General features: G+C 57.9%; 208 protein-coding genes, 4 tRNA genes and 2 pseudogenes (2 of these 214 cut by a window edge). 102 read left to right on the forward strand and 112 right to left on the reverse strand.

The window, feature by feature from the left end; genetic code table 11:
- Nucleotides 1-48, reverse strand: the 5' portion of a protein-coding gene (locus HDF14_RS02620) for a GatB/YqeY domain-containing protein (protein ID WP_183973235.1). 432 nt of this gene lie to the left of the window's left edge; 48 of the gene's 480 nt are visible here — the first part of the coding sequence; it begins with the start codon at nt 46-48; its stop codon lies beyond the left edge, outside the window.
- A gap of 149 nt (nt 49-197) precedes the next feature.
- Between HDF14_RS02620 and HDF14_RS02625 the strand changes: the two genes are divergently transcribed.
- From HDF14_RS02625 to HDF14_RS02635, 3 genes are all read left to right on the forward strand, one after another.
- Nucleotides 198-1,397, forward strand: coding sequence for a pyridoxal-phosphate-dependent aminotransferase family protein (locus tag HDF14_RS02625; RefSeq protein WP_183973237.1), 1,200 nt, complete (start codon nt 198-200; stop codon nt 1,395-1,397).
- A 100-nt stretch (nt 1,398-1,497) separates the two neighbouring features.
- Complete coding sequence (locus HDF14_RS02630) at nt 1,498-2,865, forward strand: DUF3863 domain-containing protein (protein ID WP_183973239.1); 1,368 nt, start codon at nt 1,498-1,500, stop codon at nt 2,863-2,865.
- Between the two features lie 203 nt (nt 2,866-3,068).
- Nucleotides 3,069-3,833 carry a glutaminyl-peptide cyclotransferase gene (locus HDF14_RS02635; RefSeq protein ID WP_183973241.1) on the forward strand — a complete coding sequence of 255 codons (765 nt, stop codon included), beginning with the start codon at nt 3,069-3,071 and terminating at the stop codon, nt 3,831-3,833.
- A 69-nt stretch (nt 3,834-3,902) separates the two neighbouring features.
- Here the strand turns inward: HDF14_RS02635 and HDF14_RS02640 are convergent, their stop codons facing one another.
- Entirely contained in the window at nt 3,903-4,409 is a 507-nt protein-coding gene (locus tag HDF14_RS02640; protein ID WP_183973243.1) for a hypothetical protein, read from the reverse strand.
- Nucleotides 4,410-4,877: 468 nt separating this feature from the next.
- On the opposite strand from HDF14_RS02640, the gene serA reads away from it, so the two are divergent.
- Nucleotides 4,878-6,500: a phosphoglycerate dehydrogenase gene (serA, locus tag HDF14_RS02645; RefSeq protein ID WP_183973245.1), complete on the forward strand. Its 1,623-nt coding sequence runs from the start codon at nt 4,878-4,880 to the stop codon at nt 6,498-6,500.
- Between the two features lie 84 nt (nt 6,501-6,584).
- Nucleotides 6,585-6,965, forward strand: coding sequence for an FmdB family zinc ribbon protein (locus tag HDF14_RS02650; protein ID WP_183973247.1), 381 nt, complete (start codon nt 6,585-6,587; stop codon nt 6,963-6,965).
- A gap of 25 nt (nt 6,966-6,990) precedes the next feature.
- Here HDF14_RS02650 and HDF14_RS02655 read toward each other — a convergent pair whose 3' ends face one another.
- The gene (locus tag HDF14_RS02655; RefSeq protein ID WP_183973249.1) at nt 6,991-7,332 is read right to left on the reverse strand and encodes a hypothetical protein; all 342 of its coding nucleotides are present in this window, start codon (nt 7,330-7,332) and stop codon (nt 6,991-6,993) included.
- A 424-nt stretch (nt 7,333-7,756) separates the two neighbouring features.
- Here HDF14_RS02655 and HDF14_RS02660 point away from each other — a divergent pair, with 424 nt between their 5' ends.
- Nucleotides 7,757-9,148 carry an APC family permease gene (locus HDF14_RS02660; RefSeq protein ID WP_183973251.1) on the forward strand — a complete coding sequence of 464 codons (1,392 nt, stop codon included), beginning with the start codon at nt 7,757-7,759 and terminating at the stop codon, nt 9,146-9,148.
- Nucleotides 9,149-9,158: 10 nt separating this feature from the next.
- Here HDF14_RS02660 and HDF14_RS02665 read toward each other — a convergent pair whose 3' ends face one another.
- The 4 genes from HDF14_RS02665 to gatB form a co-directional block, all read right to left on the reverse strand.
- Nucleotides 9,159-9,614: a nucleoside deaminase gene (locus HDF14_RS02665; protein WP_183973253.1), complete on the reverse strand. Its 456-nt coding sequence runs from the start codon at nt 9,612-9,614 to the stop codon at nt 9,159-9,161.
- 2 nt (nt 9,615-9,616) lie between these two features.
- Nucleotides 9,617-9,916 carry a DUF6496 domain-containing protein gene (locus HDF14_RS02670; RefSeq protein WP_183973255.1) on the reverse strand — a complete coding sequence of 100 codons (300 nt, stop codon included), beginning with the start codon at nt 9,914-9,916 and terminating at the stop codon, nt 9,617-9,619.
- 76 nt (nt 9,917-9,992) lie between these two features.
- Complete coding sequence (locus HDF14_RS02675) at nt 9,993-11,474, reverse strand: hypothetical protein (protein WP_313899464.1); 1,482 nt, start codon at nt 11,472-11,474, stop codon at nt 9,993-9,995.
- Between the two features lie 179 nt (nt 11,475-11,653).
- Entirely contained in the window at nt 11,654-13,150 is a 1,497-nt protein-coding gene (gene gatB, locus HDF14_RS02680; protein ID WP_183973257.1) for an Asp-tRNA(Asn)/Glu-tRNA(Gln) amidotransferase subunit GatB, read from the reverse strand.
- Nucleotides 13,151-13,234: 84 nt separating this feature from the next.
- On the opposite strand from gatB, the gene HDF14_RS02685 reads away from it, so the two are divergent.
- Entirely contained in the window at nt 13,235-14,308 is a 1,074-nt protein-coding gene (locus tag HDF14_RS02685; RefSeq protein WP_183973259.1) for a metal-dependent hydrolase, read from the forward strand.
- A gap of 15 nt (nt 14,309-14,323) precedes the next feature.
- Here HDF14_RS02685 and HDF14_RS02690 read toward each other — a convergent pair whose 3' ends face one another.
- Complete coding sequence (locus HDF14_RS02690) at nt 14,324-14,971, reverse strand: YqaA family protein (protein WP_183973261.1); 648 nt, start codon at nt 14,969-14,971, stop codon at nt 14,324-14,326.
- Between the two features lie 15 nt (nt 14,972-14,986).
- A complete protein-coding gene (locus HDF14_RS02695; protein WP_183973263.1) occupies nt 14,987-15,526 on the reverse strand; it encodes a MogA/MoaB family molybdenum cofactor biosynthesis protein in 540 nt (179 codons plus the stop codon).
- A 181-nt stretch (nt 15,527-15,707) separates the two neighbouring features.
- Here HDF14_RS02695 and HDF14_RS02700 point away from each other — a divergent pair, with 181 nt between their 5' ends.
- Nucleotides 15,708-16,739 carry a TonB C-terminal domain-containing protein gene (locus HDF14_RS02700; protein ID WP_183973265.1) on the forward strand — a complete coding sequence of 344 codons (1,032 nt, stop codon included), beginning with the start codon at nt 15,708-15,710 and terminating at the stop codon, nt 16,737-16,739.
- 25 nt (nt 16,740-16,764) lie between these two features.
- Here HDF14_RS02700 and HDF14_RS02705 read toward each other — a convergent pair whose 3' ends face one another.
- Nucleotides 16,765-17,226 carry a MarR family winged helix-turn-helix transcriptional regulator gene (locus HDF14_RS02705; protein WP_183973267.1) on the reverse strand — a complete coding sequence of 154 codons (462 nt, stop codon included), beginning with the start codon at nt 17,224-17,226 and terminating at the stop codon, nt 16,765-16,767.
- Nucleotides 17,227-17,300: 74 nt separating this feature from the next.
- On the opposite strand from HDF14_RS02705, the gene HDF14_RS02710 reads away from it, so the two are divergent.
- Nucleotides 17,301-18,467 (forward strand): FAD-dependent monooxygenase, encoded by a 1,167-nt coding sequence (locus HDF14_RS02710; RefSeq protein WP_183973268.1) that lies wholly within the window; start codon nt 17,301-17,303, stop codon nt 18,465-18,467.
- A gap of 8 nt (nt 18,468-18,475) precedes the next feature.
- Here the strand turns inward: HDF14_RS02710 and HDF14_RS02715 are convergent, their stop codons facing one another.
- Nucleotides 18,476-18,931: a hypothetical protein gene (locus tag HDF14_RS02715; protein WP_183973269.1), complete on the reverse strand. Its 456-nt coding sequence runs from the start codon at nt 18,929-18,931 to the stop codon at nt 18,476-18,478.
- 334 nt (nt 18,932-19,265) lie between these two features.
- Here HDF14_RS02715 and miaA point away from each other — a divergent pair, with 334 nt between their 5' ends.
- Nucleotides 19,266-20,255 (forward strand): tRNA (adenosine(37)-N6)-dimethylallyltransferase MiaA, encoded by a 990-nt coding sequence (gene miaA / locus HDF14_RS02720; RefSeq protein WP_183973270.1) that lies wholly within the window; start codon nt 19,266-19,268, stop codon nt 20,253-20,255.
- 25 nt (nt 20,256-20,280) lie between these two features.
- On the opposite strand, the gene HDF14_RS02725 is transcribed toward miaA, so the two are convergent.
- Nucleotides 20,281-21,210: a hypothetical protein gene (locus tag HDF14_RS02725; RefSeq protein ID WP_183973271.1), complete on the reverse strand. Its 930-nt coding sequence runs from the start codon at nt 21,208-21,210 to the stop codon at nt 20,281-20,283.
- A gap of 127 nt (nt 21,211-21,337) precedes the next feature.
- Here HDF14_RS02725 and HDF14_RS02730 point away from each other — a divergent pair, with 127 nt between their 5' ends.
- Entirely contained in the window at nt 21,338-22,552 is a 1,215-nt protein-coding gene (locus HDF14_RS02730) for a glycine C-acetyltransferase (protein ID WP_183973272.1), read from the forward strand.
- Between the two features lie 195 nt (nt 22,553-22,747).
- Here HDF14_RS02730 and HDF14_RS02735 read toward each other — a convergent pair whose 3' ends face one another.
- Nucleotides 22,748-23,857, reverse strand: a complete 1,110-nt coding sequence (locus HDF14_RS02735) for an alpha/beta hydrolase family protein (RefSeq protein WP_183973273.1) — start codon at nt 23,855-23,857, stop codon at nt 22,748-22,750.
- Nucleotides 23,858-23,903: 46 nt separating this feature from the next.
- The gene (locus HDF14_RS02740) at nt 23,904-24,056 is read right to left on the reverse strand and encodes a hypothetical protein (RefSeq protein WP_183973275.1); all 153 of its coding nucleotides are present in this window, start codon (nt 24,054-24,056) and stop codon (nt 23,904-23,906) included.
- Between HDF14_RS02740 and HDF14_RS02745 the strand changes: the two genes are divergently transcribed.
- On the forward strand, nt 24,055-24,396 hold the full coding sequence (locus tag HDF14_RS02745) for a VOC family protein (protein ID WP_183973277.1): 342 nt from the start codon (nt 24,055-24,057) through the stop codon (nt 24,394-24,396). The genes HDF14_RS02740 and HDF14_RS02745 overlap by 2 nt on opposite strands.
- Nucleotides 24,397-24,465: 69 nt before the next feature.
- On the opposite strand, the gene HDF14_RS02750 is transcribed toward HDF14_RS02745, so the two are convergent.
- From HDF14_RS02750 to HDF14_RS02785, 8 genes are all read right to left on the reverse strand, one after another.
- Nucleotides 24,466-24,960, reverse strand: a complete 495-nt coding sequence (locus HDF14_RS02750; protein ID WP_183973279.1) for a hypothetical protein — start codon at nt 24,958-24,960, stop codon at nt 24,466-24,468.
- Nucleotides 24,961-25,161: 201 nt separating this feature from the next.
- Complete coding sequence (locus HDF14_RS02755; RefSeq protein ID WP_183973281.1) at nt 25,162-26,466, reverse strand: dihydroorotase; 1,305 nt, start codon at nt 26,464-26,466, stop codon at nt 25,162-25,164.
- A complete protein-coding gene (locus HDF14_RS02760) occupies nt 26,463-27,455 on the reverse strand; it encodes an aspartate carbamoyltransferase catalytic subunit (protein ID WP_260697965.1) in 993 nt (330 codons plus the stop codon). The genes HDF14_RS02755 and HDF14_RS02760 overlap by 4 nt, the downstream gene beginning before the upstream one ends.
- A gap of 33 nt (nt 27,456-27,488) precedes the next feature.
- Nucleotides 27,489-28,064, reverse strand: a complete 576-nt coding sequence (pyrR, locus tag HDF14_RS02765) for a bifunctional pyr operon transcriptional regulator/uracil phosphoribosyltransferase PyrR (protein WP_260697966.1) — start codon at nt 28,062-28,064, stop codon at nt 27,489-27,491.
- A 19-nt stretch (nt 28,065-28,083) separates the two neighbouring features.
- Nucleotides 28,084-28,257: a hypothetical protein gene (locus HDF14_RS02770; protein ID WP_183973285.1), complete on the reverse strand. Its 174-nt coding sequence runs from the start codon at nt 28,255-28,257 to the stop codon at nt 28,084-28,086.
- Between the two features lie 8 nt (nt 28,258-28,265).
- Nucleotides 28,266-29,861: an AsmA-like C-terminal region-containing protein gene (locus HDF14_RS27120; protein WP_183973287.1), complete on the reverse strand. Its 1,596-nt coding sequence runs from the start codon at nt 29,859-29,861 to the stop codon at nt 28,266-28,268.
- A 258-nt stretch (nt 29,862-30,119) separates the two neighbouring features.
- Nucleotides 30,120-30,806 carry a zinc ribbon domain-containing protein gene (locus HDF14_RS02780; protein ID WP_183973289.1) on the reverse strand — a complete coding sequence of 229 codons (687 nt, stop codon included), beginning with the start codon at nt 30,804-30,806 and terminating at the stop codon, nt 30,120-30,122.
- A gap of 205 nt (nt 30,807-31,011) precedes the next feature.
- Nucleotides 31,012-31,638 (reverse strand): hypothetical protein, encoded by a 627-nt coding sequence (locus HDF14_RS02785; protein WP_183973291.1) that lies wholly within the window; start codon nt 31,636-31,638, stop codon nt 31,012-31,014.
- Between the two features lie 300 nt (nt 31,639-31,938).
- Between HDF14_RS02785 and HDF14_RS02790 the strand changes: the two genes are divergently transcribed.
- From HDF14_RS02790 to HDF14_RS02800, 3 genes are all read left to right on the forward strand, one after another.
- On the forward strand, nt 31,939-33,069 hold the full coding sequence (locus tag HDF14_RS02790; protein WP_183973293.1) for an NADH:flavin oxidoreductase/NADH oxidase: 1,131 nt from the start codon (nt 31,939-31,941) through the stop codon (nt 33,067-33,069).
- Between the two features lie 119 nt (nt 33,070-33,188).
- A complete protein-coding gene (locus HDF14_RS02795; RefSeq protein WP_183973295.1) occupies nt 33,189-33,707 on the forward strand; it encodes a MerR family transcriptional regulator in 519 nt (172 codons plus the stop codon).
- Nucleotides 33,708-33,709: 2 nt separating this feature from the next.
- Nucleotides 33,710-34,087 carry a hypothetical protein gene (locus HDF14_RS02800; protein ID WP_183973297.1) on the forward strand — a complete coding sequence of 126 codons (378 nt, stop codon included), beginning with the start codon at nt 33,710-33,712 and terminating at the stop codon, nt 34,085-34,087.
- Nucleotides 34,088-34,211: 124 nt separating this feature from the next.
- On the opposite strand, the gene HDF14_RS02805 is transcribed toward HDF14_RS02800, so the two are convergent.
- Together HDF14_RS02805 and HDF14_RS02810 are read right to left on the reverse strand one after the other, a co-directional pair.
- Nucleotides 34,212-35,147, reverse strand: a complete 936-nt coding sequence (locus tag HDF14_RS02805; RefSeq protein WP_183973299.1) for a YeiH family protein — start codon at nt 35,145-35,147, stop codon at nt 34,212-34,214.
- Nucleotides 35,148-35,225: 78 nt separating this feature from the next.
- Nucleotides 35,226-36,149: a LysR substrate-binding domain-containing protein gene (locus tag HDF14_RS02810; protein ID WP_183973301.1), complete on the reverse strand. Its 924-nt coding sequence runs from the start codon at nt 36,147-36,149 to the stop codon at nt 35,226-35,228.
- 72 nt (nt 36,150-36,221) lie between these two features.
- Between HDF14_RS02810 and murJ the strand changes: the two genes are divergently transcribed.
- Complete coding sequence (gene murJ, locus HDF14_RS02815; RefSeq protein WP_313899465.1) at nt 36,222-37,868, forward strand: murein biosynthesis integral membrane protein MurJ; 1,647 nt, start codon at nt 36,222-36,224, stop codon at nt 37,866-37,868.
- Nucleotides 37,869-37,873: 5 nt separating this feature from the next.
- Here murJ and iscX read toward each other — a convergent pair whose 3' ends face one another.
- Nucleotides 37,874-38,089 carry a Fe-S cluster assembly protein IscX gene (gene iscX, locus HDF14_RS02820; protein WP_183973303.1) on the reverse strand — a complete coding sequence of 72 codons (216 nt, stop codon included), beginning with the start codon at nt 38,087-38,089 and terminating at the stop codon, nt 37,874-37,876.
- 76 nt (nt 38,090-38,165) lie between these two features.
- On the opposite strand from iscX, the gene HDF14_RS02825 reads away from it, so the two are divergent.
- The gene (locus HDF14_RS02825; protein WP_183973305.1) at nt 38,166-39,233 is read left to right on the forward strand and encodes a PGN_0703 family putative restriction endonuclease; all 1,068 of its coding nucleotides are present in this window, start codon (nt 38,166-38,168) and stop codon (nt 39,231-39,233) included.
- A gap of 24 nt (nt 39,234-39,257) precedes the next feature.
- On the opposite strand, the gene HDF14_RS02830 is transcribed toward HDF14_RS02825, so the two are convergent.
- On the reverse strand, nt 39,258-39,692 hold the full coding sequence (locus HDF14_RS02830) for a 2Fe-2S iron-sulfur cluster-binding protein (RefSeq protein WP_183973699.1): 435 nt from the start codon (nt 39,690-39,692) through the stop codon (nt 39,258-39,260).
- Nucleotides 39,693-39,695: 3 nt separating this feature from the next.
- Nucleotides 39,696-41,702, reverse strand: a complete 2,007-nt coding sequence (gene hscA, locus HDF14_RS02835; RefSeq protein WP_260697967.1) for a Fe-S protein assembly chaperone HscA — start codon at nt 41,700-41,702, stop codon at nt 39,696-39,698.
- 107 nt (nt 41,703-41,809) lie between these two features.
- On the opposite strand from hscA, the gene HDF14_RS02840 reads away from it, so the two are divergent.
- The 4 genes from HDF14_RS02840 to HDF14_RS02855 all read left to right on the forward strand — a co-directional run bounded on the left by HDF14_RS02840 (nt 41,810) and on the right by HDF14_RS02855 (nt 44,274).
- On the forward strand, nt 41,810-42,631 hold the full coding sequence (locus HDF14_RS02840) for a helix-turn-helix domain-containing protein (protein WP_183973307.1): 822 nt from the start codon (nt 41,810-41,812) through the stop codon (nt 42,629-42,631).
- A gap of 154 nt (nt 42,632-42,785) precedes the next feature.
- Complete coding sequence (locus HDF14_RS02845) at nt 42,786-43,268, forward strand: VOC family protein (RefSeq protein WP_260697968.1); 483 nt, start codon at nt 42,786-42,788, stop codon at nt 43,266-43,268.
- Between the two features lie 10 nt (nt 43,269-43,278).
- Nucleotides 43,279-43,695: a GNAT family N-acetyltransferase gene (locus HDF14_RS02850; RefSeq protein WP_183973311.1), complete on the forward strand. Its 417-nt coding sequence runs from the start codon at nt 43,279-43,281 to the stop codon at nt 43,693-43,695.
- A gap of 81 nt (nt 43,696-43,776) precedes the next feature.
- Entirely contained in the window at nt 43,777-44,274 is a 498-nt protein-coding gene (locus HDF14_RS02855) for a DinB family protein (RefSeq protein WP_183973313.1), read from the forward strand.
- On the opposite strand, the gene HDF14_RS26280 is transcribed toward HDF14_RS02855, so the two are convergent.
- The 4 genes from HDF14_RS26280 to HDF14_RS02865 form a co-directional block, all read right to left on the reverse strand.
- On the reverse strand, nt 44,271-44,537 hold the full coding sequence (locus HDF14_RS26280) for a type IV pilus twitching motility protein PilT (RefSeq protein ID WP_260697969.1): 267 nt from the start codon (nt 44,535-44,537) through the stop codon (nt 44,271-44,273). The genes HDF14_RS02855 and HDF14_RS26280 overlap by 4 nt on opposite strands.
- Nucleotides 44,534-44,884 (reverse strand): ATPase, T2SS/T4P/T4SS family, encoded by a 351-nt coding sequence (locus HDF14_RS26285; protein ID WP_313899466.1) that lies wholly within the window; start codon nt 44,882-44,884, stop codon nt 44,534-44,536. The genes HDF14_RS26280 and HDF14_RS26285 overlap by 4 nt, the downstream gene beginning before the upstream one ends.
- Before the next feature lie 5 nt (nt 44,885-44,889).
- Complete coding sequence (locus HDF14_RS26290) at nt 44,890-45,402, reverse strand: hypothetical protein (protein WP_260697970.1); 513 nt, start codon at nt 45,400-45,402, stop codon at nt 44,890-44,892.
- 162 nt (nt 45,403-45,564) lie between these two features.
- Complete coding sequence (locus HDF14_RS02865) at nt 45,565-46,875, reverse strand: FAD-dependent monooxygenase (protein ID WP_221304519.1); 1,311 nt, start codon at nt 46,873-46,875, stop codon at nt 45,565-45,567.
- A gap of 44 nt (nt 46,876-46,919) precedes the next feature.
- On the opposite strand from HDF14_RS02865, the gene HDF14_RS02870 reads away from it, so the two are divergent.
- From HDF14_RS02870 to HDF14_RS02885, 4 genes are all read left to right on the forward strand, one after another.
- Nucleotides 46,920-47,585 (forward strand): TetR/AcrR family transcriptional regulator, encoded by a 666-nt coding sequence (locus HDF14_RS02870; protein WP_183973317.1) that lies wholly within the window; start codon nt 46,920-46,922, stop codon nt 47,583-47,585.
- 191 nt (nt 47,586-47,776) lie between these two features.
- Nucleotides 47,777-48,712, forward strand: coding sequence for an MBL fold metallo-hydrolase (locus tag HDF14_RS02875; protein ID WP_183973319.1), 936 nt, complete (start codon nt 47,777-47,779; stop codon nt 48,710-48,712).
- 137 nt (nt 48,713-48,849) lie between these two features.
- Nucleotides 48,850-49,233: a copper resistance CopC family protein gene (locus HDF14_RS02880; RefSeq protein WP_183973321.1), complete on the forward strand. Its 384-nt coding sequence runs from the start codon at nt 48,850-48,852 to the stop codon at nt 49,231-49,233.
- A gap of 12 nt (nt 49,234-49,245) precedes the next feature.
- Nucleotides 49,246-50,850: a copper resistance D family protein gene (locus tag HDF14_RS02885; RefSeq protein ID WP_183973323.1), complete on the forward strand. Its 1,605-nt coding sequence runs from the start codon at nt 49,246-49,248 to the stop codon at nt 50,848-50,850.
- Between the two features lie 103 nt (nt 50,851-50,953).
- Here the strand turns inward: HDF14_RS02885 and HDF14_RS02890 are convergent, their stop codons facing one another.
- Nucleotides 50,954-51,355, reverse strand: coding sequence for a VOC family protein (locus HDF14_RS02890; RefSeq protein WP_183973325.1), 402 nt, complete (start codon nt 51,353-51,355; stop codon nt 50,954-50,956).
- 64 nt (nt 51,356-51,419) lie between these two features.
- Between HDF14_RS02890 and HDF14_RS27350 the strand changes: the two genes are divergently transcribed.
- Entirely contained in the window at nt 51,420-51,830 is a 411-nt protein-coding gene (locus HDF14_RS27350) for an AraC family ligand binding domain-containing protein (RefSeq protein WP_183973327.1), read from the forward strand.
- A gap of 86 nt (nt 51,831-51,916) precedes the next feature.
- On the forward strand, nt 51,917-52,195 hold the full coding sequence (locus HDF14_RS27355) for a helix-turn-helix transcriptional regulator (protein WP_406707181.1): 279 nt from the start codon (nt 51,917-51,919) through the stop codon (nt 52,193-52,195).
- A 424-nt stretch (nt 52,196-52,619) separates the two neighbouring features.
- On the opposite strand, the gene hscB is transcribed toward HDF14_RS27355, so the two are convergent.
- The 5 genes from hscB to HDF14_RS02925 all read right to left on the reverse strand — a co-directional run bounded on the left by hscB (nt 52,620) and on the right by HDF14_RS02925 (nt 56,125).
- Entirely contained in the window at nt 52,620-53,231 is a 612-nt protein-coding gene (gene hscB, locus HDF14_RS02905; RefSeq protein ID WP_183973330.1) for a Fe-S protein assembly co-chaperone HscB, read from the reverse strand.
- Nucleotides 53,232-53,732 (reverse strand): HesB/IscA family protein, encoded by a 501-nt coding sequence (locus tag HDF14_RS02910; RefSeq protein WP_183973332.1) that lies wholly within the window; start codon nt 53,730-53,732, stop codon nt 53,232-53,234. It lies immediately after the preceding gene.
- A gap of 106 nt (nt 53,733-53,838) precedes the next feature.
- Entirely contained in the window at nt 53,839-54,255 is a 417-nt protein-coding gene (gene iscU / locus HDF14_RS02915) for a Fe-S cluster assembly scaffold IscU (protein WP_183973334.1), read from the reverse strand.
- 49 nt (nt 54,256-54,304) lie between these two features.
- The gene (locus HDF14_RS02920; protein WP_183973700.1) at nt 54,305-55,573 is read right to left on the reverse strand and encodes an IscS subfamily cysteine desulfurase; all 1,269 of its coding nucleotides are present in this window, start codon (nt 55,571-55,573) and stop codon (nt 54,305-54,307) included.
- Nucleotides 55,574-55,657: 84 nt separating this feature from the next.
- Nucleotides 55,658-56,125, reverse strand: a complete 468-nt coding sequence (locus tag HDF14_RS02925) for an RrF2 family transcriptional regulator (protein WP_183973336.1) — start codon at nt 56,123-56,125, stop codon at nt 55,658-55,660.
- 212 nt (nt 56,126-56,337) lie between these two features.
- Between HDF14_RS02925 and HDF14_RS02930 the strand changes: the two genes are divergently transcribed.
- Nucleotides 56,338-56,502 (forward strand): hypothetical protein, encoded by a 165-nt coding sequence (locus tag HDF14_RS02930; protein ID WP_183973338.1) that lies wholly within the window; start codon nt 56,338-56,340, stop codon nt 56,500-56,502.
- Here the strand turns inward: HDF14_RS02930 and HDF14_RS02935 are convergent.
- Nucleotides 56,499-57,074, reverse strand: a complete 576-nt coding sequence (locus HDF14_RS02935) for a CDP-alcohol phosphatidyltransferase family protein (protein WP_183973340.1) — start codon at nt 57,072-57,074, stop codon at nt 56,499-56,501. The genes HDF14_RS02930 and HDF14_RS02935 overlap by 4 nt on opposite strands.
- Nucleotides 57,075-57,154: 80 nt before the next feature.
- On the opposite strand from HDF14_RS02935, the gene HDF14_RS02940 reads away from it, so the two are divergent.
- The 4 genes from HDF14_RS02940 to HDF14_RS02955 all read left to right on the forward strand — a co-directional run bounded on the left by HDF14_RS02940 (nt 57,155) and on the right by HDF14_RS02955 (nt 62,165).
- Nucleotides 57,155-57,231: transfer RNA gene (locus tag HDF14_RS02940), tRNA-Val, on the forward strand.
- A 571-nt stretch (nt 57,232-57,802) separates the two neighbouring features.
- Nucleotides 57,803-59,164, forward strand: coding sequence for a TolC family protein (locus HDF14_RS02945; protein ID WP_183973341.1), 1,362 nt, complete (start codon nt 57,803-57,805; stop codon nt 59,162-59,164).
- Between the two features lie 27 nt (nt 59,165-59,191).
- Nucleotides 59,192-60,493 (forward strand): HlyD family secretion protein, encoded by a 1,302-nt coding sequence (locus HDF14_RS02950; protein WP_183973343.1) that lies wholly within the window; start codon nt 59,192-59,194, stop codon nt 60,491-60,493.
- A gap of 13 nt (nt 60,494-60,506) precedes the next feature.
- Nucleotides 60,507-62,165: an MFS transporter gene (locus HDF14_RS02955; RefSeq protein ID WP_183973345.1), complete on the forward strand. Its 1,659-nt coding sequence runs from the start codon at nt 60,507-60,509 to the stop codon at nt 62,163-62,165.
- Between the two features lie 17 nt (nt 62,166-62,182).
- On the opposite strand, the gene HDF14_RS02960 is transcribed toward HDF14_RS02955, so the two are convergent.
- The 5 genes from HDF14_RS02960 to HDF14_RS02980 all read right to left on the reverse strand — a co-directional run bounded on the left by HDF14_RS02960 (nt 62,183) and on the right by HDF14_RS02980 (nt 74,218).
- Nucleotides 62,183-64,864 (reverse strand): glycoside hydrolase family 2 protein, encoded by a 2,682-nt coding sequence (locus HDF14_RS02960; RefSeq protein WP_260697971.1) that lies wholly within the window; start codon nt 64,862-64,864, stop codon nt 62,183-62,185.
- Nucleotides 64,865-64,984: 120 nt separating this feature from the next.
- Nucleotides 64,985-66,499: an efflux transporter outer membrane subunit gene (locus tag HDF14_RS02965; RefSeq protein ID WP_183973347.1), complete on the reverse strand. Its 1,515-nt coding sequence runs from the start codon at nt 66,497-66,499 to the stop codon at nt 64,985-64,987.
- A 17-nt stretch (nt 66,500-66,516) separates the two neighbouring features.
- A complete protein-coding gene (locus HDF14_RS02970; RefSeq protein WP_183973349.1) occupies nt 66,517-69,648 on the reverse strand; it encodes an efflux RND transporter permease subunit in 3,132 nt (1,043 codons plus the stop codon).
- Nucleotides 69,645-72,971 carry an efflux RND transporter permease subunit gene (locus HDF14_RS02975; protein WP_183973351.1) on the reverse strand — a complete coding sequence of 1,109 codons (3,327 nt, stop codon included), beginning with the start codon at nt 72,969-72,971 and terminating at the stop codon, nt 69,645-69,647. The genes HDF14_RS02970 and HDF14_RS02975 overlap by 4 nt, the downstream gene beginning before the upstream one ends.
- Entirely contained in the window at nt 72,968-74,218 is a 1,251-nt protein-coding gene (locus HDF14_RS02980) for an efflux RND transporter periplasmic adaptor subunit (RefSeq protein WP_183973353.1), read from the reverse strand. Before HDF14_RS02980 ends, HDF14_RS02975 begins: the two co-directional genes overlap by 4 nt.
- A gap of 392 nt (nt 74,219-74,610) precedes the next feature.
- On the opposite strand from HDF14_RS02980, the gene rpmB reads away from it, so the two are divergent.
- The gene (gene rpmB / locus HDF14_RS02985) at nt 74,611-74,799 is read left to right on the forward strand and encodes a 50S ribosomal protein L28 (protein ID WP_179640086.1); all 189 of its coding nucleotides are present in this window, start codon (nt 74,611-74,613) and stop codon (nt 74,797-74,799) included.
- Nucleotides 74,800-74,876: 77 nt separating this feature from the next.
- Here rpmB and msrB read toward each other — a convergent pair whose 3' ends face one another.
- On the reverse strand, nt 74,877-75,287 hold the full coding sequence (gene msrB / locus HDF14_RS02990; RefSeq protein WP_183973355.1) for a peptide-methionine (R)-S-oxide reductase MsrB: 411 nt from the start codon (nt 75,285-75,287) through the stop codon (nt 74,877-74,879).
- Between the two features lie 52 nt (nt 75,288-75,339).
- Nucleotides 75,340-75,744 (reverse strand): RidA family protein, encoded by a 405-nt coding sequence (locus tag HDF14_RS02995; RefSeq protein ID WP_183973357.1) that lies wholly within the window; start codon nt 75,742-75,744, stop codon nt 75,340-75,342.
- A 68-nt stretch (nt 75,745-75,812) separates the two neighbouring features.
- Here HDF14_RS02995 and HDF14_RS03000 point away from each other — a divergent pair, with 68 nt between their 5' ends.
- The 4 genes from HDF14_RS03000 to HDF14_RS03015 all read left to right on the forward strand — a co-directional run bounded on the left by HDF14_RS03000 (nt 75,813) and on the right by HDF14_RS03015 (nt 78,455).
- Nucleotides 75,813-76,295 (forward strand): hypothetical protein, encoded by a 483-nt coding sequence (locus HDF14_RS03000; protein WP_183973359.1) that lies wholly within the window; start codon nt 75,813-75,815, stop codon nt 76,293-76,295.
- Nucleotides 76,296-76,359: 64 nt separating this feature from the next.
- Entirely contained in the window at nt 76,360-77,427 is a 1,068-nt protein-coding gene (locus HDF14_RS03005; RefSeq protein ID WP_183973361.1) for a cobalamin-independent methionine synthase II family protein, read from the forward strand.
- A gap of 119 nt (nt 77,428-77,546) precedes the next feature.
- Nucleotides 77,547-77,954 (forward strand): YidB family protein, encoded by a 408-nt coding sequence (locus HDF14_RS03010; protein WP_183973363.1) that lies wholly within the window; start codon nt 77,547-77,549, stop codon nt 77,952-77,954.
- A 108-nt stretch (nt 77,955-78,062) separates the two neighbouring features.
- Nucleotides 78,063-78,455 (forward strand): LysM peptidoglycan-binding domain-containing protein, encoded by a 393-nt coding sequence (locus tag HDF14_RS03015; protein ID WP_183973365.1) that lies wholly within the window; start codon nt 78,063-78,065, stop codon nt 78,453-78,455.
- Between the two features lie 600 nt (nt 78,456-79,055).
- On the opposite strand, the gene HDF14_RS03020 is transcribed toward HDF14_RS03015, so the two are convergent.
- Nucleotides 79,056-80,873 carry a bifunctional diguanylate cyclase/phosphodiesterase gene (locus HDF14_RS03020; RefSeq protein WP_183973367.1) on the reverse strand — a complete coding sequence of 606 codons (1,818 nt, stop codon included), beginning with the start codon at nt 80,871-80,873 and terminating at the stop codon, nt 79,056-79,058.
- Nucleotides 80,874-81,040: 167 nt separating this feature from the next.
- Nucleotides 81,041-82,051 (reverse strand): VWA domain-containing protein, encoded by a 1,011-nt coding sequence (locus HDF14_RS03025; protein ID WP_183973369.1) that lies wholly within the window; start codon nt 82,049-82,051, stop codon nt 81,041-81,043.
- 361 nt (nt 82,052-82,412) lie between these two features.
- On the opposite strand from HDF14_RS03025, the gene HDF14_RS03030 reads away from it, so the two are divergent.
- Entirely contained in the window at nt 82,413-84,521 is a 2,109-nt protein-coding gene (locus tag HDF14_RS03030) for a prolyl oligopeptidase family serine peptidase (RefSeq protein WP_183973371.1), read from the forward strand.
- Between the two features lie 380 nt (nt 84,522-84,901).
- Here the strand turns inward: HDF14_RS03030 and HDF14_RS03035 are convergent, their stop codons facing one another.
- The 3 genes from HDF14_RS03035 to HDF14_RS03045 form a co-directional block, all read right to left on the reverse strand.
- Complete coding sequence (locus HDF14_RS03035; protein WP_183973373.1) at nt 84,902-85,585, reverse strand: phosphoribosylanthranilate isomerase; 684 nt, start codon at nt 85,583-85,585, stop codon at nt 84,902-84,904.
- 31 nt (nt 85,586-85,616) lie between these two features.
- Complete coding sequence (trpC, locus tag HDF14_RS03040) at nt 85,617-86,420, reverse strand: indole-3-glycerol phosphate synthase TrpC (protein WP_183973375.1); 804 nt, start codon at nt 86,418-86,420, stop codon at nt 85,617-85,619.
- An 88-nt stretch (nt 86,421-86,508) separates the two neighbouring features.
- Nucleotides 86,509-86,595, reverse strand: a tRNA-Leu gene (locus HDF14_RS03045).
- A 226-nt stretch (nt 86,596-86,821) separates the two neighbouring features.
- On the opposite strand from HDF14_RS03045, the gene HDF14_RS03050 reads away from it, so the two are divergent.
- A complete protein-coding gene (locus HDF14_RS03050) occupies nt 86,822-87,079 on the forward strand; it encodes a hypothetical protein (protein WP_183973377.1) in 258 nt (85 codons plus the stop codon).
- 31 nt (nt 87,080-87,110) lie between these two features.
- Here the strand turns inward: HDF14_RS03050 and HDF14_RS03055 are convergent, their stop codons facing one another.
- Nucleotides 87,111-87,728 carry a response regulator gene (locus tag HDF14_RS03055; RefSeq protein WP_183973379.1) on the reverse strand — a complete coding sequence of 206 codons (618 nt, stop codon included), beginning with the start codon at nt 87,726-87,728 and terminating at the stop codon, nt 87,111-87,113.
- A gap of 246 nt (nt 87,729-87,974) precedes the next feature.
- Between HDF14_RS03055 and infC the strand changes: the two are divergent.
- From infC to HDF14_RS03085, 6 genes and pseudogenes are all read left to right on the forward strand, one after another.
- Nucleotides 87,975-88,499: pseudogene (infC, locus tag HDF14_RS03060) on the forward strand (translation initiation factor IF-3); the annotation flags it as partial.
- A gap of 575 nt (nt 88,500-89,074) precedes the next feature.
- Nucleotides 89,075-89,254 carry a hypothetical protein gene (locus HDF14_RS03065; protein WP_183973381.1) on the forward strand — a complete coding sequence of 60 codons (180 nt, stop codon included), beginning with the start codon at nt 89,075-89,077 and terminating at the stop codon, nt 89,252-89,254.
- 61 nt (nt 89,255-89,315) lie between these two features.
- Complete coding sequence (locus HDF14_RS03070) at nt 89,316-89,495, forward strand: hypothetical protein (RefSeq protein WP_183973383.1); 180 nt, start codon at nt 89,316-89,318, stop codon at nt 89,493-89,495.
- A 62-nt stretch (nt 89,496-89,557) separates the two neighbouring features.
- The gene (locus tag HDF14_RS03075) at nt 89,558-89,737 is read left to right on the forward strand and encodes a hypothetical protein (RefSeq protein ID WP_183973385.1); all 180 of its coding nucleotides are present in this window, start codon (nt 89,558-89,560) and stop codon (nt 89,735-89,737) included.
- 58 nt (nt 89,738-89,795) lie between these two features.
- On the forward strand, nt 89,796-89,969 hold the full coding sequence (locus HDF14_RS03080) for a hypothetical protein (protein WP_183973387.1): 174 nt from the start codon (nt 89,796-89,798) through the stop codon (nt 89,967-89,969).
- Between the two features lie 372 nt (nt 89,970-90,341).
- Complete coding sequence (locus HDF14_RS03085; protein ID WP_260697973.1) at nt 90,342-91,091, forward strand: hypothetical protein; 750 nt, start codon at nt 90,342-90,344, stop codon at nt 91,089-91,091.
- A gap of 97 nt (nt 91,092-91,188) precedes the next feature.
- On the opposite strand, the gene HDF14_RS03090 is transcribed toward HDF14_RS03085, so the two are convergent.
- A complete protein-coding gene (locus tag HDF14_RS03090) occupies nt 91,189-93,198 on the reverse strand; it encodes a 30S ribosomal protein S1 (protein WP_183973391.1) in 2,010 nt (669 codons plus the stop codon).
- 363 nt (nt 93,199-93,561) lie between these two features.
- Here HDF14_RS03090 and HDF14_RS03095 point away from each other — a divergent pair, with 363 nt between their 5' ends.
- Nucleotides 93,562-94,203 carry an HIT family protein gene (locus tag HDF14_RS03095; RefSeq protein WP_313899468.1) on the forward strand — a complete coding sequence of 214 codons (642 nt, stop codon included), beginning with the start codon at nt 93,562-93,564 and terminating at the stop codon, nt 94,201-94,203.
- 502 nt (nt 94,204-94,705) lie between these two features.
- On the opposite strand, the gene HDF14_RS03100 is transcribed toward HDF14_RS03095, so the two are convergent.
- The 4 genes from HDF14_RS03100 to HDF14_RS03115 form a co-directional block, all read right to left on the reverse strand.
- Nucleotides 94,706-95,248 carry a nuclear transport factor 2 family protein gene (locus HDF14_RS03100; RefSeq protein ID WP_183973393.1) on the reverse strand — a complete coding sequence of 181 codons (543 nt, stop codon included), beginning with the start codon at nt 95,246-95,248 and terminating at the stop codon, nt 94,706-94,708.
- Between the two features lie 148 nt (nt 95,249-95,396).
- Entirely contained in the window at nt 95,397-95,684 is a 288-nt protein-coding gene (locus HDF14_RS03105) for a putative quinol monooxygenase (protein WP_183973395.1), read from the reverse strand.
- A 17-nt stretch (nt 95,685-95,701) separates the two neighbouring features.
- Nucleotides 95,702-97,012: an adenylosuccinate synthase gene (locus tag HDF14_RS03110; RefSeq protein WP_183973397.1), complete on the reverse strand. Its 1,311-nt coding sequence runs from the start codon at nt 97,010-97,012 to the stop codon at nt 95,702-95,704.
- Between the two features lie 158 nt (nt 97,013-97,170).
- Nucleotides 97,171-98,262 (reverse strand): VWA domain-containing protein, encoded by a 1,092-nt coding sequence (locus tag HDF14_RS03115; RefSeq protein ID WP_183973399.1) that lies wholly within the window; start codon nt 98,260-98,262, stop codon nt 97,171-97,173.
- A gap of 306 nt (nt 98,263-98,568) precedes the next feature.
- Here HDF14_RS03115 and HDF14_RS03120 point away from each other — a divergent pair, with 306 nt between their 5' ends.
- Both HDF14_RS03120 and mutM read left to right on the forward strand, forming a co-directional pair.
- A complete protein-coding gene (locus HDF14_RS03120; RefSeq protein WP_183973401.1) occupies nt 98,569-100,599 on the forward strand; it encodes a fused MFS/spermidine synthase in 2,031 nt (676 codons plus the stop codon).
- Between the two features lie 38 nt (nt 100,600-100,637).
- A complete protein-coding gene (gene mutM / locus HDF14_RS03125; RefSeq protein WP_183973403.1) occupies nt 100,638-101,471 on the forward strand; it encodes a bifunctional DNA-formamidopyrimidine glycosylase/DNA-(apurinic or apyrimidinic site) lyase in 834 nt (277 codons plus the stop codon).
- 15 nt (nt 101,472-101,486) lie between these two features.
- Here mutM and HDF14_RS03130 read toward each other — a convergent pair whose 3' ends face one another.
- The gene (locus tag HDF14_RS03130; RefSeq protein WP_183973406.1) at nt 101,487-102,386 is read right to left on the reverse strand and encodes an ROK family protein; all 900 of its coding nucleotides are present in this window, start codon (nt 102,384-102,386) and stop codon (nt 101,487-101,489) included.
- A gap of 32 nt (nt 102,387-102,418) precedes the next feature.
- Nucleotides 102,419-103,816: a Si-specific NAD(P)(+) transhydrogenase gene (sthA, locus tag HDF14_RS03135; RefSeq protein WP_183973408.1), complete on the reverse strand. Its 1,398-nt coding sequence runs from the start codon at nt 103,814-103,816 to the stop codon at nt 102,419-102,421.
- Between the two features lie 188 nt (nt 103,817-104,004).
- Between sthA and HDF14_RS03140 the strand changes: the two genes are divergently transcribed.
- The 3 genes from HDF14_RS03140 to HDF14_RS03150 are packed head-to-tail and all read left to right on the forward strand — an operon-like array spanning nt 104,005 to nt 105,921.
- On the forward strand, nt 104,005-104,631 hold the full coding sequence (locus HDF14_RS03140; protein ID WP_183973410.1) for a thiamine phosphate synthase: 627 nt from the start codon (nt 104,005-104,007) through the stop codon (nt 104,629-104,631).
- A gap of 40 nt (nt 104,632-104,671) precedes the next feature.
- A complete protein-coding gene (locus HDF14_RS03145) occupies nt 104,672-105,514 on the forward strand; it encodes a sulfite exporter TauE/SafE family protein (RefSeq protein ID WP_183973412.1) in 843 nt (280 codons plus the stop codon).
- Complete coding sequence (locus HDF14_RS03150; RefSeq protein ID WP_183973413.1) at nt 105,511-105,921, forward strand: DUF1634 domain-containing protein; 411 nt, start codon at nt 105,511-105,513, stop codon at nt 105,919-105,921. The genes HDF14_RS03145 and HDF14_RS03150 overlap by 4 nt, the downstream gene beginning before the upstream one ends.
- A 69-nt stretch (nt 105,922-105,990) precedes the next feature.
- On the opposite strand, the gene HDF14_RS03155 is transcribed toward HDF14_RS03150, so the two are convergent.
- The 5 genes from HDF14_RS03155 to HDF14_RS03175 all read right to left on the reverse strand — a co-directional run bounded on the left by HDF14_RS03155 (nt 105,991) and on the right by HDF14_RS03175 (nt 109,807).
- Complete coding sequence (locus HDF14_RS03155; protein ID WP_260697974.1) at nt 105,991-106,464, reverse strand: cupin domain-containing protein; 474 nt, start codon at nt 106,462-106,464, stop codon at nt 105,991-105,993.
- 445 nt (nt 106,465-106,909) lie between these two features.
- Nucleotides 106,910-107,914 (reverse strand): phosphate acyltransferase PlsX, encoded by a 1,005-nt coding sequence (plsX, locus tag HDF14_RS03160; RefSeq protein WP_183973415.1) that lies wholly within the window; start codon nt 107,912-107,914, stop codon nt 106,910-106,912.
- A gap of 33 nt (nt 107,915-107,947) precedes the next feature.
- On the reverse strand, nt 107,948-108,133 hold the full coding sequence (gene rpmF / locus HDF14_RS03165) for a 50S ribosomal protein L32 (RefSeq protein ID WP_125485089.1): 186 nt from the start codon (nt 108,131-108,133) through the stop codon (nt 107,948-107,950).
- A gap of 70 nt (nt 108,134-108,203) precedes the next feature.
- The gene (locus HDF14_RS03170; protein ID WP_183973417.1) at nt 108,204-108,761 is read right to left on the reverse strand and encodes a YceD family protein; all 558 of its coding nucleotides are present in this window, start codon (nt 108,759-108,761) and stop codon (nt 108,204-108,206) included.
- A gap of 95 nt (nt 108,762-108,856) precedes the next feature.
- Complete coding sequence (locus HDF14_RS03175; protein ID WP_183973418.1) at nt 108,857-109,807, reverse strand: catalase family peroxidase; 951 nt, start codon at nt 109,805-109,807, stop codon at nt 108,857-108,859.
- A gap of 159 nt (nt 109,808-109,966) precedes the next feature.
- Between HDF14_RS03175 and HDF14_RS03180 the strand changes: the two genes are divergently transcribed.
- The 5 genes from HDF14_RS03180 to HDF14_RS03200 are packed head-to-tail and all read left to right on the forward strand — an operon-like array spanning nt 109,967 to nt 114,884.
- Entirely contained in the window at nt 109,967-110,926 is a 960-nt protein-coding gene (locus HDF14_RS03180; RefSeq protein ID WP_183973419.1) for an oxidoreductase, read from the forward strand.
- Nucleotides 110,927-110,946: 20 nt separating this feature from the next.
- Complete coding sequence (locus tag HDF14_RS03185; protein ID WP_183973420.1) at nt 110,947-112,401, forward strand: YncE family protein; 1,455 nt, start codon at nt 110,947-110,949, stop codon at nt 112,399-112,401.
- Nucleotides 112,380-113,687, forward strand: coding sequence for a DUF11 domain-containing protein (locus HDF14_RS27125; protein WP_183973421.1), 1,308 nt, complete (start codon nt 112,380-112,382; stop codon nt 113,685-113,687). Before HDF14_RS03185 ends, HDF14_RS27125 begins: the two co-directional genes overlap by 22 nt.
- Nucleotides 113,632-114,036 (forward strand): YncE family protein, encoded by a 405-nt coding sequence (locus tag HDF14_RS03195; protein ID WP_183973422.1) that lies wholly within the window; start codon nt 113,632-113,634, stop codon nt 114,034-114,036. The genes HDF14_RS27125 and HDF14_RS03195 overlap by 56 nt, the downstream gene beginning before the upstream one ends.
- Entirely contained in the window at nt 114,009-114,884 is an 876-nt protein-coding gene (locus tag HDF14_RS03200) for a hypothetical protein (RefSeq protein WP_183973423.1), read from the forward strand. Before HDF14_RS03195 ends, HDF14_RS03200 begins: the two co-directional genes overlap by 28 nt.
- 549 nt (nt 114,885-115,433) lie before the next feature.
- Here the strand turns inward: HDF14_RS03200 and HDF14_RS26300 are convergent.
- Both HDF14_RS26300 and HDF14_RS26305 read right to left on the reverse strand, forming a co-directional pair.
- Nucleotides 115,434-117,155, reverse strand: coding sequence for a TonB-dependent receptor domain-containing protein (locus tag HDF14_RS26300; RefSeq protein ID WP_313899469.1), 1,722 nt, complete (start codon nt 117,153-117,155; stop codon nt 115,434-115,436).
- 25 nt (nt 117,156-117,180) lie between these two features.
- A complete protein-coding gene (locus HDF14_RS26305) occupies nt 117,181-118,800 on the reverse strand; it encodes a TonB-dependent receptor (RefSeq protein ID WP_260697975.1) in 1,620 nt (539 codons plus the stop codon).
- Nucleotides 118,801-119,520: 720 nt separating this feature from the next.
- Here HDF14_RS26305 and HDF14_RS25955 point away from each other — a divergent pair.
- Together HDF14_RS25955 and HDF14_RS03210 are read left to right on the forward strand one after the other, a co-directional pair.
- Nucleotides 119,521-119,754, forward strand: a complete 234-nt coding sequence (locus HDF14_RS25955) for a hypothetical protein (protein WP_221304521.1) — start codon at nt 119,521-119,523, stop codon at nt 119,752-119,754.
- On the forward strand, nt 119,733-121,592 hold the full coding sequence (locus HDF14_RS03210) for a M13 family metallopeptidase (RefSeq protein WP_260697976.1): 1,860 nt from the start codon (nt 119,733-119,735) through the stop codon (nt 121,590-121,592). Before HDF14_RS25955 ends, HDF14_RS03210 begins: the two co-directional genes overlap by 22 nt.
- A 173-nt stretch (nt 121,593-121,765) precedes the next feature.
- Here HDF14_RS03210 and HDF14_RS03215 read toward each other — a convergent pair whose 3' ends face one another.
- The 7 genes from HDF14_RS03215 to ychF all read right to left on the reverse strand — a co-directional run bounded on the left by HDF14_RS03215 (nt 121,766) and on the right by ychF (nt 129,123).
- Entirely contained in the window at nt 121,766-121,921 is a 156-nt protein-coding gene (locus HDF14_RS03215) for a hypothetical protein (RefSeq protein ID WP_183973424.1), read from the reverse strand.
- A 163-nt stretch (nt 121,922-122,084) separates the two neighbouring features.
- Nucleotides 122,085-122,161 (reverse strand) — tRNA-Pro (locus HDF14_RS03220).
- Between the two features lie 103 nt (nt 122,162-122,264).
- The gene (locus HDF14_RS03225) at nt 122,265-122,537 is read right to left on the reverse strand and encodes an oxidative damage protection protein (protein ID WP_183973425.1); all 273 of its coding nucleotides are present in this window, start codon (nt 122,535-122,537) and stop codon (nt 122,265-122,267) included.
- Nucleotides 122,538-123,071: 534 nt separating this feature from the next.
- Nucleotides 123,072-125,771: a ribonuclease R family protein gene (locus HDF14_RS03230; RefSeq protein ID WP_183973705.1), complete on the reverse strand. Its 2,700-nt coding sequence runs from the start codon at nt 125,769-125,771 to the stop codon at nt 123,072-123,074.
- 37 nt (nt 125,772-125,808) lie between these two features.
- Nucleotides 125,809-126,630 (reverse strand): hypothetical protein, encoded by an 822-nt coding sequence (locus HDF14_RS03235; RefSeq protein ID WP_183973427.1) that lies wholly within the window; start codon nt 126,628-126,630, stop codon nt 125,809-125,811.
- Between the two features lie 109 nt (nt 126,631-126,739).
- Nucleotides 126,740-127,999 (reverse strand): tyrosine--tRNA ligase, encoded by a 1,260-nt coding sequence (tyrS, locus tag HDF14_RS03240; protein ID WP_183973429.1) that lies wholly within the window; start codon nt 127,997-127,999, stop codon nt 126,740-126,742.
- A gap of 26 nt (nt 128,000-128,025) precedes the next feature.
- Nucleotides 128,026-129,123, reverse strand: a complete 1,098-nt coding sequence (gene ychF, locus HDF14_RS03245) for a redox-regulated ATPase YchF (RefSeq protein ID WP_183973431.1) — start codon at nt 129,121-129,123, stop codon at nt 128,026-128,028.
- Nucleotides 129,124-129,352: 229 nt separating this feature from the next.
- Between ychF and HDF14_RS03250 the strand changes: the two genes are divergently transcribed.
- Together HDF14_RS03250 and HDF14_RS03255 are read left to right on the forward strand one after the other, a co-directional pair.
- Nucleotides 129,353-129,895, forward strand: a complete 543-nt coding sequence (locus HDF14_RS03250) for a DinB family protein (protein WP_183973433.1) — start codon at nt 129,353-129,355, stop codon at nt 129,893-129,895.
- A 369-nt stretch (nt 129,896-130,264) separates the two neighbouring features.
- Complete coding sequence (locus HDF14_RS03255; protein WP_183973435.1) at nt 130,265-130,804, forward strand: DinB family protein; 540 nt, start codon at nt 130,265-130,267, stop codon at nt 130,802-130,804.
- 37 nt (nt 130,805-130,841) lie between these two features.
- Here HDF14_RS03255 and HDF14_RS03260 read toward each other — a convergent pair whose 3' ends face one another.
- A complete protein-coding gene (locus HDF14_RS03260) occupies nt 130,842-132,260 on the reverse strand; it encodes a Tat pathway signal sequence domain protein (RefSeq protein ID WP_183973437.1) in 1,419 nt (472 codons plus the stop codon).
- A gap of 210 nt (nt 132,261-132,470) precedes the next feature.
- On the opposite strand from HDF14_RS03260, the gene HDF14_RS03265 reads away from it, so the two are divergent.
- The 3 genes and pseudogenes from HDF14_RS03265 to HDF14_RS27360 all read left to right on the forward strand — a co-directional run bounded on the left by HDF14_RS03265 (nt 132,471) and on the right by HDF14_RS27360 (nt 134,401).
- Nucleotides 132,471-132,923, forward strand: coding sequence for a DUF1810 domain-containing protein (locus HDF14_RS03265; protein WP_183973439.1), 453 nt, complete (start codon nt 132,471-132,473; stop codon nt 132,921-132,923).
- A 92-nt stretch (nt 132,924-133,015) separates the two neighbouring features.
- A complete protein-coding gene (locus tag HDF14_RS03270; RefSeq protein WP_183973441.1) occupies nt 133,016-133,756 on the forward strand; it encodes a hypothetical protein in 741 nt (246 codons plus the stop codon).
- Between the two features lie 256 nt (nt 133,757-134,012).
- A pseudogene (locus tag HDF14_RS27360) lies at nt 134,013-134,401 on the forward strand (DUF4136 domain-containing protein).
- A gap of 20 nt (nt 134,402-134,421) precedes the next feature.
- On the opposite strand, the gene HDF14_RS03285 reads toward HDF14_RS27360, so the two are convergent.
- From HDF14_RS03285 to HDF14_RS03295, 3 genes are all read right to left on the reverse strand, one after another.
- Nucleotides 134,422-135,264, reverse strand: coding sequence for an SDR family oxidoreductase (locus HDF14_RS03285; protein WP_183973446.1), 843 nt, complete (start codon nt 135,262-135,264; stop codon nt 134,422-134,424).
- A gap of 40 nt (nt 135,265-135,304) precedes the next feature.
- Nucleotides 135,305-135,970 carry a Bax inhibitor-1/YccA family protein gene (locus HDF14_RS03290; RefSeq protein ID WP_183973448.1) on the reverse strand — a complete coding sequence of 222 codons (666 nt, stop codon included), beginning with the start codon at nt 135,968-135,970 and terminating at the stop codon, nt 135,305-135,307.
- Nucleotides 135,971-136,131: 161 nt separating this feature from the next.
- Nucleotides 136,132-137,214 carry a DNA topoisomerase IB gene (locus HDF14_RS03295; protein WP_183973451.1) on the reverse strand — a complete coding sequence of 361 codons (1,083 nt, stop codon included), beginning with the start codon at nt 137,212-137,214 and terminating at the stop codon, nt 136,132-136,134.
- Nucleotides 137,215-137,631: 417 nt separating this feature from the next.
- Here HDF14_RS03295 and HDF14_RS03300 point away from each other — a divergent pair, with 417 nt between their 5' ends.
- A complete protein-coding gene (locus HDF14_RS03300; RefSeq protein WP_183973453.1) occupies nt 137,632-138,039 on the forward strand; it encodes a hypothetical protein in 408 nt (135 codons plus the stop codon).
- 234 nt (nt 138,040-138,273) lie between these two features.
- Here the strand turns inward: HDF14_RS03300 and asnS are convergent, their stop codons facing one another.
- The 4 genes from asnS to HDF14_RS03320 all read right to left on the reverse strand — a co-directional run bounded on the left by asnS (nt 138,274) and on the right by HDF14_RS03320 (nt 141,308).
- The gene (asnS, locus tag HDF14_RS03305; RefSeq protein WP_183973455.1) at nt 138,274-139,632 is read right to left on the reverse strand and encodes an asparagine--tRNA ligase; all 1,359 of its coding nucleotides are present in this window, start codon (nt 139,630-139,632) and stop codon (nt 138,274-138,276) included.
- A gap of 29 nt (nt 139,633-139,661) precedes the next feature.
- Nucleotides 139,662-140,537 (reverse strand): sugar phosphate isomerase/epimerase family protein, encoded by an 876-nt coding sequence (locus tag HDF14_RS03310; RefSeq protein ID WP_183973457.1) that lies wholly within the window; start codon nt 140,535-140,537, stop codon nt 139,662-139,664.
- Between the two features lie 168 nt (nt 140,538-140,705).
- Entirely contained in the window at nt 140,706-141,089 is a 384-nt protein-coding gene (locus HDF14_RS03315) for a hypothetical protein (RefSeq protein WP_183973459.1), read from the reverse strand.
- A gap of 39 nt (nt 141,090-141,128) precedes the next feature.
- Nucleotides 141,129-141,308 (reverse strand): hypothetical protein, encoded by a 180-nt coding sequence (locus HDF14_RS03320; protein ID WP_183973461.1) that lies wholly within the window; start codon nt 141,306-141,308, stop codon nt 141,129-141,131.
- Between the two features lie 307 nt (nt 141,309-141,615).
- Here HDF14_RS03320 and HDF14_RS03325 point away from each other — a divergent pair, with 307 nt between their 5' ends.
- Nucleotides 141,616-142,455 (forward strand): SGNH/GDSL hydrolase family protein, encoded by an 840-nt coding sequence (locus tag HDF14_RS03325; protein ID WP_260697977.1) that lies wholly within the window; start codon nt 141,616-141,618, stop codon nt 142,453-142,455.
- Between the two features lie 5 nt (nt 142,456-142,460).
- Here the strand turns inward: HDF14_RS03325 and HDF14_RS03330 are convergent, their stop codons facing one another.
- Entirely contained in the window at nt 142,461-143,180 is a 720-nt protein-coding gene (locus HDF14_RS03330) for a DUF72 domain-containing protein (RefSeq protein ID WP_183973463.1), read from the reverse strand.
- A gap of 184 nt (nt 143,181-143,364) precedes the next feature.
- Between HDF14_RS03330 and HDF14_RS03335 the strand changes: the two genes are divergently transcribed.
- Nucleotides 143,365-144,639: an ABC transporter permease gene (locus HDF14_RS03335; protein ID WP_183973465.1), complete on the forward strand. Its 1,275-nt coding sequence runs from the start codon at nt 143,365-143,367 to the stop codon at nt 144,637-144,639.
- Between the two features lie 103 nt (nt 144,640-144,742).
- On the opposite strand, the gene rplI is transcribed toward HDF14_RS03335, so the two are convergent.
- From rplI to ispE, 8 genes are all read right to left on the reverse strand, one after another.
- Entirely contained in the window at nt 144,743-145,219 is a 477-nt protein-coding gene (gene rplI, locus HDF14_RS03340; RefSeq protein ID WP_183973467.1) for a 50S ribosomal protein L9, read from the reverse strand.
- A 78-nt stretch (nt 145,220-145,297) separates the two neighbouring features.
- Complete coding sequence (gene rpsR, locus HDF14_RS03345; protein ID WP_183973469.1) at nt 145,298-145,648, reverse strand: 30S ribosomal protein S18; 351 nt, start codon at nt 145,646-145,648, stop codon at nt 145,298-145,300.
- A gap of 165 nt (nt 145,649-145,813) precedes the next feature.
- Nucleotides 145,814-146,293, reverse strand: a complete 480-nt coding sequence (gene rpsF, locus HDF14_RS03350) for a 30S ribosomal protein S6 (RefSeq protein ID WP_183973471.1) — start codon at nt 146,291-146,293, stop codon at nt 145,814-145,816.
- Between the two features lie 116 nt (nt 146,294-146,409).
- Nucleotides 146,410-147,039 (reverse strand): aminoacyl-tRNA hydrolase, encoded by a 630-nt coding sequence (gene pth / locus HDF14_RS03355; RefSeq protein ID WP_183973473.1) that lies wholly within the window; start codon nt 147,037-147,039, stop codon nt 146,410-146,412.
- 68 nt (nt 147,040-147,107) lie between these two features.
- A complete protein-coding gene (locus HDF14_RS03360) occupies nt 147,108-147,803 on the reverse strand; it encodes a 50S ribosomal protein L25 (RefSeq protein ID WP_183973475.1) in 696 nt (231 codons plus the stop codon).
- 86 nt (nt 147,804-147,889) lie between these two features.
- Nucleotides 147,890-148,906 carry a ribose-phosphate diphosphokinase gene (locus tag HDF14_RS03365; RefSeq protein ID WP_423247780.1) on the reverse strand — a complete coding sequence of 339 codons (1,017 nt, stop codon included), beginning with the start codon at nt 148,904-148,906 and terminating at the stop codon, nt 147,890-147,892.
- A gap of 356 nt (nt 148,907-149,262) precedes the next feature.
- A tRNA-Gln gene (locus HDF14_RS03370) sits at nt 149,263-149,336 on the reverse strand.
- A 43-nt stretch (nt 149,337-149,379) separates the two neighbouring features.
- Nucleotides 149,380-150,612, reverse strand: a complete 1,233-nt coding sequence (gene ispE, locus HDF14_RS03375) for a 4-(cytidine 5'-diphospho)-2-C-methyl-D-erythritol kinase (protein WP_183973477.1) — start codon at nt 150,610-150,612, stop codon at nt 149,380-149,382.
- A gap of 121 nt (nt 150,613-150,733) precedes the next feature.
- Here ispE and ggt point away from each other — a divergent pair, with 121 nt between their 5' ends.
- Entirely contained in the window at nt 150,734-152,524 is a 1,791-nt protein-coding gene (ggt, locus tag HDF14_RS03380; protein WP_313899470.1) for a gamma-glutamyltransferase, read from the forward strand.
- A 34-nt stretch (nt 152,525-152,558) separates the two neighbouring features.
- Here ggt and HDF14_RS03385 read toward each other — a convergent pair whose 3' ends face one another.
- The 3 genes from HDF14_RS03385 to HDF14_RS03395 form a co-directional block, all read right to left on the reverse strand.
- On the reverse strand, nt 152,559-155,795 hold the full coding sequence (locus HDF14_RS03385) for an alpha-L-rhamnosidase (RefSeq protein WP_183973479.1): 3,237 nt from the start codon (nt 155,793-155,795) through the stop codon (nt 152,559-152,561).
- Between the two features lie 117 nt (nt 155,796-155,912).
- Nucleotides 155,913-158,378 (reverse strand): beta-L-arabinofuranosidase domain-containing protein, encoded by a 2,466-nt coding sequence (locus HDF14_RS03390; RefSeq protein ID WP_183973481.1) that lies wholly within the window; start codon nt 158,376-158,378, stop codon nt 155,913-155,915.
- Nucleotides 158,379-158,504: 126 nt separating this feature from the next.
- Nucleotides 158,505-161,789, reverse strand: coding sequence for a TonB-dependent receptor (locus tag HDF14_RS03395; RefSeq protein ID WP_183973483.1), 3,285 nt, complete (start codon nt 161,787-161,789; stop codon nt 158,505-158,507).
- 480 nt (nt 161,790-162,269) lie between these two features.
- Between HDF14_RS03395 and HDF14_RS03400 the strand changes: the two genes are divergently transcribed.
- The 12 genes from HDF14_RS03400 to HDF14_RS03455 all read left to right on the forward strand — a co-directional run bounded on the left by HDF14_RS03400 (nt 162,270) and on the right by HDF14_RS03455 (nt 180,377).
- Nucleotides 162,270-164,288, forward strand: a complete 2,019-nt coding sequence (locus HDF14_RS03400) for an alpha-1,4-glucan--maltose-1-phosphate maltosyltransferase (protein WP_183973485.1) — start codon at nt 162,270-162,272, stop codon at nt 164,286-164,288.
- Between the two features lie 39 nt (nt 164,289-164,327).
- Nucleotides 164,328-167,642: a maltose alpha-D-glucosyltransferase gene (gene treS / locus HDF14_RS03405; RefSeq protein ID WP_183973487.1), complete on the forward strand. Its 3,315-nt coding sequence runs from the start codon at nt 164,328-164,330 to the stop codon at nt 167,640-167,642.
- Between the two features lie 76 nt (nt 167,643-167,718).
- Nucleotides 167,719-168,597: a hypothetical protein gene (locus tag HDF14_RS03410; protein WP_183973489.1), complete on the forward strand. Its 879-nt coding sequence runs from the start codon at nt 167,719-167,721 to the stop codon at nt 168,595-168,597.
- 24 nt (nt 168,598-168,621) lie between these two features.
- On the forward strand, nt 168,622-169,917 hold the full coding sequence (locus HDF14_RS03415) for an amidase (RefSeq protein WP_183973491.1): 1,296 nt from the start codon (nt 168,622-168,624) through the stop codon (nt 169,915-169,917).
- Between the two features lie 167 nt (nt 169,918-170,084).
- Nucleotides 170,085-171,116 carry a DUF1338 domain-containing protein gene (locus tag HDF14_RS03420; protein WP_183973493.1) on the forward strand — a complete coding sequence of 344 codons (1,032 nt, stop codon included), beginning with the start codon at nt 170,085-170,087 and terminating at the stop codon, nt 171,114-171,116.
- Between the two features lie 204 nt (nt 171,117-171,320).
- Nucleotides 171,321-174,266, forward strand: a complete 2,946-nt coding sequence (locus HDF14_RS03425; RefSeq protein WP_183973495.1) for an FAD-binding and (Fe-S)-binding domain-containing protein — start codon at nt 171,321-171,323, stop codon at nt 174,264-174,266.
- Nucleotides 174,267-174,301: 35 nt separating this feature from the next.
- Nucleotides 174,302-175,219: a carotenoid biosynthesis protein gene (locus HDF14_RS03430; RefSeq protein WP_183973497.1), complete on the forward strand. Its 918-nt coding sequence runs from the start codon at nt 174,302-174,304 to the stop codon at nt 175,217-175,219.
- A gap of 122 nt (nt 175,220-175,341) precedes the next feature.
- A complete protein-coding gene (locus tag HDF14_RS03435) occupies nt 175,342-175,989 on the forward strand; it encodes a hypothetical protein (RefSeq protein ID WP_183973499.1) in 648 nt (215 codons plus the stop codon).
- A 60-nt stretch (nt 175,990-176,049) separates the two neighbouring features.
- Nucleotides 176,050-177,219 carry a hypothetical protein gene (locus HDF14_RS03440; RefSeq protein ID WP_183973501.1) on the forward strand — a complete coding sequence of 390 codons (1,170 nt, stop codon included), beginning with the start codon at nt 176,050-176,052 and terminating at the stop codon, nt 177,217-177,219.
- A gap of 94 nt (nt 177,220-177,313) precedes the next feature.
- A complete protein-coding gene (locus HDF14_RS03445; RefSeq protein ID WP_183973503.1) occupies nt 177,314-178,012 on the forward strand; it encodes a hypothetical protein in 699 nt (232 codons plus the stop codon).
- The gene (locus HDF14_RS03450; protein WP_183973505.1) at nt 177,958-178,515 is read left to right on the forward strand and encodes a hypothetical protein; all 558 of its coding nucleotides are present in this window, start codon (nt 177,958-177,960) and stop codon (nt 178,513-178,515) included. The genes HDF14_RS03445 and HDF14_RS03450 overlap by 55 nt, the downstream gene beginning before the upstream one ends.
- Nucleotides 178,516-178,874: 359 nt before the next feature.
- Nucleotides 178,875-180,377, forward strand: a complete 1,503-nt coding sequence (locus HDF14_RS03455; protein WP_183973506.1) for an aldehyde dehydrogenase family protein — start codon at nt 178,875-178,877, stop codon at nt 180,375-180,377.
- Nucleotides 180,378-180,399: 22 nt separating this feature from the next.
- On the opposite strand, the gene HDF14_RS03460 is transcribed toward HDF14_RS03455, so the two are convergent.
- Nucleotides 180,400-180,879, reverse strand: coding sequence for a hypothetical protein (locus HDF14_RS03460; RefSeq protein ID WP_183973508.1), 480 nt, complete (start codon nt 180,877-180,879; stop codon nt 180,400-180,402).
- 210 nt (nt 180,880-181,089) lie between these two features.
- Nucleotides 181,090-182,580 (reverse strand): M20/M25/M40 family metallo-hydrolase, encoded by a 1,491-nt coding sequence (locus HDF14_RS03465; RefSeq protein WP_183973510.1) that lies wholly within the window; start codon nt 182,578-182,580, stop codon nt 181,090-181,092.
- 163 nt (nt 182,581-182,743) lie between these two features.
- Here HDF14_RS03465 and HDF14_RS03470 point away from each other — a divergent pair, with 163 nt between their 5' ends.
- Nucleotides 182,744-184,201, forward strand: a complete 1,458-nt coding sequence (locus HDF14_RS03470; protein ID WP_183973512.1) for an alpha-amylase family glycosyl hydrolase — start codon at nt 182,744-182,746, stop codon at nt 184,199-184,201.
- Here HDF14_RS03470 and HDF14_RS03475 read toward each other — a convergent pair.
- The 9 genes from HDF14_RS03475 to HDF14_RS03515 form a co-directional block, all read right to left on the reverse strand.
- Entirely contained in the window at nt 184,198-185,094 is an 897-nt protein-coding gene (locus tag HDF14_RS03475) for a DUF4097 family beta strand repeat-containing protein (protein WP_183973513.1), read from the reverse strand. The two genes, HDF14_RS03470 and HDF14_RS03475, sit on opposite strands and share 4 nt — an antisense overlap.
- Nucleotides 185,095-185,268: 174 nt before the next feature.
- Nucleotides 185,269-186,471: a glycosyltransferase gene (locus HDF14_RS03480; protein WP_183973514.1), complete on the reverse strand. Its 1,203-nt coding sequence runs from the start codon at nt 186,469-186,471 to the stop codon at nt 185,269-185,271.
- 112 nt (nt 186,472-186,583) lie between these two features.
- Complete coding sequence (locus tag HDF14_RS03485; RefSeq protein ID WP_183973515.1) at nt 186,584-187,756, reverse strand: PHP domain-containing protein; 1,173 nt, start codon at nt 187,754-187,756, stop codon at nt 186,584-186,586.
- A 252-nt stretch (nt 187,757-188,008) separates the two neighbouring features.
- A complete protein-coding gene (locus tag HDF14_RS03490; protein WP_183973516.1) occupies nt 188,009-189,487 on the reverse strand; it encodes a DUF3300 domain-containing protein in 1,479 nt (492 codons plus the stop codon).
- A gap of 114 nt (nt 189,488-189,601) precedes the next feature.
- Nucleotides 189,602-190,588 (reverse strand): TIGR00730 family Rossman fold protein, encoded by a 987-nt coding sequence (locus HDF14_RS03495; RefSeq protein WP_183973517.1) that lies wholly within the window; start codon nt 190,586-190,588, stop codon nt 189,602-189,604.
- Between the two features lie 44 nt (nt 190,589-190,632).
- Nucleotides 190,633-190,968, reverse strand: coding sequence for a hypothetical protein (locus HDF14_RS03500; RefSeq protein WP_183973518.1), 336 nt, complete (start codon nt 190,966-190,968; stop codon nt 190,633-190,635).
- A gap of 133 nt (nt 190,969-191,101) precedes the next feature.
- Complete coding sequence (locus HDF14_RS03505) at nt 191,102-192,757, reverse strand: AsmA-like C-terminal region-containing protein (protein WP_183973519.1); 1,656 nt, start codon at nt 192,755-192,757, stop codon at nt 191,102-191,104.
- A 130-nt stretch (nt 192,758-192,887) separates the two neighbouring features.
- Nucleotides 192,888-193,343 (reverse strand): recombinase family protein, encoded by a 456-nt coding sequence (locus tag HDF14_RS03510; RefSeq protein ID WP_183973521.1) that lies wholly within the window; start codon nt 193,341-193,343, stop codon nt 192,888-192,890.
- A 291-nt stretch (nt 193,344-193,634) separates the two neighbouring features.
- The gene (locus tag HDF14_RS03515; protein ID WP_183973523.1) at nt 193,635-195,422 is read right to left on the reverse strand and encodes a DUF255 domain-containing protein; all 1,788 of its coding nucleotides are present in this window, start codon (nt 195,420-195,422) and stop codon (nt 193,635-193,637) included.
- A gap of 273 nt (nt 195,423-195,695) precedes the next feature.
- On the opposite strand from HDF14_RS03515, the gene abc-f reads away from it, so the two are divergent.
- The 5 genes from abc-f to HDF14_RS03540 all read left to right on the forward strand — a co-directional run bounded on the left by abc-f (nt 195,696) and on the right by HDF14_RS03540 (nt 201,448).
- Nucleotides 195,696-197,684, forward strand: coding sequence for a ribosomal protection-like ABC-F family protein (abc-f, locus tag HDF14_RS03520; RefSeq protein WP_183973525.1), 1,989 nt, complete (start codon nt 195,696-195,698; stop codon nt 197,682-197,684).
- 53 nt (nt 197,685-197,737) lie between these two features.
- A complete protein-coding gene (locus tag HDF14_RS03525; protein ID WP_183973527.1) occupies nt 197,738-198,001 on the forward strand; it encodes a DUF2046 domain-containing protein in 264 nt (87 codons plus the stop codon).
- 186 nt (nt 198,002-198,187) lie between these two features.
- The gene (locus HDF14_RS03530; RefSeq protein ID WP_183973529.1) at nt 198,188-199,381 is read left to right on the forward strand and encodes a glycoside hydrolase family 27 protein; all 1,194 of its coding nucleotides are present in this window, start codon (nt 198,188-198,190) and stop codon (nt 199,379-199,381) included.
- A 56-nt stretch (nt 199,382-199,437) separates the two neighbouring features.
- A complete protein-coding gene (locus HDF14_RS03535) occupies nt 199,438-200,838 on the forward strand; it encodes an MBL fold metallo-hydrolase (protein ID WP_183973531.1) in 1,401 nt (466 codons plus the stop codon).
- A gap of 211 nt (nt 200,839-201,049) precedes the next feature.
- Nucleotides 201,050-201,448: a hypothetical protein gene (locus tag HDF14_RS03540; RefSeq protein WP_183973533.1), complete on the forward strand. Its 399-nt coding sequence runs from the start codon at nt 201,050-201,052 to the stop codon at nt 201,446-201,448.
- Nucleotides 201,449-201,775: 327 nt separating this feature from the next.
- On the opposite strand, the gene HDF14_RS03545 is transcribed toward HDF14_RS03540, so the two are convergent.
- Nucleotides 201,776-202,528 carry a metallophosphoesterase family protein gene (locus HDF14_RS03545; protein ID WP_183973535.1) on the reverse strand — a complete coding sequence of 251 codons (753 nt, stop codon included), beginning with the start codon at nt 202,526-202,528 and terminating at the stop codon, nt 201,776-201,778.
- A gap of 96 nt (nt 202,529-202,624) precedes the next feature.
- Nucleotides 202,625-203,443: an ATP-binding cassette domain-containing protein gene (locus HDF14_RS03550; RefSeq protein WP_406707178.1), complete on the reverse strand. Its 819-nt coding sequence runs from the start codon at nt 203,441-203,443 to the stop codon at nt 202,625-202,627.
- Nucleotides 203,444-203,712: 269 nt separating this feature from the next.
- Here HDF14_RS03550 and HDF14_RS03555 point away from each other — a divergent pair, with 269 nt between their 5' ends.
- Together HDF14_RS03555 and HDF14_RS03560 are read left to right on the forward strand one after the other, a co-directional pair.
- Nucleotides 203,713-205,404 carry a hypothetical protein gene (locus HDF14_RS03555; protein ID WP_183973537.1) on the forward strand — a complete coding sequence of 564 codons (1,692 nt, stop codon included), beginning with the start codon at nt 203,713-203,715 and terminating at the stop codon, nt 205,402-205,404.
- 110 nt (nt 205,405-205,514) lie between these two features.
- Entirely contained in the window at nt 205,515-206,054 is a 540-nt protein-coding gene (locus HDF14_RS03560; protein WP_183973539.1) for a hypothetical protein, read from the forward strand.
- A gap of 16 nt (nt 206,055-206,070) precedes the next feature.
- On the opposite strand, the gene HDF14_RS03565 is transcribed toward HDF14_RS03560, so the two are convergent.
- Nucleotides 206,071-207,732 carry an acyl-CoA carboxylase subunit beta gene (locus HDF14_RS03565; RefSeq protein WP_183973541.1) on the reverse strand — a complete coding sequence of 554 codons (1,662 nt, stop codon included), beginning with the start codon at nt 207,730-207,732 and terminating at the stop codon, nt 206,071-206,073.
- A gap of 112 nt (nt 207,733-207,844) precedes the next feature.
- Here HDF14_RS03565 and HDF14_RS03570 point away from each other — a divergent pair, with 112 nt between their 5' ends.
- Together HDF14_RS03570 and HDF14_RS03575 are read left to right on the forward strand one after the other, a co-directional pair.
- Nucleotides 207,845-208,159 (forward strand): VOC family protein, encoded by a 315-nt coding sequence (locus tag HDF14_RS03570; RefSeq protein ID WP_183973543.1) that lies wholly within the window; start codon nt 207,845-207,847, stop codon nt 208,157-208,159.
- A gap of 44 nt (nt 208,160-208,203) precedes the next feature.
- Complete coding sequence (locus HDF14_RS03575; protein ID WP_183973545.1) at nt 208,204-209,523, forward strand: Y-family DNA polymerase; 1,320 nt, start codon at nt 208,204-208,206, stop codon at nt 209,521-209,523.
- 98 nt (nt 209,524-209,621) lie between these two features.
- Here HDF14_RS03575 and HDF14_RS03580 read toward each other — a convergent pair whose 3' ends face one another.
- The gene (locus HDF14_RS03580) at nt 209,622-210,539 is read right to left on the reverse strand and encodes an EamA family transporter (protein WP_183973547.1); all 918 of its coding nucleotides are present in this window, start codon (nt 210,537-210,539) and stop codon (nt 209,622-209,624) included.
- On the opposite strand from HDF14_RS03580, the gene HDF14_RS03585 reads away from it, so the two are divergent.
- The 7 genes from HDF14_RS03585 to HDF14_RS03615 all read left to right on the forward strand — a co-directional run bounded on the left by HDF14_RS03585 (nt 210,539) and on the right by HDF14_RS03615 (nt 216,435).
- A complete protein-coding gene (locus HDF14_RS03585; protein WP_260697978.1) occupies nt 210,539-211,453 on the forward strand; it encodes a glutamate--tRNA ligase family protein in 915 nt (304 codons plus the stop codon). The genes HDF14_RS03580 and HDF14_RS03585 overlap by 1 nt on opposite strands.
- A gap of 69 nt (nt 211,454-211,522) precedes the next feature.
- Nucleotides 211,523-212,479, forward strand: coding sequence for an ABC transporter ATP-binding protein (locus HDF14_RS03590; RefSeq protein WP_183973549.1), 957 nt, complete (start codon nt 211,523-211,525; stop codon nt 212,477-212,479).
- A gap of 30 nt (nt 212,480-212,509) precedes the next feature.
- Entirely contained in the window at nt 212,510-213,307 is a 798-nt protein-coding gene (locus HDF14_RS03595) for an ABC transporter permease (RefSeq protein ID WP_183973551.1), read from the forward strand.
- Between the two features lie 72 nt (nt 213,308-213,379).
- Complete coding sequence (locus HDF14_RS03600; protein ID WP_183973553.1) at nt 213,380-213,736, forward strand: VOC family protein; 357 nt, start codon at nt 213,380-213,382, stop codon at nt 213,734-213,736.
- A 44-nt stretch (nt 213,737-213,780) separates the two neighbouring features.
- On the forward strand, nt 213,781-214,923 hold the full coding sequence (locus HDF14_RS03605; protein WP_183973556.1) for a sensor histidine kinase: 1,143 nt from the start codon (nt 213,781-213,783) through the stop codon (nt 214,921-214,923).
- Entirely contained in the window at nt 214,920-215,534 is a 615-nt protein-coding gene (locus tag HDF14_RS03610; RefSeq protein WP_183973558.1) for a response regulator transcription factor, read from the forward strand. The genes HDF14_RS03605 and HDF14_RS03610 overlap by 4 nt, the downstream gene beginning before the upstream one ends.
- Nucleotides 215,535-215,787: 253 nt before the next feature.
- Entirely contained in the window at nt 215,788-216,435 is a 648-nt protein-coding gene (locus tag HDF14_RS03615) for a hypothetical protein (RefSeq protein ID WP_183973560.1), read from the forward strand.
- Between the two features lie 56 nt (nt 216,436-216,491).
- Here the strand turns inward: HDF14_RS03615 and HDF14_RS03620 are convergent, their stop codons facing one another.
- From HDF14_RS03620 to HDF14_RS03640, 5 genes are all read right to left on the reverse strand, one after another.
- The gene (locus HDF14_RS03620; protein WP_313899472.1) at nt 216,492-218,873 is read right to left on the reverse strand and encodes a S9 family peptidase; all 2,382 of its coding nucleotides are present in this window, start codon (nt 218,871-218,873) and stop codon (nt 216,492-216,494) included.
- A 150-nt stretch (nt 218,874-219,023) separates the two neighbouring features.
- The gene (locus tag HDF14_RS03625; RefSeq protein WP_183973562.1) at nt 219,024-219,662 is read right to left on the reverse strand and encodes a DUF2306 domain-containing protein; all 639 of its coding nucleotides are present in this window, start codon (nt 219,660-219,662) and stop codon (nt 219,024-219,026) included.
- 72 nt (nt 219,663-219,734) lie between these two features.
- Nucleotides 219,735-220,475, reverse strand: coding sequence for an RNA methyltransferase (locus HDF14_RS03630; protein WP_260697979.1), 741 nt, complete (start codon nt 220,473-220,475; stop codon nt 219,735-219,737).
- A gap of 72 nt (nt 220,476-220,547) precedes the next feature.
- Nucleotides 220,548-221,519, reverse strand: a complete 972-nt coding sequence (locus HDF14_RS03635) for a YXWGXW repeat-containing protein (protein WP_183973564.1) — start codon at nt 221,517-221,519, stop codon at nt 220,548-220,550.
- Nucleotides 221,520-221,995: 476 nt separating this feature from the next.
- On the reverse strand, nt 221,996-222,208 hold the full coding sequence (locus tag HDF14_RS03640; RefSeq protein WP_183973566.1) for a hypothetical protein: 213 nt from the start codon (nt 222,206-222,208) through the stop codon (nt 221,996-221,998).
- A gap of 84 nt (nt 222,209-222,292) precedes the next feature.
- On the opposite strand from HDF14_RS03640, the gene dnaG reads away from it, so the two are divergent.
- From dnaG to HDF14_RS03670, 6 genes are all read left to right on the forward strand, one after another.
- Entirely contained in the window at nt 222,293-224,086 is a 1,794-nt protein-coding gene (gene dnaG / locus HDF14_RS03645) for a DNA primase (RefSeq protein WP_183973718.1), read from the forward strand.
- A 93-nt stretch (nt 224,087-224,179) separates the two neighbouring features.
- The gene (locus HDF14_RS03650; protein WP_260697980.1) at nt 224,180-225,574 is read left to right on the forward strand and encodes a lipopolysaccharide biosynthesis protein; all 1,395 of its coding nucleotides are present in this window, start codon (nt 224,180-224,182) and stop codon (nt 225,572-225,574) included.
- A 70-nt stretch (nt 225,575-225,644) separates the two neighbouring features.
- Nucleotides 225,645-225,899, forward strand: coding sequence for a hypothetical protein (locus tag HDF14_RS03655; protein WP_183973571.1), 255 nt, complete (start codon nt 225,645-225,647; stop codon nt 225,897-225,899).
- 207 nt (nt 225,900-226,106) lie between these two features.
- On the forward strand, nt 226,107-227,816 hold the full coding sequence (rpoD, locus tag HDF14_RS03660) for an RNA polymerase sigma factor RpoD (RefSeq protein WP_183973573.1): 1,710 nt from the start codon (nt 226,107-226,109) through the stop codon (nt 227,814-227,816).
- Nucleotides 227,817-228,050: 234 nt separating this feature from the next.
- Nucleotides 228,051-229,892, forward strand: coding sequence for a glycosyltransferase family 39 protein (locus HDF14_RS03665; protein ID WP_183973575.1), 1,842 nt, complete (start codon nt 228,051-228,053; stop codon nt 229,890-229,892).
- A 25-nt stretch (nt 229,893-229,917) separates the two neighbouring features.
- Nucleotides 229,918-230,686 carry the 5' portion of a glycosyltransferase family 2 protein gene (locus HDF14_RS03670; protein ID WP_221304523.1) on the forward strand. The gene runs 383 nt beyond the window's last position, so 769 of the gene's 1,152 nt are visible here — the first part of the coding sequence; it begins with the start codon at nt 229,918-229,920; its stop codon lies off the right edge, out of view.

Raw genomic sequence — 230,686 nt, forward strand, 5'->3', positions numbered from 1 at the left:
CTTCATCGCTACCACAATATCCGTCTGAATCTTCTCGCCAATCGTCATCGCATCTCCAATCAATCCTCCATTATAAGTAAGCCGAGCAACGCGAGGCCCCAAGCCGCCCGCATCACCGAAACAAGATACACAAGTCACGAAGTGACCGCCCCACGCGTAGTGGGCCCGTCCGGCAGGGCCCCGCTACAATAAATCCTATGATCCGCAAAACACGCCTCTTCACCCCTGGTCCGACCCCTCTCCTCCCCGCCGCCCAGTTCGCCATGGCCGCGGCCGATATCCACCACCGCACTCCCGAGTTTCGCGCGATGTACACCCGAGTCCTCTCCCAGCTCAAAGAGTTCGTCGGCACCAAAAACGACGTCATCATCCTCTCGAGCTCCGGCTCCGGAGCCATGGAAGCCTCCGTCTCCAACCTGACGTCACCCGGAGATCGCGTGCTGGTTCTGACAGCCGGCAAGTTCGGCGAGCGCTGGACCGGCATCACCAAAGCCTTCGGCTGCCACGTCGACGTCGTCAGCGCCCCTTACGGCAGCACCTTCTCCCTCGACGAAGTCAAAGCAAACCTCCACCTCGAAACCCGCGCCGTCTTCGTCCAGGCCACCGAGTCCTCCACCGGCGTCCGCCACGACATCGAAGCCATCGCCAAGCTCCTCAAATCCGAAAACTCCGAAGCTCTCCTCATCGTCGACGGCATCACCGGCCTCGGCACCTCGCACCTCGACATGGACGCCTGGGGCATCGACGTCCTCATCGGCGGCTCGCAAAAAGCCGTCATGATTCCCCCCGGCCTCAGCTACCTCGCCGTCAGCGCCCGCGCCTGGGACCGCATGGAGGCCACCTACAACCCGCGCTACTACTTCGACCTCCGCAAGGAGCGCAAGAACGCCGCCAAGGGCGAATCCGCTTACACGCCCTCCGTCGCGCTCATCGCAGCTCTAGGCGCAGCGTTGAACTACATCGCCGCCCAGGCCGGTACGCCCGAAAAGCCCGAAGGCGACCTCGCAGAAGGCCGCAAGAAGTTAGTCGACAACGCGATCACCTGCGCCGCCATGACTCGCGCCGCAGCCACCGCACTCGGCCTCAAACTCTTCGCGCCCGTAGGCTACGAAGCCGCAGCAGCCACCGCCATCGTAGCCCCCGAAGGTACCGACTCCGGCACCCTCGTCAAAGGCCTCAAATCGCAGTTTGCCGCCATCGTCACCGACGGCCAGGGCGAGATGAAGGGTCAGCTCTTCCGCATCGCCCACATCGGCTTCTTCGACTACATGGACACCATCGCCATCATCGGTGCTCTCGAGCAAGTCATCCACAAAACCAAATTCCCCGCACCCAACTTCACCTTCGGCAAAGGCCTCATCGCCGCCCAAACCTTCTTCGCCGAACACGCCAAATAACCAACAACGCCACCGTCTCAGTTTCACCACAAAACGGGTGCCCACGTCCGGACTCTCGGACGTGGGCTTTCAGTATCCATGGAAGACAGAAAATCTAAATATGGCAAGGGACGCCGCTTACAGCAGACGAGAGTTTCTAATCGGTGCCACCGCCGCGGCCTCAGGCGCGCTCACGGCGCAGAGCGCAATGGCGTTCGGGGCGAGCACTTCTGCTTTGCGCGGACGATTCCTGACCCATGTCTCAGTCGTGCGGGTCAACCAGATCGAAGTAACGCCGACCCGTTCGATCGGAGAAGACGAAGCTCCGGACAACAGCCCGGCCCATATTCGTTCACGAAGAGAAGCGTTTGCCAGAGGGTGCCCCGAAGGGAGGATGACGTGGGCGGTAAGCTGGCTGGCCTTAAACGACAACCGGCAGGAGTACAAAGACGCGCGCCGGCTTCTGGCGTCGTATCACGATCGCTATGGCGACGAGATCACCTTCATTCCGGGCGGCTACTTTGCACCCATGTATGACACGCGAGCGCATAACCGGGAGACTATTCACAAGGCGTTGGGCTTGATCTCCACCATGGTCGGCGGCAAATATCGACCAGAGTGCCTCGTCGCGGGCTTCATGGATGCCGAAAACCAGAGATACCTCGCTACGGAAGAGGGCATTCATGTTTGCCAAGGGCAGATCTGGAGCCAGCACGGGATTGACCACGGTGATGGCGATGGCGGCATCTGCTATCCGTACTATCCAAGCCGGGAGCACTATCTGAAACCGGCACAGGGAGCGGCCGACTTCATCGACTGCGTGTGCCTGGATGGCTGGACCTGCGACTTTCTAACCGCACGACGGGAGGGCTTCGAGGGCGGCTATAACAGCCGACTCGGCGTGGGTCCAATCGAAGCTGTGGGAAATCTCGGCACGGAAGTAGGCCGTAGAGAGATGCTGGATACCACGGCGGCGCACTTTGACCGAGGCCACGCTCTGAATGGATTTGGATGGGTTACTGCGATCTGGGAGGTGTCCATTGGGCACGACGAGGATCTGACCTACTGGCTGCAGGCCATCAAGGACAGGTGGCCAGACACCAGCGTGTTGACCGAGGGTGAGTTCGGCCTGAAGTGGCGCGAGCACACTCCAAGCAACGCCTTGCTAAACTATCAGTTCGATGCTCGAGGAACCGGCGCTCCAGGGTCGGAAAAAGAGTTGGAGATCGAGTGGTACATGAATCGCGAGTTTCGTTTGGCGCTGCTGCGAAACTGGGAGAAGAACGAGTCACCAAAGGTCATCGACTTCACGCGCTACGACTTGCCGGCGCACGAACCGCAGACTCTGCAACGGGAGTGGAGCTTGATGAATGTGCTGAATCAGAAAGGCACGCGGCCGCAGGATAAGCCCCAGCGTCTGGGGCAATTGACAGCGGAGGATCAGCGACGGATATTTGCGCGGTATCCGGAGCTCAAGAAGCTGAAATAAAAAAATACCCTCTGACTGTGCGGCGAAGCCGGTACACAAGTCACGAAGTGACCGCCCCACGCGCAGTGGGCCCGTCCGGCAGGACATTGGCCGTTAAGTCACAGAAAAATCGTGTCAAGCCCCCAATCGTTCTAAACCCAGATCAAAAGCCACATGAACGTGGCGCATTAGTTTAGAGGTAAACTCTGCGATAGCCAGCCCAAATGTTCTCGAAGATCTTCATCCGGTCCGCACTCTTCCTCGCACTCGCCGTCAACGCCTTCGCCGCCCCCGTCTACACCTACAAAGTCATCGCAAAATATCCGCACTCCACCGACAGTTACACCGAAGGCTTTTTCTACCTCAACGGCCTCTTCTACGAAGGCATCGGCCTGAACGGTCACTCCGGCATCGTAGTGACGCAGCCCGAGACCGGCACTCCAGTCCAGCGGTTCGATCTACCCTCGAAGTACTTCGGCGAAGGCATCATCGACTGGGGACCGAACCTCCTGCAATGGACCTGGCAATCCCACACCGGCTTCGTGCTTGATCGCTTCTCCCTCCGCATCGTGAGCCAGTTTCACTACAGCGGCGAAGGCTGGGGCATCACGCGCACCGCAAAGGAACTGATCACCAGCGACGGCACCGCCACCCTCCGCTTCCGCAACCCTAACACCTTCGCCGAAACCCACCACATCATCGTCAAAGACGGTCCCAAAACCATCGACCAGTTAAACGAACTCGAATACATCAAAGGCGAAATCTACGCCAACGTCTGGCACTCCGACCGCATCGCACGCATCTCGCCCACCGACGGACACATCATCGCCTGGATCGACCTCACGGGTCTCCTCCCCACCGACCAGCGCGTCAACGAAGAGTCAGTCCTGAACGGCATCGCCTACGACGCAAAGAAAGACCGCCTCTTCGTCACCGGCAAGCAGTGGCCCGCAGTCTTCGAAATCAAAGCCGTACCGAAATCAAAGTAGTTCTCCTTGCCGGTACCAATGCCAAGAAGGCGGCAACACCCGTCATGAGTGTCACGCAAACGACTCACATCACGCATTGAGATCGGAACAGTGCAAGACGTACGATCCTGATTCAACCGAATCGGTGCCGGGCACGTTTTGATAGCTAACTTCAGAAATATCGCCCGGGTACGAGCTGAAATCGGTCAAGTCGGCGAAGATTCTGTTCACACGCCATCGGTGACCGAGGTCGTGGGGGTGATTAGCAGTGCAAAGGGGCGGCTGCAGCCGAACTTCGCCAGTGACGTAGTAGCCCTCCGGACACCCTGGCGGAAGAGGAATCCCCAGAAATCCTCCCTCTTCCGATATGGCCTTGATACCGAAGTCAAGTATGCAAGCCGCCCCCTGTTCGGGGTCCTGCGAGACGTAAATGACCTCGGCATTCACACGGTAGTAGTTATTAGCGATCAGCAGTGCGGACTTCGTCCTTTCCACGGTCTGAGTTAGCAGAACATCAGACCAAAATTCGGTTGCGAACCAATCGAACTCTTCACCGACGTGGAGTTCTGGTTCACCATCGCCGATGACAACGCGCAAGTAGTGCAGGTTTCATTCAAGGTTCATGGCGCACTCATTCTAGTTGATGACGAATGTTTGAATAATCGGTCCCGAGTCGCACAGCTCCGTGTCTGAAGTCGGCTCCTCGTTGACAGTTGGTAGTATCGGCGGTTGAGAGCGGGGCGACCCTGAAATAAGTGTCAAGCCCCTAAATCCTCTAACTCCATACCAAACAACCACATCCCCGTGGCGCATGAGTTCCACTCAATCCCGTAAAATAGAATCAGCATAGAAAAATTAGCCCTTTTGCAACTCAACAGCGACAACAACCGCCGTAACTCCTTTCATTGGACGAATTTAGCCGTAACCCATTTAGATAGACGAATTTAGCGACCAGCCCCCTCTCTATCTAAATGAAAACAAACAACTTGTGCGCGGGTAATGGGGAGGGGGGACCCCCTCCAACGACCAGTCGCAGTGAACAGACACCGAACGCTGAGGTCAATTTTGAAGATCGTTCTCGCTGAAAAAGTCTCTCCCGCCACACTCGCAGTCTTCCAACAGGAACCCGGCTGGCAAATAGTCACCCCAGACCAGATCAAAAACGGACTAGCCGCTGAGCTATCCGACGCCGACGCCCTCGTTGTCCGCTCCGCCGTCCAGGCCGACGCCAAGCTTCTCGAGTCCGCTCCCAAACTCCGAGTCATCGGTCGCGCCGGCGTAGGCGTCGACAACATCGACACCGACGCCGCCACTCATCGCGGCATCGTCGTCATGAACACCCCCGGCGCCAACGCCGTCGCCGTCGCCGAGCTCACCCTCGGCCTCATGATCTCCCTCGCCCGCGCCATCCCCCGCGCCAACTCCACCATGCACGCTGGCAAGTGGGACAAAAAATCCCTTCAGGGCCAGGAGCTCCGCGGCAAAACCCTCGGCATCGTAGGCCTCGGACGCATCGGCCTTGAGGTCGCACGCCGCGCCGCCAGCTTCGGCATGAACATCATCGGCTATGATCCCTTCGTCGCCCCCGTCATCGCCCGCGAGAACAACGTCACCCTCGTTCCCATCGACGACATCTTCAAGGCCTCCGACTACCTCACCCTCCACGTCGGCCTCACCACCCAGACCGAAGGCCTCATCAACTCGACTTCGATCAAGATCATGAAGAAGGGCATCCGCATCATCAACTGCGCCCGCGGCGAGCTCATCGTCGAGCAGGCCCTCGCTGACGCCATCAAATCCGGCCATGTCGGCGGCGCCGCCCTCGACGTCTTCCACCAGGAGCCGCTCAAAGAGTCACCCTTCTACAATCTCGACAACGTCATCCTCTCCCCCCACATCGCCGGAGCAACCGACGAAGCGCAGGAAGCCATCGGCATCCAGCTTGCCATGCAGGTCCGCGACTACCTCAAGCTCGGTGTCGTCCAGAACGCGGTCAACCTCCCTTCGCTGTCGCACGAAGAGTACAAAGAGATCGCTCCTTACATCGAAATGGCCGACCGCCTCGGTCAATTCCTCGCCCACGCCACTCCCGGCAACCTGGAAAACATCCAGATCTCCTACACCGGCCGAATCGCTGCTGGCAAAACCGACCTCATCCGCAACGCCGCCATCGCCGGCATCTTCAGCAGCGCAGACGGCGGCAGCACCGCCAACCGCATCAACGCCGCTGCTATCGCAGCCGAGCGCGGCATCCGCATCCAGGAAGATAAAAAAGAGTTCACCCCAGGCGGCGCAGGTTCAGTCCTCAAGATCGTGCTCCACTCCTCCGACGGCGACGCCAGCGCCTCCGCAACCGTTCTCCACGGAAACTCACCCCGCCTGCTCAGCTACGACGGCATCGACATCGAGGCCCCGCTTCACGGCACCCTCGTCGCCATCCGCAACCACGACGTCCCTGGCGTCGTCGGCCGCATCGGCACCATCCTCGGCGAGCAATCAGTCAACATCGCCAACTTCGCTCTGGGCCGTGCCCACTCCAACCACAGCCAGCGCGTACCCCACGGCCAGGCCCTCGCCGTCGTCCAGATCGACGTTCCCAAAGCCTCTTCCGCCACCGCAGCCGTCGATGCTCTGCGCAGAGTAGAAGCCATCGCCAGCGTTCGACTCATCGAACTCGGCAAACTTTAACGCTCCAACAACCGACGAGGCCTGAAAACGCATCTTCAAGCCTCGTCCCGCATCCCAATAAGTAAGAGACAGAGAAAGAAAGCCATGCCGCTCTACGAATACGAATGCACCACCTGCCACAAGCACACTGAAAAGATCCAGAAGTTCTCCGACCCAGAGATCACCGTCTGCCCTCACTGCGGCGGCCACCTCGAGCGCGTCATCTCCGCTCCTGCCGTCAGCTTCAAAGGTGGTGGCTGGTACGCCGACGGCTACGGCAACGCCAAACCAAAGTCCTCCGGCGACAGCAACGGGTCAGGATCAAGCACCAGCGACTCCAAATCCGGTGATTCGAAGTCCGGCGACTCAAAGTCTGCCTCGAAGTCGAGCACCGACTCCAGCTCCTCGGGCAGCAGCTCCCCGGCGACCGCTCCGTCTACCCCAACAGCAGCGCCTGCAGCTTCCTCGTCGTCAGACAAGAAGTAGCCGCGCAGGCGCTCCCAGCTTCGGTCTATGGCAGTGGCTTCAGTTGAATCCCTCTAACCAGTTCGCTCGAGACCGTCTCTGTGCTCTCCGCTCTCATTTTGACGACCTCTGCTCTCTTCTCGGGCGAGCCATACACCTTGGCAAGAACTGGCTCGGCAAGATCTGCGGACGTATCCAGCGCGGCCATATTCTTGAAATTAACCACGTACATTACGTCCCACTTATCCGGCCCCTCATAGTTAACTGAAGTGAATATCTCGTAGCTCGTGATGATACCCGCTGCTTTTTCAGCCTCGAAAACCTTGGGCGCATAAGCAAACGCTTCGAAAAACTCCTTAGTCTTCCCCGGCAATATTCGGAGCTTCACAGCCCGAGCGACTCCGACGTGACTGTAATACTGTTGAGCCAACCCGCTGAGCGGAGCAGCAGAAAGTACCAAAGCGACGAAACAACGTGCGAACGCCTTCATGGTCGTACCTCATCTATTTTGTATTTGGAGCTGCGCGAAAGACTACTCCACTTGTCAAGCTTCCGAACACCATAATTCGGCCGCTTCACGCGTCGAATTCGTCCAGAAATCCCAACATCTCCAGCAAAGCAACCACTGTCATCAATTAGCCACTTTCACCCTCTTCACGTCGCCCAAGAAGATACTGCTTCGCGCTTAGGTCATCTTCAGCTATCCTCTGTCTAAATTCCAGTCATAGCTCCACTCAGCCAATAGCTTTGCCTCAGGCATTAGCATCCGCATCTTCATCGCTGTTCCCATCGCGCAAGAAGGGTCAAGCCAAATGGAGCAAACAGTCGCAGCTATCTCCGAGTCGAAAGCTCCATCGGGCCTGCGCATCAACATTCTCTCGCCGACGGAAACCCTAGCTCAATCCATCTCCACGATCGCTCCTACAACGACTCCGACGATGACGATCCCTCTCGTCTTCGCCCTCGCGGGCAACGGAACCTGGCTCGCTTACCTACTCGCAACAGTTGCCGTGCTGCTCATCGCCCTCTGCATCAGCCGATTCGCTCGCCACACCTCCTGCTCCGGAGCTCTCTACACCTACGCAACCTCAGGCCTTCCTCCCTTCGTAAGCGGCATCGCCGGTTGGGCTCTCCTTCTCGCCTACATCGCAACAGGAGCAGCAGTAGCCGGAGGCTTCATCAACTACGCGAACGTCTTCCTCATCGCCCTCTTCGGACGTACCGCTCCGACAACCATCCTCGGCCTGCTCTGTGTCGCCGCAGCCACCGCGATCGCCTACCGCGACGTCCAGGTCTCCGCGCGCCTCATGCTCTGGATCGAAGCCCTCTCCGTCCTCTCTATCACCATCGTCGTAGTGCTCCTCCTCTGGCACAACGGCCTCCACATCGACCGCCCGCAACTCCACCTCAGCGGAGTCTCTCCCACCGCCGTTCGCCTCGGCGTAGTCCTAGCCCTCTTCAGCTTCGTCGGCTTCGAGAGCGCCACCACACTCGGCCACGAAGCCGTCAACCCACTTCGTACCATCCCTCGCGCCGTCATCCAGTCCGCCGTCTTCTCAGGCCTCTTCTTCATCCTCTGCGCGTACGTCGAAACCCTCGGCATGTCTGCAGCCCATCAGGATCTTGGTACCTCAACCGCACCACTGAGCGTCCTTGCGAACCTGGTCGGCGTGAGACCACTCGGTCCACTCATCGACTTCGGCGCGCTGGTCAGTATGTTCGCCTGCACCCTCGCCTGCATCACCGCGGCCGCCCGCGTGCTGATGCGCATGGCCCGCAACGGACTCGCCCACCACCATCTCAGCACCACCCACCAGAAGAACGCCACCCCCAGCTCCGCCGTCCTCCTCACTGGCCTCTTCACTGCGCTCCCCGTCTGCGCTCTCACTGCCCACGGCATCTCCGGCATCGACATCTACGGCTGGATGGGTTCGCTCTCGGTCTACGGCTTCATGACCACCTACGGCCTCGCCGCAATCGCTCTCCCGATATACCTCAAGCGCAACCGCACTCTTACCCCCGGCACCATCGCACTCTCCATCTCCGCCACACTCGCCACCCTGCTTGCACTCGCCGGAACGCTCTATCCTGTACCCGCCCCACCCCTCAACTGGCTCCCCTACTTCTACCTCGCCTACCTTCTCTGCGGAATCGCATGGTATTTCATCACCCGCAACCGCACCCCTCAGCTCTTAACCAGCTAACCCGAGCAAATCATTCCTCGCCGATATCTTCATTCCAGATCTCCGGTTTCTCCGCGATAAAACCCGTGAGTAGATCCGAACACTCCTGCGAATCAAGATCGATCACCTTCACCCCAACCTCTTTCAGCCATTCCACCCCGCCGGCAAAGTTTCTGCTCTCCCCCACCACCAAAGTACGAATCCCAAATTGCCGAATCAATCCGCTGCAGTACCAGCAAGGCGCAAGCGTCGTCACCATGATCTTGTCCTTGTAAGACCGCTGCCTTCCCGCCCGACGAAATGCATCCGTCTCTCCATGCACCGACGGATCGTCCTGTTGCACCCTTCGATTTCGTCCCGAAGCCAGCAGCTTGCCATCTCCATCAAACAACGCCGCACCGATCGGAACACCACCCTCACTCCGACCGGTGCGAGCCTCTTGAAGTGCGACCTCAAGCATCGCCTGAAACCTTGCAACGTCCGTCATTCCTAACCTTTCTTGGGTGGTGGCGGTACCTTCTTGCCAGCCCTCCGCGCCTCCGACAAACCAATCGCAATCGCCTGCTTCCGACTGGTTACTTTCTTGCCACTGCGACCACTCTTCAACGTGCCCTTCTTCATCTCTTTCATCTCAGTCTCGACGTTCTTACTCCCCGAAGGACTGTACTTTCGCGTCGAACTCTTCGTCGTCGCTTTCTTCGCTACCTTTTTCGCTGGGGTCTTCTTTGCTGCAGACTTCTTTGTTGCTTTCTTACTCGATGCCTTCTTTACTGCCTTCTTCGTTGCCATGGTTTTGCCTCCTAGTTCTAAGAGGCAACAACATAGCTTCAACGTTGCATCAACTCCGAATCGAATCCAAACGCAGTCACTGCCTCCGCCGTCGCCTCCACACCACAATTCCACCAAGCGCTACCAACGCGGTCGCTCCAATCAATCGCAACGTCATCTTCCGTATCCACGAAGGCGTCCGCTCAAGCGAACCATCCTGCCACCCCGCATGCACAGCCTCTAGGTCGGCAGCCAGCCCAGGAATTGTAATCAAATTAAAGTCTGTAACGGGCAGCGACCCAAAGATCCGCGCGGGAGATGGCGGCGCTCCACTCCGGTCCTTCGGTATCGCAAGCATCATCGCATTCGCTTCGGCGTCGCGAGGATCATCAAATAGCGCTGCATCCGCCGTATTCGGAAACAGCGTGTCTTGTCCGGTCATCTTCTTCTCAATCGCAGCCACGCCATCCTGACACACACCTAGCGGATAGTACCCACCAAACGGAAGATCGGGCCGCGACAAATGCTGATGCACGTACATGATCAAGAACTTCCCTACCAGCCGTGTCACCTCGATCGCATCCGCATCGCGATATTCATGCGCATGACGGCCCAGCACCCACGCCTGATCCAGCGTGTCCATCGTGCGAAACTCCGCCCTGCCATCAATGCCGAAGTACCAACTCACATCTGCATTCACCTTCGGTCCGCGAATCTCCCACTCATATTCCGCGTGGCTCACCGGCACCAGCAGCGACCGTTTCGTTCCCGGAATCGCGATCTGGGAGTTCACATAAAACGGCATCATTACATCCTGCCCCTTGTAATGAAAGTGGCCGAAGTTTGCGAAGTATCGCGAGTCGAAAACCGTGACCGTATGACCCGTCCGCATCAAAGCCTGCATCAGCGCCTGTGGAGTCGTCGCTGTCTCACCGCCGACCTCAGCAGTCACAGTCGCCGCGCCATCCAGCGCATTCAGTCCCAGACGATTTAACACATCGGCCAGCCGTTGACTGTCCGCATGCATCGGTGCAAGCTTCGGATTCGCTACATCCCCCTTCACCACCCCCGCGCCCATCACAGTCACCAGCGTCGCGTTCGAAATCCCGGGCAGCGTCGACGGCTCATTCAGACTCACAGTCTCCACCTTCTCAGGCGAGTAGCTTCCCAGGTCCAGATACTCCGTAATCAAACCTTTGCCGGCACCCGTTGTCCAAGTCTCCGTCGGCGCGCCTGAAGGCGTTCCTGGCGGCGTGTCTGGATGCTTGACCACACGTGTGATCACCCCCACCGTCGGATTAACTTCTTGCATCGTCCACCCCGGAAACCGGTCCAGCGCCTGCCAATCCTTACCCAGAATCAGCTCCCGCAACTTCTTCATCAGCGCCGGTGTCATCAACGCCGGCCCCTTCTTACCACCCTCATTGAGCCGGGCCAGCATGGCGTCGGTAAACCCAGGCGTGGCGGAGAGCTCCCGCATCATCTCCGAAAGCAGCACCGTGTTCGCCGGCATCGGCTCCTCCGGCACAACATACGGAGCCTCGCTCCGGCAGCCGAACAGGGCAAGCAAAACGCTCACACACACTCCACGACGAACATTCCTGGACAACAAAGGACGCTTGCGCATCCGCCCATTAAACGCTACGCCACGCCGCGCGCAAGAACTTAATTGAACTCGACAATACTAGATCGGTTGGCACTACGGAATCGCGGCTTGAATGTAACGCTATCTGAGCGACCAAGTTAACGGGGCTCAACTCACCCAAGCTCATCCAGCTTTTTCACCACTAACTCATTCAGCAACGCCGGATTCGCCTGCCCCTTCGACAGCTTCATCACCTGCCCAACAAAGAACGCAGCCACGGTCTTCTTCCCTCCGCGATACTGCTCCACCTGCTTCGCATTCCCGGCGATCACCTCATCGATCATCGCCTCAATCGCGCCCGTATCCGAGATTTGTTGCGGCTTCTCCCGCTCATATACAACTGGAAAATCCTCATTCTTCTCAAACGCAGAATCCAGCAGCTGCTTCAGCATCTTGCTAGACAGCTCACCCGACTCCGCCAGGTCTGCCGCCATCACAACGCCTTCCATCGACACCGGCGACTGCTCCAACTCCAGCCCAGCCGCACGCAAACGCATCGTCAACTCGCTCGTCAGCAAGGCGGCCACACGCCGCGGGCTCTTCGCCTTCTTCGCTGCCGTCTCAAACCGATCCGCAAACTCCCTCGTTGCCGTCAGCGTAGCCGCATCCTGCGCCGAAATCTCATACTCCGCAATCATCCGCGCCCGCCGAGCCTCAGGCAACTCCGGCAGCATCTTCAAAATCTCCGCCTGCCACTCCGCACCAACCACCAGCGGTGGCAGATCCGGTTCCGGAAAATACCGGTAGTCATGCGCCTGCTCCTTACTCCGCATCGAGTAGGTTCGCCCCTCAGCGCTATTCCAGAGCCGCGATTCCTGCACCACCCGCCCACCGTCTTCTAACACGCCAATCTGCCGTTCGATCTCGTACTCCACTGCCGCGCGAATGTAACGGAAGCTGTTGACGTTCTTCACCTCGGCCTTCGTCCCAAACTCTTTCGCGCCTTTCAGCATCACACTGACGTTCGCATCGCAGCGCAGCGACCCCTCTTCCATGTTGCAATCGCTCACGCCGGTATAAAGCAGAATCTCCTTCAGCTTCGTCAGGTACTCGAACACCTCATCTGCCGTGCGCAGGTCAGGCTCACTGACAATCTCCACCAGCGGAGTTCCGCACCGATTCAAATCGATATAGGTCTTCGACACCGAATCCGCGAACCCGTCATGAATACTCTTCCCCGCATCCTCTTCCATGTGCAGCCGAGTCACACCTATCCGCTTCGTCACCGCAGCGCCCGCAGCATCAAACGCGGGCACCTCAATCCAACCATTCTCCGCAATCGGCTTATCGAATTGCGATATCTGATACCCCTTGGGCGAGTCCGGATAAAAATAGTTCTTCCGCGAAAAAATACTCGTCTCGCGAATCTCGCAGTTGATCGCCTTCGCCGCCAGCACAGCAAACTCCACTGCCCTGCGATTCAAAACCGGCAGCGCGCCCGGCAACCCTAAACAAGTCGGACAAACATGCGTATTCGGATCGCCACCATACTTATTCACGCAACCGCAAAAAGCCTTCGACGCTGTCAAAAGCTGAACATGAACCTCCAGCCCAATCACAGGCTGGTACTTGGCAAGAATCTCAGGCGTAATCTGCGTCAAAGTAGGCATTTTCACCTTTGATTCTAACAAGCGCGTGCAACTCTCGCAGCCGATGCCTTCTACAGCCACCGACAAGCTAACATCACAGCAGACATGGAACCCATCACCCACTTCATGACCGGTGCAGTCCTCGCCCGCTCCGGCTTCAACCGCAAGGCGGCCTACGCCACCCTCGCGATGACTCTCGCCGCCGAAGCTCCCGATCTCGACACTCTGTGGGCAATTCGTGGACCCATCGCTTCCTTTCAACATCATCGCGGCTGGACCCACACCTTCATCGGCCTACCATTCGAAGCAGCCGTAATCGTAGGTTTCGTATGGCTCTTCCATCGCTGGCGCCTTCGCGGAAAAGACCCCCAAACTGACCAGCAACCCCTCCATCAACGCAAACAGACCGCGCCGATCCGTTGGGGTCTCCTCTATTGCTTCTCTCTCATCGCCCTGCTCAGCCATCTCCTGCTCGACTGGACCAACACCTACGGCATCCGCCCCTTCTTTCCCTTCAACCCCCACTGGTACGCTGGCTCCATCGTATTTATCTTTGAACCCGTAATCTTTATCCTTCTACTTACGGCTCTCGTCGCCCCATCCCTCTTCGGACTCATCAACAGCGAAATAGGCGCTCGCAAACCAGCCTTTCGAGGTCGCGGTTGGGCCATCTTCGCTCTCCTCGCCATCGTCGCGCTGTGGGCATTCCGCTTCATCGAACACGGCAAGGCTCTCCAGCTCGCCCAAACCACCGACTACAACGCCGCACCCGTCTCCCGCGTCTTCGCCAGCCCCTTCCCCCTCAATCCGTTTCACTGGGAGACTATCGCCGAAACCCCGCAGTTCTACCAGCTAGCCTCAATCGACACTCTCAACAATCTGGCCACCACCAATACCCAGGCCGACGTCTTCTATAAACCGCCCACCACTCTCGCCACTCTTGTAGCCAAACGAAGCTGGCTCGGCGAGGCCTATCTCGACTGGTCGCAATATCCCATCGTCACCGACACCGGCAGCAACGAAGAAGGCCTCACCACCGTCACTTTCCGCGACCTGCGCTTCTTCTACAACACGCCTTTTTTGTCTGGCCGCCAAGATCCCCCACTTTCGGGCGCGGTATTTCTCAACGCAGACCGCCGCATCGTTCGCATGGAGTTGGGCAACCGCATTCAGCACTAACTGGCGAAAGTCGCCCTAGCTCTCTTCCACAGGAAGACTCGTACCCCTCCGTTTGTCGAAGACCTTCCGCAACACGAACACCAGCAACAGCACAATCAGAATCCCGCTGAACCCAAGCACATAACTAAGGTGCTGGTGGATCATATGCGTAATCGTGTGCAGAATCGCTGGCCCATAGGTAATCGTGATCAAGGCCCAGATCAAAAACCGTATGAACTTACCGACACAGATCGCGGAGAAGAACCAGAACAACTTCATCTCGAAGACGCCCGCCGCAAACTCAAACAGCTTCACCGGAGTTGGCGGTGGCATCATCGCCGGAATCATAATCGCTAGAAATTCCTGCTTCTCGAACCGGTCGCGCATCTGCTCATACCGTTGCCGGTTGATCCGCTTCAGCAGAAATAGCTCTCCGCCCGCACGCCCGAGATAATACGGCAACAAACTACCAACCGCCGAACCCACCGCAGCCATAAAACAATAAAGCAGAAAACGCGACTTATCGTGAACCACATAGTCGATCAGCAGAGCATCGATCGGCACCGGAATCGCTGCCGAATCGATCACCGCCAGCGCGCCGATACCCCACACGCCAAGCGGCTTCAGTGCCGCAAGCATCACGATATTCAATTTATGCAGAAGCGCAACAGGAGAGATCTTCACGGGGTCCTTCTCATTCTATCTGTCGTCAGCCCTTCCATGTTGATCGCTCTTCGTGAACCCCTGATGAGTCGGGCGCCCTGCCAGCAGATCTAGCGCATGCGGCAGCACCGGCAAAATCGACGCCAGCGAACTCCTCGCGCCCGACGGGCTTCCCGGCAGATTCACGATCAAAGCACCTCCCAGCGTCCCACAAACCGCACGGCTCAGCGCGGCAAGCGGCGTCTCGAGCAGCCCATCGGCCCTCATCCGCTCCGACAACCCCTCAACCAACCGCTCACAAACCATCCGCGTAGCCTCCGGCGTGACATCCCGCTTCGCCAAGCCGGTGCCTCCGGTCGTCACAATCAGGTCTACAACTTTAGCGTTACGTCTCAATGCCTCGGCGATTTGGTCGATCTCGTCCGGCAGTATTTCGCTCAGCACCTGACCGATTCCTGCATCTTCCAACAGCTCACAAACGGCAGGCCCGGAGAGATCTATCTGTTCCCCGCGAGAACAGCGGTCGCTGATCGTCAGCACAACGGCACGAACATCGGGCGCAAAGCTTAGAGTCACCCTCCCAGTCTACGGTTTCACTCCACTTCTCCGGAAATTCGTGCCGATTCTTCTTTCCCAATACGAGCATCAAAGGTGAGAAAATAGAAAAGACTATGCAAGCCGGTGCAGCCCACCGGGGACCACGATCCGTTCCGCCCGCGAAACTTTCGCCTCCCGCAGCCGTCAGACCACATAGCCCATGCCCTCACTCGAGACTCCGCCCAAATCCGCACCTCCCAATCAACCCCCCAAGGTGCGCACTGGCCGCTACGGCGAACTCGAAGAACACGAGCTCATCCATCTGCTCGATTCACTCGACGACGAGCGCTCGAAAGCGCGCTTTCGCGAGTCCATCTACATCTCCCTGATCATCTACCTGGCCATCTTGTGGTTCCTCTTCTACGGCCCTCGCGTCCTCTTCCATCAGCCGCGCCTCATCAGTCCCGCGCAAGTACTTAAAGATCGAGAGCAGCAGCTAACTCGCCTCGATGATCCAACAAATCTACCCAAAACATCCTCCAACGCCCCAAAGTCTCCGCCGCCGCGGCCAGTGGTCGACCAGAAGATGCTGAAGCAGCTGCAGGCGATGCGCAAAGCCGCTCCACCAGCTCCCGCCGCTCCCCCTCCGCCAACTCCCACGCCCCCCGTCACGCAACCGGCGCCTGCACAACAATCGACTCCGCTACCGCCAGCCCCACAGCCCCAGGCGACCCAGCAGCCAGCCCAGCAGGCTCTCGTCGAAGCCCCGAAGCCCGTCCCAACTCGGCCAAACTTTGGCAATCCTAACCAGACCGCCGGCGATGCCATCCGCCAAGCCGCCCAGGGCGCAGCCCGCGACCACGGCAGCGCCGGTGACTCCGGTGGACAATCCAGCGGACGCGGCGGCATGGGAACCGGCGCCGAAATCCTCTCCGACACCCAGGGCGTCGACTTCGGCCCGTATATTCGCCGCATCCTTCAGGACATCAAGCGCAACTGGTACCCGCTCATCCCGGAAGAAGCCCGTCCACCCCTCAACAAGCAGGGCGAAACCCTCGTCCGCTTCACCATCCTGCCCGACGGCCGCATCGCCGCCATGAACCTCGACGGCAGCAGCCAGGATCAGTCCATCGACAGAGCTTGTTGGGGCGCCATCACCGGCGAAGGCCAGTTCCCTCCGCTCCCGGCCGGCTTCCACGGCCCGAACCTCGAGCTCCGCATCGACTTCCTCACCAACAAACCTCTGCCATAACCGCAGGTAGCGCAACGAGCTGAAGCTACCGCAGGCGATCGACCTCACTCTGCTCCGCCATCGGTTCAACATTCTTCAGCAGTCGCAGCAGGAGCTTAGTCAAAGTCTCGATCTCCCGCTCGGTAAATCCTTCGAGCGCCAGCTTATTCCCCTCGCGCAACACCTCCCGCGCAGCAGGAAGCTTCTTCACGGCAAGTGGCGTCAGCGAAACCAGGCTGCTCCGTTTGTCCTCAGGGTTTGCCGCCCGCTTGATCAGTCCATCCCGTTCCATCCGGCCCAGCAGTTGAGCCATCGTAGGTTGCTCAATGTGGGCCATCCTCGCCAACTCCGTTTGTGTCGAAGTCGCCCCATCTTTCAGCGCATACAGCACCGGCATCTGGGCAGCCGCAAGCCCAATCCGCTGAAACCGTTCGTCCGCCCATCGTAGCGACAGCTTCGATAGACGATTGATCAGATGTCCAGGCGTTCGAAAAAGATCTGCGTCCACACTTGCCTCCCATGTAGATAGTATCCTATGCTATTTACATAGGTACCTATACAAATGCACCTCACGGAGTCACAATGAATAAAAATCTTCAGATCGCCATCGTAGGAGCAGGCCCCGGCGGTCTAACGCTAGCTCGTATCCTGCATCTTCACGGTATTCGGGCAACCGTCTTCGAGCGCGAGCCATTCTCTATAGCCCGCCCTCAGGGCGGCTCGCTCGATATGCACGCAGACACCGGCCAGTTCGCAATCCAAGCCGCTGGCCTCACAGCCGAGTTCAAACGCATCGCCCGCTATGAAGACCAGGAAGCGCGCATCTACGACAAACACGGCAAGCTGCGCTTTCTCGATGTCGACACTTCAGCCAAGGATCGACCAGAAGTAGACCGCGGACACCTTCGACAGATGCTCCTCGATTCCCTTCCGGCAGAGGTCGTCCAATGGAATCACGAGTTGAGCACCGCCACACAAAACGACGATGGAACGTTCGAACTTGCATTTCGGAATGGAAACCGCAGATCCTTTGATCTCGTCGGCGGCGCCGATGGCGCATGGTCTCGCATACGGCCTCTGGTATCGACTGCACGTCCCATCTACAGCGGCGTCATGTTTGTTGAGTTTGGTATCGCCGACGCCGACACACGCCATCCAAAATTAGCGCAGCTAGTCGGACGCGGCATGATGTTTGCTATCGGAGACTCTAAAACTCTAATAGGTCATCGAGACGCAAATGCCCACCTCGGCATCTACACAGCGATGCGAGTTCCAGAAGACTGGGTGCAAACAAGTGGACTCGACTGGTCGTCAACCGAAGCAACCAAAGCCAGCCTCGCCGCACACTTCACCGGCTGGTCAGAAGAGTTGCTTCAACACATTCATCAATCCGGCACCCACGGCGAAAAAATTGCACCGCGACCCATCTACGCTCTGCCCGTCGGCCACCGTTGGGAGCACCGAAGCGGCGTCACTCTCATAGGCGATGCCGCTCACTTAATGTCCCCCTTCGGTGGCGACGGAGCAAACCTCGCCATGCGCGACGCCGCAGATCTGGCACTCGCGCTCATAAAAGAGAACGACTGGAACACAGCTGTTGAAATCGCCGAGGTCGCGATGTGGACCCGCGCCGAACCCGCGGCAGCCGGTGCGTGGGATGCGATCCAGGACACCTTCTCCGAAGATGGCCTCGCCCACACCCTTCAAGTCATGGAAGAACACAGCGGAGTACAACGCCTCAGCTCATGACCTGCGATTCAACGCATGTAAGAAAATGTCCCGCACAGATCCGTTGAGTTCGCAATCGCATTCAACGTAAACTCCGGCGCCTTCGCGCCCGAGAAAAAGGCCACCTTCAAACTGCGTCCCGCAACATAGGTAGCCATCCACTGCGTATCCTCAGTGCCACAAAGAGTATTGCGATGCATGAACTTCTTCGCCGACGGAATGTTCAGCCTGTAGAGGTTGCCGCTCCCACCGGCGCTGCTGTCCGCATCGAAGACTGCGCTCACCTCGCCCGGCTCCAGACGACGTATCTGTGCAATCACAAACCCGGTGAAGTTGATCGTCAGCTTTTCATCAGAAAGCGCGATATCGCCGGTAATGGACTGGGCCGTCGAACTCTCAGCACGCCACATGCCCTTATCCTGAGCCCCAGCGGACACACCGCAGACCAACACCGAACACACAATCGCACACAACAATCTCTTCATCTCTCAAGGATCACATCCAACTTGTCTTTGAGCAACTTTCGCCGCCTGCCTCCATTCACGGCAATCAAAAAGTTCGACATCGCGTTCCAGTCAGAGACCATCCGTATCTGGCGTCCATAGATGCTTCGACCGCGTCCCGTAATCTATCATCAAAGAAAAGCGTCAGATACGACACATCGGCCACGACCATCGCACATCAAACCCCATCGAAGCCTCTACAGACCGAACGCCGCCGCCAAATTCGCGGCCTGCTCCTCCTCGCTCTGGCCGTCTTCCTCTTTACTCTCCTCCGAGCCGACACACACGCTATCTTCCATCAAGGCTGGTGGCGTCTATGGTGAAGCCTCCTGAACACCCGCTCATCGTTCTCGTCGGCCCCACCGCCAGCGGCAAAACTTCCCTCGCGATCCATCTCGCCCAGCACTTCAACGGCGAGATCGTCAGCTGCGACTCAGTCGCCGTCTATCGCGAGATGGAGATTGGCACCGCCAAGCCGTCACACGAAGAGCGCACTCTCGTCCCCCACCACATGATCGACGTCGCTTGGCCCGACGAGGCCTGCACCGCCGGCGACTACAGCCGCCAGGCCCGCGAAGCCCTTGCCGGCATCACCGAACGCGGCCACCTCCCCATCGTCGCCGGAGGCACCGGACTCTATCTCCGTGCCCTCATCGACGGCCTCTTCCCCGCCCCGCTGCCGAAGCCCGGTCAACGCGACCGCCTTCGCAGCATCGCTTCCGCCCGCGGCCCTGCCTACCTGCATCGCATCCTCACACGCCTCGACAAAGCCGCCGCCACGTCCATCCACGCCAACGACGTCCCCAAAGTCGTCCGCGCCATTGAGGTCTCCATGGCAACGAGCCAGGGCCTTCACCAAAACAGGCGCACGCCTATGACGGTCCAATGGCAGCAAGGCCGCGACGCGCTCACCGGCTACAGTATCCTGCGTCTCGGCCTTAACCCACCGCGCCCTCTCCTCTACGAACGCATCAATCAACGTGCCTCCGCCATGTTCGACCGCGGTCTCGTCGAAGAGACCGAGCGCCTCATCGCCCGCTATGGCGAAGCCTGTCGCCCTCTCACCTCACTCGGCTATGCTGAAGCAGCCGCCGTCCTCCGCAGCGAACTCACCCGCGATGAGGCCATCGCCCAGGCCCAGCAAGGCCATCGCAACTACGCCAAGCGACAACTCACCTGGTTCCGCCGCGATCCCGAAATTCACTGGCTCCCAGGCTGTGGCGGCGACGCCGACATCACAGACCAAGCTCGCGATCTCGTCTCCGCACATCTTCATGCACAAGAAAAAGCCCACCCGCAAGGATGAGCTCTCCCCTCAGAAATCAGCAAAATCAAGAGGGCTGGATCACCAGGTTATCCGCCAACTTAAACCGCACAATCGACTCAGCAGGAATCTCGATATCCCTGTTACCGGTTAGTCCGCTGATCAGCGTTCCACCCCCGCCACCCACCAATCCGCCGACCAACAGGCCAACTCCGCCTGTAGCGATGCCCCCAATCAGCATTCCAGCTCCCGCACCGCCGCCAATAATCGCCGCCGACCGCTTCCCTTTACCCTTTTTCGTCTGCGTCAAATCCGACGTATCCAATGCATACCTCGTCCCGTTCAGCGTGAGATAGGTAAGCCGCAGTTCGAGAATCGAAGACCCTTTGAAGTGCCCTCTTCGATGCGAGGCCACCACGACCCCGTTCACCGGCGCACCCTTCGGAATCACCACGTGATCGCCGCGTCCAACCACCGGTTCCACCACTTCTCCGGTAAATCGATCCCCTGCATGGCTGGTCTTCACGCTGATGTGTTGATTGATTCGAATCACCAGATTCGTCCCCGCAGCCACCTTCACATCCGCCGGCCGCACAATCGGCGCTTCCCCAGGAGCCGGCGCTCCCACCGGCTGTCCCGAAGAATCCACCTGCCCCGCCGTCACCGGCGCTCCTGTCATCGCCTGTCCCGTATCTGCCGGCGCGGGAGCACCAGGCGCAGTAGCAGGCGTATTCGCCGCCACCGAAGGTACTGAAGCTGCCGGCGTCGTTGTCGTCGTCACCGCCTGTGTCGTCTGTCCCGGTGCAGGTGGCTGCACCGTCGTTGTCGTCACATTGCCATTGCCATCGGTGGAGACCACCTGCTGCGCCTGCCCGGTAGCGGTGGCCTGCTGCTTCGCCTGATCGATCGCGGCATCTTTCTTCGATTTACAGCCGCTCAGCATCACCAACGTAAGCACCGTCACGCTGGCAATCTTCCCTGCGTTTTGAAAGGTCATCGTAGCGTCCTCGTTCCACATCAAAAGGTTTTGCCACCGCGAAACAACTCTTCGCAGACAGCACATTTCCTAAGATGCCAATCCCGTTCCAGAGACCGCCCAGCCACAAAAGGATTAAGATAAATTCATGACCACCGCAGCCGCCAAACGCCCCCAGCTTGCCCATCTCACCGCTCAGCTCGACGACCTGCGCGAGCGCGGCACCTTCTTCAAGCTGCGCGTGCTAGACGACCAGCAGGCGCCCGTCTGCACCTACGACGGCAAGCGTGTCATCAACCTCGCCTCCAACAACTACCTCGGCCTCTGCAGCCATCCAAAACTCGAAGAAGCCGCCATCGCCGCGACTAAAAAATACGGCGTAGGTTCGGGCGCCGTCCGCACCATCGCCGGCACCATGCACATCCATATGGAGCTCGAAGAAAAGATCGCCGCCTTCAAGGGAGTCGAAGCCTGCGTCGTCTTCCAGTCAGGCTTTGCCGCCAACGCCGGCACTGTCTCCAGCATCCTGGGCAAAGAAGATTTCATCCTCTCCGACGAACTCAACCACGCCAGCATCATCGACGGAGCCCGACTCTCAAAGGCCAAAATCAAAGTCTTTCGCCACAAAGACATCGCCCACGCCGAGCAGCTCCTCCAGGAAGTCCAGAACGAACCCGGCCGCAAGCTCCTCATCACCGACGGCGTCTTCTCCATGGACGGTGACATCGGCCCCGTCGACAAGCTCGCCAGCCTCTGCGAGAAATACGGCGCCATCATGATGGTCGACGACGCTCACGCTTCAGGCGTCCTTGGCCGCAACGGTCGCGGCTCCGTCGATCACTTTCACGCCACCGACAAAGTCGACGTACAAGTCGGCACTCTCTCAAAAGCCATCGGAGCTCTCGGCGGCTACGTCTGCGGCAGCCGCGACCTCATCGACTATCTCTACCACCGCGCACGTCCATTCCTCTTCTCGACGTCGCACCCACCATCAGTCGCCGCCACCTGCATCGCTGCCTTCGACATCCTCGAAAACGAGCCCGATCGCATTCAGCGCCTCTGGGACAACACCACGTACTTCAAGCAACAGCTGACCGACGCAGGCTTCGACGTTGGCGGCAACACCACCCCCAAAAGCGAAACCCCCATCACCCCCATCATCATTGGCGACGGCCGCCGCACCATGGACTTCTCTCGCGCCCTCTTCGACGCAGGCGTGATGGCCACCGGCATTGCCTTCCCCACCGTCCCTGAAGGCAAAGCGCGCGTTCGCACCATCATGACCAGCGAACACACCCGCGAGCAGATCGATCAGGCACTCGAAATCTTCACTTCCGTAGCGAAGAAAACAGGAGTTCTATAGGCTCCGACGCTAATATTTCAACTGTGCAGGAGAGCAGTATCGAGTTGCCTTCTATCTTCTCCCCAAACCAAATACTGTTATCTCGACCGAAGCCGCTCACAGGTTCATCGTGAGTGGCGCAGTGGAGAGACCTCCGTATTTGCCTTTGCAGTTGCATCCCGTCTGACACTCACTGCAAGCTGCCGCGCTCTCTCTTCACCTCAAATTCCTATCAAAGAACTTCACCGCCATCTCAGACACTGTCGTATGCGCCTTTTCGCGATCCACCCCAGCAGCATCCTCGCAATACACCGGAAGCTTCGCCTTCCCCGCATCCGTACAAGTATCTAAGAACGTGTAATGCGCCACACCACCCGGCACCACCGTCAGGTGCGCATTCGGCATCAACGCCAGAAACCTCCCCGCATTGGTCGCCACCGGAGCAATCCGGTCGGCTGCTCCCACCACCATCGACACTGGAATCGTTACCTCGCGAAACCCATCTGCGTCGAACGCCTGTCCCACAGCCGGAGCAATCGCAAACACCGCGCGAACCCGCCGGTCCCGATAGCTCGCCCCTCCACGCGCCATCGACTCAGCACTGCTCGCCCGCACCTTCGCCAGCATCCGCTCCGGATCGCCCATGTTCTTCATCTCCGGCACCACGCACTTATGCAGCGTAGGGTCAGTCTCGCAAGCCTTCAGAAACCGCTCCTGATCCGTGCGCGCACCCGCCAGCTCCAGCACCGTATATCCGCCAATCGAGAACCCCGCCGCCCCAATCCGGCCCTCGTCCACATGCGGCCCGAACGTCGAATCGCTCAGCAGAGCATCCAGCGCATCGCTGATATCGGTCGCCCTCTCCCACCACAACACAAACCCCTCCGCGGTATAAGGCTCAAGGGCATTATTCCCCGGATGATTCACCCCAACCACAATATACCCATGACGCGCCAGCACCGTACCCAGCCAGGCCAACTGCAGTGCCGACCCACCCGTCCCATGTGACAGCATCACCACCGGAAACTTCGCCGGCACCGCCGCGATCGGAGAATCCACCGCCGTACTCCCCGCCAGAAATAACGGATCCCCCGGCGGCCCAATCACCGATGGCTCTTCATGAACTGCCGCATCAACACTCACCGGATACCAGATCGTCGTCACCAGACCCTCAGTCGTCGCCCCTCGCCAGTTCCGCGCATGCGCAGGTTTAAACACCCGCGAACTCATCCCCACCTCATACGTCGTCGCACCAAACCCGGCCCGCGCAACCAGCATCACCGTCAAAACAACAATCAGCGTCGCCGCCCACCGCAAAGTTCTCATGCGTAACTATACGAAATTGCTTTCACTCAGTTCCAAGCTTCTCGCGCTATACGATTTCGTTGACCCAGCCACCATCCCGTTTTATGTTGAATCTGTCCCTCGCGAGGCCGGATCCGCCGGTCTCTACCTGCCCCGCTAACCACTTCGCGGCGGTGCGGATGGAGGAATCAGCGACACGCATCTCCGTGAGGACAACCATGCCCAACTTAAAAATCGTCTACCTCGAGCTACCAGCTCAAGAGCTGGCTGCAACCCGGGATTTTTACGCCAACCTCTTCGGCTGGACATTCCAGGACTACGGCCCAACCTATACAGCTTTCTCCGACAGCGGCACTGAAGGCGGCTTCAATGCGGACCCCGCCGAACGCACCAAAGCCCCACTGCCTGTCATCGAATCGCAAGATCTCGAAGAGACCCAGCAGAGCATCCTGAAGGCTGGCGGCAAGATCACCCTCCCCATCTTCAGCTTCCCCGGCGGCCGCCGCCTCCACTTCACCGACCCGGCAGGCAACGAATTAGCCGTCATGCAGCGCGAATAAGCTAACCTTACGCACCACGCGGCCCTCACCATAGTCGCAGTGAAGGCCGCATAAAGAATCAGCCACCGATTAATTCGAAGGAGCTCCAAGCCGCCGCAAAATCTGTGTTCGTTCCGCATTCAACACATTTATTCGATCAACGTCGTCGAGCCCCGGATACTTTTTGGAGGTTTTGTAGGACAGAGCTTCGAGATATCTATCCTTTTCAGGATCGAACTTATAGGCCTTCACTACATATCGATGTTCGGAAAAATGCGTCTCGCCTTCAGCCCAGTCGAAGTCAGCAGTGACCAGAATCGGAAAATTCGAAACCGTTGAAATCTGCCAAATAGCTCTGTCGTTCTGGTTCGTCACTCCGACGTACGGCAGCAAATTCACAATCCTCCCATCTGCTCCATATCGCAAAATGGCGAGACGATCCAACGTGCCGCTTCCCCCGCCTGAAAACTGCGCCGAAAACAAAACCACTGATCCGCCACCGGTGACAGGGACCTTCTCACCAACGGGGTCGAGACCAAACTCATACGTCACAGAACCGCCGGAGTATTCTTTGTTCGATGGCATTTGAAAACAGGTCCCTGCCGCTTTCAAAAGACAAAGCTTCGCACCCGAAGTTGGGAAACCATCCGAATCGGTCGCACCTGAAAGCAGTTTGAAACTCGGAAAATCCGCGTTTCGTACCTGATGTGGGGGCTGCGCGTAAGAAACCGCGAGCAACATCGCGCACGCTAAAACTCCGATCGAACACCCCCTAAGACGAAGCATCTATCCTCGGTATACGACAGTGCCTTCGCTAATGGTAGTCACGACCCGACCCAGCATTGGCGCGCCGTCAAACGGAGTATTCCGCGACTTCGACCGTGTCTTCGCTGCCTCGAAGTTCCACTCCGCCGCCGGATCAAACACGACGACGTCCGCAAAGCTATCAACTCTCAGTGTCCCACGCCCCTCAAGCGAAACAATCCCAGCCGGCTGCGTACTCATCAATTCAATCACCCGCGAGATCGGCATCCCATTGCCCTTATGTAACACCCTCAACGCCAACCCCAATGCCGTCTCCAGCCCTGTAATTCCATTCGGCGCCCGCTCAAACTCCTGTTCCTTCTCAAACAGAGCATGCGGAGCATGATCGGTCGCAATACAATCCACCGTCCCATCCATCAACCCGGCAATCATCGCCAACCTATCAGCGTCATTCCGCAGCGGAGGATTCATCTTCGCATTCGTGTCGTACTCCCCAATGGCCTCATCGGTCAGCGTAAAGTGATGCGGCGCAACCTCGCAGGTCACATGCAACCCATCGCGCTTCGCCTGCCGAATCGCCTCCATCGCCTTCGCCGTCGATACATGCTGCACGTGCAAATGTGGCCGCAACCCATCATGCTGTTCAATATCCTTCAGCAGACGAATATCCCGCTCCACAATCTTCGACTCCGCCTCAACTGTCATCCCGCGAAGCCCCAGCCGAAACGCCACCGGCCCTGCATTCATGCTGCATCCGCCCGTCAGCCGAGTATCCTCCGCATGCTGAGACACCGGCACCCCAATCCCCGCCGCCGCCACCAGCGCCGCCCGCATCACGCGATCAAGCAGCACCGGCTTCCCATCATCGGTAAAACCCACAGCGCCAGCGCGCTGGAGCTCGTGAAAGTCCGTAATCTCCTCGCCCATGCTTCCAAACGTCGCCGCAGGCATCGCAAACAGCTTTACGCACGCCCCACGCGCGGCATCCAGCATCCACTCCAGCCTCGCAACCGTGTCATTGACCGGCACAGTATTCGGCATCGCGACAACACTCGTAAAACCACCCGCCGCCGCCGCCGCAGTCCCCGTCTTGATCGACTCTTTATAAGTCTGCCCCGGCTCCCGCAAGTGCACATGCACATCTACCAACCCCGGCGCGACGATCATCCCCTTCGCGTCAATCGTCTCCTTCGCCTTCGCTACACGCAGACCCCCCGGCATCTCCACCGCAGCCACCCGCCCATGCCGGAGCAGCACATCCCGCTCCGCATCCAGGCCATTCGCAGGATCCACCAGCCGCCCATTCAAAATCAATATGTCACTCATACCGTTACACTCTCAAATCCACCCGCGCCCAGCGCCCTCACCAGCAACGCCGTCCTCACCGCCAGCCCATGCCGCACCTGCTCCTCAATCGCTGAGTTCGGCCCATCCGCGACCTCTCCCGAGATCTCCAGCCCACGAATCATAGGTCCCGGATGCATCACCAGAGCCTCCGGCGACCGCGCCGCCAACCGTTCCTGATCCAACTGGTACCGCGAAATATAATCCCCCAGATCCAGCTCCAGCCCAGCCAGCCGCTCTCGCTGAATCCGTAGCATCATCACAACCTGCGCCTGCTTCAAAGCCTTATCAAAATCCCGCTCAACCACCACGCCACCGCTTGTCCCCTTGACCCCCAACCCCAGCGCATCCTCCGGCAACAACTCCTTCGGCCCGCACAGCACCACCTTCGCTCCCAGCTTCGGCAGCAACATCGCATTCGACCGCGCCACGCGGCTGTGCAGAATATCCCCCGTGATCACCACCGTCACGCCATTCAGCGTCTTCCCGTTCACCAGCCGCCCACTCATCCCCGGCAGCCGCGCCAGCATCGTCCGCAGATCCAGCAGCGCCTGCGAAGGATGCTCATGCATCCCGTCCCCAGCATTCAACACCGGCAGCCCCGTCGCCTTAGCCAGCAAGTACGGCGCGCCCGAATTCGCATGCCGAAGAATAATGCACTCCGCCCCCAGCGCCCTCAGCGTCAGCCCCGTATCCTTCAGGCTCTCACCCTTCTCAATCGATGAAGACTTATCGCTCACCAGCGTCGTCATCGCCCCCAGCGACTTCGCCGCCAGCTCAAACGACGTCCTGGTCCGAGTGCTCGACTCATAAAACAGCAGCGCAATCCGCCGCTCTGCGAGAATCCTCACTCGCTCCGCCACGGTCATTCTTTCCAGCCGGTCCGTCGCCGCGAGAATCGCCGCCACATCCTCCACCGACAGGTTCGCCACCGTCAGCAAAGAACCCGCAGCATACTCAGAATTCTTCATCGCACGAGAGCTTTCCAATACCGTCATCGAAGCTCAATCCACCAGCTCAACCAGCAGCACCTGCTCCTGCCCATCGACCTCGTTCAGCTTCACCTCGATAATCTCGCGCTTCGACGTAGGAATCAGCCGCCCCACATACGTCGCCTCAATCGGCAGCTCACGATGCCCGCGATCGATCAGCACCAGCAACCGCACGCTCTTCGGACGCCCGGAATCAAACAGTGCATCGAGCGCCGCCCGAATCGTCCGCCCGGTATACAGCACGTCATCCATCAAAACAATATCGCGCCCGGTCACATCGAATCCGATCGCCCCCGGCGTCACCTTCGGCCTCGCCCCATCGGTCGAAAGATCGTCGCGATAAAAGCTGATGTCCAGCACCCCCACATCCACCGGATGTTTCTCGATCTTCTCGATCAGCACGCCCAGCCGCTGCGCCAGGGGCACACCCCTCCGCTTGATCCCCACCAGGCCGACATTTTTGCTGCCGCCATGTTTTTCCACGATCTCATGCGCCAGCCTTACCAGCGTACGTTCGATCTCTGAGGCCGACATCAGCCTGCCCTTTTCGCGAAACTTCGGCTTCCGAACTTCAGTATCTGCACTCATACAATTGCGCTTGATGATATCAGCATCCACCCATCGAAAGAACAACCGCCGACACCAGCCAAACAGTATCCACCAAGGCTCCAGCACCCCCCGCACCGCGGGTTCTTAGATACCGCACCCCACGAACCACAATCTTCGCCTGGAGAGCATCTCCGTGGAGCGGACGGAGCAAATCGAATGCGAGAAGGCGCATCGCTGGTGCTATTTGTCATGCATCAGATCCTGCGTCACCTTGTACTGGTTCGGAGAGCCCGTGATCGCAATAGGAATCACCGTGCCCGCGTTTTGCTTCTTGAAGAAAGGAGCGAACGGCTTCAGCAACACCGACTTGAAACCCGTCGTGACGTGCGACAGATCCGTCTGCATATGAAGATCGCCCACCATGCGGACACTTCTGTCGTAAAGACTGAACGTTCCTTTAACCTTCACCGCAGCTCCGGGAACCTGAAAATCGAGACCATCGGTCGAAACCATGCCATTCCGTATTTTCGCTGACCCTCTCAGCGAGGAGAACACTTCCTCTACTTCGGCTGAGGCAGGTTCAAACCCGGACTTTTTCCCTCCCGACTGCTTCAGTCCCTGGGCCCGCTCGCTGAAGGCTGAAAGCGACTCTTCCGTACCCTTATCCGTCAGCCGTTCTTTCGGTATATCGAAAGCGCCATCCATCCGTAAACGCTGGAGAAACTTCATCCCACCCCGCGCCGCAGCAATCGAGACGTGGCTACGCAGCCATACATCTCCCGTCACGGGAACCGCTTCCGCAAAGAACGGTCGAAGAATATCCTGCGACCTACCCTTAACCACGCTCAGGTCCAGATCGGTCACCTTTGGCGCACCCACAATCTGACCACTCGCGTGAACCGTGGTATACCCAACGTGTGCATCCACCGAATGAAGCACAACGTTTCCATTCAGACCATTGACAGTCAGGTGTCCCAACGCCTCCAGCCGCGTCGGCTTGCCACTACCCACCGCAAAATCCGGCGTGACCGAGTCCGCATCTGCTTCAATCGCCGTCAGCGACCCTTTGAAGTGTCCTCTGCCCGAAAGACTACCGCTTATCCCATGAATGTCCCCAAGGTTCACAGGAGCAAACGTGAACTCACCGTAGACGGGCGTCGCGCCGAGGTTATCTGGATAGAGCGGGCCAAAGCTCCCGTTCGCCACGATATGCCCCCCGGGCGCCGCATTCTGCATATCCACCAAATAAGTGATCGGACTGCCTTTGCGCAAATTGCGAATCACCAGTTGGCGAATCGGAAACGTATACGAGCCCCCGCCCACTCGCTGTATTTCAAGAACCGCATCGCGTACGTTGAACTCTTCCACCACCGTCGTTGGGCCCGCGAAGTCAACGCTGCTTCCGGGCGGAAAATCCTCATGGTTCGCCCGGCTGCCCACTGGCGGAATCACCACATGCAACCCCTTCACATCAACCAGCCGGACCCGGTTTCGAAACAGAATGAGATCAAGCCAATTTCCTTCAACCAGCAGTTCGCGAGCCGAGCCAATCGGCGGAAGGTCTGTGGCCGAGTTGCGGCGCAGCGTCAAACCATTCGCCACAAAACCGGGATGAGGAAAGTAGATTCGATGGTATTGATCGATCTTGACCTGGCTCGCAAAGACTTTCTGCAGTAACGGCTCAACATTGCGGTAACGATAGGGCCAATAGGCGGCGACGACCCGCCACGCCGCGAGGCCTACAGATAGACCCGCGAAGGCGAGGAACAACTTCAGAAGCAGCTTGCGCCGGGAGATTGAAGATCGTGCAGAGATCACAGCTGGAGAAATCGTCACGAAGTAGTCCCCCAGCTCTTAAAGAAAAATCCGCTCTCAATTACTAGCCGCACGGCTCATAAACAGGGACGGCCTGGAGTCGCAACTGCCTGTCTCTTTCCTATAGATGCAATTTCACGCTTCTTGGTCTGTTTGCCATCGTGAACGCTTCGCTTCAACGCGCAGGACCTCAGGGGATTCAGTCCAGGGAACTACCTCGGAAACGCGGCCCACCTTATCCTCTCAAATCTGCCTCAACACCAGCTAGGCAAAGCATCCTCACGCCGAAACCTTCCGCCGCATCCGCATAAACCCACCAAGCGCCCCACCCACAGTCGAAAGCACCAGCAGCACCCCCGACACCATCGCGAACCCCGCCAGCATAATCCCCGCCCTCACCTCGGGCGAGTACAGAAACCGCAGCATCTCCGGGGGCTCCGGCGCAGTTGCAGCCGCCTTCTCAATCTGAGCATGCAGCGTCTGCGTCAGCTCCGCATCGAACCCCGCCATGCTGTGCAACCCATACCTCGCCACCAACCCTGCACCCGCCATCGCAACCGCAAGACATGAGACCAGCGCCAACCCCACCACCACGCCGATCCGCGCCCCCACTCCCGCATCCATCCACGCCAGCGGCCGCCGCTTCTGATACAGCGCCAGCGTAATCATCGACCCGCTAATCGTCCAAAGCCAGCTTATCGGCGACACTAGCTGCACCTTCGCCGAAACCACGCTCAGCACCGCCGCCACCCCAGCCACCAGCAACGCACAGCGTATAGCCGTCTTCCACTCCACTTGCTGCGGGCTAGGCGGTGGCGCGGCGCCCGTAGTGCTTCCCTCGGCACCGTTGTTCTGCTCCTCGTAATCCTGCAGATAGATCTGCGGTGAACCGCAATGGGGGCAAAACGGCGATTCGCCCACACTGGCCGAAAGCTCGCCTCCGCAACGATGACAATACTGATGCATATCTTATGAAGCTACCCCAGCCCACAAGGCGCGGCAAGCGAACCCCTCGCGGGAATGTTTCGAAATGACACCATGTAACTCTCTCGTTGCGAACAACGGGAGCGCCAACCGAAGGGGCATATAAGTCACGAAGTGACCGCGCGAACCGGGGTCCCCGCAAACGGGTCTTCGTTTGCGGGCTGGCCTAGCGGAGCGGGCTGTGCCGTCACTGCTTGCTCGAGTCCTCGTCATCGCCAACCGACACATGCCCCGGCAGATCCAGCGCCACTATCCCGATCTTCGTCCCGCCCCCATCCGGATCGATCCCGACAATATGTTGGTGCTGTTTCGATCCAGCCTTCAGCTCCAGCTTGCCCGACAGATCGTTATCCACTTTGACATGGTTCTTCTGATCGTCCGCGCAAGTCAACCCCTCTGACGTTCGCGTCTGCGAACTCACCGGCTTGTCATTCTGACACTGAATCACATCGCCATACCGCCCCAGCGCCTTGCGATAAAACGCCGTCACCAGATCCGGACTATCCGGCGTCGTATAGCTGGCCGCCTTCACCTTCAGCGTAAAGCTGCCGAAGCTCAAATTGATATCGGCCGCGCCATCGTTCTTATCCTTCTTCTTCACCATCACCGCTCCCGGATACACCGGCAGCCCGATCCCATCAACACCCGCCGCGTCGTTCGTCTTCACCGACATCCCGCCAAACGGCGTAGCGATCTTCACATTATTGGCATCGCCATGTTTATCGTTCTCAATGCGGCAGCCGCTCATCAGCATCGTCGACGCCGCGATCGCCGCTACCAACATCGCTGCCGCTGTACCCTGGTTCACCTGCATCTCACTCCTCCATCGGTCAGGAAACAATACGCCTTCTTGCACCTCATGGTTCCGTTCTTCAAACTCCCAAAAAAAATGTCTAATTGATGGCGTGTTTTTTCGTCTTCAAAACCACGCGGCTTTCGCACCACGTTCACCACGCATTCCACCACATCTTCACCACAAAAAAACCACAAAAATCTCCGCCTTTTCCCAGAACCCCTCCCAAAAACCTTCAAAAGACCCACACTGAGAAATTTAATCCGCCATTTGAAGGATTCTCCAATCAATCCAGCGAGCCTTCAGCTACATCTAAGAGCCGTGACCGAGCCGACCAACCACCTCTTCGCCCCCCTCAAGCTCCGCAGCCTTACTCTGCCCAACCGCATCGCCGTCTCTCCCATGTGCGAATACTCCTCCGTCGACGGCTTTGCCAACGAATGGCATCTTGTCCACCTCGGAAGCCGCGCCATTGGCGGCGCCGGCCTCATCATCACAGAGGCAGCAGCGGTAAACCCCGAAGGCCGCATCACCCCCGGCGATCTCGGCATCTGGAAAGACGAGCATATCCCCGAGCTCAAGCGCATCACCACCTTCCTGCACCAGCACGGCACCTACGCCGGCACCCAGTTAGCCCACGCCGGTCGCAAAGCCAGCATGTCCGTCCCATGGGAGCCTACCCGTACAATGCCCGCCTCCGAAGGCGGCTGGCAGCCCGTCGCCCCCTCCGCCATCCGTTTCGACGAGCCCTACCCACTCCCCACCGCTCTCGATCGCGCCGGTATGGACAAGGTCGTCGGCGACTTCGTCGCAGCAGCCCATCGTGCCCTCGCCGCCGGCTTCGACCTCGTCGAGATCCACTCCGCCCACGGCTATCTCCTGCACCAATTCCTTTCTCCGCTCTCCAATCACCGCACCGACGAATACGGCGGCACCTTCGAAAACCGCACCCGTTTCCCTCTCGAAGTCGTCAAAGCCGTCCGGGCCGCCTGGCCCAAACACCTGCCGCTTTTCGTCCGCATCTCAGCCACCGACTGGGCTCCCGAGTCCCTCGGCGCAAGCTGGGATCTCCCCCAATCCGTCGCCTTCTCCAAACTCCTCAAGCAGGCAGATGTCGATCTCGTAGACGTCTCCACGGGCGGCAACCACCCCGCCCAGCAGATCCCCATCGGCTCCGGCTACCAGGTCCACCACGCCGACACCATCCACCGCGAAGCCCAGATCCCCACCGCTGCAGTTGGAATGATCACCGAACCAGCCCAGGCCGACCAGATCGTTCGCACCGGCCAGGCCGACCTCATCCTGCTCGCCCGCGAGCTCCTCCGCAACCCCTATTGGCCCCTTCACGCCGCCGCGGTCCTCCACCAGTCCACCACCTGGCCCGTCCAGTACCTCCGCAGCGCCCGCGGCAAAACCGAGCCACGCCAGTCCGTCTCCACCCCGGGTGCCTGAAAATTCAACAGCCCCAACCAGGGAAAATTACAAACCGTGCCATCGCGAGTGGCCTATACTGGCAGCAGCCGGACCATAGGCCACCCCCGCCGGCAAGGCGGTCTTCGGAGCTTCCTGGCATGGCGCAGCACCAGCCAATCCGCAAAACCACCCCAACCTCCGGGTCCGACATCCCGGATAAGCTCTACTTCCGCATCGGCGAAGTCGCCAAGCTCTGCGACGTCCCGGCCTACGTTCTCCGCTTCTGGGAGAGCGAGTTCCCCCAGCTAAAGCCGCACAAAGGCGGCACCGGCCAGCGTCTCTACCGCCGCCGCGACGTCGAAATGGCCCTTCGCATCAAGAGCCTCCTCTACAACGAGGGCTACACCATCCCCGGCGCTCGCCAGGTCTTCAAAAGTGAGCTCAAACATCGAGAGCCGCAACTGGCCCTGACCATCGAAGGCCCCGGCCCCAGCATCGATTCGCGCCAGCTCCAGAAACTGCACAAGGATCTCCGCGACCTTCACTCCCTGCTCTCCAAGTCACCATCTCGCCCAACCGTCCACTCCATCCGCGCCCCGCGCACCCCCAGCATCTCGCGTCGAACTCCGCAAAAGCTCTTCGATCTCCCACTTCTTCCCGAAGACAATAAAAGTTGACGATGAAATTCAGCACCGATAACAGCGACAGCTCCCGCCGTAGACGTCGTTCTTCCCACGAACGCGAACCATTCTTCGGAGTCGATCCTCAAAACGGCGCCCCCATCCGATGCCAGTTCTGCACCGGTCAAAGCTTCCGTCGGTCCAGCCTTCGCTCGCAAGACATCACCGAAATCCTCCTCATGCGTTACCCCGTCCGTTGCCTTCGCTGCAGCCAGCGGCAACTTGTCAGCTTCACCGTAGCCGGTCTCTCCATCTCCTCCAGCATCAAGATCAATAAAAGACGCCACCGGAACACCCTGCCCGACCACTGGAAAGATCCTTTCAAAGGCGGCGGCAGCGACCAACCCCAAGCCACATCGAACCAGCAGGACCGCTAAACTCCCTGGTCAATTCGCACATCAGACCACTAGCAGCGACTTGGCAGAAAAACTGAAGCCCCTCTCAATTTTTTGAGAGAGGCTTCAACTTGGTCGTCGCACTCAGGCCGCAAACCGCTAACCCTCAGAGCGAAATCCATCCCACATGAATCGCCCACAACGACAGGCTCGCCACCACAATCCAAAGTGCGATCCCCTGCACCATCGGCCTCACGCCCACTTCCTTCAGCGTCTCTCGCGTAATGCCGGTCCCAATCAGAAACAGCACAACGGTCAGCGCCGCGCGTCCCAGCCGATTGAGCGCACTGAACAGCGGCACCGCCTGCGGGATATATCGCGGGAGATAACTCGCCGCCACCGCCGCAAAGCAGAAGTACAAGATGAACCACGGCCAAGCCACCTTCGCCTTACTCTTCTTCAACATCGCCGTAGCAATCGCCAGCGGCACAATCCACAACGCCCGAGCCAACTTCACCGTCGTCCCCACTGCCAACGCCGTCGGCCCATACTTGGCGCCTGCGCCCACCACAGAACTCGTGTCATGAATCGCCAGCGCCGCCCACAACCCAAACTGCGTCTGCGAAAAATTCATCAGGTGTCCAATCAACGGAAACAGCAGCAGCGCCACAGAGTTCAGCACAAACACTGTCCCCAGCGAGACCGCCATCTCCTCTTCATTCGCATTCAGCACTGGTCCCATCGCCGCAATCGCGCTCCCTCCGCAGATCGCCGTCCCAAAGCTTATCAACAACGACTGCGTCTTGCCCACCTGCAGCAGCTTACCCAGCGCAACTCCCAAACTCAGTGCAAACGTAATGCTGATCGCCGTATACACAAACCCCGACGCACCCGCATGCACTACCTCCTTCAGATTCATCCCGAATCCCAGGCAAACCACCGCGGCCTGCAACAAAAACTTCGAAAGACACCGGCTCTCCCCGTGAAACGTATGAACCGTACTCAAACCAAACGCGAGCCCCGCAGCCAACGCAAGCGGAGGCCCGATCAACCCACTCGCTGAAACAATGATCCCGATATAAAAGAGATTCTTCTTCCACATGCTTAAAGCATGCGCGTCCCCATAACCACCGTCGAGACGTACTTTCCAATCGCCGATAAGTATTACTTATCGAGCCGATCAGCTAATTGCACTCTTCGCCGCCATTGCAAACCGCTGAAACGCAGCCGCCGCCCCTGTCATCTCCGCTCCCGCTAGCCGGACAAAGCTGAAGTCCCGCCGAATCTCCAGCCCCTTCACCGTAATCACCTTCACCGTCCCCAGCCGCAAGACCTTCCCCACTGCCCATCGCGAAACAAACCCCACCCCCAGCTCCGCCTCCACGCCTGAGATAATCGCCTCCGTCGAATCCAGTTCCATCGCCACCTGCAGCGACCGCAGCGGCAACCCCACCTTCTTCAACGCCCGCTCCACCACGCGCCGCGACCCCGAACCGCGCTCCCGCAACAACAGCGGCACCTTCGCCAGCTCTTTCTGTTCAATCTCCCCACCCTTCCGCGCGGCCCACGCATGGTTCGGGCTAACAATCAGCACCATCTCATCCTGCACCATCGGTTCGGTCTTCACCTCCCGCCGCATCGCCGGCCCTTCAATAATCCCCAGCGCCACCTTCTTCTCCGTCACCGCCTCCACAATGTGCTCCGTGTTCCCACTCACCAGTGAAAGCTTCACCTGCGGATACTGCTTCAAAAACGCCCCCAGAATCCTCGGCAACAGATACTGTGCCACCGTCGTGGAAGCCCCCAACCGCAACGGACCAACCGTCTCATCATTCAGAGCCGCCAGCGCCCGCCGCGCCTCCACCATCGTCTCCGCCGCGCGATCCGCATACCCCAGCAACACCCGTCCCGCCTCAGTCAACGAGATCTGGCTCCCATGTCCTCCCCCCCGAGCCCGATCGAACAACTGCACGCCAACCTCCTCCTCGAGCGCATGAACATGCTGACTCACCGCCGGCTGGCTCAGATGCAGCACCTCCGCCGCCTTGCGAAAGCTCAACTCCTCCGCCACCGCCCGAAACACCCTCAGCCGAAAGTTCTCCAAACTCTCTCCTTTGCAACGAACCAGCCCCGCCACCCATCAGCATAAGCCCACCCGATAAAATCAAATCACCCCGTGTCCAACAACGAAGATCCCAATCCGGCCGTCAACCCTCTCGAATCCGCAACCCTCGAGCCCCTCATCGCAGCCCCCGGCATCGAATCCAAATCTAGCCGCAGCCTCTTCGCCATTCTTCGCCCATCCTCCCAGTCAGCCTTCTCCGCCACGCTGCTCCTGATGGTGTCCACGTTCCTCTCCGGCGTTCTGGGCCTGGTCCGCACCTACTACATCAACCGCATCTTCGGCGCGAGCCCCGAGACCGATGCCTACAACGCCGCCTTCCAGCTCCCCGACATGCTCGCCTACTTCCTTGTCGGCGGCGTCGTCTCCATCTCCCTCGTCACCATCCTTAGCCGCTACCGCGCACAGAACGACGAAGCCGGCGCAGACCGAGCCCTCTCCATCATCCTCACCGCAATGGCTACAGTGCTCCTGATCGGCATCGTCCTCGCCGAAATCTTCGCCCCCTACTACACCCACATCGCCTTCCGCGGCTTCGACCCCCATCGCGCCGCCCTCTGCACTACCCTCACCCGCCTTCTGCTCCCCGCACAGTTTTTCTTCTTCTTTGGCGGAGTCATAGGCTCCCGCCTGCTCGTCCGAAAGATCTTCCTCTACCAGGCCATCAGCCCGCTCATCTACAACTCTGGCATCATCCTCGGCGCAATCTTTCTTCATCGCCGCGTCGGCATCTACTCCCTCGCCATCGGTGTACTCGTCGGAGTCATCCTCGGCCCCGCCGCCCTCAATCTCTTCGGCGCAGTACGCGACGGTCTCCGTTACACCCCCATCCTCAATCTCCGCCACCCCGCATTTCTCGAGTGGCTCCGCCTCACCTTCCCCCTAATGATCGGCGTCTCCCTCGTCACAGCCGACAAGTGGATCCTCAGCTACTTCGCCTCTAACGACGTAGGCGGCATCTCTCTGCTCACCGTAGCCAAAACCCTCTTTACCGCACCCATGGGCATCCTCGGCCAGGCCGCCGGAGCAGCCTCTCTCCCGTTCTTCTCCGCCCTCTACAGCCAGCATCGCCTCGACGATTTCGCCTCTGCCGTCAACCGCTCCGTCTCGCGAGTCATCGCCTCCTCCTTCCTTCTCGGCGCATGGATGATCGCCCTCGCCAACCCGATCGTCAATCTCCTGCGCGGCTCCTTCACCCCCGCAGAAACCCACGCCACCGCGCTCTACTTCACCCTCTTCACCATCTCCATCGCCTTCTGGGCCGCACAGGGAATCTACGCTCGCTCCTTCTACGCCGCCGGCAACACCATCACCCCCGCCACCGCCGGATGGATCGTCACCCTTGTCTCCATCCCCGTCTACGCGGGCCTCTTCCACTCCCTCGGACTCAAAGGCCTCACCATCGCCTCCGACATCGGCATCGTCATCCAGACCCTTACCCTCGCGCTCCTCCTCAACCGACGCAAACTAGTCCGCCTCTCCGGCCTCGAGCTCCGCGAACTATCCGGAGCCCTCCTCGCCGCCGCCATAAGCTTCGCCGGAGCCGCCGCCGTCGTCCACCTCATCCCCATGGGCCACGGCCACATCCGGACCCTGCTCATCATCGCCGCCGCCACACTGGTTTGGGCCGCGCTCTGCTTCGCAACCCTACATATCACCGGTTCAAAACTCCTGCATCAAATCCGCTCCCGCATCGCCTGAACCGACTACTTCGCATCCTCATACTCTTCATTCCACGCCGCCTGAATTGCCTCCAAAATTCCCTCATTCGACTTCGTCGGATCACCCACAAATCCCGTGAGCCCGGTCACATACTTGTGCAGATCCGTAAACCGCACAGAATACGGCTCGATCTCCGGATACTTCTCCTGCAACTGAATCCCAATCTCTTCCGCGTTGGTCCAATCAAACTCAACCGCCATAACGTCCCCCGATAAAATAACTTTGTACAGCCACAACCGCTGCACACAAAGACTACAAGAAACTAGCAACAGTTTTATGACTCACACCCCTCAAACCGCTCTAACCCCCTGGTCGGCATCCCTGCTCCGACGCGACCTGAACGCCCGCGCCCAACACCTCGCCATTACCAGCAATCTCCTGCACGAGCAGACCACCGGCTCCGAGCCCAGCATCATCTTCGGCCGCAATGAACAAGCCGAGCAAGCCCGCCATGGCAACTTCCATCCCGCCAGCTACACCGCCATCTGTGCCAACCCCGCATGGTCTCGCCGCCTCACCAAGGCCCACACCGCACACCGCCGCGTTCGCGCAAGAGCCGACTGGCAATGGATGGAGCTGGACTGTGCCAATAGCTCCGACGCACTCCTAATGAACATCTTCTGCCACCCCGAAGTCTTCTCCAACAACCACCTCAACCCCGCCGTCGCAAATCTTCTAGGCATCCCCTCAGACAGTCAACCAAACTTCGGCATCCACCCCAGTGTTCCCCTAAAAAAATCTCCCATGAACAGCAAAAAGAAAACCATGCGCAACCCGCAGCGAGAACCGACTGCATCCCTATTCAACGATGCCACCGCTCGCACACAGCCGGACAAACCAGAACATCTCAAAGACCGCACCGAGATCGACCTCCAGCTCGGCAACCTCTTCATTGAAGCCAAACTCACCGAATCCAACTTCCAAACCGCCAGCCCACGCCTCGTCGAACGCTACCGCGATCTCGAAACCATCTTCGCCGTCGAACGCTTGCCAAGCAAAAACATCACGTCCGCGCCATCACACCCACCCACCGAAGACTTCTCCGACCTAGAAGAGCCACGCACCACACCAGTCGCAACAACGGCGCGATCACGCCCCGTCATCCAGGGCTATCAGCTCATCCGCAACGTTCTCGCCGCCTACGACTCCGACGCATCTTTCTGCGTCCTCTGCGACGGCCGCCGTCAAGACCTCATCGAGATCTGGTATTCGATCCTCACCGCGGTCCATTACCCCAGCTTCGCCTGGCGCCTCAAGCTCCTCACATGGCAGGAGCTAACCACCACACTTCCAAAGGATCTGCAAAACTTCCTCGAAGCAAAGTACGGAATTCTTCCCGCCTGAAGATCCACCCTAGAGAGGATCTTTTTACGCCCCCGGCCCGTGCGAAGGCTTGCCTTCCTGCACGTAGTTCCGATTCCACTTTGGAATCTCCACCACATACGTTCCCGGCTTCTCAATAACCGCCTGGCATCCCAGCCGCGAGTTCAACTGAATATCCGCCGCCGTCTCCATCCGGTCCAACTCCAAATCCTCCGCCTCGCTGAGCCCGTGCGCGCCTTCCTTCACATGGATATGGCACGTCGTGCACGCACACACTCCACCACACGCATGATCGAGAAAAATCTCGTAGTTCTCCGCCACATCCAAGAACGACATCGGCAATCCATGCCCTTCATACGGCAGCGTATCGAACGGAAATTCCACCGTCCTGCCCTCAGGCAAAAACGTCACGCGAACCATCCCCTCACCCGCAGGCTTCGACAAATCCACTGCATCGTCAATCTTTTTCGTCTCACTCATCATTCAATCTTCCGTCGACTCTCCGGCCGTAGCCTCATCGTAAATGGATTCTTCAATCCTCTTCGTCTCAGCATCCGCATCGGCATGCGAGCTACTCACCTGCGCCTTTGCAAACGGATGCGGCGCCGTAGGTCCCTCTCCTATGCTCTCACCTGCGGCTTCCATCGTCTTGCCCTGCATAGCGCCCGACACCGCGTTATCCATCATCAACTCCGCAAATCGCCGCGTCGCTGCATCCAGCCGCTCGATCCCCGTGCGAATGACCTTGTACTCGCCACCCTGCACCGCCGCCTCAAGAAAAGAAGTAGCCTGTCCTATCTTTTCAATCTCTTCACTCGTCAACATCTGCCACGCAGCATGGCTCTTTCCCTTCTTCACTGCGGTCAGAATCGTCTCTGCCTCGTTCTTCGCTTCAATCGTCTGCCGCTCCTGAATATCGCTCTCCGCGTTATCGAACGAATCCAGAATCATCGTCTCCACCTGCTCATCGGTGAGCCCATACGTCGGCTTCACCTCCACCTCAGCCTCTTTTCCACTCCTCTGCTCGCGCGCACTCACATGCAAAATTCCATTCGCATCGATCAGAAACTTAACCTCAATCCGAGGCAGCCCAGCAACCATCGGCGGAATCCCCTTCAGGTCAAACCGCGCCAGCGACCGGCAATCCTTCGCCATCTCACGTTCTCCCTGCACCACGTGGATCGCAACATTCGTCTGTCCATCCACACCTGTCGTAAAGTGCTCCGTCGCACTCGCCGGAATCGTCGAATTTCGCTGAATAATCTTCGCCACCACACCACCCAGCGCCTCAATCCCCAGCGAAAGCGGAGTCACATCCAGCAACAACAAATCCTCCGTCGCAGCCGACCCACCCGCGAGAATCTGCGCCTGCACCGCCGCACCAAGCGCCACCACCTCATCCGGATTCAACTCCGTATGCGGTTTCTTTCCACGAGCTTTCATCTCGAACAGATCATCCACCAACGCCCGCACCGCAGGAATCCGCGTCGACCCACCCACCAACACCACCTCATCGATCTGTGCCGCAGACAAACCCGCATCCTTCAGCGCCTGCTTACAAGGCGCCGCAGTCCGCGCAATCACTGCCGCAATCAGTCCCTCAAACTGCTCTCGCGAAATCCGCCGCAAATACCTCTTCCCACTCGGCAGCTCCACATTCAGCGTCGCGTTATCCGCGCTCGAAAGCAGAATCTTCGCTTCGATCACCGCCTTGCGAACCGCCTGCACCGCCTCGCCGTTCCCACGAACATCCTCACCCAAATCACCGGCAATATCGTCGAGCGCAATCGCAATCATCAGGTTGTCGATATCATCCCCACCCAAGTGCGTATCCCCGCCCGTAGCGACAACCTCAAAGATCCCCTCATGCAGCTTCAGAATCGAAACATCGAATGTCCCGCCTCCAAAGTCATACACCGCAATCAAGCCATCTTTGTTCTTATCCAACCCATAAGCCAGCGCCGCCGCCGTAGGCTCGTTCACCAGCCGCAGCACCTCGAGGCCCGCAATCCGCCCCGCATCCTTCGTAGCCTGCCGCTGAGCATCGTTGAAGTATGCGGGAACCGTAATCACCGCCTTCGTCACCGGCCCGCCAAAAAATCTCTCCGCATTCTTCTTCAACTGCAGCAGCACATACGCCGAGATCTCCGGCGGCGTCAGCATCAACCCACCCACGCTCACCTTCAGCACCTCACCCGGCTTCAACCCCTCCGCCAGCTTGAACGGAAACAGCTTCAGCTCCCCTTGCACGTCCTCGATGTCCCGCCCCATCAGCCTCTTAGCCGAATAAACCGCGCTTGCCGAATCCGCCAACAGCGTCCCGCGCGCCGCATTCCCCACCACCACGCCGTTATCAGTCCACGCCACCACCGACGGCAACAGCCGCTCACCATCCTCACCGGGAATCACCACCGGCGTACCACCCTCCATAAACGCCACCAGCGAATTTGTCGTACCCAAATCAATCCCTACAACCCGCTCATCCGCCATCGCTTCAAACCCTCTATTAGTCCATCTTCTATTGTCCTACAATCGCACCACGAACACAGCCACCCACGCCCATCTCCTTCAGATGTGCCCCAACCCGAGGCCGATGCATGCTCTATCTTGAGCACCACCCCCATCCCGCCCTCGCACCCTTCGTCAAAGCCCTGTGGTACGTTCGTGACCCCCACGCCAGCCACCGTCACGAACGCGTCCTCCCCACGGGCCGCGCCCAAATCGTCCTCTCTCTCGCCCGCGATTACCTCACCGACGCCAACAATCCGAGCAACCCGCTCTCGCATACCCCCGCCGGCATCTTCCTCGGCATCTACTCCCGCTATCAGCAGATCGACGCCATCGACTTCACCGAACTCATCGGCATCGTTTTCCATCCCGGCGGCACTGTGCCCTTCTTTCCAGACAACGCCAGCATCTTCGCCAACTGCGAAACAGCCCTCGACGACCTCTGGGGCCGCGCCTCCCTCAATCTCCGCAACGACCTCCGCGAAGCCCCCACTCCAAAACAAAAATTCTCCCTCCTGGAATTCGCACTCCTCACGCGCCTTGCCCTCAGCAAACACCAGCACCGCGACCCTATCCTCGATTATGCCCTCACCCATCTCCACGCCTCACCCGGCACCACCACCATCGCCGAACTCACCCGCACCACCGGCCTCAGTCCCCGCCGCCTCTCCGAGCGTTTCAACGAGAAAGTAGGCATCTCCCCTAAGCTCTACTGCCGCATCCAGCGCTTCCAGCAAGCCCTTCAACTCATGCACCACGGTGCCGACGTTCCCTGGGCCGAGCTTGCCCTCACCTGCGGCTACTACGACCAATCCCACTTCGCCAACGACTTCCGCGCCTTCTCCGGGCTAAGCGCCTCCGATTACTCCACCACCAACCGCATCTGGGCAAACCACATCCCCCTCGACTAGAGTGAACGGGAGCGGCACCCGAAGGGGTATACAAGTCACGAAGTGACCGCACTCCGCGCAGGAGGCCCGTCCGGCAGGACACCCTTCATCACCGCCGGTTTTTCCAAGACCTCACTGCTATCCCAGTGACATCCTTCCAACCATGGACACTCAAATGAACACCACTTACTCGACCATCATCCCCAGCCTCCGCTACCGCGACGCCCTCGCCGCCATCGACTGGCTCGTCACCGCATTCGGCTTCAAAAAGCAAGCCGTCTACGTCGCCTCCGACAACACGACCGTCCAGCACGCCCAACTCACGTTCGAGCATGGAATGATCATGATCGGCTCTGTCGACAACGGCGGCGAAGCCAGCAAGTTCATGGTGCAGCCCGACGAAGTGGGCTTCCGCGAAACCCAGGGCGCTTACCTCGTAGTCCCCAGTGCCGACGCCGTCTACGCCACCGCAAAGTCCGCAGGAGCCAAGATGATCCTCGACATCCGCGACATGGACTACGGTGGCCGCGGCTTCACCTGCCGCGACCTCGAAGGACACATCTGGAGCATCGGCACCTACGATCCCTGGGCACCCGAACCGTCGCAGCAAGAATCCGACTCAACCAAAGAGTCCGTCGCCGAAAGCGCAGGCCGATAGATAATCGGGAATGACCGACGAAGACTACGAATTAGTCGAAGCCACACCGTCCTCAGACGACTACCGACGCCTCCGCGTCGCAGCTGGATTAAGCCCAAAGAGCGCAGAGGCTGCAGCAGCCGGACTACCCAACACGATCTTCGCCGTCGTCATCCGTAAAGACGGCGAAGCCATCGGCATGGGCCGCATCATCGGCGATCGCGGCCTCTTCTTCCAGATCGTCGACATAGCCGTCGATCCGACACATCAGAAGCGCGGCCTCGGCAAGCGAATCGTCGGCGCGCTCGTCGATCACATGCACAAAACCGCGCTACCCGGCGCCTACATCAGCCTCATCGCCGACGGCGAAGCCCACCACCTCTATTCGCTCTTTGGATTCAAGCCCACCGCCCCACGCTCCATCGGAATGTACCTGCATTTCAAATAACGTCCTACCCATCATTGAGTATTGCTAAGGCTTCCAGCGAGCTCTAGCCTTCCCCCCTACCCCTCGTGATACCGTCTCCAGATGGAATTAAACCCATACGCCAAATACCTCGACAATCAGGACCCACTCCCCGTCCTCACCAGCACCTCTGGGCGCCTCCATGCTCTCACCGCCGGTCTCACCGACGCGCAGCTGAACGCCCCACCCGCCCCCGGCAAATGGAGCATCACGAACATCATCACCCACCTCGCCGACACCGAAACCGTCTTTGGCTTCCGCCTCCGCCAAACCCTCGCCACCCCAACCAACCAGCCCCACCACATCATCCAGCCCTTCGATCAGGAGGCTTGGGCCGACCGCTACGCCGTCTACCCCATCGAGCCTGCACTCGCGCTCTTCGAGGCCATGCGCAACTGGAACCTTCTCTTTCTCGCCACGATCTCCGGCGACGAACGCCATCGATCCGCCACCCATCCCGAACGCGGCACCATGACCCTCTGGACCATCGTCGAAACCATGGCCGGCCACGACATCAACCACCTCCAACAACTCGAACGCCTCACCGCCAAACCCGGCTAACTCAAGTGCCTCCGCAGATCCTCCACGTGATAGCAGTGAGCGAACGCCGTATCACGCGAGATCCTGCCGGCCCTCACAAGTTCCGCCAACGACTGCTCCATCGTCAACATTCCGTCTGCGCGTCCAGTCTCGATGTTCGCGCGCAATTGATGATCGTCTCCCCGCCGAATCAAATTCCGTGTAGCGCCGTTCGCCACCAGAATCTCAACAGCCGGGTACCGTCCAGCGCCATCTGCAGCCGCCAGTAGTTGTTGCGAAATCACAGCAAGCAGCGCCAGCGAAAGCTGCTGTCGAATCTGCGACTGATACCCCGAAGGAAACGTGTCCAGAATGCGCGAGACTGTCTGCGCCGCATCGTTAGTATGTAACGACGACAAAACCAGGTGACAGTCTCTGCCGCAGTCAACGCCGCCGCCATCGTGTCGCTGTCCCGCATCTCTCCGATCATGATCACATCCGGGTCCTGCCGCAGCACCGACCGCACCGCATGCGCGAAGTCATGCGTATCTCGCCCCAGTTCGATCTGCTCCACCAACGAGCTACGATTCAGGTGCTGATACTCGATCGGGTCTTCGATCGTAATAATGTGGTCGCGCCGCAGAGTATTCACCCGATCTACCAGCGCCGCCAACGTCGAAGTCTTTCCGCACCCGTCGGCCCCGTTAGCAGCACCAGCCCTTGCCTTCGCTCCGTCAACATCGCCAGCCCGGCCGGCAGATGCAACGACTCCAGCGATGGCACCTGCTCTGGCAGCACACGAATCGCCGCTGCCAGCGTGCCACGTTGATAATGAAAGTTTGCTCGAAATCTCCCAATCGAAGGCCGCACAAAACAGAAATCCAGCGACTTATGTTCTTGCAGCTCAGCCAGTCGCCCCGCAGAAAGCAACGCCTGCAGCATTCCCCGAACCTCGTCGGACGAGAGCGCTGCTCCCCCATCCGGCGTCAACGCCCCATTCACCCGCAGGGTCACTGGCGAACCGGCAACCAGAAGAATATCGGACGCATGCCGCTGAAACGCTAAGCTGAGAATCTGATCAAGCGATCTCTTCTCGCCCGGCCTCGAATTGTTCGCCGAACGATTAAGCTGGTCGACCAGCCTCGACAGCTCGCTCTCTGTCTCACCCATGCAGCAATACTCCCATAAGACTCTCTCTCGAGCGCGAAGCCAATCCAACATCATTTCAACGAAGGCCTATCGCAATTCCACGTGAAGATCAGACGCACATCCTCCACAAACGTCGCTATCTGCTCTAATGCATCCGCTGCAGTTCTCAAGCTAAGCCACACTTTACCGACCCACGTGGTTGAAAGTACGAACGGAACGAGTACTCACTCCCGCATAATCACTCGACGACGACGCGCCGATGGACGCAATATAGCCATCCGGGCGAATCAAAATCCGACCCTCAGGCGTTTTCAACACCGTCGCATGCATGCCCCTCATCGGCGCAAAGAGCCGGCTCCCATCCTCAAGCCGCACATCCGGCATCCGATCGCCAGCCTGCAAACCTCCAACCGACCCGCCCAACGAAAGCGCACTCGATCGATAGTGCAGTGCAAGCTGATTCGTCGCATCGCCACGCTTGATTGATCGCGTCTGTAGCAGGCGTTTGCTTAAACCCAGAACCGACGCCGCTATCGGCAGACGTTCCGCCTCGTAACTATCGAGCAGCGAAGCCGGCCCCCCACGCACAACATGCGCAAGCTTCCACCCAAGGTTATACGCATCCTGAACCCCGGTATTGAGCCCTTGCCCACCCGCCGGCGGATGCACATGAGCCGCATCCCCCGCCAAGAACACACGCCCAACCCGATAGCGATCGACCATACGCACCGACGGCTGGTAGATCGACCTCCACGCCACGCGCTCCACGCGACGTCCAGTAACCCTCCGCACCACACCCTCGATATCGTCTTCCAAAACCTCTGCCTTCCCCGTCAGCTGAAACAGCGTCGTCTTCGGCAATGGACACAGCCCGATCACCCCGCCTTTAGCAAAAGGCCAAAGATGCCAATCCGACCGATCCGGTCCCTCAATTTCAACATCCGCCACCAGCGTCGGCTTTTCATTGAGACCCTCCCCCTCCAAACGAAGCCCCAATGCCTTCCGCACCGCACTGCGTCCGCCATCGCATCCCACCAGATACTGGGCCCGCACAACCTCCCCATCGCCCAGCGTGACCTCGACGCCCTGCTCATTCTGCGTAAACGACGCGAACGCTTTACCAAACTCAACCTCACCTCCAAGCTCACACAGCCGCTTACGCAAAATGGCCTCAGTACGCGCCTGCGGCACCATCCAGAGATTCGGATACGGCACGCTCTCCGTCGCCTGTTTCGCTGAACCCAGCGAACCCATCCGAAGCGACAAGCTTCCAAAATGAGTCCGAAACTTCGGATAGGTCGCACCCGCCGCAAGCATCGCATCGATGACGCCAAGATCCTCAAAGATCTCCAGCGTGCGCGGTTGTATCCCCTTACCCCGCGATCCCTCGAAGGGCAACGCAGCAGACTCAATCAAACGGAACGAGACGCCCCGTCGCGCGAGATCGACCGCAAGGGTCAACCCAGTAGGCCCAGCTCCAGCGATGATGATCATTGTTTCGTACATTGTACGAAACAACATAATGGTACAGTGTACGAATGTCAAGGCAAAACACAAACCTCAGCCGCGAAACCATCGCCGCCGCAGCCCTCGAGATCGCTGACAAGGAAGGTTTCGACGCCGTCTCCATGCGCCGCATCGCCCAAGAGCTTAACGTCGGCACCATGAGCCTCTACTACTACGTCAAAACCAAAGACGACCTCGTCGCCGTCATGGACGACGCACTCCTCAGCGAGGCTCTCCTGCCAAGAGTGCCGAAAGGCTGGCAGCAAGCAATGATGGAGATCGCCAGACACACTCACGCGCTCTTCCTCCGCCACCCCTGGGCCCTGGTCTCAATGCTCTCCGCGCCCCCCGGCCTCAATGCCATGCGCCACATGGAGCAATGTCTCGAAGCACTCGCCGAAACTCACATGACCAACAGCGAAAAACTCGCCCTCCTCGCCACCGTTGACGACTTCGTCTTCGGCCACGCACTCCGCGAGACCGCCAACGATACAGCCATCGACACCGAGTTCGCCGCCACCCAGCTAGCCACCGGCGCCTTTCCCCGAATCGCGAAGGTATTCGCCAAAGGCCGCATTGAAACCCGCAAAGATCGCTTCGAACAAGGCCTCCAGGCGTTGCTCAACGGATTGCCATACGCTGCGACCATCACTGAAGGTTCCGGCAAAAAATCTAAGAAGAAAAAGGATCGACATTAAATCCGACAAACCCGCCAGGCAGTGATCTTCAACTAACAGATGCGTCCTTCGGCCCACGCGAAAGCATCTGCTCTAGTAACATGTGCCTGCCACAACCCCAACAGCGCTAGGATCAACAACGGTCTGGATCGACACAACAAGGCGGCAGGGAAATAGAGCGTGGAGAGAAGAAAGGGCGTATGAGGACTAAGATGCACTTGCCAAAACCAACACGAAAAACTCTGCTCTTCCTCGCGGCGCTTTTATCAACGTGCGCATCTTCGCCTGCAACAGCACAATCATGCGGAGCCTCAGGAATCGCCGTGCAGGTCCTCGGCTCAGGCGGTCCAGAGTCGCAGGACAAGCGCGCCTCCACCAACTATCTCGTATGGGATCACGGCAGCGCCCGCGTCGTCCTCGACGCCGGAGGAGGCAGTGCTCTCCGCTTCGGAGAGAGTGGAGCGCAGATGTCCCAGCCCGACGTCTTCCTCTTCAGTCACTTTCACGTCGATCACACCAGCGATTTCCCCGCCCTCATCTTTTCTTCTTGGTTCGAAGATCGCAAGCGTCCTCTCCCGGTCTACGGCCCCACAGGAAACGATTTCATGCCCTCCACCGCAGAGTTCGTGCACGACCTCTTCGCCGATCCTCACGGAGCCTGGCGCTATCTCAGCGAACTCGTAGAGCCGCGCCAGGGAAGCTACCAACTCCAACCGCATAACGTCGCGCCCAGCTCAACCCCGGTTCTCATCTTCCGGAACGCCAACATTTCCCTCTACGCTGTCACCGTCATTCATGGCCAGGTTCCCGCCCTGGCCTGGCGCATTGAGATCGGCGGAAAGCGAATCGTCTTTAGCGGAGATACAAACGGAGAAGGCGAAGGTCTCACCCAACTCGCATCGAACGCAGACCTATTCGTCGCCCACAACGCCGTACCGGAGGGTGCCACCGGAGTAGAACGACGCCTCCACATGCCGCCCTCAGTCATAGGAGCAACAGCTGCCAACGCTCACGTCAAGCAACTGGTACTCTCCCATCGAATGCTGCGGACCTTGGGAAAAGAGGACGAGACCCGAACCGAAATCAAGCGCCGATATTCGGGCCCAATCCAATTCGCCAACGACCTCGACTGTTTTCTTATCAAATGACCGTTTGAGATTTTAGGTACCATTAGAGTTACAGCCGAATCGAATATGAAATGACAGCGCATCCCTTGGCCATGTGGCCACTCTGTGCTTGTCTCTGCACAGGGGTTACGATTTAACTTTCGAGGAGCACGTTGGACATGCGCAATAAAACTTGGATCTTCACCCGTCAATTTGTAGCAATTCTCGTAGTTATCTGCGGTATTGTGCTATTTTCTCCCCGTGCAGCGTTGGCGCACGCGATCTTAGTGAGCTCTCAGCCAGCAATCAACAGCACCGTCTCCGGCCCTGACGTCGCTGTCCTCCTCAAATACAGTTCAAGGGTCGATCTCGAGCATTCCACCCTCACATTACTCGACCCTAACGGCAAAGTGGAGAAGATCACGATCAATAGCGAACCCTCGCCAGGATCTCTATCGGCGAAGTTGACCGGGCTAGTCAAAGGAGCGTACGTGCTACGCTGGCAGATCCTGGCCATGGATGGACATATCACTCGTGGCACAATCCCCTTCCAGGTAAAGTAGAGCCGAGAAAACATGATTTGGTTCCTCAAGGATATCGATCTCCTGACCGTTCTACTACGAGCGGCAACGCTGGCATTCGAGGCGTTGCTCCTGGGAGGCGTCGCATATCTTCTGGTCGTAGCGTTGCCGGCGATGGCAAGCCGGGCCGTCGAAGACTTTTGTCGTCGGGGAATCCAGATGGCCGCGCTCGCACTGGCGGTTGGCGAGGTCGCTCTGGTTACAGCATCTGCCACCCTCCTGATGAGCGGCTCTGATTTGACGCTCAGAGATGTGACCACCACAAGCTTCTTCCGTGCCTACTCTGTTTCAATCCTCTGTGCGATCGGACTCTGGATCTGTGCACGACTGAAGACCAGAACAGCAACGACGGCGATGCTTCCGTTGAGTCTCCTGTTGCTGGTCGCTATGGTCTCGATCAGCCACGCAGCGGCACGCATCGATCACCGCGTTCCGCTGGCGATTCTCACCGCCGCACATCACCTCGGCACAGCCGCATGGCTCGGCGCAATGCCCTATCTCTGGATCTCCTTAGGCCGTACCGAAAACGTGGATGAGGCGCGGCGAATGAGCCAGCGCTACTCCCGCATGGCGTTGGTGGGCGCGGCCACGCTCGTCTCGGCCGGAGTGGCAATGGCTGTGTTCTACATCGGATCGTGGAACGCCGTATACACGACCACGTATGGCGTCATGGTCGTTGCCAAGATCTACTTGGTGTTGGCGATCGCCGCGCTAGGCGCAGGAAATTGGTTTCTGGTGCGGCGCCTAGCCAGCAATCCCAAGCCCCTGTTGTCTCGTCTGCGTCGTGTCGCTGAGGCGGAGATTTGCCTGGGATTCGCCGCAGTATTGACAGCGGCTTCGCTCACCGCCCAGGCCCCTGCGATCGATGTTACCGCTCAGGATAGGCTGACCTCTCAAGAGATCTACGCGCGCATGCATCCAGTGCCTCCACGCATGACCAGTCCTCCCTTGGCTGCGTTGGCTCCTCCTATTTCACTCGAAGCCGCGGTCAAGGCCAACGAGTTCGCGCCTGTCATCCACAGCGACGCGAATGACAATGCTTGGTCCGAGTACAACCATCATTGGGCAGGGCTGATCGTGCTTGTCGCAGGTCTGCTGGCGCTGCTCAGCCGTCACCCTAGTATGCGCTGGGCTCGCTTCTGGCCGGTGACCTTCGCTGGTCTAGCCGTATTCATTCTGCTGCGCGCCGACCCGGAGAACTGGCCCCTCGGGCCACGTCCCTTCTGGCAAAGTTTCACCGCACCCGAAATCGTGCAACATCGTTTCGGGGCACTCTTAATCGTGGTCTTCGCGGTCTTCGAGTGCGCAGTGCAGGCAGGCAAGTTGAAGGCACGATGGGCCAGTTACATCTTTCCTGCGATGTGTGCTCTCGGCGCCGCTACGTTGCTTACACACGAGCACGCCGCCAAGGTAAAAGAAGCGCTACTCGCAGAGATGAGCCATACCCCTATCGCGCTCCTTGGCGTTTCGGCAGGCTGTACCCGATGGCTCGAGCTCCGTCTCCCCCGAAGCCGCATGACCATGATCGCCGGCTACCTCTGGCCGCTGTGCCTGGCGCTGGTCGGCTTGATCCTCCTCAACTATCGCGAATCGGCATAACAAAAGAAACTCCGATTCTAAGCTTTCCGAGGCCGTCCGATTCTTAGCAGCCGCGGTCCATCACTTGTCGAAATAGACCAGCTTAGTTGCCACACGGACCACATCACTTTCCCTCCGGATGCTCCGAAACACTCAGAGTGTTCCCATCGGGGTCTTTGAACCACGCTACTTTCGCTCCGGTGGGTGAAGTCCACACTCCAAAGTCATCCTGCTTTAAGAACTCATAGTGTTCAAACTGGACCCCAGCCGCCTTTAAGTTTTGAACGACTGACTCTATGTCGGTAACTTGCCAACCTAACACCGTGCCCGATGCCGGAGGCAGTTCCTTGCCCATACCTAGGCGAAGCATGATGCCATTTGCATCGAAGACGAGAGCAAATGGCGGCTCTTCGCTTATCAGGCGCAGCCCAAGCGTATCGCCATAGAAGCTCTTCGCTCGATCCACGTCGACGATGGTTACAAATCCAATGATGCTGTACCCGCTGAGTCCGAATGGTTTAGTCATGCAGCCATAATGAGCGAATATTTTGGATGGCGCAAGAATGGCAGTATGCCAAAATATATCGATAATGCGCCATAGCAAAACTCTGAGAGGGTTCGACCCCAAGCGCGGCGTTTCTATCGCAACACTGGCCTACGAATACTCTGCAGGCTTTCAGGTTCCGGAGCATGCGCACGGGGCCGATCAGCTTATCTATGCAATCCGCGGGGTCATGGAAGTCTTTTCCGGCCAAAGCATATGGTTGGTTCCTCCACGTTTCGCACTCTGGGTTCCCGCAAAGACGTACCACCGCATCCACATGCCGGGCGCTGTTTCGATGCGGACCTTGTACTTCCGGCCGGGTCTGGTCCGTATGCGGTCCCCCGGTACCGCCGTGCTTCACGTGACGCGCCGTTGTTACGTGAGCTTACGCTCGAAACCGTGCGCATTGGGAAACTCCGAACGAGGCACCACCACGAGCGAGCGCTACGCGACCTGATCATTCTGCATCTGGAAATCGCATCTCCGGTTCCAACATTTGTAGCTCTGCCAAGAGACGAGCGAGCATTGCACGTCGCTCAGGCTGTGCTGTCAGCACCTGAGCAAACCAGGTCTCTCGCTGCGATTTGCCGTGATGCCGGAGTCAGCGTCAGAACGATTCAGAGGGTATTTCGCAAAGACACTGGCACCAGCTTTGAGCTGTGGCGGCGGCAGGTTCGACTGACGAAAGCTGTGGAACTTCTCGTTCAAGGCCGCTCAATAAAGGAGATCGCCTTCTCCGTCGGTTACCGGCAACCGAGCGCCTTCGTAGAGATCTTTCGGCGGACTTTGGCATGCCCCCCAAGGCATGGGCCGCATGGCTGAACAAACTAAATCAGGAAACGTAGTCCTTTTGCCAATTCATTTCAACCCTATACTCCGGCCGCGTTCAGTTAAGGCACGCATCAACTGAGCGAAGCCAAAGCGATAATGACGAAATTCCTGTCAAGCCCCTGAATCGCGAAACCCCGCGCCAATCCTAATCATTCGCGTGGCGTATAAGTTATCTTCAAACCGCTATAATGAATACAGAAAAGAAAAAGCCTCGGCCTAAAACGCCGAGGCTTTTCTATTGGCCCATACTAAGTCCTTTATTTGGCCGAATTTGGACGTAAGTCTATTGTTATGACGAATTTGCAAAACATTATTACTCGCAAGTCGTTCATACAAAGCGGGTTACGCGCGGCGTATATGGGGGGGTATATCGGGAAGAGGGGACGAAAAGATGCGAACGAATCAGCCCGACGGATTAGACTCCCAAAGCCTCATTGACATCTCGTACCAGGTTCCGCAGGTAGCTCCGCTTATTCAGCAGCACAACCATCGCGTCCTTTGCCCGACTCTTGGCCGCCTCATCCCCGGCATCCACTCCAGAGTCCCACACCGACCACAGGCCCTCCAACTCCGCCTGAGTCTCCACCATCTTCGCGTCGAACGTGTCTTTCGCAGTCATCAGATCGCGCCGCAACTCAGGCTCATCCTCGCCCATCTTGTTTGCTGCGCGCATCTCCTGCAACTGCATATTCAGCTCGAAGACCTCTTCCAGCAACTCAGGAGGAACAATCTGTTTCTTCTGTTCGCCCGTCGCTCGCGCCGCGTCGGTTGCCGCCTTCGATTGCTCCTCAAGTTCCACACCCTCAAGCCTCAGCAGATACTGCGTCCGCGCAATCGGGTCCTTCAGAGTCCGGTAAGCATCGTTCAGCAACGAGCTCTCCGCCAGCGCCGCCTCCTGCTCCGCTACCGGCTTCGAAGCGAACCGATCCGGGTGCAGCTTGCGGCTCAACACATAAAACTGCTTCTCCAGCGCCACAACATCAAGCGCCAGCCTTCGTGGAAGGTTGAAAAAAGAAAAGTAATCCATCTACGCCGTGAAGCTCGACCCGCACCCGCAGCTCTTGGTCGAATTCGGATTGATGAAGTTGAACCCCTGCCGCATCAGTGTCTCTTCAAAATCGAGGACCATGCCATGCAGGTAAATAAAACTCTTCGGATCGACAAAAATCCTGATTGCGGCCCCATTGGTCGGATCGCCGACAGTAGCCAGCCCCTGACCGAACGCATATACACGATCCCGTTCCCGAGGCTGTGTGTCAAAGCGAATGTTGTAGCTGAGCCCCGAACAGCCACCACCCTGAATCCCAACCCGCAGCCCACCCTGCTCCGGCGAAACATCTTCCTTGGCCATCGCAACACGGATCCGCTTCAGCGCCTTCTCGGTAATCTGAATGCCCTTCTGACCCGGTTCCTGTCCCTGCGCAGTCAGCACATTCATCCCCGCCAACGGATTTCTTGCCTCACCCGATGCAGCAGCCTTCTGGGCCGCCTCCATCTCCGCCGCGGTTTGTAGTGTCACCATCGCCATATCGCCGTCCTTGCCAATACCACTCACTACCAACAGACAACGGCAGCGACGCGACTGAAAAATGCGCCGCTACCGTTATCTCAACCCAGTACCCGCTGCTCTAAACTTAGTGAGCAGCTGCAACCGTCGCCGTCTCAGCAACGTTGTTCTTCTTCTTCCAGTCACCGATAGCCGCACGAATCGCGTCTTCCGCGAGCACCGAGCAGTGAATCTTCACCGGAGGAAGCGCAAGCTCCTTCACAATGTCCGTGTTCGTGATCGCCATCGCCTCGTCGATCGTCTTGCCCTTCACCCACTCGGTCGCGAGTGAGGAAGAAGCAATCGCCGAACCGCAACCGAAGGTCTTGAACTTCGCATCTTCAATCACGTTCGTCTCGGGATTCACGCGGATCTGCAACCGCATCACGTCACCGCACTCCGGGGCGCCTACAAGCCCGGTACCAACCTCAGCCGCGCTCTTATCCAACGTGCCAACATTCCGTGGATGATTGTAGTGGTCTACGACCTTATCGCTATATGCCATCTTGTTCTCCTATCTCTCTTCCAAATCCGTAAGCGCGAAGCCTTTCGACTTAGTGCGCTGCCCATTCAATCTTCGAAAGATCGATGCCTTCTTTCACCATCTCATACAGCGGCGAAAGCTCCCGCAACTTTGAAACCACATCGATCACCTTGTCCGAAACGTAGTCAACATCAGCCTTCGTATTGAAGCGGCCGAGACCGAACCTGATCGAGCTGTGAGCAACATCGTCGCCCAGGCCCAAAGCCTTCAATACATAAGATGGCTCAAGCGTCGCTGAGGTGCAAGCCGAACCCGAAGAAACTGCAATATCGTTGATTCCCATCAAAAGACTCTCGCCCTCGACATAGACGAAGCTCATGTTCAGGTTGCCTGGCAGATGATGATCCATATTGCCGTTCACGTGCACATAATCCAGCGCCTTCTCGAACTTGGCCTTCATGTAGTCGCGCAACTCCTTCTCGCGCTTCGCTTCGGTCTCCATCTCTTGACCGGAGATCTCGCAAGCCATCCCCAGTCCGACAATCCCAGGAACGTTCAGTGTCCCCGACCGCATCCCGCGCTCGTGTCCGCCGCCATTGATTTGTTCCGAAATCTGGACCCGCGGGTTCCGCCGACGAACATACAACGCTCCGACGCCCTTCGGCCCATAGATCTTGTGCCCCGAAAGCGAGAGAACATCGATGTTGTCCTTCTGCACATCCACCGGAATCTTACCCACCGCCTGAACGGCATCGGTATGGAAGATCACGCCTTTTTCGTGGCAGAGCTTGCCGATCTCCGCGATAGGCTGAATGACGCCGATCTCATTGTTCGCATACATGATCGAGACCAAGATCGTCTTGTCATCGATTGCGCGCTTGAGATCCTCAAGGTCGATCAGACCGTCTGCCTGAACCGGCAGATACGTCACGCGATACCCCTGCTTCTCAAGCTTCTTGCACGTATCCAGGACGGCCTTGTGCTCAGTCACCTGCGTGATGATGTGGTTGCCGCGCTCGCGATACATCTCGGCAATTCCCTTGATCGCGAGATTGTTTGACTCGGTCGCACCACTGGTAAAGATAATCTCCTTCGAAGTCGCACCTATCAACTTGGCAATCTGTTCGCGAGCTTTCTCAACTGCCTGCTCCGCCTCCCAGCCAAACACATGGTTGCGGCTCGCGGCATTACCGAACACCTTGCCGAAATAAGGCAACATCGCATCCAGAACCCGCGGATCAATGGGCGTCGTCGCGTGATTGTCCATATAGATCGGCAGCGTAACGCCAGCCGGTAATGGTGCTGAGGATTCGCTGACCACCACGCCGTTATTGCTCATCTCATTGCTCATCGTATCTCCCGAACCCGTAACTTCTGATTCTTCTCTGATCTCAAATCTCTATCCATCGCCAATCAGCGCTGGCTAGACTGCGATGCTTACAAGCCCGCCGCCCACCGGCGCGCCTGATCCAACATGTTCCGTATCCCCAGTTTCGATCAAATCGGCAATACGTATTCCGTTCAACAGATCCTTGATGCTGTCATTCACCTTGCGCAATGGTTCTTTGATGGTGCAATGCCCGGCCAGGTCGCAAGTTCCGTGGATCGTAATGCAACTTGTAATAAAAAGCGGCCCGTCGATCGCACGAATTACCTCAAATGCCGTAATCTCCGTGGCGCCCCGCGATAGCGCATAGCCACCATTGGTCCCGGCATGGGAAACCAACAGTCCAGCCCTAGCTAAGGTCTGTAGAATCTTCGCTAACAACTGCGGGGGTATATGGTAGGCCTCTGCGATATCCTTCGCACTGTGCGCGCTGCCGTTCCTCTGCTCTGCCAGATACTTCAGAGCCATCAGACCATAATCGGCTTTTTTGGTCAGACGCAGCATGTCAGATTGTGCTCCCGCCGGAAATTGGCCGAAACTCAGACAATTCCAGTCCTAGATAAGTGTACGTCCAAAATTCCAGGTGTGCAACAGGCGATCACAACACCCCGATACGAAGCTGCAAGGCCCACTCTACAACATAAAGTCCGGAAATCCAGGTTGACAAGGGGTCTGCAGACGGGCAAAATCCATACCATTCACATTTTCTCCCCATAATGACCACCATCTGCAAACATCCCATTGTCAAAATCGTCGCCCGCGAGGATGACGCCGAATTCGTTGAGTGTCAGAAGTGCGGAGAGGTCTTCGACTCGGCCGAGTACAGCGACATCGCCATCGAAGAAAAGACCGCGCTCGCCGAGAGTCCCTCCGACGATTAAACTACCGTCTGCTCCGGCGGCGAGTTCATCCTTCGCAGCACAATCCAGGCATACTGCGCCGCAGAAAGCGGTGCCAATACAGCAATCGAGCGCACTAGAATATCTCGAAACGTCGCCAGCTCCGTCGACACAAACAACTTCTGACAAAGTACAGCAATCAGAGCGACAATCTGCACAAACGTGTTCAGCTTCCCGAATACGCTCGGCCTGAAGTCGCGCAGAGTCCCCGTCACAAACAGAAGTGTCGAAATCAGGAGAATCCCCACATCTCTGCTGAAGACCAGAACCGTAACGTACAGCGGAATCATTCCAACGTGGGTCAGCACTACGAATAGCGAACTGAGCAACAATTTGTCTGCGATAGGATCGAGATACTGTCCCAGCGTGGTCTTCTGACTCAGCCATCGCGCCAGCAATCCATCCAAGGCATCGCTGATTCCGGCAAGCATAAACAACGCGAACGCGATGCCATAATGCCCATCCAGAATCTCAATCAAAAGGAAGGGGATAATAAAGAGCCGCATCAGCGTAAGCAGGTTCGGCGCAGCGCGAAATTGGCTGAGAAAGGGCACGATGCGGGATCAATCCATCCTAACCCAACCCCGCGAAGGTTGCCCCAGCGTCAATCTCCATTTAGACTGAAAGAACGCACAGGCGCGTAGCTCAGTTGGTTAGAGCGCTACCTTGACACGGTAGAGGTCAGCGGTTCGAATCCGCTCGTGCCTACCATCTCTTAGAGCACTTACCACAGGCAGCTCAGACGTTGGTAGCTTTGGACAGCAAACCCTGAGACACTTGCTCATTCAGTTCCCCGTTCATCGTGCCCGCGCTACTAGCCATCGTGAACCTTTTGCTATGCAGATCCTCAGCTAGTAACCAGAACGTCACTAGCTTTTCTGCCAAACAAATATCTGCGGCCTCGCAATCCACTCGAATACACTACTTCCCCCTCTTCAACCAACACTAAAATCTAGTTAGTCAGGCAGCTGGCAAAAGAGCCAAGTACTGCCTTACAGTGCCCACTAGCTTTTATTGCTCCTATGATATGTTTTTCCTGCTGAACATTTTCACGTGAACCGCATCACTCCTACCTGGACAGGTTGCAGGAAGGTCCCTCAGTGGAATGCAGGCCATGCGTTGAAGAAGCTCGGAGATACGTGACCGCGGGTTTCTTCGCGCTTCGGGCGAAACGGGCTGACCTCGTTGGGTCGCAAGTCGAACGCCGCTTCCGGTTGTCAAAAGATCCAACAGGCTCCTACGCTATCGGACAGCAGCGACATGTGCCCGTCACGGAGAAGTTATGAGCACTGGGGCGAGTTTCTCTGGTCCATCGCGCATTGTGGCAGCCGTTCTCTGCCTTCTATTGGTCGTCACTGTTTTTTGTAAATACGGCCTCGCCCAATCCTCCCCCGATCCATCCCCTCAATCTCTTCCTCTCACGCTGAAGGACGCCGTAAACTTGGCGCTGAAGCAAAACCCACAAGTCGTGGCCTTGCGGCTACTCTCGTTGGAAAGCGACCGCAATCGCCAAATCTCACGCGCCGCTCTACTGCCACAGGCAAATCTCACAAGTCTGGGAGCGGTCAGGCAGTACAATCTGGCTTCGGTCGAGCGCACCACCACGCGCCGTACGGGCGGCCCCTTTCAATATATCCAGGCCGGCCCCGCATGGTCTCAGTCGCTTTTTAATCTTCCCTTATTTCGCAATTACCAGATCTCCAGCGAAGGTGTTCGCGAAGCACACGCGCAAGAGAACGTAACGCGCGAAGACGTCACTGCCTCGGTCGTAACTCAGTACATCCTGGTACTCCGCGCCTTTGCGACTTACGACGCCGCAAAGGTCCGCGTCGCTCTCGCCGAGCGCCTTTACGAGCAAGCGTCGAGTCTTCAGAAGACGGGAATCGGCCTGAACATCGACACTACTCGTGCGCAGGTCGAGTTACAGAACGAACGGCAGAATCTGATCGACGCGGAAACCGAGACACACACATCGAACTACATCTTGGCCGAACTGCTCAATCTTCCGCGCGATCAGGAGCCGGTAGTCACAGATAAATTGCAGTTCTTCGATCTGCCCGAGTTTGAAGAAACAGCAGCCATCAATACGGCGTTCGTAAATCGTCCGGAGATGCAAGTGCAAACATCGCAAGAGCGCATCACCAATCTGGAGCGGAAATCTGCGTTGGACGAGCGCGCACCACAGATCGATTTCACTGGAATATGGCTTTACCAGGGCTCGCGTTTCGACAACGGCATTCCCGCTTACAGATATCAAATCGCCTTTAACATGCCACTCTTTACCGGCGGCCGAATACATGCCGAAGTTGCTCGCGCAAACCTCGAGCAAAAGCGTATCGCGCAGAACCGTCAACTTCTCGAGGCGCGCATCGTTCGCGAAGTAAAGTCGGCGATCGTCGAGCTCGAGGCCGCGCGCAAAAACGTCGACGTCGCGAACCTGGGACTTCAACTAGCGAACGATGAAGTCGCGCAGGCCCAACGCCGCTTCGCCGCCGGAGTTACCACCAACATTGAAGTCGTCACCGCGCAGGACGCATTAGCGCGTGCAAACTCGAACCAAATCGACGCGCTCTATCGTTTCAACCAGTTCAGAGTCGATCTGGCCCGGGCAATGGGCGAGGTACAGAACACATATGCCAAATAACGAGACCCGCGAAAGAAAATTGTATCGATGAGCTCGACTCCTACACCACCTGCTCCGACGCCAGAATCTTCAAAGGCACCGACGCCGCAGACGACACCTTCCTTTCTGGCGACGGCTGGCAAGGCGATTCGCGATCTTCCTCTTCTGGGGAAGATCGCATTGATTGCACTCCTGCTTATCCTGCTCGTCGTCTGCTACATCTGGATGGGACAAGTAACCACGGAAGACGCACAGGTCGACGCCCACATCACTGCTGTCGCATCCCAGGTCTCTGGTTACGTCGTCGCCCTGCCGATCAACGACAACGTAGACGTCAAAGCAGGGGATGTATTGGTGCAGATTGATCCGCGCGAATACAAAGCGGAGGTCGATCAGGCCAAGGCCTCTTTCGATCTTTCCCAAGCCGAGGCGAACGCGGCCAAACTTCAGATCGGACTGACACGCGGCACCACAACACATAGCACCGGCGGCGCCGTGGCACAGAGCCAATCGGATACCGCCGACTATTCGATGGCGCAAACCCAACTGGAACGTGCCGCCACCGCAAACCTGCTTCAGGCGAAGGCCGAAGTCGCCGCCAAAAGGGCAACCAACGAACGTGCCCAGGCCGACCTTGAACGCTATAAGCCACTCGTCGAAACCAACGACGTCTCCAAGTTTCAATTCGATGCCGTCGACGCAGCCGCCCGGGTCGCGCAAAGCGACCTCGCAGCCTCCGAACAGCAACTCGTTGCAGCGGAGCAGAATGTAGAGATCGCTAAAGCCACATTGAGTTCGTCAAAAGCAAGGGTCGCGCGCTCGCAATCTCTCCTGCTGGAATCGAGAGCCCGCGAGCAACAAGTTCCGATTACCGAGTCGACGTACAAATCCGCACTTGCAGGCGTTGAACGCGCCAAAGCCGTGTGGGACCAGGCTCTGCTGAATCTCGGGTACACCACAATCATTGCGCCGATCACTGGCCAGGTAACCCAGCTGACCGTTCACCTCGGACAATACGTTCTACCCGGAAACTTGCTGTTCACACTCGTGCCGCTCGATAAGGTGTACATCACTGCGAACTTCAAAGAAACACAGATGGCTCACGTTCACCCTGGTCAGCGTGCGAAGATTCACGTCGACACGTACAACCGCGACTTCGAGGGCATCGTAGACTCCATTGCAGGTGCAGCTGGCTCCCGGCAGGCGCTTCTGCCTCCACAGAATGCGACCGGCAACTTCATCAAAGTAGTGCAGCGTCTTCCAGTAAAAATTCTTGTGAACCAAAGCCAGGACTCGCGCTTTGTCCTGCGCCCGGGAATGAACGTCGAAGCTACCATCTACACTCGCTGAACGGCGGAGGGTCATGAGCTATCTTGCTGGCAACAGTCCCGGCAGCCTCGAACCATGGGAGGAGGAGTACAGCCAACATGTAAGCCAATCGCTCGCCCAACTTTCCCATAAACACAGACTGATCATTTTGCTTAGCGTCGGTCTTATCACCGCAATCGAAGTCTCGAACCGACTCTCCATCAATGTCCTGCTTCCGGACCTGCAGGGCAACGTTGCGGGCACCTCGGACGAGGTTAGTTGGGTAGTCATTCTCTACAATCTCGGGTTCTTGTGTTCGATGGCAATTAGTTATTGGATGACGCGCGTTCTCGGCTCACGTCGCCATCTGCTCATCAGCATTGCGTTCTACGCTACAGGGGCCATCGGATGCTTCTTGAGTCCCCACAGCCTCAGGCTCTTGCTTATCTCGCGGGTCATCATGGGCTTTGGTGGTGGAGCGTTTCTGGTTCGCACAGTTATCCTTGTCCGCCTGATGTTCCCCGGAAGCGCTAGCATCTTCGCCATATCCTGTCTTTACGCAGAGCTTTCCGCTTTCGAAGTCGTCTACCCCGTCGCCATGGGCTGGATCTCCGATACATTGCGCTGGAACTATGCCTTCCTGTTGGATTTTCCTTTTCTCGCTATTGGCACATTTCTGATCTGGAAATACTTGCCTTGGGGACATCTTTCCTTACATAGCGAAAAGTCCTACCTCGACGCATGGGGCGGGGGACTCCTGCTTGCGGCGCTCGGTGCCATGCAGATTGCGCTCAGTAGAGGAGAGCGCGACCTATGGTTTCAATCGCCTTTGATCGTGTGCTGCTTGGTCGTGGCAGTCGTTTGCTTCGCGGGTTTTCTCTGGTGGGACTGGAGACCTGAAAATCCCGCACCTGTTTTTCATCTGCGCACCATCTGGCGGGAAGCTGCACTACGATCCTACGTAATGATCGTGGCTATCGTTGGCGCGATGTTAGGCGCCGGATTGTACGTCCTGCCTCAATATCTGCGTTTCGTGCAGGATTACAGCGCAACTCAGACGGGCGGCTTTATTTCGACGTACACCATCGGATTGGGAATCGGTTTGCTGATTACAGTGCGTTACGTACAGCCGCGGCTTGGCGGAGTCAGAGTGGTCGCCCTCGGCGCATTGATGATGTGCGCTTCCAGCATCAACTTCATATACATCTGGACGCCCACCACACCAACCTGGCTTCTCGCACTGTCGATCTTCCTGCAAGGTTTGTCTATGGCGCCGCTGGTGAGAGGTGCTTCCAACATTGCCACAGGCCAGGCAGCCTTATTCGACGTGAATGACATCTCTACAAGCTATTTTTTTATTCGACAATTGGGGAACACCTTCGGGGTCACCGCCGCAACCGTTATGTTCGACCGCCGCCAGACGTTGCACTCCGCACGTCTTGTCGACGTCGCCAACCGTCTCGACCCAACCCTTCAATCAACCCTGGCGCAATACTCGAGTCTGATCGAGCGAAGTGGGGGAGCAGCCAGCAATCCTGCCCTCGGTGCCATCCAAATCTTCCAATCGGACGTGATCACTCAGAGCCGGCTACTCTCCTACATCGACATATACTTCGGTCTCGCGGTTCTAAGTGCAATCGTCTTTTTCCTGGTAATCGTCACCCGCCCCAAGAATACATCCGCGCCAACACGCCCTCACTTCCACTTGTGGTGATAGACCATTCAACCCACTTACTTCGCCGAAAGCATCGGCAGCCCCGTCACAGGCCAATGCTCCACGAGTGCTTCAACATTGGCCTCAATCCCAGCTCCGGCCGACGATCCAGCCACCACTCCAACGTTCCATCCATCCACCACCACCAACGCATCCTCTCCCTTTAGGTCCGAAGTCGCCGCTTCCATCGTGACCGTTCTCGTCTCATTCGGCAGCAGCGAAATGTAGTTATCGCTGTAATACACCGGCAGCACGCGCTCACCTGAACGCTTCCGGCGCAACTGCAGATGCGTCATCAGCGCAACCTCCTTGCCGGGATTATGCAGCGTCACCGAGACCACGCTTTTTCCGTCAGTGTCGCTTCGGCTCACCTTCGCATCAAGCGTAATTGTCGACAAACTGTCCAGCATCTTCAGGTCATCCTGATGTTCCGGCAGCGCGCGCCAGTAGAAGTTCTCCGAAATCACCTTCCCAGTCGCGTCCTTCAACTGCAGCTTCACAAAGTGAACTGGGGAAAGACTTGCAGGCCAAGCCACCGATCCAAGCGTTGTCGCCAAGCTCGCGCCTGCAGACACATCAAAATCATGCTCATACTGCACCGAACCATCCAGGTTATAAATCGCAAGATGAGCGCGCGCATTCTCCAATGACGTGCTCAGATTATTGATCACCTGAACCTCACCACTACCTTCATTCAGCTGAATATGAATCGGCTCCGCTGCCTTCTTCACCGCGAACAACGCCGAATTAGGTTCAAGATCATGATGATAGAGCTGCCACACAAAGCTCGGCTGCGCAGGATTGCTCATCCACGTAATCACGCCGGTCGTCGGATGAAACAGCTTCGCATTCCGTCCCTCATACATCGCGCGAAACGCCTCATAGTTCGCAAGCTGTGACTTCCGCACAAAGTCCGCGAGATTCGCCACCTTGCCGTATCGATCCGCGATCATCGCTGGATACGTATCGCCATCCGCTGCACCCTTGGCGAAGTCATGCTCCGCCCAGTCGTCATTGATCGTCTCCCAGTCCTTCTCCGGCATCATGCCCTGAATCGACTCAAGCGTCGGCACCGACACGCTTCCAATCTCCGTCTTGAAAGCTTCGTCGTAGACATAAAACTCCCGAGGTGTTCGCCAGTGATAAGGGCCATGCGAATTGACTCCCCGTCCATCAGCCGAGTTCGCCTGGTACAACCGAGTCGGTTCCAACTCCGTCATCAAAACCCGCAGCGCATCGTCGATCTTCTTCGGCGGATAGCCTTCATTCCGCGCACACCACAACACGATCGAAGGATGATTCCGAAACCGCAGAATCTTATCCCGCACATTCGCCATATAGGTATCGAAGTCGTCTGGGTCAGGTCCATCTGAGGGATTTGGTTGAAAAAACTCATCCCACACCAGAATCCCGTACTTATCACACAGCTCATAGAAATCTTCGCTCGTGCTCTGCCCCACCCAGTTGCGAATCAAGTTCATATTCGCAATCTGGTGCATCCGAATCTGCGCCTCCAACCGCTCCCGCGGATTGCGCTTCATCGCCTCATCCAAGCCCCAATTACCTCCGCGAATAAACACCCGAACGCCATTCACCGAGATCGTCAAATTCTCCGAGTCAGGCACCGCATACGTAAACTTGCGAACTCCAAAGCTCACATCCTTGCTATCCGAAACCTTCCCATCCACCTCAAAGCTGAGGTGGAGCTTGTAGAGATTCTGTGGCCCATAGCCGTTCGGCCACCACAGCTTCGGATGTTCCACATGCATCGCCGGCGTACTCTTCGGATCGACGGTCACCACCTGCGAACTGTGCGGCGCCACCTCGATGTTCTGCGCAAACGTTACATCGCCAAAGCTTCCCTTCAACACGCCCTTCTGCGGCGCATCGGTCACATTCTCCACTCTGGCCTGCACCGAAATATCCGCCGAGTCCACCTTCGGCAGCGGAAGATCCGTGGTCACCAGCGGGTCCTTAATCACCACGGGTCCACTCGCCGAAATAAAAACCTTCTGCCAGATCCCCGTATCCCGATCGCGAATCGCAGGAATCCAATCCCAGCCAATCGTCGAAAGAAACGTCGGTCCATCGATCGCTGTGATGCCGCCGTTCTTACCCACGCCATCGCGAATCGTATGTTCGTGCGGATCGCCGGGATGAGGTTGCGGCGACACCAGCACCGCAAGCACCGCATCTTTCCCTGCTTTCACATCCAGTGAAATATCGAAGATCCCACGCCGAAACGCGCCTTTCATCGTCCCAACCTGTCTTCCGTTCACCCACACCTGAGCGGAAAAATTGATCCCCTCTAGATTCAGCCAAACATGCTTGCCAGCGTACGCCTTCGGGATTTTAAACACCGTGCGATACCAGTACGGAGTACGAGCGAGACTCTCAGGAATCTTGTCAGGGCGATTATTCTCGCCATACAGAGGCTCTGGATAAACCCCAGCATTCACCAGGCTCGTCAGCACCGTTCCCGGCACGGTCGCCGAGTACCAACCCTGCGGCCTGAAGCTTGTAGAACTAATCGCATCCCCAGTCTCGGTCACCTTCGCCGCATCCTGCAGCTGCCAACCGGCTCCCAAAGTTACCGACTCTGCAAAAGATGAATCAGCCGCCAAAGCCACGGAACCCAACCCCATCGATCCAGCAACAAACAGCAAAACCAACGCCAATCCCAATACTTTCATTCGCATTCAACCCACGCCTCTGATCTCTCGATCTCTTGACCCGCCGAAATTTGTGACGCGCAAAGTTACACCGCGGCAAACATAGAAAACACTACACGATCCTCGAGCAAAGGTCACACCGCAGCGTCAGCGCTGAACCGTCGTCTCTGCCTTCGTGAGTTTTTCCGACACCTGAGCTGGAGTAGGCAGTTGCGAGCGATCCCATCCTCCGCCCAACGCCTCAATTAGCTGAACCGAAGACGTCATCTCCTGCACTCGCAGGGTCGCCACCGCCTGTCTGTCGGTCAGCAGAGTTGTCTGTGCATTCACCACGTCGATGTACGGATCAATGCCCGTCTGATATCGAGCCGTCTCCAGCGTTACAAACTCTTCAGCCGACGTTACCGCCTGCTGCTGCTGAATCAGTTGCTGCGAAAGAATCCGAACCGAAGAGAGCGCATCCTCCACCTGCTGAAACCCGGTAAGAACAGTCTGCCGATAACTGGCGACGTCGGCGTTATAAACCTCCACGAACTGTCGCACCGTCGCCCGACGCAGTCCAGCATCGAAGACGGTCTCACTTACCGTCGGTCCAATCGACCAGAACCGGCTCGGCCAATCAAACAAATGCTTGAACGTCGAGCTCTCGAATCCTCCCGATGCGCTCAACGCGACATCCGGATAATACGCCGCCGTCGCGATGCCTATCTCGGCATTCGCAGCCGCCATATTTCGCTCCGAGGCAGCAATGTCAGGACGCCGCTCCAACAATGCCGAAGGCAGACCAATCGGTATCGGGGGAGGACTTACACTCACAGGCTTTACCGGAATAGAAAAGTCCGATGCGTTTGCTCCAACCAGCATTGCGATCGCATGTTCGAACTGTGCTCGCGCCACACCAAGATTGGTCGCCTGCGCCTGCACATTCTGCAGCGTGTTCTGCGCTTCCACCACTGAAATACGATCGCCGACCCCGGTATCATACTGCGCCTGCGTCAACTCCAGCGCCTTCTTATCCGCCTCCACCGTGTCATTCAAAATCGCCTGCAGCGCATCCTGACCGCGTATCTCAAAGAAGAACGTAGCGAGGCTAGCCTGTTCCGTCAGTCGCTCATTCTCGAGATCCGCAGCACTCAACTGCGCGTTGTACTGCTCCTCATGAATCGTGCTCCGAACTCTACCCCAAAGATCAGGCTCCCACGAAACCGTCGCCGGCAAGGACCCAACCGAACTCTGCCGCCCAGGATTCGCAACACTGGAGGTTCCCAGATTTGCCGACGTCTTAGCACGTTGGTACGAAGGGCCCACCGATAAAGTTGGGTAGAGTTGCGAACGTGCCTGCGCAATCAGCGTCCGGGCCTCCATGAAGTTTGCAAAAAACTGCTTGATGTTCTGGTTATCGATATTCAATCGCTCTTCCAAAGCGTTCAACTCGGGGTCGTTGTAGATCTCCCACCACTTCCCGTGCAGCATGGCATCCTGCGGCTGCGCCACCTTCCATCCATCCGTATCCTGAAACTGAGTCGGTGACTCCTTGTAAGTCGTAGGAGGTGCCTGAGCCACCGCCGGCGGCGTATGGTACTTCGGCCCGACCATGCATCCAGTCATCAGAAGCGTCGCAAGTGTCGAGCACATCGCAAAGGTGAATCGAAGATTATTCATAGTTTTAGACATCCAATCTACTCCGTCGCTGCGGCAGCCGTGCCGTTTCCAGGATGAAACGTATCTCGCTTCCTTCCGAGTGCACGCAGGCGCAAACGGTCCAGCGTGAGGTAAACAACAGGAGTGGTGTAGAGCGTAAGCAGCTGACTCACGATCAAGCCTCCAACAATTGTGATACCGAGCGGCCGGCGCAACTCAGACCCCGTTCCCGTACCAAATGCGAGTGGCAACGCGCCAAAGAGGGCGGCCATCGTAGTCATCAAAATGGGACGAAAGCGCAGCATGCAAGCCTCGAAGATCGCATCTTCTGTATTCATACCGCCGTCTCGCTCGGCCTGCAACGCAAAATCGATCATCATAATCGCGTTCTTCTTCACGATGCCGATCAACAGCACAATGCCGATAATCGAGATGACATTCAAATCCACTTTGAAAAGCATCAGTGCAAGCATCGCGCCCACGCTCGCAGAGGGCAGCGTCGAGAGAATCGTTAGCGGATGAACCAGGCTTTCATACAAGACTCCAAGGACGATATAAACCGCAAGCAGCGCAGTCAAAACCAGAAGCGGCTCGGTCCCCAGCGATTGCTGATACGCCAGCAACGTTCCCGCGAAAAACCCATGCACCGTAGTAGGAGTACCCAGCCTCACTTGCATCTGTGTGATAGCAAGTGTGGCATCGCTCAGCGAAACACCCGGGGCAAGATTGAACGACACCGTAACCGAAGGAAAAAGTCCAGTGTGATTGATCGCCAGCGGTATCGTGTTCGTTTTGTTCTTTGTCATCGTAGACAGAGGCACATTGCCGCTCGCAGTGACGCTGCTCGTGCCCGTCGGATGAAAATAGATGTTGTTCAGGCCTGCGGGCGTCTGCCAGTAATCCGGCGCTACCTCTAGCACAACGTAGTACTGATTCAACTGCGTGTAGATAATTGAAACTTCCGATTGTCCAAACGCACTGTACAACCCTTGATCGAGTGAAGTTGCCGTCTGGCCCAGCCTCGCCGCGGTCACACGGTCATAGTTCAGCAGCTCGTCAAGACCACCATTCTGCTGATCCGTATTTACATCCTGCAATCCAGGCAGACGCTTCATCTCGGTCAGCAACTTCGGGCCCCACGTATTTAGGTCGGTCAAGTTGTCCGCCTGAATGGTGTACTGATACAGCGCATTACTGGATCTGCCTCCAATCCGGAGATCCTGCGAAGCCTGAAGGAACGCGGACGCTACCGGAAGCCGATTCAACTTCGGGCGCAGGCGATTGATAATATCGGGCGCGGCAATCTTCCGAATATTCAGCGGCTTCAGCGCGACGAAGATATTGCCTGAGTTGCTGGTGCCCTGACCCCCCGTAAAGGCAATCACGTTTTGCACCGCCGGATCGCTCTTAATAACCTTTCCAAGCTGAATAATCGATTCGTTCATAACAGGGAACGACGAGTCCTGCGGCCCCTGAACTCCCCCTGCAAGCGACCCCGTATCCTGCTGGGGGAAAAACCCTTTCGGAATCTTAATCACCAGCACAACGTTCAACGCGATCGTGAGAAACAGCACGGTCAGCGTAAGTCCCGGATTCTCGAGCACCCAATGAAGGCTGCGACGATAGACCGACAAAACCCAGTCGAAGAATCTCTCCGTCGTCATATAAACGCGTCCATGCTTCTGCGCGTGCTCATCTCGCAGCAAGTAAGCGCACATCATCGGCGTCGTCGTCAGTGAGATCACCATCGATACAAGAATCGCAGTCGACAACGTCACCGCGAACTCACGAAACAACCGCCCGACGATCCCACCCATCAACAGGAGAGGAATAAACACCGCGATCAGCGAGATGCTGATCGACACCACAGTGAACCCGATCTCTTTGGCACCCCTCAAAGCAGCGGCGAATGGCTTCATCCCATCTTCAAGATGCCGAGTGATGTTCTCCATCACTACAATCGCGTCATCGACCACAAAGCCCGTCGAGATCGTCAGCGCCATCAGCGACAAGTTATCGATGCTGTAGCCAAAGAGGTACATCACCGCAAACGTCCCGATCAACGACACCGGAACAGCCACTGCCGGAATCAAAGTCGCTCTTCCATTGCGCAGGAAGATAAACACCACCACGATCACGAGCGCGATGGATAACATCAGCGTCCGCTCCACATCGCTCACCGACGCACGAATCGTCGTCGTACGATCCAGCACAATCGTCGTATCAATCCCATTCGGGATCGACGCCACAACCGACGGAAGCTCAGCCCGGATACGATCCACCGTATCGATAATGTTCGCGCCCGGCTGCCGGAAGATAATCAACACCACGGCCCTCTTGCCGTTCAGATATCCCGCCGTTCGAATATTCTGCGTGGAGTCGACCACATCCGCCACATCCGACAATCGCACCGCCGAGCCATTGTTGTAACCAATGACGATCGGCTTGTAGTCCTCCGCATGCGAGATCTGATCGTTGTCCACAATATCCGCAGAGAAAACCCCGTTCGTAATCTGTCCCTTCGCCAAGTTCGAATTCTGCAGACTCACCACCGCCTGCACGTCCGACATCGCCATCCCAAAGCTCGCAAGCTTGGTCGGATTCACTTCGATGCGAACCGAAGGCAAAGCGCCGCCGCCCGGACTGACCTGCCCCACTCCCTGAATCTGCGACAGCTTCTGCTGAATCACCGTCGAAGCTTCGTCATACAGCTTGTCCGGCCCATATTTATCCGACGTCAAACCGAGAATCATGATCGGCGCGTCAGCCGGATTCACCTTGCGATACGTCGGATTTGCCGGCAGATTCGCGGGCAAATACGTCCGCGCAGCATTAATCGCCGCCTCGACGTCACGAGCAGCTCCATCGATATTCCGGCTCAGGTCGAATTGGATCGTAATCGAAGTCGTACCCAGGCTGCTCGCCGACGTCATCTCCGTCACGCCGGCAATATGCCCAAACTGCCGCTCCAGTGGCGTCGCCACCGATGACGCCATAATCTCGGCGCTCCCACCCGGCAAGCTCGCAGCTACCGAGATCGTCGGAAAATCCACCTGTGGCAGCGGAGACACCGGAAGAACATTGAACGCAATGGCTCCCGCAATCGCGATCGCCACCGTCAGTAGCGTAGTCGCCACCGGCCGATGAATAAAAGGCGCAGAGATGTTCATGACTGCCCCGCCGGTTCTAACTCGCCCCCGCCGTGTCCCGCCTTCTTCGACTTCCGCGAAAATCGGTGGGATAGATTGTCGAAGAAAATATAGATAACCGGCGTCGTATACAGCGTCAGCACCTGGCTCACGAGCAGACCGCCCACCATCGCGATTCCAAGCGGCCTTCGCAACTCCGAGCCGATACCGTGACCAAACGCAAGTGGCAGTCCACCGAGGAGCGCCGCCATCGTCGTCATCATGATCGGACGAAAGCGCAGTAGACACGCCTCATAGATCGCATCCGTCGAGCTCAACCCGCGATTTCTCTCCGCGTCCAGCGCGAAGTCCACCATCATAATTCCGTTTTTCTTAACGATGCCGATCAGAAGAACCAGCCCAATAATCGCCACCACGCTCAAATCCTGATGAAAGAGAATCAACGAGAGAAACGCCCCGACACCAGCTGAAGGCAATGTAGAGAGAATCGTGATTGGATGAATGAAGCTCTCATAGAGAACACCGAGAACGATGTACACCGTGACCAACGCCGCGAGAATCAACAGCGGCATTCCTGAGAGTGAATTTCTAAATGACGCCGCCGTTCCCTGAAAATCCGCCTGCAAACTCGCAGGCATGTGCATATCCTTCTGCACCTTCGTAATCGCACTGATCGCGCCTCCAAGCGCAGCATTTGGAGCTAAGTTGAACGACACCGTAATCGCCGGAAACTGTCCCTGGTGCATAATCGACAGCGCCTCTGTCGTCGTCTCGAAGTGCGAGAACGCACTGAACGGTACGGCATTATTGAAGGTCGAGCTCGTCGTCCCCGCCGAAGTCGCTCCCTTGCTCGAGTTCGCATTCACAGCACTCGAAGTCAGTGCATTGATCGGAGGATTCAACGTATTCGCCGACGCCGTGAATAAAACCGAACTGGTCAGAGCATTTGATCCCGCCGACGTCGATCCATTGCCCGACGATGAAGTTGCCGCAGCGCCCGTCGTCCCCGAAGCCGACCCCGAACGAATATAAAGATGGTTCAGCTTATTCGGATCGATCTGAAACTGGGGCTCGGCTTCAAGAATCACGTGGTACTGATTCAACTGCGTATACATCGTATTGATTTGACGCTGGCCGAAGGCGTCATAAAGCGTATTGTCAATCGTCGTCGGAGCCACGCCCAATCGCGAAGCAGTTGCACGGTCGATCACCAGAGACACCGCCAGTCCCCCCAGTTGCTGATCCGTGGCGACATCTTCCAGCTCAGGCAGCTGTTTTAGACGAGATACAAACCGGCTCGTCCAATCATTCAACTCGTTCTGATCCGGATCCTCCAGTGTGTACTGATACTGCGTTCGGCTCACCCGGTCATCGACCGTGATGTTCTGCACTGGCTGCATGAAGATCTGTATGTCCTGCACATCTTTCAACTTCGACTGGAGCCGGCGAATCACATCCGCAGCGCTCAGATCGCGATCCTCCAGCGGCTTCAGGTTAATCGACATCCTTCCACTGTTTGTCGTGATGTTCGTCCCGTCTGCACCAATGAACGAAGAGAGGCTCTCTACGGCAGGATCCTCGAGAATCAGCTTCGCGAGCTGCTGCTGCTTGACCGCCATCGCCTTTGAGCCAATCGTCTGCGGAGCCTGAGTAATCCCCTGGATCACGCCGGTATCTTGCACCGGAAAAAACCCTTTGGGAATAATGATGTAAAGAAATACCGTCAGCATCAGCGTGGCCAGCGCGACGAGTAGAGTGATAGTCTGGTAGCGAAGCACCACCTTCAGCGTGCGTCCGTAAAACGCAATCATTCGCTCGAAAACGTGTTCAGAAGCTCGATAAAACCGTCCCTGCTCCGCCTCTGGATTATGTTTCAAAATACGCGAAGCCATCATCGGCGTCAGTGTCAGCGAAACTACCGCAGACACAACGATCGTCACTGCTAAGGTCACCGCAAATTCGCGGAAGAGACGACCCACGACATCTCCCATAAACAACAACGGGATCAGCACTGCAATCAAAGAAACCGTCAACGACAGAATCGTGAACCCTATCTGCTCAGCGCCCTTTAGGGCCGCCTGCATCGGCGCCTCACCCTCTTCGAGATAGCGCGAGATATTCTCCACCATCACGATCGCGTCATCGACGACGAATCCAGTCGAGATCGTCAACGCCATCAGCGACAGGTTATCCAGGCTGTAGCCAAGCGCGTACATCGCTGCAAAGGTTCCAATCAGCGACAGGGGAACAGCCACACTTGGAATAATCGTTGCATAGAGGTTTCGCAGGAACAGAAAGATGACCAACACGACCAGCCCGATGGTCAGCATCAACTCAAATTCGACGTCGCTCACGGAAGCTTGAATCGGCGTCGTCAGATCGGTGAGCGTTGTAACTTCGATCCCTCGTGGAAGATTTGCCTCAAGCTGTGGCAGCAGCTTCTTAATGCTCTTCACCACGCTGATCGTGTTTCCGCCCGGCTGACGCTGCACATTCAAAATCACCGCAGGCGTCTGATTCATCCAGGCCGCCTGGGTCGAGTTCTCCACTCCATCAATGATGTGCGCAACATCGGTCAGCATCACCGGCGCTCCGTTGCGATACGCAACGACAACGCTCCTGTAGTCCTGGCTCGTCACTAGCTGATCATTCGCATCGATCTGGTAGTCCTGCCGTGGTCCGTCGAAGTTCCCCTTCGCAGCATTCACGCTGCTCTGCGTCACCGCCGTACGCAAATCCTCAAGATTGATGCCATAGGATGAAAGCGCGGTCGGGTTTGCCTGGATCCGCACTGCAGGCTTCTGTCCACCGCTAATGCTCACCAGTCCGACGCCGCTCAACTGCGAAATCTTCGGCGCCAGCCGCGTGTCGACCAAGTCTTCGACCTGTGACAGCGGAATCGTCTTCGACGTAATAGCCAGCGTCAGCACCGGAGCATCTGCCGGATTCGTCTTGCTGTAGATCGGAGGCGCAGGCAGGTTGGCCGGCAAAAAACTCTGCGCTGCGTTGATCGCCGACTGCACCTCTTCTTCAGCGATATCGATATTCAGGCTGAGATTGAACTGCAGCACGACGACCGAAGTGCCACCCGAGCTGCTCGAGGTCATCTGGCTCAGCCCCTGCAGTTGGCCGAACTGACGCTCCAGCGGAGCCGTCACCGTTGTCGCCATCACCTGCGGACTCGCGCCGGGATAGAACGTCAGCACCTGGATCGTCGGATAGTCGACCTCAGGCAGTGCCGACACCGGCAGCTGCGTATAACTCACAATACCGACTAGCAAAATCGCGGCCATCAGCAACGAGGTCGCGACAGGTCGCAGAATAAACGGACGGGATGGACTCAAGGAGCGCTACTCCCAGCTGTTGCTGCTGCAGGAATCGGCTTGGTCGACACGATAACCTTCGCGTTGTCCTGCAGCTTATCGAAGCTGCTATTCGCAACCACATCCCCTGGATTGATCCCCGTCACCTGCGTTGTCTGCCCTTCCATCACTCCCGGCTTCACCGAGCGCCTATGGGCCGTATCGTTCGTGAGTACATAAACAAACGACTCCGCACCATTGTGCTGAATCGCAGACGTGGGAATCAGCGTCGCGCCCTGCACCGTATTCACCAGCAGTCTCGTGTTCACAAACTCATTCGGAAACAGCAACGCATCCTTATTCGCAAACGACGCTCGAGCCTTCACCGTCCCGGTCGTCGTGTCGATCTGGTTGTCCAGCGTCAACAGCGTCCCCGTGGCGATCTGTTTCAGCGCCGCCCGATCATAGGCATCCACAGTCAACTTTGCCGGTTGACGAAGCCGCGGCTGAAGCTGCCCCAGATTGTCCTCCGGTACCGTAAAAATAATCGTGATCGGTTGTATCTGTGTAATGACCGCCAGCGTCGTCGTCCCTGAGTTCTGCACCACGTTCCCCGGATCGACCAGCCGCAGTCCGACCCGTCCCGCGATTGGCGCCCGGATATGGCAGTAGTCCACCTGTATCTGGTCGAACTTCACGGTTCCTTCATCGTTCTTCACCGTGCCCTCGTCCTGCAACACCACCTTCTCCTGGTCGTCCAGCGTCTGCTTGGGAATCGCGTTCCTCGCCCACGCCGCGCGAAAGCGGTCGCGATCCATCGTTGCCTGCGCCAGCACTGCCTGGTCCCGCTCGAGCACACCCTGAGCCTGAAGCAGCGTCGCCTCAAATGGCCGCGGATCAATCTCAATCAGCGGGTCACCTTTCCGAACAATCTGCCCTTCCTTGAAGCGCACCGCAATCACCGGCCCAGTCACTTGGCTCGTAATCGAAGCCGTGTAAACCGGCGTGACCGTTCCAATCGAATCCAGGTAAACGCCAATGTTTCCCTTCTGCGCCGTAGCCGTCGTCAGCGTTACCGGTCCACCACCAGGACCCCGTCGAGGTGCCGCACTCTTGGTCGTATCGTCGTGGTGACGCAACACCAGAAAGAAACCAAGCGCAAAGACGAGCAGTAGAACGATCCACACAACAACCCGAACCAGCTTACTGCGGGCCGATGGTGGAGGCGGGGCCGGAAGCTGATGGTCAGGCCCGATGACTGAGTGTTGTTCCTTTGATTCGTCTGACAATACGTCTCCCTCGTCACATCAGAGATCTTGTGGACAGGTGTGCGAAACAGGTCCGTCTTCTATCGACGGATGAGCCGGTACTTAAAGACTCAACCTATCGTCGGAAGCGTCAAACATTTGTGGTGTCTATAGGCCCAATAAGCGGTGACTCCTCAATAAGATGTCTATCCCCCGACACGCGATGCCCTCCCCTATCTCCTCGATCGGCGTTTGATTGAGCCCACCGCCTCCCACGTGGTATCATTACGAATCGGCAGACTACCCTTCACCTGGGTAGCGGTCAGGAGCCAACGCTCCTCGTACCACCCTTCCCCGGCACTGTTTTGAGGCTTCTTTCACTCAGGCGCACGCCCCCGGGAATCTTCTGCGACTCAGGATTGGAGCATTTCGTCATGGCACAAAAATGTGATCTTTGCGGCAAAGGCCCGCAGTTTGGCAACAACATCTCTCACGCCCACAACACCACCCGTCGTCGTTGGAACGTGAACCTCCAGCCCGTCAAAGCCCAGGTCAACGGCGCCAGCAAGCGCATGCGCGTCTGCACCAGCTGCATCAAGACCGGCAAAGTCGTCAAAGGCTAACAGCCTCTAACCTCCAGAAACAGAACGCCCCAGCCGCGTCTTTGCCGGCTGGGGCTTTTCCTGTTTTTCTACGCGATTTACTTCTTCTCAAAACCCAGCGAAGCGCTATTGATGCAATATCGCAACCCCGTAGGCTTGGGTCCATCCGGAAACACGTGCCCAAGGTGAGCCCCACAGGTCGCACACTGCACCTCGACCCGCCTCATCCCAAGAGAATTATCTTCAATTGAAACAATCGCATCCGGCGAAACCGGGTTCCAGAAGCTAGGCCATCCACTCCCAGACTCAAACTTCTTATCCGAGGTAAACAGCGGAGCATTACACGCCCCGCAGTGATAAATCCCATCGTCATGGTTATTCACCAGCGCCCCGGTAAAAGGCCGCTCCGTCCCGCCCTCACGCATTACATGAAACTGCTCCGGAGTCAGCAACTCGCGCCACTCTGCCTCCGTCTTATGAACCTTCTGTACCTTTGTCGCTTCGGCCATTACTCAAACCTCCTGTCGTCCACTAATTAGATCCCCAGCCGCCCTGTAAGTTTCACGCGCCATCCTTAGCGATCACTTCGATCTCCACCAGTGCATCCTTCGGCAACCCAGCCGCCGCCACCGTCGACCGTGCCGGCGCAACCACCCCTTCTGGCGCAAGATACTTCGCATAAATCTCGTTCATCGCCGCAAAGTCGCCCATCGTCTTCAAAAACACAGTCGTCTTGACCACATGGCTTAGATCCAGCCCAGCCTGCGCCAACACCGCTTTCACGTTCTCCAGCGCCCGAACCGTCTGCTCCGTAATTCCTCCAGCAACCATCTGCCCGGTAGCAGGCTCCAGTCCCACTTGCCCAGACGCAAACAACATATCGCCCACCCGCACCGCTTGAGAATAAGGCCCAATCGCCGCCGGCGCTTCTTTGGTTGAAATGGCAGTCTTCTTCTGATCGCTCATGCCGCTAAGTCTATCCCGTTCCGTCGCCCGTTGAAAATCGTCCACCCGCATTGTGTACGATGGCTGCCATGCGCCTTCTTCTTCGCCTCCGCGCCATCGCGGTTCTTGCCCTGTTGCTCGCGACTCTCTCCTACCCACTCCATGCCGACAAGTTGAACGGCTTCTACTCCGGCAGCGGCGGCTTCTCCCAGGATGTCCATCGCGTCCTCCTCATCGAATTCGCCGCCGACGGCACTGCCATCCTCCAGCAGAAGTGGCATGACAAGGACCCCCAGACCTGGCACGCCCACTGGAAGCAGGAAAAAAAGCAGGTCACCCTCACCTACGACGCCGTCGGTGACAAACCCGTCCCCGAGCCTCTGGTCTTCACCTTCAAACACGGCACCCTCACCGCAACCTCCTGGGACGCCCCCACCCTTGGCGTGCTCGGACCTCCCAAGCTGACAACCTTCGGCGGCAAAACCCCTCAAGTCACCAGCGTCGCCAGCTGCCAGGCGCTCAACACCACCGACCCCACCAAGAACTGCGTCACCTGGGACTCACGCCGCTAGAAAACATCGAGATCAATCTATTGATGGATATTCCCTCGAACTTCAAAACGATATGCTCCCCCGTATGGCGATCCCCACTGAACCCATCGGCAGCATCCCCCGTCCACCTGCATTAATCGAAACCAAGGTCGCCTTCCACAACAAAAAAGTAAGCAGCGAGGCACTGGAAGCAGCTAACGCCGAGGCACTCCGCGACACGATCCAGCGGTTTGAGCAAACCGGCTCCCCCATCATCACCGACGGCGAACAGACCAAGCCCAGCTTCGCGACCTATCCTCTCTCCGGGCTCACCAACCTCGCCCCAGACGGAGTTGAAATTCCCTTCGCCGACGGGCACGTCCGTCAGCTTCCTCGACTCACAGCAGGTCCATTCCGCTACGGTGTCCACGCTGCCGGCTACCTCGAAGCAGCTCGTCACTACACCCGCTCCCCCATCAAACAGGCCGTCATCTCCGCCTCTGCCCTCAGCCTGCTCTACCCATCGACTGGCATACCTGGCTATCCTCGCGAAGAATTTATAGCCGATCTCATCGATGAAGCCGTAGCCGACATCCGTGGTGCCCTCCAGGCCGGGGCAGCCTCCGTCCAGATCGACTTCACCGAAGCAAGGCTCTCCCTGAAACTCGACCCTTCAGCCGGCTTATTGCGCAGCTTCATAGCTCTCAACAATCAGGTACTCGAACGATTCACTTCAGAAGAGCGCCTTCGCATCGGCGTTCACGTCTGCCCCGGTGGCGATCACGACTCCACCCACAGCGCCGACGTGGACTACTCGAAGCTGCTGCCTGACCTCTTCCAGTTGAACGTCGGGCGCTTCTACCTGCAGATGGCCAGCGAACCCAACAGAAAACGAATCCTTCAACTGGTAAGCCAGCTCCTTCAGCCGAATCAAACCATCTTCATCGGCGTCATCGATCCTATCGATCCGAAGATTGAAACCCCCGTTCAAGTGCGTGACCGAGTCCTTGAAGCCGCCTCCATCCTCCCGATTGCGCAGCTTGGAACCACAGATGACTGCGGTTTTGCTCCCTTCGCCGACGACACCTCAACGGCTCGCGACACAGCCTTCAGCAAAATCCAGGCCCGCGTCGAAGGTACCGCGCTTGCCGCCCACGAGCTTGGAATCGCCTAGTCCGATCGACAACAACCGCACGTGATGACTTTTCAATCACATAAGAAATCGATAAATATTTCCATCTCCCCGTCGCACTGCCCTGGAATCAGTCATATATTGGGTGCGAGGTGAACAACATGGGAATTATGGACATGATTCAATCGCTCGCCGGTCAGACAGGAGCCGCAGCCGGCACCGATCAGGCCAAAGTTGCTGGTGGATTCATTGAAGCTCTCACCCAGCATCCTGAAGGCATTCAGGGCGTTCTCGACGCCTTCAAGAACAACGGAATGGCCGAGCACGTCAACAACTGGGGCGCAGGTCAGGCCGCCACCGCCACTCCCGAGCAGGTCCAGCAGGGTCTCGGCGGAACCGGCCTCATCGAAAAAACCGCAGAAAAGGCCGGAGTCTCTCCTCAGGTCGTTCAGGTAGCTCTCGCCACTGTTCTGCCAATGGTCATCCAGCACTTCGCCCCCAACGGGCAAGCCACTCCGACCAGCTCCATGGGCAGCATGGCGCAGAGCCTTCTCAGCAAATTCGTCTAGCCCGTCAGCAACCGCGGGCATGATCTCCAAAGAGCGCACGGGCCCCCGCGTTCTCCCTCCAAATTGCATCACACAACAGTCAGTCAAACTGACAAGGAGAGTTACGCCATGGCAGATCTCGAAGCATTGAAGCAGAAGTACGCAGGCGTCATTGAAGCCCTGCAGAAGTTTGCCCCCTACGGCGCCACCCTCGACGCGGTCGATCTCGACGGAGAACAGCTCCACATCAAAGGCACCGTTCCCTCCCGCGTCATCCTCGAGCGCGTCTGGGACGCCATCAAGAAAGCCGACCCCACCTACTCCGACCTCCACCACGAGATCGCCAACACCGGCGGCGACACCCAGGCTTACACCGTCAAATCCGGCGACACCCTCTCAGCCATCAGCCTGCTCTTCTACGCCAACGCCAACAAGTACACCGAGATCGCCAAAGCCAACAACATCGCCGACCCCAACAAAGTCTCCGTCGGCACCACCCTCCAGCTTCCTGTTATCACCTAACCAGACCGCCACGACGGGTTTTTCTCTAGCGCCAACCGGTCGGACCTGGTGCCGACGGCGACTCGTCTTGCGCTACGGCCTGACTAGGAGCTCAGCTTCACCTGACAGGACTCTCCACAACCATCAAAAAGCGTCATCTCGTCCGAAGCGGTTCACAGTCTCATCGTGAACCGCGAAGTGGAGAGACACCGTATTTCCTTTTGGAAGTTGCATTCGTCCTTCTCGCTGTTGCATTTGTCCTTCTTGTTGTCATCCTCGCAGGGGATCTGCTGTTGCAGTTGCAGTTGCTGTTGTCTGTTTTCGCTCTCACCTCCCCAGGCAGATCAAAAACCTGTCAACCCCCACCACCACGAAAACCCGCGCCCACGCTGCAGATTCGCGTGGCGTATGAGTTATGCCCAGCCAGCTATAATCAATTCAGCAAAAGAAAAAGCCCCGGAAACAATCCGGGGCTCAGTTTTTAACCGATAACCCATTTATTTACAATATTTTGCAGCTAACCCAATAAGAATCAATATTTTACAGGCACTACCCGTCGCCAAACTACTGATTATAATAATGTTACGTGCAAAATACCCCCGGGGGGGAGGGGGGGGGCGATCATCCAGGAATTGCCGATTTCGCAGCTATCTCAACCCGGTTCCTACCAGCCGACTTCGCCTGGTAGAGCGCCTGATCCGCTGCCTCCACTAGTATTGTCGAGGCGGCATCATGCCCAAGAGCCTGGGTAGCGCACCCAATGCTCACCGTCACCACTCCATGCGGATTGCCCGAGTGTGGCAGGCCGAGCATCTCCACCGCCAGGCGAATCTGTTCGGCAACCAGTTGAGCACCCCCGCTATCGGTGTTCGGCAACACCGCCACAAACTCCTCGCCGCCATATCTGGCGAACAGGTCCGAAGAGCGATGAATCACCCTCTGGGCTGCCACCGCAATTTGACGCAGACATCCATCACCCAGCACATGCCCATAGATATCGTTGTAAGGTTTGAAATGATCGACATCGATCATCAGTACCGAGAGCAACGATCCATCCCGCATCGCCCTCCGCCACTCCTCATCCATCTTTTCTTCGAACCGCCGCCGGTTGGCGATCCCGGTCAAACCATCCACCATCGCCAGATTCTCCACCAGCCGGAAAGTACGGTTCAGCTCCTCTTCCGCAGCCTTCCGCCCCGAAACGTCTCGAACCACGTTGACGAAACCGATCGCCTCCCCAGTCCTCTCATCACGGTAAAGCCGCAGATTCGCCTCCATCCAAACGTAGCCGCCATCCTTCCTGGCGCACCGATAGGTCAACGTCTCAACCGGCTTCCCCTCACGACAGGCCCTCATCAAAGCCTCCACCGCCCCGGCATCATCAGGGTGAACAATCTGGTGACCGCCAGGGCCTACCAGTTCCTGCGGCTCCCACCCCAGCACCGTGGTCACAGCCGGTGAAACATACCGCCGCTCGCCGGAAAGATCTGACAGAACGATGACATCGTTCGAAGCCTCGGCCAAAAGACGAAACAACGTCTCGCTGGCCTTCAAATCGACCTGCAGGCGCTCGCGCTCAGTAATCACAACATCGCCGACATAGAGCACCAGCATCGAGAACGCAACGAAGACCTGCAGAAGAAGATCGTGAGTTGCGGTGGAGCCCGAGCGCATCAGCGACACCGGACCCCGTCCTCGAATCGTCAGATAACCGCCAATGATGGACACAATCAACAGCCCAAGCGCAGATCCCGCCAATCGCAGACGAATGCCAAGCAGCAGCAGCACCGGAAGAAGAAGGAACAGGAGAGGAAACCGTGTCTGCCAGAAGATTCCAACCGTGGCAACAACCAGCAACGCCAGGAGCCCAGCAACCTCAAGCCGAGATCGGCCAGGAAACTGCTCCCGCCTCTGAAACGACAGGTAGAGCGGCGCCATCACCGCCATACCAAGTGCATCGGCCACAAACCAGTGCCTGGCTGCAGCAAATCTCGGCAACAGATAGAGGTTTGACGTGCTCAGCTGAGCCAGTACCGACGCGATCGCCGGCGCAAGTACGACACCGTAAAGCAGAAGGCTCATCAGCTGCTTCCGCTCGGTCAGATCCGGATTCGGCGAGACCGTCCGGTACATCAACGCAGCTGCAATGCCGACCTCCAGCATGTTGCAGCCGGCAAGATAACCAGAGATCCCGGGTGCAAACCCCATCGCCACATTGATCCCGAGATCGACGGCAAAACCCACCGCGAAGTAGGCCGACCAATGTCTTCGCCGACTGCACAACAGTATCCCCAAAAGAAGACCGTTCGAGGGCCACAGAATCGTAACGCCGCCGCTATCCCAGCTACGCACGTTCAGTAGAAACGAAGCAAATCCCAGACACACCAGCGCAAGCGCGGCTATCGCAAGACGCCGAAGGGACGGTAAGCGGTCATCCACGGTCGCATCCTGAGAACCAGTTACCATAGCCAGCCTGAAGTCACTTCATCGGCAAACACGACGATTGCTTGATCGCTTGGCCTCTGACTTCTGAGATCCTCCCTTTCTGAAAGTGGCACCGACCAACGAATATATCTCAGCCACGTTTTCCCGGCACGGGTCGCGCTTCAGTTGACGTTTGCCGCAGTCGAATCTAGTTCGCCTGCGAAGTAACTCTCGCGAAAGCGAACCCGCGCATCAGGATAATCCGGAATACGCACGCGTATCCTGTGCATCCCTGACGCAGGCTCCCCGTTCGCCTCCGCGTGGGGCTGAAAGCTCAACAGATAGTAGTTGTGCACATGATTCGAGAGTTGGTGGAGACCCTCATCGAAGCCTCTTTGCGTAGTGAAGTTGATGTATTCGCCACCAGATAGCGCAGCCAGCTCATGCGCTGCGTTCTTCTTCAGAGCGTTCACTGCCATCACCAACAGCCCAATGGGCCCGCTTCCGCCGCCGTACTTCAGATCGCTCATCACCTCCGTCTTTCCTGGGCCAAATGCGACGGAGTCGACTACAGTGTTCGTTCGCCCCAGTGCTGCAACAACCTCTGCCGGCTTGGCTGTACTGCCGTGGTCGCGCGTCTCGCTGATCAACAGGATCGCGTGACGATAATGGTTCTGGCGTGCTTCGAGCAGCCTGGTCGCATAGGCAACGGCATCGAGCGTTGAGGCTTCGGGATCGTCGCAGGGCTCGAGCTGCGCGAGCGCACGTGCCATGGCGTCTACGCTGTTGGAGAACTTGCCCAGCAGAAGAGGCGCGGAACCGTAGGTGACAATGGCGACCTCACGCGGGGCGTCCCCTGCAATACCGTCGATCATCGCTCCGAGGCCGCCCAGCTTGGGATATTCGTAGCCTGCCGCACGACTGCATTGAACGACCACTACAAGAGAGAGGCCGAGGGAGTCGGTGTCTTCGTCGACGTGGACGGTCTGCGAAACGCCATTGTCTTCTACAACAAACTGCTCGGGTTTGAGCTCGTAGATCATTTCGCCGTGTTTGGTCTGAACGGTGGTGGGTACAAGGACGACGTTTGACTGGGTTTTCAGTGTGTAGCTCTGATCGTCCGTCGGTGAGGGGGTCTGGGCCAGCACTGGGAGCGTGGCGCAGAACAGGAGGACGGGGAGAAGGGTCCGCATGCTTCAAGTCTAACCGGATGGAATTTTAGGCTTGGTTAGAAAAAAAATATTCATGGAGAAGATGGGGTTTTGTAAGGGGATTTTTGAGTTTTGGGGTGTGTTGTGATGGTGAAATTGTGGTGACAATGTGGTGAATTGTGTGGCTGGCGTGGTGTTTTAACCGTCATGTTTTGACCGTTGAAAAATGTGCCATCTTTCTCAACTTTATTTTCACTTTCCGCGACGAAGTGGGGGCTTTCCCGTTTTTGTTGGCGAGACTGACACAATATGGCCTTGTGCGCGACTTACTTCGAGTTCACTCATCTAAGCTATAGTCCGAAGGTCGCAGTCATGACCGCCAATACGGCCGAAAGTTGCCCTGATGAATACGATCTCTGCGGTTGCACCGCTCTCCCCTGAAACGACCTCAGCCCCCACCTATCCGACCGCTCGCAAGGTCGAGCAGACCGATGATTACTTTGGCACGACGGTCAACGATCCGTACCGCTGGATGGAAGACGTCGACTCGGCTGAGTTGAAGACGTGGGTGGACGCCGAGAATGAGCTGACGCAGAGTTATCTTGCCGAGGTTCCCTCTCGCGTGAAGATGCAGAAGCGGTTGATGGAGCTGATCAACTTTGAGCGATACACCGCTCCCGCGCGGCGTGGCACCAGATATTTCTACTCGCACAACAGCGGGCTGCAGAATCAAAACGTCATCTATTGGCAGGAGGGGCTCGAGGGCGAGCCGAAGGTGCTGCTCGATCCAAACACTTTCTCCACAGATGGCACGGTTGCGATCAGCGGCCTCAGCATCACCGACGATGGATCGCTGGCGGCGTACTCGATTGCGGATGCGGGCAGTGACTGGGTGAAGTGGCATGTGCGCGACGTTGCGAGCGGCAAGGATCTGCCTGATGTCGTCGAGTGGTCAAAGTTTAGCGGAGCCGCGTGGTTGAAGGACGGCAGTGGCTTCTTCTACCAAGGCTACGACGCGCCCGAAGCCGAAGCGCTGAAGGCAGCAAACTATTTCCACAAGGTCTTCTTTCACAAGCTCGGCACGCCACAGAGCGAAGACAAGCTTATCTTCGATCGGCCGGACGACAAGGAATTGAACGTCGGTGCGAATGTCACCGACGATGGACGATACCTGGTGCTGTATCAATCGAAGGGCACCAGCCCCAACAATGAGATCGCCGTCAAGGATCTCCAGGACTCTGAATCGCCGATCGTACGATTGATCCCTACTGCCGACGCGACATACTCTCCCATCAACAATGACGGCAGTCTCTTCTGGTTCCTTACAACACTCGACGCGCCCAACGGCAAGGTCATCTCAATCGATCTGAATCATCCCGAGCGCGAACACTGGAAGACAGTTATCCCCGAGAGCAAAAACAAGCTGAGCGATATCTCGATGATCGACAACACGTTCATCGCCAGCTATCTTGCTGATGCGCAGAGCCTGATCGAGCTCCACAGTCTTGATGGGCAGTTGATCGAGCGGCTGAAGCTGCCCGCGATTGGAACAGCGTATGGTTTCGGTGGGCTGCGCGAAGATACAGAGACCTTCTACCAGTTCACCAACTTCACGACACCGGGTACGATCTATCGGCTCAATATGAAGACGCGGCAGTCGACGTTGTTTCGGCAACCGAAGCTGTTGTTCGATCCCGCGCTCTACGAGACCAAGCAGATCTTCTACAGCAGCATAGATGGCACGCGCGTTCCCATGTTCGTGAGCCACAAGAAGGATCTTGTGCTCAATGGCTCGGCAGCGACTCTTCTCTATGCGTATGGCGGCTTCAACGTGCCATTGCTACCGGAGTTTTCTTCTGCGCACGTGATGTGGATGGAGATGGGCGGCATCTACGCGCAACCAAGTCTGCGCGGCGGCGGAGAGTACGGCGAGGCCTGGCACGAAGCAGGAACCCGCTTGAAGAAGCAGAACGTCTTCGACGACTTCATCGCTGCGGCTGAATGGTTAATCGCAAACAAGTACACCTCGGCAAAGAAGCTCGGTATCTCGGGAGGGAGCAACGGTGGCCTTCTGGTAGCGGCGTGTGAGCTGCAACGACCGGATCTCTTCGGCGCAGTCGTCGCACAGGTGGGCGTGATGGACATGCTGCGCTTCGATAAGTTCACAATAGGCTGGGCGTGGAAGGAAGAGTACGGTGCGCCGTCAGAGAAAGCGGAGGAGTTTGCCGCAATCTACAAGTACTCCCCGCTGCACAATATTCAGAGCGGCACGGCGTATCCCGCGACATTGATCACGACAGGTGATCACGACGATCGCGTATTCCCTGCTCACAGCTTCAAGTACACGGCAGCTCTACAAACCGCACAGGGGAGCGCAAATCCGATCCTGATTCGCGTGGAGACCCGGGCCGGACATGGTGCGGGGATGCCGCTCAGCAAGAGAATTGAAGCGACTGTTGATCAGTACGCCTTTCTAGTGAAGGAGTTAAAGATCGAGACGCCGCAAGACTAATAACCAGTTACGCAATAAAGCCGCAGGCACCCTCTAAACGAAGTTCACACAAGCCCTGTAGTTTTGCTGCGACACTGAGGGTGATTCCGCATTCGTTGTATGTTCATAGACCCTGCTTTTGGTGTTGATCCGCAGTGGAAATATGAATCCGGAAGCGGTCTCTACGCGTCCTATATATGCGTAGAAAGGTTGCCTCATGAAAGCGAAAATCTTTATCGCATTGCTTCTTGCTCTTACTCCTGCTTTGGCTTCGGCACGGCCAAGGACAACGAGTGCACACCAACGTCCATCGATGGTTCACGACCGTGCTCCGAAGGCTCACATTCAGCATTCGTTTGGACACCGCGCCTAAGCTCTCGTATCAGCTCTAACGCTTGAGCTCAGATCGAATCGACCTTCGACTCCCGCGCCATTCTGATAAATGCAGCCAGCTTTTCGGGACTTTTCCGGCCTGGTTCGGACTCCACACCACTTGCAACATCTACTCCCCAGGGATTGAGTCTCTGTATAGCCTCCGCTACATTCTCCGGGCGGAGGCCGCCTGCGACGATCAGTTTGAGTTCAGGTGCGACCTCAGCCAGAGTGGTTCGCGCTGCGTCCCAATCGAAGGAGACACCAGTGCCTCCCAGGGCTGTTCCTACCTTCGAATCGATCAGTACACGATCAACGAGACCGTCTGCCGCGATCCTTCGCAGGTGCCCGGCTACGATGACGGCATCCGCTCCGCCAGCATCGACCTGCCAGTGAATCGTCTGGATCAGCGAAACCTGTCCGGTGAAAAGTTTATGCAGGCGCTGCAGCAGTGCGAAGTCGACGCCGCTATGAAGCTGAACTGCGGTGAGACCGGCTTCGTGGGAGGCACGAGCGATCTCGTAGGCATCGAGGGACTGGAAGACGCCTACGCGTTCGACGTTCGCTGGGAGATGCGGCGTGATCTTTGCGACCTCTGCAGCGGTGACGCGACGTGGGCTGGGCGCAAAGACGAAGCCGAGTGCATCGGCGCCGAGTTCGGCGGCCAGCTTTGCGTCGTCAAGATTCGTATTGGCGCAGATTTTGATCCACATGATGTTGTGCGCCCGCCAACAGGCCGATAAGTTAGATGTCTGAGGAGTACTCGCGATCCAGAAGGGTAGCAAGCGCAGCCCCCGGGTCGGGTTGCCGCATCAGCGTTTCGCCGATGAGGAAGGCATCGTATCCGGCCGCTCGCAGCCTGGCGATGTCCTCGGCCGTGCGTATGCCGCTTTCGGCCACGGTGACGACTTCCCTCGGCAGGCTCTGAACAAGTTCGAAGAAAACTTCGGTGCGTACAGAGAAGGTGTGTAGATCGCGGCTGTTGACGCCGATCAGATCGAAGCCGAGAGCGACGGCGCGATCCACCTCTTCGCGGTTGTGTGCTTCGCAGAGAACGTCCAGCCCTCGAGAGCTTGCCTCGTCACGCAGATCATTGAGCGCGGTATCGGTGTGCGCGGCGACGATCAGCAGAATCGCATCGGCACCATAGGCGCGGGCCTCAAGGATCTGAAAGGGATCAAGGATGAAGTCCTTGCGGAGGCAGGGGATTGTGACGACGCCGGAGGCCTGTTGCAGATAAGCGAGCGACCCCTGGAAGAACTCCTCGTCGGTGAGAATGGAGAGAGCGGCAGCGCCTGAGGCCTCAAAGGTCTTCGCAAGAGTGATGGGATGAAAGTCGCTGCGAATGAGGCCCTTCGAGGGAGAGGCTTTTTTTATCTCGGCGATGATGGCGGGCCCGCTCTTCGCCGCGGCCTGAAGGCCAGCACGAAAGCCTCGCGGGGTGTGGGCGGCAGCCATGCTCTCGAGCAGCCCGAAGTCCGCAACCGCCTTGCGAGCCGTAACCTCGAGAAGCGTGTGCGCAAGGATCTGATCAAGCTGAGTGGGCATAGTCCCTTTGTGTCTTGGGTTTGTCTAACCCGCACCCAATCGCCTTTGGCAGTTATAAACTGCCTGCATACGATCGAGACTGAAACTTTGGTGCCGAAGGGGGGACTCGAACCCCCACACCCTTGCGAGTACATGGACCTGAACCATGCGCGTCTGCCAATTCCGCCACTACGGCACGGTGTCATTCGCTCCGCCTAAGATGGCCGGAACACGCTAACCGCGAGCTTTTAGTTTTACAAACGCGGACGCCGATGTCAATGTGTGCGCGGTTGCGGCGACTTCCATTAGACGAACGCGGACACCTATGCGAGGAGGGTTTTGTGCATCTAAGCTTTGAGCAGCGGATCGAGATTCCCCCAAGAAGCGCGTCTAGACTTCAAAGAAGGGCTGACACTCTCATCATGGACGAAATTAAGATCTCCTCACCAGGCGCGAACGTAGACAGAATTCCTGAAGACATCTCGGTCGAGATGCGTAAGATCGCCCACGACCTGAGCAATGCGCTGGAGGTCATCGTGCAGACGAGTTATCTACTCGGCACGGCAGATCTGACGGAGCCTGCATCGGAGTGGCTGCGCATGCTCGATGGGGGCGTGGAAAAAGCCATGAAGCTGAATCAATCGCTGCGTAGCTACATTAAAGACCATTCCTCACATTAGTCGGAGAGAGCTTGGACCTGCTGATCAGGGATCAAGGGCGGCGACGTGCCGGCTTTGACTTGACGGCTGATTTCGTCACTTTTTTTGCGATAGCTTTCTTTGCGACAGGTTTCTTTTTGATGGCAGTCTTCGCCGGCGCGAGTTTCTTGGGCAGCGTCCGTTTGACTGCTTTTTTTGCCACGGCTTTTTTTAGGACAGCTTTTTTGACGACCGCTTTTTTCTTCACGGCCGGCTTAGCTGGTGCCTTCGCGGTGGTAGTCGGCAAGCCGAGCGCAGCCAATTTTCTCTCGTGCGAGGCGATCAGGTCTTCGATCTGCTGGAGGAGGATGCGAGTGTGCATGGGCTTGACCAGGAGTTTGTCAGCGCCCATCTCCTGCCAGTCCTCTTCGGCCACGGGGAAGGCGGTCAGCAGCGCGACCGCCGGATGGTAGTTTGCCGCACGCGCTGCTTTGATGACCTCGACGCCGGCGACGTCGTGCTCCATGCGCATATCGGTGATCAGCATCTGATACTCGCGAGTGTGCAGCTTTGAGACGCCCTCGCGTGCTGAGGCGGCGGTATCCACATCGAACCCGCTGATCTCCAAAACGGCCTTCAGTGTCAGCAGGACGGGCACTTCATCATCGACCAAAAGAATACGGCGTCTCATTCGGTTCCTTTCTGATGCTTCGGAGCAAACATACATGATCGGAGGGTCGATGCCAAAGTTGGCCGTCGAGGGGGCAACGGAGACTCCGCTCGCAGGGGCCTAATCTGCGACGCTCGCTTCGGGGACTTCCATGGGTGAGGTGGTATACTTCACGTTGCGGTGCAACCTTTTCCGAGATTTGCATCTAAACCCTAAACAACGCATAGCGGGTGAGAAAACCTGCTGTGGAGGCGACTTATTCCACCGATTGATAAACGTTCCGCCAAGTCTTTTATCCGCACAAACGAACGCATCCGCGCCCGCGAGATTCGCGTCATCGACGAAAATGGCGAACAGCTCGGCGTCATGGCCCCTTTTGACGCCCTCAAGATGGCCAGGGAACGCTCCCTCGACCTGGTAGAGATTTCCCCCAACGCCGTTCCCCCCGTCTGCAAGATTCAGGACTACGGCAAATACCTTTACGAGAAGGACAAGAGCGATCGCGCTGCACGGAAGAAGCAAAAGGTCATCGTCATCAAAGAGGTCAAGTTCTCTGTGACGGTCGACGAGCACGACTACCAGACGAAGAAGAACCAGGCAGTCCGCTTCCTGGGAGAAGGCGACAAGGTCAAAGCGTCGCTGCGATTCAAAGGCCGCCAGATGGCCCATCGTGACCTCGGTTACAAGATCATCAACCGCCTCATCCTCGATATCGGCGACGCTGGTCTGGTCGAATTCATGCCCCGCATGGAAGGCACAACGCTTCACGCGATTCTGGCGCCATCGAAAAAAGTAGAAGCAGCTCCCAAGAAAGCTGCTTCTTCAGCCCCTCCGACTGAGGGAACAAAATCCACAGAGCCTGCTGTGCCTACCCCAGCTCAGGCCTGATAAGCACCCATTTCGCCTCATTTTCAGGCCGAAGTGGGTGCGCAAAACATTTCTACAATGACCCTGCGATCCAGGAATCGGGCGGCGATCTTCGCCCGTGATGCTCCTTGTCAAGCTGGCTATTCTGGGGAGAGATCTACGCGCGGGCCATCCGCTAGTGCCTACCCAAATACCCGCTAATCATCGCAATACCCTTAGGTTGCAGATTCGAGCTTATCGAATTGGGCGCAGTTGCACGTGAGTAAGCGCGTCTTCTCGAAGACTGGCTTCGTCTGAATGAATGTCAGGTTTTCGGATCTTGACCCGCGCCGTCACCAATTTGCGCGAGTAGAAACGTTACTTTAGTAATACGATCTGTTTAATACTTCTGTATATCACTGATTACATTAGACTTAGTCCAGTTTGTATCCTATTGTTACATCATCTGGTTTGTCCAGAGAAATCTTTTTACAAGAATACAACTTTGGGGGTATCTCCTTATGAAACATATCGTTCGCGCGTTTGTCGTCGTCCTTGTCCTCACCGGTGCAGTCGCCACAACCCAAGCCTCCAACACTACCGCGAAGAACAAGATCGTAGCTTCCCGGACCAGCATGCTGCCGGTTCCGACCTGTGCTCCAGACGACCCGAATGCCTGCGGCATGGGTCACGGCCGCTAAACAGCGACTAAATCATTCATTTTACTGAGACTAACCGAAATCATTTTTAGGGAGTTTACCTGTGAAATATATCGTCCGTGCTTTCGTCGTCGTCCTCGCTCTCACCGGTGCGGTCGCAACCTCGCAGTCTTCCGCTCCCTCGGCCAAGAATAAGATCGTCGCCACCCGAACCAGCATGCTCCCAGTGCCGACCTGCGCACCAAACGATCCGAATGCCTGCGGCATGGGTCACGGCCGCTAAACAGCGACTAAATCATTCATTTTACTGAGGCTAACCGGAAATCATCTTTAGGGAGTTTACCTGTGAAATATATTGTTCGCGCTTTCGTCGTCGTCCTCGCTCTCACCGGTGCAGCCACGACCTCGCAGTCTTCCACTCCCTCGGCCAAGAATAAGATCGTCGCTACCCGAACCAGCATGCTTCCGGTCCCGACCTGCGCTCCAAACGATCCGAATGCCTGCGGCATGGGTCACGGACGTTGAATAGCGAGTAAGTCATTCATTCTTTGAGACTAAGAGAAATTAATCTTCGGAGTTTACCGTGAAATATATCATCCGCTTTTTCGTCGTCGTCCTCGCTCTTACCGGTGTATCCGCAAGCTCTCAGGCCTCCAATACTTCCGCCGGAAATAGGATCCTCGCCACCCGAACCGGCATGCTCCCGGTCCCGACCTGCGCTCCCAACGATCCGAACGCTTGCGGTATGGGTCACTGAGGTCTTTGATCTCATCTAACCTAAGTGAGATCAATGGCTTAATCGAGAATCTGAAATTGTCGCCGTGGAGATTTCCTGGGGGGGCCAGTAACCCCAAGTGCGGTTGACCTCGGCGCCGCCGAGCGCACCTTTTTGCAGGACGCTAGCTAATAAATTGTTGTATCCGTTCGTGGAATAGGCTAGGCTTGTTTTGCTTCCTACGGGTACGACGACATGAATAGCTTCTCACAGAACTTCCTTGAGACAATCGGATACTTGGAACCCATTCTTTGTGGACTGCTGATCTATTTTTTGGTCCGCAGCAAAGTGATTAGTCAGTTCAGATACCTAGTTGCCCTTCTATGCGTGAGGTTAACATGCTCCGTAGTCTGCTTGCCTCTTCTTTATCTGAGCGGCCGGAGTATCGAGAAGCATCTCGCTTATCATGTCTATTTTTACGTTTACTGGGTGAGTTACGCGATGGAGGCGATCCTCTCGCTTCTTGTGATCTACAGCATCTTTAAACTCGCGATGGCACCCCTAAAGGGTCTGCAGACGCTGGGCATGCTCGTTTTCCGTTGGGTTGCAGCCATCTCGGTTGCGGTCGCCATCGGCGTAGCAGTCACGCCCCATGTCTCGGGTATCAATTTCATGGTCGCCATGATTACTCAGCTCCAGCAGACATCCAGCATTCTTACCCTTTGCCTCCTCCTTTTTGTATGCTTCGCCATTCGCCCAATGGGTCTCTCCTATCGCAGCCGCATCTTCGGCGTGAGCCTGGGCCTTGGTTTTCTGGCGACCATCAGTCTGGTCAACTCGGCATGGATCGCCCATAATCCCAGCATGTATTCGTTCTTCACCGTCATTAATGCGCTCGCTGTTGGTGTGACTCTTCTTACCTGGTCGGCTTACTTTGCCTTTCCAGAGCCAAAGCGTCGCATCATTACACTTCCCACTACATCTCCGTTCCTTCGTTGGAATCAGATTTCGATGGCTCTGGGCGACGATCCTGGACATGTGGCAGTTGGTGGGATTCCACCGGAGCTCTTTGCACCAGCTGAGCTGGAGGTCATGCGTCGTGCTTCTGTGAAGATGACTGCGGGATCGGTCGAGGGAGCGCCCGCGCATTCTCTCTCAGCGTAGATCCATAAGACAAACGCCTTCTCCGAAGTCTGAACGATACAGCAAAGCAAAAAGGCCATCCCAAACCGGGATGGCCTTTTACTTTGCCTCTTAGGGCTTAGTCGCGTTCAGACTCAGAGCGCTTCCAGTTGATCAGGTCGCCCAGCGTGGTGCTGCTGCTGTTGCCCGAGGATGAAGAGGAGGACGAACCTGAGTTGTTGCCCTTAGGCGACTTCTCGCGTTCCTTGTAGCTCTCGACCTCTGCGCGGCTGGCTTCTTCGCCGACTGCACGGATGCTGAGACCGACCTTCTTCTCTTCCTGGTTCATCTTGACAATCTTGAACTCATGCTCTGAGTCCACATCCATCGAGACTGGCTTACCCTCTGCGTCAATCGCCTCGGAGACGTGGCAGAGGCCCTCGACTCCTTCAGCAATCTCAACGAAGGCACCAAACTGAGCCGTACGCAGGATCTTGCCCTTGATTACATCGCCAACGCGGTGCTGGGCGAAGAACGTATCCCAGACATCCGGCTGAAGCTGCTTGACGCCAAGCGACAGGCGGCGGTTCTCAGGTTCAACACCCAGAACGATCGCGCGAACCTTCTCGCCCTTTTTGAGAACTTCCGAAGGATGCTTGATGCGCTTGGTCCAGCTCAGGTTCGAGACGTGTACCAGTCCGTCGATTCCATCCTCGATCTCGATGAAGGCACCGAAGTCGGTCAGGTTGCGAACGCGGCCCTCGATGATGGCACCCGTCGGGTACTTATCTTCGAGCTGCTCCCAGGGATTGTCCTGCAGCTGCTTCATGCCGAGCGAGATGCGGCGGTCGTTCGGATTGACGCTGAGGATAATGGTGTCGACCTCGTCGCCGGGCTTGACCATCTTCGACGGATGCTTCATCCGCTTGCTCCATGTCATTTCAGACACGTGAACGAGGCCTTCGATACCCTGCTCCAGTTCAACGAACGCGCCGTAGTCGGTAACCGACAGAACGCGGCCGCGAACCTGCGCACCGATCGGGTAACGCTCGGTGGCATCGAGCCACGGGTCAGGTGTCAGCTGCTTGAAGCCAAGCGAAACGCGCTGCTTATCCTTGTCGAACTTCAACACCTTCACCTGGATCTCGTCGCCAACATTGACGAGGTCGCGGGGATGGGTGAGACGGCCCCAGCTCATGTCGGTGATGTGGAGCAAGCCGTCGAGGCCGCCCATATCGACGAATGCGCCGTAGTCGGTGAGGTTCTTCACGGTGCCGGTGAGAACGCTGCCCTCTTCCAAGGTTGCGAGAGTGACAGACTTCTTGGCGTTCTGGTCTTCTTCAAGAAGCTCTTTGCGGCTGATGACAACGTTGCCGCGCTTCTTGTTGAGCTTGATGACGCGGACTTCGATCTCGGTGCCGATGTAGCCGTCGAGATTGCGGACGGGACGGACTTCGACCTGAGAGCCAGGCAAGAATGCCTTGATGCCGATGTCAACGGTAAGACCACCCTTGACGCGGCTCAGAACCATACCCTTCACAGGGGTCTTGTCGTTCGCCGCCTGCTCCAGCTTGTCCCAGACCTTGTGACGGAGAGCCTTGTCATAGCTGACCAGGTATCCGCCCTCGGACTCTTCGCGCTCGACCACAACTTCAACAGTGTCACCTGCCTGGAACTTCGAGACACCATTGATGTCCAGAACCTGCTCCAGAGGGATGAGACCTTCAGACTTGAGCCCGATGTCGACAACAACATGCTTGTCGGTGATCTTGACGACGGTGCCGGTAACGATGACCTCTTCTGCGGTCAGGTTCTGGGCAGCGGCGGACTCGGCAGCTTGCTCGCGATCAAAGTTCGCAAGGGCGGCAGCAAAATCAGCTGCGTCGTAGTTCAAATCATCGTCAGACTCGTCGGCTGCAGCGGTCACCGTGGCTACGGTTCCGTGGTCTGCAATCTGGTGAGCGGCGGCAGCGGGTGCAACGTGCTGTGCAGCTACACTTGACGCGTCGTGGGCGGTCTCATGCTGTTGGGTTGAGGTGGATTCAGAAGACAGGTCTGTGTGAGCCGCTGTCGCTTCGTGCGCTAGGACTTCCGTTTCGGTGGTCAGGGGTTTGCTCTCGTTGTGGTCAGGATTATGGTTTTCTACCATGGTGAATGCGGACTCCGGGATCCAAGAGATTTCTTCCTCTGGAGCTACGCTTTGGGCGGGAGCAATCAGCGAATCCGGGAGGGGACGCTGGTTGCTTTCTCTATCCCCGCGACAGCTTCGGCAGGATGGAAGGAATCAGGTCTTGCAGAGTAGCTATTGCACTTGGGTCCCACACGCAATAGCTCACTCCTAAAGCATAGAACTTTGCATACGGTACGTCAACAAAAGCTAGGCTCGGCGCCTGCATTTTCATCACCATGTCATGCTCGTAGGCGGTCAAAATTTTCATGGATCGTACACAGTTTGATGCAGACCAACCCGCGAAGTATGCAAATTGTGGCAGAGAACTGAACTTCTCACAGGTTGGACCTCCGTCTCGACCGCTTCGGACTGCCTAAACTCGCTCCTGCGCCGCGCTATACTCGCCGAATGGATCGCCTCTGGACGCCTTGGCGCTATAGCTACATCACCCGCTCGGATCCCCAGGCTAAAAGCGGGGTTCCTGCTGCGCTCAGCGCGTGGCCGCCCACCGAAGCGGAGGACAAGCACTGCGTCTTCTGCAATATGATCGCCGCAGTTGACTACGCCATCGATCACGGAACCGAGACAGAGGACGCTGAAAAAGTTGCTCACATCGTTCATCGCGGGCAGCATTGCTTTATCTGCCTCAACGCCTTTCCCTACTCCACCGGACACCTATTGCTTCTGCCCTACCAACACCTCGATTCACTTGCCGCGCTTCCCGTAGACGTTGCCCATGAGCTGATGATTCTCGCCCAACGCTCAGAGTTGGCTCTTCGCGAGGTTTATCGCCCGGGCGGCATCAACATGGGCCTAAACCTGGGAGAGGCTGCAGGTGCCGGCATCGCCGATCACATGCATGTTCACGCGCTGCCGCGGTGGAGCGGGGATACGAACTTCATGACCGTGATCGCGGAGACTCGAGTCCTCCCCGAGTCGCTCGACGTGACATGGGAGAAGCTTCGAGCAGTCTTCGAACATTGATGCAACTAAAATAACTCACCTTCCATCCAACCTTAGAGTAGACAAAGGCATCGTCTTTAGTCTTTCGAGGGCCCCATGTCAAGCTTCTCGCAGACCTTTCCAGCATCCTTGCGATCTCGCACCGTCGCCTCGCCGGATAAAGGCAATGCGCCCGTACCAGATCGTCGTCCATACCTAATTCCGGTTCCAGCTCGTAAACCCGCAGCATCGACTCGCCAATATCTCTCCCTGTTTCCTCACGAATCGGAGGATGCGCGCCTGACCGGCGCGACTCGCTCCCTGTATCGTAGACTGCTGGCACTCAATCTGCCTCGCCCAGCGGCAAGCTCTCTCGAGCCTGCTTCCGCCCGGCCGGAAATGAAGCTTCCAACAGTCGGCGCACCCAAAATCGCCTGAGGACAGCCATCAGCTGTCCCAAAGCCGCACACATCATAGACCCTGCCTTAGAGCAGGGTTTTTTTCGCTAATCTACCTTGGAAAATTGATGATTCGTCTGGGTTGGTTAGAACGATGGCCCAGTCATAGGTGCGCTGCTGGCTGCCTTGGGCCCTGATGCATCGCGATTGCCCGACTCCCTCGATCCCGGCACCCGCGTTGCTTCGAAACTGGTGATCTTCCATGCTCCTGAAGGCAGCCTTTGATAGACACGTGTGTAGCGGAAGGTTCCCTGAAGGGGCACACCGTCGTTGTTTCCTTCTACCTCGGCACGAGAGGTCACAATCGCGATGGAACCAACCAGCTTCACCTGCATCTCGCCCAGTTGTAGCTTGGTCAGTACGAACTTGTGAGACCGCATGCGGTCTAGTTGTTGCATCTTGGTGTTGACCTGTCCGGTCACTGAAATACCGATGTAGTCGTCGGAGAGGAGCTTGTCCATCGCAGCGACGTCGCCTGAGAGCTGGGCCTGTCGCCACTCTTCCTCAAGCGCTTCCACCTGCCGTTTGGCGTCGTGCTTTTTCTCGTGCAGAGGCTGCATATGAAGAGCAAACGCGGTCGACGCAGGCCATCCCACTACTACAACCGCAAACAACACGGCAGTGCCCATCAGCGACCTACGAATTGGACGACCACACAAGCCCATAAGCGTACCGGATGGTAGATCCATTTACCGCATTGAGTCAAAACTACTTAAGTCGTACGCAGTCTTTCACACTTAGGACGATCGGACTGCGCAAAGAGCCTCAAAGAAAGTCTTAACAAACAGCAGTCAGATTCTCGACCTGACGATCTTTCATCTTCTGGTACAGGCCTCCAACCGCGTACTGATGAAAATGCGGTGTCCCTCTATGATGCTCCAACGCCGCGTCGTCGACATACTGTTCGTAGATTAGAACAGTACAGGCCTCCCCTTCGACGAGATGAGGAATATAGCTTGCGCATCCCGGCTCCTTTCGGGAAGCAGCGGTCAGATGGCACAGAATCTCGGTAATCTCGTCGCGGTCCGACTGGTCGAAGGTCATTCGCACGTTAAAGCTAAGCATAATCCGCCTTTTCTTTACTACGCCTTCAACGCATCTTCAAATGCAGGCAGCGTCATCGTCTGGTCGCGGTCTGGGCCTGTGGAGACCATTCCAATCTTTGCGCCTGACTCCTGCTCAATAAATTTCAGATAATCCTGAGCCAACTGCGGCAGCTTGTCGAACTCCGTAATCCCTTCGGTCGAACTGCTCCAGCCCTTCAACTTCGTGTAGACCGGCTCGATTGCGTTGTAACCCGGCATATCTGCAGGAATCACATCGGTCAGCTTTCCATTGATCTTGTAGCCGGTGCAAACGGGAATCTCGGCGCACTCGTCCATCACATCCATCTTCGTGACCACCAGCCACTCGGTCCCGTTGATCATGTTGCTATAGCGCAGCAACGGAAGATCGAGCCAGCCGCAACGTCGCGGACGCCCCGTGACTGCACCATACTCCTGTCCGCGGGCGCGCAACAGATCGCTGGTCGAATCGTGAATCTCGGTCGGGAACGGCCCTTCGCCGACGCGCGTCACATAGGCCTTCGTGACTCCGATCACCGTTCCGATCCTGGTCGGACCAACTCCCGTCCCCGTCACCGCCCCACCGGCCGTAGAGGACGAAGAGGTCACAAAGGGATAGGTTCCGTGGTCGATGTCCAGCAACGCACCCTGCGCGCCTTCGAACATCACCTTTTCACCGTTGTCGATCGCGTGGTTCAGCATCACCGCCGTATCGGTCACAAATGGCGCGATCTGCTCGGCCGCACGAGAGTACTCCTCGTACATCGTTTTGGGGTCCAGTGGCTCGGTGCCGAACAAAGCGTGAGCAATCGTGTTCTTCTCGTGGCAGGCATTCTCAATGTGCGTCCGCAACAGTGCCGAGTTCAGCAGATCCACCACACGTAACCCGCTGCGATGCATCTTGTCTTCGTAGGCCGGCCCGATGCCGCGGCTGGTCGTCCCGATCTTCGTCCGCCCCGGCGCATTCTCCGCAGCCAGCTCGATCATCCGGTGGTACGGCAGAATCACCTGGGCGCGATTCGAAACGAAGAGCTGCCCATCCACCGGAAGGCCGGCGTCCTTCAGCTTCTTCACCTCATTCAAAAAAGCCATCGGGTCCAGCACAACGCCATTGCCGATGACACCCTTGCACTCCGGGCGCAGAACACCGCATGGAATCAGCTGCAGCACAAACTTCTTGCCCTTGATAATGACCGTGTGGCCTGCATTGTGGCCGCCTGCGTAGCGGGCGACGACAGAGAATTTCTCCGACAGTACGTCCACAATCTTGCCTTTGCCCTCATCGCCCCACTGGGCACCCAAAATAACCGCTGATTTGCGTTGATTCACGACGGATGTGTTCTCCAAGGATGGTTGTTTGGCCGGAAGACGCGCACCGCACAAGGCGAATGCACACAGACATCTATCATATAGCGTCGCGCGGCTTCAGCGTTTGGCACCCTGGCAAAGCGCGCGTCATCAACGAAATCGCGTCTGAAGAAAGGATTTCAGGGCTGCCCGTAGTACAGGTTCCGTGTCCTGGCTGTCAGTCCGGGCGTTTCCACCTTCACATCCACCGAGTGCAACTCATTTGGCCGGTCCGACGGAACGGGATCGACGGTCAGGGTGTAAAACGCGTCGGCGTCCGCCACGCAGCGATTGACCTGGTCCGTAATGTCGTTGCTGGAGTTCAATGCCTGGCCACCGCTCTGCCTGGCAAGCACCTGCAACGCCAGATTGCCCGCCTGCGCATTCCTTGCCGCTGCTACAGGCTTCAGAAACTCCTCGTAGTAGTTCAGGCGAGTCGTAGCTGCGTCCTCCACTCCAAGCGGATCGACGCTGTAGAGCGTAATCCGAGCCTGACGAAGCGCATTGGCGAGCCAGACGATCGACGAAAACAGCCCCTGTTCCTGTTTCGCAGTGAGTGTAATGTTTGGTCCACTCAGAAGCGGCCAGCCCGGACTAATCCAGATCACCAGCTTTCTCCCTGGCAGTCTCGCCTCGGCGGCAGCAAGCATTCCCAGATTCTTCTGCGAAAGACTGAACCGCTCCTCCGCACCATAAAAGCCCGTCGAGCGCCTGATCGTTCTCAGCCTGGTCTCATGTTCATCGAACGACGCAAGCAAAGCCTTCCCATCGGTCGAGGAGTTGGGCTGCAGCTCGGTTCCCATCGTGTCGGTGAAGAAGCCAAGCGCCACCGGGTGCGTCAGCTGTCCGCCGTTCTGCATCAGAAACTTTCTCAATTGGTCACGCTCGTACGCGACGTGGCTAAAGGTCGTATTGACCTCGTCCACAATGAGGATGATCTTGACCGGCGGCTCGGCGACTCCATCAACCGCGCGGAACGATAGGATCTTTCGCGGCTGCCCATTGTCACGCACAACAAAATCATTTTGAGTCAGGCCGGCTCGGGGTTTTCCCGAACGGTCTGCCACCACAACGTCCAGCACAAGATGAGAATCCTGGGCTTCCGAAAGCGGCGTGACGTTCCCGGGTACTTGGTCCTGCGGCGGAGCCTGCACCTGATGTTGCGCGAATGCTGAGGCAAAAAAACCAAAAAAACACAGTAGAAACAGCGTGGCCCGACTCTGCGTACCCATACTTCACCTCGAGGACTTTACCGCAACATCAATGAACCAGATAGCTTCTACGAGCTCAACCTGCCATTTGACGCGTCTCAACTCTAGAGCAAGACGTCGCAGCCACGCCAGTAGTTTCAGCGATTCATTCCTCTAGGCATTCTTAGATCCGCCCAATCCCGCAAAAATCTCCAAACCGCCCTTTTCGATAGCGCGAGTTACAAATCTCCCGATATCCTCCTCCTGCGCTCCGGCAGACTGAAATCGCGAATCAAACGAATACATCAACGCTCCGGAAACGCGCATCACGGGAGACTCACAGAACCAATGCCAGCCCCACGCCTGCTCTACGGCATCACCATCTTTCTCGGCGCCTTCCTGCTCTTCCTCGTGGAGCCGATGGCCGCGAAACAACTTCTGCCAATCCTTGGTGGCTCCTCCGCGGTGTGGCTCACATGCCTCGTCTTCTTTCAGACCACCTTGCTCCTCGGCTATCTCTACGCCCACTGGATCACCCGTTGCCAGGCCACCACCTGGCGCCGCCATGTCTATCTGGTCACCCTCGCCGCCGCTGTCGTCTTGCTGATCGCGCAAAAGATCTTCCCGCCAGAGATCGGCCAGGGCTTCGATCACCCCGTCACCACGATCTTCACGACACTCGCCTTCACCATCGGACTGCCGTTCCTCTTGCTCAGCGCCACGAGCCCTCTTCTGCAAGTCTGGTTCCAGCGCACAAAGGGCGGCACCATCCCCTACCGCCTCTTCGCGCTCTCGAACTTCGGCTCTCTTCTCGCACTCATCTCGTACCCATTCCTCGTCGAACCGCACCTCACACTCAAGCTTCAGCGAACTCTCTGGTCAGCCGGCTTCCTTATCTACGCAGTGTTCTGCGCCATCCTCGCACGCCAACTCCATCCCGTTCCAATACCAACCGACGAGCCGGAATCCGCACCCAACGCACCACGCCGAGCCAAGTGGCTCTGGTTCCTCCTCCCCATGGCCGCAGCCATGCAGCTAAGTGCCGTCACCAGCCATCTCACCGTCAACATCGCCGCGATCCCTCTGCTCTGGATGCTTCCGCTCGCCGTCTACCTTCTCACCTTCATCCTCGCCTTCGAATCTCCAACCCTCTACCGCCGAGGCATCGTCGTGCGTTTGCTCGTCGTCATGCTGGCGAGCCTCGGCTACGCCATCTCGAAGACCGACGTCAGTCTGCCCATCGGCATCGCCATCCTCTTCTTCCTCGCGGAGTGTTTTCTCGCCGGACTCTTCTGCCACGCCGAAACCTACGCACTCCGCCCCCAGCGCCCCACCGAAACAACTCTCTTCTATTTGCTAATCGCAGCCGGAGGAGCGTCAGGAACCTTCTTCATCGGCATAGCCAGTCCGCTTATCTTCTCCGCCAACTACGACCTCGCCATCTCCTTCTTCGTTACCGCCGCGCTTGCCATCGCCGTCACCTGGAACGACGGATGGCCGCAACGTCTTCTCTGGTCTACCGCCGCCGCACTGCTCCTCTTCTTCACCATCATGGTGCACACCGCCTATGCTCGCGAGGCCATCCTCGAAGTTCGCAACTTCTACGGGAGCCTTCGCGTGAAGCAGCGTACCGGCCCACACGGAGGCACCGAACGCATGCTGCTAAACGGCACTATCCAACACGGCACGCAACTCTTCGCGCCCGGCCTCACCCGCACTCCTACTACCTACTATGCAGACGACTCCGGCATCGGAGTTGCGCTCCACCACTGCTGCAATGGGCGCCCACGCAACATAGGCGTCATCGGCCTCGGCACCGGCACCATCGCAACCTTCGGCACAGCCAGCGATCGCATTCGCTTCTACGAGATCAACCCGCTCGTTCGTCCCATCGCGCAAAACCTCTTCACCTACCTTCGCGACTCACCAGCACAAATCTCATTCGCCGACGGCGATGCACGCACCTCATTGACGCGCGAAACCCCACAGAACTTCGACGTCCTCGCCATCGACGCATTCTCCGGCGATGCCATTCCCATCCACCTGCTCACCATTCAGGCAATTGAGCTCTACAAAAAACATCTCGCGCCAGGGGGCATCCTCGCCTTTCACGTCTCCAACCAATATCTCAACCTCCCTCCGGAGCTCGCGGCGCTGGCCGACGCCGCCAACATGCAGTCGAGGCTGATCGAAAGCCAACCCGACGATTCACTCGGGGCCTACCGCGCAACGTGGATTCTGCTCACCTCGAATACCGCGTTCTTTGATCAACCCGAAGTCGCAGCCGTTGCCGGCACCGTCCCCACAGACGCACGCCTCCGCGTCTGGACCGACGACTACTCTAGCATCCTCCCCATCCTGCAGCTGTCACACCACTAACTGCGACAAGGCCGCACGCTCCTATACTCAAAACAGCCATGCCTGAACTTCCCGAAGTCGAAACCGTCGCGAACGGTGTCCATGCCCGCATCCACGGTCAGACTGTCCGCTCCGTCTGGACCAGCAACAAGCCTCAAACCTTCAAGTCCCCACCCGACGACATCGTCGAAACACTTACCGGCAGCCGCGTCGACCGCGTTCACCGCGTCGGAAAAACGATCGTAGTTGATCTCACTCGCTCCAAATCCCATCAGAGCAAATCCGCACAGTTCCTCGTCCATCTCGGCATGACAGGCCGCCTGCTCGTCTCGACGCCCGACACGCCAATCCCGCCGCACACCCACGCGATCCTGACTCTAAGCAGCGGAAAGGAACTTCGCTTCGTCGATGCTCGCCGCTTCGGCAGGCTCTCGATCGTGGAAGCCGTCACCCCTGAAGAAAAATACACCGGACCCGGCGCCGAGCCCCTCACCATCGGGCTTGAGGATTTCATCGCACTCTTCCGTGGCCGAAAGACGCCGATCAAAGCAGCGCTGCTGAATCAGTCTCTACTCCACGGCGTAGGCAACATCTATGCAGACGAGAGTCTCTTCCACGCCGGCATTCGTCCCACGCGCCACGCGGGTCGTCTCACCCGAGCCGAACTGACTCGCCTTCACTCTGCGTTGATCAAGGTGCTCTCTGACGCCATCAAGCTTGGCGGCTCGTCGGTCTCCGACTACGTAGACGCAGATGGAGTCGCTGGCTTCTTCCAATTGCACCACCACGTTTATTCACGCACAGGTCAGCCCTGCCGCATCTGTGGCACACCCATCAAACGCGTCGTAGTAGGCGGTCGCAGCACACACTACTGCGCCACGTGCCAGAAATAGCTGGGCGACTGCCGTCTACCGGGCAGCGGCAGCCTGCTCGGCAGAAACGGCTGCCCCGATAACCCGTACTTCCGGCGTATCTTCGACGATCTCCAGCGAGTAGCCCTGCAACGGGCTCATCTTCACCATCTGCGCCAGATAATCCTTCAGCATTGGCATCTCCAAAAACCGTGTGTTGAATCCTGAGATGAAGATCTTCCCCGGCCCTGCCATGTGAATCGTAGTAGCCGATGCGGCGGCCAAAGCCTTATGCCAAAGCCGCTTGAAGTCCATGCAGCGGGCATCGCCCTGCTTCGCCGCTTCGAAGACCTCTTCCGGCTCCATATCGAGAAACCGCAGTCGCATCGCGCGATGCCCCATGATCCCTTCCATGTGCCCGCGCCCACCGCATCCGCAGAAGCGCTCCTTTTCGTCGAGCGTCACCACGGAATGTCCGCCCTCCCACGCGCCGGGAGCAAACGGGTACCGCCCATAGCCGATTCCAACGCCGAGCGTCCACACCCGAATCATGCTGTCCAGCTTGCCATGCATTGAAGCCAGGCCCGCAGCCATGCCATCGGCATCGTTTACCGCCGTAACGCTGACGTCGAGTCCATGATTGCGCAACTGTGCGATGAGCAACTCCTGAATCTTCGCACCCTTCAACTGCGGCAGATTCGGTGCCTCAGCGACCACGCCGTCTTTCACCAACCCGGGCAAAGCCACGCCAACCGCGGTGAAATCCTTCGCCCCATCGGCTGCAAGGAGCACCTGGTTTGTGATCGTCTCCACCAGCGCTTCGGTATGCTGCTCCACCAGTGCATCTTCGTCGTCGTGATCTTCAGGAAAGCGTCGCACCGGCCCTACCAGCTTGTGATCGACCACCAGCCCGGCAGAAATTCGTTCCGAAAGTATTACCCCAATCGTCTTTGCCATTACCCTGTCCGCCTCGTCCTGGGTTGCGATTTCTACTCAAACTTGCTAACGCGGTTCAACCCGTTGAAAGCCGCAACTTTATAACATTCCGCGAGAGTTGGGTAGTTGAAGACGGTGTCCACGAAATAATCCAGCTTTCCGCCCAATGCCATCACTGCCTGACCGATGTGCAGCAACTCGCTCGCACCCTCGCCAATGATGTGTACTCCAAGAATCAAATGGTTCATCCGGTGAAAGATAATCTTCAACCGGCCCGTCGTATCGCCGCGAATCTGTCCGCGCGCAATCTCGCGATAGTAGGCCACGCCCACCTCATACGGAACGTCCTCTTCCGTCAGCTGTTCCTCGGTCTTGCCGATAAAGCTGATCTCCGGAATCGTATAAATTCCATATGGATACAGCCCCGGGTTCGATAGCACATTATCGTCGCCGAATGCCCGCGCCGACGCCACCCGACCCTGCTCCATCGACACCGAAGCCAGCGACGGGAATCCGATCACGTCGCCCACAGCGAAGATGTGCGGCACCTTCGTTCTGAAATCCTTATCCACCGGAATGCGCCCACGCGAGTCGGCCTCAATTCCCACCGCAGCCAGGTTCAGCTCGTCGACATTTCCCTGTCGGCCAACCGCATACAGCAGCGCATCGCCCTGAACCTTCTTCTTGCTCTCGAGATTCGCCACGACGGTCCCGTCCGGCATCTCTTCGACCGACTCCACCTCTTCGTTCAGCCTCATCGTAACCCGCGAATCCCGCAGATGGTAGCTCAGCGCCTCGATAATCTCCTGGTCGGCAAACTCCAGCAGCCGCGGCCTCCGCTCAATCAGCGTCACCCGCACTCCGAGGGCTGAGAACATACAGGTGTACTCCACCCCAATGACACCGCCGCCAACGATAATCATCGTCTTCGGCAGGTTCACCAACTCCAGCACCAGGTCCGAGTTGATGATGCTGCGCCCATTGATCGGCACCTTCGGCGACGACGCCGGCTTGGTCCCGGTTCCAATCAAAATATTCTTCGCTTCATACACCGTCGAGCCGCGCGAGTTCGTCACCTTCACGTGCGTCTCGTCTTCAAAGCTCGCCACACCCACCAGCATCTCGATGTTATTGCGCGAAAGCTGCGCCTCGGTCACATCGATCTCAGTCTTGATCACGTGCTGCACCCGGAACGCCAGGTCCGCCATCGTGATCCGTTCCTTCACCCGGTAGTTCATCCCGTAGATGGACTTGTAGTTATACCCGGAGAGGTGAAGAACCGCCTCGCGCATGGTCTTCGAAGGAATGGTGCCGGTACTGATGCAGGCGCCCCCGACCACCTCGCGCATCTCCACCAGCGCGACCTTTTTTCCCAGCTTGGATGCGTAAATTGCAGCTCGTTGCCCGGCCGGTCCGGACCCGATGACAATCAGATCGTAAACACTACTCATAGTGGCACATACTCATGGACATACACTCCAACTCTAGGCTGGTTCTTGTCCCGTTATCGGCCCCTGCGTGGCGATCGTGAGGGGCCAGTTGCTTAGCTGTGTGCGCGTTCGCCTTACTGCCTTGAAACTACCACACCAACATTACGAACTGCACTTATGGGGCCTTGGCACCATACACTGATTTGACCATGATTCGCTACGCCATCACCAGCCGCGCCCTCTACCTCGGCAGCGAACAGGAAAAACAAGCCGCCCTCCTCGCTGAAGCCTCCCGCTGGATCGCCAACCGCATCGACTACATCCAGATTCGTGAGAAAGATCTTCCCGCCGCATCCCTAACCGCCATAGCCCGTAAACTACTCCAAACCATCAACTTGACCGCGAGCCCAACGCGCCTGCTCATCAACTCCCGGCCCGATATCGCCCTCGCCACCAACGCCCACGGAGTCCACCTGTCCTCATCGCCGGACGCACTCACCCCCGCCCAGGTCCGCGACCTCTACATCTCCGCCAACCAGCCCTCACCCCACATCACCACCTCGTGCCACACCCTCGAAGACGTCCAACGCGCCCGCACAGAAAACGTCGACGCCATCCTCTTCGCTCCGGTCTTTGAGAAGCCCCTCCCCAACCAGCAAATACTCCCCGGCCAGGGCCTCGACCAGCTCCGCGCCGCCTGCCTCGCCGCCGCCCCCGTTCCCATCTACGCACTCGGAGGCGTCACCCTCAAAAACATCCCCTCCTGCCTCGAAGCAGGAGCAACCGGTATCGCCGGAATCCGCCTCTTCCATCGCTCCCCCGAACATCTTTCCTAATCTCGCCCTAAAGACCTCATGCCATAATCGTCACACTCCGATGCCGCTCGCACTCTTCACCTCGCTGGTCTTCGCAGGCTCGCTCGCAGCCGGCCTTCTCGGAGCCATGACCGGCCTCGGTGGCGGCGTCGTCTTAGTCCCCCTCCTCACCCTGGCCTTCCACGTCGACATCCGCTACGCCATCGGCGCCTCCCTCATCTCCGTCATCGCCACCTCCTCCGGATCAGCCGCCGCTTACGTTCGCGAAGGCTTCTCCAACGTCCGCATCGGCATGTTCCTCGAGGTCGCCACGACCCTCGGGGCCATCTTCGGAGCCTTCCTCGCCACCCGCGTCCCGACCCACGCCCTGGCAATCGTCTTCGGCATCGTTCTGCTTTACTCGGCCTGGCTCTCCTGGCAACAAACCCACCACCCCGAAACCACCCCGCACCCCAAAAATCCCTGGTCCGACCGTCTCCGCATGTCCGGCTCCTATCCCGACGGCAACGGCGGCCAGCGCGACTACACCGTCGACCGCATCCCCGCCGGCTTCGCCACCATGTTCGGCGCCGGAACTCTCTCGGGCCTCCTCGGCATTGGTTCGGGCGCCGTCAAGGTTCTCGCCATGGACCGCATCATGCGCATCCCCTTCAAAGTCTCCACCACCACCAGCAACTTCATGATCGGCGTCACCGCGGCCGCCAGCGCCGGCATCTACCTCCAACGCGGCTACATCAACCCCGGCCTGGCCTTTCCTGTCATGATCGGCGTCCTCGCAGGCTCCTTGCTCGGAGCGAAGCTGCTCGTCAAAGCACGCGTCTCGCTTCTGCGAACCATCTTCACCTTCGTCATCCTCGCCCTCGGCGTCGAGATGATCGTCAACGGCTGGCTGGGCAGATCATGACAGAACAACAAAAAACCGCAGTCCCCAATGCATCACCCACGTCGGCATTCGACGACCATCGCCTCGAAATGCTCATGGGTCGCCTCCTCCAGACCGGCGTCCTCCTCGCCTCCATCACCGTTCTGATAGGCGGAGTGCTCTTCCTCATCGCACGCGCAAACCAGCCCGCGAACTACCGCACCTTCTCCGCCGAGTCCGCCAACCTTCGCCAGCCCTCTCATCTTCTCCCTCTACTCGCTGCCGGAGACCCCACCGCCATCATCCAGCTAGGCATCCTCCTGCTAATCGCAACCCCCGTCGCCCGCGTGCTCTTCGGAGTCATCGGCTTCGCCATCGAACGCGACCGCCTCTACACTGCAGTCAGCGTCGCCGTCCTCACAATCCTCATCATCAGCCTCTTCCGCTGAGCAGAACAAAGCTCTTGACCGCAACCATGCGCCAAAATGCTTGATAAGACCTTCACGTAACAGCGCTTTCTAGGATTTATTGTTGCGCGGGTCATCCTTCGCGTTCAAATAATCGATGCCTAGTGGGCCAATCGCTGTCACCTGGGATATGTACTCGCTCGATTTTGCCCAATGGAAATGAGGAGTGTTACCGGGTAAGACAATCACGCTGCCTGGCGGATATGCCTGCAACTTATCGGAATCGAACTGGTCGCCCACACCGATGTAAAAGACGCCTGAGATGACTGTATAAACTCGATCTTCAGGATGCCGATGTGGCATGAGCTTCACGCCGTGCGGGACCTTAACCCTGATCGTGTACGGGCCGTGTTCCGTAGGGTTACCGACGACGATTGCGAGGCGGACCGTCGGTGGAAACGCCGCGAAGGGCTTCCAGTCGATCTCTTCGGGAAGCACGGACCCGAATACATCTCGCCCCAGATGGTGAGGCCTAACTTCGCCCTGTACGTCTTTCATAAGCGCTTCTTTGGTGATTCCCGCCATAGCAAATCTCCCAGCGATCTCAACTGCCTTATTAGGCCATTCAAATCGAGTCCGCTCAATTGGACGATGGTATCGAACGATACCTAGGTATAAAGTCACCGCGAGGAATGGCGTGACTCGCTCGGTTTGGGTCTCTCCCGAATTCCTGTCAAGCCCCCTGCACACGAAAACCCGCGCCAATCCTGAACAATCGCGTGGCGTATGAGTTATCACCAAACCTCTATACTTAACCCAGAGCAGACAAAATGGCCTCGAGGAACTACCAACCTCGAGGCCATTCTTCTTTGCAATGAAAGATTTATCCGTAACTACTTTGTTATGAAGAATTTGGCCGTAACTGTTTTATTATGACGAATTTGCGAGAGCCAACCCCTCGCAACTTGCTAATAATAAGAGACTTGCGCGCCGGTAAGGGGGAGGGGGTAGGACGGTGAGGAACGAAAATCTAGGAAGGCCGCAGCGCCGATTCAATGCCGGAGTTCACCTCAGCCTGCGCAAACTCCGCAGCCACACGGATGCCGTTCATAATCGCCTTTTCGTTCGACGACCCATGCCCGATGATGCAAACCCCGCGTACGCCGAGAAGAACGGCACCGCCATACTCGGAATAATCCAGCCGCTTTTTGAACTCCGCGAACGCCTTCCGCGACAGCAGCGCACCAACCTGCGAGGTCACAGTCGACTTCAAGGACTCCCGGAGCGACGCACTCAACAACTGTGCCGTTCCTTCAATCGACTTCAACGCAACGTTCCCGACAAAGCCATCGCACACCGCAACATCGCTATGGCCATTGAACAGATCGCGCCCTTCGACGTTGCCGATGAAGTTGATGCTCGTCAGAGCCCGCAGCAGCGGCAGCGTATCGCGGGTCAGCGAGTTCCCTTTCAAATCCTCTTCGCCGATCGAAAGCAGGCCGACCTTGGGATTGTGGATTCTCAGCACGTTCCTCGCGTACATGTAACCCATCACCGCAAATTGGACGAGGTTGTCCGGATCGCAGTCCACATTCGCACCCACATCGAGCAGCAGCGATGGCACACCCTTAATCGTCGGCAGAATCGTAGCCAGAGCAGGACGGTCAACTCCCGAAAGCATCCCCAAAACCATCTTGGCCGTAGCCATCGCCGCGCCAGTATTGCCCGCAGTAAAGAACCCTGCAGCGCGCCCTTCGCGAACCATCTTCAAGCCCACCCGCATGGTGGAATCGCGCTTGGACCGGACCGCCTGCGCAGCCTTGTCATCCATCGTGATCCACTCGGTAGCCGGCACAATGAAGACCGGCAGCCGCTGCCCACGCAACGCCTGCCGCAGAATCGGACGAAGCCTGTCCTCCGGCCCAACAAGATGCACGCGGACGTCATACTGGCGCGCAGCAAGGACGGCCCCGCGAACCTCAGGTTCGGGGGCCTTGTCGGAACCCATTGCGTCTACAACGATGTCAGTCGGCATCAGCAGGGAAGAGCAGGGTTTGAGGAAGAGATGTTAGCTGGCTTCTTTAGTCACAAGCACATCGCGACCCTTGTACGTACCGCACTTACGGCAGGCACGATGGGGAAGCTTGCGCTCGTGGCAGTTGGGGCACTCGGAGAGGCCGGTGGGAGTCAAAAAGTCGTGGCTGCGGCGCTTGGCAGTCCGTTGCTTGGAGTGGCGCCGTTTTGGATTAGGCATTGCAGTATCCCTTTCAATCGGCCGCGGCAATCACGCAAAAAAGCGCGCAGTCGACGAGGCAAAAACTTGATTAGTGCTTCAACTCGAGCTTGTCCGCCAGCCCCGCAAGCGCGTTCCAACGCACATCGGCCGGAGCCTCATCGCAGGAGCATTTCGCTTGATTCAGATTCTGACCACAGCGCGGGCAAAGCCCTTTGCAGTCCGCCGTACAGAGAGTGCGACTCGGCAGGGAGAGTAACACCTGCTCACGCACCACATCCTCCAGCAAAAGACCGCTCTCTTGATAATACCCGATTTCGGTCTCGTCCGCAGTAATAGAACGCTCTCCGGCATCCGCATCCGCCGATTCGGGACGGAAAATGAGGTCAAACTCACCGGAAAGTGGCACCGCGACGGGATCGACACACCGCGCACACAGAATCTCGAAGGCCGCACTATAGTTCGCACGTAGCCGAATGTCGTTGACATGCGAACTCGAGCTGCGATGCTCGATCAACAGATCAGCCACGCCATTCACTGGCAGCGGACCAACCTGCCGGATATCGGGGGCATAGTCCAGCTTCCCCTGAGGGATCACTTCATTGAATTCAAGCGGTTCATCGACGAGTTGGAGCGGAGTAATCAGCACGATATTAAGCGTAGCAGGTTCCCGTCACAGATCAAATAGCCCCTGAAACGACGCGGCTTCGCGCCTCTTCTGAAACCGAGAGCCACTTCCCCTCCCTAGCTCGCAGGAGCAGCTCTTCGACGCCGCCCACTGATCAGATAAATTGCCGCCCGCAGCTCCAACAGAGGATCGTCCGAAGGCTCGATCCCGTCAACTCGCGGAATCGGATCGAAGATAATCTGCTTCTGCTCATGCGCAGTATCTGCAACCGGCGCGGTCAGAGTAAGCGTGCCGAGCTCCAAAACCTTCCGATCCTCCGGCCAATGATTCGTCGCATCATCGACCACGTCGCCGTCGTTTGCGATCTGCACCAGAACTTTGAACCTGACCGGCCCCTTCGCAACCCGCTCGACGATCTCAGACATGAGGTAGTCCGGCGCTTTCGCCGCAGTCGCAGCATCGTCAAGATGATCATTCCCTGCCTCAGGAATAATTCGATAACGACCGAAGCGGCTGACTCCATCATTATTAGTGAACTTCATCGCGGTCACGCCAAAGTAGCTCTCGCGAGCGAAGCTCGAAGGCGCAGGCTTCGGAGCCTGCACAAATGCCAACGCCTTCGGGTGCGAACCAAGAAACGCTTCCAGCGGAGTTCCAGCGATGTTCTTGGGATCACTCGTAGCGAGCGCCTTCAGGAGCTCCAGAAACTCCTGTCCCGTCCTCACCGGAAAGCCATCGGTCGAGTGACTGACGATATCAGTATGAACGTGCTCAGCAAGGTTGAATCGAACCGCAAATCCGCGGGGATTCGCATTCGGATCGTTATCGGGAACCAGAGGAATGCCTGTCGAGTCCGAGAACCGAACGGTCACCGGCGTCGACGACCGAACGATGTGAGGCGCCTTGGTCAAGGTGCTGGCCTCGGCAGACGGCGTGAACGTACCAGTTAGCATGATGCCCTTGGCATGAGCTGGACGAAAGCCAGGATTCAGTCCAAAGATCGTGTCGAACTGCTGCAGAAGCTGCTCGCTGAGCGCAATAAGTTTTTCATCGGTAGGAAGCGGCATAATTTTTCTCCTGATCTCAATCTATTGGACTCTGATTCAGTCCAAGTTAGAACCGACTCTTCCTTCGATTAATTTGTTGGCACGAGAAGAAACACCTCGGGGACGACGAAGCAAGAAATAGTTCGCATCTTTACCAGCCTGCAGTTACGTCCAATATCAATGAGCAAGAAGTGGCAGGCATCGAACATTCCATCGATGACAGGCAAGCGTGTTCTCATTACCGGCGCGAACAGCGGTATCGGCTACCACACAGCTTTGAAGCTCGCTCGCAAAGGAGCTCATGTCATCTTCGCATGCCGCGATCGGCAACGAGGTGAGGCAGCCCTCGCGCGCATGCAAGCTGATTCGCCAGGTACGCATGCTGAGCTGGCTCTCCTCGATCTCGCATCTCTAACCTCTATCCACGGTTTTGCTGCTACAGAGCTTGCGCAGCATCGCCCACTACATCTGCTGATCAATAACGCCGGCGTTATGACCCCGCCACGCCGTCTGGAGACGGCCGATGGATTCGAGTTGCAATTCGGCACGAATGTCATCGGCCATTTCGCACTTACCGCGCTCCTTACGCCTGCTCTCGAGCGGGCTAGCATTGAATCTTCCGCAGGGGCAGGGGGGAGACCTCGAGTGGTAACCATCGCGTCGATTGCGCATAAACGGGGACGCATCAACTTCGACGATCTGCAGTCCGCGCGAAAGTACTCTCCGATGAGTGCCTATCAGCAATCAAAGCTAGCCAACCTGCTAATCGCCTTCGAACTCGACCGCCGATTACGCGCTGCCAGCTCAGACATCATGAGTGTCGCCGCTCATCCCGGCGTCGCTAACACCAATCTCTTCCAGTCGGGCCAATACTCCCCAGTTGAGAACAGCTTTCGCAACCTGCTTGGTCATGCCATCGGTATTGTGCTCAACACCGATTCAGAAGGAGCCCTACCGACGCTCTATGCCGCAACCTCTCTCGACGCCCAAGACGCCGGTTACTATGGCCCGCAGGGTTTCCAGGAGATGCGTGGTGAAGAAGTGGGCCCGGCAAAGTTAGCTCCACAGGCAAATGACACCGCCGCTGCCGCCCGGTTATGGCAGATCTGCGAAGAGCTCACGGGGACCAAATTCCTGTAGCGCTGTGTTAGGGCAATTTTATGACGCCGACCATCTCATCCATATCTCCTGGAAGCATCGTCGCTGGCCCGCCTTCGCAGACAGTGACCTTCACCGGTACGGGCTATGTTGCGTCCACAGCTGCGGCTCTGAATGGCACCGCACTACAAGCAAAATACGTCAGCGCGACGAGCTTGCAAGTGGCTGTGCCTGCGTCTGCGTTGGCTTCCGGACAGATAGTGAGTTTTGTTGCCTCAAATCCTTCGCCGGGAGGAGGCAACTCTGCAGCAGCGAGTTTCTCGATTATGAGTCCGACGCCTATTCTTACCGGGCTTTCGCCACAGACGGTACCTCAAGGTGCTGCAGCAACAGTTACGGTTAACGGCAGCGGCTGCGAGGCAAACTCCGTAGTTATGTGGAACGGCGTAGCTCGGCCTACGGTCTTCGTCAACGGCACGACGTTGCAGGTGTCATTAACGTCTATGGACTTGCAGAGCTATGGCACGGGCCAAATCACTATCAACAATCCGGGGCCAGGCGGCAAAACTACGACTCCAACTGAACTTGTGGTGGCCGCAAACTTGCCAACGATCTTTTCCGTCAGCCCATCGAGTGTAGCGGTCAACGCCTCCTCGAATGTGCCGGTATCGGTTAGCATTTCCGGAAGTGGTTTTGCGCCAAACGCGACGGTTCAGGCCAATGGCCAGTTCGTTCGAGTATCTAGTCAGAGCGCTACGAACATCCGTATCTCGATTCCACCGACGTTCTTTACTTCCGCAGGCTCGATCCAGATTGTAGTGAGCAATCCTGGTTCCCCTGCAGTTCAGTCGAACTACGCAACGGTGACCATAGCAACCCCCGCTGTTAGCTTCAGCATCACGCCAAACTCGGTGGCAGCCGGTAGTCCCGACACGCAGATCACTGTCTCTGGAAGCAGCTTCTTCCAGGACTCCATAGTCGAATGGAATACCACACCGCTCAGCACCGCCTATGTAAGCTCCACTCAGTTGACGGCAGTTATTCCGGCCTCGTTGATCTCGGGCTTTGCGCAGGCTAGCATTCAGGTTTCGACTCCGGAGTCTCAGGGCCAGCCCTTGCCTCCGCAGCCGTTCACAACGTTTCTAGCGCTGCCAATCAACGACATCGTCTACAACGCAGTCGATGGCCTCATCTACGCCTCGATTGCGGGTTCGGCCGGCGAGGGCCTTGGCAACAGCATCGCAGGCATCGATCCCAACACTGGCGTCATCCTCAAGACGATCTTCGTCGGTAGTGAGCCAACTCGTATCGCGCTCTCGAGTGACGGTACCCAGCTATTCACTGGACTCAACGGTGCCGGCGCTGTACGTCAAGTAAATCTGACTACAGCCACTGCGGGTCTTCAGTTTTCGCTTGGCGGCGACCGGGAGTCTACAACGCGCCGTACGTCGCATCGGGCCTCGCTGCACTTCCTGGTCAACCTAACTCGGTCGCGGTGTACGGGAACAACGGCATAGTAACCATCTTTGACTCGGGCGTAGCCAGGGCTAAAAGCAGCTCAGGTCTCAGCGCCTATTTCAACCAGAACTACGGCGGGCTCGCCTTCGGCAGTTCTGCTTTGACTCTCTATCTCAACTCGCAATCTATCGGATCGAACCTCTATACACTGACCATCGACGCGACAGGCATAACGGCGGCAACTCAGCTAGGCCGTGGCAACGCTGGTGGCACGACGGTGCAATACGACAACGGCCGTCTCTACCTTTCACCCGGTGCTGTGGTTGATGCAGGCACCGGTAATCAACTCGGGCAGTTTTCTACGACCAGCCCCATCTCTACAACTCCGACTGCGGTCTCAGGGCCCGTCGTCTCGGACTCAACGTTGGGACGTGCATGGATCGTACCTGCGTCGGTGCTGGAGAACACTAATCAGATCCTTGCCTTCGATGAGAGCACGTTCAATCCGACCGGAAGTCTTCCGGTGACCGGCATCGGCTCATACCCGTCGAACTCCTTCAATTCAACTCCAGCGGACCTGGTCCGTTGGGGTCAGGACGGACTGGCCTTCCATACCTCTTCGCAACTCTATGTCCTTCACGGCCCAATCTTGAAAGACACTTCTACTTCGCCTGCTGATCTAGCCGTCAGCATCCAGGCACCAGCGGCCGCGTCCACGGGTATAGCCTTTACTTACACCGTGCAAGTTACGAATCTCGGTCGAAATGGCTCGACGGGCGTAACCCTTCACACCGCACTGCCGGCCTCTGCCATCAATGGAGTTGTTACTCCGTCGAAAGGAACCTGCGGCGGCGACAGCTCACTCGACTGCGATCTCGGAATGATCGCTAACGGCAGCTCGGCCAATGTCACGGTCTCAGTGACGCCGACTACCTCGGGAACGCTCGGGATGACCGCAACTACCTCTTCAGTCAGCTTTGATCCAGTCTCCTCTAATAATCAGACGACCGCGACTACGACAGTCACCGGCAATCCTTTCAACCCATCGCCCATCATCACTCAACTGTCTCCTGCGCTGGTTGCCGCCGGTAGTTCTACCCTGACTATGACTGTGGATGGAACTGGTTTCACTGCGGCCTCCAGCGTGTTGTGGAACGGACAACATCTGCCAACCACGATTGTGAGCAGCGGCCAGATGACTGCGACCGTCGACTCTTCTCTGGTCCAGCAGCTCGGCTGGGCTCAAGTCTCAGTAACCACACCACACTTGGAGGCGGACAGTCGCCGCGTTGCACCTGCACATCTATCAACTGCTGGATGTACCTGCAAGTGCCATCAACTTTGATCCCTTTACGCGGAAGATCTATGCTGTTCTACTCAGCACTTCGACGACAATTACCGGCAATAGCCTGGTTGTCATCGACCCGGCAAACGGAAGTGTAGGTTCACCAATCCAGGTTGGCAGTGATCCAAATCTGCTCTCTGAAACCAGCGATGGCAACTATCTTTACATCGGTCTCAGCGGTGCCAAGAGCCTGAGTCGCTTCAACCTCCTCAATCAGACGCTCGATCTTACAGTTCCAATCATCTCCACTTCAGTTTATTCAAGCGGGAATGTTGCAGCATCGCCATCGCCACAGTACCTGGCTCCGACTCGAGCCTTGCCGTGGAACTCGGGTATGCCACAGGCATAGGCATCTTGGAGATCTCCGGTAGTACTGGAACTTTCCGAAACAAACTGACGCAGATCTACTCCGGGGACAACCCCGTTTTTGCCGACGCGACCCACTTCTACGCCTATGATTCCGAAACCTCTGGTGCGGAGTTCTACCGTTACAGCATCGACGCGACTGGAGCAACATTGGTCGATGGAACTACGCTGAACGGACTAGGTGGCTTCGGAGGTGAGTTCGCCCTAGACGGCGGCCTCGTCTTTGGTGCAGGCGGTGGCATCATCAATCCCAGCACGACTCCGCCCTTGCAAGTTGCAATCCTTCCTCTTGGAAATGGCCCGTATTCAAGCGGTCTGGTCGGAGGTGGAGTGGTCCCGTATCAGGCGGAATCCAAGGCCTTCGTCGTCGGCGTCAACGACGCAGGTACAGCTGCCTACTTCCTAGAGCGGTTCGATACGCAGCACTTTACACTCGAACAGCAAATCCAACTGCTCGGGAATTCGGTCTCAGGGTTGAGCGGAACGCGTTTCGGTCAGGACGGGCTAGCTTACCTGGTGCCCAACACAGCAACTTCTCAGACGCCCCAGATCTTCCTATCCGCGGGCCATTCGTACTTCCTGCGGAGGCAGCCACCTACCCACCGCCAACTCTTACCAATGCCAATCAAAGTACCATCGGCGTTGGCACCGGCAATCTGTACCTCACGATCACAGGCACCGCTTTTCTCCCTGGCGCAGTGGCACTTTGGAATGGATCTCCCCGTACAACAACCTTCATCGATAGCACTCATCTGCAAGTGGCCATACCCGCATCCGACCTCGCGATTGCACAAACCATCACGCTTGGCAGCCAGAACCCTGGCTCCGTGAGCTCCAATCACTTGTCCATCACTATCCAGTGAGAGAAACATACCTCGACAAGAGGCGACTGCACCCGTGGTCGCCTCTTTTGTTTTATGGAATCTGAAATGACTTGAGCAGTGTGAGTTGTGGCACGATCGGCTACTAGAGACTCTGTCAGAGCGACACAGCCGCGTCACGAGACGGGACTTTCACAAACCCGCGTTGGTTGCCGGTCGAACGATCTCGTCCAGAATTATGGAAAGTCTTAGCTCTCTAGCGACTCTCCATTGTGGATTACAGAAGTGTTGGTCGGTCCTGGTAGACGACTTTCGAACTTTCGTTACCAATGCGAGCGCTGATGTGACCCTGGAGGATCGCGTTGTTTCCCGCTTAATCCCGAACGAATGACGGGTAACCTTGCCGCTTCCTGACTGGGCTCTTCCACGTCGGATTGAAAAATAATAAAACACTATGAGATCAGGCGCAGATGCAGCTTCTATGAAGGCCAACTTCTCTGTTAACCGCAAAAGGGCGACAGCCGAAGCCCGCCGCCCTTCGGAAAACAACGGTAAGGGTTTAGAACTGGGCTCGAATCCCTAACTGAACCTGCCGTGGCGTGTAAGTGAACCCGCTGGCGTTCGAGTTTGTCACGGCCCCGAAAAGAGGTTGGGCTGAGTTCGCGCTGCTCGTGTTAAACGTGAGCAGGTTTCCCGTTACCTGTTTCGCTGCATTGGTGGTAGTACCGATGAAGTATCCGGTCGTATTCACCGACGTGACATTCTGACGATTCAGAATGTTGAAGCTCTCCCCCAGCAACTCAAACTTCACCCGTTCCGCAACAGTAAAGCGCTTCGAGAGGCGTAGATCGAGAACATTCGTGTTCGGCTGCTGAAGCCCGTTGCGCTCAAACCCAGGGAGACGGAATGTCCCGTTGCCTGTGCCGGTTCCGCCCGATCCGTTTGCGCCACTCCCCACCGCGTTCAACTGTGCACCGTTGACAAGCCCGGTCGACAGCGTTCCGCTAGTGGCCAATGAATAGGGCAACCCGCTCTGCGCTAAGAAGTTTGGCGAAATCTCATAGTCGTTCAGAAGGTAACTCTTCAAACCCGTGTAGTGCCACGGTGCTGTGGCAACTGCAGTCAAAACGAACCGGTTCGGAACATTTTGGTTGGAGTTTCCATACTCCGCGCGAAGATTTGTCGGATCCACCAACGCGTTGGCAGAGGTACCCGTCTGGTTGTTTTCCCCGTTGTCCAGCGCATGAGACCACGTGTAGTTCGCCATGAACTGCAGGTTGTGTGTCAGACGATGCGAGATCTGGCCCACCAACCCCTGGTAGTTCGAGTTCACACCGCTGAAGATGTTCGTCTTCGATCCAAAGTTACAGTCTGGACGCTGGCTCGGGCACACCTTCGACGACGCTGTGCTCTTCGCAAAGAAGTTCGTCGTAAAGGTAGAACCGTTTGCTAACGGGCCCTTTCTTGACGTATCTACCACCGTGTAGGTCACAGAGGTCGGAGTTGGAAGGTTCTCATCTACGAAGCTCGGCAGACGTCGTCCAAACGATCCCAGCCAGGTGACGCTGACGACGGTATTCCAGCCGATGTCCTGCTCAACCGCGAGGTCTGCCTGGTGAATCTCAGGCAGCTTGAAGTTCTTGTCGAAAAAGGTAGAGTTCGGGGGCGTTCCAGTGTTCACCAGAGCCGGAATGACCTCCGGAAACACCGGGGCTCCTGCGCTCGTCGAAGTATAAGTAAAACTCGGCTGACCGTTGAGTGAACCCGTGTTGATCAGCGCGTTGTAGATAGTCGAGTTGATGACGCGAGCAAAAAACTCTCCGTACCCGCCTCGCAGAACTGTCTTGCCACTTCCAAACATATCGTAAGCAAATCCAACGCGCGGACCGATGTTGGTCTTGTTGCTCGGCATGGAGCCAGTCTCGGGAATCGATGAAACGACAAGGTCGCTCACCGGCGAAGGCAACTGCTCGTACTCATAGCGGAGGCCACCGGTCAGGCTCAGGCGCGGGTTCAACTTCCACTCGTCCTGAACAAAGAAAGCATAGTCGTTGGTAGTGAAATCGAGACCAGACCGGCCGAAGCCCTGCGTGTACGAGCTGTAGTTGTGTGCCTGCGAAACTGTGTTGGGATTCTGCGAGAGGTAGAGATCCGTGAGGTAGTTCGTCAGCGTCGAGTAACTGTATCCACCGTACTGCGCGAAGAGATTATTGATCAGGTCGTACGTATGGATGTAGTCGCCACCGAATTTGATGCTATGGTTTTCGTGAATCCAGTTCACCGTATCGGCAACCTGAGTGCGACGCTCATCCGGCAGCGCGGCACGTTGCAGGAACGTTTGCGTGCCGAAAGTAAAGCCGTTGGTAATCGCGACACTCGGCGGAAGCCCCCCAAAAGGATTGCTGTAGCCTCCCAGCGTCGGTTCCTACCAAGTTCGATGTCTCGTACGGCGATGGATCCTGGGCAAACTCGAACTCAAAGTCGCGGCCATACTGATACCGGACTTCGTTGCTGATGCTATTCGTAATCACCGTATCCAGCTTCGCAATGCCGAACGTATCGCGCACATAGTCATTCCCAAAGCTATGCGAGCCGTCGAAGACCGTTGCAGCCGTCTGAATACCGGCGGGCGAGATCCAGCGTAATCGATTCACCTCAAACGAAGCATGATTCTTTCCGTTGATCTGCCAGTCCAGCTTAGGAAAGAAGACCGTCTGATCGCCGGTTCGCGGCACGCTGCCAAGCAGTGTATTCAGATTCGTAAGCCCGCTGACGTAGTCGGTTGCGGCTGCGCCATACGTGGCCAGCTTCAGATTGGTCTGCAGCGTACACGCCGACGCGTCGATCGCACTTGGCGCCGTCGCACCTGTCCCGCCGCACACCTTACCGGCTGGAAGCGCCGCGTCTGGAGTGGCGAAGAAGCTCGAAGGATTGCTCGCAGCCGCCACCGCCGGAAAGTTTCTCTGAAAGCGGTCACCCGCGAAGAAGAAGAACAGCTTGTCGTGCAAGATTGGTCCACCGACTGCACCGCCCCACTGCTTGCGTCGATCAGTCGGTTTGAAGTTCTCCGTCGTAAACGGACCACCTGGAATCAGTTGCACAGTCTGTGTCGTGAACGCGTTCGCAGCTCCCCACTCCGCATCGCGATCGTAAAAGTATGCCTCGCCGTGAAACTGATTACCACCTGACTTCGTGATCGAGTTTACGACGCCACCAGCGGATCGGCCGTACTCCACCGAGTAGTTCGACGTATTGACCTGGAACTCCTGCACCGAAGCCTTGGCCGTCGAGTAGCCTGCGCGCGTGCGGCCACGCTCCTCTGAGAAGTAGGCCTGATTATCATCAGCGCCGTCGATCGTCACGTTATTAAGCAACGTGCTCTGGCCACGAAAACTCAACAAACCAAACCCGCTCGAATCCGCAACCACTGCCGGCGTCAGGAGCGCGTAGGCCGACCACCGGTAGTTATTCACCGGCAGATCCAGCAGCGTCTTCTGATTGATGACCCCGGAGAAGTCCGGCGAAGTCGTATTGAGCATAGGCGCCTCGCTGGTCACCTCGACCGTCTCGCTCGCATTGCCCACCGGCAACTTAGGAGAGAGGTCCGTCAGCACACCGACCTCGACGATCACCTCGACAGAACGAAAGGTGCGGAATCCCGGCGCCGTAATTGTAACCGTGTAGGTTGCAGGCTGCAGATGGATCACCCGGAAGACACCGGAGTTATCGACTTTCACATTCTGCTCGGCGTTTGTCGCATTCGAGTGGACGAGTACGATCGCGCTCCCAATTGCCGAACCACTAGAATCCTCCACCGTACCGCCGATTGCGCCGTCGACAGCCGACTGCCCGTAGCCATGCAGCCCTGTGCCCATACAGAACGCCGCAATTAGCGCGCACCGCATCATTAGTCCCGAAATCTTCATTCTGGTCTCCTGAATTGACTCGCCCTGCAGACTGCGCACATACTTCCGCGCCGCCTGCTATGGGCCAATGATCTAATCAAATGTGCGAGTCCTGACCAGACTCGCATGTCGCGGTTAAGAGAGGATTACGAAATGTAAAAGCAGTGTCTCGTGCGGGAGTCCACCACTCTCAAAGATCACGACATAACCCTGTCCAGCGTTGAAACTGGCTTCCCGCTCGCAAATTACTCTCGATTAATGGAGATATTGATGAACCAAGAATTCGTATCAAGGTCGGTAACGGCTGCTTAGCCTTCCGTCGAGAAAGTTTCATTTCCAACACCCTAGTCCACTTCCCACTTCAACCCCGAGCACAAAACACAGCGCTGCGTTCACGGCCTCGGCTCCAACTGATCTAGCTCCACCACAACCCTCAAAGTCCCTGTAGGCTCGTTCCTCTACGACGACGCCACCGGCGAGCTCACTCGACTAACGATCTTCCCGATCGTGATCGCTCGCAACAGCCGAGTACGTGCGCCATAACTCAACCTCAGCGGGTGCCTTCGGGGACAAACATGACCCGCTTTCTGGGGACTGTTTTTTTGCGCCAACGGCGAGGCAGTATATTTTTAGACACGGCGAACCAACCCGGCGAAACATTGGGGTTCTGCGCAAGCCGTCTCGTCGAGGTTGACCATTTGTGGCGAACGGCTGCGATTGAGCGGTGACTAAGGGGCAGAGATGAGTTTCAACTTTACCTATTCGGTCTGCCTCGCACTTGCCTGCTTGAGCGCCGGGAGCACTACGAAGGCGCAGGAGTCGAACAAGCCCCAATATGGCAGCTGGGGAATTGACCTCACCGCGATGGACCCGAATGTCAAACCAGGCAATGATTCAATCAGTACGCCTCAGGCACGTGGGTTGCCCGAACGCAAATCCCGCCTGACCAGCCCTTGGCTTCGCTGCGCCACCTGATGTCCGACATCACCGAAGCCCGACTTCATGAGCTTATGGAAAAAGCTGCCGCCGCTGCACCCGCGCAGCCGGTAACGCTGGAGCAAAAGGCCGGAGCCTTCTATAAAGCATTCCTGGACGAGGCGCGGCTTGACACGCTAGGCGCAGCCCCCATCGGACCAGAGCTAAGCGCAATCCGCGCGGCTAAGGACCGGCAGGACATTGCAGAGCTCATGGGCCGCAACAATACCGATTTCTATGCCACCATCTTCAGTCTGGGAACCGATGTCGATCTCAAAGACACCAGCCGCTACGCCGTATATGCAACTCAAGGGGGGCTGGGTCTCCCGGATCGGGATTATTACCTCGAGCCCACCTTTGCTTCACAGAAGGCGGCCTTTCAAACATATATAGCCAAGCTCTTAGCCCTGGTCGGGTGGGCCGAACCCGAAACCAATGCCGCCGCCGTTGTCGCCTTCGAAACCCGGGTGGCAGATGCGAGTTGGACCAGAGCTCAGCAGCGCGACGTCGAGGGCACTTACAATCCGCAAACACAGAGCGAGCTTGCCGTTCTGGCCCCCGACTTCGCGTGGCAAAGATTCCTGCTAGGCGCAGACCTTAACGGCGTCGATCGCCTGGTGGTGTCGGAGAAGTCTGCATTCCCTCGTATCGCGGCCATCTACGAATCCACTCCGCTAAAAGTTTTGCAAGCGTGGGAGGCGTTCACAGTTGCCGACAATGCAGCCTTCTATCTTGCGAAGCCATTCTCTGAAGCACGCTTTCAATTCCGCGACAAAGTTCTTTCCGGCCAGTCTGAGGAGCAAGTGCGATGGAAGCTTGCCATCCGCGCCGTCGGTGGCGGAGATTGCACAGGTGACCGCGTAGACTGTTTCGGTAATATGGGCTTCGGCCTGGGTCAGCTTTATACCGCGCAATACTTTCCGCCCTCCTCCAAAATCAAGATCGAAGAGCTCGTCACCAACATCAAAGCGGCCATGCGTGCACGGCTGGAACGACTCGATTGGATGAGCCCGGCCACCAAGGCTAAGGCACTGAAGAAACTCGATACCTATCAAATTAAGGTTGGCTATCCCGATCATCCGCCGGCCTACTCCACGCTGGTCATACGCGCGGACGATCTCGTGGGTGACGTGCGGCGGTCCGGGGAAGCGGATTGGCGGTTCTACACGTCGCGGCTTCATGGACCCGTCGACCGCACGGACTGGTCAATGACTCCGCAGACCAACGACGCCTACAACGGATCTCTACGCGACATCGTCTTTCCCGCCGGCATTCTTCAGCCGCCTCTGTTCGATCCCGCAGCGGACCCAGCGGTCAACTACGGTGCAATCGGCGCCGTCATCGGTCACGAACTGACGCACGGCTTCGACGATGAGGGACGTAAGCTTGATGCGGCGGGGCAACTCCATGACTGGTGGAGCAAAGCCGACTCAGACGCCTTTGAGGCCAGGGCAAAGAGTCTGGGAACGCAATATTCCAGCTATGAGCCCGTCCCCGGTGCACACATCAATAGGGACCTGACCATGGGAGAGAATATCGCCGACCTGGGTGGTATCAACGTTGCGCTCGAGGCCTATCACCGCTCGTTGAACGGACCTGCTCCGGTGATCGATGGCTTCAACGGCGATCAGCGCGTGCTTCTCGGATGGGCGCAAGCCTGGCGGGGCAAGGCGCGGGAAGACTACATACGAAAGCAAGTCATCTCTGACCCTCACTCCCCTCGCGCGTTCCGGGTAATCGGCCCAACCCGCAATGTGGACGCCTGGTATGCGGCCTTCGGAGTAAAGCCAGGGGACTCGTACTATCTCCCTCCCGATCAGCGCGTGCGTATTTGGTAACTCTTGCTGCGCTGTCGCTCGACGCGTTTATCGGACAGCAGTGGTCCACAGTTGGATCCTTCTGAGGCCACTGTTGTATTTGTGAAAATGCGTTGGTTTGCAGTTTGTGCGGCACTTTTGGAAATTCACACGGATCTGAGTTCGATCCACGTGAGTCGGATGCGACATTGCTGCTACTGAATCACAAGGGTCAGCTTTTGAGAGACTGCCGTGTTGCCCGCCACGGCGGTGACGGCTAAAGCGTAGGTACCAGGGGGCGTCACTGCAGGACTTACACGTTGCGAATTTCCTTTGGAGCCACCACCACAAGCCATCAGTAACCCGGCCAAGATATTAATAACTCCTCTTTTGGGCAAAAAGTGCACAGAATGGCGAGCTTCAATATCGTTGCCGGTGGAAGCGACGCTTTCGGCGTGTGCTCCACAGCGGCACAAGTTCGAACACGACAAATGGCTTTGGCTGTAAATTGTTGAAAATAAATAGAAAAATGAATGGTCGGGACGACTAGATTCGAACTAGCGACCTCACCCACCCCAAGGGTGCGCTCTACCAGGCTGAGCCACGTCCCGACTATTGGTTTGCACGTCAGCCCAGGCGGGCGACGGCGGGGTATCCTGCAGTTCTAAGTGTACACGACCTGCCATCTATACGAGAATTCAGGCGGCCTCCTATCTACGTCGTAGGCGCCACATATTCCTTCGGCAACGAACCACCTTCACCAAAGAAGAATTCGTTCATCTGCTCCACCAAAAACTCCTGCGCCTCGCGTGTCCAAGGTTGTAGACGGTACTCATTCAATAGCATCTTCTGCCGTTCTACCCACTCACCCCACGACTTCTTTGAAACATTTTTGAATATCTTCTGGCCAAAGTCCGAATCGAACGGCGGCTCGTCCAGCCCTTCCATCTCAACCTTGAATCGTGTATCGAAAACCATGTGTGCCATTCTTTTGAACTCCTTGGAACTTTTATTTTACGATGCCTTACGAATTGTTGCGCCTCATTCCACGACCTTATGCCAATTGCCTAGAACATAGCGACCGTAATCCTGGCAGCAACAATGGTACGCAACGAGTTCGCAGTTGCCGCCTTCGTCCATCCGCAGATAAAGAGAATTGAACAACAGTACTCACGCTCAAACTGCCGCTCCGCTTGCCGCAGTACTCGGCAAGGCGATGCCCCCTGGTACGGTCTGGTCTTGCTCCTTGTAGGTACAGGCCTTTGAACACCGTCCGGTATCGAGGGGTCCAGGCTTGCTCCTTGTATTCACTGCCTGTCTTTGGGGCAACAATGGTCTTCACCATCACGCTGCTGGTCCCGATCAGCAATCGAATCGCCGGGATGAATCCCGCACACCCTACGCGGGCTGGTCACAGATCGCCCTCGCTGGGAATCGGCTCCATCAATCCGCGTGGCGTTACTCACCGTAGCCCTTGTTCTAATCCTCACCGGCCTCCTCAGACAAATAAGAGTCTGAAGCTTATTTCCGCTTGCCCTTCGATTTCTTACTCCGCTCCCGTGCCTTTGCTTTTGTCTTCCCTCTCTTGCCAGAGCGATTCGGACTGGAGTGCGGGCGTTCTCCACTCGCTGTCGCCGCGATCTTCGACCTCCTCAGCGATCTTGGCGCAACTGCGACATCCTCGTCTGATGGCAGCAATGCAAACTGCAGTCGCCGTTGTTGCCGGTCGATTCGATCCAGCAGCACATGCACGTGCTGCCCCATCTTGAACACCCTCCCGTTACGTGTTCCGACGATCTGGCGATCTGTATCGCGAAACATATAACGGTCATCCTGCAGCGAGGTCAAAGGCACCAACCCTTCAATAAACAGATCATTCAATTCGACGAAGAACCCATACTTCGTACATGAAAGAATGATGGCGTTGAAGTCCTCACCCACGCGGTCCTGCATGAATTTGATCTTCTTCCACTCGATCAGCTCGCGCTCAGCATCATCGGCTCGTCGCTCCGATTGGCTTGACTCAGCTGCAATCGCTCCCAACTCCGCCTCTGGAATCGGTCCCTCCACAGGGGATCGTTCCACGTGTTCCGGCCGTCTTTTGCCAATAGGTTTCTCCCCCCATGGCTGCGGCCCATCCGACAAAATCGCCGCACCCGCTGGGTCCGCGCCACTCTGAATCAGCTCTCGCAACAGACGATGCACAATCAAATCCGGATACCGCCGAATCGGCGATGTAAAGTGCGTATAACTTGGACTCGCCAGCGCAAAGTGCCCAACATTCTTCTCGCTATATCGCGCCTGCTTGAGGGAACGCAGCATTAGGTATGACAGAATCCTTTCCTCTGCCTTCCCTGCGATCTTTGCCGTCAACTTCTGATACATCTGCGGTGTTACCGGAATTGACTCTGCTACTTCGTGCGTCTTCGCCTGCCGGTTGGTTCCACGCGAATCACGCCGATCGCCCTTCGTTTGAATTCGCTTCACCGGCAGGGTGCTGAAGCCAAGTGAATAACCAAATTGGCTTGCTGTTTCTTCGAAATCGACAATCCGTTTCGGATCCGGAACCTCGTGAATTCTGTATACGCTCGCCACATCCTGCGACTCGATCCAGGTAGCCACGCATTCGTTCGCGGACAACATAAACTCTTCGATCAAACGATGCGCCCATCCTCGCTGCGACCGCACGATGGCTTCCATGTTTCCGTCCGGATCGAATTGAATCACTGGTTCAGGGAGATCGAAATCGATCGATCCGCGGCGATGCCGTTTCGCGTTCAACTTCAGCGCCAGCTCATACATCCGTTCGAACTCTGGCACCAATTTGGCGAATTCCTGCCGCGTCTCGACATTCCCGTCGAGGACACCCTGGATCTGCGTGTACGTCATCCGTTTCGCGCTGCGGATGATGCCCTCACAGACCTCATACCCAAGCACTTCGCCACGTCCGTCTATCTTCATGATGCAGCTCAACACCAGCCGATCTTCGTCTGGTCGCAGGCTGCACATGCCGCTCGAAAGCTGTGGCGGCAACATTGGTATGGCACGATCCGGAAAATAAACCGAGGTCCCACGCAGTCGCGCCTCGAGATCCAGCGCCGTCCCTGGTCCAACGTAATAGCTGACATCAGCGATGTGAACTTGCAGCTCCCAATTCCCGTTCGGCAGAGGCGTCACCAGCACCGCGTCATCGAAGTCTCGTGCAGTCTCTCCATCGATCGTGACAATATTCAAGCCACGAAAATCTCTGCGTCGCCCGATCTCTTCCGCATCCAGCATTGCGACGGTCTGTTCGGCAGATGCCGTGGCGTCGGCCAGTACGTTCGCTGGAAATACGTGCGGTAGATGGTGTTTGCGAATGATGATTTCGACATCAACCCCAAAAGCGTCCGGTGGTCCCAGCACCTCAATCACTCGCCCGCGCGCCGGCCTTCCGACTGTCGGAAAATCCGTAATCTCCACGTCAACGGCGAGCCCTTCAAGTGGCCTGTGCGGATCCAACTCTTCCGACCAGTGAGATTGTTGTGCCTGTGCTTCTTCACCGAGAACACGGTGAGGCGTCTGCTGCTGCGTCGACGGAACCTCAGCACCCTCCGGAATCAAGATCGCTTGTGTCATCCGTTCGTCGAGAGGCGTAATGTAGTTGCCGTTGATCATGGGAGCGGTTTCCCAAGGACTTCCCCCCCGATGTGTCCTCGCGTAATGAAAGATCCCCACAACAGTCGGGTTCCTTCGATTCAGCACTCGCGCAACCCGACCGGATCGACGCCCATCCCGCCCCGGCGGCGCTTCATCCACCAGCACTTCATCGCCCTGCATCGCTCCGTTCAGCTCGTGCGGAGGGATAAAAAGGTCATCGCTTCGATCCACACTCCCATTCGGCCGAACAAACCCATAACCGTCCCGATGCAGATCCAATCGACCGGCAAGTAGCCTGTCCCGCGTGGCCCGATGCTCCACTGGCATCTCGACTGCACCGCGCTTTACCCGCTTCGTCTTCTCCGGCGTGGCCGTCGGCAGACTCCACTGCTCACTATCGACCTTCACCAGCTCTCCCCGAGCGGTGATCCTGGCGAGTTGTTCCAACAACAACCTGCGCTCACGTCCGCCGCCCAACCCAAGTTCGCGAATCAACTGCTTATAGCCAGCGCGATGCCCAGGTGAGCGCTCGATGAGACGCATCACTTCACGATCAGTTTGTGGATAGGGAGTATGTGACATCATCTCCGAGCATACAGCGAGCCGCCATTCCTATACCCTACTTCAACGCCTTCGACATCTCCGCCGCCTGCTCCAGCGTCGTTCCATGCGGTACTTGGACAAAGTCAGTCTGAATCTCATCCTGTTGTTGCCCAATGTTCTTAAAGAACAGAGCCTTTCCTTCAATATGCACATGGGTTTCTACGATCTGCCACAAACCCGGCGCGACTTCCCGGCGTTCTACTCGAAACGTCCCACCTTGACGCAACCGACCCAGAAGTCCCCAACCAATTGTCACGTCTTCTGTCAGCTTTCCGCTGATAGTCACGATTCGGTTTTGTCCCTTATCTACGACCAATACACCGGCCATCTGTCCCAATACGCGTCCCTGCATATCTGGTGGGCTAAACTTTGAATTCGGTTCGAAATGCAGTGTGATATTTTTCTCGTCTTCGCTCTGCACCTTCCACGTAAAAGCGTCGGGAAGCATCCTCAGCAACTCTTCGGCATTCTTTCCATCCTGCATGCCATCTCGCTTCTGCTTGGCGAGCTGACTTGGGTCGTGAATGAACGTCTGCACGCGCGCGTCCTCGATCCTTGCCTCTGAGTCGCTCAGCGGTCGCCCCCACCTGCTGATCAAGCGCTTCACTGCCCCGTGATCGGTCTCCACCACAATCGAAACTGTATCTATGCCGTCTTTCTGCACATCGCGATACTTCCATCTCGAGTGGTCGGTCAAATCCGCCGAAAGCTCAGCATCCATGGCAGATCGAACGATCTGTTTCGGCTCTTGAGGCGCCTGCGCATACAACGGGAGCAACCCCGCGAGCAAAAAGACACTCAACACACCCGGACGCAAAGTAGACTTCAAGTTCTTCATAGCCCCACGTGTGCTTGGATGCAGGCTCTCCGACGGAGCCTTGTTTCTAGACTCTACCAAACACTCGTTCTGCGAAGAGTTCTTCATTCGAAATACCGACGCAAACAAGTTAGTTCGTCCACTCAAGCCGCACGCTCTTCTTGCCCAGTCGCAGCGTTGGCGAATCGCCAAGTATCTCAAGCTTTATCACTTTTTCGGCAAACTTTTCGCCATTTACGCTGACGGCATTCTCAGCCAGTTTGCGCGTTGCTTCACCTGCGGAGCTCGCCAAACCTGAAAGTTGCAGAAGCTTCGTCATCTTGACTGACGTCCCAAACGGCCCATTTGTTACGACCAGATCCTCAGCAGCTTTTGACACCTTCACCACAGGCACATCGTCGCTTACCCCGCGCTGCTGAAACATCTTCGCCCACCCATCGGCGGCACTATCTGCTTCTTCCTTGGAGTGAAAGTCGCGTGTAATTGTCCAGGCCAGATTCTTTTTTGCCTGCATCGGATGCAGCGCACCAGCGGCGACATCGGCCTGCATCTGCGTAATCTCCGAACTTCGCAGATCCGTTAGAAGTGTCCAGTACTTCCACATCAGTTCATCCGACACCGACATCAACTTCCCGTACATCTCCGCCGCGGGCTCATGGATGCCAATCGCGTTACCCAACGACTTCGACATCTTCTGCACGCCATCGAGCCCCTCCATGATGGAAGTCATCAGCACAATCTGTTGCGGCTGGCCGTAGTGCTTTTGCAGATCCCGCCCACGCATCAGATTGAACTTCTGATCCGTGCCACCAAGCTCCACATCGCATTTCAGCGCCACGGAGTCATAACCCTGCGCGATCGGGTAGATCAGCTCATGCAACGCAATCGGCTGCTCCTCGTTGAACCGCTTATGAAAGTCCTCGCGCTCCAGCATCTGCGATACGGTGAACTGCGCCATCAGCTTCACCATGTCGTAGTAGCTCAGCTTATCCAGCCACTCGGAGTTGTATCGAACCTCGGTCTTTTCGGGATCGAGAATCTTAAACACCTGCTCCTTGTAGGTCTCTGCATTCGCTGCGATCTGCTCTGGCGTCAGCGGTTTGCGCGTCACGTTTCGACCGGTCGGATCGCCGATCAGCGCCGTTGAATCGCCGATGAGAAAGATTACGGTATGCCCCAAAGACTGAAAGTGTTTCAGCTTCCGCAACAGGACGGTATGGCCCAAATGCAGGTCAGGCGCCGTAGGGTCGAAGCCCGCCTTGATCCGCATCGGCATGCCTGTGGCAATCGACTTCGCAATTCGCTCTTTCAGAGCCTCCAGCGGAACAATCTCCGCGGCACCTTTGGTAATGAGGTCAAGCTGGTCTTCGAGCGAGGCAAAAGTAGGCATATTCCTCAAGTATAAAGACCTTCCGGCTACACGTTGAATTTGAAGAAGAGAATGTCACCGTCTTTGACGATGTACTCTTTGCCCTCGGAGCGGAGTAAGCCTTTTTCCTTGACGGCCTGTTCGCTGCCATATTTGAACAGATCATCGGAGGCATAGCAGTCGGCCTTGATGAAGCCCTTTTCGAAGTCCGAGTGGATGACGCCTGCAGCGCCCGGGGCCTTGGTGCCACGACGGATGGTCCACGCGCGAACCTCCTGCACGCCGGCAGTGAAATAAGTGATGAGGTCGAGAAGGCGGTAGGCGGAGTAGATCAGACGGTTGAGGCCTGGTTCGGCGAGGCCCATATCTTTCAGAAACTCGTCGCGCTCAGCCGGTTCCAACTGAGCGATCTCCGATTCAAGCGCGCCGCAGATCCGAACGACCTGGCTACCTTCTTCTTCGGCGCGCTTCTCGACGGCTGCGGTGTACGCGTTGCCTTCGATGAGACCAGCCTCATCGACGTTGGCAACATAGAGTTGCGGCTTAGAGGTGATGAGGAAGAGCTCGCGCGAAAGGACCTTTTCTTCGTCAGTAAGATCAGCGGTGCGAGCCGGCTTGCCTGCATTAAGGGCTGTCAGGAGCTTCTGCAGCATAGCGTGCTCGGCCTTGATCTTCCCATCGCTCGAGGCCTTCGCTGCGCGTTCGACTTTTGTGTTGCGCTTTTCAACCGTATCGAGGTCGGCGAGGAGGAGTTCCGTGTTGATGATGTCGATGTCGTGGAGTGGGTTGACGCCGCCTGCAACATGGATCACCTCAGGGTCATCGAAGCAGCGGACCACGTGTGCTACGGCGTCGGTGGCGCGGATGTGGCCGAGGAACTGATTGCCGAGGCCTTCGCCCTTTGACGCTCCTTCTACTAGACCGGCGATGTCGATGAACTCCATGGTCGTGGGCACGAGAGACTTGGGCTTGATGAGTTCAGAGATCTTGGCAAGGCGCTCGTCGGGCACCGTCACAACGCCGGTGTTGGGATCGATCGTGCAGAAGGGATAGTTTGCGGCTTGCGCCTTGGCTGAGGTGAGGGCGTTGAAGATCGTTGATTTTCCTACGTTGGGCAAACCAACGATTCCGCAATTCAATGGCATTGTTCTGTTTTCCTTCTTGCGAGCTTGTTACGAGGCTTGTTTCGGCGTCGCGGGGTAGTCTCTTACAGGATAGTTCATTGGTGGCCTCAACCCTCCGAAGAGTCGTTTCTCGACTCGCTTGCGGTTTCGCGATTCTTCGTTTCTCCTTCTGAAAATTACACGGTGTTGACAAAAATATTTCGGGCTCGACGTGGGGCCGGGTTAGGCTTGGGGGTGCGAGGTGACAAGGATGCAGCAGATGCGTGTGATGTGCGTGGTCGGAGCTTTGATGATTTCGGGTGTGGCAATGGGTCAGGCGCCGGCGGCTCCTACTGGGCCAAGCGGGCCTGCAGGTGAAGTGCAGAGAAGTTACGCGGCGCAGAAGGGCAACATATTGAAGGCCGCCGATAAGATGCCCGCGGAAGACTACCAGTTCAAACCGACGCCCGACATCCGAACTTATGCGCGTGTCGTGAATCATGTCACTGAAGCACAACTGAAAACATGCGGTGCGATCAATCGAACAGCGCCGAACGATCTTGCGAAGGTACCGGCAGATACTGCGGACAAGGCAGCCATCATTGAGGGACTGAAGGCCTCGTTTGCCGAGTGCGATAAAGCGTTCGCCTCCGTGACGGATGCGAATCTCGCAGATATGTTCGATGTCTTCAATGCGAAGAGGTCTCGCATTGGAATCCTGTGGGGGACGGTCTCACATGACAACGAACAGTATGCGACGCTTTCCCTCTATCTGCGCTTGAAGGGTCTGGCTCCACCGACCAGCGAGAAATAGCCCCAGTGAGGCCCCCCCTGTTGCCCGCGCCTAAGTCCCTTTGATGCAATAAGTTAGCGGGTATCATCCTCCGCAAATTCGTCATTCTACAAGGGTTACGGCTAAATTCGTCCAAACAAAGGAGAAAGCCCCGGAGTTGAGTCCGGGGCTTTCTGTTTCTGCTTTTCTCTATCAAGTATAGCTGAGCGGAGATAACTCATACGCCACGCGAAGCCGCTTGTCTGGCGCGGGTTTTCGAGGATTCGGGGCTTGACACGACTTGTAACCTTGCGAAGTTGGCTGTTTGCACGGAACCGAGGTCCTGTTCGCTCCGTAGAATGATTCGTCATCCGATCCGGTGGAAGAGAGAGTAAATCGAGGAGATTTCCTATGAGGCGAGTTCTGGTTGGGCTGGTGATGGTTGTTGTGGCTTCGTCTGGCTTTGCCGTGGCGCAGTCGGAAAAGCCAATGACGTTGAAGGCAGTTCTGTTGGAGCAGTTGCGAACGACGCACAACAAGGCAGAGTGGTTCGTGCCGGCGAATACGGCGGTGGCGGGACTGACACCAGCGCAGGCGAGTTGGACGGACAAGAGTGGGAATCACTCGGTGGGGCAGTTGGCCAATCACCTGGTTTTCTGGGATCGGGAGATGCTGGCGAAGTTCAAGGGCGAGACACCGGCAAAGTTCGACGGTAACAATGACGAGACGTTTAACGACTTTGACGCGAAGAGCTGGGACACGACAGTGAAGCAGCTTGACCAGGTGATGACGGACTGGGAGAACGCAGTGGAGGCGGCCGATGATGCGAAGGTCTCGCTGTGGGCTTCGAGGATCGCGCACGTGGGGACGCACAACGCTTATCACATTGGGCAGATGGTCTATGTGAGGAAGCTGCAGGGAGTCTGGGATCCGAATAAAGGTGTGAAGTAGATGAAGTGACCGAGGCCTAAACCTCGGTCACTTTTTTCTAGCTGATGACTCTGTAGCCGAGTTGGAAGGGGTTAGCGGCGAGACTGGCGATGAGGTACCAGCCGGTTGCGCCGATGTGGAGTGATGGGCCATAGGTGAAGCCGAAGCCGGTGTCGAGGACACTGGAGGAGGCGACGACCCCGAGGCCATTGGGAATGACTTTGCCTCCTGCGGTTTGACCGACGCCGAGAATCTGTTGTGCGTGCTCGCAGTCTTTGAGAAGTTGAACGGCGCGCGAGATATCGGTCAGAAGAGACAGGATCGGGTCGCCTCCGCGCAAAACCCGTGCGGTGAGTGCAGCTGCGGTGTGGGCCGTGCCTTCGAGCCATACGGCGTGTGGATCGTTGGTTGGGGTGGTCAGACTAGCAGATGAGAATGTCAGCCCGCTGACGGTTTGGGTTCCGGTGAGGTTGGCGTTCGGCGAAGAGGCGGTGTCTGTGGTCTGGAGATTTGCGAGCGCCCAGTCGATGGTGCCGCGAGAACGTGCGTCGAGGAATGCCAGGTAAGACCATGTCTGACAGTCTTCGGGGATGGGCGTGGTGTTGATGGTGACTTGATCGGGAAGTGTGCCGGTGTAGAAGAAGGGGCCTTGCGGGTTGAACATGGCGAAGACAAATTGGAAGGCGTGTTGTGCGAGTGCTGTCCACGTCATGCCGTTGTTGGCGTGGCCGCCGTTGGTGAGTGTGTGGAGCATGGTGAAGAAAGCGTAGGTGTCGAGGTTGCCCTCGGTGGATTTGCCGTTGGGCGAAGGCTGGGAGTTGTTGAACTGATCGATGATGGTGCCGTAGGAGTAACCGCCGGGGCCTTGTGTGTTGTAGGTGTTGGTGACGATCCAGTTTGCAACTAAGAGGGCGCCGGTAAGGTAATGCGTGTCGCGGGTGCGGCGGTAGAGTTGCGCGAGTGCCATGCCTGCCCAGGCTTGATCGCCTACGGAGCTGCCGTAGAAGAAGAACGGAAAAGCTGCGGGTGTGATGAAGGCGCCACTGGAGTCGGGCGCGTTGACGAAGTAGGCCTGGGCGAAGCGGCCGTCGGCGACTGGGAAGTTAGTGGCCTGAGCGTGCAGAAGGCCGAGGCCGAGAGTCTTCGCACGGACGAGGTCGTCCTGCTGGCCGCGAGAGAGATAAGCGTGGATGGCGACGGCGTTGTCGTAGGTGAAGCCGGTGGCATTGAGTGCTGCGTCGCTGTAACTCTGAGAGAGGCGGATGGTTGCGCCGGAGGTGTAGGCGTCCATCATGAGGTTCTGGAAGGTGAAAGCGCGATTGATGGAGGTGGCGAAGTTCTGTGCGTTGGCGAGGGGATTCGCTTGGCCAAGTTGTGCGTGAGCTGACGGCGAGGCGAAGAGAGATGGCATTGCGCCCGCTACTGCAGCGGTGGAGACCATGCCGAAGAGACTGCGGCGCGTGATGTTCGAAGACATGTGGGGAGCCCTCCTTTTTGGGCATCGCCACTCTACGCTCGGGTTTGGAAGAGGTGCAAGGTTCGGACGACGATTGGTCGTGAATTGTTTTATGTGGTGAAGCTGGTGGTCTGTAGACGAAAATGCGCGCGATGCTTCGTGGAGTTTGGAGGATAATGCAGGTGCGGAAACTACAGTGGTTTTGAGATTCCAATGAGGTGCCATAGACAGATGGCCCGCGAACAAGATGTTTACGATTTGCAGCGATTCTTAGAAGCACAGGCGGAGGTGTATGAGCAGGCATGCGACGAGTTGCGTGCGGGGAGGAAGCGGAGCCACTGGATGTGGTTTGTTTTTCCGCAGATTTATGGGCTCGGGAGCAGCCCGATGGCGGTGCGGTATGCGATCTCGTCGCTGGCCGAGGCGCGGGCTTACCTTGATCATGTTGTCCTAGGGTCACGATTGCAGGAGGCGGCGGGGATTGTGGTGGGAGTGCAGGGAAAGACGGTGGAGGAGATCTTTGGGTCTCCGGATGATATGAAGTTTCATTCGAGCATGACGTTATTTGCGAAAGCCGCGGCGCCAATTACGAAGGCCGCAGAAGGCTCGGGCGGTGTGTTTGAAGAGGCTTTGGCAAAGTACTTTCACGGGGCGATGGATCAGGGTACGATGCAGCGGTTTTGACGAGAAATCGAGGCGATTGCAAACAGCCTCTGCAACTGCACGCTTGCGGATCGCATCTTCCTGTGATGGGCCCTGTTTCATAAGGTGCGAAGATGAACCGAGTTTTTAGGGTCGCGGTAGCGCTGATTGGTTTGGCAGCGCCGATGTTGGCTGCAGGATGTGGGAAGCATGAGACGGCACAGGCGACGGCTGCTCCGGCACCGGCGATGAAGCCCGCCCCGCCGACTCCGATCGATACGAAGAAGGCAGAGGTGGGTGGGTCGACGTGGGACCCAGAGTGGGACAAGATTGTGGAGCTGGCGCTGCCGCCTGCAATGCTGTCAGGGCAGGTGCCGCATGATGTGAGGCGATTCTGTCCACGGTTTTACACGATGGCGGAGGATGACAAGCGGGCGTTCTGGACTTACTTCTTTCAGGCACTGGCGGGGGCGGAGGCAGGACTGGAACCGACGGTTCAGGCAAAGCATACTCAGCCGGAGATGGAAGTAAAAGATGAGGTGACGGGGCGCGCGGGGCGTACGTCGGGACTGTTGCAGCTGACGTATGAAGACCAGAAGCGGTATGGGTGCGACTTCGACTGGGACACTGATAAGAAACTGCCCGTGAAGGATCCGGCACGGACGATTTTGCAGCCGAAGAACAATCTTGAGTGCGGAGTGAAGATTCTGGATCATCAGTTGATCGAGAAACACAAACCGCTGCTGTCGGCTTCGGGATACTGGTCGACGCTGCGGCCGGGAACGATGAGCTATCGGGTGTTTGCGAAACAGATGACCAATGTTCCGGCGGCTTGCAGGGTTGGTGCGGAGAAAAACGTACAGGGAACGCGGTGAAGATCGGGCGATGACATGTTTGCGTAGGCCAATTGTTCCGGCGTTGTTATGCGTTGGCTGGGTCTTTGCTAAGATGGCGGCGTTCGGCAGTTCATCTCGAGCAGTGTAGAGAAAGGCAAATCATGAGACCACGCACGAAGATCTTTCTGCTGTTGGCTGTTAGTTTTTCTTTACGCTCGCTGGATATTCTCAGACGGTGGTTGTCGATTGGGACCACAGCGCAGGGACCTTCTCGCAGTTCAAGACTTATGCGTGGGTGAAGCCGACTCGGCTAACCCCGAATCCATTAATGGATCAACGCATTGTTGCAGCGATCGACAGCCAACTGGCGGCGAAGGGGATGAGGAAAGTCGATGACTCTCCGGATGTGTTTGTGACGTACGGCGCGGGAATTTCGCAGCAGACTCAGACTGTCGTACGGGAACAGGTGGCGGATGGAGATGGGGCGGCGGCATGGCGACGGTGAATCAGTATGTCACCAACGTGGGGACGCTGGTGGTGGATATTGACGATGGGAAGACGAAGCAGCTGCTCTGGCGCGGGGCGGCGAAGGGCACGTTGTCGGACAAGCCGGACAAGAATAGCCAGAAGATCGATAAGGCTGTGACGAAGATGTTTAAACAGTACCCGCCGAGCGGGAAGTAGGATTCGCGACCGTTTCGAATTTATTTTGGTGGGCTTAGCCGGGAGAAGAAGGTTGTGTCGTCGCCGGCGTTGGTGTCGACCCAGTCCTCGTCGGTCATCTCGGCGCGCCATTGGATAAATGGAAGAGCGTCGGGACCTGCGGGATGGCGAAGTTGCCAGGTATCGCTATTGGCGACTTCGAGGATCTTGTCGGCGACGAGCGATGGGGGGACCGGGGTCTTGAGGGAGTTCTCGAATAAGGCGGCGAATCGTGCGCTCTGGCCGTAGGGCGATTTGGTCTCGGGGTGTTCGATGCGGCGAGCCATGGCGGTGTCGATGATGCCGGGTTCGACGATGGCGACACGGACGTTGAAGGTCTTCATCTCGCCGGCGAGGGCTTCACTGAGCGCTTCGAGTGCCCACTTTGAGGCGCAATAGGCGGTCATTGGCGGGCACGAGATGCGTCCGGAGACGGAGCTTACGTTGATGATGCATCCGCTTCGGCGTTGACGCATGGACGGGACGACTGCCTGAACGCAGCGGATCACTCCGAAGTAGTTGGTCTCCATGACGGATCGGAAGTTGGAGAGGGGAAGCTCTTCGACGGAGCCGATTGCTTCAACGCCAGCGTTGTTGACCAGCACGTCGATGGGGCCGTAGTCCTTAAGGATGGTGGCGATCTCGTCGCGGACAGAGGTGTCGGAGTCTACGTCCATCTGTGTGATGAGGATAGGTAGCTTTTCTTTCGCAGCGGCCTCTGCCAGAGCGGGTGATTGCGCGGGATTGCGCATCGTGGCATGGACCTGATGGCCGGTGCGCGCGAAGGCCAGCGCGGTTTCCAAGCCAATTCCCTTGCTGGTGCCGGTGATGAGGACTGAGGCCATTTTTCTCTCCTGGGTGAGTCGGGGTCCGAGTGGCTTGGAGCTAGTCTCTGCGGCGGCCGCCCATTAACTGAAGAACGGCGAGGAAGATGTTGATGGCGTCGAGATAGATGGAGAGGGAGAGCGAGACGGCGGAGCGACCGTCTCCGCCGGCACGGATGCGGGCGAAGTCGCCTACGGTGAGCAGGCCGAAGATGCCTAGCGTGAGCCAGGAGTAGGTGTCGGGCGAGAGAAAGTGGAAGAACATACTGGCGATTCCGGCGATGATCAGCAACAGCAACGCGGCGAAGCCGATGCCGGCTATGCGGCGGTAGTTGATGTTGAAGAGATACGCGACGCAGCCCATGACGGCCATGCCCGCTCCGGTGGTCGCGGCGGCGTTGAAGACGATCGCGGAGCCGAAGTTGTGAATGTAGCGCTGGATGAGGGGACCGATCTCCCAGCCCATGAAGTACGTGAGGGTGAGGAAGAGTCCGAGCGCGACGGCGGGGTTGGCCTTGCGGGTGAAGTTGATGGCGAAGACAAGGCCCAGAACAACGATGAAGCCGACGAACGTTCCCCAGGGAGGCGCGGTAGCGACGCCGAGGGCGGTGACGAAGAAGCCGAACGAGGTGATGGCAAGCACCTTGGCAAGCAGCGAGGAGGTTTCCTCGCGGGGTACGTCGATGATGCCGGGGTAGGTGTTCGTGCGGTAGTCGTTCAATGCCATGATTGCTCCAGCGTTGCTCTTGTAATGAGCGTTACGGCTCTATACTATAGGACGCTTTTTCGGGCGATTTGTCATGTTTTGAGGTGAGAGAGGCTTGGATGCTGGAATTTTCCTGAGAGTTAACGTCCTGCGCACGAATCATAGCCTCGCCGCCAGACCGTCTATGCGACTGCGCGATCAATCTGCCGACGCAGGAGGTCAAGAAGATCCAACTCCCGCCGTTGAAGCTCTCGGGAATCAGAATCCTGTTCCTGCACCTGGCGTTTGACTGTTTTCAACATCGCTCCGCTCATGTAGGAGTCGAGAACCGCGGGATGAACGTAACATTTTTTGCATACAGATGGTGTGTTTCCCAGACGTGAGGCGACCGACTTGATTGCCTGCACAACGTTTCGTTTTGCCTGTGTCTGCGAGTCGAAAGTTTCGAACTCATAGAGCAGTTCGCAGGCAAGAACGCTTCCGGTCCAGGTGCGAAAGTCTTTTGCGGTGAAATCCTGTTCCGATATTTCGCGTAGATATTCGTTGACGTCGGCAGAGTCTATCGAGTGTTGTGTGCCATCTTTGTCGACATACTGGAAGAGTTCATATCCGGGAATGTCCTGGCAGCGCTGAACGATTTTGGCAATCCGGCGATCGGTGATATCTACGGTGTGCTTTATACCGCTCTTTCCCTGAAAGCTGAATGTGACAGTTGAGCCGGCAACGTCAACATGCTTGTTGCGCATGGTGGTGAGACCGTAGGAATGGTTTTGGCGGGCATACTCCTCATTGCCGACTCGGATGAGGGTAGTTTCCATGAGACGCACGATGGTGGCTAGCACTTTTTGACGCGGCAGGGCTGGAAGCGAAAGGTCACGCTCGATGCACTCTCGAATCTTCGGAAGCGCTACGCCAAAGATCATCATCCTCTCGTACTTGGTTTCATCGCGCACTTCGCGCCAGCCGGGATGGTAGCGGCTTTGCTTCCGGCCTCTTGCATCGCGTCCTGTGACCTGCAAATGGCCTTTAGGATTTGGACATATCCAGACATCGGTCCACGCTGGGGGAACGACGAGCGATTTGATTCGTGCCAGCGTATCGGTGTCGCGGAGCATGGTTCCGTCGGGATTGAAGTAGCGGAAGGTCTTGCGCCATGGCTTCCGCTGGATGCCGGGTTTCGTATCGGTCACATAGCGAAGGCCTGCTGCCTTCGCCGATTCTTCAGGGTCGGAGACTATCTCTAAGCGTTGCTTCTTTCGCGGCATGAAACTATCCCAGGTGAGTCTTGAGAGAGTTGGATGCAATCGTTGCGCTCAATGGCTATCTGAGACAAAGGAGCAAATCTGTTTCCGAGGTTTGAAAGATCGGCTTGCGCGATGCGAACGCCCATCTTAGCGGCAATGGCGTTCTCGCTAAGATGAGCTATTCACGGTTGAGATTATTTATCATCTTCGTCGTCGTGGATGCGTACGACAGCAGCCTCATGGAAGCCTACGCCAACCTTGAAGCCTACCGGCTTGTGAAGACTATTCGGTGCTCGATGTCACGGGCTGAGACTGAACGGAATTATCCTCTCGGTTCGTGATCATTGGAGCGCTAGCCATGATGCATGCCAGTTTTTCGAGGACAGCCTCTTTCCTGGACCCAGTTTCCTCGCCGATCTTGTACGCGACGAGATAACGATGCGTTCTCTCCAGGCAAACGTGGAAGGCTCCGAATTGTTTGGAGGCTTTCGAGTAAAGCCAGAAGTTCACCGAAGCAATGAACTCGATGAGAATGGCACTGATGACTCCAACTTTAACTGCCGATTTGTGATCTGCGGGGACGCCATGGAAGATCGGGAGATTGCTGAAGATATCCAGTCCAAGGGTATACATCCAAGTGATGATCAGCACTCCGAATCCGATGTATGCGACTGTCCTGGCAGCTTTGAAGCTGTCAATTGCCTGCTTCTGAACATCCTCGTAATACTGAAGAATCAGTTTTTCGTGCTTGGCAACAATATCGCCCACCCTGCCAGTGTCGACAGCGACCGCAATCTCATCACACGTTTTGCTCTTGCTGTTGACGCCATTAAGATGCGCGAATGACGGGGGTGTTTCTATAGGAATGGTAGCCATACGAATACTGCCTCCGTTGATCTGATTTGGTTCTCAGGATCGATCAGAAGACTGGGCCGATAGTTCATTTGGATGATGAGCACAATAGTAGCCCTGAAATAGGCTGATAGTCGCCTATTTCAGGTGCGTTTTATTTGTTCACCCGAGTACAACTGGATCGGGTAAGACCTGCCCGCTACCGCATATTCGTCAACCGCAAGATTTCTAGGGGTAGATGCGGTTCAAGGTTCTTGCGAAGGGGATGGTTTCGCGGACGTGGTCGAGGCCGCAGATCCAGGCGACGGCGCGCTCGATGCCCATGCCGAAGCCGGCGTGGGGGACGCTGCCGTACTTGCGTAGGTCGAGGTACCACTGGAAGGCGTCGAGCGGGAGGTGGTGCTCTTCGATGCGGGACTTGAGGAGGTCGTAGCTGTCGATGCGCTGGGAGCCGCCGATGATTTCGCCGTAGCCCTCGGGAGCGAGGACGTCGACGCAGAGAGCCTTGGTGGGGTCGAACGGGTCGGGCTGCATGTAGAAGGCCTTGAAGGCGGCGGGATAGCGGTGGATCATGACGGGCTTGTCGAACTGGCTGGAGATGTAGGTCTCGTCGGGGCTGCCGAAGTCGTCGCCGTATTTGTGAGGAGCTTCGATCTTGCCGGCTTTGTAGGCTTCGTCGAGCATGGCGTGGGCTTCGTCGTAGCTTAGGCGCGGGAAGGTGCCGACGACGGCTTCGAGCTTGGCGATGTCTTTGCCGATGACCTTGAGGTCGGCGCAGTGCGACTCGAGAACGCGAGTGACGATGTGGGTGATGAAGCCTTCGGCGAGGTTCATGAGGCCGTCGAGCTCGAGGAAGGCGACCTCGGGTTCGATCATCCAGAACTCGGTGAGGTGGCGGCGGGTTTTGGATTTTTCTGCGCGGAAGGTGGGGCCGAAGCTGTAGACCTTGCCGAGAGCGAGGGCGGTGGCTTCGATGTAGAGCTGGCCCGACTGGGTGAGGTAGGCCTTGTCGTCGTCGAAGTAGTCCATCTCGAAGAGTTCGGAGGTTCCTTCGCAGGCGTTGGGGGTGAGGATGGGTGGGTCGGTGCGGATGAAGCCGTTGGTGTCGAAGTACTCGGCTGCGGCGCGCATGATGGTGGCGCGAACGCGGAGGATGGCCGACTGGCGCGGGGTGCGGAGCCAGAGGTGGCGGTGCTCCATGAGGAAGTCGACGCCGTGCTCTTTGAGGGTGATGGGGAAGGGAGTGTCTTCGGGGACGCGCTGGAGGACTTCGATGCTTTCGACGTCGAGCTCGAAGCCGGAGGGGGCGCGGGAGTCGGCGCGGACTTTGCCGGTGACGGTGAGGCTGGATTCGAGAGTGAGATTTTTCAAGGTCTCGAAGACCTCTTCGGAGACAGCGGCTTTGGGGACGATGCCCTGGATGGTGCCGGTGCCGTCGCGGAAGATGGGGAAGAGAAGCTTGCCCGAGGCGCGGAGGTTGTAGAGCCAGCCGCGGAGGGTGATGGTCTGGCCTTCGTGGGCGGAGAGGGACGCGATCGTGGCGAGGGGTGCGGAGGTTGTGACGTGGGTGGTTACAGATTCGCTCATTGGTTCCTTATTTGTGCCTGATACAGGTACTAATTGCTTTGCGCTGTGGCTTCGGCCGTTCGCTTGAGGAGATCGAAAGCCTGCGTTGACTTGGTGGTAGCGGATTCGGGGGTTTCTTCCAGCTCGTGGGCGATCTCGAGGATGCCCGGGGTATTGGCCGGGAGCGTGGCGATGTGTCTGGCGACGTTGTGCCAGTCGATGCCCGCAGTGCCTGGCCAGAGATGGTCGTCCTTGGAGCCGAGGTTGTCGTGGATGTGGAGCTCGGCGATGCGGGGCTTGAGGAGTTCGAAGGCTTCGTCGATACCCTTGTTTGCATCGGGGGCAGCGAGATGCGCGTGGCCTACGTCGAGGGTGATGCCGACGCGGTCGAAGTGGCCGACCTTGAGGATTTCGAGGAGGTGCTCGGGGGTGGTGATCTCGTTTTGTAGATTCTCAAGCAGAATGCGGACGCCGAGGGGGTGCGCGAAGGCCTTGAGGTGCTCGATGGCAGTGAGGGAGTTCTCGAGGGCGCGGAGGTTCCAGGCATCGTCTTTGTTGCCGAGGTGGAGGGTGCAGGCGGAGATGGGGATCTGCTCGGCGGACTCGAGAGCGCGCTTAACCTCGTCCATGGCCGAGATGCGGCGGGATTTTTCGGGATCGATCAGATTGAGGTTTGGGGCGACGTGGCGCGACCATTGGGCGTCGGCGCGGTCGCTGAGGTAAAGAGGCTGGTGAAGCGTGGCTCCTACGCCGGTGGAGTTGAACCAGGTGGCGATGTCACGGACGGCAGCACGGTCGGTGTAGTCGAAGTGATGACGGGCGGCGAAGAGCTCGATCACCTGAGCGCCGGATTTGTGCAAAGCGTCGAGCAGGCCGGGGTGCAGGCGCTGCGGGAGGAAGACGTGGGTAGAGAGTCCGGGTTGCATCACCTCTTAAGGTACAGCAGAGAGACTGCTTAAGGGTTCTCCAGAGAGCGGACGCAGGTGTTCCTCCATTAAAATTGAGCCAGCTCTCCGAGTTGAAGAGCCGGCTGGAAGACGTCAGAAATCTGTTACTTCAGGCGAAGAACTTGCGTTTCGCTGCGGTGATCAGACCTAGAAGGCCCGTACAACCAAAGCCAAGGTGTCAGGCTCCGGGACAGCAGGCGGAGGGGTAGGTCCCTCGATAAGGCCGATGGTGAAGCCGTTCCAAAACTCCGGATTTTGGGAGGTGAAGGAGAGCGAAGTAGCGGGGCCGCCGGTGAAGAGGATGGTTCCGTCGGACACATGACCGAGCAACGTGTCGCCACTATGCGTGATGCAGCCGCCGCCGAAGACGGCATTCGGGCCGCAGGCTTCGATACTAAATCCCTGATCGAAGGTGTATTGGGTTGCGACGCCTGGTTGTCCCAGGCTGACCTCAGAAAATACGATGCCAGTGACTGCAGTCGAGAAGTTGAAGGTATCAGTGATACCGGTAGCGCCTGTGATGGCGATCATGCCTCCGTTGGTCGAAGCATTTCCGACGACTCCGCCGACCTAGCTGGTTGTGGGTCGGAAGTAGTTGAACTCGCCGACGTTCGATGGATCGACGAACGAGATCTCACCCGAGTAGGTGACACCAACAGAGCCAATGGTCCCGGTGACGACACCCTTGGTGGGCGCGTTCCAGTCGGCCCACGTAACGGTGTCTGCAAAGGCCGCAGGAGCAGCGGCCAAAAGGAGCGAGCTAATTACGAGACGAAAAGAGGGAGCGCATCATGGTACCGCCAGAAGTGGATTTAGAGGGGGCCCAACGCCACTGTTGAGCAGTTCGTATGAGAATTCGTCGGACAATAGACGCTTCTGCAAGAGAGGCTTACCCGTCCGAACGGATTTGTCGTGCGCAGAGATGTTGCATTTTATTGCACAGATTGTGCAACCCGGTGTTCCAATCCAGTTCCATCTGTAAGGGAATGTTAGAGATCCGTTACAGGGATGGACCGTTACAATCGGACGCGAGGAATAGAGAAAGGCGGAGGTTTCGATGCGAGGTGTGACGCTGGTTTCTGCTGCAGGGTGGGTGATTTTTGGCTTTGTTATTGCGTGCGGGCAGATGCGAGGTCAAAACGCAGTCAACCAGACGCCTGCACCCACTGCCGCAATCCCACAGGTCACTTCTCCGGCCCCGGTACCGCCGGCTTCCACACCCGAGGAGGAGACCGCGAAGCAGATCGCTTCGATGGAAGCGAAGCTGGAGGACTGGCCGCAACTGGGAAGATATCGAACGGACAACGCAGCGTTGGCTCCGGCGACAGAGGGTGCTCTGAGGGTGATATTTTATGGGGATTCGATCACGGATAGCTGGGGCCGGAGGGCGGATACGGGAGAGTTCTTTCCGGGGAAGCCGTATGTGAATCGCGGGATCAGCGGGCAGACCACGCCGCAGATGGTGGTGCGGTTTCGGCAGGATGTGATTGATCTGCGTCCGGCAGCGGTGGTGATTCTGGGAGGAACGAACGACATCGCAGGGAATACGGGGCCGATGACGCTCCAGATGACCGAGGACAACTTCCGGTCAATGATCGATCTGGCGAAGGCAAATGGGATTCAGGTGATTGTCGCCTCGATTTTGCCGGTAGCGGATTATCCGTGGAAGACGGGCCTGGTTCCCGCGCCGAAGATCAGGACACTAAATGACTGGCTGAAAGGGTATTGCGTGAACCACTCGGTGGCTTACCTCGATTACTACTCGGCGATGGTAGGACGGGATGGCGGGATGAAGCCTGGCATAAGCTTCGACGGAGTGCACCCGAATGCCCAGGGGTATGCGATCATGGCGCCGCTGGCGCAGGCAGCGATCGATAAGATGCTGGGAAGTAAATAGAGTGGTCAAGTGGAGAGAAGATGCTTGAGGATTTGGGCGTCTCCGAATGCTGCGCCAGAAGCAGTGTTATCGAAGATGCACCAGATCTCTTTTGCTGGATGAGCCGCGATGGTGGCAGCGAGAGACCGAAGATACGTTGCGGGATAAGACGAGTAGTAGGTGCGAGGGCTGCCGTGAAGACGGCAGTAGATTAGTTCGCCCCAGCCAGCGGCGTATGCGGCTTGCGGGACACGGGCGGGGTCGGCGGCGACTCTTGCAATCCGAAAACTCTGCAGGAGATCATCGACCTCGGGGGTGAACCAAGTGGCGTGGCGCGGTTCTAAAACCGTGTGCCCCGCATATAGATCGCAAAGCATGGTGAAGAACGTCCTGGCGATGGTGGGGTGGAAGACGGAGCTCGGCGGAAGTTGAAAGAGGATCGTCCCCAGCTTGCCGCCAAGAGCATTCGCTTCGGTTAGGAAGGTTTGTAACTCCGCCGGGGTGCAAGCGAGTTTGGCTTCGTGAGTGATCATCCTCGGCGCCTTAACGGAGAAGCAAAAGTCCTCTGGAACCGAGTTCGCCCACTTCTCCCAGGTAGATAGGCGGTGAGAGCGGTAGAAAGAGGAGTTGATCTCGGCACAGTTAAAGATTTGGGAGTAGCGGTCCAGATGGGTTCCGTCCCGTGAGGCGGCTGCAAATTGTTTCGGGATACTCCAGCCAGCCGTACCGATTCGGAGGGACTTCATACTGCGATTCGATGCAAAATGCTCCGATGTAGTGATTTTCCGTGGCTTTCGCGGTGCGTCATCAAGCCACCGTCCAGAAATGCCAACGGTCCAAGGGAAGTGCCGACAGAGGGCCGGGCCAGAAGGTTTTGGCAAGAAACCATGAACCGCTGCGATACTGGTAGGCGTCTAACTTTCTAGGCCAATGGCTACCACTAACCTCCCAAAGCCGAGCTCGTTCGACCGCACGCTGGCTAGCGCGCGATCCACGATGATGTTCAGCGAGGTGGCAAGGCTTGCGGTCGACAGCTTCCGCGCCAGCAAGACGCGGTTTCTGCTCACCATGCTGGGTATGGTCATCGGCTCTGCCTCGATCATTCTTGTCGCGACGCTTGGGTCGACCGGAAAACAATATGCTCTTGACCAGTTGACGAGCATTGGACCGAACAAGATTGAGCTGCAGTATGGCGGCGGCAACATCAGCGGCCCCGACAATACCAGTACTCCGGACTACATGACGCTCGACGACATGCGCGCGGTCCTCGACCAGGTTCCAGGCATCGTCGCATCGTCACCGATGCTGGAGTATCACGATAACGTGAGTCTAGGCGGTGGCATCACGAAGCAGACGACGCTGCTGGGCGTCTCCCCTCAGTATCGGGTCGTGCGTAATCTGGTCGTTGTTTCGGGACGTTTCTTCGACGATCAGGATGAACTCGCTCATGAGAAGGTCGCTGTAATCGTGAAGCCATTCGCGGAGGAACTTTACGGCACCGATAAGGCTGCCGTCGGAAAGACGATCAGCATCAAGGGCATCCCATTCGTCGTCATCGGAGTATTCAAAGAGGCGTTCGATACTTATGGTCAATCGGAGATCAGCGACCACACCATGCTTGTGCCCTACCCGGTGGTGCGCTACTTCACGGGAACCAACACGCTGAAAGAGATATTTTTTACTATGCGGAGTGCGTCGATGGTGGTTCCGGCCAGCGAACGCATCCTCGAAATCGTCCGTTCCCGGCACTATGCGGGTTCTGTCTACACCGCTGCGACGCTTACCGACATTCTCAGCAGTATGGCAAAGATCGCCGATATGCTGACCATCGTTCTCACGCTTGGCGCGGGTATTACGATGATCGTCAGCGGCGTCGGCATTATGAACAGCATGCTCGCTAATGTTCAGTCGCGGCTAAAAGAGATTGGGATTCGGAAGGCACTGGGTGCGACAAGCCGCGAGATCAGGATGCAATTTCTGACCGAGTCGGTCTTCCTTTCGCTCAGCGGTGGAGTCATCGGCACAATCATCGGCCTTGCGCTGCCATTGACCCTAGGTCTGCTTACGCCGTTTAGCATCCCTGTCAATCCGTGGTCGCCAGTCTTCGCGCTTGGTAGTTCTGTGCTTGTTGGCGTTCTCTTTGGGACGCTTCCAGCAAACCGCGCCGCACGGCTCGATCCCGTGCAAACACTGAAGTACGAGTAAGGCGTCATCTCATTCAAACACTGGCTGTTACAAAATAAACCGCATCGACCCTCGTGCGAATTTCGCGAAGGCCGATGCGTTTTGATGTTTCGAAGCTGGTCGATTAAGCGGTGGTAGCGACTGCTTCGGCTTCGGGCTGATCGCCCTTGACCGTCACCTTCACGTGGCTGGTAACCTCGCGGTGCAGCTTCACGGGAACGTGGTATTCGCCGATCGTCTTCAGAGGCTCCTCGAGGGAGATCTTGCGGCGATCTATGGTGAAGCCCTTGGCTTCGAGCTGCAGCGCGATGTCGCCCGAGGTAACCGAGCCGAACAGATGCTCGTTCTCGCCAACCTTGCGCTCGAACACAAGCTCGACCTCGGAGAGCTGCGTGGCCAACTGCTCGGCCCCGGTCTTTTCCTTAGCGGACTTGCGAACCGCCGATGCCTTCATCTGCTCGATGACTGCCTTGTTTGCGAGAGTCGCTTCGATCGCGAGCTTCTCTGGCAGCAGATAGTTGCGCCCGTAGCCGTCAGCGACTTTGACCACGTCGCCGCGATGTCCGAGCTTGTTTACGTCTTCCTTCAGAATGACTTCCATTGCATTTCTCCGATTTCGTCTCTGGCTCTGATGCCGCCAGTCTTTGCGTATCCAATAGTTCCGCCGCAGCGGAAGAAGTTAGAAGCGGGCAGCGAAGGCGAGCAGGGCGATGTTACGCGACTGCTTGATTGCCAGGCTGAGCTTGCGCTGGTGGCGGGTGCAGACGCCGGTCAGGCGACGCGGAACGATCTTGCCACGCTCGGCAACGAAGCCCTGAAGCAGGCGAACATCGCGGTAGGAGATAGCGTCGATCTTCTCGGTACAGAACTTGCAGACCTTCTTGCGACGGAAGAACTTGCGACCGCCAGGACCGCCGCCGGGTGCGCCTGCGGGGCGTGGGGTGCGAGGACCCGCGCCAGGGCCAGAGTGCGACGGGCGGGGTGTTGGTGCGTGCTGCTCAGTTGATTGCGTGCTGGTTTCGTCAGCCATGATATTTCCCTCTCAAGTACGTTGTGCCTCTCCTCGCTCCAGGTTCGCGTTGGAACCTCTGAACAACCGACGAAGTGCAATCGATTGGAAGCGAAGATCGGTGTTCGTAGTGCGTTGTGCGATGCAGTTTGAGCCTCATCGCGAATGTTTTGGCGAAAGCGGAAGTTAGACCGCGGCGGAGACAGTCTCGGCCGGTGCGTCAGTGGCGACGTGCTCGGCAGGAGCTGCTGCAACGGGCTTCTTCTCTTCTTCGGTGTCGACTGCGGCGGCGGCATGGACAGGAGCTGCGATCGGCTGCGCGCTGCGCTTGACCTTGGTGTCGCGGATGGCCTTGACCTTCGCGAGACGCTTCTCTTCTTCGTCCATGCGAACGGTGATGAACTTGATGACCTGCTCGGAGACGCGGAGGCGACGCTCGATCTCGGTGATCAGCGAACCGGCTGCGGCAACATTCAACAGGACGTAGAAGCCGTCGTTGAACTTGCGGACGGTGTAGGCGAGCCGGCGGCGGCCCATCTTCTCGACGCTCTTCACTTCGCCGCCACCATTGGTGACGTTCGCGGAAAAGCCTTCAATCAGCTTGTCGAGTTCGGCTTCTTCAACGTCCGGACGGACGATGAACATGATTTCGTAGGTACGATTCATTCGATTACTTCTTTCTGCGAAGTTCTGCTTCGCACCGTGCTGACGTCTGTTCTGCCAACCCGGTTTGGAATTTCGACTGCGTCTAGTTTCCGTAACAACACTTTGTTGCTGCTTCTTTACTTCTCCTTCGACACATCCGATCCATTCTCAGAATCGTCAGGCCGACGGTTGAACTTGTTCATCGCGGCGCTAACCCCTTCGGTCATCACCGCCTCGACAGCGTCTTCCACTCTGTCGAGCACTTCATCCAGCACCGCAAGCTCCTGCTTGCGAAACTGCGACAGCAGATAATCCCTGCCGCCCGCTTTGATCTCTCTACCATCCGCCAGCGCTGGTTTCCCAACGCCGATCCGAATTCGCAACCATTCTTCTGTTCCAAGCGCACCGGAGATGGACTTCACTCCGTTGTGCCCGTTTGCTCTGCCGTTCGCGCTGATGCGTAGTCGGCCCAGCGGAAATGCAAGCTCGTCATAGAGGACGATGAGGTCCTCTGACGGGATTTCCAACTCAAGCTCCCGAACCAGTGCGGCTACCGAAAGCCCACTCAGATTCATGTACGTCTCAGGTTTAGCCAGCAGAACTTCGTGTCCTGCGAGCCTCGCCTTCGCCGTGAGAGCCCGTCCCCGGCGATTCGAGAGGACCACGCCGCAGTCGTCCGCGATGCGATCCACAGCGAGAAAGCCTGCGTTGTGCGGCGTGAACTGATACTCGATACCGGGGTTGCCGAGACCGACAATCAACTTCACGCTTTGTTTCCCTTTCCAGCAAACTCAGGCGGCCTGCAGGTCTTGAAAGACTCGCAGGCCGCACGAAACTACTTCTTCTTCGCGTCCTTGGCATCGGCAGCAGGAGCAGCAGCGGCTGCATCTGTCTTGCCCTTCTTGGCAACCTCTGGCTCGACCGGAGCAGCGACGATCGCGTCAGCAGCCACAACCTCTTCCTTAATCGCGGTAACGTGAGCGACCGTCGCGTGCTCATCGCCCAGGAACTTGATGCTGCCCGAGTGCGGCAGGTCGGAGACGTGGATTACTCCATGCAACTCGAGGCCAGAGACATCGACATCCAAGTGGCTCGGAATGTCGTTTGGCAAGCACTCGACTTCGACTTCGCGCATGACGTGCTCGAGAATTCCTCCCTGCGACTTGACGCCGGCCGGAACGCCAACCAACTGGATCGGCACCGAAACGGTCATCATCTTGTCCATCGCGATGCGCTTCAGGTCGATGTGCAGCAAGTGGCCCTTGATCGGCTCATGCTGCCAGTCGACGATCATGGCCTTGACCACGGCGGAACCCTCGACGTTGAGGTCGAAGATGGTGTTGTGACCGGAGTCAGAGTGCAGAATTTTGGTGATGACCTTGGGGTCGACCGCAACCGCGACTGCGTCCTGGCCCGCGCCGTAGACAACGGCGGGAATCTTACCGGCGACACGAACGCGACGAGCGGCGTTCTTGTTGAACTTGCCCTCGCGGGGCGTTGCGACGACTGCTTCAATGGTGGATGTTGCCATGATGAAATCTTCCTTTCGGGCACAGAGTTGAGCTCTGCTCCCTTTGCTACCTGGGTTAGTCCAGGCCGCCTGTAGCTGGTTGCGACCTAGTTGAACAGCGTACTGACGCTGGTCTCCATGTGAATACTCTCGATCGCGCGGCCAAGCAGACCGGCAATCGAAAGCACTTTGATCTTCTCCACCTTCAACGCGTCTTCGCGGAGAGGGATGGTATTCGTCACGATCAACTGCTCCAACCGTGATGCTGCGATACGCTCGACCGCCGGGCCTGAAAGCACCGGATGCGTTGCGCACGCATAAACTTTTTCGGCGCCCTCAGCCAGCAGCGCATCCACCGTCTTCACCAAAGTTCCGGCGGTGTCGATAATGTCGTCGAGGATCAAGCACGTTCGGCCCTGCACATCGCCGATCACGTTCATCACCTCGGTGACATTGATGTCGGTCCGCCGTTTGTCGACGATGGCCAACGGTACATCCAGCTTCTTGGCGAAGAATCTCGCCCTTTCCACGCCGCCTGCATCCGGCGAAACTACCGTCAGGTTGGGCAGCTCCAGCTTCCGGAAGAAGCTCACCAGCACCGGGCTGGCAAACAAGTGATCCACCGGAATATTGAAGAAACCCTGAATCTGGGCTGCATGCAGATCGACGAGCAGAGCGCGGTTTGCACCGGCGGTAGTCAGAAGATCGGCAACCAGCTTCGACGTGATGGCAACGCGCGGACGGTCTTTTCTGTCCTGCCGGGCGTAGCCATAGTAAGGAATCACAACCGTGATTCGTCCGGCTGAGGCGCGCTTCAGCGCATCCATCATGATCAGCAGTTCGACAAGATGCTGATCGACCGGGAAACAGGTAGGCTGCACGAGAAATACATCCGCACCGCGAACGTTCTCGAGCAGCTGAAAATGAACCTCGCCGTCGGAGAATCTCTGCAACCGGGTCTCGCCCAGCGGCACACCGACGAACTTGCAGATCTCCTCGGCCAAAGGCTTGTTGGAGGACCCACAAAAAATCTTGATACGCTTATCATCTGCCAGCCTGCCGGGGCGCTTTTCTTCCGGGGACGTCTTGTCCGTTCCAGATGTTTTTGGCTTCCCGTCCAGAATTCCATTGGAGGAGAGCGCCGGTGCAGTCTGAGAGATTGTTTCTGTCTCTTCAGACTGCCCTGAGATAGGGGAAAGAACCGCAGTCGTGTTTCGTTCGTTCACGTGAAACCCTCCAGGCTGGTTGACCTTGAATGTTCCTGCTGCATTGTCTTCGGAGGCCTTGTTGCGGCCCCGTTACTTCTTCTGAAATCCTTGTTGCGGACTGCTCAAAAAAACTAAAAGACTTCGGCTCTTCTCTTCGTACATCTTTCTTCGCGCTGTTTTCCGCGAAGTCCAAAATCGTCTTACTGCTGCGGCAAGTTGTTGCTGCCGCCTAAGATCCCTAATCCGTCTCGTCGCATCTGGCGTCGACTTGTTGGTTGGGCGACTAGGATTCGAACCTAGACAAAGTGCTCCAAAGGCACTTGACCTACCGTTAGTCGATCGCCCAGTACATCGCCGGATGCAGTTTGATTTTACCTTGACCGGCGAGGTCACTCCGCGAACATTCTGCCCCAGTACTCCGACCGGGGCAAGGTTTCCGTAAGGAAAACCTGTACCGCGATCCCCTCGTCAGACGAAGCGACAGAGGACTGGACGCGCTGTTGAGCTGCCTTGGCATCCCGCTCGGACCGATAAAGTCCAAACAAAGCAGAGCCAGAACCTGATAGAGCCGCATAGATAGCGGAACTATCCAAATCATTACCCATCAATTGACGCTTGGTTATTCGCAAGGAGGGATACTGAGGAAAGACGACCTCTTCAAAATCATTTTGAAGACCATCGCTTCCAATCCCGGTGCGGACAAGCGCGAGAAGGGTATTCTCGGCCAGATCGTTCATCGCGTCAGCCTGATTCTCACCAGGTAAATCCCGTTTTTTCTCAGGATTAGGATCGCGAACGATACCGGAGGTGCCGGACCTACTATCACCGGACTTCCCTGTCAGGCTAACGCCCGTCGGGGTAGAGAGGGATGAGTAAGCAAGACTCAACTCATGTAGCTTATCAATTTGGGGCTTGGAAGTCAACTCAACGGCACGGGTTACGCCATGTCCCTCCCCCAATTCTCCCTCCTCCGAGGCGTCAACGGTCTTGGGTGGCTCCGCGTCATGAGCCCCGGATGTTGACGCGCCACTAAATACTGCTGCCTCAGCCGCTCGCCGCTGATCCCAATCCTTGAACGTCGCCGGTGTCGAAACTCCCACCGAAGGAACCGCCACGACACACCAGGTCTTAGGAAGGTCCGGCATGGGGATCACCTGCTCTCCCCGTCCCAGCCCAAGAACCGCTCCGCCTAACAGAAACAAAGGGACATCCGAGCCTATCTCCGCCGCCAGCTTCAGACGCTCCACCCCCGCTAGAGCCTCGCCAAGCTCCCGCTCCAAAGCCACCAGCGCAGCCGCGGCATTCGCCGAACCGGCACCCATCCCACCCTGCACCGGCAACCTCTTTTCAATATGAATCTCGACCACAGCCGTTACGCCCAGTCGCGCCAGGCACTGCTCAACCATCCGCCATGCCGTGTTCCGTCCGTCGCGCGGAACAAATGGATGATTTGTCGTCAGCGAAATCCTGGTCGCGGTGGAGCGCTTGGCCGAGACCGTCACCAGATCATGCAGGTCGAGCGTCTGGTAAAGCGTCGTCAGCCCATGAAATCCGTCAGGCCGCGTCGGCCCGATCGCGAGCCCCAGATTGATCTTCGAATACGAACGAATACGCGTCGACATAGCCTTTGATTCTATCGTCCATGGTCTTGGAGAGTCGCACGCATTGCGGACGACCCAAAACTGCGGGCGATCCACGATATGCTGACCTTTTACAGCCGAAGAACATCCACGGAGAACGTCCTTGCCCCTCGCCTCCCCTAGACCAAAGTCCTGCCTCGCAATGACTCTCTGCTGTCTTCTCCTCTCTCGCGGCATGCTGCTTCATGCACAGACCGCAATCTCCGAAGAACCCATCCGCGCCAAACACGCCATGGTCGTTACCATCCACCACGACGCGACTGACGCCGGCCTCGCCATCCTCAAGCAGGGCGGCAACGCGATTGACGCAGCCGTCGCCGTCGCCTTCACCCTTGCGGTGGTCTATCCGCAGGCAGGCAATCTCGGCGGCGGCGGCTTCATGCTCATCCGCAACCACAACGGCAAGACCCACTTCATCGACTATCGCGAGAAGGCTCCCGCAGCTGCAACCCGTGACATGTACCTCGACGAACAGAAGAACGTCATTCCAGAACTCTCTACTGTTGGGTACAAGGCCTCGGGCGTTCCCGGCACCGTCGCCGGCCTCGTCTATGCGCAGAGCCACTTCGGCAAGCTCACTCTCCAGCAAGACATGGCTCCCGCCATCCACTTCGCGACCGATGGCTATGTCCTCTCCGCGGAAGAAGCGCAGAATCTCCGCAACAAATTGCTATCCCGCTTCCCCACCTCCGCGCACATCTTCCAGCGCGATGGCGAGTTCTATAAAGAGGGAGACACCTTCCGACAGCCTCTGTTAGCCGCCACTCTCACACGCATCGCCGCAAACCCCGAGGAGTTCTACAAAGGCGAGATGGCGAAACAGATCGCCTCGTTTGAACAGGCCGGTGGCGGTCTCATCACCGCAGCCGACCTCGCCGCCTACGAAGTCAAAGATCGCGAGCCGATAAAAGGTACCTATCACGGTTACAAAATAATTACCGCGCCGCCGCCGTCCTCCGGCGGAATCGTCCTGGTCGAAATTCTCAACATGCTATCTACCTACGATCTCCCCAAGCTAGGCGCCGACCGCTCCGCCCCCCAGGTTCACGTCATCACCGAAGCCTTTCGCCGTGCTTACATGGATCGCGCGGACTACCTAGGCGATCCGGACTTCACTCCGCAACCCATCAAAGAGATGGCAAACCCGGCCTACGCCGCCGCGTGGCGCAGCTCCATTCAACCCAACTCGCCCACGCCCTCGAAGGACCTAGTGCGGCCAGCGGGCTTCATGCCTCCTCCTCCTCAGCTTCAGCCTGTCGCACACGAATCCACCCAGACCACTCACTTCTCCATCGTGGACGCTGATGGCAACGCCGTCGCGAACACATTCACGCTCAACAACACCTTCGGGTCAGGGGTTACGGTCGATGGCCTCGGCTTCCTGATGAACGACGAGATGGACGACTTCGCCTCGAAGATGGGCGTGCCAAATATGTACGGCCTGATCCAGGGTCCCGCCAACTCAATTGGCCCCGGCAAGCGCCCGCTCTCTGCTATGACCCCAACCATTGTCACCACAAAAGGCAGCCTCTTCCATCACGCGAGACTCGCCTTCGTGCTCGGCACCCCGGGCGGCTCCACCATCATCACCACAGTGGCGAACGACTTCCTCAGCGTCGCCGACAATGGCCTCAACATCCAGCAGGCCGCGGACGCCCCGCGCTTCCACCACCAATACCTGCCCGACCGCCTCGACCTCGAGAAGAAATTCTCGCCTCAGGTCGCCGACCAGCTCAAGGATATGGGCTATACGGTGAATAGACTCGCCGTCGCCGACGAGCATAACCCTGGCACCTGGGGCGACAGCGAACTGATTGCAGTCGATCCTAAAACCCATGAACTGCTGGGCGGGCACGATAACCGCCGCAACTACGGTAAAGCAGCGGGCTATTGATAAAACAGTACATCTTCGACTCGCCAATCGCACCTCAATTATTAGCGATCGAAAACTTGTAGCTTCCTGAGCCGATGTCGCGCACCATCGATCCTTCTTTAAAAGGAATCGTGACACGCTCTCCATCCTGCTTGACGACACTCATGGAAGTCGCAGGAAGGAAGACTGTCGCCGTGGTGTTGGCCGGCACTTTCACGCTCAGTTGAAGTTGTCCATTCGAGTCTTTGGTCCAGTCCGTCACGACCGTTCCGTACACAGAATCGTACTCAGTATGCGTATGCGATAGGCCCGGCTCGACGTGCGGGCTAATCACAATATGATGGAATCCTGGCATCGAAGGATCTGCGTCGATGCCGGACACGCGTCGAAAGACCCATGCCATCACGGAGCCAAACGCATAGTGATTATAGGAGTTCATTGCAGGATCGCCGGTGTCACCGTTCCAACGTTCCCACCATGTCGTCGCACCCTTGTCGACCATGTATCCCCAGGAGGGATAGGTGGTCGTCAAAAGCAGCTTGTAGGCTACATCTGAGCGGCCTTCAGCTTCCAACACCGAAAGCAGGAACGGCGTACCCAGAAAGCCCGTCGTCAGGTGCGTCTGGCGAGCCTGAATGTCGCGCACCAGGCGATCGGTCATCGACTTCTCAAGCTCTTTTGGAGCGAGCCCCGTATAGAGAGTCAGCACATAGGCTGATTGCGTGTCTCCCGCGACTGACCCGTCGGAGTGAACGTATTTTTGCTGATACGCCGACTGAATATGGGAAATCAGCGTGGCGTACTTCTCAGCGTCTGCAGTGCGGCCAAGCGCGACCGCCATCGTCTGCATCTGTCGCGCGATGATGACCCAGTAGGCCGTCGCAACAAGGTCAGACGGCGTGCGTGGATCAGGCGCGAGCCAGTCTGCGAAGTTATTTCCAAGAGCTTTTTCTCGAATGTAATTCGGATTCGTGCGCAGGATGAAGTCCATCCATCGCTCCATAGCCGGCCAGTCTTTTTCGATTAACGACGCGTCGCCATACTGCAGCCAGGTCGCAAACGGAACGAGCACGCCAGCATCTCCCCAACCAGGCGCGCCTGGATGATCGCTGCTTCCCAGCAAAAGATCTGGCGAGATATTCGAAAATGCTCCATCGGCAGTCTGCGCATCCGTTACGTCCAGCATGAACTTGTGTGAGAACGCATCGATATCGAAGTTGTACGAACCTGTACGCCAGAAGGCGCCTGCATCGCCCATCCATCCCATGCGCTCGTCACGTTGCGGGCAGTCAGTGGGGATCGAAAGGAAGTTGCCGCGCTGTCCCCACAAGCCAAGCTGGCTCATCTTGTTAAGAATCTCGCTGGAACTCTCAAAGCGAATTGACGGTGAAGCAGGAAGGCTATTGAGCACCTCGCCCTGCAAGGTCGATAACGGAGGCTTTCCGCTGTAGCCGGACATCTGTACATAACGAAAACCATGGAAGGTGAACGCCGGAGTCCAAGTTTCGTCACCGTTGCCGCTGAGCGTGTAGGAATCGGTCGCGTCGGCGTCTCGCAGATTTTCTGTGTATACGGTTCCGTCTGGATTGAGTCGCTCCGCGAATCGCAGCTTCACAGTGGTTCCTCGCGCACCTCGCACATGAAGACTCACCACGCCGACCATATTCTGTCCCATGTCGAACACTGCATCCTGCGCGTTACCGGATCCGACCATTGTCACGTTGATTGGAGTGATCGTCTCCCGGGGTTGAACCGGTGTGTCTGGTTGAGCCGTCACGAGAATTTTAGTGTTAGCGTCATCGACGACGACCGGCGTCCAGCCCAACGGACTACGTGTCGCAGAGGTATTCCAGCCTTTCACTTCAAGCCGAGCATCGTACGCTTCCCCGCCGTAGATCTCGGAGGACACTATAGGCGACGCGGCTGTCTGCCAACTGGAGTCTGTTGCGATCATTTGATGAGTGCCGTCTGCGAAGGTTAACTCCAGCTGAGCGCGTAGACGATCCGGCCCAGGAAACAACCGCGAGCCCGACCACAGCAGCGGACTACCGTGCCATCCTGCCCCCAGAATGGCCGCAACGGTGTTGTGTCCCGGTACGAGAAGCGAAGTGACGTCGTACGTCTGGTATAAAACACGCTTTCGATAGTCAGTGAAGCCCGGCGTAAGTCTAAAATCGCTGACTCGCTTTCCGTTCAGAAAGGCCTCATAACTTCCGAGCGCAGTGATATAAAGCCGCGCCGAGGCCACCTTGCGCTCTGAAGTGAATTGCTTCCGGAACAGCGCGGTGCCTGAATCGATTCTGTCGGGATTGGGAGCAGGTGATTCGCGATCCGTGTAGACGCCAAAGTGGAGATCTGCAAGCGCCCCGAGCCTTCTTGCAGGCGACCACTCTTTGCCTTCCGCAGGCTTGATCGATCGAGCCTGCCAAGTATCGTCGCTTTCGATCCAGCTCGTTTTTCCTGAGTCGTCTGTGAGTTGTAGAGTCGCGGCCAGGGCAGCACGGAAGGTTTTGTTCGCGTCATTCGATTTCGGAGTTTCTAAATGAATGATGATCTGGTTGTCGCCTGTATGAAGCTGGTCTCGAATATCCTCGCGATCGAAAGATCCCCATTGATCCTTATGACCGGTGACGACGCCATTCACCCGCGTCGTGAAGATCCCACCTGCGAAGACGTGAAGGCAGGCTGACGCGGGAACTTTGCTCAGATGCAGGTTGTAACGGAACTCCGCTTCTTCACCCTGCGCGACATGCTGCGCATCCCCATCAGGCAACCAGATCCACGCGATCTTTTTCAATATTGCGGTCTCGTCGTCATCATTGCGGCGGATCCACTGGGCCTGCCAGTCAGACGATTGCAGCAGACCTATCTCCCACCACGCGGCCTCGGCGGAGCGCTCTTCTTTTCCCTTAGCGTCCCAGGTGCGAACGGCCCAGTAACAACGTTGGTGAGACTTCAACGCAGGTCCGGCATACACCACATTTACCGACTCTGATGACGTTTGCTTCCCGCTGTCCCACACATCTGCATGTTCGGCTCGCAGCGCGGCGGGTGAGCTCGCAACCAGAATCCTATACGCAGACTGAGTCCAGTTGCGATCAGCGGAATCACTCTGCCAGGACATGGTGGGCGCAGCCGAATCGATGCCGAGCGGATCAACCCGTTGATCAACCCGAAGATGGACTGGTGCCGCGAAGGATTGTGCTGCGCAAAGAGAGAAGACCGGAGCAACTAATAACAGAGCGCGCGCGACGGAGGCGAGTGGAGAGATTGCGGGGCGCAGAATTTTCATGAGTTTGATTGACCGGAACACTTGCACACTGCTGAAAGTTGGAACCACTAACTTCAAACTTGTTTTGCTCGAGCGGGCGGGCAGACCGCCGATCCACGGCAGTCCGCCCAGACTGAATCACGCCATCGCCGTCACTTCCGGATAACAGGTGAACTCTTCTTCCGAGATCTGCCAGTAGGGCATGAACTTCTGATCCGTGTTTCCACGGACGGAGAAGTGAAGCGGCGCCCCATCAACGGGTTCCAGATGATCTGCGAGATGCTCTGCTTCCTTGCCCTTGTCCACCGTGATATTTGCTGTTGGAGCTCCCACAGCAGCGAGCAGAATTGGACCGTACTCCACGGAGTACCTCTTCTTACCCGCGACCTGGTCGTCACCGTTGTAACGCTTCACTCGGATCTCTGCAGGAAGCACAAACTCGATAACATCTCCGTCGTTCCATTCACGATCGACCGCGAGATACGAGCCAGGCTTGCCTGAACCCGCCGCCTTTCCGTTAACTGACACTGTCATCTCCTTCGCGGCCCAGGAAGGAACGCGAATTCGCAGGTTAGCTTGTGTGGGTGCCGACACCTTAACAGCAGCGCTCACATGCGTGTCGTAGGGGAAGCGCGTGTTTAACTTCAGCTCCATCGGTTGCCCGGCCTGCTGCCAACGAATCGTCGAAGGTTCGTAGAGATTCACATAGATTCCATCCGGCGCAATGGAGTAGATGTGTTCCGGCAGAGTCCCAAGCAGCCGTGTTCCCTGTCCTTCGCAACACGTGTTCTCGTGCGTGGACTTCTCTTTCTTGCCTTCCATGATCGTGTGGTAGCGAAGTCCTACGCCGCCGTCCTGATTCGCCATGCCAACGTTGTAAATCGATTTCTCGATCTCAGTGGCATAGCGTTCTTCATCAGGATTCAGAAGTTGGAAACGCTGGCTTAGGAAGACCCAGAAGCTGCTGCCGCACAGCTCGCCAAGCTTCTGGCGGAGATAGTTGCTGTTCGGCGGATCTTTCTCAAACTCGATGATAGAGATGCTTCCGCCCGCCTGCTGCCAGTGTGCGCGATAGAGTTCCCACGCGCCGAGCACACCATCGCGATACCGCACATCGCCCGTGGCAAGATACATATCCAGATATGCTTCAAGATTGGTCAGCAGGTAGCAATGTGGGCGGTCATACGGATACTGCCACACCTGCTCTTTCTCCTGCTTTGCCAACCCTTCCATCCAGCCATCTTCCTGGTAGTAGCGCTGAATCACCTGTGCATCCGCTGGTTTTCCAACTGGGCTTGTGCACACGCGTGTATTCGCCACCATGCCCTGTCCGCCTTGAATCGCTCCGCGCAGCATCACCGGCAGGAAGGATTGCTGGTTGAACCAGTCGTAGTATCCGCGCAGCATCGGAAGTGCTTTCGGGTTGCCGGCATATCCCGCTTCCAGCAGTCCATGCGTGAGCCACGCGCGAGTGTACGCTGCGCGCTCAGAATAAAAAATCGTGTCTTCGGGATACGCCATGATGTATCCGTTCGACTGGCGGCACTCTTCAATACCTGCGACCACAACATTGAGACGGCGCCGCAACTCAGGGTCGTCAATCCAGCGCACCGTGTTGCCTGCGCCCATCAGAAAACGGCCTGCGTTTGAACCCGCAAGATCTTCCTCCCAGAAGACCTGCGAGCCGGTAGGCTTGAAGTTCTTGATCTTGCCTGTTCGCTCATAAAACTGGCGGAGAAGATCGTCGGTTGTATAAGAGTTGAGCAGATATTGAATGTTGTTTTGCATTGCGGCCTGAAAGACGCCGCCATCCAATGTCACCCCCGTCTTCGGAGCTTCTGCTTTAAACTTTGCGGGCTTCCAGGTTGCAGCGTCGGTCACTGCATGGGGATTGTCGACGCGAATTCCTTCTCCATCCTGCCGTGGAGGCCGCGTGAGCTGCGCGACAAGCTCGTTGTTTCCGTACTTCTCATCTGCTGTTACTTTGCAGCCCACCGCGACATCATGTCCGCCGGACAAAACAGCCATCTTCGCAACCATCAGCGTGTAGTCCGGGCTATCTTTAGGCTCCTTGCCCAGCGGCGTGCCGTCGGTATCGGGCGCCTTGACGGGCCGAAGTCGCGTAGCCGTCAACCGCACATATCGCCCGTGAACATCATGCGCCGCGTACTGCGTGATGTTGTCTTTCAAATCCGGGAAGTCAGATTGAGTGAAGTCTGCAATGGTCTCAGCCTTCGCAAAGCCTGCATCGTCCGAAGCCTCCAGTTTGAAACGAAGAGGGAATCCTTCACCGCCGTAATATTGATCGCGGCCCGGATACATCCGCTCGGATGCGGGAAATAACTGGATGGCGGAGATGGGAACGCTCTTCTTCAGGTCCACCTGAACCCAGGTTGTGACATCTGGTGTCGCAACCACCTTCGAGCGATACGCACGGTAGTTCGTCGCGGGCGTTGCGGCCATCCTGATTCCGGTCAGGTATGGAGCCATATCCTTTTCGCCCGTCTGCGCTAACAAAACTACCGGCTTCATTGCACCAACTACGGCAAACCCAGCTCCTGCATAGGTGGAGTTCAATAGAAACTTACGTCGCGTCACAGCCATAACCTATCTCCAGTGCGTTTTCTTGATATTGCGTGCAAGTAAATGAAACGAATTTCGTCGAGCAATCCTAAGTTGAGAGGGGTCAGAAGGGAAGCCTCTGACCCCTGTGATTAGACGCCAACGCTATTAGAAGGCATAGCGCAAAGCCAATTGCAGCACTCGCTGACCAACCGGTTCCGTTGTAAGCAGTCCCGCAGCCGGATTCGTAACACTGGTGCTTCCGGTGCCGAAGTTCGGGTGATTGAAGATGCTGAACGCCTCCGCGCGGAACTGGAGCTGTTGCCGCTCGGTGATCGCGAACGCCTTCTGGAGGCTTACATTCGTCGTATCGATGCCCGGCTGACGCGGTCCGCTTCTGGTTGTTCCATATTGGCCAGTGGCAGGCTGTACGTAGCAGGAAGGATCGAAGAACTGTAAGCGGGGGTGACCTGCTGGAGGATTGCCGGTGCAGATCCGATTTGCATAAACGGCGTGAACGGAACTGGTATCGGCATTGTTATTCGCTGTGATTTGGATTGGCTGCCCCGTGGAGAACACCTGAATGCCAGAGAGCTGCCAGCCGCCAATAATCTCGCGATTGAACAGATTGTTTGAGTTCAGGAACTTCTTCCCAGGACCAAATGGCAACTCGTACACTCCGCTGAAGATAAAGTTTTGAGTGCGATCGAAGCCCGCAGGCCCATAGGTCAGCCCTGGGTTATAGACATTTTGGATGTCAGCGTTGTCGCCATCCAGAATATCCATCGCCTTCGAGTAGGTATAGGCACCCAGGAACTGCAGGCCGTTGGTGTACGTCCGCTCTAGTTTGATAGCGAGGGCGTTGTAGTTTGCCGAGACCGCATTGAGCTGACCGTCGGTGGTTCCGACGTTCGGGTTCGGCCTCAGATCGAGGATGCCGCTCGTGTTTCCGGGCGCCAGTCCAAATGGCTGATTAAGGTCGGCGCGCGCCGACTGATGACGGGTCACATTGCCAATGTAGCCGAGCGTTAAGAGAGTGTTGCTGCTGAGCGACCGTTCGATGTTGACGTTCCAGTCCTGCACTGACGTGTCTTTCAAGGTCTTTGTCAGTGTGTAGTTCTGTTGTCCGGCCAAAGATGGGTTAGGAACAAACAGACTCTGAATATCGACTGGAGCCGCCACGTTGAACGAGTAAGACTGATTCACAAAGTTGGGCGAGTACAACAACTCGAATTGCAAGTTGTTGTAGAGGATTGGCGCGTAATAGATTCCATATCCACCACGGATCACTGTGCGATCGTCGGCCTGATAGGAGAAGCCGAACCGTGGTGCCCAGTCGTTATAGTTTGTCTTCCAGGTACCGGGAATGACTGTGTTCGACGCCACATTAAACAGTCCACCATGACCGTTCTTGTCGTTCGGTGGATTGTCGAAGTCGTAACGTAATCCGATATTGAAGGTCAGTTTAGGCAACGCCTTCCAGTCGTCCTGCACATAACCAGACACATCTGTGCCACGGAAGTCACCTAATGTCACGCCATTGGCTGCGTTGGCTGTCCTGGGGAATCCAAGCTCAAGATCGGCCAGGGAATTTCCTTGGTCCGTGGAACTGCGCACGCCATTGACGTACTGCGAGGTTGCGCTGCCGTCAAAGTTATAGATGCCGTTGTTTCCGACTACCCAGTCGCCATCGAATTGTGTCCTGACGTAATCACCGCCGAATACGAAGGTGTGGTTGCCCAGCTTCCAGCTCACTTCATCGGTGAACTGATAGCGGTTTTGAATGGCACCTTGCGGGGAGTAGGGATCTCCAAGCGAGGCGTAGTTGCCCGTATTCAAATTGATAGCGGGCGGCGTCCATTGCGAAGGCAGAGGATTGACGTTTGCCAGGCCATACTGTTGCGCATAGTCGACGGCGCCTTGGCCCTGTTGTGAGCGAAACAGATTACTGCGGTTGTAGCCGACCTTGAAGACGTTCACGACGTTTGCGTTGAAGACATGCGTCTCGGCGACCGAGATATTCGTTCCCTGGAGCGCGATAAAGATGCCGAAAAGTCCCGGCGTGATGCTGTCGTTGCCGGACTGGCTTTCCAGCCTTGCTACCGTGCCAAACAGCAAGTCACGCGGAGAGATGTTGAAATCGACGCGTCCCAGGTACTCGTCATAGTTGCTGATCGCGGGTAGATTCACGATGTAATTGACGTTGTTCGCATTCAGCGGAACATTTGGCTCGGGATAGTTCTTTAACCACGCCTGCGCAAACGGACTAAGCGCGGGAAGTTGATCGTTGGCAAACGGCTGGCTTGTGCCGGTTGCAGGATTGTAAGTTGCCGGATTGTAGATGGTGATTCCGTCTCCGGCGAAGTTGCCCGCGCGTTCCGCATCTGTCGGAACTCGATCGTTATTGACGTTAGCCGTGTGGCTCCGCAGGCCCGAATAATCAAAGAAGGCGAACAATTTATTCTTCCAGAGCGGAGCGCCAATGTTGCCGCCAAACTGGTTATAGCGTTTGGCAGGTTTCGACGTAGCAAACCAGTTCTGAGCATCGAAATCATCATTTTGAAGGAAGTCGTATGCGGTTCCGTGAATCTGGTTCGAGCCGCTCTTTGTGATGACGTTGATAATCGACGGCTGGCTGAAGCGCGCAGGGGCGCCGTTCAGGATCGTCGTTACCTCCTGGCTCGCTTCGACCGACGACAGAATATTCACCGTCTGCGTCAACAGGTTGGTGTTATCCACGCCGTCCTGAAGAAAGGCCGTATGGGCATTACCGAGTCCTGAGATGATGACCGAGTTTGCCGTCTGTCCGTAGAAACCTTCATCTCCACCATCCACGCCAACGTCGGTCCCTTGCTGCGACGACGGCCCAAGCGTGGCAATGTTGAGGATGCTTCTGCTGTTGTTCGGCAGGTTGACCAGTTGGGTTGGCGAAACCGTTGTTACCAACTCGTGATTGTCTGTCTGCAAACTCACCGAGCCCGACCCTGAGGTGACCGTCACTTCCTGCTGCACATTCCCCACAGAGAGTTGAAGATTAGCGGTCGTACCGTTCGTGGTCACATCGACATTCGTCACCAGATGTTTGAATCCGGGCGCTGTGGCTGAAACTGAATAGGGCCCTACCGTAAGCGATGGGGCGTTGAAGTAACCGTTTTGGTCAGATGTGACGGTGCGCGTTGCCGCCGTTCTCGAGTTTTTTATCTCGATCTGACAATTCGGAACCACGGCGTCAGCGGCATCGCGGACTGTTCCGGAGATGAAGCCAAGATCGGTCTGAGCCAAGGTTGCCTTTTGGGGACCAACGCCCGCAACAATCATCAGCAAAAGTATGGTTTGAAATACTCGGGAAAATCTGGTCTTCAGAAAACCTGTCAAGTAGGTAAAGTCTCTGCGCTGTGTCCTGACGTTCTTGATCGCCTCTGAAGGAGCGCTGGTCTTGCGTAGGTGTGCCATGAAATCTCCGCCTCCCTGTAACGCCCGCAAGTCGAACAGAGGCGTTAACCCATTGTCAAGGGGAAAATTATTTCAATTGGAGAAATCATCCTCAAATTCAAGACGCCAACAGCGGGATTCTCAAAATGTTTCCCTATCGAAATATCTGTTGACTGCTGCCATAAAACCCGCATATGACGGTGCTATCCGCGAATCCCCATTTGAAAACGAGTTCGCTCTCTAACGGCTGTTCGTGCCATGTGCGAGTTTGGACGGAAGCCCCCTGGAAGTCCGGAAAACCGGCACGTCAAAGGCGACTTTTCGCTTTGCACGCGGCTTATACAAATTTGCGCACAACTTGACGCTTTCCCATTGCCAGCAAACACATACGGCTCAGTCTGCATCTTCCTATGAGGAGTGCCTGGCGGTTCCGATGGCGACGTCTGAAGCGGCCGTCGGACTACTATAGGTACGAAAGCGAGTCATAAGATCTGAGTGAGTATGAAACCCATTGAAGGCCGCAAGCGTGTCGTTATTGAAGAGGTCGAACCACAAGTCGACTGTGGACGTTATCCAGCAAAGCGAATCCTGGGCGACACCGTAACCGTAACTGCCGCGGTCTTTGGCGATGGTCACGACCATGTCTCCGGACGCCTACTCTATCGCCACTCGAGCGATGCCGATTGGCGCACCACTCCTCTCTCCCCGCTTACCAATGATCTCTGGTCTGCCAGCTTCACTGTCGACGCGCTCGGCGACTGGCTGTACACCCTCGAGGCGTGGGTTGATCACTTCGATACCTGGTCTGCAGATCTGCAAAAGCGACTCGACGCCCAGCCCATTCCCGGGGGCACAAATTCCGCGGCCGCTCCACAGGACATTCCGCTCGCCTTGCGTTCCGGCGCACTCCTCCTGGAGCACGCGGCAAAACGCGCAGAAGGAGATGACAGCAAGCGTCTGGCCGATGAAGCCGCACGCCTGCTCAAACTGGCAAAGGCAAAATCTGACGTATACGAGAATCCGCTGACGGACGAGATCGTCGCCCTGGTCGCGCAATATCCTGATCTCGCGTTCGCCACGCGCTACGCAAGAGAACTTCATCTCTGGGTCGACCGCGAGCGAGCGCGTTACTCCACCTGGTACGAACTTTTTCCGAGATCGACTTCACCCGATCCCACACGCCACGGCACCTTCGCCGACGTGAAAGCCCTTCTGCCAGACATCGCAGCGATGGGCTTCGATGTTCTGTATATGCCGCCGATTCATCCCATCGGCAAAGCGTTTCGCAAAGGCCCGAACAACAGTGTCACCTCAACGGAAAACGACCCGGGCAGCCCCTGGGCCATCGGGGCGAAGGAAGGTGGCCACAAAGCCATCCACGCTCCTCTCGGCACTCTTCGTGACTTCGACGCGCTCGTCGCTGCCACCCGCGAACACGGCATGGAGGTCGCCCTCGACATCGCCTTCCAATGCTCGCCCGATCACCCCTGGGTCGCGGAGCATCCGGAATGGTTCAATATCCGCCCCGACGGCTCGATCCAATACGCCGAAAATCCTCCTAAAAAATATCAGGACATCTATCCACTCAACTTCGAGTCGCCCGATTGGCGCGGGCTTTGGGAGGGTTTGCGCGATGTCTTCACCTATTGGATCAAGCGCGATATTAAAATCTTCCGCGTCGACAATCCGCACACAAAGGCAATTCCCTTCTGGGAGTGGTGCATCGCTGAGATCCACAAAAAATATCCCGATGTGATCTTCCTCGCCGAAGCCTTCACCCGTCCCCACGTGATGTACTCGCTCGCCAAGGCCGGCTTCAGCCAGTCCTACACCTACTTCACCTGGCGCAACACGAAGGACGAGCTGCAGGAGTACTTCGAAGAGATCACCAAGCCGCCCGTGACCGATTACTTTCATCCAAATCTCTGGCCCAACACGCCCGACATCCTGCATGCCGCTCTGCAAAACGGTGGCCGTCCAGCTTTTATGCAACGCCTCATCCTTGCAGCAACGCTCGGCGCGAACTACGGCATGTACGGCCCCGCTTATGAACTCTGCGAGAACGTTCCCGCCAAACCTGGCAGCGAAGAATATCTCAATAGCGAGAAGTACGAGATTCGCCAGTGGAACCGCAGCGCCAGCAACAGCCTTGCGCCCCTCGTCACGCTCGTCAATCAAATCCGTCGAAACAACCCGGCCCTTCACTCCGACGGCTCACTCCACTTCCACCACGTCGATAATTCAAACATCATCGCCTACAGCAAATCGAGCGGAGAAAATCAGATTCTTATTGTCGTCAATCTCGATCCAACTCAGGAGCAGGCAGGATGGATCGATCTAGATCTCAAGAAGCTTGCAATCCCACACAATGAGACCTTTGAGATTGAAGATCTGCTCACAGACAACCGCTACCAGTGGCACGACCGCAGTAACTACGTCGCGCTGCGTCCGGACGTGATGCCCGCACACATCTTCCGTCTGCTCCGCAAACCGGTCGTCGAGACACCACCCAAGCCGTAAACAACGATTCGTTAAATTAGCTTTCAGCACGAGGACGAAGTGAAAAAAGCCGGCAGCGCCACCGATCCGCTTTGGTACAAGGACGCAATCATCTATGAGATTCACATCCGAGCCTTTATGGACTCGAACGCGGATGGAATCGGCGATCTTCCCGGCCTCATGTCGAAGCTCGACTACCTTCAGGATCTGGGCGTCACCTGTCTGTGGCTGCTTCCCTTCTTCCCCTCGCCTCTTCGCGACGACGGCTACGACATCGCCAACTACGTCGACGTCAATCCCAGCTACGGCACGCTTAACGACTTCAAACAGTTCCTCGACGCAGCTCACCTGCGCGGCATGCAGGTCATGATCGAGCTCGTCATCAACCACACCAGCGATCAGCACCCCTGGTTCAAGGCAGCACGCCTCGCCCCCAAAGGCTCCCCCGAGCGCAACATGTACGTCTGGAGCGATACCGACAAGCTCTTCGAAGGCGTCCGCATCATCTTCGTCGACACCGAAAAATCCAACTGGACCTGGGACGAAGTCGCGCAGCAGTACTACTGGCACCGCTTCTTCTCGCATCAGCCCGACCTCAACTTCGACAACCCGCGCGTGATGGACGAGGTTCTCAAGGCTATGCGTTTCTGGCTGGATATGGGCGTCGACGCCCTGCGCCTCGATGCAATTCCCTATCTCATCGAGCGCGATGGAACAAGCTGCGAAAACGTGCCCGAGACCCACGTCAAGATCAAAGAGATTCGAGCAGTCATCGATGCCGAGTACGACAACCGATTGGTGCTCGCCGAAGCCAACATGTGGCCCGCCGACGTTCGTCCGTACTTTGGCGACGGCGACGAGTGCAACATGGCCTTTCACTTCCCGCTGATGCCGCGCATCTACATGGCGCTTCGCCAGGAAGACCGGCTCCCCATCACCGATATCATGGCGCAGACTCCCGCCATTCCCGACAACTGCCAGTGGGGCCTCTTCCTCCGCAATCACGACGAGCTCACGCTCGAGATGGTCACCGACGACGAGCGCGACTACATGTACCTCGCCTACTCGGCTGACCCGCGAATGCGCATCAACGTTGGCATTCGCCGACGCCTCGCGCCGCTGGTCGACAACAATCGCCGCCGCATCGAGCTGCTCAACTCGCTCCTCCTCAGTTTCCCCGGAACACCGATCCTCTACTACGGCGACGAGATCGGCATGGGCGACAACATCTATCTCGGCGATCGCAACGGCGTCCGCACGCCCATGCAGTGGAACTCCGATCGCAACGCCGGCTTCTCCAAAGCCGTGCCGGCTCAGCTCTACTTCCCCGTCATCATGGACCCTATCTGGGGCTATCAATCGATCAACGTCGAAGCGCAGCAGTCCGATCAATCGTCCCTTCTGCACTGGACGCGCAACATGATCGCCCTGCGCAAACTCTTCCACGTCTTCGGGCGCGGCACGCAGGAGTTTCTCAATCCCGAGAACCGCAAGATCCTCGCCTACATCCGCCAATTCCAGGAGGGCGACCACTGTGAAACAGTCCTTTGCGTTGCGAACCTCTCACGCTTCTCGCAACCTGTCTCACTCGATCTGTCCAAATTCTCGGGCATGATTCCCGTCGAGATGCTGGGTTACGTCACCTTCCCAACCATCACCGCACAACCCTACCCGTTTACGCTTGCGCCCTACTCTTTTCTCTGGCTCGAACTCCAGTCTGCGCCCTCGTCGCCTGAGCCGGTCGAGGTTCCCGTCGACGAACCCATCGTCAGCATGTTCAGCCACGGCATCGAAGGCATCCTTACAGGAGCTGAATTAGCTTCGCTGCAGCAGCTTCTCGTCAGCTTCCTCCCCCATCAGCGTTGGTTCGGAGCAAAGACCCGAACCATCAAGTCGGTCGAGATCCTCGACTCCGCGCTGTTCCCCGGTCTCAATGCAGCTCTGCTCTTCCTCCAGCTCACCTATGAGGACGACAACACCGATGTCTATCAGCTCGCCCTAACGATTAGTACGGGCGACGCCGCAGAGATGGTGCGTGCCTCAGATCCCGCAAGCATCGTCGCCACCGTTACAACCGGCGACGGTCCTGCAGTCCTGCATGATGCAGTTGCACGAGAAGACGTTCGCCAGGCGATCCTTCAACTCATCGAAAGTAGCGGAGAGCTGCACACTCAGAACGGAACTCTCCACGGCCGCAAGAGCACCGCGTTCGCCGCAGCCCGCGGCACCGATCCATTGCCCGCCCGCACCGGCTCAGCCGAGCAATCGAACACCTCCATCCTCTACGACGCGAAGCTCATCATGAAGCTCTTCCGTCGGCTCCAACCTGGAGAAAATCCCGACACTGAGATCGGACGTTTTCTCACCGAAACTGCGCACTTCCCTCGAATCGCACCTTTTCTTGGCGACATCACACTCCGCATGAAAGACGGCACTCCTACGACCATAGCGATGCTTCAAGGCCTGGTCGAAAACGAAGGCGACGGCTGGCAATGGACCCTCGACGAGCTCTCGCACTACTACGACAGCGTCGCCATCCTGCCCGCGCTCCACGACGTCGGCAGTCCGGCTTCGTTCCTTACAGAGAACGAATCACCCGCACTCGCGCGCGAACACGCCGGCCTTTATCTCGAAGCTGCGGCGCTGCTGGGCCGCCGCACCGCCGAGATGCATCTCGCGCTCGCCACTCCCACTCGCGACCCAGCCTTCATGGCTGAAGACTTCACCACAGCCGACCTCGTCGCCGACGCCGACCGCATCGACGCCCAGCTGTCACTCACCCTAGAAGCTCTCAAGCGCGGCATGTCCCAACTCACCGAGACCACCGCCGACAACGCCGCGCTCGTGCTCAGCCGCCGCATCGAACTCTTCGCCCGCGCGCACGCTATCGCCTCCGCAACTCCCACCCTTGCCGGCCAGAGCATCCGTATTCATGGCGACTATCACCTCGGCCAGGTCCTTCGCTCCCGTGGCGACTACGTCATCCTCGACTTCGAGGGCGAGCCCGCACGCAGCCTCGCCGAGCGCCGCGCCAAACAATCCCCCCTGCGAGACGTAGCGGGTATGCTGCGCTCTTTCAGTTACGCCGCACACGCTGCTCACAACGCCTTCGCGCAACGTCGTCCCGACGACGCAAAGTATCTCGAGCCGTGGGCTACCCTTTGGCAGAACTCCGTCTCCAACGAGTTTCTCCGCGCCTATCATGCAACCGTCCGGGCCAAGGATCCAGGGTTGATTCCTCAACCTGAGCAGGCACAAATCCTACTCAACGCCTACCTGCTTGAAAAGTCCCTCTACGAGCTTCTTTACGAACTCAACAATCGGCCTGCGTGGGTCAGAATTCCGCTCGCAGGCATACTCTCTCTACAGTCATAGAAGTTCCCTTCGCACCGGCGTGCAAAACTCATCTTTTTTGCGCTTGCCGAAAAGAAATTCCACGATAGTCTGAAGCATGCCTCCAGTGAAGCTGATCGTTGTCGTAGCCGCATGTCTCGCACTGCCAGCGGCCGACTCCTCTCCCGGTCATCTTCTCTTGACGGAGCGCAGCTCAAATTCGGACCTCGAGATCACCGGCATGGCAGCAGACATCACACCCGGCACTGTCCGATACATCTCATACTCGCAACTGCTGAAGCTTCCTCAGACAACCATTACCGTCACTGGCGACGACAACTTCAGCGAACTCCCTCCGCAAAAGCTAACTGTCACCGGTGTCTACCTCGACGTCCTCGAACGCTCCCTCGGCGCTCTTCCCGAAGCGGATCTACTGACCGCGTTGTGCGCCGACGGTTATCGCGTCACCTACACGCGCGAGTATTTGGAGGCGCACCGCCCCCTCCTCGCGCTGAAAATTGACGGCCTGCCAGTCGAAACCTGGTCGGCCCAGACGCACAATGACGACCCTGGAACCTATTTCATCACCCACGAAGACTTCAAGCCGTCCTTCAGCGTGTCCTCCTTTCAGGAGATCCCAAAGATCCCGGCAAAGATCACGCGGCTGGACTTCGGCATGGCACAGAAGATCTACGGTGCAATCGCACCAAACCCAGCAGACATGTCGAACCCGCAAGTCATCGCAGGGTTTCGCATCGCCCAACAACACTGTTACCGCTGTCACAACATCGGCAGCTACGGCGGCACAAAAGCTGGCAAAGAGTGGCACACGCTAGGCAGCTTCGCCTCCTCATCGCCGGAGATCTTCGAACGCTACCTTCGCGATCCGAAGTCCGTCGATCCGAAATCAGCCATAACCTGCGATCCGCAGCTCGGCGAGCCTGCCGCAAAGGCCTTGCAAGCTTACTTCCAGACCTTTGCCGCGACGGGTCACTGACAGTCTTTTCTCCTGACCCAGACCATGACAGCCACTCCCTCTCCACTCACATCCCTACGCCGTGCGATTGCTTTGTCTGAAACCGATCCTCACGCGATTGCAAGCGAGTCCGCATCCAATTTCAACGGCAACGCCTCGCACAACACCTATCTCACTCTCTTGACCACCGAAGCGCTCCATCGAGCCGAACAACTACAAAAGGTCTTCTCCAACCCTCAAAATCGCCCGCCGCTCTACAGCATTCCGATCTCGATCAAAGACTGCTTCGACCTAGCAGACACAGCCACCAGTTGTGGCTCGCGCTACTACGCCCAGCTCAACCCACACGCTCGAGATAACTCATGGGTAGCCCAGCGTCTTCTCGATGCAGGAGCAATCATTCCCGGAAAGACTCATCTCCACCAACTCGCCTACGGCATCACCGGAGAAAACGTCGACTACGGGAACTGCGTCCAGCCCCGCGACTCAACCTTGCTCACGGGTGGCTCCTCCAGCGGCGCAGCAGCGAGCGTGCAGGAAGGATCAGCCCTCGCAGCCATCGGCACCGACACCGGCGGCTCAGTCCGCGTCCCCGCCGCACTCTGCGGACTCGCCGGCTACCGCGCCTCTCTCGGCGTCAGCCGCGGCGAAGAGCGCTGGGCCGGAGCCTTCCACCTCGCGCCTTCTTTCGACACCCTCGGCTTGCTCTTCCGCGATCTCCGCGACGGTCCTGCAGTCGCCAACGCCATCTACGACGTCCCCTTCGCCGACGCACCAACTCAACTCCGCATCGGCTACGTCGGCGACGACTTCACCCACGACTGCGAACCCGAAGTCCTCACCGCATTCACCGCGTGGAAGCAGCACCTCACGCATCACGGCTCAACCCTGACTCCAATCGACACTGCCTTCTGGGCCGACAGCCTGGAGATATTCAGCACCATCCAGGCCAGCGAAGCCGCTCAAATCCACCGCGGCCGCTATCAGCACTTCGAGCCCGCAATCGCAGAGCGTCTCACATGGGGAGCATCCATCACACCCACTCAACTCGAAACCCTCCACCGTCGCCTCGATATATTTCGCTCTCAGATCTCATCGCTCTTCCAACAAGTCGACCTCCTGCTCGTTCCATGCGCCCCAGTCAACAAACTCCTCTCAGGCGAAGACCAATCCCAAATCCGTAAAGCGATTCTGCGCTACACCACACCTGCCAGCCTCGGGGGCCTACCGACCGTCACCCTCGCAGGAGAAGCTATCGGCGCACCCTTCGGCACCGGCATGCAGCTCATCGCAGCACCCATGCAGGACGCCGAACTCCTGGCCTTCGCAGCCTCACTTTAAACCAGCCGCCACTAGTTCGTCTGCCGACCATCGGGAGGCCCAGTGCGAAGCAGGTATACATGTCACGAAGTGACCGCCGCCCGCGCAGGGCGCCTTTACAGACGCGCCGCCATTGACGATGATGTTAGGGCCGGACCAAACCCTCCGGCAGTCACGAGGAATCAACAATGAGCACAGGCACCAGCGTCCTCCGCGAAGTACTCGGCAAGATCATCGGCACCGACCGCACCGAACACCTCTTCAAGCTCCTCGTCATCCATCCCGAGATCGCCGCCGCCCCTGGCCCGCAGGTCTCTCGCGCCGTCCTTGCGCAAGCACTCAACATGCTCCTCTTCGAAGACCTCCTGCGTCGCGTCCCCACCGCGAAGACCTACGCCGACTACACCCTCGGCAAGGGCCGACAGATCCTCCACGATCACGGCGCCGTCCGCACCGTCGCCCTCGAAGGCATGGGCGGCCTGCCCGCCGGACAAGAGGCCATTACCCGCATCCTCCGCCCGCTCGGCTACGCACTCAACGGCGTCTACCCCCTCGAGCGCCTCAAGATGACCGGCCGCTCTCACGCCCAGGCCGACTACCCCGAAGAGGTCGCCCAGTTCTTCCTCAGCGAGCTCCACCCCGAGCGCTTCACCCCCGAGTTCCAAGCCGCCGTCCGTCGCGTCACCGCAAGCTCCAAAGACCCCATCACCCCACAGGCGAAGTCTCTCCTCGACAAACTCGAATCCGCCGGCTCCCTCAGCATCGAAGAGTCCGTCGCGCTCCTCCCAGTCCTCGCCTCCGTTTTCGAACGCCAACACACCGAGCCCACCCTCGCCGACTACGAGATCCTCCTCGCCGAATCCCCCGAGATGGCCTGGATCTCCACCGAGGGCAATGCCTTCAACCACGCCACCGACCGCGTCCCCGACGTCGACCAACTCGCCGAAGAACAAAAAGCCCTCGGCCAACCGATGAAGGCCGCAGTCGAAACCTCGCAATCTGGCCGCGTCCGCCAGACTGCCTTCCTCGCCGCCAAGGTTCAACGCAAATTCCACACCCCCGAAGGCGCACTCGTCTCCAAGGAAGTCAACGGCTCCTTCTACGAGTTCATCACCCGCCTCCCGCTACCCGAAGAAGACGGCAAACAAAAACTCGATCTCGGCTTCGACAGCTCCAACGCCCAAGCTATCTTCAAGATGACCGCCACCGGCAAGGCCTGAAGAACCCACTGCGCGTGGGCCGGTCACTTCGTGACGTGTATACCGGTCTTGGCGGAATGAACGGTAAAGTCCTCCCATTGGTCGGAACGATCATCTTCCCCGACCAGCGGGAGGATAACCGAAGGGGTACACAAGTCACGAAGTGACCGCCCTCCGCGCAGGAGGCCCGTCCGGCAGGACACGATCCTCGTATAGTTAACCCCTATGTCCTCCTCCCCATTCGTCGTCCTGCCGAGCTCCCACGCCCGCGCACACGACACCTTCCCCGACGCCCACGAACTCGCCTCGCTACTCCGCGAGCAGATCCGTGGTGAAGTCCGCTTCGACCCCGCCTCCAAAGCCCTCTACTCCACCGACGCCTCCAACTACCGCCACATCCCCATCGGCGTCGTCATCCCCCGCGACGAAGCCGACGTCATCGCCACCGTCGCCCTCTGCCACCGCTTCAACGCGCCCATCCTCACGCGTGGAGCAGGCACCTCGCTCGCAGGCCAAGGCTGCAACGCCGCCGTCATCCTCGACTTCTCCAAATACATGAACGGCATGGGCGAGATCGACGTACAGAATCGCACCGTCACCGTCCAGCCCGGCATCGTGCTCGACCGCGTCCGCGACGCCGCAGAAAAGTTCAACCTCACCTTCGCCCCCGACCCCGCCACTCACAGCCGCTGCACCATCGGCGGTATGATCGGCAACAACTCCTGCGGCGTCCACGGCCTCCTCGGCGGCAAAACCGTCGACAACATCCTCACCCTCGACCTCCTCCTCTACGACGGCACCCGTCTCACCGTAGGCCCAACCTCTGACCGCGACATCGCACAGCACATCCAGACCGGTGGACGCGTCGGTGGCATCTACTCCTCGCTCAAGATTCTTCGCGACACCTACGGCAACCTTGTCCGCCAGAAGTTCCCCAACATTCCTCGCCGCGTCTCCGGCTACAACCTCGACGAGCTCCTCCCCGAAAACAACTTCAACCTCGCCCGCGCCCTCGTCGGCAGCGAAGGCACCTGCGCCATCATCCTCGGCGCAACGTTGCAGCTCGTCGAATCCCCGCCCTGCCGCACCCTCGTTGGCGTCGGCTTTACCGACATCTTCCTGGGCGCCGACCACGTCCCACAGATCCTCGAACACAAGCCCATCGGCTTCGAAGGCTTGGACGGCCTCCTGCTCGACGCCATGCGCCGCAAGCAGAAGTTCGCCGAAGAGCTCAAGCTCCTGCCAGACGGCAACGGCTTCCTCATCGTCGAATTCGGCGCAAACACACAACCCGAGGCCAACGCCAAAGCTCGCGCCCTGGTCGCCTATCTCAAAACTCTTCCCGCGCAGCCAACCACCCGCATCTACACCTCTGACGAAGCAAAAAACGTCTGGCGCATTCGCGAGTCCGCCCTCGGCGCCACCGCCTTCATCCCCGGCGTCGGCACAGGCTGGGAGGGTTGGGAGGATGCCGCCGTCGACCCCCATCAACTCGGCAGCTATCTCCGCGCCATCTTCGCGCTCATGAACGAGTACGGCTACCGCAGCCCCATGTACGGTCACTTCGGTCAGGGCTGCGTCCACATGCGCCACAACTTCGACCTCGAAACTCCCGAAGGCATTCTCAAATTCCGCCAGTTCATGGACCAAGCCACCGACGTTGCCCTCGCCCACGGCGGCTCTCTCTCCGGCGAACACGGCGACGGCCAGGCTCGCGGCGCTCTCCTCCCCAAGATGTTCGGTCCCGAGCTCATGGACGCCTTCCGCACCTTCAAGCGCGTCTTCGACCCCACCAACCGCCTAAACCCCAACAAGCTCATCGACGCCCACGAGCCGCACGAAGACCTTCGCCTCGGCGCCGACTACAACCCGTTGCACCCAAAAACTCACTTCGCCTACGCTGAAAACAACGGCTCCTTCGCCGATGCCAATCTTCGCTGTGTCGGCGTAGGAGCCTGCCGCAAAACTGACGCCGGCACCATGTGTCCCAGCTTCATGGCTACCGGCGAGGAACTCCACTCCACCCGCGGCCGCGCCCATCTCCTCTGGGAACTAATGCAGGGCGAAGTCCTCCCCGACCAATGGAAGAACAAGCAGGTCAAAGAATCCCTCGACCTCTGCCTCGCGTGCAAAGCCTGCAAGTCCGAGTGTCCCGTCTCGGTCGACATGGCCACCTACAAGTCCGAGTTCCTTGCCCACCACTACGAAGGCGAATCCCGCCCGCTCTCTCACTACGCCTTCGGCCGCATCGACGCCTTCGCCCGCATCGCCTCCTACGCGCCGCACCTCGTCAACACCATCAATCACACGCCCCTCATCAGCACCATCATGAAGAAGCTCCTCCACATCCACCCGAAGCGCAGCTTCCCCCGCTTCTCCAAACCCTTCACCCCCGATCGCCGCCTCGCACGCGATCCTCAACGTCGCCGCGACCGCCGCATTCCACTCCCCGCCGAAGCCCCCGAGGTCTTCCTCTGGACCGACACCTTCAACAACTACTTCCATCCCGCCGCCATGCGCGCCGCTCACAACGTCCTCACCTCCGCAGGCTTTCGCGTTACGCTCCCCACGCAACACCTCTGTTGCGGCCGCCCCCTTTACGACTTCGGCATGCTCGACACCGCCAAAGACTATCTCCTCAAAACTCTCAACGCCCTCACCGCGCAGCTACAAGCCGGCACACCTATCGTCGTCCTCGAACCCTCCTGCGCCTCCGTCTTTCGCGACGAGCTCACAAACCTCCTCCCGCACGATCCCCGAGCACAAAAACTTCGCGACCAGACCTTCCTCCTCAGTGAGTTCCTCGTCAAACGCGCCCCACACTACAGACCTCCGCAACTGAACGAGAAGATCCTCGTCCACGGCCACTGCCATCATCGCGCCACCATGGGCATGCACGACGAGATCGCTCTCCTACGTCTCACCGGAGCCGACGTCGAACTCCTCGACTCCGGCTGCTGCGGCATGGCCGGTCCCTTCGGCTTCGAAAAAGACAAGTACACCGTCTCGCAAACGCTAGCCAACCGCGTTCTCCTCCCCGCCGTCCGCAACAAAGCCGCCAACACCATCCTCGTCACCGACGGCTTCAGTTGCGCCGAACAAGTCACGCAAAACACCAACACAAAACCTATGCACCTCGCAGAAGTCCTCGCAAAACCACTGCGCGACTAGATTCGACAGAGCACGGCGAGGCATAAAATTCCTCCATGCCGTACTCTGTCAAGGAAAACTGCGATGCAGCCCCAACTCGCAATCTCCTCGTGCTGCTTCTCTTCCTATACGTGGTAGGACGGATTCTTCAGCTCTATGCGGACAGAGTTCCAACTCTCCTGATCGTCGCCTTGCATGTCCTCCCGTCGGCAACCTTCGCCCTTCTTCACGGAAGCCTCCTCTACCGCCTGCGCGGCGTAATGGTCTTCACGGCGCTCTGTCTCGGCAGTGGAACTTTCTTCGAAAGCCTCAGCCTCAGAACCGGCTTCCCCTTCGGCCACTACTACTTCACCGGTCTCATGGGGCCCAAGATCTTCCAACTTCCTGTCCTCCTGGCCCTCGCCTATCTCGGTATGGGTTATCTGTCGTGGGTTCTGGCCCTTGCAATTCTCGGCAACAAAGCCGAACCGCCACGCGGCCTCCGCCTCATCCTTCTCCCAATGATCGCCAGCTGCATGATGGTGGCGTGGGACCTATCCATGGACCCCATCTGGGCCAACATCGATCACGCCTGGGTATGGAAGCAAGGAGGCACCTACTTCGGCGTACCGATCAGCAACTTCCTCGGCTGGTCTCTCACAACCTACGTCTTCTATCAGGCCTTCGCTCTCTACCTGCGAAGACGACCACCCTTGCCTCTGCCATCACCACTCTGGCGTCTCGCGATACTCTTCTACGCCGCATCCGCCATCGGAAACATCCTCCTCATCGCTCAACCCGGAACCCCCGCCGTCATCATCGACCCTTCAGGCAGACAGTGGCTCACCGCAGAGATTCTCCGCGCCACCGTTCTCGTCTCCCTCTTCGCAATGGGAGCCTTCGCTCTGACCGCATGGCTCCGCCTCGGTAACCCAACAAAATCTTCGGAGATCTTCGACACCAACCTCCCGCAAACCGATCTCAACAGCCAGTAATACCGCGCCCTCTACCCGTACCAGAGTCCATCGAACTACGCCAAAACAATTTCGCCCACTAAGTACAAAACAACAATTTGCTACGCTAATCCCAAGTGAATCCCGTAGACGAGGTCCCATCCGTGCTCGATGTGCATCCCCCGCATGAACCCGTTCATGGCTGGCGCGACTTTCTGCTGCATCTCTTCACCATCACCATCGGCCTTCTCATCGCTCTCAGTCTCGAAGGCTGCGTCGAGTGGCAACACCACCGCCATCTCGTCCACGAGGCCGAAGCCAGCCTCCACGCCGAGATCGAAAGCAATGTCAAGGGCATTCCCGACGCGCTCGCCGGTCTGCACAAGAATCAAGCTGAGCTCAAGCACGACGTCGAAGTCCTCAAATACGTCATCAAGAACCACAAGGAACCTGAGCACACGAGCATGTATATCGGTTCCGGTATCCAAACCTTTGCCGACGTAAGCTGGAGGACAGCGCAATCTACCACCGCCCTCTCCTACATGCCCTATGACCGGGCCGAGGAGTACGCCAATATCTACACCACCCAGACCGAGCTCTACACCGCCGAGCAGCAATCTGCCCGCGACGCCATCATCAGTCTCGCGCCCTTCATGAACATGGACGACAAAGGTCCCGATCTAAGTGAGGCTCAGGCCAACGACATGAAGCAGAAGATCGAAATCCTCCAGGGCCAGCTCACCCTGGTCGAATCCTTCATGAACTCCCTCGACCGCGAATACAAGAAATTCCTCGCCGCCCACCCATCGTGAAACATCCTTTGTAACAACTCATCAAGCGCCTCTCCGTCTCTTATAGAATGATCGCCATCGATGAGCGGCACAGCGGAGGTCGAGATGACCATGGCCAAACTGCAACGGAGGATCTCGGAAGAAAAAAAGAGAAACAAGCTACGAGGCATCGCCCGAATCTCTGCCTTCACCTTCCTCCTCCTCATTGCCGTCGGCGCCACCGCTCAGTCAAACACGGAAGCAACGCCCACCGCACAAGCAATCTCCGCCCCCACTCCCACCCTCCGCGTCTACACCAATCTCAAGCAGGTCTCCGTCCTCGTCCTGAGTAGCGACTACCGGCGAGTGAAGCCGCTCGACCCATCAGGATTCCGCATCAGCCTCGACTCAGGGCCGCTGTTTCGCCCCACCTACGTTCGGCAGGAGGGCGACGATCCAATCTCCCTGGCAATCCTCATCGACGCAAGCAAACCCTACCTCGAACTGCTACCGGTGCTCGTTAGAGCCGTCGCTACCCTCCCGCCCGATTTCCTCCGTCCCCAGGATCGCGTCTCGGTCTATGCCATGGATTGCACCCTGATCCGTACGATCTACGACACCGGTGCGAACCCCGCGGCGCTCGCCGACGGGGTTAAGAGAGCCATGGCGCCATGGCAGATTCGTCAAACGCGAAACGAGGAGCTGAAGAAACAGAACAAGATCCCTCCGCCAAACTGCAGAGCCGGCCTGCCGCTATGGGACTCCATGTCAGAGGTGCTCAAAGACCTCGACCAGCAACCAGGCAGACGCGTACTCCTGGCCATCACCGATGGCGGCGACGACGGCAGCAAGACCCTCTGGAAGGACGTCATGTTCCATGCACAGATCCGCTCCGAGACCGTCTTTGGTCTACTGTCGACCATAAATCCGCCCTCCTTCAGCGGCTGGGAGGACAAGTTCGAACAGATATGCGTGAGCAGCGGTGGAGTTGAGTTGCAAGCCAACGAGCACACCACCCTTTCCCGGCTCAAGGAGTTCACGCAGATGGTGCGAGACCGCTACATCCTTGAGTACCCGCGCGCGCCAAACGAACAGCCAGGTGTCCACACAATCGCGGTGTCGTACCCAAAGAAGCGCGATCTCTATATCACGGCCACCGGAATCACTGTTCCGATTGCGAGCGAAGACGAAAAAGAGAGCATGAAAACCATTCAAGAAGACCCGTCGCGAACGCCCGAGTTCGGCAATCGGAAGGCGCTTCCGAAGCCCTGATCTCAAAATGCTATGCTTGGCACGACCGCTTCCGCATAGCGAAGGAAATAATGTTGCAACGCCACGAGTAATCGCGTCGCGGGTCGAAATGACCATGGCCAAACGGCAACGCAGGATCTCGAACGAGAAGAAGAGAAATAGGCTCCTACGAATCCCTCGAACGCCTGCCTGCACAATCCTTCTGTTACTCGCTGCCGTCGTCGCCACCGCTCAATCAAGCCCGAAAGCAGCATCCACCGCCGCACAGCAAACTCCTTCCGCTGACGCAACCCCCACCCTCCACGTCTATACCAATCTCAAGCAGGTCCCCGTCCTCGTCTTGAGTAAAGACTACGAGCGAATGAAGCCGATCGACCCATCGGGATTCCGTGTCAGCCTTGACTCCGGGCCGCGGTTCCGACCCACCTACGTTCGCCGCGAAGGCGAGGATCCAATCTCCCTGGCAATCCTCATCGACACAACCAGTCCAGCAAACGAGCTGTTGCCGGCCCTCACCCGAGCCATTGCTGCCCTCCCGCCTGATTTCCTCCATCCCCAAGACCATGTCTCGGTCTATGCGATCGCTTGCACCTTGATTCGCACAGCTTTCGACACCCCGGCAAATTCATCGGTACTCACCGACGCCGTTCAAAGAGCCATGGCGCCGTGGCAGATTCGTCAAGAGCAAAACCAAGAGCTGAAGAAACGGAAGAAAGCTCTTCCACCGTCCTGCAGCCAACCATCCGGCTGTGGGACTCCATGGCGCAAGTGCTCGACGACCTCGATCAACAATCAGGAAGACGCGTTCTCCTGACTGTGACCGACGGCAACGACACCGGCAGCAAGACTCTGTGGACGAAGATCATGACCCAGGCGCAAATCAATTCAGTGACTGTCTTTGGGCTGATGCCGACTCAAACAGTCACCTTTGGGAAGCCTCACGAGGTATCAGAGATGTTTCACGTCAACTCGTCTTTCTTCACGAGCCCCGAGGACAAATTCGAACAGATATGCGTACAAAGCGGTGGAATCCGGCTCCACACCAGCGAGCATATCGCCATGTTCGAACTCAAGGAGTTTACGCAGATGTTGCGCGAGCGTTACATCCTGGAGTTCCCCCGTTCACCGAAGGAAAAAGCAGGAGCACACACTCTGGCCGTGTCTTACACAAAGAAGAGCGACCTGTACATCGCGGCTTCCGGAATTTCAGTTCCGACCGCCAGCGAAGACGAAAGCAAAGGTGCAAACACCATTCAAGCAGATCCGTTGAAGACACCCGAGGAAGGCGATCGCAAGGTTCTCCGTCCGAACCAGTAATCCGTTATCGTCTTAACACTCGTCCCCCAAAATCTTGTCAAGCCCCTAATCGCGAAAACCCGCGCCAATCCAGCACATTCGCGTGGCGTATCAGTTACCCTCCAACCGCTATACTTGAAAAAGACTCCGAAAAGCCCTCGCTGCAAGAGGGCTTTTCTATTGCAACCCGTAACCCCTTTGCTTGGACGAATTTGGACGTAAGCCTTTTGTTATGACGATCTTGCAGGCATAAGCTAACTGTAAACTACTGATTCAAAGGAATTTATGCGCAGCGTATATGGGGGGCACCCCCACACGCCAACTTGCCACCCTTCACCCGAACCATCTACGCTAGCCCACGAGAACAATCCCGACAAACCATGACGATCAGAAAAGAAGTCGAAGCTATCCTCGCGCACCTCGGCGTCCCCGCCACCACCGGCAGCCTCACCGTCCGCACCCCCATCACCGGCGAAGTCATCGCCCAGATCGCCACCATCACGCCCGAGGCCGCCAACAAGGCCATCGCCCGGGCCCACGCCGCCTACCTCGAGTGGCGCAACGTCCCCGCCCCCAAGCGCGGCGAACTCATCCGCCTCCTCGGCGAAGAGCTCCGCACCAACCTCGAACCCCTCGGCCGCCTCGTCACCATCGAAACCGGCAAGCTCCTCTCCGAAGGCCACGGCGAAGTCCAGGAGATGATCGACATCTGCACCTACGCCGCAGGCCTCTCTCGCCAGCTCGCCGGCCTCACTGTCCCCTCCGAGCGTTCCAAACATCGCATGATGGAGACCTGGCACCCCCTCGGCGTCGTCGGCATCATCTCCGCCTTCAACTTCCCCGTCGCCGTCTGGAGCTGGAACGCAGCCCTCGCCCTCGTCGCCGGTGACGCCGTCGTCTGGAAGCCCAGCGAAAAAACTCCCCTCACCGCCCTCGCCACCCAGGCCATCTTCGAACGAGCCGCGAAAAAGTTCGGAGGAGTTCCCGCAGGTCTCGCAACTCTCCTCATCGGCGACGCCAAGGTAGGCGAGCAACTGGTCGATAGCCCGCTCATCCCGCTGGTCTCCGCTACCGGATCGACCGCCATGGGCCGCGCCGTAGCCCCCAAGCTCGCCGCACGCTTCGCCCGCGCCATCCTGGAGCTAGGCGGCAACAACGCCGCCATCGTAGCCCCCACGGCCGACCTCGATCTCACCCTACGCGCCATCGCCTTCTCGGCCATGGGCACCGCTGGACAGCGCTGCACCACGCTCCGCCGCCTCATCGTCCACGCCGACGTCTACGACAAGCTCGTCCCGCAGCTGAAAAAGGTCTACGGCTCCGTCGTCATCGGGGATCCCGGCGCGCAAGGCACCCTCGTCGGCCCGCTCATCGACGAGCGCTCCTACAACGCCATGCAAAAATCTCTCGAAGAAGCCCGCAGCGCCGGAGCAGCCGTCACTGGAGGAGAACGAATCCCCACCGCGAACGACGAAGCCTTCTACGTCCGTCCCGCCCTCGTCGAGATCGGCTCTCAAACCGACACCGTCAAGCGCGAGACCTTCGCTCCGATCCTCTACGTCCTCAAATACTCCGACTTCGCCGACGCCCTCGCCCTCCACAACGACGTCCCTCAGGGCCTCTCGTCATCGATCTTCACTATGAACCTCCGCGAGGCCGAGCTCTTCCTCTCCGCCACCGGCTCCGACTGCGGCATCGCCAACGTCAACATCGGAACCTCAGGCGCAGAGATCGGCGGAGCCTTCGGCGGTGAAAAGGAAACCGGCGGCGGACGCGAGTCCGGCTCAGACGCCTGGAAGCAGTACATGCGCCGCGCCACCAACACCATTAACTACGGCACCGACCTGCCCCTGGCACAAGGAGTCAGCTTCGACATCGACTAAACGTGGCTGAACAGCAGCCGTTTTAGGCAGCAAGCCCCAGCGTCGAGTTGACCGTAGCCAGCGCAGCCTTCTCCTCATCGGAGACCAGAGTCCCTCCGAAGCCGAGAAACCCGCCTTCCTTGGTGGCCTCTGCGGTCGCCTTCGCAACTCCGGCCAGCCACTGCTTCACCTCGGTCGCTTCTTCCGGAGTAGCCTTCTGCGCCAGCAGATCCGACGTCCGCTTCAGGATCTCGGTAGCCGCACCCTGCACCTGCGCAGGGGTGGCTCCCGCCGGAGGCTTGGGAATCGACATCTTCTGCGTCAGGTCTAACGCAAGATCCTTCAGCAGCGGGGTCTGCGCCGACGATGCAGCGGTCAAGATCATCTTGCCCGCAGCGGTTGACTCCTGAACAAGCCCAATCGGGCCGCTCGGACTCGCCGCGACAACCAGAATGCTCGCCATAAACGGAGAGGAACGCAGGAGGTCCCACTCATCAACGCTGAAATCAGCTCGTGTGCTCATATGTCCAGCCTTCCGCCCCATCGCATCGCGTGCATCGCAGACGAGGACCCTTGGGATTCGGACAGCAAAAAGATTGGCCCACCAATCACTGCCGGACTTCGAGGCTATCGAGCCAACCCCGCCCTGTCAATCAAAGCACCATGAATTTTGAACGCGATCACGACGAACCAAAACTTCGATTCGCCGCAATCGCGCTCTTACATCTTCAGCCTACTTCGCAGCAGCAGTACTCTTCCCCGCCATCCGACCATCCATATCGGCCAGCACAAACGTCGTCACCGCCAGCATAGCCGCATTCTTCCGGAACTCCTTCGGATCCACCTTATCCAGCGTATCCGCATCCGTGTGGTGCCAGTCGAAGTAGTGCAGATCATCAGTCCGCGGAGCCAGGGCAGGCACTCCATCATCAGTCAGCGGCTCAATATCCGACCCACCCCCACCCGGCAGCACCCGATCCGCCCCAATCGGCGCGAGCAGCGAAGCGATATCCTGCAACGCGGCAAACGACTGCTGCTGATCCGGCGGCAGCTTGTTCAAATCAAAAGGCGCCGCACCCGGCATCATCGCCTCGAACCCGCCATATCCCATCCCGAGCGGCTTCTCCGCTCCTTCATCCATCTCGATCGCCGCGACCTGATCTTTAATCTTCTCGCCGACCATCTTGCGATAAGCCTGCCCGCCCGCCCCGCCGTTCTCCTCATTCACCCAAAACACCAGCCGGATCGTACGCTTCGGCTTCAGCCCCAGCTTGTGAATCAGAGTCACCGCCTGAAACGCTCCCATAATGCCAGATCCATCGTCCTGCGCTCCTTGCCCAACATCCCACGAATCGATATGGCCGCCAATCACCACCACCTGCTCAGGATGCTCACTTCCCACAATCTCGCCGATCACATTGCCGGCCTGAACATCCGCTTCCATGTGCGCATCCATCTGCAGATGGACCTTCACCGGCCCTTCCTTACATAGCCGCTCGATCATCAGCGCATCTTCGACTGAGATCGCAGCCGCCGGAATCTTCGGCACCTTCTCGTCATACCGCAACGCGCCCGTGTGCGGCGTCTGCATCGCCAACCCCGTCGCCGAACGCACCAGCACTCCAACGGCGCCCTTCGCCGCAGCCTTCGACGGCCCCAACCCGCGATACATCACGTTGAACCCATAACCATGCCAACCCGGGTTGAAGACCACGATCTTCCCCTTCACCTGCTCCGGCGACATCGCATCGAGCGCCGCAAAGCTCGGCACAAATACCACATCCGCCGTAATCCCTTCCTTCGGCGTACCCACGCTCATCCCCAGCCCCAACATATGCAGCGACTTCGTCACTGGAGAGACAATCGCACCCGACTCGCTCCCCCGCACCCAACGCGGCACCATCACCGGCTGCACCGTCACATTCTGCAACCCGGCCTTCCGCATCAACTCGGCGCCCCACTCCACTGCAGTGTTCAGCTGTGGAGACCCGCTCAGCCTCTTGCCGATGTGGTCGCACAAGTAGGTCAGCGCAACATACCCATCATCATCAGTCTCAGACGCCTTTAGAATTCGATCCGCATCTGCCTTATATTTCGCAGCCAGCGGCCCCGCAAAAGCCGGCATCGAAGCCGGTGGTGGCGTATCTGGTGCGCCCATCTGCGCCAACCCCGTCTGAACAAACAACAACACAGCGCCAATTCCGAAAGCGACAACACCTTTCATGCAAAATCTCCTTTTTTCGCTGGACCGGATTCATTGACCATAAAACCTCGACTCTCCAAACACAAGGAATGATCAGATCCATGCGACGATGCTTCCTCGTAACCCTAGGAAACGCCGCGCTCCTCACCCTCGCCTTCTCAGGTAGCATCTCAATAACGAACGCATGATCAACCTCCATCGAACGCTCCTCTCCCTCTGTCTCTCCTGCACTCTGACTGCGACAGTTCCCTTCGCTCGATCCCAAACCCTCGCGCGACCCGGCTGGGTGGGCTCGGGCATGACAACCGATCTCTGGTGGAAGCGAGCCATCATCTACGAGGTAAACCCTGCCGACTTCAACCCCGCCGGCAGCAGCGGCCTGCACGGCGTCACCGAGCGCCTCGACTACATTCACTCCCTCGGCGCTGACGCCATCCTCCTCACCCCACTCCAACCCGACGCAACCCACGCACAGGAGATCGCCCCAAACCTCGGCACTCTCGACGACTTCGATGACCTTCTCCGCGAAGCCAGCAGCCGCCACCTCCGCGTCCTGCTCGATCTCGACCCCGCGATTCCCGCCGCCGACCTGCCCAACGTCGCCCGTTTTTGGCTCAACCGAGGTGTCGCTGGCTTCCACGTCTCCGGTACCAATGACGTCGCCCGTACCCAGGCCACAACCCTTCGCACCGCGAACTCCAGCTACCTGGGCCAGCGAATCCTCATCGCTGACGCCGATCCTAACCTTCCCCCAACCTCTCAACCTCAGCCGCAGCCGCAGCCGCAGCCGAAATCCGACACACGCGGCCGTCATCACGCTCACGCCCGGTCTCAGCGCAAGTCAACTACGGGCGCCCCGGCAACCACCTTCACTACTCTGGATACTCAATCGCCACAGCTCCTCCTCGACAACCGCCTCGGCGCCATCACGAGCCTGAGCGCCGCAGCCATCCGCCCTGTCATCGAACGTCTCCAGGACATCCAACAAGCCGGACATAGTCTGCCTCTACTCGCCACCGACGGCCCCACCTTCACTCGCAGCATGAGCCGCTACGCTGACGGCCAGCACGATCTCGCCATCGCCAAACTCCTCGCCATCCTGCTCTTCACTACTCGCGCCGAATCGATCATCTACTATGGCCAGGAGCTGGGCGTGCACGCAACATCCGCATCAGCCTCCACTACCCCGCTTATCCTTTGGGACGCCCCACTGCCACCTGCAAAGGGCTATGTCACCACACGACCCGAAGCCTCAGCCCCAGACGCCGCACCGAACGTCGCTCTTGAGGATGCCGACCCAAACTCTCTTCTGAACTGGTACCGTCAGCTCAGCTCACTCCATCACGGCAACGCCACACTGGCCTCCGGCGCCAGTCTCACCATCAACCGCGACGACCAGAACGTTCTCGTCCTTGTCCGCAAACCAAAAGTCGTCTCTGCCGGCTCGCCCGTTCTGGTGCTGCTCTTTAATCTCACGGCACAACCAGTCCGCCTTTCGCTCAAGGCCGACATCACAAAGCTCGGCCTCCGCGGCAGCTTCCTCCGTACCATACTGCGCTCAGACGAGGGTATGGGCACCATGCATCTCGACGAAATGACACTGCCGCCTTACTTCGCCTACGTAGGCGAACTCCGCTACTAGATGGTCGTAATACTGACGTTTCCGTCAGATGCGTGAATGCTGAACGGAACGCCGCCACTATTCAAATGCCCATGCAGATGATGGCCGCCCGACTCTCCGCTGTTGTAGTGATCCATCGTGAGCGGAAGCGTGCAAATAAGGTGTCCATCCCCGGTTGCTACATCCACATCCGCAGAGAGAGTCTGCGGCAGTCTGATCGAAACCTGCCCATCTGAGCTCTTAATCCGCGACTCAGCCGTAAGCTGCGAACCCGGGGCAAGCGTAAAGTCGAGGTTGCCATCCTTAGTCTCAAGCTGAACCGTCGAGAACTGTCCATCGATCTTCATACTGCCGTCGGAACCACGCGCATCAAGCGTGCCAATCACGTTACGGAGGCTGACACTGCCGTCCGAAGAGACAAGATGCACATCCCCCTTGATGTCATCGAGCGCCACCGACCCATCGCCAGCACGGATCTGCACCTTCCCCACCAGGTTGCTCGCAGAAAGACTGCCGTCAGCCACCCTGGCATCCAGATCGAGCTTCATAGGAGTCTCCACGCTTACCTTCGTCCTTCGGCCTTCATTCCACAGAATATGCACACCCATATGCGGCTTCTCTTTGAAACTGAAGAAGACATGATCTCCCTCCTGACGCTCCTCAAGGTTGTACTCGCTCAACTTCCGGTTTGATTCCACATGAACTTTGATCTCTTTGCACTCTCCGCAGGAGCGAATCTCAAGACCGCTATCGCCTGTCTCTACCGTGAGTGAAGCACTCCAGCCGCTCACCGCATACACCTTCTGCCAATCGTTGTCCGAGCTTTGGGCAAGCGCTGCGGAAGACGCAAGAGAAAGAGCAACCGCCGCAATCATGGCGGCGGATCCCGTTGATCTGTTTCCTGAAAACGACATAGTAATCTCCTGTTTGCAAGGGCTGGCGAAGGAGGTTACGCAAGAGAGACCCATCAGGTTCCACGATTCCGGATAAATCGACGCGAGCCGATCAAAACGAATTTCCCAAACCATTCTCCGCTAGTGTGCACCGGGACAGAGATCAATAATTGCTTCCGTCATCGTTGAAACCCGCTACGCCAGCTCGCCGACTTTCAACTCAGTCCAGGGTACCCGCAATGCCGTTTCATACCCGGCATAGACCCGGTCGAACACCGCGTCCCAGCTACACCCCAACGCATACTGCCGTGCCTTCAGCCGCATCCCTTCCAACCGTTGCCGATCTCTCACCAACTCCGCAACCGCGGCTGCAAAATGATCATCGTTAGTTACAAATCCAGTCTCGCCATCCCTCACGATAAACTTCGGTCCACCGTCAGGGGTCACTACCGCCGGCACCCCGCTTGCAAGCGCTTCCAGCACTACGTTTCCAAACGTGTCCGTATGCGACGGAAACACCAGAACATCCATATTCGCGTAAGCCTGCGCCAGCGCAGCCCCCCGCAGCACGCCGGCAAACTCCGCATCCGCCAACTCCCGCCGCAGCTCTGCTTCGTCGCTCCCATGCCCGACAATCAGAAACCTCACTCCATCCACTCCCGCCGCTGCCAGCTCCCTCTGCACCCGTGCCAGCAGTTTCACATTCTTCTCAATCGAAAGCCTCCCCACATATCCCAGCACCACCGCCGACTCATCAGCCTCGCGTGTCCTGTGCAAGGGAGAAAACCACTCCGTATCCACACCACGCTGCATCAGGTAGCAGGGCCTTCCCGTCGCTCTCTCCAACATGCCACAAAGCTCTTCATTTGGCGCAAACAGAACCTTCGCCAGTTGATAAAACCGCGAAGCTGCCCACAATGCCCCCGCCTCCACCCCACGCTCAGTCGTCGCACCCGTGTGCTCCGACATTCTTCCCGTCAACCAACCCATCCTGCGCGCTGCGTACTCATGCACATTCGTATGCCACGACGCGGCCAGCGGAATCCCCATCTCCCACGCAAAGTACGCGCCAAAGATCCCCAACTCACTCGGCCCTGTGATGTGGATCACATCCGCCCGGAACCGCTCCAACTGCCGTCGAATCGCTCCGCCGTGTCGCCAGAACAGCGTGTCGAACTCAAGATCCTTCTCCATTCGCACCGACGTACGACTGCGCCCCAGCTCCAACGTCCTCAGTTCGTCCCGCTGTTCGAAAGCCTCCGCCCGCCCGCCAGCACGCACGCAAAGAAATGGCAGCCCATGCCGCTCTGCATAGGCCACAAAGTTGCGACTCGTATGCGCGACCCCGTTCACCTCATGGAAGGAGTCCGGAAAGTAGGCAACACGCGGCACCCGCATCGCTCTAGACTACCCCGCGCGCTTCGCCTGCGGAAACAAGTATCTCCGCAATCGAACGAAGAGATTAAATCGGATCAAAAACGGTCACACATCGATTCTGCAGACCCGCTCCTCAGGCATCCAGCTTCGCCAGTGTGGTCTGCATCTCGACACTGTCGTTCCACGCCATCCGCAGGCCACCCGACAACGGCGCCGCGCCCATCAGCCTCACCATCGACAGAACCGCACTGATCGGGGAGGGTGGATAGCCCTTCGGCCACAACTCACACACCGGACGGATCTCTCCATGTCGATCCGGATGGTAGACCCTCTGATCCCAGCGGCGCGAGCCCTCCGGAAAGTGTGGGTAGTTGCGGATCGTATCCAAGGTTGACTGCAGAATCCGATGCTTCCAGGGCTCGGCGTACTGCGGCATAAAGAGCACATGACTCTCCCGATCACGCCGCACCTCGTGTACAAACTCGGTAAAGCTGCCTGCCCGTGTCAGGTTCACATTCGCATTCGGCTCCACACCATGGCGGTCTCCGCCGCTGATTACCAGCTGATTCCATTTGCCGGCCAGAGTCGCCGCCTCGCGGTTTTCCTTCCAGTCACGCAGCCCGTTCAACTCGAGCGCGTGGACAAACTGCCCATACAGAGCGAGAAACTCGTTCACCAGAACGTCATGCTTCTCCTTGCCCACCCGGTACAGATCCCACAGCGGATGATTGAAGATCACCAGCACGCCCGGAATCTCATCAAGCTCAGCCAGAACCTCTCGCAGTAGCTGAGGATCGCGACTCGCCACCGGAAGCGCCGTAAACGCAGCCAGACGCTCCATCCACGCCACGCCCGTCGCGCTCGGCAGATTGTGAACGCCGATATGAAACGCCGTGTCGCCAAAAGGCACCGTCCACTCAACCGACACCGGAATATGCCGTGACGAAGGCACCGATCGCAGCAGCATCGGCGCATTGATGTCATCGTGATCCGTAATCGACACGAGAGCCTGCATCTGCAGCTTCTCTTCAATCTGCCGCCGCTCCAGATCAAAAGCCAGGCTCGGTGTCAGCGGGGGAGTCCAGTAGCCCCGGGCATAGTTCAGGTCAATGCTCTGCCGCCGCTTGCACCGTCGTTCTGCCCACCGCATCACCGGCTGCAGCACGCTCCAGTCCTTGGACATCTCCGAGATGAAATCCAGAGTCTCCTTCGACTGGTTGGTGTGACTATGCAGCGAGACCCCGGTTTCAAAACCCTTCGCCGCCTCCGGTTCCCGCCACAGGTACGAAACACTCGACTGGCTCATCGGGTCACCCCCAGATTGTCAGGCTGCTTACGAGTGCAGTATCGAGTTCTAATGTGACGAGGGTGTAACTGCACCAACAATGCAGCTTCAAAATCCGTAACCCCAGTATCTACAATGATTCCCTAAAGGTTGTAGGCTCTTATTCCGATCGCCAAACGTAGTGGAGGCCAACGCACCAGTTTCTGCTCGCGTCGATGGATCACGACGGCTACGCAGCCCTGTCGTCAAGAACGTACAGTTCACAAGCACAATCTAGTTCGGCTTGCCGCCGCCCCGGTTCGGCTGTGGCCGTGACCCCGATGACGACGGCCTCCCAGCCGGCCGAGACTGTTGCGCAGGTCTGCTCTGGCTTGTAGGACGAGACTGCGGACTAGGACGGCTCTGTGTAGGCCGAGTCTGCGGCGTGGGGCGAGGTTGTGCTGGCCGCGTAGTCGGACGAGGCTGCGTTGTTGGACGGCCTGGTTGCGGCGTGGGACGAGGCTGCGGAGTCGGTCTTCCACCCTGTCCCGGCTGAGACGGACGTCCTCCACCCTGACCGCCCCCTGGTCGATTGCCGTTTCCAGGACTTCCAGGACCTGTTCCCGGGCGATTCCCATTCCCAGGAGTCCCTGGACGATTCCCATTCCCAGGAGTTCCTGGACGGTTTCCATTTCCAGGAGTTCCTGGGCGATTTCCGTTCCCAGGAGTTCCTGGGCGATTCCCATTTCCCGGAGTTCCAGGACGCGACCCTCCTGGCTTGGTTCCTGGACGTCCGTAGTTAGGACCGCCCGGCGATCCCCCGGGACGACCCGGACGATAACCCGGCTGGCCCGGACGGTAACCCGGCTGCCCATAGCCAGGCCGGCTGTACCCCGGCCGGTTCGCCGACATCGGTGGCCGATAGTTCGGCGGACGATATCCCCAGTTGCCACCGTACCCTGGACGGCTGGCATACGGCACCGGCCGTGGACGGTAATACGGCCGCGGGGGATAGTACCCTCCATGCCATCCGCCCCAAGGGCCATGGTTGTAGTAGATGCTGTGTCCACCCCAGTTCCATCCCCAGCCACCCCAGCCCCAAGGCTGGTTGTTTACCAGTAGCGCCCCAATCCCGATCCCCACCCCAAAGCCAATGAGCGACGCAGCCACCACGCTACTAGTACTCGGCGCCACGTAAACCACCGTCGGGTTATATTGCGGGACATACACCACCTGCGGATTCGCCGGCTGAATCACATAAATCGGCTGCCCCGAATTTTGCTGCACCTCAACCTGCTGCTGCGGTGTGCTCCGCAACGTCCCCGCCGCATAAGCCTGCGAACGCAACCGCTGAATCGCCGCCGACACCTCCGCCTGATTCGACGAGACGGCCGTCCCGAGCGCGGCGTAGTCGTCAATATTCTCAGCCATCATCTCGATGACAGAAGGAAAGTTGGTAAGAGCAATAAAAGCCGGATCGAAACCCTGCTTCTGCGCCGCATCCGTCAACGCCGTCCCGCTCAGGCTCTTATTCAGCGCCAGCCAGTTATCGACATCCAGAATCTCCTGAGGATTCGTCGAAGCCGTCGTAATCTGCGCCAGCAGCGAGTCGGGATAGAGCGCTATCGGCGCCAGCAACTGATCAAGCTGCGCAGCCGTAGGTGGTGGTGGCGGCGCAGCGGCCGCTTGAGCCAGAAGCATCGCCCCAAAGCTCTGAAACATCAACACGGCTACAAGAAAAAGCGCGGCGAGGACACTTGGTTTCCGTTGCATGCAAGACCTCAAAAAAGATGAGTGTTGCGACCGATCTAATTCCTTACGAGCGTGCCAGAACGAGAATCCTATCAGAACGAACCCCGCAGGTCGTCCCGAAGTTCGCCAATCCAGCTACCGAGTCTTTGCGATATCCGGCCCCATCATCTCCTGCACACTCGGCGCCGGATGATCCGGAATCTCTTCTTTCTCCAACCTCGCCTGCTCCCGCTCGTAGTCAGACTCCAAATGATTCTCCGTCAACCCCGCCTTCAGCAGCGCGAACGCCTCCTCCGGCGTATCCGCAAACTGAAACAGCTCCAGATCCGCCGTAGCGATCGCACCCTTCTCGGCGAGCAGCTCAAGGTTGATCACTTTCTTCCAATAATCCGATCCGTAGATCACCACCGTAATCTTCTTAGCCAGCTTCTTCGTCTGCGCCAGCGTCAACAGCTCGAACATCTCATCCAGCGTCCCAAACCCACCCGGAAACACCACCAGCGCCTTCGCGAGGTATGCAAACCAGTACTTCCGCATGAAGAAATAGTGAAAGTCAAAGCTAAGCGCAGGCGTAATGTAAGGGTTCGGGTGCTGCTCAAACGGCAGCCTGATGTTCAGCCCGATCGTCTTGCATCCAGCCTCATACGCACCGCGATTCGCCGCTTCCATAATCCCCGGTCCGCCGCCCGAGGTCACCACAAAACGGTGTCGCCTGCCCGGCAGCGTCTTCGACCACGTAGCCACCATCCCCGCCAGCTGCCGCGCGCCCTCGTAGTACTGAGCCATCTCCACCGCAGCTTCGGCCAGCTTCAGCTTCTGCGCGCTCGCCTCGCCCCTCTCAATTTCCTCCGGACTCGCCGGTTGCTCCTCCTTCGGCGCGGGTTGAGCCGACCCTGTATTTGCCAGCAGCTCCAGCTCCGAGTTCGCCACGTCCAGCGCCCGAAACCGCGCCGACCCGAAGAACACCACCGTGTCCTGAATCCGTTCCCGCCGAAACCGCGCCATTGGCTCCTGGTACTCTGCCAGAATCCTCAGCATTCGCCCCTCGGGCGAGTTCAAAAAATCAGCATTCTCATACGCCAGCGGAGCCTGCTCCAGCGTATCCGGCACCTTAGGGTTCATAGTCTCTCTATCCACATGTTAGAAAACCGGCAGTCGATCGCCCGTCATCCCCGGTAATCGCGGTAGTGCACCGCCTCGGAGACACCGATCCATATATCCAACAGCCCCAGTCCGGAGATCATCCCCCGCACCGCGCCATTATGCAACACCGCAGCAAGCCACGGCCTCGCCAGAATGAACTCATTGCGATCCCATATCCGCGTCCACCACGGCAGTACCATCACCAGCACGCCCAGATACACGCAGAACAGCACCAGCACAAACAGCGACAGCCGCTGCAGCCACACCGGCGCTGTTCTCTTTACAGGTTCAACCTTATTCACCGCCGCATCTTCAACGGTCGGTTCAGGGTTCGGGAAAAGTTGTGGCTGTCCGGACATCAAACTCCGCATCAAAACGTTCTGCGCAAAACCTCTTCTGCTCGAATAACTCTCAAGTCTGACACTAGCAGAGCGCCTCGCGCTTGTCTCTCCGGCCAAAGCATCATCCAAGGCTCCCCTCTCCTCACCTCTCTCATTTTGCAGGGGTTGGAAGCTTGGCCGGCGCCCGCGTATCGTGCGGAAAATCGAGCCGCAAGTCATACGTCGACCGCGTCCCTGTCACCTTGATCGGCAACTCCACTCCCGCCCCATTTTTCTTCAGCAGCTTGTCGAACGGCACCAGCAACAGACTCTTCCATCCGGTCGTCATCTGCGACGCTGTCGCCTCGGTCCTCACCTTTCCATGAAACTCGTAGGTGCTCCCAATCAACTCGATCTGCCCACTCATCGTCACCTGCGCGCCCGGCATCTGGTAGTTCAGCTCCGGTATCTGCATCACCGCGTCCGCCTGCGAAAACGTACCCGACATCGACGACCCCACCACCGCCGCATCCTGCGCATTGGCCAGCTTCGGCTTCCCCTGCGCCCGTTCGCTCATTGCATCCAGCTCCTGCTGCATCTTCACGTTATTCAGCAGCGCATCGTGAATCGCAAACGTCCCATCCAGCCTCACCTTCTTCGAAACGCTCACCGGCCCCGGCGGAACCACGACATGCACCTTCGTCGCCAGCGCCCCACGCATCAGCGCCGGGTTCCCCTTCATCGCCAGCGCCAGCATGTCCTCAATCCTGCCCTTCTCCATCACCGCATGCAGGTCCGTCGTATGCCCCGGCGCTCCCGTGGCACGCGTCACAGACCCCGTAGCCGTCAACTCCGACCGGCCCAACCGTGCCTTCACCCTATCAAGCCGCACATCGCCCGTCGTCCCATCCACCACCGCATTGAACTCCGTCCGCATCGGCAGCGAATGGTCGCTGATATCAAGCCGGAACTCCGGCACCTCTGCCGCTCCATCCACCGCAATCGCCCCCAGCGTCCCCTCATACTTTCCCGTCGACGACAGCATCCCGCCCAGTCCATGAATCGACGACAGGTCCGCATGCGTGAACTCATAGTCCCCATCAATCGGTGTATCCCGCGGATTATCCCTCTGCCACGGTCCAAAGTGCCCCGTCGAGCGCACATCTCCCACCGGCTTCGGATTTCGCAGCACCGCCGTATAGTTCAACGGCTTCTTCGCCCCAACATCGGTCAACACCACGCTGCTGATCTCGAACTCCAGCGGCTTCTTCCCCGGCTTAATCGTCTCCAGCGTCACCTTCGCGTCCGTACACTCAATCCGGTCCACCGTAATACTCAGCTTCCCCTGGCCCTTCTCCTTCGGGTCATCCGGCATCAGCGGTCCGCGCTCCTCCTTCGGCGGAATATTCACCGTCACCCCATGCACCTTCACATCCACGATGCGCGTCGTCGGCCGCAGCAGCTCCCTCCAATCCGTACCGAATTCAAAGCTGTCCACGACCACCATCGGCGGCGCATTCTGACGAGCATCCGGCTTCGTCGGCCCCGCAAGATAAAGAATCCGCAGCCCCCCACCCCGCACGATCACGCCTTTGCGCATCGACAGCTCAAACCGATCCAGCTCCACCGGGCTATGGAACTTTGCAGAAAGCGACTCCACCACTTTTTTCCGCAACATCGGCTGCAGCTGCCGCAGTCCCCACTCCACCATCAATGCCCCCGCAATCGCTACAAGCACAAAAGCCGCGCCGGTCCAAAGAACCCAGCCTCTCCGCCACCAGCGCTGGCGTTCTACGGGCGCCACCGTATCAATACCCGTCTGGTTCAAAAAAAACCCTCTACCGATTGGACGCACCTATCCGCCCAAAAGCCGTAACCGCTTAAAAATACCGATAGACAAGACTCGACAGGTGCTGCTCTGCCACGCGACGGCTACTCCGCCTCCGCATCACCAGTAATTAAAAGAGGTCCGGCGCCTTCACCTGCGACAACCTCTTCTCCCGCTTCCTCCACTCGTCGGAAGAAAACAAGCGCGGTCCGACCTCAATCAACCTCGGCATCATGTTGAACACAGCCACCCTGTTCCACGGTCCGCCATTCCGCATCCGAAACCCCTTCTCATTCAGGTCGCTCACAATGCTTGCATACGAGAAGTCCTCCCCCAGCAGATCCATCATCAGCATCAGTATCTGATTTTCCCTGGGATGAACCTCAAGCCTCATGCAGTCCTCCGAGATTCGCAGCCCAAAAGGAATATCCTCGCCGAACGCTCCCTCCCGCGGCGTCTCCTGATCCGGCAGCTCCCGCTTCCACTCGATCGACACCAATTGCCATCCCGCAGCCGTACGCTGCGCCATAATCTCAGGACTAAACGGCCCCGAAACCACATCGCGAACCCGTTCAAAATATGCCATAGCCAGCCTCCGCAATCGAGAATCTGGTAATGGAAGCGTGCAATTCCTCTGCCAAAAGTACACGCCACAAGCATCCCGGTAACTTCAGTCTCACCAAGATATAAGCGATATCCCGCCGACAACGCCCACATCCTCGGCTGTTCAATCTCACAAAACACTGTTCGCTTTCGGACTCCCACTTGCCGGCCGAAGAATGTCGCCCGCGACCAACGGGAGCACCATCCGAATGGGTACACAAGTCACGAAGTGACCGCCGCCCGCGCAGGGCGCCCGTCCGGCAGAACACATCGCCTACCGTTGTGTCTGAAGCTGCGCCCGTTGAATCTTCGCCCGAACCTCTTCCCCGCGAAAGATCGGCGACGAGCAAGCCTGTGCCGTGCAAAGAAAAAGCGCAGCTCTCTTCAACGGAGGGTAAGTCACGCTCGTGGTCAACGGCGCGGGATCGGCGGGGTCACGTATCTCGATCAACTCACGCGACGTAATCGATCGCAACGCAGCAGTATGCAGCGCAACCACATCAGCATTCGACGCCGCCCCCACCACGGTAACGTGAATCGGAGACTCAGTCATATCCTCATTGGCAAGCAGCACCCCAGCCGAAAGCGGCCGCAACGCAACTGACTCCGCCGCAACATACCGCATCGCCTCCGCAGCAGTTGCATGAAACCGCTCCTCTCCCGAAGCCAGCGCAAGTGCCGACGCGAACCGCACCAGCGCGACATTCTCATCGCGATCAGGGTGCGGCCGATACGCAGCATCCGTAGCCTTCTGTGCCGTAACAAATCCCCCACCCGCTGAAGCGGGCGCAAAGTGAGCAGCAATATACTGCGCCGCCGCAGTAGCAGCCTTCAGATCTTCGCGATCGCCCGTAACGTTATACAGCGCCAGAAAAGCCTGCCCCATCGCCAGCGTATCCCCAAGGTAAGGCCCGGCAGGATCAACGTCGTCGTGCCGGAATCCTCCGCCAGGCAAGCTGCGATGTACCACAATCCATCCCGCAGCACGACGCGCCTGCTCTAACGCCGAAGCATCACCGCTTGCAGCGTAGTAGTCGCACAAAGCATCGATCATCCACCCATTTTCGCGAGCATAAACATGCGTATCCACACGCGGAATCCCCTGCGCCCGCCGCCCCTCATCCGAAAGCTTGAAATAAGTTTCATTCTCCTGCCCATCATGCAGATCCGCATCCTGCGACACAAAGAAAACACCCGCAGAAGGAGCAGTCAGAAAGTTTGTAACATAACGATGCACAGATTGCGCCGCGTTTAAATCTTCAGCATTCTGAGTCTGCGCATAGGCAAGCGAATACTCCCGCAGCGCGTCCGCCTGAATGGAGATCAACTTCTCAAAGTGTGGCTCCGTCCAATGCCGGCCAACCGAATACTGGTACATCCCACCCCAGACAGGATCAAGCAGGTTCGTCGCATCATGCAATGTATCCGCCGCTCGCTTCGCATACTCTGCATTCCCCCGCGCCCCCTGCCGTATCGCATACTCCACCGACTCTTCATCGAGATACTTATGAACAAACCCCCAGCCACCAACCGGCTTGTCATATTGCTTCTCGTACTGCACCTCAATCCGCGCCAGCAGCGCAGGCTTGATCACCGAATCCGACGCCGGACGAAACACACCTTCCTTCTCGACGCTCGGTCCCGGCGAAGGATCGTCAATAATCGCCTGCAGCATCGACGACATCAACTTCGGCGGCAGATACCCCTGCCGCTTCACAATCTCCGACCCATCCGCCGCAAACACCACCGTCGCCGGCCACCCATAGTCCTGGTATCGATTCGAGATATCCGGCCGCGAGTCCTGATCCACCTTCACCAGCACATACCGCCTATTCAGCAATTGCACCACCACCGGATCACGATACGTCACATCATCCATCACGTGGCACCAATGGCACCACACCGCCTCGAGATCCAGCAGCACAAACTTATGCTCTGCCCGAGCCTGAGCAAACGCCCCATCCGACCAAGCCTTCCAGTGCAAAGCCCCCGGAGCCGGCGAAGCCCAACCCGTAAGAGCAAACATCATCAAAGAAATAAAAACCGCCAAACGTAATCTCATAATCACTCTAAGTACGAACCATAGCCCTAAGACGGATTCTCCGGGCCTGCTAGACGGGCGCCCTGCGCGGGCAGCGGTCACTTCGTGACTCGTAATAGCTTCGCGATGTGCTCCCGTTGGTCGCAAGCTAAATTCCATGCCGACCAACGGGAGGCCTAAGAGGTGAGCTCAGCCAAGACCGGTACACAGGTCACGAAGTGACCGCCGCCCGCGCAGGGCGCCCGTCCGGCAGGACACCCGCGTTTCCCCCAGCAATGAGAAAATAGAAGCAGAATGCTCCAACTCTCAGCAGCCGGCAAACGCTTCGGCCAAAAACTCCTCTTCGAAGACGCAAACTGGCTCATCAATCCAGACGAGCGCACTGGTCTGGTCGGCGGTAACGGCACCGGCAAGTCCACACTCCTCAAAATCATCGGCGGCATCGAGTCCCTCGACTACGGCACCATCACCCGCAACAAAGGCGTCACCCTCGGCTACCTCCCGCAGGACGGCCTCGCCCTCCGCGGCCGCACCGTCTTTAGCGAGTGCCTCTCCGTCTTCGACCACCTCCACGAGCTCGAACGCGAGTCCATCGCCCTCACCACGACCATCTCCGAAGCCGACCCCAAATCAAAAGAGTACGCAGTAGCAGCCGAGCGTTACTCCGACATCGCCGACCAGCTCCACGTCCACGACATCTACAACCTCGACTCACAAGTAGGCGCCGTCCTCGGCGGCCTCGGCTTCTCCAAAGAAGACTGGGACCGCAACACCGAAGAGTTCTCCGGCGGCTGGCAGATGCGCATTGCCCTCGCCAAGCTCCTCCTCCAAAAACCCTCCCTCCTCCTCCTCGACGAGCCCACCAACCACCTCGACATCGAGTCCCGCAACTGGCTCGAGAACTATCTCCACGACTACCCCAACGCCTACATCCTCATCTCGCACGACCGCTACTTCCTCGACGTCACCGTCAATAAAACCGTCGAACTCTGGAACAAGCGAATGCACACCTACCACGGCAACTACGAGAAGTACGTCGCTCAAAAAGAAGAGCGCCGCACCCAACTCATGTCCGCCTATAAAAATCAGCGCGACCGCATCGAAGCCCTCGAAGCCTTCATCAACCGCTTCCGCGCCCAGGCCACCAAAGCCAAACAGGTCCAGTCCCGCATCAAGGAGCTCGAAAAGATCGAGCGCATCGAAGTGCCCGAAGACGAGTCCACCATCCACTTCTCCATCCCGCAGCCTCCAGCCAGCGGCCGCACCGTCATCGAAGTCAACAACCTCAAAAAGATCTACCCTACGCCAACAGGCGGCGAGAAACTCATCCTCGACGACCTCAGCTTCACCATCGAGCGCGGCGACCGCATCGCCCTCGTAGGCGCTAACGGCGCAGGCAAATCCACACTCATCCGCCTCCTCAGCCGACAGGAAGAGCCCACCGCAGGCACCATCCGCGAAGGCCACAACGTTCTCTCCGACTTTTTCGCGCAAGACCAGTACAAAGTCCTCGACCCCAACGCAGGCATGCTGGACGACATCAGCGGAGCCGCCCCCAAGGTCCCCGTCGTCGAACTCCGCTCTCTCCTCGGCTGCTTCATGTTCTCCGGCGACGACGTCTTCAAAAAACTAGGCGTCCTCTCCGGCGGCGAACGCAACCGCTATGCCATGGCCAAGATGCTCGTCTCGCCCAGCAACTTCCTCCTCCTCGACGAACCCACCAACCACCTCGACCTCCGCGCCAAAGACGTCCTCCTCGACGCCATCCGCAACTTCACCGGCACCGTCCTCTTCGTCTCGCACGACCGCTACTTCATCGACGGCCTCGCCACCCGCGTCTTCGAAGTAGAAGACCGCCGGCTTCACATCTACCCCGGCAACTACGAGGACTACCTCTGGCGCAAACAAGGCGGCCCAGAAAAAGTAACCGAGCAGATCACAAATTCTCTGGCTCCCACATCACCCACCCCAGCGTCTACATCTGTCATTTCGACCGAAGTGGAGAAACCCGCTTCCCTATCGGAACCACCACCCAACCCGATCAAACGCCTCAATCCCATCAAGCTCAAACAGCTCGAAGACCGTCTCCGTTTCGCCGAAGAAGAGATCCCACACCTGGAGTCCCTCATCTCCGAATCCGAATCCCGCCTAGGCAACTTCACCTCAGCAGAGCAGTCCCAAAAAGACGCTGCCAAACTCGACGAGCTCCGCGCAAAGCGCACAACCCTCCTCGCCGAATGGGAGGAACTCTCCCTAACCCTCGAGGAGCAGCAAACCGCCTAGCCCAAGTCAATCATCAGGGCGAGCAAGCATACAATTGCAGGACGAGGACACACATGATTTATCGAAAGATCAACATGGAACTGATCGTCATCGAAGATGAAGCCGAGGCAGTAGTCGAACAGTTGAACGCAGCCCTCGATCGCCTTGAAGCGGAGCACACGATCTTCGGCGGCGACATCGAAACTTCTCCTATCGAAGAACCGAAAGCACCAAGGAGATCCGCGCTGACACACACCATGGCTGCGGGTGAAACGGCGGCTTCGGCAGTCAAGATGGCAGGCGAAAAGGTCGTCAACGCGCTCCGAAAAGTTATCTGATCGAAATCTCAGCCAACGCTGCACCCACCGCATAAAATCTTCACGCAACTGGGAAGAACTCTCCGTAACACTAGAGGAGCGACGCCCTCCCATATTTCTCGCACATCATCAGCGCGCTGCAAGTGACAACAAAATTGCCGTGTGCTGGCGGTATATGCTTTTCGGAGTCCTTGATTCGGAGTGTCGATGTTTCTTAGCAAAGCTGTTTTAATCCCATTCGCTCTTCTTTGCCTCGGGCAGTCCTCAACCCTACGCGCCCAGTCCACTCTCGCCGCAACTCCTCCAATGGGTTGGAATAGCTGGAACCACTTCGCGGAACATGTTACCGACGCCGACGTCCGCACCGCAGCCGATCTCATGGTCTCCACTGGCATGCGCGATGCCGGCTACATCTACGTCAACGTGGACGACACCTGGCAGGGCAGCCGCGACGCCAACGGAGAGCTGCATCCCAACAGTCGCTTCCCCGACATGAAGAAGCTAGGCGACTACATCCACTCCAAAGGGCTCAAGTTCGGCATCTACTCATCGCCTGGGCCAAAGACCTGCGGAGGCTTCGAAGGCAGCTTCGGCCACGAGATCCAGGATGCACAGATGTACGCCCGCTGGGGTGTCGACTTTCTCAAATACGACCTCTGCTCCATGCAGGATCCCATGCGCGAGCTCACCGCAAAAAACAACGGCAATACAGACGCCGCCTTCAAGATGATGATCGACGCCTACCGCAAGATGGGCGACGCACTCAAAGCCACCAACCGGCCAATCCTCTATAGCCTCTGCCAGTATGGCATCGCCGAACCCTGGAAGTGGGGACCAGAAGTCGGCGCACAGATGTGGCGCACCACAGACGACATTGACGACACCTGGGGCCGCATGACCATCATCGGCCTCGAGCAAGCCGATCTCGCCCCCTTCGCCGGCCCCGGCCACTGGAACGACCCCGACATGCTCGAAGTCGGCAACGGCCACATGACCACAGACGAGTATCGAACCCACATGAGCCTCTGGGCTCTCCTCGCCGCGCCTCTGCTCGCAGGCAACGATCTCAGCAAGATGGCCCCCGAAGACAAGGGCATCCTCCTCAACAAAGAAGTCATCGCCATCGATCAGGACTCGCTCGGTAAACAGGCCACTCGCCTCTATCAGCGCGGTGACTTCTCCGTCTGGACCAAACCTCTCGCCAACGGAAAAGTAGCGGTTGGTATGTTCAACACCGCCCTGGATTCACGCGACGTAAGCCTCGACCTCACCCAGATAGGCTTTACCCAAGGAGCAACTCTCCATGACGTCTGGGAGAACAAAGATCTGGGCAGACGCAGCGGTCTCTACTCTCGCAACATTCCGAAGCACGGAGCCGCCTTACTCATCCTCAGCAAATAACGCTTTTCAATCTCACCGGTACCCGGCGGGCGGCCCGTAATCTCGAAGGAGACCGCATGATTCTGAAGCAGTACTACCTGGGCTGTCTCGCCCACGCCTCCTATCTTATTGGAGACGAGGCCAGCTCAACCGCGATCATCGTCGATCCACAACGCGACATTCAGCAATATCTCGCCGACGCCGAAAAATTCGGCCTCCAGATCCGCTCCGTCTTCTTAACTCACTTCCATGCAGACTTCATCGCCGGCCATCTCGAATTGCGCGACAGTTGCGGCGCAACCATCCATCTCGGATCTCGCGCGGCAGCGGAATATGCCTTTGTAGCGATGAAGGATGGCGACACACTAAATTTCCCCGGACTGCGGCTGCAGGTCCTCGAAACCCCGGGGCACACCATCGAATCCATCTCCATCCTGCTCTTCGATCTAGAGAAAAATCCCGCCACGCCATACGCCGTCCTCACCGGAGATACGCTCTTCATCGGCGACGTCGGCCGACCCGACCTGCGAGCTTCCCTTGGGTGGACCGCAAACCAGCTCGGCGGCCACCTCTACGACTCCCTCCACAACAAGCTAATGACCCTCCCCGACGAAACCCTGGTCTACCCTGCGCATGGCGCTGGATCGCTCTGCGGTAAAAACCTCTCCTCCGACAGCGTCTCCTCTCTCGGCGATCAACGCCGCTTCAACTACGCACTCCAGCCGATGTCAAAGAAGGAGTTCGTTCGTATCGTCACCGCCGACCAGCCCGACGCCCCGGCATACTTCATCTACGACGCGATCCTCAACACTCGCGAGCACGCGACGCTCGACAAGAATCTCGAGCAGGTTCTCCATCCGGTCGATCTCGACGAGGTCCTGTCGATGGGTTACGAGGGCGCTCATGTCCTCGACGTCCGTGATGCCGCCGAGTATGCAAAGGGCCACCTTCCCGGCAGCATCAACATCGGCTTGGGCGGCCAATATGCAACCTGGGCAGGCACAATTCTCGACCGCACCAAACCCATCGTGATCGTCGCCGAACCGGGACGAGAACAGGAAGCCGCCCTGCGCCTGGGCCGTATTGGTTTCGATCATGTCAGAGGCTATCTTTCAGGCGGCATGGAAGCGCTCGCCAACAGACCAGATTTGGTCTGGCCAACAGAACGCGTCAGCCCCCAGGCAGCAGCAGAAGAACTCGCAACAGCGGATCCGCCCGTGGTGCTCGATATCAGAAACCCTCGAGAGTGGACGACGCGTCACATCGCCGGCAGCGTAAACATTCCTCTGGGCCACTTACAAGAACGCATCGGCGAAATCCCCCGCGACCGCCGCATTGCGGTCCATTGCGCCGGAGGCTATCGCTCTTCCATCGCCGCCAGCATCCTCCACCAAAACGGAATCACGAACCTAATCGAGGTAGCAGGCGGTCTCGCCGCCTGGGAAGCCGCCAAACTCCCAGTCGTTTCGGAAGCTTAGAGTAAGCTCCAGAGCTTACGCGCAACAACTCCGCGGCCTTTACGTCGTTCTCTCAAGAGCGCGACGTCCAATGGGCCTGCATGAGTTTGTCGAAGGAACCCGCGTAGTTGCATTGGTTGTACCTGCTTAAAACCCACCTTTGGCCACAGGTATAGAATTGCCCACCCCGGGAACAACAATCTAAACCCAAACGAAAGAATGAGGTCTCCTCATGCTAAAAGAACTGATCGTCGAAGCCACAAGTAAGAGATCAGCAAGGCGCGTCCTTTCCATCGACCCCCCTGCAACAGAGGTTTCGTTTGAAGACAGCGGCCACCTTCTCGGTATTCCCACCATCGGTGTCGGCACCTATACCTCCACCATTCGTCCCGATGGCTCCATCTTCGGCCATGGCCAGGGGATCCACACGACCCAGGACGGAGACGCCATCACATGGTCGGGAACCGGTGTTGGCCACTTCGGCCCCGGCGGTTCGATAAGTTACAGGGGCATGTTGTTCTTCCGGACAGCGTCCCAAAAGCTCGCCCGCATCAACAACGCCTGCGGTGCCTTTGAATACGAGGTAGACGGAACCGGTGCCGGCGTCTCAAAGGTCTGGGAGTGGAAGTAGGGCCAGGGTCGCCAGGGCTATTCGCCCCTTTGTAATGATCGTCATCCCCATCCAGTGACTCACAATCCCATCGTGAGTCGGCGTGGCGAGACCTCGCGTTTCGCTGTTGCTGTTTCCGCATCCGGATTCTTTTTGCCTGCGATCGGGACTTGGGATAAGCGCGTCTCTCAAAAAATAAGGTTGAAAAATCTGGCGTGTTTTCGGCGCCACAAAAGTGCATGTTAATTGACCACGTTTACCACGCAATTCACCACGTTCTCACCACCCAAAAACCACGTTTTGCGCCCGCAAATTCGCAAAACCCCACCCAAAAACCACCACAAAAAATTATCTTCCCTCACGCAGCCGAGCCGCCAGCCGCTCCGGCAACCCCGCCATCAAAATCCTTCCCTGCGCCGCCGTCAGGTCATATGGCACGCGATGATAAACAATCTCCCTCGCCTCCGAGTCATAGATCACAAACGCAGCTCGCCAATCCGAATCCCGAGGCTGTCCCACCGAACCCGGATTGATCAGATGCCGCGTCCCCTCTGGAATGGCCATCTTCCAGCTCTCCGCCACATTCTTCGTCCTGAACTGCGTCTTGATCTCATGCCACTCATGGCCTTTCTGAGAGAACCCACCCTGCAAATGCGTATGCCCAAAGAACGTAATCGCAGTCGCCGCCTGCTGCAGCGGCGCCCACGCGTCCCGCATATTCAAAATGTACTGATCCTCATTCAACGGCGACCCATGCACGCAGGTCACGCCCGGTTCCTCCGGAACCACCGGTCCCTGTGGCATCGCCTTCAGCCACGCCAGATTCTCCTCGGTCAATTCTTTCTTCGTCCACTCTGCGGCAGCCCGAGCCACCGGGTTGAACCCCACCGCCGAAGTCAGTCCACAACACACCCGGTCATGGTTTCCCCGCACGTTCACCTGCGCCTTAGCCCGCATCAAGTCCACGACCTCATTCGGGCTTCCGCCATATCCCACTACATCGCCCAGGTTCCATAGCGCGTCATACGGTTCTGCTGCGGCAAGAACTGCGTTCAATGCTTCGAGGTTCCCGTGAATGTCTGAGATAACGAGCGCGCGCATGCAGTCAGATAAGGCCCCAAATGACATAAGGCCCAATCATCGAGTCTATAGACATTTACCCAATCAGGGAAATCAGGCAAGCGCCAAATACCCCGATCAAACCGAAGCCAACGGCGCCCTCCTGTCCGTCTTCATCGTCGGAGCCGAAGCCAGCAGCCTGCGCGTATAAACGTGTTGCGGCTCGCGAAACAGCCTCCCTGCCTCCGCCTGTTCCACAATCTCCCCATGCTGCATCACCGCCACCCGGTCCGCCACTTGCGATACCACCGCAAGATCATGAGAGATAAACAGCATCGCCAGACCATGCTCCCGCCGCAGCGTCTTCAGCAACTCCAGAATCTGCGCCTGTACCGTCACATCCAGCGCCGTCGTCGGCTCATCTGCAATCAGCAGCCTCGGCCGATTCACAATCGCCATCGCAATCAGAATCCTCTGCCGCTGTCCTCCAGAAAACTGGTGTGGATAGTCCTTCGCCCTGCGCTCCACATCCGGCAACCCAACCTCCTCCATTGCCTCCAGCACACGCGCCCTCACCGCCCTCCGCGCCATCTCCGGATGATGCGCCGCAACGGCCTCTGCAATCTGCGCCCCCACCGGCATCACGGGATTCAGCGCCGTCATCGGCTCCTGAAAGATCATCGCGATCTCGCGGCCCCTCCGTCTCCGCATCGCCTCCTCCGGCAACGCCAGCATATTCTCCCCATCAAACCTAATCGCCCCGCCCACCCGCGCACTCTCCGGCAGCAACCGCAGCACAGCCAGCGAAGTCGCCGACTTCCCCGACCCTGACTCTCCCACCAGCCCCAGCGTTTCCCCAGCCTTGATCTCAAACGAGATCCCGCTCACAGCCTCATGCTGTCCAAAGCCAACCGTCAGATCCCTCACCTCGAGCAACACCGCATCCATACCTTGCATGTTAGCGAACATCCTCTTTGCCCTGCGCGGGCGGCGGTCACTTCGTGACTTATATACCTATACCGGCTTCGCCCAAGGCCTCCTGTTGGTCGGCAAAAAAATCTCCTCGCGACCAACGGGAGCGCCAACGAAGGGGTACACAAGTCACGAAGTGACCGCACCGCGCGTAGCGGGCCCGGCCGGAAGGCCATCTCTTTTTCACCAAAAAGAGAAGGGATCTCTTATAGGACTTTGGCCACCAAATAGCGTCTAATCTCGATGACAGGCCTATGAGACACACCACCCAACGCATCCTATTTGCCGCCCTGATTCTCTCCTGCTCCTCCACCTGGGCTCAGATGCACAAGGTCGCCAAGCCCGAGCAGGTCGTCCGCGCCATAGGCGTCTACGAGTGGACTGGCGACTTCGCCAAGCCCACAGCCAGCCGTCTCATCCCCGTCTCTCTCTTCATCGACGGCAAGATCGAAGACGCCGGCATCTACGTCGCCCGCCCCGTACCCTTTGCCCTGCTCAGCGGAAACGTCTATGAACTCCAGACCGCAGGCATCGACAAAGGCTATCTCGACCTCTCCTTCGCGCGTCATCTCGAGGCCACCACCTCCACCGGCGACCTTGCCTTCGACGATGGCTGGTTTGGCTACGGAACCGTCAAACCTCTCGCCACGCCCAAAAAAGTCGCCGCTCTAAAACCCTCCAAGACCCTGCCGGTCCTCCATAGCTCCGCATCAGAAAACGCAAAGCCCCAAATAGCAACCAACTCCACAACAAGCACTGCCTCCAGCGACGATCCAGACCGCCCCACCATGAAACGTCGCTCCTCCGACACCTCGAGCTCCGGCACAACCACCCCATCAACGACCTCCTCGACCACGCCCACGCCATCAACAACCTCGGACGACCCTGATCGCCCAACCATGAAGCGCAGGTCAGACAGCTCGACAACCGACAGCAGCTCTGGAACCACCGCATCAACCGGAAGCACCTCCGACGACGACCCAGACCGGCCAGTCATGAAGCGCAAGTCCGACAGCTCCGACCCCTCCACCACAGCCGGCAGCACCAGCACGACGAGCACACCAGCCGACGACCCCAACCGGCCCACCATGCACCGCAGCTCCGACACTTCGACATCCACCGACACCGCATCGACAACGACCAGCTCCACCCCCTCCGACGATCCCGACCGCCCCACCCTGAAGCGGCACTCTGCCGAGGACGCCAAGCGAGCCCACGACGCCAACTCCGTCGTCGGCACAGGAGCCCTGAACGACGACCCTGACCGCCCCAATCTGCATCGCGGCAAGCCAACCAGCGCGATGACCGACTCCGATCTTCCCAAGCTCTCCGGCCTCCCGCAAAACCTCCACCAGATGGTCGCCGTCTCAGACGCCGCCAATCGCGACCCACACCCCTTCACCCTCGAATGGGACGATCCCACCCAGCACGCCGCAGTCCTCGACAAGATGCAAACCATGGCCCGCGCCCAACTCGCCGCCTACGCCAAAACCCCAGCCACCAAAGCCCCCGCTCCCACCCTAGCCGTAAAGAAAACCACAACTACAACCACCGCCACAACCCACCCCCATCACACCACCCCTGCACCCGTCCCCATACCTCTGCTCGATGAGGAGCTCAAGGCCTACACCCTCAGCTACGGCGGCGCCGCAACCTACATCTACTCCGCCCACACCGCCGGCACAGGAGCCGACCTTCGCTACGTCACCATCGTTGCGCAGGACAACGGCCTCGGCGAACTCAAACCCGCCATCCAGAACGTCACCGACTCCGCCCACCTCGACCGCACACCCCACATGCGCTTCGTCGATGTCGTCGATGTCGAGGCCAGCAACCGCGCCAGCCTTCTCTTCGAGCTGCGCGCCCAGAACGCTCGCCAGTTCGGCCTCTACCGCGTCATCGCCGCCCACTCCGAGCAAATCTTCCTCACCGGCACAACGCAATAACATTCATGCCGCCGCTCTCATTCTCAACATCTTCCGCTCACCGCTTGAACCCATCACCGTCAGAAGAGTAACGTCTTGACCAGCAGCGTTAGAAACACAGGGAGATTCCTATGCATCGCCTCTTCATCGCTCTCCTGCTCCTCCCCATTACAGCCTCGCTCGCGCAGTCTCCAGCGGTCCCCCCCACCAACTCCTCCGTCGTGCTCAGGAGCATACCCGTCGGAACCGAATGTCCCATCGGTTTCCGTGCGAACCGCCAGGCCTCTCCACAGATCCTCTCCGCAGGCGACACTGAAAAGAACACGCCAGCCCTGGGACTTCATCTCACCCTCGACCACCAAACCGCACCCGCAATCGAAAGCGTCGAGATCACCGTCTACGGTGTCTCCCCCAAAGGGCAAGTCCTTCCAACCAATCAGTGGGCCGCAGACACTGACACGCGGGACGTCATCTCCAAGTCCTTTCAGCTTCAACGCAGCGCCGGTACCGAAACCCTCAACAACGCTGACATCTGGATGCACCAGGTTGGTGCTCTTCGCTGGGTAGACCTCAACGAGGTGCGCTACACCGACGGCACCAGCTGGCGCCCATCAGGCTCCACAAAGTGCCGAGCCGTCCCCAGCAACCTAATCCTCGTCGGGCAAAAATAAAATAATCAGAAAACCCTTACAGCGGAATATTGCCATGCTTCTTGGCAGGATTCTTCTCCCGCTTCGTCGCCAGCATATCCAACGCTGAGTTCAACCGTCTGCGCGTTTCGCTCGGCCGAATCACAGCATCAATATATCCCCGCTCCGCCGCCACATAAGGATTCGCGAACCGCTCACGAAACTCCTCGACCTTATCCTTGCGAGCCTCAGCAAGAACCGCGAGCTTCTCCTCTTCCGTAAACGCCTTGCCCTGCGGCCACATCGCCTTGGCTCGACGCACGGTCAAATCCAGCTCGCGCTTATAAACAATATTCACGGCACCTTCAGGCCCCATCACCGCAATCTCCGCCGTAGGCCACGCCAGGTTCAGATCCGTCCGCAGATGTTTCGAACTCATCACGCAATACGCCCCGCCGTAGGCCTTGCGCGTAATCACCGTAAGCTTCGGCACCGTCGCCTCCGCAAACGCATACAACAGCTTCGCTCCATGCCGAATGATGCCGCCATGCTCCTGCTGAATCCCCGGCATGAACCCAGGCACATCTTCAAACGTGATGAGTGGAATATTGAACGCATCGCAGAACCGCACAAACCGCGCTCCCTTTACGCTGGCGTTGATGTCCAACACACCCGCAAGAAACGCCGGCTGATTCGCAACGATCCCCACCGGCCTCCCCGCCATCCGCGCAAACCCCACGACAATATTCCGCGCAAAGTGCTCGTGCACCTGAAAGAAATAACCATCATCCACGACGCGCGAGATCACATCCACCATGTCGTAAGGCTGGTTGCTCTCCTCCGGAATAATCGTATCGAGCGAAGCATCCGCACGTGCCGGATGATCCTGCGTCTCCCGTCGCGGCGCATCATCGAGATTATTCGACGGCAGAAAACTCAACAGCTCCCGCACCGTCGCCAGACACTCCTGATCGTCATGTGCCATAAAGTGCGCCACGCCGGAGATCTCATTGTGCGTCACCGCGCCGCCCAGTGCCTCCTTCGTCACATCCTCATGCGTCACCGTCTTGATCACGTCCGGCCCCGTCACAAACATGTAACTCGTCTTCTCGGTCATCACCGTGAAGTCCGTAATCGCCGGCGAATAAACCGCACCCCCCGCGCAAGGCCCCAGAATCGCAGAGATCTGCGGCACCACTCCACTAGCCAACGTGTTCCGCAGAAAGATATCCGTATATCCAGCGAGCGAAACCACGCCCTCCTGAATTCGCGCACCACCAGAATCATTCAGTCCAATCACCGGCGCGCCAACCCGCATCGCCATATCCATGATCTTCACTATCTTCGCCGCGTTCGCCTCCGACAGCGACCCGCCAAACACGGTAAAGTCCTGCGCAAACACAAACACCACCCGCCCATGCACCCGCCCATACCCGGTAATAAACCCATCTCCAGGCACACGCTGCTCGGCCATTCCAAAGTCGGTCGCCCGATGCGTAACAAACTTGTCCGTCTCCTCGAACGTCCCCTCATCGAGCAAAAAATCAATCCGCTCCCTGGCCGAAAGCTTGCCCGACTTCTTCTCGCGCTCCCGCCGCTCTTCGCCGCCGCCCTCTTCCGCAATGGCGTGGCGCGCTGCAAGCTCCGCAAGTTTACGTTGATGATTGAGTGACTTCGCCACAGGAATGTCTGATTGAACGGGATGCTCCGCTGCTGCCATAGAACGGAATTCTAGCAGCGCAACTCCAACGCAGTCTTTCTATCGCGAAATATCTGGACAGCATCCATCTCAAAGTGGTTTCATCGACATCCTAGGTGGGGGGTATCCGGACATGCTCAACTCAGCCGACTGTGTCGCCATGCATCTACAAGACATCACGGCAGCCGAAAACTTCTACACCAACGTAATGAAGTTCACCCTCGTGAACCGCTCCGAAATCCATCTCGAATACGACACCGGCCAATTCCGCCTCTGCATCGACAAAGAACTCAACACCCTGCCGCCGCTCCCGAACTTTACCGTGCCAGACATAGGTGCCACCAAGACAGGTCTGCTCGCAAACGGCTGCGTCATCCTCCGCGAAAGCCACAACTCCCTCAACTTCAGCGACCCCTTCGGCATCACCTACGCCGTCGTCCAGAAGTAGGAGTTGAAGCAAATAAAAGGCGAATATAATCTCCAGTACGAGCCGTGTCCGCCCCCGCCCAACCCGACCGCTTCCACTTCCTGCACATCGACCTCAACAGCTTCTTCGCGTCGGTCGAACAACAACTCCACCCCGAATATCGTGGCCGCCCACTCGCCGTGGTTCCCACCATGGCCGACACCACCTCCTGCATCGCCGCCAGCTACGAAGCCAAAGCCCTCGGGATCAAAACCGGCACCCAGGTAGGCGAAGCAAAAAAAATCTGTCCCGACATCATCCTCATCGCCGGCAACCACGCCGAGTACGCCAGATACTCTCACGAGATCGCCAAAGCCGTTGAGCTCGCCTGCCCCGTCTCCCACACCCCCTCCATCGACGAGATGGTCTGCGAACTCATCGGACGCGAGCAGGAGCCGCCCCGTGCCCGCAAGATCGCCCTCGAGATCAAACAATCCATTTACAAGAACGTCGGCGAAGCGCTCCGCTGCTCCATCGGCATGGCCCCAAACCGCTATCTCGCCAAGATCGCCAGCGACATGCAGAAGCCCGACGGTCTCATCGGTCTGCTACCCTCGCAGCTCCCGCGAGCCATCGCCCACCTCGACCTCCGTGATCTCCCCGGCGTAGGCGCACGCACCGAAGTCCGCCTCCACGCCAAGAACATCACCACCATGGAGCAGCTCCTCGCCCTCGATCGCAACGGAATGCACAAGCTCTGGGACTCCGTCTGGGGCGACCGCCTCTACCACTGGCTCCGCGGCGCTGACAGTGGCGACGACGGCGCTCCCGTCTCCTCCGGCGTCCAGAAAACCCTCGGACACTCCCACGTCCTCGGCCCCGAGCATCGCTCGCACGAGGGCTCTTGGGCTGTCGCTCACAAGCTCCTACACAAAGCCGCTATGCGCCTCCGGATGGAGAAGTTCTACACCAACTCCCTCACCGTCACCATCCGCTTCGCGCTCACCAAAGAGCAAACAGAGCGCATCAAATCCAAACGCCACACCAGCGGCATCAAGCACTCCGGCTGGGCCATGGAGGCTCGCTTCCGCGAGTGCCAGGACACTCTCACCCTCCTCGAAGCTCTTCGCGGCGTATGGGCCCAGCGCCCACAGGGCCCCGACTTCGCCAAGCCTTTCTTCGTCGGTGTCACCCTGCGCAACCTCATCCCCGAAGACGAGCACCAGCCAGAGCTCTTCGCCGACCCCAACAATCGCGCCGACCTCTCCGTCACCATGGACAAGCTCAATCTCAAGTACGGCCACACCACCCTGCACTTTGCCGGCATGCTTCCCGCCCGCGAATCCGCGCCCACCCGCATCGCGTTCACCCAGATCCCCGTTCAATACGGCGTCGACTACATGTAGCACCCAAAAGAGCAAAGGCGCCGAAGGCGCGTCAGCCTCGATGGCAGATCGCGCCGTGCGCGCAGCACGCCTTTAAATTATTAGACCAGTCACCCAAATCAATGCCCAACAACGGGCTTCTTCGCAGTAGTAATAACCACAACACTGACCAAAATAAACGCCGTCCCCAGAATCGTTCTCACCCCAAGCGCCTCGCCGCCCAAAAAATATCCCAGCACCACCGCTACCACCGGGTTTACATACGCATACGTCCCCACCTTCGTAGGCGACTCATGATGAATCAACCAGACATATGCTGTATACCCAACAATCGATCCCGCAACAATCAGATACAGCAACGCCAACCAGGCCCCACGCGAAACACTCTCCGGATGAAATCCGCGAAACTCCCCAAACGCCGCAGCAGCAACAACCAGCAGCAATCCCCCAGTCAGCATCTGCGCACCCGAGCTCATCACCTTCGACTCCGGCAGCGGCAGCACACGAGTGAGAATCGAAGCCACCGCCCAACTCAGCGATGCCACAATCAACGCAATAGCGCCCGTCGTCTCAATCGCCGCCCCACCCAGGTCAAACGAGTGGCTCATCAACACCGCCACCCCTCCAATCCCCACCAGCAGCGCCAGCGCCAGACGAACCGTCAGCTTTTGTGTCCTCAAAAAAATAATCTCAGCCAACGCCATAAACGCCGGAATCATCGCCAGCATCACCGCAGCAATCCCGGACGCAATCCGCTGCTCCGCCCAAAACAACAACCCATAGTCGAGCACAAAGATCAGCGAAGCGATCACAAGCACGGACCCCCACTGCCGCCTATTCGGCAAGTGCTCGCCCTTCGCCAGCATCCACCCAAAGAGCACAGCGCCCGCCACCACAAACCGCATCGCCGCAAACAGAAGCGGTGGGACCTCGTGCACCCCAATGCGAATCGCAAGAAACGTCGATCCCCACACAAAATAGATTATCGCGAAAGCCAACAAGGTCTTCCACGCAGGACGATCAGTAATGGCTTCCATTGCCAATTTCTACCACGCTCCCCCACCCAAAACTGTCAGTAGTCTTCAGCAGCCCGCATCCGTCACAATACCTGCATGCTCTACCGTGGTCGCCTCGCTCCATCTCCTACCGGCCTCCTCCACCTCGGCCACGCTGCTACCTTCTTGCAAGCCTTCACCGCGCCCGCGATCACAACGGCACACTCCTCCTCCGCAACGAAGACATTGACCCCCACCGCTCCAAACCCGCATACCTCGAAGCCACCCTCGAAGATCTCGCATGGCTAGGCATCGAATGGCAGCCACCCCTCATCTCGCAATCCCAACGCACCGACCTCTACCACTCCGCCTTCCATCGCCTCCTGCAACAAGGCGACATCTACCCCTGCCACTGCAGCCGAAAAGATCTCGCCCTCATGATGCACGCTCCTCACGAAGACGAAAACGACGAGCCCGTCTATGACGGCCACTGCCGCCCAACACACGCAGCACCGTCCCTGATTGAAGACCAGGCCAGCAACTACCGCTTCCGCGTATCCGACGGCGAAACCATCACCTTCACCGACCTCAACCACGGCCCACAATCCTTCACCGCCGGCAAAGACTTCGGCGACTTCCTCATCTGGCGCGGCGACAACCTCCCGAGCTATCAGCTAGCCTGCGTCGTCGACGACGCCGACACCCAAATCACCGAAGTCGTCCGCGGCGCCGATCTCCTCAAGTCCACCGCCCGCCAGATCCTGCTCCAACGCGCCCTCAACCTGCCCCAACCCAGCTACTTCCATACCCACCTCCTCCGCGACGAACACGGCCTCCGCCTAGCCAAACGCCACGACGCCCTCGCCATCCGCACCCTCCGCGCGCAAGGCCTCACTCCGTCCCAGGTCCTCTCCCTTGCAACCCAGAGCATGACATCTGTCACCTCCAACTCCTGACGCCCGACACTACTGCCGCCACATAATCCGTCGCATCATCATCCTGTAATCCAAAACAGGAGACCGATCATGCCGCTGACCGCCATCGCCTACGAGACCGCATCGCCCTCCAACAACGGTCCCCGAATCGCGTCCAAACAGCCCATCGCCACTCTCACCGGCGTCACCAAGCGCTACGGCACCGCCCTCGCCGGCAGCCTGGCATTAGACGGCCTCAACCTCGCCCTCCACCCCGGCGAGATCGTCGCCCTGCTCGGCCCCAACGGCGCCGGCAAATCCACCGCCATCAAACTCCTCCTCGGCCTCATCGCCCCCACCTCCGGCACCACCCGCGTCTTCGGCAGCGATCCCCGCGAAGCGGCCACCCGCACCCGCGTCGGCGCCATGCTTCAAGTCTCCCGCATTACCGAGATGCTCAAGGTCCGCGAGCACCTCGACCTCTTCCGCAGCTACTATCCCCGTCCGCTCCCCATCCCCGACATCCTCCGCATCGCCCAGCTCCAGGGCATCGAAGATCGCCTCTTCGGCCGGCTCAGCGGCGGCCAAAAACAGCGCGTACTCTTCGCTCTCGCCCTCTGCGGTAACCCCGATCTCATCTTCCTCGATGAGCCCACAGTCGGCATGGACATCGAAGCCCGCCGCGGCCTCTGGACGGAGATCCGCCTACTGGCAGCCATGGGCAAGACTGTCCTCCTCACCACCCACTACCTCGAAGAGGCCGACGCCCTCGCCGACCGCATCATCGTCATCAACAAAGGCCGCGTCATCTGCGAAGGAACACCAGCCGAGATCAAACGCAACAGTGGAGGCCGCCGCATCCGCCGCATCACCAGTCTCTCGGTCGCGGTCTTGCAAAGCCTAACCTCCGTCACCAACGTCGAACAAAACGGCGAAGCCACCACCGTCACAGCCACCCACGCAGAAAACGTAGTTCGCGAGATGTTACGCCGCGACGAAACCCTCAGCGGCCTCGAAATCGCCAGCCCCGCCCTCGAAGACGCCTTCCTCGCCCTCACAAAAAATTAAGCTCCAGACACAGCCGCCAAGGAGAACATCATGTCCACCTCCACCATCGCCCTTCCCGCCCCAACTAACTCCGCGCGCACCGCGCGCATCTACGGCAAAGAAGCCAAGTACGAATTCGTAAAACTCCTTCGCACCCGCACCTTCTCTCTCGCAACCATCGGCTTTCCCGTCATGTTCTACATCATCTTTGGCCTCGCCAACCGCCACGCCTTCGACGGCAGCGTCCACATGGCCAAATACATGCTCGCCGGATACGCCTGCTTCGGCCTCATCGGCGCCGCGCTCTTCGGCATTGGCGTCGGCCTCTCCTCCGACCTCGCCGCCGGATGGCTCGAACTCAAACGCGCAAGCCCCATGCCCGTCGCCGCTTATCTCTTCGCTAAGTGCGCCTCAGCCGCCGCATTCGGCCTCATCATCGTCAGCATCCTCACCACCATCGGCATCAGCTTCGGCGACGTCCATCTCACACTCACCGAGATCGCAAAAATGCTTGGCGTCACTTTGGCGGGCTCCATCAGCTTCGCCAGCATGGGCCTGCTCATCGCACTCCTTGTCCCCGCCAATGCTGCCCCCGGCATCATCAACCTCATCTATCTCCCCATGTCCTTCCTCAGCGGATTGTGGGTGCCAATCAAATTCATGCCCCACTGGCTGCAGGGCATCGCGCCTCTGCTCCCGACCTATCATCTCTCCCAAATCATGCTCAGCGTCTTCCACTACAACGACACCATGTCCCTCACAACCCACTGGAACGCGCTCATCGGCTTCACTCTGTTGATGCTCGGGTTCAGCCGCCTGATCTTCCATCGCAAAGAACAGAACGCCTGACCGCGAAAGCGGTACACTTTCGGCATCGCACGACGAGCAAGACAGAGGCGGAGACGTAGGAAAGGAACATCCATGATCTTCGGCGCACACGTAGTCCTGCACAGCAGGAACGCAGAAGCTGACCGCGCCTTCCTGCGCGACGCCCTCGGGTTTTCCTCGGTAGATGCCGGACACGGATGGCTTATCTTCGCACTCCCTCGATCTGAGGTGGCCGTCCATCCCGCCGAACAAAACAACCGGCACGAGCTCTACTTCATCTGCAACGACCTCAACGCAGAGATCGCAACTCTCAAAGAAAAGTCTGCTCTGTGTTCGCAACCCCACGAAGAACGATGGGGTTCAATCGTCAACATTCAGTTTCCAGGAGGAGGCCACATCGGCCTCTATCAACCAAAACATCCAACCGCCTTCAACGACCTATCCGACTGACACTGTAATCACACGAGCGTAAACCGCACACCGGGACCACATCTATGAAATCCCCCGACATCATGTCGAAGAAGCGCAATGAAAGATGGGCCTGGCTTTGGCTCTCCTACTCCGGCTTTCTCTTCATCAACCCCATCCTTGAACCAAGTCGCTTCCAGTGGCTGGGCACCCTCACAGTCTTCGCGATCTTCATAGGCATCTTCAAGGTCTACATCAGCGACAGGACCGAAAACCGTCCAATTCGCTACTGGCTGATCGCCGCCATCTTTCTCCTTGGGTTGGCAACTTTTCCCTGGAACGCTGGCGGATCCACCTTCTTCGTATACGCCGCTGCTTTTTTGCCCTTCGTTATCGAATCCGCCGCCAAGATCCTCTCTCTCTTTGTCGTCGAATCACTCTTCATCGTCGCCGAAGGCTTCCTCTTCAACACTCGCGGCCACCTCCTCTACATCGGATGGCCCAACGTCTTCGTCGCCATCTTCCTTCTCATCCTCATCGGCGCCGGCAACATCTTCTTTGCCGAACAGAAACGCGCCGACTGCAAGCTTCGCCTCGCCCAGGAAGAAAACGTCGCCCTGGCAGCCGTCGCCGAACGCGAACGCATCGCCCGCGACCTCCACGACGTCCTCGGACACACCCTCTCCGTCATTGTCCTCAAAGCAGAACTTGCCGGCAGAATCATCGAACGCGACCCGCAACGCGCCGCCCAGGAGATTGCCGACGTAGAAAGAACCGCCCGCACCGCCCTCAGCGAAGTCCGCGAAGCCATCGGCGGCTACCGCTCTCAAGGTCTCACCGCCGAGATGGAGCAAGCCCGCAAGACCCTCCAATCCGCGGACGTAGCTCTCTCTTGCGAATCGCCCATCCCCCAGCTTAAGGCAGCCGAAGAGACTGTTCTCTGCCTCGCCGTCCGCGAAGCCGTCACGAACATCGTCCGTCACGCACAGGCCACCCACTGCCGCATGGCCTTCACCACCTCTGACGACGGCTTCTACACCCTCCTCATCACCGACGACGGCGGACGCGCCAATCTACAGGAGGGCAACGGTCTCCGCGGCATGCGCGAACGCGTTCAATCCCTCGGCGGACGCCTCTCCATCACCGCTGATCCCGGCGTCACCCTTCGCATCGAACTCCCCCCATCCACGACGCCGCGCCCGGTCGAAGGACCCCTCGTCACCCTATGAGTCCCTCCATCCGCGTCGTCCTCGCCGAAGATCAAGCCATGGTACTCGGCGCCCTCTCCGCGCTCCTCGAACTCGAAACCGACATCTCCGTCATCGCCACCACAGCCAACGGCCGCGATGCAGCCGAAGCCGTAGGCCGTCTCAAACCAGACGTCCTCGTCACAGACATCGAGATGCCCCAGATGACCGGCCTCGAGCTCGCCGCAAGCCTCCGCACCAACCACCCCAACGTCCGCACCATCATCCTCACCACCTTCGCCCGCCCCGGCTATCTCCGCCGCGCACTCGACGCCGGCGCCCGCGGCTACCTCCTCAAAGACCGCCCCGCAAAAGAGCTTGCCGACGCCGTCCGCCGCGTCCACCGCGGCATGCGCGTCGTCGATCCCGCTCTCGCCGCCGAAGCCTGGAACGCCGAACTCGATCCCCTCACCGACCGCGAACGCCAAATCCTCCAGCGCGCAGGCGATGGCCGCAGCAGCGCCGAAATCGCCACCGAACTCCACCTCTCCGAAGGCACCGTCCGCAATTATCTCTCCGAAGCAATCGCCAAGCTAGGCGCCTCCAACCGCGTAGACGCCGCCCGCATAGCCCGCACCAAAGGGTGGCTCTAGCAACTCGTCAATTCGCTACCCTCACCCTTGCCGCCACAGCTGCCCTTGCAGTTGCTCTTGCCTTTGCCTTTCTTGTTGTCATCCCCGAAGGGGATCTACTGTTGACGTTGCTGTTGACGTTGCCGCCCTGCTGTTCCTGTCGTAGCAACAGCCACCTCCAAACAACACTAAAAACTCGTCCCTCCGGGCAACCATTTTCCATTAATACCCAAACCAAACCTCCTGCATCCGACAACACTGAACAGGAGACTCAATGAACATCCACGCCATCCGCACCACCCTCCGTACAGCCGCCCTGTGCGGCGCGGCCCTCGCACTCTCCACCGGCTGCAACAAGAAAGCCGACAACACCCTCAACTTCACCAACGCCATCAACACCTACTACAGCGCCCACCCCGCCTGCCTCTGGTCCGACCCCATTAAATTCCCCGTCCAGGCCGACACCTCCGACAACAGCAAGACCTCCGGCTATGACGCCCTCGTCGATCAGGGCCTCCTCGTCCGCACCACCGCCGAAAAGAAAAAGTTCATCATCGCCAGCAAGCAGGTCAACAACTATGACCTCTCCGACAAAGGCCGCTCCGTCTGGACAGCCGACACCACTCAACCCGGCTACGGAAACTTCTGCTACGGACACCGCAAGGTCTCCAGCATCGACAGCTCCATCCCCACCACCGACGCAGTAGGCGCCACCACCCAGATCGCCTACCACTACAACATCCCCGACGCAGCCGGATGGGCCTCCGCCGCTGAAACCCAAACCGCCTACCCGGCTCTTCAAACCGAGCTAGCCGCACCTCAAAACGCGCAGGCCACCCTCACCAACACCAGCAACGGATGGCAGGTCTCCTCCGCCAAGTCACTCAACACCTCCACGAATGCAGGCAAGATCGTCGAATAACCCGCAACAAAAAGCCGGCAGAGCATTCCTTCTCTGCCGGCTCTCTTTTCGAAACCTCACTGATCTTCGTCGTCCTCAGGCCCCGAACTTGCCGCCGCCGTCACCGCAGCATAAGACTTCATCTCATACTCACGCGGCGGCACATTTCCAGCCAGGTTCTTCACAAAATAATCCCACCTCCGCCGCGTCATGTACTGACTCGCCTCGCCATACCCATGCGCCGCATTCGGAATAATCAGCAGATCAAAATCCTTATTCGCCTTGATCAGCGCATCCACCACGAGCAACGTATTGTTCAGCGGCACATTGTTATCCATCGACCCATGCGCCAGCAGCAGCTTCCCCTTCAGATTCTTTGCCACATACTGGTTCGCCTGACTGTCATAGTTCGTAGTGCCATCCGCATTCGTCACCAGCAGCCCATTCCACTTCTCCGCCCAATCATCCTCATAGTCCCTCTGGTCATGATTCCCACTCTCCGCAATCCCGACCTTGAAGAAATCCGGGTAATGAAACATTGCCGCCGCCGTAGCATTCCCACCGCCCGAGTGCCCATACATCCCGACCTTATCAATATCGATCCACGGATACTTCGCAGCCAGCTCCTTCATTCCCGCAACCTGATCCGGAATCGTGTTGTCTCCTAGATCCCCAAAATAAAACTCATGAAACTTCTTCGACCTCCACGGCGTTCCCATCCCGTCGATACACACAACAACAAACCCCAGCTCCGCCAGCGACTGCCAATCCCGATGCGCCGCCTCAAACCCTCTCCCACCGCATGACCCCGTCTGTGGACCCGGATAAACACTATTCACAATCGGATACTTCTTCGAAGCATCGAAGTCCGTCGGCTTGAACATGTAACCGTACAAGTCCGTCTTCCCATCCCGCGCCTTCACCACGATCGGCTCCGGAGCCACCCACCCTGCAGCCACCAGCTTTGTAATATCCTGCTTGGCCACATCCATCACAACCTTGCCGTCATCATCCCGCACCACCGCCGTCTTCGGCTGCGTCACCGTCGAATACACATCGACAAAATATCTCCCATCCTCAGACACCGTCACCGCATGATCCGCATTCTCCGGCGTCAGCAGCTTCGTATCTTTCCCTGTAAACTTCACGCCGTAGAAGTGAGAAAAATAAGGGTCGCGCCCAGCCTCCTTCCCCACCGCGAGAAAATAAATCATCCGCGCCTTCTCATCGACGTGCAGTACCTGCGTTACATTCCCCTCGCCGCGCGTAATCTTATTCTTCAGAAGACCATTCGTGGCATCGTACAAATACAGCTGCCCCCATCCGTCCTCTTCGCTGAACCACAGCAGCTCATTCGTCTTCGACAGATACTTCCAGTTCACCTTCCCATTGCCGCTCTCGAAGAACTTCGGCGCAGTCTCGCTGAACATATCCAGCACTTCGCCGCTCGCAACATCCGCAATCCGCACCCACTCCTGCTTGTGATCACGCGAGGTCGAAACAAATACCAGTTTCTCGCTATCGTCGCTCCACTGCACATCATCCCACCCACTCCCACCGCGGCAACTTATGTCATCGCACAACGTCGAGCGGTGCTGGTCAGGCGCCATCTTCAACCGAATCACCTTCGCCTTATCCACATCGATGATCACCCGCTCAATCATCGTCACATCTTTATCCCCCACCAGCGGATACTTCCAGGCCTTCAGCTCCGGATGCCCATTCGTCACCGGAACCATATACATCTCGCCCGTCTTACGCTGATCCTGCTGAAACGTTGCGATCTTCTTCCCATCCGGCGACCACACCAGAATCGCCTTATCGCTCATCGTCCAGCCGGCATTATCCGTCGCATAACCAAAGTCCTTCACGCCGTCCGTCGTTAGCTGCGTCTCCTTACCTGTCGCGACATCGCGCACCCAAAGATTCCAGTCGCGAATAAACGCGGCCCTCGTCTTATCCGGAGAAAGCACGCCCTGATCGCCACCCTTGCCTCCCGGCACGATCACCTCCGTACACACCCCGGCACCGCTCAAGTCGCAGCGAAACTTACGCGCCCCATTCCCCACCACGACCGTCTTGTCGCCATCCGAAAACGCAATCTCCGACATCACCAGGTGCTGGGCATCGGCCTTCATCTTGCCGCCCGTCGCCGCAGTCAGCGCAGCCGCCAGCTTCTTCTGATCGAACGCCGCGGCCTTCGTTCCCTTCGCAGGATCGACCACCATAAACGTAATTCCATCCGGCCCATTATCGCGATACCAGAACCGCCCATCCGCCATCCAACTAGGCCGCGACACCCCGTGATACACCAGCGAATTCACGTTGTATCCCATGAACTTCTCCGCCCGCGCATAATCCTCTTTCGTAAGCTGCTTCCCCTGTGCCATCCCGCTCACAGTCAAACAGCATCCCACCGCAAACCCCGCGACCATCGACAATCGATTCTTCACAAACACGCTTCATCCCTCCGGACGCGCCCACTGATGAACTGGCTACGAATAACGCCTAGTCTACAACTCGCCGACGCTCCGGTGATATATGAAATCGCACGCGCTTGGCATCAGTCCCTGCATTCAATAAGACGCGGCGAACGGCCTGATGCCTGTCTACGCGGATATATGACTCAAAGGCTTGGAGGTTGGCTGATAACGAAGAAGCCTCTCTGCGACCAGCAGATTTGGCACCCAACAAGCCCAGGCAATAATTCGATAGCCTGTCGAAAAAGAAATTCCCGTAAGCGGCAGAAGTGGAAGGTAGATGCGGAGTGTGATCGCGGCTGCAGTGAGGGCAAAGCTTCTGATCATCCATCTGCGATGGGCGACTACCTTGCCCGAGCGAATCGTAAAGTAGCCTGCCGCCGTGAAGCCGATCCAGAAAAAACCAAGCGTCAAGAAACCCGCTGAAGATATAGCTCCGGCTTGGGCGTGAGCCGCGATAGGCAACGATGCCAACCACCCTAAAAGTACAGCACCGCAATAGATCCTTCCTATCCAGCGATGCACACCAAGCCAACGCTGTCTTAGCAGCGGAAGGAACTGCCACGGTCCACACAGCAGCGCAATGGAAGAAAAGACTGCATGAGCTATGAGCCACTTATGGCGCAACTGAAAATTCGGCAGACCTGCGGGGAAAGGAACTCTGGGCAGAGCGTACCGAAGCGATACCAAACCAACCACGGTTGCAAGAAGTGCCAGGAGCGACCAGCGCCACGAGACAACAAGTCTTGAACCCGATACCTGAGACATGAATTCCTCCCGTGTCCGTAGAACGTCTCAGTCAGCCGTTTGGTTCCGTGCTTTCAATGAATCACGTCAGAATCACTCCCCACGCACCTTCCACAGCACCTGCCGCACAATCCCCATCCAAACGGGAGCATCGCTCGCCGACACACCCATCCTCAAAACCAGCCGCCGAATCTGTGCCTCATCGCAGTTCGCAGGATGCCGCTTCGTATATCCGGTCTCCTCCATCATCTCCGTCAACAACGCTGTCAGCCGCTCCACCTCACCGGCACTAGCCGACGCACCAGCCCCACCCGCAACAACCGAACCCTCCCCCCGAACCAACTCATACAAACAAACCGCCACTGCCTGTCCAAGGTTCATTGAAGGGTGCCGAACATCCTCATGCTCCTGCATCGGAATCGTCAACAGCCAATGGCAGTGGCTCAACTCATCGTTGCTAAGACCGGTCTTCTCCGAACCGAACAGTAACGCAACTCTGCCCTCGCCCATCAACTCGGCGCCAATCTTCTCCCCCGCCTTAGCCAATGCATACACAGGATGCTGCAACGCCCGCTCACCCACCGCAGTGGTCCCAACGACAAGCGTGCAATCCGCAACCGCCTCCGCAACACCGGCGAACACCACCGCCCCAGCCACCACAGCCGAAGCATCCACCGCCGACCGCGCCGTCTCAAACGGCACCTCATACTCATTCACAATCCGCAGGTGACGAAACCCGAAATCATGCATCGCCCGCGCCACCGCCCCGATATTATTCGGATTGCGCGCCCGCACCAGCACCATAACCACCCGATCCAATTCTTCGCTTCCCATCCTTACGATTCTAGGCGCACAAAAAGCGGCCGGCGAAGACATCCGCTGGCCGCTGTGTTTCTTATTCAGCAACTATTTCTTCGGTTCGTGACCGCCTCCGCCATGCTCTTCGGCATGCGGATGTTCCTGCGTATTGGCGTTGTGCTTATCCTCGTTAATCGACTTGCTGACATTATTCTGCCGTTGGTTGACCTGTTGACGCTGCTGCTGATCGAGATGACCTCCATTGGCAGCCCGGTCATTCGCAGCCTGGTTGTGAATACTCGCCTCGCGATTCTCGACGTTACGAGTCTCACCCGCCGTCATCTGACCTGAGCGAACCCCCTGGGCAACGCGCTGCTGCTGATTGTCAGCTCGCACCCCAGGGCGAGAGTAAGCAGCATTCTGCGGATGGCCACCGTTGACCGATGCAAAGTTACTCCGATCCGCGTGTGCCATCTGCATATGGTTTTGCTGCTCACTAGTTGGCGCGATGTGGTTCTCTCGCGCAAACGAAGCCTCCTGCGCAGACGGGCGAGCCTGGATGCCGCCGGTCCCGCCATTGAAGCTCGTACGGCTATAAACCGTCGTATGGTTGATCACAGTCCGGTCTTCGTAAACATTGTGGATCACGGTCCGATTCACGTTGACGACTGCAGTGTTGTACGCAAAGTGGCCACCTTCCCAGCGTCCGCCGCCAAAACCAACGCCGCCGTAGCCGAACCCGTAGTTCACGCCACCATAGAAACCAACGTGGGGGCCCCAATACCCTGCATGAAAGAGGTAAGCGCTACCGCCCCATCCCCAGTAGCCCGGCGTCCACAGCAGACCAACCTGCGGCGGCCGAACCCACACACCAGGAACCCAGTAATACCCCTCACCGCCATAAGCCCAATACCCCGGATTCCACAAATACCCATCGCCCGGGCAGATTGGCTGCGTATAAACCGGCAACACCGGCGGCGCAAAGCCGACCGAGATAAACACACCGGCAAAAGAAGCTGCCGGCAAAAGCGCAAGAGCCGCGCCCACTACAACCTTACGAACTAAATTCGTCAATCCCATACATCCATCCTTTGGTTGGCCTCACGGCGTCATCGCCGCAGCGCTCAGGTTATTGAATAGCCAAAATCTCAGCAGCCATTCACTCTCTTCCCCCCGTACAGACCCACCCCCGAAACAGAAGTTCCGCATGATGTACGGTAGGCTCCCGCCAGATCGCGCAGAAATCCCTCAATCGTTGTACGAGAGACGCAGAATCATCCTCAATCCAACTTCAGCCGTTACCTTTCTGGTTGCCGTTGCCTTTCTGGTTGCCGTTGCCTTTCTGGTTGTCATCCCCGAAGGGGATCTGCTGTTGCCGTTGCCTTCTTGTTGTCATTCCCGAAGGGAATCTGCTGTTGCCGTTGCATTCTGGCTGTCCTCGCTCCAGAGTTGCATTTCCAACTATCTCGCCACAGAATCGCTTCCGCACCCACCTTGCTCGGGATCAATCTGCCTCAACTCTCATCCCTCTCGATCAGCCGACAAGCTCTTTCGTCTCAAGTCCAACTATGTTGGTCCGACCAAAAATAAAGTTGAAATTCGTGGCGTATTTTTTTGCTGCGAAAATCACACATCTCATCCACCACGTTTACCATGCAGATCACCACATTCTCACCATCAAAAAACCACCACCAAAGACCTGTATTCCTCAAAACACCCCTCAAAAACGCCAGCAAATTCCTCAAAGCCAGGACCAGCACCACGGCCAAAAAAATCTCCGTCTAAACTCATATTCAGGCAATTAAAAATTCCATCACCTCCCGCGACGTCGATTGAACGCCCCGCGCAACACCATGTCCGACAACTTCGCCCAAACCGTCAAGCAGCAGGCAGACATCGTCCGCATCATCGGCGACTACATCAAGCTGCGCAAATCCGGCGCTCAGAACTACACCGGCCTCTGCCCCTTTCACAAAGAAAAGACAGGCTCTTTCTCCGTCAACGCCACGCACAACTACTTCTACTGCTTCGGCTGCCACGAGAAAGGAGACGTCTTCACCTTCGTCATGAAGCTTGAAAACATCAGCTTTCCCGAGGCCATTCGCGTCGTAGCCACCAAGTGCGGAATACCCCTCCCCAAGCGAGAATTCAGCTCTCCCGAAGAGGCCCGAGAAGCCGGAACCCGCCGCCAGCTCATCGACATTCACGAAGCCGCCACGCAGTACTTCGAAGCCGCACTCAAAGCCCCTGAAGCCGCCCGCGCCCGCGAATATCTTACCGGCCGCGGCGTCACCGCCGACACCATCGCAAAGTTCCGCATCGGCTACGCCCCAGACGACTTCAACCACATGCGCGAGCAGCTAGCCAAACACTTTCCCGATGAAATCCTCCGCACCAGCGGCCTCTTCAGCGCCAAAGAACAAAACGATGGCGGACAGGGCCAGCTCTACGCCCGCTTCCGCAAACGCATTACTTTTCCCATAGCGAACGAGCAAGGCAAAACCATCGCCTTCACCGCGCGCGCCCTCGACGCCGAAGACGAAAAGGGCCGCCCCATCGCTAAGTATCTCAACTCTCCCGAAACCGCGCTCTACAGCAAAGGCCAGGTCCTCTTCAATCTCGACAAAGCCAAAGCCGACATCCGCACCCTCGGCTTCGCGCTCCTCGTCGAAGGCCAGATGGACTGCATCTCCGTCTACATGGCCGGAATCAAAGGCGTCCTCGCTACCTCCGGCACCGCCTTCACCGAGATGCAGATCCGTCTCCTCAGCCGCTTCACCAAACGCGTGATCGTCAACTTCGACCCCGACACTGCCGGCACCACCGCAACCGAAAAATCCATCGCACTCCTCACCGAAGAAGACTTCGAAGTAAAGATCGTCACACTCGAAGGCGGCCTGGACCCCGACCGCTACATCCGCGAACAGGGCGTTCAGCAGTACATGGCAGCCCTGCGTAACGCCAAGCGCCACTCCGACTACCTCATCGACCGCGCCCGCGAGCAGTTCCCTGGCCGCACCTCCGACGCCAAAGTCAAAGCTCTCAACTTCCTCCTTCCCCACATTCGCCGCATGCCCAACCGCATCCAGCGCGACGAATTCGCCGCCGACGCCGCACAAAAACTAGGCATCGACTCTGCCATCCTCCGTCAAGAACTCAAACAAGCCGCAGCCCAGCGCGTTGAAAGCGTTCGCTCCCACACGCACGACCCCGCCAGCGAGACCGAGCGCGTTCTTCTCCGCGCCCTGGTCCTGCCCGAAACTGACCCCGCCCGCGTCCTGGCTGCCGAGCAACTCATCCAACACCCGGAGTGGTACGACAGTCTTCCCGCCGCTGCCTTGCTCGAATCTCTTGCGAACGCTCCAGCTCCACCCAACCCGCTTGACTCTGCACCCGACCAGCCCAGCCGGGTTCTGTTAGCTCGCACCCTTCAAGACACAGAAGACCCCGATACGGCCTCCAATGCCCAATCCATGACCGAGCGTGTAGAAAATGCGCTCGAAACTCTCAAGTATCGTCAGCTTGAACGCCGCCAACGCGAACTCCGCACCCTCATCGCCGAAGCCGACCGCCAAGCGGACCACGCCATGTTGGCCACGCTCACCGCAGAAAAACTTCAAATCGACCGAAAACTGCGCGAACAATAAGCCGCTTTTCGATTTCTCAGGAACTCCAACCAGACCAGCGGGTTATAAGAAGTAGACTTGTCCTGTATCTAAGAAATCAATCTCAGTATGACTATGGACGTCTCCACAAAGCGAAGGCTGATGCTCGGCTTCCTGACCAGCTGGGTGGGGAAACTCTCCTCGACCGTTATCCAGTTCGTCCAGATCCCGGTCTTCCTCCACTTCTGGAGCGTCCCCCTCTACGGCGAGTGGATGATCGTCAACTCCATCCCCGCCTACCTCAGTTTCAGCAACGTCGGCTTCGGCTCCGTCGCTGGCAACGAGATGACCATGCTGGTCGCCCGCGATGACCGCGCCGCCGCCCTCCGCATCTTCCAAAGCTGCTGGTGGCTCATCGCCATCATCTGTACGGCGACGATTGTCCTGCTCTCTGGAACCCTCTATTATCTTCCGGCCTCTCGCCTTCTCAGGCTCACCACGCTGGGTGAGACTGACACCAAGTGGATCATCTTCTACCTCGGCGTCTCTGTCCTGCTCGGCCAACTGGAACAGCTTTTGCAGTCCGCTTACCGGGCCATCGGCCGCTACCCCTACGGTACCTTCCTGAAGAACATGTTCTCCCTGTTTGCCTTTGCATGCATGATCGGCGCCGTCATTCTAGGCGCCGGGGCACGCATGACAGCGTTGGTCTTTGCCGCAGTCAACGTAGCCATCACCATTTTTTTCTGCTTTCTCGTCCGCCACGACATCCCATGGATCGAATACGGATGGCAGCACGCCAGCATCGCCGAGATCCGCAAGCTCGCCCGCCCCGCCTTTGCCTATATGGGGTTCCCCCTCGGCAATGCACTGACCCTTCAAGGCAGCCTCCTCGCCGTCGGATACGCTCTAGGACCGGCTGACGTCGTCATCTTCAGCACGGCCCGCACGGTCTCCCGTGTAGCCCTCCAGATGGTCCAGATGGTCAACAACACCTTCGAGCCGGAGATGTCGATCGCCTTTGGAGCCGGGAACTACGAACTTACCCGTACCCTGCTCCGCCGCGCCTGCCAGCTTGCCGTTCTCGTTGCCCTGGTCCTCGTTCTGGTCATGTTGAGTTTCGGCCCATGGTTTCTCGTGCATTGGACTGGAGGCCGTGTTCCCCCGAGTCGTCCCCTCCTCAGCATTCTTCTCGTCGTGGTCGTCCTCTACGCGCTGTGGTCCACCTGTGGCACTCTCATGACATCGACCAATCAACATCAGCGCCTCGCCATCTACTACATTCTAGGTACAAGCGTTGCGTGTGTCCTCTGCTATCTCCTGGCGCGAGCCTACGGCCTCTACGGAGCTGCGGCCTCACTCCTGATTAATGAGATCTTGATGAACCTCTACGTCGTTCCCGCCTGTTTGCGTATCGCCCACGATAACCTGCCGGACTTCCTGGCCAGCATGCTCCACTACCCGCCGTCGCTCCGTCCCGCCTCACTGCTAGCCCGGATTCGCCGCTCAAAACCCGGCTTCGAAAGCTAGAATCTCTGTCGCGGCTAATATCATCAGCAAGTCCAACAAATTGCGCGTTTTATTTACCGCATCCGTAATAATGACCACTTTTCAGAGCACCACCCCCGGATACAAGAACAAACACGGCCAAATCGTCATCTCCCGAACCGGATTTCCCTCAGAATCCTTCCCGGGCCAGACCATCTACCACTTGCGGTGCAGCGAGTGCCAGCACGATTACGGTTCTACAGGCAAAGACATCCACCAGCGCCGCTGCCCCCGCCATCAAAATGGCATCAAAGGGGAGCCACTTCGCGCAGCTCCGCCGAATCTTTTTCCCTCAGAAAACGTCTAAGTATTGTGGTATCCTGTGATTCGCTGGGGACGTGTGCCTTCGAATGCCCAGACCCTATTTAGGGTCACCGGGCTTGCCAACGCGGTCTAAACCGCAATCTGCTCCCTGCCCATTACGTTACAACCAAGGGATCAATCCGCTTGAATACCACAATTACCACCAGCGGCATCCCAATTATCAGAATCTTTCGCAGGAGTGCGCACAGCCGTGGCTGAAGAAATTGACAAGTACGAAGACGATATAGACAAGCTCATCGATACCGGGAAAGAAAAGGGCTATCTCACCTACGGCGAGGTCAACGACCTCCTGCCAGGTGACATCACCACCCCTGACGACCTCGATGACCTCCTCACCACCATCAACACCCAGGGCATTGACGTCCTCTCGGGGGAAGAGCGCGCCAGCGGCCGCGATAAGTACGAGCCCGAAGCCGGCGAAGAGTCCGACGACGTAGAGCTCGACCTCTCGCCCGGGACCCTCGAAAAAACCAACGATCCCGTCCGCATGTACCTCCGCGAGATGGGTACCGTTCCCCTGCTCACCCGCGAGGGCGAAGTCGAAATCGCCAAGCGCATCGAACGCGGCCAGCTCCGCGTCATGAAGGCCATCTCACGCTCGCCGATCGTCATCCGCGAAATCGTGGGCCTGGGGGAAGACCTTCGCCGCGGCGTTCGCAACATCAAGGAAGTCGTTACCTTCGACGAAGAAGAGCTCACCGAAGAGATTCTGCAGGCTCGTGTCCGCGCCACCGCTGGACGCATCGACGTCATCGTCAAGCACCAGAAGAAGCTGCACGGCCTCGAAGAGAAGCTCGAAGCCCCTGCTGGTAAAGACGCCAAAGCCAAGGCCAAAGAGATCCGCAAGACCCGTTGGCTCATCGGCCGCGAGCACGTCTACATCAACCGCATCGTTCGCGAGCTGAAGTACACCAACGGCGAAAAGAAGCGCCTGCTCGACAAGGTCAACAAGACCGTCGACGCTATGCGTACCCTCGAGCGCCAGATCAAGACCCTCGAGACCAAGCACGAAGCCTCGAAATCCGAAGAGCTACGCAAAGAGTATCGCCGGCAGCAGAAGAACTGCCGCACCGATCTCGAGCGCGTCGAAGCCGACGCCGGCATCTCCATCGCCGACCTCAAGCGCACCCAGCGCGAGATGATCCAAGGCGATATGGACGCCGAGCGTGCCAAGCGCGAGCTTATCGAAGCCAATCTTCGTCTCGTCGTCTCCATCGCGAAGAAGTACACCAACCGCGGTCTCCAGTTCCTCGACCTCATTCAGGAGGGCAACATCGGCCTCATGAAGGCCGTCGACAAGTTCGAGTACCGTCGTGGTTACAAATTCTCTACCTACGCCACTTGGTGGATCCGTCAGGCCATCACCCGCGCCATTGCGGACCAGGCCCGCACCATCCGTATCCCGGTCCACATGATCGAGACCATCAACAAGCTCATCCGCACCAGCCGTCAGCTCGTGCAGGAGCTTGGCCGCGAAGCCTCCTCAGAAGAGATCGCTCGCCGCATGGACATCCCGGTCGCCAAGGTCCGCAAGGTCCTCAAGATCGCTCAGGAACCCATCTCCCTCGAGACTCCCATCGGAGAAGAGGAAGATTCGCACCTCGGAGACTTCATCGAAGACCGCATGGCCGTCTCCCCGGCCGACGCCGTCATCAGCGTCAACCTCAAGGAGTACACCTCGCAGGTCCTCCGCACGCTGACCCCACGCGAAGAGCGTGTGATCAAGATGCGTTTCGGCCTCGAAGACGGCTCCGAGCACACCCTTGAAGAGGTCGGCCAATCCTTCCAGGTCACCCGCGAGCGCATTCGCCAGATAGAGGCCAAGGCACTCCGCAAGCTCCGTCACCCCAGCCGCAGCCGCAAGCTGAAGGCCTTCGTCGACGGCGTCAAAGACATGTAACTCCATTCATCACAATTCACACACGACGGGGCGCCAACGAAAGCTGGCGCCCTTTCCTTTGCATCAAACACCGTCTCCCGACCAACGGGAGGGCCAACCGGAGGAGTACACAAGTCACCAAGTGACCGCCCCGCGCGCAGCGGGACCGTCCCGCAGGACAAATGTTTTACAAGATCCTTCATCACTTCTGAGATGATAAAGATCTATAAGCACACCGGAGGACCTCCCCACCGCATGACACTCCCCAAGCCGGAGCCCAACCGTCTCCCCTACTGGCTGCGTCGTCTCTGGCCCATCTACTGCTTCCTCGCCGCGCTCGTCACCTTCGGCTATGCCCTCTACGATCCCTACCAGATCGACGGTGACGCGGTCTCCTATATGGATATCGGCGACCTCATCCGCGCTCACAACTGGCACGGCATCATCAACGGCTATTGGAACCCACTCTACCCAGCCGCGCTCTCCCTCGGCCACACCGTCTTCCATTCCACTCGCTACAACGAACTCCACGCCTACTACATGGTCAACTTCGGCATCTTCCTCCTGGAGATGCTGGCCATCGTCGCCTTTACCGACGCACTCGTCCAACTTCGTGAGCTCCGCGAAGACTCTAAGTCGTTCCTCCCGTCCTTCCTCCTCGATCGCTACACCCTCCGCTATCTCGGCGTGGGCCTTCTCATCATCTCCACCCAGCGCGAACTCAGCATGGGCAAGGTCCGTCCCGACGCACTCCTTCAGGCCTTCCTGCTTCTCGGCCTGGCTGCGCTCCTAAAACATCTCGCCACCAGCCATCTCCGTTACGCCGCGCTCATGGGGATCGCTCTCGGCCTCGCCTACCTCACCAAATCCTTCGCTTTCCTCTTCACTTTCCTCTGCATCATCGCGCTCATCGTCTTCCGCGTCGCCTGGCAGCGTTGCTCCGCAACGCGTGCAGCAGCAGCCGGCCTCCTGGCTCTCATCTGCTTCGCCATCGTCGCCGGCCCATACGTCGCCGCGCTCTCGAAACAAAAGGGCCGCTTCGACTTCGGCGACTCCGGCAACCTCAACTATGCCTGGTTTGTCAGCGGCACCGAAAAAATGCACCTCCAGCCCGACCAGACCTCCTCATTCGGCGCCGCCGAAGTTCACCTGACGCATCCCAACAAGCTTCTCCTGAAATCACCAGTCGTTGTCAGTTACAAACAACTCCCCTACGGGACCTACCCCGACTGGTTTGATGCATCGTTCTGGAACGACCGCATCAAAGTCCACATGAACCCTCATCTCCAAGTCTCCGTCACGATCGCGTGCCTGGTGCGCATCCTCCGCTACATCGCAAACCATCCGGAAGCCTGGCTTCTGCTTGTCGTACTCTTTCTCATCGGAGCGCGCCTGCGCGTCGATTGGAGACCGCACGCCAATGCATTCTGGCTTACCCCCGTCTTGCTGGGTGCTGGCGTCTTCTGCATCTACAGTATGGTCAACGTAGAAGATCGATATATCGCATTTGGCTTTCTCGCCGTGCTCCTGCCTGCCTTCGCCGCGCTCCGTCATTCTGGCAAGGTGCCAACCCCCATCACCGAAAACGCGGCCTCTGCCGTCGTGCTTTTACTGGCGCTCCTGGCAGTAGGAGAATCGGCTCGAATAGTCGGAGAACTACGACGCAACCTCAAGGTCGCCCAGTCTCCCGCTGGTTGGTATGACCCTGACACCTTCGGAGCAGCGCAAGCGCTCAATGCCCTCGGCGTCGGCCCTGGCGATACCGTCGCCTGTATCGGAGACAAGGCGTGCCTCGACACCCATTACTGGGCAAGATTGGCGGGCGTTCGCATCCTCACCGAGATCTACAAGCCCGCTGAGTACCCTGTTTACTCCGTTCTCGCCGATATGCCGAATCGCGACCAGGTCATTGATACCGTGCGCAGCCAGGGTGGCAAGGTCCTCATCGGCTACTTCACCCCCGGCGTCATGACTGGCACCAATCCCATCTCTGCCGGCTGGCTCGAGTTGGACAGCTCCCCCTTCTACGCCCTTCCGCTCAATCTTCCTGAGACACCTCCCGCGGGAAACACACACCCTAATGCCGCGAGTCATTAAGCACCACTTTGGTAGCATGCAAACAATGAGCGATCTGACTGTAACCATCCTGATGCCATGCCTTAACGAGGCAGAGACACTAGCCTTTTGCGTTCGTCAGGCGGTCACCGCTCTCCGAGACAATAATGTCGAAGGCGAAGTCGTCGTCGCCGACAACGGCAGCACCGACGGCTCACAGAAGATCGCAACCGACGAGGGAGCCCGCGTCGTCAACGTCCCCACGCGCGGCTATGGCGCCGCTCTCATCGCCGGTATCGAAGCTGCCCGCGGCAAGTACGTCCTGATGGCCGACGCTGACGCCAGCTATCACTTCGAGCATCTCCCCCGCTTTCTCCCAAAGCTCGACGAAGGCTACGACCTCGTCATGGGCAACCGGTTCTCCGGCTCCATCGAGCCTGGAGCGATGCCGCCACTCCACCGCTACCTCGGCAACCCCGTCCTCTCCTCCATCGGCCGCATCTTCTTCCGTATCCCCGTCCGCGACTTCCACTGCGGACTCCGCGCCTTCCGCCGCGATCCCATCCTCGCTCTCAACCTCCGCACCACCGGAATGGAATTCGCCTCTGAGATGGTCGTGAAATCCTCCCTCGCCGGCCTTCGCATGACCGAGGTCCCCACAACACTCTCGCCCGACGGCCGCAGCCGCCCACCTCACCTTCGATCCTGGCGCGACGGCTGGCGTCACCTGCGCTTCCTTCTACTCTTCAGCCCCCGTTGGCTTTTCCTGATCCCGGGCGTCGTCACCTTCTTCGTCGGCGTCCTTCTCTCTCTCTGGCTCATTCCCGGCCCACAAA

This window comes from Tunturiibacter gelidiferens (genome assembly GCF_014201335.1).
GTDB classification, from domain to species: Bacteria; Acidobacteriota; Terriglobia; order Terriglobales; family Acidobacteriaceae; genus Edaphobacter; species Edaphobacter lichenicola_E.

What these genes read in the sequence shown, in the direction of transcription:
- HDF14_RS02625 (WP_183973237.1), top strand. Translation starts at nt 198, where the DNA reads ATGATCCGCAAAACACGCCTCTTCACCCCTGGTCCGACCCCTCTCCTC.
- HDF14_RS02630 (WP_183973239.1), top strand. Translation starts at nt 1,498, where the DNA reads ATGGCAAGGGACGCCGCTTACAGCAGACGAGAGTTTCTAATCGGTGCC.
- HDF14_RS02635 (WP_183973241.1), top strand. Translation starts at nt 3,069, where the DNA reads ATGTTCTCGAAGATCTTCATCCGGTCCGCACTCTTCCTCGCACTCGCC.
- HDF14_RS02650 (WP_183973247.1), top strand. Translation starts at nt 6,585, where the DNA reads ATGCCGCTCTACGAATACGAATGCACCACCTGCCACAAGCACACTGAA.
- HDF14_RS02660 (WP_183973251.1), top strand. Translation starts at nt 7,757, where the DNA reads ATGGAGCAAACAGTCGCAGCTATCTCCGAGTCGAAAGCTCCATCGGGC.
- HDF14_RS02665 (WP_183973253.1), bottom strand. Translation starts at nt 9,614, where the DNA reads ATGACGGACGTTGCAAGGTTTCAGGCGATGCTTGAGGTCGCACTTCAA.
- HDF14_RS02670 (WP_183973255.1), bottom strand. Translation starts at nt 9,916, where the DNA reads ATGGCAACGAAGAAGGCAGTAAAGAAGGCATCGAGTAAGAAAGCAACA.
- gatB (WP_183973257.1), bottom strand. Translation starts at nt 13,150, where the DNA reads ATGCCTACTTTGACGCAGATTACGCCTGAGATTCTTGCCAAGTACCAG.
- HDF14_RS02685 (WP_183973259.1), top strand. Translation starts at nt 13,235, where the DNA reads ATGGAACCCATCACCCACTTCATGACCGGTGCAGTCCTCGCCCGCTCC.
- HDF14_RS02700 (WP_183973265.1), top strand. Translation starts at nt 15,708, where the DNA reads ATGCCCTCACTCGAGACTCCGCCCAAATCCGCACCTCCCAATCAACCC.
- HDF14_RS02710 (WP_183973268.1), top strand. Translation starts at nt 17,301, where the DNA reads ATGAATAAAAATCTTCAGATCGCCATCGTAGGAGCAGGCCCCGGCGGT.
- HDF14_RS02715 (WP_183973269.1), bottom strand. Translation starts at nt 18,931, where the DNA reads ATGAAGAGATTGTTGTGTGCGATTGTGTGTTCGGTGTTGGTCTGCGGT.
- miaA (WP_183973270.1), top strand. Translation starts at nt 19,266, where the DNA reads ATGGTGAAGCCTCCTGAACACCCGCTCATCGTTCTCGTCGGCCCCACC.
- HDF14_RS02725 (WP_183973271.1), bottom strand. Translation starts at nt 21,210, where the DNA reads ATGACCTTTCAAAACGCAGGGAAGATTGCCAGCGTGACGGTGCTTACG.
- HDF14_RS02730 (WP_183973272.1), top strand. Translation starts at nt 21,338, where the DNA reads ATGACCACCGCAGCCGCCAAACGCCCCCAGCTTGCCCATCTCACCGCT.
- HDF14_RS02735 (WP_183973273.1), bottom strand. Translation starts at nt 23,857, where the DNA reads ATGAGAACTTTGCGGTGGGCGGCGACGCTGATTGTTGTTTTGACGGTG.
- HDF14_RS02745 (WP_183973277.1), top strand. Translation starts at nt 24,055, where the DNA reads ATGCCCAACTTAAAAATCGTCTACCTCGAGCTACCAGCTCAAGAGCTG.
- HDF14_RS02740 (WP_183973275.1), bottom strand. Translation starts at nt 24,056, where the DNA reads ATGGTTGTCCTCACGGAGATGCGTGTCGCTGATTCCTCCATCCGCACC.
- HDF14_RS02750 (WP_183973279.1), bottom strand. Translation starts at nt 24,960, where the DNA reads ATGCCATCGAACAAAGAATACTCCGGCGGTTCTGTGACGTATGAGTTT.
- HDF14_RS02755 (WP_183973281.1), bottom strand. Translation starts at nt 26,466, where the DNA reads ATGAGTGACATATTGATTTTGAATGGGCGGCTGGTGGATCCTGCGAAT.
- HDF14_RS02760 (WP_260697965.1), bottom strand. Translation starts at nt 27,455, where the DNA reads ATGAAGAATTCTGAGTATGCTGCGGGTTCTTTGCTGACGGTGGCGAAC.
- pyrR (WP_260697966.1), bottom strand. Translation starts at nt 28,064, where the DNA reads ATGAGTGCAGATACTGAAGTTCGGAAGCCGAAGTTTCGCGAAAAGGGC.
- HDF14_RS02770 (WP_183973285.1), bottom strand. Translation starts at nt 28,257, where the DNA reads ATGCGCCTTCTCGCATTCGATTTGCTCCGTCCGCTCCACGGAGATGCT.
- HDF14_RS02780 (WP_183973289.1), bottom strand. Translation starts at nt 30,806, where the DNA reads ATGCATCAGTATTGTCATCGTTGCGGAGGCGAGCTTTCGGCCAGTGTG.
- HDF14_RS02785 (WP_183973291.1), bottom strand. Translation starts at nt 31,638, where the DNA reads ATGCAGGTGAACCAGGGTACAGCGGCAGCGATGTTGGTAGCGGCGATC.
- HDF14_RS02795 (WP_183973295.1), top strand. Translation starts at nt 33,189, where the DNA reads ATGGCGCAGCACCAGCCAATCCGCAAAACCACCCCAACCTCCGGGTCC.
- HDF14_RS02800 (WP_183973297.1), top strand. Translation starts at nt 33,710, where the DNA reads ATGAAATTCAGCACCGATAACAGCGACAGCTCCCGCCGTAGACGTCGT.
- HDF14_RS02805 (WP_183973299.1), bottom strand. Translation starts at nt 35,147, where the DNA reads ATGTGGAAGAAGAATCTCTTTTATATCGGGATCATTGTTTCAGCGAGT.
- iscX (WP_183973303.1), bottom strand. Translation starts at nt 38,089, where the DNA reads ATGGCGGTTGAGTTTGATTGGACCAACGCGGAAGAGATTGGGATTCAG.
- HDF14_RS02825 (WP_183973305.1), top strand. Translation starts at nt 38,166, where the DNA reads ATGACTCACACCCCTCAAACCGCTCTAACCCCCTGGTCGGCATCCCTG.
- HDF14_RS02830 (WP_183973699.1), bottom strand. Translation starts at nt 39,692, where the DNA reads ATGAGTGAGACGAAAAAGATTGACGATGCAGTGGATTTGTCGAAGCCT.
- hscA (WP_260697967.1), bottom strand. Translation starts at nt 41,702, where the DNA reads ATGGCGGATGAGCGGGTTGTAGGGATTGATTTGGGTACGACAAATTCG.
- HDF14_RS02840 (WP_183973307.1), top strand. Translation starts at nt 41,810, where the DNA reads ATGCTCTATCTTGAGCACCACCCCCATCCCGCCCTCGCACCCTTCGTC.
- HDF14_RS02845 (WP_260697968.1), top strand. Translation starts at nt 42,786, where the DNA reads ATGAACACCACTTACTCGACCATCATCCCCAGCCTCCGCTACCGCGAC.
- HDF14_RS02850 (WP_183973311.1), top strand. Translation starts at nt 43,279, where the DNA reads ATGACCGACGAAGACTACGAATTAGTCGAAGCCACACCGTCCTCAGAC.
- HDF14_RS02855 (WP_183973313.1), top strand. Translation starts at nt 43,777, where the DNA reads ATGGAATTAAACCCATACGCCAAATACCTCGACAATCAGGACCCACTC.
- HDF14_RS26290 (WP_260697970.1), bottom strand. Translation starts at nt 45,402, where the DNA reads ATGGGTGAGACAGAGAGCGAGCTGTCGAGGCTGGTCGACCAGCTTAAT.
- HDF14_RS02865 (WP_221304519.1), bottom strand. Translation starts at nt 46,875, where the DNA reads ATGATCATCATCGCTGGAGCTGGGCCTACTGGGTTGACCCTTGCGGTC.
- HDF14_RS02870 (WP_183973317.1), top strand. Translation starts at nt 46,920, where the DNA reads ATGTCAAGGCAAAACACAAACCTCAGCCGCGAAACCATCGCCGCCGCA.
- HDF14_RS02875 (WP_183973319.1), top strand. Translation starts at nt 47,777, where the DNA reads ATGCACTTGCCAAAACCAACACGAAAAACTCTGCTCTTCCTCGCGGCG.
- HDF14_RS02880 (WP_183973321.1), top strand. Translation starts at nt 48,850, where the DNA reads ATGCGCAATAAAACTTGGATCTTCACCCGTCAATTTGTAGCAATTCTC.
- HDF14_RS02885 (WP_183973323.1), top strand. Translation starts at nt 49,246, where the DNA reads ATGATTTGGTTCCTCAAGGATATCGATCTCCTGACCGTTCTACTACGA.
- HDF14_RS02890 (WP_183973325.1), bottom strand. Translation starts at nt 51,355, where the DNA reads ATGACTAAACCATTCGGACTCAGCGGGTACAGCATCATTGGATTTGTA.
- HDF14_RS27350 (WP_183973327.1), top strand. Translation starts at nt 51,420, where the DNA reads ATGCGCCATAGCAAAACTCTGAGAGGGTTCGACCCCAAGCGCGGCGTT.
- hscB (WP_183973330.1), bottom strand. Translation starts at nt 53,231, where the DNA reads ATGGATTACTTTTCTTTTTTCAACCTTCCACGAAGGCTGGCGCTTGAT.
- HDF14_RS02910 (WP_183973332.1), bottom strand. Translation starts at nt 53,732, where the DNA reads ATGGCGATGGTGACACTACAAACCGCGGCGGAGATGGAGGCGGCCCAG.
- iscU (WP_183973334.1), bottom strand. Translation starts at nt 54,255, where the DNA reads ATGGCATATAGCGATAAGGTCGTAGACCACTACAATCATCCACGGAAT.
- HDF14_RS02920 (WP_183973700.1), bottom strand. Translation starts at nt 55,573, where the DNA reads ATGAGCAATAACGGCGTGGTGGTCAGCGAATCCTCAGCACCATTACCG.
- HDF14_RS02925 (WP_183973336.1), bottom strand. Translation starts at nt 56,125, where the DNA reads ATGCTGCGTCTGACCAAAAAAGCCGATTATGGTCTGATGGCTCTGAAG.
- HDF14_RS02930 (WP_183973338.1), top strand. Translation starts at nt 56,338, where the DNA reads ATGACCACCATCTGCAAACATCCCATTGTCAAAATCGTCGCCCGCGAG.
- HDF14_RS02945 (WP_183973341.1), top strand. Translation starts at nt 57,803, where the DNA reads ATGAGCACTGGGGCGAGTTTCTCTGGTCCATCGCGCATTGTGGCAGCC.
- HDF14_RS02950 (WP_183973343.1), top strand. Translation starts at nt 59,192, where the DNA reads ATGAGCTCGACTCCTACACCACCTGCTCCGACGCCAGAATCTTCAAAG.
- HDF14_RS02955 (WP_183973345.1), top strand. Translation starts at nt 60,507, where the DNA reads ATGAGCTATCTTGCTGGCAACAGTCCCGGCAGCCTCGAACCATGGGAG.
- HDF14_RS02960 (WP_260697971.1), bottom strand. Translation starts at nt 64,864, where the DNA reads ATGCGAATGAAAGTATTGGGATTGGCGTTGGTTTTGCTGTTTGTTGCT.
- HDF14_RS02965 (WP_183973347.1), bottom strand. Translation starts at nt 66,499, where the DNA reads ATGAATAATCTTCGATTCACCTTTGCGATGTGCTCGACACTTGCGACG.
- HDF14_RS02970 (WP_183973349.1), bottom strand. Translation starts at nt 69,648, where the DNA reads ATGAACATCTCTGCGCCTTTTATTCATCGGCCGGTGGCGACTACGCTA.
- rpmB (WP_179640086.1), top strand. Translation starts at nt 74,611, where the DNA reads ATGGCACAAAAATGTGATCTTTGCGGCAAAGGCCCGCAGTTTGGCAAC.
- msrB (WP_183973355.1), bottom strand. Translation starts at nt 75,287, where the DNA reads ATGGCCGAAGCGACAAAGGTACAGAAGGTTCATAAGACGGAGGCAGAG.
- HDF14_RS02995 (WP_183973357.1), bottom strand. Translation starts at nt 75,744, where the DNA reads ATGAGCGATCAGAAGAAGACTGCCATTTCAACCAAAGAAGCGCCGGCG.
- HDF14_RS03000 (WP_183973359.1), top strand. Translation starts at nt 75,813, where the DNA reads ATGCGCCTTCTTCTTCGCCTCCGCGCCATCGCGGTTCTTGCCCTGTTG.
- HDF14_RS03005 (WP_183973361.1), top strand. Translation starts at nt 76,360, where the DNA reads ATGGCGATCCCCACTGAACCCATCGGCAGCATCCCCCGTCCACCTGCA.
- HDF14_RS03010 (WP_183973363.1), top strand. Translation starts at nt 77,547, where the DNA reads ATGGGAATTATGGACATGATTCAATCGCTCGCCGGTCAGACAGGAGCC.
- HDF14_RS03015 (WP_183973365.1), top strand. Translation starts at nt 78,063, where the DNA reads ATGGCAGATCTCGAAGCATTGAAGCAGAAGTACGCAGGCGTCATTGAA.
- HDF14_RS03025 (WP_183973369.1), bottom strand. Translation starts at nt 82,051, where the DNA reads ATGCGGACCCTTCTCCCCGTCCTCCTGTTCTGCGCCACGCTCCCAGTG.
- HDF14_RS03030 (WP_183973371.1), top strand. Translation starts at nt 82,413, where the DNA reads ATGAATACGATCTCTGCGGTTGCACCGCTCTCCCCTGAAACGACCTCA.
- HDF14_RS03035 (WP_183973373.1), bottom strand. Translation starts at nt 85,585, where the DNA reads ATGTGGATCAAAATCTGCGCCAATACGAATCTTGACGACGCAAAGCTG.
- trpC (WP_183973375.1), bottom strand. Translation starts at nt 86,420, where the DNA reads ATGCCCACTCAGCTTGATCAGATCCTTGCGCACACGCTTCTCGAGGTT.
- HDF14_RS03050 (WP_183973377.1), top strand. Translation starts at nt 86,822, where the DNA reads ATGGACGAAATTAAGATCTCCTCACCAGGCGCGAACGTAGACAGAATT.
- HDF14_RS03055 (WP_183973379.1), bottom strand. Translation starts at nt 87,728, where the DNA reads ATGAGACGCCGTATTCTTTTGGTCGATGATGAAGTGCCCGTCCTGCTG.
- HDF14_RS03065 (WP_183973381.1), top strand. Translation starts at nt 89,075, where the DNA reads ATGAAACATATCGTTCGCGCGTTTGTCGTCGTCCTTGTCCTCACCGGT.
- HDF14_RS03090 (WP_183973391.1), bottom strand. Translation starts at nt 93,198, where the DNA reads ATGGTAGAAAACCATAATCCTGACCACAACGAGAGCAAACCCCTGACC.
- HDF14_RS03100 (WP_183973393.1), bottom strand. Translation starts at nt 95,248, where the DNA reads ATGGGCACTGCCGTGTTGTTTGCGGTTGTAGTAGTGGGATGGCCTGCG.
- HDF14_RS03105 (WP_183973395.1), bottom strand. Translation starts at nt 95,684, where the DNA reads ATGCTTAGCTTTAACGTGCGAATGACCTTCGACCAGTCGGACCGCGAC.
- HDF14_RS03115 (WP_183973399.1), bottom strand. Translation starts at nt 98,262, where the DNA reads ATGGGTACGCAGAGTCGGGCCACGCTGTTTCTACTGTGTTTTTTTGGT.
- HDF14_RS03120 (WP_183973401.1), top strand. Translation starts at nt 98,569, where the DNA reads ATGCCAGCCCCACGCCTGCTCTACGGCATCACCATCTTTCTCGGCGCC.
- mutM (WP_183973403.1), top strand. Translation starts at nt 100,638, where the DNA reads ATGCCTGAACTTCCCGAAGTCGAAACCGTCGCGAACGGTGTCCATGCC.
- HDF14_RS03130 (WP_183973406.1), bottom strand. Translation starts at nt 102,386, where the DNA reads ATGGCAAAGACGATTGGGGTAATACTTTCGGAACGAATTTCTGCCGGG.
- sthA (WP_183973408.1), bottom strand. Translation starts at nt 103,816, where the DNA reads ATGAGTAGTGTTTACGATCTGATTGTCATCGGGTCCGGACCGGCCGGG.
- HDF14_RS03140 (WP_183973410.1), top strand. Translation starts at nt 104,005, where the DNA reads ATGATTCGCTACGCCATCACCAGCCGCGCCCTCTACCTCGGCAGCGAA.
- HDF14_RS03145 (WP_183973412.1), top strand. Translation starts at nt 104,672, where the DNA reads ATGCCGCTCGCACTCTTCACCTCGCTGGTCTTCGCAGGCTCGCTCGCA.
- HDF14_RS03150 (WP_183973413.1), top strand. Translation starts at nt 105,511, where the DNA reads ATGACAGAACAACAAAAAACCGCAGTCCCCAATGCATCACCCACGTCG.
- HDF14_RS03155 (WP_260697974.1), bottom strand. Translation starts at nt 106,464, where the DNA reads ATGGCGGGAATCACCAAAGAAGCGCTTATGAAAGACGTACAGGGCGAA.
- plsX (WP_183973415.1), bottom strand. Translation starts at nt 107,914, where the DNA reads ATGCCGACTGACATCGTTGTAGACGCAATGGGTTCCGACAAGGCCCCC.
- rpmF (WP_125485089.1), bottom strand. Translation starts at nt 108,133, where the DNA reads ATGCCTAATCCAAAACGGCGCCACTCCAAGCAACGGACTGCCAAGCGC.
- HDF14_RS03175 (WP_183973418.1), bottom strand. Translation starts at nt 109,807, where the DNA reads ATGCCGCTTCCTACCGATGAAAAACTTATTGCGCTCAGCGAGCAGCTT.
- HDF14_RS03180 (WP_183973419.1), top strand. Translation starts at nt 109,967, where the DNA reads ATGAGCAAGAAGTGGCAGGCATCGAACATTCCATCGATGACAGGCAAG.
- HDF14_RS03185 (WP_183973420.1), top strand. Translation starts at nt 110,947, where the DNA reads ATGACGCCGACCATCTCATCCATATCTCCTGGAAGCATCGTCGCTGGC.
- HDF14_RS26305 (WP_260697975.1), bottom strand. Translation starts at nt 118,800, where the DNA reads ATGAAGATTTCGGGACTAATGATGCGGTGCGCGCTAATTGCGGCGTTC.
- HDF14_RS25955 (WP_221304521.1), top strand. Translation starts at nt 119,521, where the DNA reads ATGAGTTTCAACTTTACCTATTCGGTCTGCCTCGCACTTGCCTGCTTG.
- HDF14_RS03225 (WP_183973425.1), bottom strand. Translation starts at nt 122,537, where the DNA reads ATGGCACACATGGTTTTCGATACACGATTCAAGGTTGAGATGGAAGGG.
- HDF14_RS03230 (WP_183973705.1), bottom strand. Translation starts at nt 125,771, where the DNA reads ATGTCACATACTCCCTATCCACAAACTGATCGTGAAGTGATGCGTCTC.
- HDF14_RS03235 (WP_183973427.1), bottom strand. Translation starts at nt 126,630, where the DNA reads ATGAAGAACTTGAAGTCTACTTTGCGTCCGGGTGTGTTGAGTGTCTTT.
- tyrS (WP_183973429.1), bottom strand. Translation starts at nt 127,999, where the DNA reads ATGCCTACTTTTGCCTCGCTCGAAGACCAGCTTGACCTCATTACCAAA.
- ychF (WP_183973431.1), bottom strand. Translation starts at nt 129,123, where the DNA reads ATGCCATTGAATTGCGGAATCGTTGGTTTGCCCAACGTAGGAAAATCA.
- HDF14_RS03250 (WP_183973433.1), top strand. Translation starts at nt 129,353, where the DNA reads ATGCAGCAGATGCGTGTGATGTGCGTGGTCGGAGCTTTGATGATTTCG.
- HDF14_RS03255 (WP_183973435.1), top strand. Translation starts at nt 130,265, where the DNA reads ATGAGGCGAGTTCTGGTTGGGCTGGTGATGGTTGTTGTGGCTTCGTCT.
- HDF14_RS03260 (WP_183973437.1), bottom strand. Translation starts at nt 132,260, where the DNA reads ATGTCTTCGAACATCACGCGCCGCAGTCTCTTCGGCATGGTCTCCACC.
- HDF14_RS03265 (WP_183973439.1), top strand. Translation starts at nt 132,471, where the DNA reads ATGGCCCGCGAACAAGATGTTTACGATTTGCAGCGATTCTTAGAAGCA.
- HDF14_RS03270 (WP_183973441.1), top strand. Translation starts at nt 133,016, where the DNA reads ATGAACCGAGTTTTTAGGGTCGCGGTAGCGCTGATTGGTTTGGCAGCG.
- HDF14_RS03285 (WP_183973446.1), bottom strand. Translation starts at nt 135,264, where the DNA reads ATGGCCTCAGTCCTCATCACCGGCACCAGCAAGGGAATTGGCTTGGAA.
- HDF14_RS03290 (WP_183973448.1), bottom strand. Translation starts at nt 135,970, where the DNA reads ATGGCATTGAACGACTACCGCACGAACACCTACCCCGGCATCATCGAC.
- HDF14_RS03295 (WP_183973451.1), bottom strand. Translation starts at nt 137,214, where the DNA reads ATGCCGCGAAAGAAGCAACGCTTAGAGATAGTCTCCGACCCTGAAGAA.
- HDF14_RS03300 (WP_183973453.1), top strand. Translation starts at nt 137,632, where the DNA reads ATGCGTTCTCTCCAGGCAAACGTGGAAGGCTCCGAATTGTTTGGAGGC.
- asnS (WP_183973455.1), bottom strand. Translation starts at nt 139,632, where the DNA reads ATGAGCGAATCTGTAACCACCCACGTCACAACCTCCGCACCCCTCGCC.
- HDF14_RS03310 (WP_183973457.1), bottom strand. Translation starts at nt 140,537, where the DNA reads ATGCAACCCGGACTCTCTACCCACGTCTTCCTCCCGCAGCGCCTGCAC.
- HDF14_RS03315 (WP_183973459.1), bottom strand. Translation starts at nt 141,089, where the DNA reads ATGATCGCCATCACAGGCGCTACCGGTATCACTGATACCTTCAACTTC.
- HDF14_RS03325 (WP_260697977.1), top strand. Translation starts at nt 141,616, where the DNA reads ATGCGAGGTGTGACGCTGGTTTCTGCTGCAGGGTGGGTGATTTTTGGC.
- HDF14_RS03330 (WP_183973463.1), bottom strand. Translation starts at nt 143,180, where the DNA reads ATGAAGTCCCTCCGAATCGGTACGGCTGGCTGGAGTATCCCGAAACAA.
- HDF14_RS03335 (WP_183973465.1), top strand. Translation starts at nt 143,365, where the DNA reads ATGGCTACCACTAACCTCCCAAAGCCGAGCTCGTTCGACCGCACGCTG.
- rplI (WP_183973467.1), bottom strand. Translation starts at nt 145,219, where the DNA reads ATGGAAGTCATTCTGAAGGAAGACGTAAACAAGCTCGGACATCGCGGC.
- rpsR (WP_183973469.1), bottom strand. Translation starts at nt 145,648, where the DNA reads ATGGCTGACGAAACCAGCACGCAATCAACTGAGCAGCACGCACCAACA.
- rpsF (WP_183973471.1), bottom strand. Translation starts at nt 146,293, where the DNA reads ATGAATCGTACCTACGAAATCATGTTCATCGTCCGTCCGGACGTTGAA.
- HDF14_RS03360 (WP_183973475.1), bottom strand. Translation starts at nt 147,803, where the DNA reads ATGGCAACATCCACCATTGAAGCAGTCGTCGCAACGCCCCGCGAGGGC.
- ispE (WP_183973477.1), bottom strand. Translation starts at nt 150,612, where the DNA reads ATGTCGACGCGTATTCGTTCGTATTCGAAGATCAATCTGGGGCTCGCG.
- HDF14_RS03385 (WP_183973479.1), bottom strand. Translation starts at nt 155,795, where the DNA reads ATGAAAATTCTGCGCCCCGCAATCTCTCCACTCGCCTCCGTCGCGCGC.
- HDF14_RS03390 (WP_183973481.1), bottom strand. Translation starts at nt 158,378, where the DNA reads ATGGCTGTGACGCGACGTAAGTTTCTATTGAACTCCACCTATGCAGGA.
- HDF14_RS03395 (WP_183973483.1), bottom strand. Translation starts at nt 161,789, where the DNA reads ATGGCACACCTACGCAAGACCAGCGCTCCTTCAGAGGCGATCAAGAAC.
- HDF14_RS03400 (WP_183973485.1), top strand. Translation starts at nt 162,270, where the DNA reads ATGAAACCCATTGAAGGCCGCAAGCGTGTCGTTATTGAAGAGGTCGAA.
- HDF14_RS03410 (WP_183973489.1), top strand. Translation starts at nt 167,719, where the DNA reads ATGCCTCCAGTGAAGCTGATCGTTGTCGTAGCCGCATGTCTCGCACTG.
- HDF14_RS03415 (WP_183973491.1), top strand. Translation starts at nt 168,622, where the DNA reads ATGACAGCCACTCCCTCTCCACTCACATCCCTACGCCGTGCGATTGCT.
- HDF14_RS03420 (WP_183973493.1), top strand. Translation starts at nt 170,085, where the DNA reads ATGAGCACAGGCACCAGCGTCCTCCGCGAAGTACTCGGCAAGATCATC.
- HDF14_RS03425 (WP_183973495.1), top strand. Translation starts at nt 171,321, where the DNA reads ATGTCCTCCTCCCCATTCGTCGTCCTGCCGAGCTCCCACGCCCGCGCA.
- HDF14_RS03430 (WP_183973497.1), top strand. Translation starts at nt 174,302, where the DNA reads ATGCCGTACTCTGTCAAGGAAAACTGCGATGCAGCCCCAACTCGCAAT.
- HDF14_RS03440 (WP_183973501.1), top strand. Translation starts at nt 176,050, where the DNA reads ATGAGCGGCACAGCGGAGGTCGAGATGACCATGGCCAAACTGCAACGG.
- HDF14_RS03445 (WP_183973503.1), top strand. Translation starts at nt 177,314, where the DNA reads ATGGCCAAACGGCAACGCAGGATCTCGAACGAGAAGAAGAGAAATAGG.
- HDF14_RS03450 (WP_183973505.1), top strand. Translation starts at nt 177,958, where the DNA reads ATGGCGCAAGTGCTCGACGACCTCGATCAACAATCAGGAAGACGCGTT.
- HDF14_RS03455 (WP_183973506.1), top strand. Translation starts at nt 178,875, where the DNA reads ATGACGATCAGAAAAGAAGTCGAAGCTATCCTCGCGCACCTCGGCGTC.
- HDF14_RS03460 (WP_183973508.1), bottom strand. Translation starts at nt 180,879, where the DNA reads ATGAGCACACGAGCTGATTTCAGCGTTGATGAGTGGGACCTCCTGCGT.
- HDF14_RS03465 (WP_183973510.1), bottom strand. Translation starts at nt 182,580, where the DNA reads ATGAAAGGTGTTGTCGCTTTCGGAATTGGCGCTGTGTTGTTGTTTGTT.
- HDF14_RS03470 (WP_183973512.1), top strand. Translation starts at nt 182,744, where the DNA reads ATGATCAACCTCCATCGAACGCTCCTCTCCCTCTGTCTCTCCTGCACT.
- HDF14_RS03475 (WP_183973513.1), bottom strand. Translation starts at nt 185,094, where the DNA reads ATGTCGTTTTCAGGAAACAGATCAACGGGATCCGCCGCCATGATTGCG.
- HDF14_RS03480 (WP_183973514.1), bottom strand. Translation starts at nt 186,471, where the DNA reads ATGCGGGTGCCGCGTGTTGCCTACTTTCCGGACTCCTTCCATGAGGTG.
- HDF14_RS03485 (WP_183973515.1), bottom strand. Translation starts at nt 187,756, where the DNA reads ATGAGCCAGTCGAGTGTTTCGTACCTGTGGCGGGAACCGGAGGCGGCG.
- HDF14_RS03490 (WP_183973516.1), bottom strand. Translation starts at nt 189,487, where the DNA reads ATGCAACGGAAACCAAGTGTCCTCGCCGCGCTTTTTCTTGTAGCCGTG.
- HDF14_RS03495 (WP_183973517.1), bottom strand. Translation starts at nt 190,588, where the DNA reads ATGAACCCTAAGGTGCCGGATACGCTGGAGCAGGCTCCGCTGGCGTAT.
- HDF14_RS03500 (WP_183973518.1), bottom strand. Translation starts at nt 190,968, where the DNA reads ATGTCCGGACAGCCACAACTTTTCCCGAACCCTGAACCGACCGTTGAA.
- HDF14_RS03510 (WP_183973521.1), bottom strand. Translation starts at nt 193,343, where the DNA reads ATGGCATATTTTGAACGGGTTCGCGATGTGGTTTCGGGGCCGTTTAGT.
- HDF14_RS03515 (WP_183973523.1), bottom strand. Translation starts at nt 195,422, where the DNA reads ATGAGATTACGTTTGGCGGTTTTTATTTCTTTGATGATGTTTGCTCTT.
- abc-f (WP_183973525.1), top strand. Translation starts at nt 195,696, where the DNA reads ATGCTCCAACTCTCAGCAGCCGGCAAACGCTTCGGCCAAAAACTCCTC.
- HDF14_RS03525 (WP_183973527.1), top strand. Translation starts at nt 197,738, where the DNA reads ATGATTTATCGAAAGATCAACATGGAACTGATCGTCATCGAAGATGAA.
- HDF14_RS03530 (WP_183973529.1), top strand. Translation starts at nt 198,188, where the DNA reads ATGTTTCTTAGCAAAGCTGTTTTAATCCCATTCGCTCTTCTTTGCCTC.
- HDF14_RS03535 (WP_183973531.1), top strand. Translation starts at nt 199,438, where the DNA reads ATGATTCTGAAGCAGTACTACCTGGGCTGTCTCGCCCACGCCTCCTAT.
- HDF14_RS03540 (WP_183973533.1), top strand. Translation starts at nt 201,050, where the DNA reads ATGCTAAAAGAACTGATCGTCGAAGCCACAAGTAAGAGATCAGCAAGG.
- HDF14_RS03545 (WP_183973535.1), bottom strand. Translation starts at nt 202,528, where the DNA reads ATGCGCGCGCTCGTTATCTCAGACATTCACGGGAACCTCGAAGCATTG.
- HDF14_RS03550 (WP_406707178.1), bottom strand. Translation starts at nt 203,443, where the DNA reads ATGCAAGGTATGGATGCGGTGTTGCTCGAGGTGAGGGATCTGACGGTT.
- HDF14_RS03555 (WP_183973537.1), top strand. Translation starts at nt 203,713, where the DNA reads ATGAGACACACCACCCAACGCATCCTATTTGCCGCCCTGATTCTCTCC.
- HDF14_RS03560 (WP_183973539.1), top strand. Translation starts at nt 205,515, where the DNA reads ATGCATCGCCTCTTCATCGCTCTCCTGCTCCTCCCCATTACAGCCTCG.
- HDF14_RS03565 (WP_183973541.1), bottom strand. Translation starts at nt 207,732, where the DNA reads ATGGCAGCAGCGGAGCATCCCGTTCAATCAGACATTCCTGTGGCGAAG.
- HDF14_RS03570 (WP_183973543.1), top strand. Translation starts at nt 207,845, where the DNA reads ATGCTCAACTCAGCCGACTGTGTCGCCATGCATCTACAAGACATCACG.
- HDF14_RS03580 (WP_183973547.1), bottom strand. Translation starts at nt 210,539, where the DNA reads ATGGAAGCCATTACTGATCGTCCTGCGTGGAAGACCTTGTTGGCTTTC.
- HDF14_RS03590 (WP_183973549.1), top strand. Translation starts at nt 211,523, where the DNA reads ATGCCGCTGACCGCCATCGCCTACGAGACCGCATCGCCCTCCAACAAC.
- HDF14_RS03595 (WP_183973551.1), top strand. Translation starts at nt 212,510, where the DNA reads ATGTCCACCTCCACCATCGCCCTTCCCGCCCCAACTAACTCCGCGCGC.
- HDF14_RS03600 (WP_183973553.1), top strand. Translation starts at nt 213,380, where the DNA reads ATGATCTTCGGCGCACACGTAGTCCTGCACAGCAGGAACGCAGAAGCT.
- HDF14_RS03605 (WP_183973556.1), top strand. Translation starts at nt 213,781, where the DNA reads ATGAAATCCCCCGACATCATGTCGAAGAAGCGCAATGAAAGATGGGCC.
- HDF14_RS03610 (WP_183973558.1), top strand. Translation starts at nt 214,920, where the DNA reads ATGAGTCCCTCCATCCGCGTCGTCCTCGCCGAAGATCAAGCCATGGTA.
- HDF14_RS03615 (WP_183973560.1), top strand. Translation starts at nt 215,788, where the DNA reads ATGAACATCCACGCCATCCGCACCACCCTCCGTACAGCCGCCCTGTGC.
- HDF14_RS03625 (WP_183973562.1), bottom strand. Translation starts at nt 219,662, where the DNA reads ATGTCTCAGGTATCGGGTTCAAGACTTGTTGTCTCGTGGCGCTGGTCG.
- HDF14_RS03630 (WP_260697979.1), bottom strand. Translation starts at nt 220,475, where the DNA reads ATGGGAAGCGAAGAATTGGATCGGGTGGTTATGGTGCTGGTGCGGGCG.
- HDF14_RS03635 (WP_183973564.1), bottom strand. Translation starts at nt 221,519, where the DNA reads ATGGGATTGACGAATTTAGTTCGTAAGGTTGTAGTGGGCGCGGCTCTT.
- dnaG (WP_183973718.1), top strand. Translation starts at nt 222,293, where the DNA reads ATGTCCGACAACTTCGCCCAAACCGTCAAGCAGCAGGCAGACATCGTC.
- HDF14_RS03650 (WP_260697980.1), top strand. Translation starts at nt 224,180, where the DNA reads ATGGACGTCTCCACAAAGCGAAGGCTGATGCTCGGCTTCCTGACCAGC.
- HDF14_RS03655 (WP_183973571.1), top strand. Translation starts at nt 225,645, where the DNA reads ATGACCACTTTTCAGAGCACCACCCCCGGATACAAGAACAAACACGGC.
- HDF14_RS03665 (WP_183973575.1), top strand. Translation starts at nt 228,051, where the DNA reads ATGACACTCCCCAAGCCGGAGCCCAACCGTCTCCCCTACTGGCTGCGT.